This window comes from Planobispora rosea (assembly GCF_014648175.1).
In the GTDB taxonomy this organism is placed as follows: domain Bacteria; phylum Actinomycetota; class Actinomycetes; order Streptosporangiales; family Streptosporangiaceae; genus Planobispora; species Planobispora rosea.
In genome coordinates this window covers 170,407-352,236 of the sequence record NZ_BMQP01000002.1, presented here as the reverse complement: position 1 = coordinate 352,236, position 181,830 = coordinate 170,407, and the positions used below count along the sequence as shown (strand labels likewise).

The window sequence follows — 181,830 nt, the reverse complement described above, 5'->3', positions numbered from 1 at the left end:
TGGCCAGCACGAACCGGTCGCGGCGGCCCTCCAGCAGCTCGCCGAGGACGGCCTCGCTCTCGCCGTACGCCGAGGCCGTGTCGACGACGTTGCCCCCGGCGTCGGCATAGGCGTCGATCATGGCGCGGTACTCCCGCAGCGCGTCGGGGCCGCCGCGCTCGTAGAAGGTCATCGCGCCGAAGAACAGCTCGGACACCCGCAGGCCGGTCCGGCCCAGCAGTCGGTAACGCAAAGAAGGTCCTCTCTCGGGTTCGGTGTTTTCCGGGTTCCACGCCGTCTCAGGGCACGTCGCGCGCCGACATCTCGTAGGAGCCGTTGTCGATGCCCCACGACAGGATCCGTCGCGGGCGGATCCTGATCCACGCGGAATCGAACGGGAACGGGGCGTCGAGGCGTTCGCCCACCTGCTCCCCGCCCTCGTCGTACGTCTCCGCGTGTCCCCGGATCTCGATCCCGCGCGGTGTCCACGGGTCCACGGCCGCGATGTCGTCGATGACGAAGGCCACGTCGGGACGGCGGCGCGCGTCGCGGAACTTCTTGCTCCCCGCCATGCCGGTACCGGCGGCGCCGCCGATCACGATCACCTCGGCCTCGGGGTCGTAGACGACCCCCACCGGCCTGACCGCGGGCCTGCCGTCCCGGCCGACCGTGGCGAGGCGCCCCAGCGGCTGGCTTCTCAGATAGGCGACTTCGCCGTCGGTGAATACGCTCATGGGCCCGAGCCTGCCGGGCCGGGCTCCGGGCGGGGAGGCCGCGGCGAGGCTGGCCCCCGCAGGGCCACGATCGCGCCGGGACGCCGCGCGCCGGACGGCGCGCCGAATAGACTCCCCGCCATGGGAGGCAACGGATCGGCGGCCGTGGGAGGCAACGAGCTGGGCGCGTTCCTGCGCTCCCGGAGGGAGTCCGTCGTGCCCGCGGCCGTGGGGCTCCCCGGCGGTTCGCGCCGCCGTACGCCCGGACTGCGCCGGGCCGAGCTGGCCACGCTGGCCGGGGTCAGCGTGGAGTACCTCACACGGCTGGAGCAGGGGCGCGACCGCCGCCCCTCCGGCGAGATCCTCGCCGCGCTCGCCGACGCGCTGGACCTCTCCGCCGACGAGCGGGTCCACCTGCACCGCCTCGTCAAGGCGACGACCGGCGGCGCCTGCCAGAACATCGCACTGCCGGCCCGTACGGTGCGTCCCACGGTGCGGGCGCTGCTCGACCGGCTCGAACCGGCTCCGGCGACGGTGGTCAACCGGCTGGGCGAGTTGCTCGCCCGCACCGCGGGCTACGAGCGGCTCGCGGGTCCCGCCGGCCTGCTGGAGGCGAGCCCCTCCGGCCTCCCCAACCTCGCCCGGTTCGTCTTCACCGATCCCCGGGCGCGTGCCGTCTTCCCCGACTGGGACCGCGTCGCCGACGAGCGTGCCGCCGACCTCAGGGCCGCCGCGGCTCTCGGCGACCTCCACGCCGCCGCTCTCGCCGAGGAGCTGGCCGTCGCGGCCGGGCCTCGGTTCACCGACCGTTTCGGGGTCCCGGGCGCACTCCCCGGGCGCACGGGCGTCGAACGGTGGGCGCATCCCTCGGCGGGCGAGCTGCTGCTGGCGTACGAGAGCCTTGAGGTGCCCGACACCGACGAGCAGCGCCTGGTCGTCTACCTCCCGGCCGACGAGGCCACCGCGGCCGCGCTCGACCTCCTGAACCGGGGCCTGCCCGTGTCCTGATCGCGGTTCCCCGCCACCGGCCGAGGCCCGCTGGGCCGGTCGCCGCCCGGATGCCGAGCCGTCAGGTCTCCATGATCATGACGATGACGAGGCCGGCGAGGTGGATCAGCACGATGAACACCATGATGGCGATGAACAGCCATTTGGCGGGGCCGTGTTCGAAGTGCCTGTCCTCCTTCAGAGGCGGGCGCTGGGCCTGGCGGTCGGTGATCGGCCTGTACCGGCCGGTGCTGGAGCCGATGGGTCTGACCCACCCGCAGTACCTGGTGATGCTGGCGCTGTGGCAGCACGAGCCGTTGTCGGTCAAGGACCTCAGCCGCCTGCTGCAGCTTGAGCCCGCCACGCTGTCGCCGCTGCTCAAGCGCCTGGGAATGGACGTGGCCGAGCTCCAGAGTCTGCACCAGGCGCTGACCCGGGTGATCGCCGCAGCCAACGGCGCCCGCCCGGGCTGACTACTCAGGCGGACGCCGGGGCCGGCTCGTCGCCGCCCTTCCTGCCGGGGAGCGCCAGCGCGACCAGCACGCCCGCCGCGCACAGGCCCGCGGTGATCAGGAAGATCTCGCTGTACTCGGTGTGCAGGGCGGCCCGCACCTTCGCCTCGTACTCCGCCAGCTGCCTGGCGTAGACGCCGGGCTCCACGCCGAACGGCAGCGGCGTGTCCAGATGGGCGGTGAGCGACTGGAAGCGGTGGAAGCCCCAGGCGGACAGGCCCGCCACACCCAGCAGCATGCCCATCATCCGGGCCACGACCACCGCCGCCGACGCCACGCCGTGCCGGGCGGCCGGTACGGCGCGCAGCACCGCGGAGGAGACCGGCGCGATGACCACGCCGAGGCCGAGCCCGGCCACCACCAGGTCGACGTCCATGCGGTATCCGGCGGACGCCAGGTCCAGCGGCCACTGGCCGATGCGGACGTACCCGGCCGTGGCCACGGCCAGCCCGGCGACCGCCACCGGGCGCTCGCCGTACCGGTGGGCCAGCCATCCGCCGAGCAGGGCCGCCACCGAGAGCGCGATGAGGAAGCGGGACAACACCAGCGCGCCGTCCAGCGTCTCCAGCTTCAGCAGCGTCTGCGCCGACAGCTGCACGTCCACGAGGGTGACCAGCAGCGCCGCCCCGGTCAGGAAGCTCACCCCGAGCGTGGCGAAGAACGGCCCGCGCAGCACCCCGGCCATCTCCACCAGACGGGTCCGGGCGCGCGTCTCCCACAGCACGAACGCCGTCCCCGCCACCACCCCGGCGGCGATCAACGGCAGGCCCCACGGAGGCAGCACGGACCCGCTCGGGTCGGGGTTGTAGAGCCCGGCGACCAGCAGGCCCAGCGAGAGGGCCAGCAGCAGGCCGCCGGCCACGTCCACCCGGGCGGGCGGGGCGGCGCCGCGCGCGGGCGGCGGCACCGAGCGGTGGACGAACACCGCCGCCACGGCCACCAGCGGGACGTTCAGCCAGAAGATCGACCGCCAGCCGCCCAGCTGGACGCCGCCGAGCTCCACGGTGACCGGGACCAGGGCGGCCAGGCCCGCGCCGTACAGCGGGCCCAGGACGCTGCCGAGCTCCTGCGCGGCGCCGACCGCGCCCAGGGCCACCGGGCGGCCGCGCTCGTCCCACAGGTCACCGATCAGCGCCATGGTGATCGGCAGCAGGGCGCCACCCGCGACGCCCTGCACGGCGCGCCCGGCCACCAGCCAGGGGATCGTCTCGGCGAGCGCGGTGACGACCGAGCCGATCGCGAAGCCCGCCAGGCACAGATGGATGAGCGGGCGCCTGCCGTAGCGGTCGGAGAGCTGACCGAGCAGCGGCATGGCCGCGATGTAACCGAGCAGGAAGCCGGTGACGATCGGGGTGGCCCGCTCCAGGTGGTTCTGCGGGACGTCGAGGTCCTTGGCGACGTCGATCAGGACGGTGACGACGACGTAGGCGTCCAACGCGGCCAGCAGCACCGCGGTGCCGCCGACGCCGAGGGCGACGCGCCGCCGGACGGCCCGGTCGCGCCCGGGGAGGGCGGGGGCGGTCACGGCGTCGCGTCCGCCGGGGGAGTCACCTGGACCGGCACGTCGTAGTCGGCGAAGGAGACGATCACCTTGCCGCCGTTCATCGGCAGGTCGGCCTTGAGCAGGCGGCTGGTGGCCTTGTCGATCCAGAGGGTGCCGTTCACGCTCTGCGTGAGCCCCGGCACCATGTCGTCCAGGATCTGCTGGGAGAGCGTGGCCGAGACCCGGTAGGCGTCGGCGCCGCCGGCCTTCTCCTCACCCTGGGTCTTCGGGTCCAGCGCGTTGGCCAGGAGCTGGACGATCCCCTTGTCGGGGTTGAGGATGACCGACGGATCGTAGATCGCCGAGAGCTGGCTCCGCGACAGCTTCTGGAAGCCGCCGGTCACCCCCTTGAAGTGCACGGTGTCGCCCACCAGGTAGAACTGGATCTCCAGCAGGCTGCCCGCCATGTCGACCTGGATGGTCCCGTCGGCGTCACCGCTCGCGCTGAGACGGCCCGCGGCCTTCTTGACCTGCACCGCGGGACTGCCCTCGGTCTCCATCGTGAACGCGGCGGATTTGACGGTCCGCATCGCCTCGGAGGACTTCTTGACCAGGTCGGGACCGCTGGGAAGCGCGGCCGTACCGCCTCCGCCGCCGCCGGTGCAGGCGGTGAGCAGGGAGAGCGCGGAGACCACCGCGGCGATGAAGATCCGTCGAGCAGACATGGCCGGATCGTAGCGAGCGCCCGGTCACCTACGGGAGGACCACGCGGTATCGGTTTCGCTTCACCGCAGACTCTTGAGGTGCTCGACCACCGGGGCGTAGGACGCCTCCAGCTCGTGGAGCTGGTCGTCGGTGAGCAGGTCGATGAAGTGCTCGCGCACGTTCGCCACGTGGTGCGGCGCGACCTTCTGGATGGTCTCCCAGCCGTGCTCGGTGAGCACGGCGAAGGTGCCGCGCCGGTCGTCGGAGCAGGTCTCCCTGGAGACCAGGTCGGCGGCCTCCATCCGGGAGATCTGGTGGGACAGGCGGCTGCGGGACTGGATGGTGGCGTCGGCCAGGTCGCTCATGCGCATGCGGTGGCCGGGACTCTCCGAGAGGTTGACGAGGATCTCGTAGTCGTTCAGGGAGAGCCCGAACACCTGCAGCTCACGGTCGAGCCGGTGCTCAAGGAGCTTGTGCGCGGCGAGGTGGGTGCGCCAGGCCCGCTGTTCGAGCGGACTGAGCCACCGGGGCTCCTCGGTGTTCATGAAACGAACCTACCTCAGACGCTGACACCGGTATTTCCCCGGCGAAGGGGGACTGTCACCCTCCCGGCGTGTCAACCGAGAGTGACGGGATGGTCGGAGATCACACAGACCATGACGTCTGGAACATTCGATGCCCCCGCGCCCCCCGCGCCCTCCACACCCGATGCTCCGTCCGCCCCCGATGATCCGTCCGGGCGTCCGGGCGCCGCGGGACCGGTCCGCCACTCCAGCAGGTGCCTGCCCTCCCACTCCAGGGCGCGCGGCTCGCGTTCCGGGCCCAGGGGGAGCGCGGACAGGTCCGTCGCGCGCAGGGAGTCCAGGGTCAGCTCGCCGCGCTTGACGAGCGCCTCCTTGCGGACCCACAGGCGGATCAGCGCGTCGTTGTCGCGGACCAGGGCCCGTTCCGCGCCTGCCAGGGCCTGGGCGGCGAGGCTCTCGTCGAGGGGGCCGGGAGGCACACGCTCGGCGTCCACGCCCACTCGACCGGGCCCCGCCACCGCGCACACGTACCCGCGGCTGTGGCTGAGGCTGAGGCCGAGCCGGGGGATCTCCGCGAGGTACGGCCTGCCGTGCCCCGGTCCGTGGTACTCGCAGACCTGCAGCAGGGTCAGCCGGTCCTCGGGCACGCCGGTGAGCCGGGCGGCGCACCGCCGTACCAGGACATGGGCCGCGACGAAGTCACGGCGGTCGGACTCCCGGACGAAACGCGCCGCCCGCTCGCGTTCGATCTCGGTGAGCAGGGCCATGCCGGCGGGGGAGTAGACCTCGTCGGTGGGGGCGGCCAGCACCAGGGAAGAGTGCACGGGGTCAGACTAGAGGGTCTGGCGATATACGGCTTTATATCCCGTCATTTGTCCTTCTTCTTACCGGGGCTGGGAGAGGGGTCCGGCTGGCTGATCTCCTTGCCGTCCGGGTCCGTCAGGAGCTCGTCGGCGGCGCCCATCACCGTCGCGTCGTTCACCTTCCACTGACCGCCCGTCTTGACCAGGCCCAGCTCCATGTAGGTGCCCAGCAGGCGCCGGGTACCCGCGGTGCTCTTCACCTGGGAGTCGACGATCGTGATGGCCTTGGCCCTGCCCTCGGAGACCTCGCCGACGTAGACGCCCCGGATCGAGGCCGTCGAGGTCGCCTTCATCGCGGTGATCACACTCTCCAGAGGGCTGAACGCCGCGTCGTAGGTCTTCTCGAAGTCCTCGCCCGACAGGCCGAACACGTGGTCCCGGTAGGCCTGGAGGTTGTCGTGGTCGTAGGTCTGCAGCGCCACGGCGAACTCCCCGGCCCGGGTGGACACCGCGAGCCGCTCGGCCTTCTCCGCGGCGAGCCGGTCGGCCAGCCGGTCGGCCGACATCCACTGGATCACCCCGAAGGTCACCGCCCCGGCGGCCGCCATCGCCACGACCGCTCCGATCAGCCTTCCCCGCCACGCCGCGAACCCGGAGCGCGTCCCGCCCGCCGAACCGGCCCCGCCGGCCTCACGAGCCCCATCGGCCCCGTCGGTCTCATCGGCCCCGACGGCCTCGGTGCCTTCGGCGGTCCCGGCGTCTTCGGAATCCTCCCCGGTCGTCGCCCGCTCCTTCGCCGCGGTGTCGTCGGCGGTCACCGTGTCCACGGCCGCGTCGTCTTCCACGGCCGCGTCGTCCTTCTCGGTGAGATCACCGGTCTGCTGGGGGATGGGGCTCATGAATCACTCCTGTTCACGGCGGCGGGAGGCCCGGCCGACGAGGATCCAGCCGAGCACGCCGCCGGAGACGACGACGGCGAGGAAGATCGCGGCGATGAAGGGGGTCATGTCCTGTGAGGCGGAACCGGTGTTCGCGTCGGCGCCCTCGGCCGCGGTGGGTCCCGGCGAGTCCCCGGTCCCCGGGCCCTCGGTCTCCAGCGGGCCGCCGCTCTCCCCCGGCGCCGCGGACGGCTCCTCCGGCACGCCGTCCGTCACCTCCGTCCCCTCGGGATGGGGGCCGGTGTCCGGGTCATCGTCGGTCCGCCTGTCCTCCGGGACCGGGGCGCCCTTGGGACAGGAACGGAGCCGGGGCGTGCCCGGCGGGGCCAGCGGTCCACGGTACTCCTGCGCCACCTTGGGCCCGCCCGGGACGCTGAAGATGAACGTGACCCTGCCGTACAGGCCGCCGGCGTGCCTCTCGGTCGTGTCGGCCAGCAGCGCCTGGGTGGTGGGCACGGTCCGCAACAGGTGATTGACGTGCGCCTGGTTACGCGGGGTGAACACCACGCCCTGCCGCATCCCGGCGGCCGTCAGCGTGCAGGACAGCCCGGGACGCGCGACGTTGAGCAGGTGGTCCACCTGGCGGAAGAACCCCGGCCCCTGGTCGAGGAAGGTGTACAGCTGCTTGCGCGAGTTCCGGATCGACCGGGTCACACCCGCCAGGTCCGTCACGCCCGCCGAGAGCTCCTCCCGCTTGCCGGCGAGCGTGCCGGTCAGCCGCGTCAGGTTCACCGACAGATCGTCCAGCAACTCGGTGTTCTCGGCGAGTGTGGCGGTCAGGCCGTGGGCGTTGTCCACGATCTCCCGGATCGACGTCGTACGGCCGTCCAGGCCCGCCGCCAGCTCACTCACGATGGTCCGGGCGTCCTCCGGCGGCACCGCGTTCAGCAGTTTGCCGACCCCGTCGAACAGCCTGCGGTAGTCGAGCGGGACCGACGTGCTGGCCAGCGGGATCGTGGAACCGGGCGGCATGACGGCGCCCCCGGCGCCGTCCTTCGGCGGGGAGATCTCCACGTACGGCTCGCCGATCGCGGACTTGCGGCGCACCTCGGCGGTGACCCCCCGGGGGATCCGTACCTCGCGGTCGATGCTCAACGCCACCACGATCTTGCCGGGGGCCAGCGTCACCCCGTCGATCCGGCCGATCCGCACGCCGAGGTAGGCCACGTCGAAGCCGCGCACCAGGCCGGGCGAGGAGACGAACTCCGCGTTGATCCGGTACGGCCTCTCGATGATGTCCAGTTTGATGATGCTGGTGAACGCCCACACGGTCATCACGACGCCGAGGATCGCGAAGAAGCCGAGGTTGATCCAGATGCGGTTCCTCATCGCGGCGGCTCCAGCAGCAGACGGAAGTCGTCCACGGAGTTGGGCAGCTTGGGTCTGTCCTCCTGCTTCGGCCTGGGCAGCAGGATGCCCTTGAGCCAGACGTAGGTCAGCAGCTGGCCGTTGACCACGATCGGCGGCATGTCGATGAACCGCTGCAACCGGCTGATCAGGATCTTCAGGTCCTCCTTGCCGCGCACCATCGAGGTGGAGACCGCGTCGAGCTCGCGCAGGAGCTCGCGCAGGCGGGCCTCGTGCCGGGGATAGACGGTGGCGTTGACCTCGCGCGCCAGGGCGGTCAGCTCCCTCAATGTCTTCTTGACGTGCTTGCGGCCGTGGTTGAGGCGGGCGGTGGCGGCCTCGACGCTGCCGGGCAGCTTGTCCAGCTCCTCACTGCCCTCGGCCAGATCGTCGCCCAGCTCCGCCAGGCTGTCGATGGTCCGGGTCAGATCCCGGCGGGATTCGGCGTAGGCGGAGACGACCTCGGTGGTCTGCCGTATCAGCCGGTTGAGATCCTCGCCCTTGCCGCCGATGCCGGTCGCCGCCGCGTCCAGGATGGCGTTCACGTCCTGGGCGCCGAGCGCGTCGATCAACGGCCCCGCCCGCTGGGTGACCTGCTCGATGTCCGGCTCGACCGACGTCTGCGAGATCGTCGCGCCGTCCGCCATGAACGGCCCGGTCGTCATGTCCCTGCCCGGAGGCAGCGTCAGCTCGACGTAGTTCTCACCCAGGATCGACGTCTTGGCGACCGTCGCGGAGGTGCCCTCGGGCACCCGGTGGCCGTCCTCGATGGACATGGTGACCCTCGCCCGGTACCCCTCCAGCCGGATACCGGTGACGCTGCCCACCCGCACGTCGGCGATCTGCACGCTGTGCCCGGCCACCAGGCTCTGCACGTCGTCGAAGGTCGCCTCAAGGGTGAGGTCCCCGGACGCCGCGCCGAAGGTCTGCAGGCTGCACGCCGCGACCATCGAGAGCGCGGCCAGCCCCGTCACCGCCTTCCCCCACCGCGTCACCCCGCTCACCCGCTCACCTCCGCCTGCCCATGGGTCACTCGGTGAGCTCCGTTCGCTTCGCGGGCGGCTTGCTGCGCTGCGCCGACCACTTCGCGCACTCCGCTCACCTCCGCCTGCCCATGGGTCACTCGGTGAGCTCCGTTCGCTTCGCGGGCGGCTTGCTGCGCTGCGCCGACCACTTCGCGCACTCCGCTCACCTCCTTCCCCGCTGCCAGGGGCAGTTGCTCAGCTCACCCGGGAGGCACGGCACCTCGCCCAGGCCGAGCGCGTCGAAGAGCGGGGTCAGCCAGGCGCGGGTCATGGCGTTGAGGACCAGCCGGAACTTGAGCACGTGCTGTTCCCGGTCCCAGGACATGACCATGTTGTCGACGAACGTGCGGGTCCCGGCGATGGCGTCGGCGGCCGACTCGCTGTTCACCTTCAGGGTGATCACCAGTTCGGCGAGGTTGGTCACGCCCCGGGGCAGCCTCACCTGGTAGGCCTCGACCAGCACGTCACCCCGCTGGACGAACTCGGCCAGGCCGGTGACGAAACGCCGCATGCGCTCCCGCTCGTCGGCCAGGGTGGCGCTGGCCTCGGCGAAGGCGTCGATGGTGGTCTTGACCTGACGCTCACGCTCGTTGAGGTTGGTGGCGATCTTGTTCAGGTTCTCGGCCAGGTCGATCAGCTGCTCGTCCTGCCCGGCGAGGGTCCGGGTCAGCGCGGCCGTGTCCTCCAGCGCCTCGTTGATCTGCTCGCCCCGGCCGCGGACGCTGTCGGCCAGGTCGCCGGCGACCTCGCCCATCGCGTCGGTGTCGAGGGCGTCGGTGAGCTTGGTGAACGCCTCCAGCGCGTCGTCGATCTCCACGGGCAGGTCGGTCCGCTCCAGCGGGATCACCGCACCCGGCTCGATCAGCGGCATGCCCGGCTTCCACGGCGGATGGAGCACCACGTTCCGCTCGCCCAGGGTGTTCTGCGGGGCGACGATCGCCTGCACGTCCGCGGGCAGCGGGATCCCCCCGTCCACGACGAGGTCGGCGCGGACCCGGTTCCCCTCGACGGTGAGCTTCTCCACCGTCCCCGCGTCCAGGCCCATCACCTTCACCTTGGCCTGCTCGTACAGGGAGGGCGCGGCGGCGAAGTAGGCGGTCAGCCGGTACGGCGCCGGCCCGCCCGGCAGCAGCGAGCAGCCCCCCGTCACAGCCAGCAGCACCCCCGTGAGCAGGATCGAGACGAGCGCGCGCCGCCCGCGCCGGACCGGACGCGCCGGGCCGCGCCGGACCGGACGCGCCGGGCCGTGCCGGACCGGACGCGCCGGAAGCGCCGGACGGATCACTGGTCTCACCGGTCCCTCCTGTCCCTGCGGATGGCGCCGAGCACCTCGGGATTGATGGGACCGAGACCGACGGCGATGGCGTCGACCCACGGCCCCTCCCCGCCCGTGGTGGCCAGGCCGGAGAAGGTGGGGCCGACCCAGGTCAGAACTGTGTTGAGGCCCTTCCTGCTGGTGGAGTCGAGGCGGTTGCTGATCGCGGTCACGTCGTCCACCACCGCGATCAGGTTCTTCTCGTGCTCGGTGACCAGGTCGGAGATGCTGTTGACGAGGTCGCTGCCGTCACCGAGGAAGGTCTTCAGCTCGTCCCGCCGGAGCCGCAGCTCGTCGAGCATGATCTCGATCGAGTCGATCAGCTGGCCGATCTGCTCGTCCTTGGCCTCCAGCACGTCGATGATCTTGTTGCCGTTGTCCAGGAGCCTCCGCAGTTCGGGCTCGCTCTCACTGATGATCTCCGACAGCTCGCCGATGTTGTCCAGCAGCCGGGTGACCCGGCCCTGGGGGGCGGGTTCCAGCTCCGACAGCTCCCGCAGCAGCCTGTCGGCCGCGTCGGTGTCGAGCCGGTCCAGCAGCCGGGTGGCGTCCTTGAGCGCGTCGGTGACCAGCGTCGGGGTACTGGTCCGCTCCATCGGGATCCGCCGCCGCTCCTCGGGCAGCTCGTCCATGTAGGGCCGGACGACCGGCCCGGTGAGCCTGATGTAGCGGCCGCCCAGCAGGTTGGAGAGGGTGATCTCGGCGCGGGTCTGCGGGCCGAGCCTGATCCCGTCGTCGACCTTCCAGGTCACCACGACGTGCCCCTTGGCGTAGTCGGCCTCGACCTCGGTGACCTTGCCCACGGGCACGCCCGCCACCCGCACGTCGTTGCCCGTGCGCAGCCCCGCCGAGTCCGGCAGGACCGCCGACATCGTGTAGCCGCCCTCCAGCAGCCCCAGGTTGCCGACCAGGAAGGTGACGACCAGCACGGTGACGAGCGTCGCCAGCGACACCAGGCCGACGACGAGCTTGTTGCGGTCACGGAACGACTTGATCGCCATCAGGGCCCCACCAGCACTCGCCGCAGGTCCCCCGTGCTGGTGAGCTTCGTGCCGTTGCGCAGCGGCGGGGGGGTGTCCATCGGATAGGGGCAGGGCAGCGGGCCCAGCGCCACGCAGGGCACCGCCGTGGTGACGAAGTGGCCCCGGCCGGTCACCTGGTACGAGCGCTGCAGGGGCGGGCCGAGCGTGTTGAGCACCTTCTCGATGTCGGAGATGTTGCGCCGGACGCCGCCGGTGAGCCGGGTCATGTGGTCGACCAGTCGGCCGAACTCCTCGGAGTTCTCGCCCAGCACCCGGTTGTTGACCCGCACCGTGGTGGACAGCTCCACCAGGGCCTCGTCGACCAGCTTGCGGTTGCGGGCGAACGCGCCGGTCAGCGCGACCAGGTTGTCCACCAGCCGGGAGATCTGCCGGTCCCTCCGGGCGACCACGTCGGTCACCGTGGCGTAGTCCTCCAGCAGCCCCTGGATGATCTCCTTGCGCTCGGCGACGGAGGTGGTCAGGACGTCGAGGTTCTCCACCAGCTCCGGGATGTTCTCCTGGTTGCCGTCCAGTGCCTCGCCCGCGGCGGTGAGCAGCTGGTTGATCTGCTCGGGGTCCAGGCTCCGGGTGAGCGGGCCCAGGTCGCTGACCAGCTCGCCGATGTCCACCACCGAGCTGGTCCGCCGCACCCGGGCGCCGTCGGCCAGCATGTCCCCGGCGGTGCCGGGCTCCAGGTAGATCACCCGCTGGCCGATCGTGTTGCGCCAGCGGACCGAGGCGGAGGAGTCGGAGGGCACCCGCACCGAGGTCTGCACGCTCAGGGTGACCTCGGCCCTGCCGTTGACCACCTCGATCGTGTCGACCTGCCCGACCGGCGCTCCGGCGATCTTCACCTGGTCGCCCTCGTGGAGCCCGGCGACGTCGTCGAAGGTCGCGACGAGGGTGTAGGTGTCGCCCACGCCCACCCGGGCGATCTGCGCGCCGATCAGGACGATCAGGGTGACCGTCACCGCGAAGAACAGGCCGAACTTGCCCAGCGTCCAGCGGCGCTGGATCTGCTCTCTCGACCGGGCCATCCCCTCACCTGCCGTTCGCGGAGGCGCAGGCGCCGACGAAGAGCTCACAGACGTCGGTCGCGACGAAGGCCGCCATCTTGAGCTGGTTGGCGTCGCCGGGGCCCTGGCCCGCGATCAGGTCGTTCAGCACGACGAGGATCTGGTTCAGCCCCCGCGTCCCGTCGCCCGCCAGGCCGAGCTGCGCGTAGATCAGGGAGGCCGCGCGCTCCCCGGAGTTCACCGCGGCCTTCAGGTTGCGGCGGTGCTCGCGCAGGCCGTACGCGCTCAGGCTGGACAGCTCGTCGAACTCCCGCAGCAGCGCCCGTATCTTGTCGGCGCGCTCCAGCAGGCCGGGGGTGAGCACGTTGACGTCGGAGGAGATCCCCACGATCTCGTCGCCCTTGTCGGCGAGGCTGCCGCTGAGCGCCGCCGCGTCGCCGATGAACCGCTGGAAGGCGTCGCGGTGGCGGTGCGCGACCTCGACGATCTTCCCGCTGCCGTCGACGATCTCGCGGATCTGCGGGCCCTTGCCGTCCAGGCCGCGGCCCAGGGTGTGCACGATCGTGGTGATGTCCTGCGGATCCACGGCGCCCAGGCCCTCGTAGGCCTCACCGAGGGAGTCCGACAGGTCCACCGGCGCCTGGGTCCTGGTGATGACGGCCCCGTCGCCGAGGTACGGCCCGGCGGCCTCGCCCGCGCCGGGGATCAGGTTGACGAACTTGGGCCCGAACACCGAGGTCGGCTCGATCGAGGCGGTGACGCTCTCGGGCACCCTGACCCCGGGGTCGAGGTACATCGTCACCACGGCCTGGCCCGAGGGGTTCAGGGTCACCGAGCCGACCCCGCCCACCGTGATGCCGCGGATCTTGACGGGGGAGTTCGGGTCCAGCCCCTGCCCGGCGTGGCTGAAGGCGGCCGACAGGCGGGTGCCGCTCTCGCTCGCCGTGTTCCGGATGATGACCAGCAGGGCCGCGACGACGGCGGCGATCACGGCCAGGGAGATCGCCAGCCGGATCGGGAGCGGGGTCTCACCGCGGGCCATCGCCGCTCACCCCGTCAGCTTCACGCCGCTGCCCTCGCCCCAGAACAGGTAGGACAGCAGCAGGTTGAGGATGATCACGGTGACGATCGACTGGCGGATCGCCCGCCCGGCCGCGACGCCCACGCCGACCGGGCCGCCGGTGGCGTTGAACCCGTAGTGGCAGTGGATGCTGATCACGGCGAACGCGAAGACGACCACCTTGATCACGCTGTAGACGATGTCTATCACCGGCAGGCCGAGGTAGAAGTAGTAGTCGTAGACGCCCGGCGCCATGCCGAACAGGACCGTGCACATCAGCCGGGTGGCGAAGAAGCTGGCGAACAGCGCGATCAGGTAGACCGGGATCAGCGCGACCAGCGCGGCCACCACCCGGGTGCAGATCAGGTAGGTGAAGGCGTTGATGCCCATCACCTCCAGCGCGTCGATCTCCTCGGAGATCCGCATCGCGCCCAGCTCCGCGGTGAAGGACGACCCGACCTGGGCGGCCAGTGCCACGGCGGCGATGATCGGGGTGATCTCCCGGACGTTGGCGAAGCTGCCCACCAGGCCGATGAACGACTCCGCTCCGATCGCCTGCAGGCCCTGGTAGCCCTGGAGCCCGACGGTGGCGCCGACGGCGAAGGCCATCGTGAACGCCACGAAGACCATGCCGCCGCCGATGACGGTCGCGCCGACGCCCACCACGACGTCGCTGACCTGGCGGAGCACGACCTTGGTGAACTTGGCCCGCAGGATGATGTCCCGGACCGAGTAGAAGATCACCTTCCACAGGAAGAGTGGCCAGTCGGAGAGCGAGGCCAGCCGTTCGGCCCCGTCGCGGAGCGCGCCGTACGTCCGCTGGCCCACGGTGCGGGCTCCGGGGACCGCGGCCATCACAGCGCCCTCGGCGGGTAGGCCAGGAAGTAGATCATCGTGATCACGTAGTTGACGGCGAACACCAGCACGAAGGTGACGACCGTGGACTGGTTCACCGCGCGCCCCACGCCGACCGGGCTGGTCTGGCAGGTCATGCCGAAGTAGCAGGCCATGATCGCGGCGATGAAGCCGAAGATCCATGCTTTCAGCAGAGTGACCAGCAGGTCGCTGGTGACCAGCAGGGAGAGCGCGCCGTCGAAGTAGGCGCCGGGGGTGACGCCCTGGATGATGACGTTGAAGAAGTATCCGCCGGCCGCCCCCGAGACGATGACCAGCGGGACCAGCAGCACCGCCACCGTGCTCGCCGCCCAGAGGCGGGGGGTGACCAGGCGGTGGATGGGGTTGACCGCCATGACCTCCATGGCCGCCAGCTCGTCGCGGATGTTGCGGGCGCCGATGTCGGAGGTCATCGCCGATCCGCCGGCCCCGGCGATGAGCAGGGCGGAGGCCATCGGGGCGACCTCGCGGACCAGGCCGACGACGACGGCGCCGCCGGTGGCCGAGGACGCGCCGAGCTGCCAGGCCAGCTCGCCCACCTGGAGTGCGACGGTGGCGCCGAGGGGCAGTGAGACGAGGAGCACGGGCAGGCTGGTGACGCGGGCCAGGAACCAGCATTGATGGATGAACTCCCAGAACCAGGTCCTGACATCCCAGGTGCGGCGGAATCCTTCAATGGTGATGACCGACATGTCGCCGATCCGGCCGAGCGCGCCGGTGGTTCTGCGGACGACGTAACCGGTGACCATGTCCCGCCCGCCGTCCGTCATCAGACCGCCGTCCGCTCTGCCATGACCACCTCGGAATCCGCTCCTCCGACCATGGATGAGCCACCTTACTGACGGGTAGTCCAGTAAGTCGATGCTTCCTCGGGAATTTGAGGAAAAGGTATGAGGCCCAGGTCGCAACTTGTCAGGGCAGACACACTCCGGCAGGTGGGAGTGGGAAAGAGGAGGAAAACGCACGGCCCGCGCCCGCGGGAGAGGGAGGCGGGCACGGGCCGTACGGCGAGGAGAGGATCAGCCCCCATGGAGGCCGGCTCGTAGGGATCGGTCCCATGGAGACCGGCTCGTGGGGGTCGGTCCGCGGCGGGTCAGCCCACCGGGACCTGGTACTCCTTGACCAGGTCGGACTCGGAGGCGTCCTTGAAGACGACCGCGCCGCCCAGGGCGTCCTTGTCCGGCTTGGCGACGTAGGAGCGCAGCGACGCGGGCTTGTCGAACACGGTGAAGTCCATGGTCCCGCCGTACTCCTGGCCCCAGGAGCTCTGGCTGCGGTGCGCGGCGACCACTCCGGCCCGGGTCAGGTCCTTGCTCTCGCAGGCCTTCTTGAGGGCGTCGACGACGATTCCCGCGGCGGTGTACCCGGCCGCGACGCCGCTGTCGATGGCCTCGTTGGGGTACTTCGCCTTGTAGTCGTCGGCGAGCTTCTTCAGCGCGGGCAGGTCCGAGCCGATCGGGGCGCCGCCGGTCATGTAGTAGAAGTCCTTGAGCAGGGCGGGGCCCGCCGGGGTGGGCAGCAGCTGCGGGGAGTAGGCCGAGTTGCTGCCGACGAACGGGATGTCCATGCCCCCGGCCAGGGAGACGCCGACGAGGGAGGCGGTCTGCCGGGGGCCGACCGAGACCAGCACGGCCTTGACGCCCGCCTTCTTGAACGCGGCGACCTGCGCGGTCATGTCCTGGTCCGTCGCCTTGATCTTCTGCTCCACGAGCTCCAGGCCGAGCTTCTCGGCGGCGAACTTCGAGCCGTTGAGCGCGCTCTCGCCGTAGTCGCCCTCGAAGTACAGGTGCCCGATCTTGTCCCCGGACTTGATGCCCTTCTCCTTCGCCAGGAAGTCCACACCGTTGATCATGTCGATGTCGTAGGTGGTGGCGGTGACCTGGATGGGCTCGCTGCCCAGCAGGGTGGTGGCCCAGGCCTGCGGGATGGTGAGCATCTTGTCGGCCTCGATGCGCTGCTTGACCGCGTTGACCATGGGCGAGCCCACGACGTGGGCCATCGCCACCACCTTCGGCCCGATCTCGGTGTAGGCGGCGACGGCCTTCTGCACGTCGTAGCCGTGGTCGCGCACGACGGCCTCGAGCTGCCGGCCGCACACGCCGCCGGCCGCGTTGACCTGCTGGAAGTAGAGCTGCTGGGCGTTGGTCAGGCTCTTGCCGAAGGAGGCGTAGGGGCCGGTCAGGTCGGTCATCATGCCGATCGAGATGGTGTCGGCGGTGACGCCGGGACCGGTCTTCACCCCGTCGCCGGAGGCCGCGGCCTCGCCGCCGCCCCCGGTGGCCTTCTCGCTGGCGCACGCGGTGGCGGCCAGGGCCAGCAGGGCCAGTGCCGCGATCCGCCGGGAGGTTCGTGAGGTTGCCATGGTCAGCTTCAGTTCCTTGTCTCGGGGGTGGGGGTGAGGGAGTGCTTCGCCGCGGGCGCGGATGCGATCCGGCGGCCGGTACGGAGGCGTAACTGGGTGACGAGGCCGAGGAGCCCGCCGGGCAGGAAGAGCACGACCACGACGACGGCGAGGCCGTACAGGATCTGGGCGGCCTCGGCGGCCCCGACCCCCTCCTGGCCGGGCTGGACGATCAGCGGCAGGGCGTCGCTGTAGCGGGTGAGCAGCCGCGGCAGCATCGAGACGAAGACCGCGCCGATCACCGCCCCGGCCACCGAGCCGAGCCCGCCGATGATGATCATCGCGAGGTAGGAGAGGGCGAGCAGGAGGCCGAAGTAGTCCGGCACGGTCTGCTGGAAGACCAGGGCGATCAGCACCCCGGCCAGCCCGCCGTACATGGACGACAGGACGAACACGCCCGCGCGGTAGCGGGCCACCGGCACGCCCATCACCCCGGCCGCGATCTCGTGGTCGCGGATGGTGTTCATGGCCCTTCCCGGACGGCCCCGCAGCACCCCGCGGGCGAACAGGCCCGCGCCGAGCAGCAGGACGACTCCGAGGAACCAGAGCCGCTCCAGCGCGCCGAACGGCACCCCGGCGATCACCAGGGGGGCGTCCGGGGTGTCGGCGAAGACGAATCCGAACACCTCCAGGGGCGGCACCGGCCGGCCGTTGTGGCCGCCGGTCACGGGCGTGGCGTTGGACATCACGAAGTGGCCGATGAAGATCAGCGCCAGGGTGGCGATGCCGAGGTAGGCGCCCTTCAGGCGGGCCGCGATGGGGCTGAACAGGCCGCCCGCGGCGCCCGCCAGCAGCACCGCGAGGACGGCCGCCACCGGGGTGGGCAGGCCCAGGCCGTCGAGGGCGGCGTGGCCGCCCTCTGCCGGGACGGAGGCGAAGTAGACGTAGCCGAAGGCGCCGACCGCCAGGAAGAACGCGTGGCCCATGGACAGCTGCCCGGTGGCCCCGGTCAGCAGGTTGAGGCCGATCGCGCCGATCGCCGCGGCCATCGCGAACAGACCGTCCTGCAGCCAGGAGGCGTCCAGGTAGAACGGGATGACGACGGCCGCCGCGGCGAGCGCGACCGACCACAGGAGGGTGCTCTTAGACACGGGCCAGCTCCCTTGTCCCGAACAGCCCCGCGGGGCGGATGAGCAGGACGATGATCATTACGAGGAACGGCGCGACGTCGCCGAGCCCCCGGCCCAGGAAGACCAGCTCCCCCTGGTAGCCGCTGACCAGCGACTCGGTGACCCCGATGATGAGCCCGCCGGCCAGGGCTCCGGTGGTGGAGTCCAGTCCGCCGAGGATCGCGGCGGGGAAGGCCTTCATGGCGGTGGCCGTCACGGTGCGGTCCAGTCCGGGCGTGGGGAAGATGCACATGAACAGCGCGGCGAGCGCGGCCAGCGCCCCGGCGACCGCCCAGGCCCCCATCGAGACCCGGCCGCGCCGCACGCCCATCAGGGCGGCGGTCTCGGCGTCCTCCGCGGTGGCGCGCATCGCCACGCCCCAGTTGGTGTACTTGAACGCGAGCAGGAACGCGGCGATCACGGCGCTCGCGGCGAGCAGGGCGGCGATCCGGGCCAGCGGGATGTTGACCGCTCCCAGGTGCAGCACCTGGCTGCCCCAGGGGTCGCCGAGGGCGAGGACCTCGGTGCCGATCTGCCGGGTCAGCTCCGTGGTCAGCACGATGTCCACGCCGATCGTCACGATCGCCAGGACGCTGTGGTTGACGACGTTCGCCCGGCGGATGACCAGGAACTCGATCAGGGCCCCCAGGACCGCCGCCCCGGCCAGGCCGAGCAGCAGGGCGGGCCAGAAGCCGACGGACTCGTGCGTCTTGGCGATGATGAAGCCGCCGACCAGCAGCAGCGAGGCGTGGGCGAAGTTGACCACCTCGGTCGCCTTGAAGATGACGACGAACCCCAGGGCGATCAGCGCGTACACCGCTCCGATGGAGATCCCGTTCACCAGGAGCTCGATGAAAGTGATCACGTGGAGGCCTCCTCGGTCTCGCTCGTCGCACCCAGGTACGCCCGGATGACCTCGGGGTCGTTCTGCACCAGCTCGGGAGGCCCGTCCGCGATGCGCTTGCCGAAGTCCAGGACCGTCACCGCGTCGGCGAGCCGCATGACCATCCCCATGTCGTGCTCGACCAGCAGGATCGAGATGCCGAGGCTCTCCCGGACGGCGACGATCAACTCGGCCATCTCGCGCCGCTCGCCGCCGTTCATCCCGGCCACCGGCTCGTCGAGCATCAGCAGCCTGGGCTCCATGCACAGGGCCCGGGCCAGCTCGATGCGCTTCTGCACGCCGTACGGGAGCAGCCCGACCGGCGTCGCCAGGTGGCCGGTGAGGCCGACGAAGGCGGCGATCTCCGCCACCCGCTCGCCGTGCCGGGCGGCCTCGCGCCGGGCCGACGGCAGCCGCAGCCCCGCCGACAGGAACCCGGCGCGGGTCAGCCGGTGGCGCCCGAGCATCAGGTTGTCGCGCACCGACAGGTGCGGTGAGAGGGCGATGTTCTGGAAGGTGCGCGCCATGCCCAGGGCGGCGATGCGGTGCGGCGGCAGGGCCGTCAGCTCGGCCGTACCGAACCGCACGCTGCCCGAGGTGGCCCGGTAGACGCCGGACAGGACGTTGAAGCAGGTCGACTTGCCCGCGCCGTTCGGGCCGATGACCGCGTGCACGCTGCCGGGCGCGACGGTGAAGCTGACCGAGTCGAGCGCGGTCAGACCGGCGAAGCGCACGGTGACGTCCCGCACCTCCAGCGCGGGGATCGCCTCGGCCGGGGGGACCGCCGCGGCGGGGACATCCTCCGTACCGTCCGGTTGGTATGTATCACTCATGCCGAACCTCCCCGATGGCTCATCACGCCGACCACCTCGACAGCGCCGGACGCGCCGGGGCGGCACCGGCCAGCGGGGCCTCGTCGCGGTCGTCCCCGATCCCCAGGTAGCGGCGCCGTACCTCGTCGCTCTCGGCCAGTTCGGCCGCGGGACCGGACAGCACGACCTCGCCGACCTCCAGCACGTACGCGTGGGAGGCCAGCGACAGCGCCAGCGCGGCGTTCTGCTCCACCAGCAGCACCGTCGTGCCCTGGGCGTTGATCTCCCGTACGGTGTCGGCGATCCGGGCCGCCATCATCGGGGCCAGGCCGAGGGTGGGCTCGTCGAGCAGGAGCAGCTTCGGCCGGGCCATCAGCGCGCGGCCGATGGCGAGCATCTGCTGCTCACCGCCGGACAGCAGGCCCGCCCGCTGCCGGGCCCGCTCGGCGAGCACCGGGAAGAGCGTGAGCACGCGCTCCCTGGACTCGGAAGCGGACCGGCGGTCCCGCGCCCCGAGGGCCCCGGCCCGCAGGTTCTCCTCCACGGTCATCCGCGCGAAGATCTTGCGGCCCTCGGGGACCTGGACGACGCCGTGCGCGACGACGGCGGAGGTGGCCGCGCCGGACAGCCGCGCCCGGCCGAAGCCGATCTCACCGGCTGTGATCCCGCCCCGGTGGAAGCGGAGCGTGCCGGATATGGCGCGCAGCAGCGTGGACTTGCCCGCGCCGTTGCCGCCGAGCACCGTGACGACGGAACCGCGCGGAACCTCGAGGGAGATCCCGCGCAGGGCCGTCACGGGGCCGTAGCTCACCGCCAGATCCCTGACCGTCAGCCCGGAGTCTCCGGGCGGTCCGGGGTCGTGGACGTTCATGTATGCCTCCTGACAACCGATGAACGCACCCAACCCAGGTGGTCCACGCCAGTCCAGAGGGCCGGGTGAAGTCGGGACTCGTGCCCACGGGGAAGCGGTGCGGGTTGTGCTCCAGCACAACCCGGGGTCACGAAACGAAACAGAACCTTGTTCCGCTCGGTGGGCGCCTGACACCATTGCCAGATGGGGATCCGCACAGCCGACGACGACGAGGTCCGCAGGATCATGCGCCTGGCCGCCGGGAGGCTGCTGCGCCGGCTTCCCGAGCTCACCGACGAGCTCGTGGCCAGGACGCGGGACACCGACGAGGCCTACCGCCGGATGGTGCCCACCGACGACCACTGGCAGAGCGTCTACGAGGCCATGCGGGAGGGCATCGGCGCGATCCTGGTCGCCCCGCCGGAGCGGCGGGACGTGCAGCAGGCGGAGAAGACCGCGCGGCTCCGCGCCGAGCAGGGGCTGCCGATGGACTCGCTGCTGCGCAGCTACCGCATCTCCGCCCACGTGATGTGGGATGGACTGGTCGGCGTCATCTCCGAGGAGGAGCCCGACAGCCTCCCGCTGCTCATCCGCAGTGCCACCAAGGTCTGGCACGCCGTCGACCGGCAGGCCGTCGCCGCCGCCGACGCCTATCGCAAGCGGGAGGCGGAGTTGTTCGGCCGTACCGCTGAGCGCGTCCAGTCGCTGCTGGACGCCCTCCTGGAGGACCGGGCCGACGCCGCCCTGGTCCGCAGCGCCGCCGCCGCGCTGGACCTGCCCGAGCTCGGCCGCTACGCGGTCGTCACGACCCGGCTGCCCGGCCGCGGCGGCCAGACCGGCGAGCAGGCGCGTCCGGCGAGCCTGGGCACGATGCGGCTGCTGTGGCGGATGCGCCCCGACTACGAGGTGGCGGTGGTCCTGCTCCACGAGGACGAGGTGGAGGAGCTGACCGACGCCCTGCGCCCGCACGTCACCGGATCGGCCGGGATCAGCCCGGTGGTCGAGGGCCTGGCCGAGCTGGGCCGCGCCCGCAGGCTCGCCGAGCTGGCGCTGCGGACCTGCGCGGGGGAGGGACCCGAGATCGCCCGCCTGGAGGACCGGCTCCCCGCCGCCCTGGTGGTCAGCCAGCCCGAGCTGGCCGGCCACCTCAGCGCCGCCGTGCTCCGGCCGATCCTGGCCCTGGACCAGGCCGACCGCGAGGTGCTGCTGGGCACGCTGGAGGCGTGGCTGCGCTGCGAGGGCTCGGCGGTGCGCGCCGCCGGGCAGCTCTACTGCCACCGCAACACCGTCTTCAACCGCATCCGCAGGATCGAGCAACTCACCGGGCGCTCCCTGGCCCGCCCGCTGGACATCGTCGAACTCACCCTGGCCCTTGACGCGGTCCGGCTCCTGCCGGTCAACTGAGGTTTGCCGCCGGGGGCGCTTAGGCGGAGTTCCGGCGGGGCAAACTACCGAGTACACCTGAGCTGGGCTGAACCGAGGTGATATCCATGCTTATCGGGACGATCCTGCAGAGCAAGGGACCGCACGTGGCGACCGTCCGTCCCGACGCCACGGTCACCGAGCTCCTGACCGTGCTGGCGGAGCACAACATCGGCGCGGTCGTCGTCTCGGAGGACGGCTCCTCGATCGCGGGCATCGTCTCCGAGCGCGACGTGGTGCGCAGGCTCAACGACCGCGGCGCCGAGGTGCTGGGCTCCCCGGTCTCCTCCATCATGACGACCGAGGTCCACACCTGCCCGCCGACCGCCAACGTCGACGACCTGCGCCAGGCCATGACCAACCGCCGCATCCGGCACGTCCCCGTCGTGGCCGAGGGCCGCATGGTGGGCCTCGTCAGCATCGGCGACGTCGTCAAGAGCTCCATCGAGACCCTGGAGACCGAGAAGGCCTCCCTGGTCGACTACCTGCACCGCTGACCCGTCGGCCACCTGCACCGCTGACCCGTCGGCCACCTGCACCGCTGACCCGTCGGCCACCTGCACCGCTGACCTGCCGGCCATCTGCGCCGTTCTGACCCGGGGCCGTACGCGCGACGGCGCCCCGGGGACCGGGACGGACCCGGCCCCCGGGGCGCCGCTGCGCCACCGTGCGGCGGTCACCGCCGCACGGTGACCGCTACTGCACGGTGATCCGGTCGACCTCGATGGTGAGGCCCTTGACCTGCGGTGTCGACGTGCTCGTCGTCACCGTCCCGGCACCGGGGGAGACGCCCCTGACCTTCATCGTGTAGGTCAGGGTGCCGCCGGGCGCGCCGGGCGTGCTGGTCACCCGCAGGTCCTGGGTGGGCGGGCCGCTGATCTGGGCGCCGGCGGTGCCCTCGTCGTTCTCGGCGCCGACCGTCAGGCCGTACCCGGCCGGCGGCTCGCCGGGCAGGTTGGCGGGGTCGTAGGTGTAGGTGATGTCCTCGGTCCCGTTCAGCCCGATCCACTGCTGGAAGACCTTCAGGTCGGAGGTGCCGAAGACGTTGAGCCGCCATTCGACCACCAGCCAGTCGCTGACGCCGTCGGTCAGGATCGTGGCGAACACGCCGGGGGCGCCGGTGCCGTCCAGGTCGGTCCAGTAGGGGGCGAGCACCCCGTTGGGCCGTGCCGGGTCGGGCAGGGTCTGCGGCGTGACCTCGATGTCGGACGCGTCCGTGGTGCCGCCGGCGACCGTGTAACCGTTGGAGACGACGCCGATCCTGGTGTACGTCTTCCCGGCGAACGTGAACGCGGGAACGGTGAGGTTCAGCGCCTGCTCGTCACCGATCGGCGTCGGGGCGACCCCGAAGTCGTCGAGCGGCAGGTACGGCGCCGGCCCGGTGCCCGGGGCGATGCCCGGCCGGTCCGGCTGCCTGGCCGTCAGGGTGGTCCGCGCGGTGGCGATCTGGGAGCCGACCTGCGTGGCGCCGGTCACGCCGTTCAGCCGGAGCCGGGAGTCGAGCGTGCTGACCGCCGTCACCTCGGCGTCTTGCATGGTGGTGTTGCTCACCGTGACCGTGCAGGTCGACTCGCCGGTGTTGCGGGCGATGGTGGACGGCTCGCAGGTCTGCTCGACCGGGACCTCGCCCTCCTTGCGGAAGAACGCCACCGGCAGGTGCAGGTGCCGGCCGCCGCCGACCTGCCGCAGGTTCACCTGGCCGAAGTACTGCCCGTCGGGCAGCTCCGGAGCGGTGATCACCACGGTGAGCTTGACGCTCTTGCCCGGCTTGACGGTGAACAGCGGCGGGAGCACCGCGATGTTCGCGCCCGCCACGGTGGTACCGGAGGCGGCGTAGGTGAGCGTCCGGTTCGTGACGTTGGTGACCGTCCGCTTGGCCGTGATCAGTCCCGGCATGGTGGGGGCGTTCACCGACGGCAGGTTCAGGTCGATGCGGTTCATCGGGTCGGCGGCCGAGGCGGTGAAGTTCGCCGCGGTCTCGTCGAGGGTCAGGCCCGGGTCGCCCGCCTTGGTCAGGTCGATCCGGCCGCCGCCGGTGTCGAACGGGTCGGCGGGGGTGACGCGGTCCTGCTTGGTGACCGAGGTCTTGGCCGTGGTCTCCAGTGCGGACTTCACCTGGCCGGGCGTCCAGCCGGGGTGCAGCGCGAACAGCAGCGCCGCGGAGCCCGCGACGTGCGGCGCCGACATCGAGGTGCCCGCGATCGCCTGGTACAGGTTGCCCGGAGGCCCGCCGGCCGCGTCCTCCAGGGTCGGGGTGTGCCCGGCCAGGATGTGCAGGCCGGGCGCGGTGACGTCCGGCTTGAGGAAGTCCCCGCCGGGCCCGCGCGAGGAGAAGGTGGTGATCGCGTCACCCTGCCAGGTGGTCTTGGTCCCCTGGGTGAACGAGGCCGTCGCGCCCGGGTTGGCGGACAGGAAGGCGAGCAGGGCGTCGGTCTCCGGCTTGTCGATGTGGACGGTGGGGATCCAGTGGTTGTCGGTCATCACGTCCAGCGGCGTGGTGTTGTAGAGGATCATCCCGGCCGCGCCGCCCTGCCGTACGTTGAAGCTCTTGAGCACCCGGCCGGGCCCGCGCTCACAGGCGACGATCTTCCCGGTGAACAGACCCGGGGGTGCCGGGGTCGTGCACAGCGCGTTCGAGTACGGCGGAGCCGACGCGAGCACCACCGGCAGCGGCGAGGCGACGCCCGCCGTGATGGAGGCGCCCTTCAGCGTGGCCGCGGCGCCGCCGGACCCGGCCAGCGTGATCGTCGACTGGAACGTCCTGGTCTGCGTGGAGGCCGCCACGGTGGTCACCCACGGGCTGACGTGGTTGACCGTGCCCGCGCCGGGACCGGCGTTGCCGGCCGAGGCCGACACCAGCACACCGGCCGCGTAGGCGTCGAGGAAGGCCAGTTCGACCGGGTCGGTGTAGGGCGAGGTGCCGCCGGAGATCGAGAAGTTGATCACCTGCACGCCGTCGAGGATGGCCCGGCCGACCGCCTGGACCGAGTCGGAGTTGAAGCAGCCCTGCAGGCCGCAGACCTTGTAGATCGACACGTGCGCGGCCGGGGCGATGCCGTGGATCGGGCCGCGGCTGATGCCCAGCGGGTTGGCGTCGGGCACCGGGCCGCCGGCCGAGGTGGTCGCGGTGTGCGTGCCGTGGCCGTTGGAGTCGCGGGCGCTGTCGGGATACACCTCGCCGCCGATGACGGCGTTGTAGGTCTCCAGGAACGGCGCTCCGCCGATCAGCTTGTCGTTGCAGGGGAACGGGTCGGCGGCCGGGGTCAGCGGGTTGTCGCCGAAGTCGCAGACGCGGGGGGTCCCGTCCCGGGTCGGCGGCGCGTCGGGAAGGGTTCCCGGGTCGGCGAACTGGGGGTGCTCGGGCCAGGCGCCGGAGTCCAGGATGCCCACGATGACGCCCTTGCCGGAGGAGGCGCTGCCGCCGAGCTTGCCGTAGATGGCGGGAGCCCCGATGAAGGCCGGGCTGGAGTCGGTGAGCATCTGCTCGCGCCGGTCGGCCTGGACGGCGGCCACACCCGGCAGCTTCAGCACCTCGGCGGCCTTGTTGGCCGGGATGCGCAGCGCCATGCCGCCGTAGACGGTGCGCAGCCGCTGCCCGGCACGGGCCCCGGGCACGCGCCGCTCCAGTTCGCCGAGGAAGGTGTTCTCGATCTTCTCGATGTGCTGGCCGTACCTTCTGGCCTCGGCGCTCTTGACGTTGAGGGCCTTTCCGGTCTTGGACGGGCTCGTCGCCGGCAGCCCTTCGAGCCCGCCCCGGTAGGCGGCGAGGGAGTCGTAGTCGAGTTTGACCATCACGTCCACCACCTCGGCGGAGGTGGACTTCAGCAGCTTCTCGTCGCTGCGGGCCAGCTTGCCCGTGGGCGACTTCGCGCCCTGGACGAGCTGGCCGCCGGTGAGCGGGGTGGCCGTCCACTTCTTGGCGGACGGCGTGGGGGTCGGAGGAGCGGGGGTGAGGGTGGCGCTCGCCGGTGGCGGTGCCATCGCCACGACGAGCCCGACGCCCGCGGCGAGCATCGCCACGCGCTTCGTGCTGGCTAACCGGGACTTCCTTGACACGAGACCTCCCTGTGGGGATCCGTCCAGGAAGGCGCGAGGGCTGCCCCGCCGCCCCGGTGGAGGCACGCTGAGGAGGGCCCCGGCCCTCCCCGCGGGGTGACGAAGCGACCGGCCGCCCGGCAGAGAGGCCGATCATGACAGGGACTCTAACTGCGGGTGATTTTTCCGCCTAGCTCAAGAAGTTGACACAAATGCCGGGAGAATTAGTCAAATCACGGGCTATGGCGAACTCGGTTGATGAGCAGGCGGGCGGCCGGAGCCCGACCGCGGGGCCGGGTGCACGTCCGGGCGTCCGCGGCAGGTGAGACGATCAAGGAGGTGCGTCCCGGCGGCGTCCGCGTAGACTGATCGCACATGATGCGCGGGAGGCCTGTTTGAAGCTCAAGCTGGATCTGCACCCGATCTACAACCGGGGCGGAGAGATCGACAAGGCGCTTCGAGGGATCATCGACGAGGCCATCAGGAAACGGGCCACCGAGGTCGAGATCATTCCCGGAAAGGGCTCGGGCCAGCTGAAGAAGAAAGTCCTGCGCTTCCTGGAGCAGAAAGAGATCAAGGCTCTCTATCACCGCATCGACAAGGACGCCAAGAACCACGGTCGCCTGTTCGTGTATTTCCGCTACAAGTAGTGGGATGTGACCGCGATTCCTTTATGGGGGTTTTGTGGTCGGATATTGCCTTCACGGCGGGCCGGACGGGACGGCGGGTCAGAGCTTGCGGAAGTGCCGGGCCTCCTCGGCCGCCGCGAGGACGGCCTCCAGCGAGCCGCCCGCGCTCGCCGTGACGGCGGCGGAGATCGCGCCCTCCACGAACGGGACGTCGGCGACCGCCACCTCCGGCCCCTCGAAGAGGCGGGCGGTCAGCGCCGCGCCGCCCAGGTCGGGGATGAGGACCACCCCGTCGCCCCGGTCCGCTCGCTCGATCGCCGCCGCGACGAGGTCCGGGCTGGTGCCCAGGCCGCCGTCCTCGGTGCCCCCGGCCGCCTCCAGCGGGACCTCCATCCCGCAGACCCCCGCCGCCAGCGCCGCCGCCTCGGCGGCGAGCGGGCCGCTGTGGGAGACCAGGACGATGCCTACCACCGGGCCGCCACGGTGTGCAGCGCCCGGAGGATGAGCGCGGCCGAGGTCGCGCCGGGGTCCTGGTGGCCGACGCTGCGCGGGCCGAGGTAGCTGGCCCGGCCCTTGCGCGCCGGCATCGGGATCGTCGCCTCCGCTCCGGCCCTGGCCGCCTCGGCCGCGGCCGCCAGCGCGGCGGCGAGTCCCCGGCCGTCGGGACCCGCCGCCCCCGCGGGACCGTCCACCGGTGCACCCGGGTGCCCGTCCCGGCCGTCCTCTGGTGCACTCGGGTGCCCGTCCCGGCCGACCGCCGGTGTTCCCGCCTCCGGTGCTCCGTCGGCTCCCGGCCCTTCCCGTACGGCCCCGGCCAGCGCCGCGGTCAGTGCCTCGGCCGCCGGGGCCAGCGCGTCCACCATGGTCTTGTCGCCCTCGGCGGCGGATCCCAGCCTCCGCACCCCCGCCACCCCGGCCGCCAGCGCCGCCGCGAGATCGGCCGGGGACACCTCCGGGGCCTCGCCCAGCGCCTTGCCCGCTTCGCGGAACGCCGTGCCGTACAGCGGCCCGGAGGCCCCGCCGACCTTGCGGATGAGCGTGCTGCCCACCAGGACCAGAACCGCTCCCGGGGTGGCGGGACGTCTGTCGCCCAGGGCCCGCACCGCCTCGGTGAACCCCCGGTCGAGGTTGGTCCCGTGGTCGGCGTCGCCGATCGCGGCGTCGAGCCGGGTGAGCTCGTCCCGCTCGGCGCGGACGGACCGGGCGGCCTCCTCGATCCACGCGCCGAAGAACGCCGAGGTGAGCAGCCGCGCGCCCACCTCAGCGGCCCCAGCGCAGGGCCGGGGTCTCGACGGGGGCGTCCCAGAGCCGGGTGAGCTCGTCGGTCAGCAGGCAGACCGTGACCGAGAAACCCTGCATGTCGAGGCTGGTGACGTAGTCGCCGACGAGGCTGCGCGCCACCCGCGCGCCCCGTTCCGCCAGATGCCCGGCGACCTCGGCGAAGGCGACGTAGAGCTCGATGAGCGGAGTGCCGCCCATGCCGTTCACCATGACCAGGACGTCGCCGGAGAGCGGCAGGTCCTCGTGGATCGCGTCGAGCGCGACACCGGTCAGCTCGCGGGCGTCGCGCATGGGGGCGCGGGCGCGGCCGGGCTCACCGTGGATGCCGATGCCGAGCTCGACCTCGGCCTCGCTCAGCTCGAAGGTGGGCTTGCCCGAGGCCGGGGTGGTGCAGGCGCTCAGCGCGACGCCGAAGGAGCGGCTGCGGGTGTTGACCTCCCGGGCCACCCGCGCCACCTCGGCCAGCGGCGCGCCGGTCTCGGCCAGCGCTCCGGCGATCTTCTCCACGAAGACCGTGGCCCCGGTGCCCCGGCGGCCCGCCGTGTGGAGCGAGTCGCGCACCGCGACGTCGTCGTCCACGAGCACGCTCGTCACCTCCATGCCCTCCTCGGCGCAGAGCTCGGCCGCCAGCTGGAAGTTGAGGACGTCCCCGGTGTAGTTCTTCACGACGTGCAGCACTCCGGCCCCGCCGTGGACGGCGGCGCTGGCCGCGATGACCTGGTCGGGGACCGGGGAGGTGAAGACCTCCCCCGGGCAGGCCGCGTCGAGCATGCCGTACCCGACGAAACCGGCGTGCAGCGGCTCGTGCCCGGAGCCCCCGCCGGAGACCAGCCCGACCTTGCCGGGGCTCGGCCCTCCGGCGCGGACCACGATGCGGTTCTCGGCGTCCACCCGGAGGCCGGGGTGCGCGGCGGCGATCCCGCGCAGCGCGTCCGCGACGACCGAGCCTGCGCCGTTGATGAGCTTTTTCACGATTCCAAACTGTGCCCGCCGGCCGCCGGTGGCAAGCCCGATCGGGCGAAGTCCCCGTCCGCGTCCCCGCGGCCGTACGGTCCGCCTTCGCCCGGCTCCGGGCGGGCGAAGGCGGACCGTACGGCCGCGGCCTCCGCCGACACGGGGAAGGATTCGCTCAGGCCGGTCATCCCGAGGATCGAGCGGACGGGAGGCGAGACGCGGGCCAGCAGCAGGCTCGTGCCCATCTCGACCGCGTGGCGCCGCAGGACGACGAGGGCGCTCAGCCCGCGGGCGTCGATGAAGGTGACCGCGCCGAGATCGAGCACCAGCGTGCCGGGGCGGGTGCCGAGGATGTGCTCCACGCGGGCGCAGAGCTCTGGCCGGGTGGTGATGTCCAGCTCGCCCGCCACCGTGACCAGCGCGTGGCCGTCCGCGTGGCGGGTCGTCATTCGGAGGATGTTCATGGCCGTGTTCCCGCGGGTCGTCGGATCGGATGCGTGCGGGGACGGGCCCGGACCGGGCTCTTGTGTCCCGGAGCAGCGGCCTCGCCTCCGCCTGCGTCGCCGGAGGCCGCGGGGTCTGGACGGCCCAGGGATCGATGTGCGTTAAATGCCACAAATGGTGCGAGTTATTGCGTTCTGTAACCAGGTGGCTCCATGGTGAAGTATAGGAAATCGCTTCCAACTCGGCCACCGATTCGTGAAAGACGTGTCGCGAGAGGAAGTTCGCCGGACCGGCCGGGGCGGCCACCGGGTGAGGGGCGGGCCGCGCTCAGGGGAAGGAAGGGTCACCGTCGAGGCGGAAGGCGATCCGGACCGTCGTCCCCTCGGGGCCGGTGGTGAAGTCGGCGGACTCGCTGAGGCGGCGGATCAGCCACAGGCCCCGGCCGCCGATGGCGTGACCCGGCGGCATGCGGTCTCCGTCGATGGCCGCGCCGGGTATGCCGGGTCCCCGGTCGGTTATCTCGCAGTGCAGCAGTCCGTCGCCGGCCCAGAGCCGGACCAGGCCGCGGCCGCCGGCGTGCTTGAGCGCGTTGGTCATGCTCTCGTAGACGGCCAGGAGGAAGTCCGCGCGCCGTACGCCCTTGAGGCCGTGGCGGGCGGCCTGTTCGGCGATGGCGCATCGTATGGCGCTGGCCTGATTACGGGTGAATTCCCAGGCCGCGACCGGGTGGGCGATCATCCCGTCATGCTCGTCCCGGATGGGGGAGGAGGGGGAAAGGCCGGATGCCCACCCCCGCGGGGCACCCGGCCCCGCGGTCATGCGCGGATGTCGCCGGCCGTGAACCGCTCGGCGGCATGGCCGTCGCGGTCGCCGCGACGGAACACGAGGGGGATCATCCGGATGGGCGCGGGCGGTGCCGCCGCCGGATGGCCGGGCGCGGGGGAGGACGGTCCTTCGGGAGCCGGTGGGCCGGATCGTCTCCGATGGGCGCGGCCCGGGGATCGAACGGTCGGCTTGCTGCTCATGAAGCGCCACTCCTCGCCGGCATCAGACGGGTCTCGTGCCCGGTCATGAGGAGGCGGGGGATCCGATGTTCCTCGCCGCGCCCACGACCGTATCGAGGCCGCGGGGTCTGGACGGCTCGAAGATTGCGATCTTCGCGATCCTGAATGGTGCAAATCGCACTTTATGTCAGAAAAAGCCTTAAGGCTCATTGTAGGTGCCGTCACTGGTATTCGCCAGAGATAACGGCCTGAGACCGGCGATGATTTCTATGCGTGATCAGCTATATCTGGTTCGATAGGGTATGGAGGGCGCAACCTCGATACTCCTGCCACCTCTATCCCCGAGGAGAAGGGATGGGCTCCGCTGAACGGCGGGTGGGTCAGGTCCTTGTGGAGCTGGCCGACACGCTGGTGGACGACTTCGACGTCATCGACTTCCTGGACAACCTCGCCTACCACACCGTGGACCTGCTCGGCGTCGCCGCCTGCGGGGTTCTGCTGGCCGACCCCACCGGCCCGCTGGGCATGGTGGCCGCCTCCGGCGAGCAGGCGAGGGTCCTCGGGTTGTCCCAGCTCAGCCATCAGGAGGGCCCCTGCCTGGAGGCGTACCACAGCCGTGTCCCGGTGAGCTGCCCCGACCTGAACGCCTGCGCCGGCCGCTGGCCGTTCTTCGCCCCCGCCGCCCTGGCGGCCGGGTACTCCGCGGTGTACGCCCTGCCGATGAGCCTGCGCGACCGGTGCGTCGGCGCGATGAACCTGTTCAGCACCACCGTGGGCATGCTCGATGAGGAGGTCGTCGGACTCGGCCGGTCCCTGGCCGACATGGCCGCCATCGGCATCCTGCACCGTCGCGCCGTCCGCCACCACGAGACCGTCACCGAGCAGCTCCAGCTCGCGCTGGACAGCCGCATCCTGATCGAGCAGGCCAAGGGCCTGCTCGCCGGACGGCTGCAGCTGGCCCCCGAGCAGGCTTTCGCCGTGCTGCGTGACTACGCCCGCGGGCACAATCTCAAACTGACCGCCGTCAGCCGTGCCCTCATCCAGGGAGAGATCTCCATTCCCCCGCCGAGGGACGCCACGCTCCGGCGCCGCCTGCAGGGCCGGGAACGGGGCGAATAGCGGTCACTCGTCGGGGAGCAGGTTCATCACCATGATCACGCCGTGCAGCGGCGCGTCCTCGGCCCGCAGACGGGAGAACGAGACGCCGAGCCGGGTGGTCCGCCCCCTCCGGTTCACCGCGTCCACCACCGTTCCCTCCATCCGGCCGTTGCCGGACTCGAGCCCCGCCTCGATGAGCGAACGCAGCCGGGGCAGGACCTTCTCGACGGGCAGGCCGATGTCGAGTGCGGTGAACTGGCGGCCGATGGCCTCCTCGGGGCGCAGTCCCCACAGGTCCTCGGCACCGGGGCTCCAGACGAGCACCCGGAGACCGCCGTCGACCACGATCACGGCGTCGCCGAGGCTGCGCACCACCGAGGAGATGAAGTCGTTGGCCCGGTCGAGCTCGGCGCTGCGGGTGTTCAGCACCTCGTTGATCTGCTGGAGCTCGTCGTTGGCCGACTGCAGCTCCTCGTTCATCGTCTCCAGTTCCTCGTTGGTCGACTGCAGTTCCTCGTTGGTGGTCTCCAGTTCCTCGTTGGTCGACTGCAGTTCCTCGTTGGTGGTCTCCAGTTCCTCGTTCAGCGACTGCAGCTCCTCGTAGGCGTGCTCCAGCTCCCGGTTGGCCTGCTCCAGCTCGTCGCGGAGCCTGCTGTAGCGCGTCACGTCGTGGAAGTTGATGCCGACCCCGAGCAGTTCCCCTCCCTCCGCGGCGACGAGCGGGACCACCGAGATGTCGAAGGAACTGGTCTCCGTGGTGTTGGGGCGGCGCCAGGTGACGTCCTGCAACTCGGTCGCGCGCAGGTCGGCCACCACCTGGTCCATCACCGAGCGGAGCTCGGCCGGGCGGTAGGAGACCTCCAGATCCTGGAACGGGCGTCCGATGTCGCTCGGAGTGAGGTTGAACAGCGCCTCGGCACGCGAGTTGACCATGGCGAGGTTGCCGCTGCGGTCGAGGACGAGCTGGGCGACCGGCCCCGAGGCCAGCGCGGCGCTCTGCAGCGCCGGGTCACCGGCGTACGGATCGACCAGTGTTCCTTCCTCGGGCCAGGGAACGCGGGAACCCGTGACCGGCGGCCCGACCTTCCGGAACAGCCGCATGCGCAGGTCCACCGGCTCGAACTTGTCACCGTGGTTGAGCAGCATCTCGGCCTTGCCCAGGAACAGGTAGCCCGGGTTGCCGAGAGCGAAGTGGAACTTGCGGACGATGTTGAGCTGCGTCTCGGTGTTGAAGTACATCAGCGTGTTGCGGGCCAGCAGCAGGTCCACCCTGGAGATCGGCGCGTCCCGGGTGAGGTCGTTCCGGCCGAAGATGAGCTGCCTGCGCAGGTCGCGGCGGAAGGCGAAGCCGCCCTCCACCGGCTCGAAGTAGGTGCGGCGCGTCGCCTCCGGGACCTCGGCCAGATGACGGTCGGTGTAGACGGCGGTGCGCGCGACCTGGAGCGCCTTCTCGTCCAGGTCGGTGGCGTAGATCTTCACCCGCTCCCGGAACGCGTCCAGGCCGAGCCTGTCGGCCAGCACCATCGCGAGGCTGTAGGCCTCCTCGCCGGTCGCGCAGCCCGCGCTCCACACGCGGATCGCCCTGCCGGGGCCCTTGGCCGACAACAGGGCGGGGACGATCGTCTCGCGGAGGGTCTGCCAGGCCGCCGCGTCGCGGAAGAAGCTGGTCACGTTGATCAGCAGGCTGTCGAAGAGCAGACCGAACTCCTCGGGCTCCAACTCCAGGTAGTCGCGGTACTCCCCGTAGTCGCGGAGCTTCAGCGCCTCCAGCCGGCGGCCGATGCGGCGCGTGAGGGTGGTGCGTTTGTACCCCGTGAAGTCAAAACCCCGGGTCTCCTTCAACATGAGGAGGAGATCGGTGAATTCACGTTCTTCGCCAGGCTTCACACGTCACAGGGTATTCGGGCCGGGCCCCGTCATGAAGAAAGCAGGTCGTCCTCGAACCCGCCGATGCGTGATTGCAGCATGCGCATCGTCTCCAGGGCCTCGCCGATCTCCTCGGCCTGATCCCGGAAGCGCTGCACCGAGTGGGTATGCCCGCGCCGCTCCGAGTTCCGGGTCAGGCGATCCAGCACCCGCAGCCGCTCCTCCAGGCGCAGGATCGCCACCCACAGCGCCCGCTCCACGGCCACGGCCTGGCCGTCGGCCATGGTCTGGGCGGACCACACGTGGCCCACCCGGCACTCGTAGCGGGGGTAGGGCCTGATCCCCGTCTCGTACAGGGGGCCGTTGCACTCCGGGCAGGTGAAACCGGTGAGGTCCCCGGCGGGCGTGGTGGGCCGGCCGGTCCTCAGGAAGAGGGACACCTCGCGCTCGGCCTGCGCGTCACGCTCGATCTGCGGATCGGGCACCCTTTCCTCCTCTCCGGCGGGCATTCCGCTCTGCCGTACGATCAACCGGGCGATCTCCGCGACGGGCAGCACCTCGGGGTCGCGCGTGGCGTCCAGCGCCGCGCGCGGCATCCCGGCGAAGAGGCTCTCCTCCGGGTCCTGTACGGCGACCGCCCCGCCGTAGCGCTCCACGAGCGCGCACCCCCGGGAACCGTCGTCGAGCATGCCGCTCAGGACCACGGCGAGCGTGCGCGGACCGCCCTCGATCGCGGCGCTCATGAACAGCGGGTCGGCCGCCGGGCGGTGCCCGTTGTGCCGGGGCCCCCGCGACAACCGGACCGTCGCATCGTGCACGAGCAGGTGGTGGTCGGGGGGCGCGACGTAGACCCGTCCGTGCCGCAGGGGCTCTCCGTCGACGGCGGGGGCCGCCTTCAGCGGCCCGGCGCGATCGAGGATCCCGGCCAGGGCGCTGCCCCCTCGGGGAGGGATGTGCAGCACCAGCAGGAGCGAGGCGGGAAGGTCGCCGGGCAGCGCGGCCATCAGGGCACGGAGGGACTCGACGCCCCCCGCCGAGGCGGCGACGACCACCAGATCCCGTCTGCTGAAGCCGCTCATAGACCTCTCCTATCCGGGTACGCGTGGACTCATGCGGTGTATCCTCGCGACATCAGGTAAACGCTGGCACGGACGGCCGCGATGAGGTATCCATGAGCATGGATCTCACGGTGCGCGTGGTCCACCGCGACGCCGAGACGGCTTCGGCCGTCGTGGCGGTGACGGGGGAACTGGACGCCTGCAATCAGGAGCGGGTGGAGTCCACGCTGAGACGGTTGATCGCCGGGGACGTGCTGCACGTTCTGGTGGATGCCGCCACGATGACTTTCTGCGACATCAGCGGGATGCGGATGCTCGCGCGCGCGCACCGGGAGCTCCGCGACAGGGGCGGAGAGCTGGTGATCATCGCCCATGAGGCGGTGCACAAGCTGGGCCAGCTGATGTGGCCGGCGCCGTCGCCCAGCTGTCCCGCCGTCTTCCTGGCCTGCGAGCAGCGGCCGGGGGCCCCGGCCGGGGCGCGGCACACGTCGATCCTGCGGGGCCTGGGGCGGCGGTCCGGGCCGCGCAGGGAGCGGAACGCGGCCGACGGTGCCCTCCCGGGATCCATCGCACCGGACCCGGTGCAGGAGCGGCGTGTCCTCCTGGAGAGGCGGTCGGTCCTGGAGAGGTCGGCGCGGCTGAGGGAGGAGATGCAGGCGGAGCGGGGAAGGATGCTCGCGCAGGCGGAGACGACCTGCGCCATCCTCGCCGAGGTGCACGAGCGGCTCGCGGACATGCACGCCATCATCGAGGCCCGCAGAGCCTCGGCGCCGTTCACCGCGCCTTTCCCGGACCCCGCGAAGCCGCCGGGCGCGTCCCTCCCGGCGGCGCTGGTCGTGCCGGTCCGGTCGCCGCTGACCTGCGACGGCCACTCCCATCTGGAGGTGGCCGACCGCCTGCGCGACCGCCGCACCCCGTTCGAGGGGTACCTCCGCTGAGGCCCGTCCCCGGTGCCGGTCGGGGCGGGCGGGTCCGCTGGGGTACGGTTCAGCCATGGCTGAGATCGTGTACCCCCCGGTCATCGGGGCGGCGTTGACCATGTTCCGGGCGCTGGACATGAAGATCCGCGTCGAGGGCGCCGAGAACATCCCGAGGACCGGCGGAGCGGTGCTGGTCAGCAACCACATCAGCTACCTCGACTTCATCTTCGCCGGGTTCGCCGCCCGGCCGGCCGGGCGCCTGGTGCGCTTCATGGCCAAGAAGGAGGTCTTCGACCACAGGATCTCCGGTCCGCTGATGCGCGGCATGCACCACATCCCGGTCGACCGGTCGGCGGGTGCCTCGGCGTTCGGCGCGGCGCTGAAGGCCCTGCGGGGCGGCGAGGTCGTGGGCGTCTTCGCCGAGGCCACGATCAGCAGGTCCTTCACCGTCAAGGACATCAAGAACGGCGCCGTGCGGATGGCCGTCGCGGCGGGCGTCCCGATGGTCCCGGTCGCGCTCTGGGGCACCCAGCGCCTGTGGACCAAGGGCCGTCCCAGGAAGCTGCTCCAGCGCCACGTGCCGGTGACCATCCTGGTGGGCGAGCCGATGAATCCCAAGCGGGGCGACGACTACGACGCCGCCACCGTGGCCCTGCGCGCGCGGATGACGGAGCTGCTGGACCAGGCGCAGCGGACCTACCCGGAGATCCCGCAGGGCGTCTGGTGGCAGCCCCGGCACCTGGGCGGCACCGCGCCGACCCCGGAGGAGGCCGCCGCGATGGACGCAGCGGAGGCCGAGGCCCGCCGCAAGCCGGTGTCAGGCGAGTCGCAAGTGGAGTAATGCACGATATGTCCATGAGTGACTCGTTTGAGGACATCGTGGACGCCATCCAGCCCGGAGTGAAGCCGCGGCCGGGCAACCTGCCCGGCCCCGCCGCCCGGGTGGTCCTCGTCCTGTGCTGGCTGGCGCTCGGCCTGCTGCCGATCCTGTCCGCGGTGGGCGACATCAAGCTGGCGGCCGGCGTGACCGGCACGCCCGGCACCCTGACCGTGGTCTCCTGCGAGGACCTGGGCAGGGGCCGTTACGACTGCAAGGGCGGCTTCGCCCCCGACGGCGGCGGCGCGGCGGTCCCGGTGGACGCCTCCCCGGACTCCGAGGCGGGCGACGTCACCCGCGCCCAGCTCGCCCCCGAGGGCGACCGCGCGGTCAAGGCGGGCACGGCGGGCGTGGCCGCCGCGCTCACCCTCCCCTTCCTCGGGATCGCGAGCCTGGCCTTCCTGCCCTATGTGATCATGTACTTCCTCGGCGCCCGGCGCGGCCGCCGCACCGCGGTGGCCGCCGGAGCCGCGGTCACCGTGCTCGGCGTCATCGGGATGATCGCCGGCATGGTCGCCGCCTACTCATGACGCCGTACGCCACGGTGTCCGGGGGGCGACGGCGCCGTGCGCCACGGCGTCACGGCCCCGGACGTCAGGCGCAGCCCTCGAACTGGGGGACGCTGAAGGTCAGGTCCAGGCCCGACGCGCCGAACCACTTCTTCAGCAGCCGCTCCGCGGTTCCGTCCTGGTACATGGCGGTGAGCGCCCGGTTGACCGCCTCGCAGCCGTCGAGGTCGCCCTTGCGCATGCCGATGCCCAGCCGCTCGTCGGTGAACGGCGCGTTGACGATCCGGAACGCCGACCCGGCCCGGGCGGAGAACCCGGCCAGGATCAGGTCGTCGGTGGAGACCGCGTCCACCGTCCTGTCGCGCAGTTTGTCCAGGCACTCGCTGTAGGAGGCGGCGGCGACGAGCCGGACGGCGATCTGCCGCTCCTCCTTCACCCTGCGCCAGGAGTTCGACCCGGCGGCCTGGCACAGGCGCCTGCCCTTCAGATCCCGCACGTTGTCGACGTCCTCGTCCTCCGCGCGCACGAGGGTGTCCTGGTGGGCGACGTAGTACGGCCCGGCGAAGGTCACCTTGGACCTGTTCGGCGGGGTGATCGAATAGGTCGCGACGACCAGGTCGACCTTCCCCTCCTCGATGAACCGCTGGCGGTTGGAGGACAGCACGGTGACGAACCTGACGCCGCGGGCCCCGATCCGGCGGGCCACCTCTCCGGCGACGTCGACGTCGAAGCCCTCGTAGCGCCCTTCGCCGACCTTCATCCCCAGGCCGGGCTGGTCGGGCTTGACGCCGATCACCAGGGTCTCGCGGTCCAGGATCGACTCGGGACGGCCGGTCCCGCAGGCCCCGGCCAGCAGGACCACCAGTCCCGCCGCCGCGGCGAGCGCGGCCCTGACACTCACAGGTCGCACGGTCCCTCCCGTCAACGGTATTCCGACAGCCGGGGCCAGACCCCGGCGACGATCAGCACGGCTGTGGAGACCATGGCTACCGGCAGCAGGAACCACAGCTCGTCGACCCGCTCCTCGCCGTCGCGCACCGCCCGGTCGAACGTGGCGCGGTGGATCCCGGCGAGCTTCACCAGCGCGGCGTCGTACGCCTCGAACCTCGTCGTCAGCGGTCCCACCAGCTGCTCGACCGCCTCGCGCGGGGACGCCCGCCGCATCAGGACGTCGCTCCGCTGGAACTCCCGGTACCGCCGGAGCACATCGATGATCGCCTCCTGACGCCCGGACGGGCCGGAGCGGGCCGCCTCCCGCCCGATGAGACCCAGGAACCGGGTCGTGGCGGCGGGATAGGCGTCCACCCCCTCGTCCACCGCCCTGTAGTAGGCGCCGAGGTTCCCGCTCGGCGCGTAGAGCACCGACTGGGACTTGTCGAGGTAGGTCTGCTCGTAGGTGTCGGCCCGTTCCGGGTCGAGGAGGTAGCGGCTCTGGTCGCCGTGCATGCTGTTGCCCACGGCGCGCGCCCGGGCCAGGGCGAGCACGGAGTCGAACCCCTCCTGCTTGGCCTGCCGCAGGACGTCGGTCTCCCCGCCGAGGACCGTGAACCCGGTCAGCGCGTACATCCCGGCGATCGCCGTCGCCACCAGCAGGGCCGGGTTGAGCACCCGGCGGAACCGCCGGGCGAGGAACACCTGGAGCCAGACCAGGCCGCCGAGCGCGAGGATCCCGGCGGCGGCCACGAGCACCTGCCCGGTCCGCAGCGCGGCGGTGCGCTCCTCGTGGGCGCGGCGCACGATGGTCCCGCTCTCCAGGGTGAGGTTGTAGGCCATGGGCAGCAGTTCCAGCCGCATCAGGTCGGTCGCCTCGCGGTAGACCTCCAGGACCCGCTGCGGGGGCGGGCCCGCGGGGTGACCGGCCTGCTCGTCCATGAGCAGGGCGCGGGCGGCCAGCCGCTCGTAGCGGCCCAGGCCGTCCAGGACCGCCTGGACGGTCCGCCGCTCGGCCGGGTCCGTACCGGCCAGGGCCGAGGCCTGCAGCACCGCCCGCCCGGCGTCGCTCCTGCGCCGCTCGTACAGCTCCAGCGCCCGCTGCCGCCCCTTGCCGAGCCCGTGCTCGTCGCCGATCAGCAGCACGTTGGCGACCTGGGTGTCCATGTCGCTGAGCGCGAAGTACAGGTCCGCCGTGGCCACGACCTGCGGTCCGGCGTCATGGCCGATGATCTTCAGGCCGTCGTTGACGTCCTGGAAGGAGGCCGACAGCGCGCCGAAGAGCAGGGCGAGGGCGAGGACGGAGCCGCCCGCGATGGCGAGGACCCGCCCGGGCACGCTCCGCAGGCGCGACGGCGGCCCGGCCCGGCCCCGGGGCGCGGGAGAGGACGGGGACACCGAGGATACCGGGGCCACCGGGGACGGCTCGGGGCCCGCCGGAGCCGGGACCGTTCCCGGAGCCGTCCCCGGGGCCCGGGGCGTTCCCGGGACGGGGGAGGCGGCGGGGCCGGGGGCGGGCGGTGCGGGGGTCCGGTTCACCGGGACGGATGTCATGCTTGTCTCCTGCGCCGCAGTGTGATGAGGGTCCACGCGCCGAGGTGGATCCGGTCGCCGTCGTCCACCGGCACCGGCTCGTTCACCCCGACCTGCCTGCCGTTGACCACCGTGCCGTTGGCCGAGCCGGGATCGACCAGGGTCCACGCGCCGCCGGGCGAGGGGAGCAGCACGGCGTGCAGGTGGGAGACCCCGGGGTCCTCGGGCGGGTCGCCGAGGTCGATCTCCGGGACCAGGTTCCTCGACCGGCTGGTCCGTCCGATGCGGATCTCCCCGTCCGCCAGCGGGATGTCCCGCCGGGGGCAGTACGGCGGGAACGCTATCCGCCCGGCGTCCGGCCCGCCCTGGGCGATCATCCGGTCGTAGTGGTCGCGGTCCGCCTGGACGGTCGCCTCCCACCGGGCGGCCGGTCCGGCCGAGGGACCGTTCGGGAGCGCGCGCGCCGGTCCCGAGGCGGACCGGGGGAGCTCGCCCGCCGGGTCCGGGACGGGAGCCGTCTGGTCGTGGCCGCAGTCCTCGCAGAAACGCCCGATGACCGGCGCCCCGCAGGCGGCGCACTCCCGGGCCTGCCCGGCCCCGGCCCCGGCCCCGGCCCCGGACCCGGACCCGGCTCCGGTCCCGGCGGGCGGCGCGTGCGGGGCCGGGACGGAGACTCCCGCGCCGGGCGGGCCCGTTCCCGCCGTGCCGGTCAGGCGGGTGCCGCAGACGTCGCAGTACCCGTCGGCGAGGCCCGCCTCGCCCGGGTCGTGTCCCTGGGGACAGATGGTCATGGCGTCCCCTCCCTGTCAGCCCGTGGCGCTGCGGAACCCGGAGGTTCCCGGGTCGCCGGGATCACCGGTCCCGGTCCCGGACCCGCCGCGCATGCGCGCCGTGCGCACGGACCCGGTGTCGAGCGCGATCTCGTCGGCCCGGTCGACGGAGCGCCGGAGCCGGGCGGTACCGGTCCCCGGATCGACCTCGACGACCTTGGCGAGCAGCCGGGCGGTCTCCTCGTTGCCCGACTGCTCGGCCAGCACCCTGGCCCGGCCCAGGCGCGCGGTCGCGGTGTCCAGGTCCCCCGCGGCCCGCGCGCCCAGGCCCTCCTGGATCAGGTCGAACAGCTCCGCCTGCCCGGTGTAGTGGGCCACGCCCGGACTCACCCGGGTGGACAGGGCCAGGTCGTCGGTCCACTGGGCCAGCACGTTGCCCCGGGCGAGGACCTCACCGCCGCCCGGGACCACCAGCCGCACCCACGCCCCCCGGATCTCCTGGCCGACCGCCCCGGGGGCCACCTCGACGCAGAGGTGGTAGACCCGTGTCTCCGCGCCCCAGGCCCCGGTCGGGTAGTCACCGGTCAGCTGGTCGACCGGGGAGCGCATGCCCGTCAGTTCCGCCAGGGTCGGCGACACCTGCTTGAGGTAGCGCACCCTGCCGTTCTGCGGGGTCCAGATCCGCAGCGCCACCTCGGCCACCGCCTTGCCCATGGTGGTCTCGACCATCGCCCGGAAGTCGTCGGCGAGCTCCTCCGGCCGGCGGATGAACCCGGAGGTGCCCAGCAGCGCGTCGGCGACCTTGCGCAGCTCGGCGGGGGCCCAGTCGGTTCCGACCCCCCGGCTGTCGCACACGAACCCGCCCGCGCAGTGGGCGAGGGCGGCGCCGAACGTGCGCTCGTCCTCGTTGTTCTGGCCGTCGGTCAGCAGGATGGCGTGCCGGACCGCGCCGGGGTGGTCGGCCAGCAGCTCCGCGGCGAGCCGGAGCCACTTGCCGATCGCGGTCCCGCCTCCGGCGTCCAGCCTGTTCAGCGCCCCCCACGCCTGCTGCCTGGTGCGTGCGTCGGCTCTGACCATGCCGCGCCCCTCCGGGAAGATCTTGATCGCTTCGTGGGTCCCGGAGACGATGGCGAAGTGCACCCCGTCCCGCAACGTCTCCACCGCGGTCTGCGCGGCCCGGCGGGCCTCGGCGATCTTCTCTCCGCTCATCGAGCCTGAGGCGTCGACGATGATCACCTCGGCGGCCTCCACGGCCCCGTCCGTACCGGGCGCGCCCGTGGCCTCGACGGTGAGGATGGCGTGGATCTCCCGGCCGCCCGCGGCCAGGTATTTGTTCTGGTCGATGTCCAGCGTGAACACGGGCTGGTCGCTCATGCGCTTCTCCCCAGGTCTGCGGGTGCGGGTCCGGGCGGTGGACCGTACGGGATCACCAGGACGGTGACGTTGTCGCGGCCCCCGGCCGCGAGGGCGTGCCGCACCAGGGCGCGGGCCGCCTCCGGCGGCGCGTCCCCGGTGGCGAGAGGGGCCAGGGCGCGGGCCTCCTCCAGGTAGCCCCACAGTCCGTCGCTGCACACCAGGAGCACGCCCGGCCCCTCGGGCGCGAGTGTGCGGACGCGCGCCTCCACCGCGCCGGCGTCCGCCCCGAGCCAGGCGGACAACACGCCGGGGGCGGCGACGTCGTCCTCGGTGAGCAGCACGGAGTCCTCGGCGCGCAGCCAGTAGGCGCGGCTGTCGCCCACCCAGCCGACGGTGATCGCGCCGGACTCGACGACCGCGGAGACGTAGGTGCAGGCCGGTGCGTCGTCGGGGGAGGAGGCCAGGGCGGCCACGGCCGCGGCGGCCCGGGCGGCGGCGGTGCGGGTGGCGGCGGCCGGGTCCGCGCCCGAGCGGAGTTCCGCCAGGAGCGTGGCGGCACCGATCTCGGCGGCCGCGGCCGAGGCGGTCTCAGGCCGGGGCGAGGAGGACACGCCGTCGCAGACCACGCCGGCCGTCAGGCCGTCCACGGCGACCAGCGCCATGGCGTCCTCGTTGCGGGCGTGCCGCAGGCCGCGGTCGCTCACTCCCGCCGCGCCGCCCGCCTCCACCTCGACGTGGTCGTTCCCGGCGGGCTGTCGCAGGCCGCACAGCTCGCAGTAGCCGTCCGGGTCCACCGGCGCGGGCCCGCACCGCACGCACCGGGCGGCCTCCAGCCGCTGCCCGCAGCACTCGCAGAAGGACTCCCCGGGCCGCACGCCCTCCCCGCAGCGCGGGCACGCCCCCGTCTCCACGCCGATCACAACATCGTCCTGGGACGGGAGGCGTTGGCCCGGTCGACGAGCGCGTACCGCTCGGCGGTGGTGGCCGCGGCCCGCGCCAGCTCGCGGTAGAGGCGTTCCAGCTCCCGCCGGAGCGCGCGTTCGGTGAACGGCGTCCCGAGCAGGGCGCCGGCGTTCGGGCCGGAGGCGGCGCGCGTCCCTGAACCGGCCCCCGAGCCGAGCCAGTCGAGCGCGCTCTCCAGGACCTCGGCCGCCATCTCCCGCCGCCGGCGGGGGTCGAGGCCGTCCAGGTCGGCGAGCCGCTCTCCCGTCCCGGCCAGCGCGGCGGCGTCCAGGGCGGCGGGATCCCGGCCCCGGACGCTCCCCGCCACGACGGCCAGCTGCGCCGCCACGAAGTGGCTGGAGCTGTGCGGGACCTCGTCGAGCACCCTCATCGCCCCGTCCGTGTCGCCGACCGCCATGAGCGTCCTGGCCAGGCCGAAGGCGGCGCTCACGTAGGAGCGGTCGGTGCGCCACACGCTCCCGTACCGCGCGGCGGCCGGCCCCGCGTCCCCGGCGCACTCCAGGGCGAACGCCAGCGCCAGCCGGGCCGCGCACTCCCCGGGCACCAGGTCGTAGCAGCGGTCGAAGATCCGTACGGCCTCCACCGGGTCGCCCGCGACGAGCGCGTACACCCCCCGGGTCCACAGGACCCGCCAGTCGCCGGGCAGTTCCCTCGCGGCCCGGGCGAGCAGGCCGCCCGTCTCCCCGCCGCCCTGCTCGGCGCTGAGCCGGGCGAGCGCGAGCAGAGTCTCCGGCGTGTGCGGCGCCGAGCCGAGCATGGTGATCAGCTCGCCGGGGGTGCGGGCGGTCAGGCCGGACAGGAACGCGGTGCCCGGGTCGGCGGGGTCGGCCAGCGGCACCGGCAGGGCGGCCGCCGCGGCGGCCCGCCTCAGCGGTTCCAGGATCCGGCCTTCGCCGCGCGCCGCGACGGCGGTCCCGGCGGGGATCCGCTCGGGCCCGAACAGGGCCGACGGCGCGGGGTAGGGCATGCCGTCCTCGGCGGCGCGCACCTCCCGCAGGATGCCGAGCAGCTGGTCGGCCATCTCCTCCGCGCTCGCGAAACGGGCGGCGGGGGAGGGGTCGGTCGCCCGGAGCAGGAAACGGTGGAAGGACTCGTACCTGACCGCGGGCGGCAGCTCGCCGAGGCCGGGAAGGGGAGCCTCGGCGCCGCCGCGGACCGGGCTGAACGGGAAGCTCAGCACCGCCAGCGTCCGCCCGACCGTGTAGAGGTCGGAGGCGACCGACGGTCCTGAGGAGGCGATCTCCGGCGCTTGGTAGCCGACCGTCCCGTAGATGGGGCTGTCCTGGTCGGAGGCCATCCGCACCGCCCCCAGGTCGATGAGCTTGAGCTCCCTGCCCACCTGGATCACGTTGGCCGGCTTGAGGTCGCAGTAGAGCATGCCGCGCTCGTGCAGGTAGCCGAGGGCGCGCAGGATCTCCAGCGCGTACGGGATCGCCTGGCGCAGCGGCAGCGCCTCGGTGTTGCCGCTCTCCCGGAGCCTGCGGCGGAGCTGGTCGTGCAGGGACTCGCCGCCGACGTACTCCATGACGAGGTATCCGGCCATCCGCCCGGCCTCGGCGCCGGGCTCCCGGTGCCGGACGAAGTTGAAGATCTTGACGATGTTGGAGTGGTCCACGCCGGTCAGGAAGCGCCGTTCGGCCTCCGCCACGGCCAGCGCCTCGGCGTCGGCGGTGTTCAGCAGCCCCTTGAGCACCACCCAGCGGCCGTCGAGGTTGCGGTCGGCGGCCAGGTAGATCCAGCCGAGCCCGCCGTGGGCCAGGCAGCCCTTCACCTCGTACTGCCCGGCGACCAGGTCGCCCTCGCGCAGCTTGGGGGTGAAGGAGAAGCGGGTGCCGTCGTGCGGGCAGAACCCCTCGGCACGGCCCGGCCGCCCGTTCCTGCTGCGGCCCACCGGCCTGCCGCAGTCGGGCTTGGCGCAGAAGCGTTTCTCCTCGGGCACCTGGGGGTCCTGCAGCACCACCGCCATCGGGTCCCGGTAGACCACCGGGGGGACCTCGGCCAGCCCCGAGCCCAGCTGCCCGGGCCGGGATCCCCCGGTGCCCAGGGTCCCGCGGCCGGAGGTCGGGGCGCTGCCGCGGCTCCCGGAGGGGACCGTGACGGGCGAGGACGGGGAGACGCCGGGAGCGGACGGGGACGAGAACGGGACGGAACCGTACGGCGAGGGCGCGGAACCGTACGAGGACGGGGCGGAGCCGTACGAGGGGTGCGAGGCGGGGACGGACGCAGGAGGGGCCGCGGGCGGCGAGGCGGCGTGGCCGCACAGGTCGCAGTAGCCGTCCTCGATGGTTCCCGTGCAGTTCGGCTGGGCGCAAGCGGTCATCCGGCGGCTCCCTGGATCGCGCGTTGGTATCCGGTGACGGCCTCCGTCGCCTTCCGCAGGTCGCACGGGGCCGTCCAGAGCAGGTCGTGGGCGCGCAGGTGCGCGCGGGCGAGCGCGGGGTCCTCGGCCAGGCCGAGCCGTACGGCCCGGGCCCGGAAGGCCTCCAGCCGGCCGCGGAGCTCGTCGCGGCGCTCGATCAGCTCGCGCAGGGAGGCGACGGCCCCCTCCGCCCGCCGCAGGGCCTCCTCCGCGGCGCGTTCCAGCTCGGCGAGGAGGTCGGCGCGTTCCAGCCAGCGTTCACCGCCGTCGCCGCCCGGCCCGCCCGGCCCGCCCGGTCCGGCGGGCCCGGGGGCGCCGTCCTCGGCGGGGGCCGGGGCGTCCAGCGCGGCCAGACGCTCGCCCAGGGGGGCCGCCCGGCCGGGGAGGGCGGGCAGCGCGGGAGAGGCGATCTTCGTCACCACCAGGTCACGGGTGCGCAGGAACTCCTGCTCGGCGGCGGCCACCCGGCCGAGCAGGGCGCGCAGCGCCTCGCGCCGCGGGCCGTAGGCGCACCGGACCCCGGCGGCCCGCCGCACCCGTTCGTGCAGGCGGGCGGCGGCGTCGGCGATCCACTCCACGTCCCGCCCGCCGTCGCCGAGCGGGTCGTGGCGCAGCTCCTCGCGGACCCGCTCGATCTCCCGCTCGCACGCCCCCAGGTCCGGGTCGTCGCCGCCCAGCTCGCGCAGCAGGTCCCGGGCCGCGCCCGCCTCGGCCGCGGCGGCGTCCAGGCGGGGGAGCACCGCGTTCCAGACCGCGTCGACCTCCGCGACCAGGCCGGTGACGTCGTGGAAGGCCAGCTCCATCGCGGCCACCGCCTCGTCCAGGGTGAAGCGCTGCTCCCCGGGGCCCAGCAGCCGGCGTCGCTCCACCGGCCCCGAGTCCGGCGCGAGCCGTACGGCGGGCCCGGTGAGCAGCCAGGTGAGGCCGGTGAGCTCTTCGGGCCCGAGCCTCCGGTGACCGCCCCGGATCCGCTCGGCCTCCTCCAGCACACCGCGGTAGGCGTCCAGCAGCGCCCAGAGCAGGGCCAGGCGCCCCTGGGCCCGCTCCCAGCGCCGCGAGGTCTCCCCGCGCAGCGCGGAGGTCTTCAGCAGCCGGAGGATGGTGTGCGCGTCGAGGTCGAGAACCCCGTCGGAGATGCGGTCCCGCTCCTCGCGGCGGCCGCGCAGGGCGTGGTCGACGCCCTCGGCGCTCATCGGCGGCCCCGCCGCCCCCGGACTGCCCGTCAACGCTCCCCGTACCTCCCGTGCGCTCCGACCCCCGCGTGCTCCGGCCCGTGTGTGCCCCCGTCTGTGCCCCCGTGTGGCGCCCCCCGTGGAAGCATGGCCTTTATCCGGTCTTTACCCCTTTGACGAAGGGTGGAAGGGGAAAGTTTCCGGATCGCCGGGGCCGTCTCGGCGGCGAATAGCCAGAGGATGACGGTGTTTCGCATGAAATTTGGTGATGCGCCAGTTTCTTCCTTACGGAAGGCTTGCCACTAGATATGTTCCGGAAAATGTGGAGGAATCGTGTGGCAGAGATCCAGTCCTGAGAAGGCGGGGTTCGCCCCCGACCTGGCGGACCGGCTCGACGGCCTCGTCCGCCGGGGAGGGGCCCCGGACCTGCACGGCGTCGTGGTGGCCCGCCACGGCGAGCTGGTCCTGGAGCACTACGGCAGCGGTCCGGACTTCTCCTGGGGCACGCCGCTCGGCACGGTCGAGTTCGGGCCGGAGACCCTGCACGACGTCCGCTCGGTCACCAAGAGCGTCGTCGGTGTGCTGTACGGCATCGCGCTCGCCGACGGCCTGGTGCCCGAGCCCGGAGAGCCGATCCTGCGCCACTTCCCCGAGTACCCCGACCTGGCCGCCGATCCCCGGCGGGCGCGGCTGACCGTCGAGCACGCGCTGACCATGACGCTCGGCCTGGAATGGGACGAGAGCGCCCCGTACACCGGCCCGGAGAACAGCGAGATCGCCATGGAGATGGCGGAGGACCGCTACCGGTTCGTCCTGGAACGCCCGATCGTCGAGGAGCCGGGTGTCCGCAGGCAGTACAGCGGGGGCGCCGTGGCGCTGGTCGGCGCCCTCATCGCCCGGGGCGCCGGGCGGCCGCTGGAGGAGTTCGCGCGCACCGCGCTGTTCGAGCCGCTCGGCATCGGCTCCTTCGCGTGGACGGCCGGGGACGACGGGGTCGCCTCGGCGGCCTCCGGGCTCCGGCTGACCCCGCGCGGCCTGGCCAGGATCGGCCAGGCCGTACTGGACCGCGAGGTGGTCCCGGCGGACTGGGTCGAGGCCATGCTCCAGCCGCGTGTGCCGACCCCCTGGGGCGCGTCCTACGGTTACCTGTGGCACGTCGACCCCGACGGACGGGCCACCGCGACGGGCAACGGCGGGCAGCGCCTCTTCCTCCTGCCCGGCCTCGGCCTCGTCGTGGCCGTCACCGCGGGCGGCTATGACGGGCCCGATCAGGACGCCGCACCCCGGGCGGTCCTGGAGGAGGTCGTCCTGCCCGCGCTCGTGCCCTGACCCCGGTCCCGCGCGGGATCTCAGCGGGAGACCTCGCCGGAGACCCGGGACGGCCGCAGGGTGCGGCGGTCGCGGTAGAGGTCGCGCAGGAGCAGGATCTCGGCGCCGTGGTGGAGCACCTCGCGGTTGATGTGCAGCACCAGGGCGGCCATGGGCTCCTCGGCGTACGGGCCCTCGGCGGGACCGCACGGCCGGGCGAGGCCCTCGGCGCCGAGACCGCGCACGCCGTCCCGCCACGCCGCGTACGCCCCGTCCAGCTGGCGCAGGGCCTCGGCGGCCGTGCCCGCGTAGGCGAAGCTCTGGTAGTCCACGGCGGGCGCGCCGAAGTGCGAACCGGCGCGCCCGCCCAGGACGCCGACGATGAGGTGCCCGAGCCGCCAGGCGATCGTGGTCACCGGCGCCGGATCGGGTTCGGGGAACGCGAACTCGATGACGAGGTCACCGCTCCCGGCGGCGATCGGGGCGCCGGCGGTACCGCGCGGCCGTACGCTCCAGCAGCCGTCCACCGGCTCCCAGAAGTACTCGTCGTCGGTCAGGCCGTCGAGACCCGGTCGCAGCTGGTTCTCCCAGTGCCAGTCGAGCTGGTCGGTGAGGAGGTGGTTCCAGTTCATGTCCATGTTCCCGACCGTAGACACCATCGAGGACCGTATCGGTCCGCTTTCCGCGAGACCCGGCGCGCCGCCCGAGCCCAGGCGTGGCTTGAGGCGGCAGCCCGTCTCCCCGTCGCCACCAGCGCGCATATCTGTTCCGATATTGATCGGATATATATACCAATATTGGACATTGTTCGGCTGATCTGGTCTGCTTGCCGACGATGTTTACCAGCGAAGAGGTTTGGACAACCGGAAGCAGCGGCACGCCGGAGGCCGGAAGGCGGCGGGGAACGGCGATCATGCGGCTCGCCGGGGCGGGGGCGCTCGCGGGGGTGCTGGCGGCGGCTCTCGCGCTGCCGGCCGTGGGGGGCGCGGGGACGCTGGTCGTCGCCGCGTCGGAGGAGCTCAACCTCAGCCCGGTGGACCTCCCGGAGCCGCCGCTGGCGGAGAAGACGACGGTCCTGGACGCCGAGGGCAACCGGATCGCGCAGTTCTACGAGGAGTACCGGGAGGTCGTCCCGCTCAGCGCGGTGTCCGAGGTGATGAAGACGGCGATCATCTCCATCGAGGACTACCGCTTCTACGAGCACGGCCCGATCGACATCGAGGGGACCATACGGGCCCTGGCGAAGAACCTCGCCTCGGGCCAGGTGAGCCAGGGCGGCTCCACCATCACCCAGCAGTACGTCAAGCAGGTGCTGCTCAACACGGCCGTGACCGAGAAGGAGAAGAACAAGGCGCTGGAGGCCAGCTACGCGCGCAAGCTCAAGGAGCTGCGCCACGCGATGGCGGTGGAGCAGAAGTACACCAAGGACGAGATCCTTGAGAAATACCTGAACATCGCCTATTTCGGGGCGCGGGCCAACGGCATCGAGGCGGCGGCCAAACGCTTCTTTGGGGTCTCCGCCGCCGAGCTCGACCTGGCGCAGGCGGCCACGCTGGCGGGGGCCGTGCAGCTGCCCAACAGCACCGACCCCGAGGGCGGCAGGGACAACCGGCGGCGGCTGCTGGAGCGGCGCAACGTCGTGCTCGACCGCATGGCGGAGCTCGGGAAGATCACACCGCAGGAGGCCGAGCGGGCCAAGGCCAGGAAGCTGGGCTACAAGGGCACGCCGCTGCCCGGCGGGTGTGAGTCCAGCCCGTATCCGTACTTCTGCATGTACGTGCGGCACGAGATCCTCAACAACCCGAGCTTCGGCAAGACGGAGGAGAGCCGTGCCCGGTTCCTCAACCGCGGCGGCCTGACGATCGAGACCACGCTGGACCGCCGCATGCAGGCCGCGGCCGAGCGGGCGATCAGGAAGCGGGTCCACGTCTCCGACATCCCGGTCGCCGCCCAGGCACTGGTCCAGCCGGGCACCGGAATGATCAAAGCGATGGCGGCCAGCCGTACCTACGGCAACTCCGCGCGCAGGAACGAGATCTCGTACAACGTCGTCGCCGACGTCGCGCACGGCGGCGGAATCGGCTTCCAGGCGGGCTCGACCTTCAAGACCTTCACCCTGATCGCGGCGCTCAAGGAGGGCATGCGGCTCGACGACGGGCTCAGCGCCGGCGCCGGCTACCGCGCCCCCGGGTACGCCACCTTCAAGAACTGCAAGGGGCAGAACATCGGGGACCCGACGCACACCGTCACCAACGACGAGGGATCGGGCGGCTTCAAGACCCTGCGGACGGGCACCTGGGACTCGGTCAACACCTTCTTCCTCGCCCTGGAGGAGCGCGTCGGCCTGTGCGACACCGTGCGCACCGCCCGGTCGCTGGGCATCAAGCGGGCCGACGGCGAGCCGCTGAAGGAGTTCCAGACCTTCACTCTCGGCATCAACGAGATGGACCCGGTGACCGTCGCCACCGCGTACGCCGCCATCGGCGCGCGCGGGAAGTACTGCGGGCCCATGGCCATCACCCGGATCGTCGACCGGGACGGCAGGGCGACCGACTACCGGCCCGAATGCCGCCAGGCGCTGGATCCGGAGGTCGCCGACGCCACGGCGGACATCCTGTCGGGGGTCTTCACCAAGGGCACGATGCGGCACGTGGGCGGCATCGGCCGCGACGCCGCGGGCAAGACCGGGACCACCGACGACCACGCCACCGCCTGGTTCGCCGGGTTCACGCCGGACCTGGCCGGCGCGGTCAGCATCGGGGATCCCCGCGGCTCGACGGAGCACAAGCTCCGCGGCGTCACCATCGGCGGGCGGTACTACGGTGCGGTCTTCGGGGGCGACATCCCCGGCCCGATCTGGAGGGACACCATGATGGCCGCGCTGAGGGGCGTGCGGGCCACGCCCTTCCATCCGGTGAACTCCGCGCGCTTCGGCGGATGCGGCACCGGGTGCGGCTCCTCGCGGCCGATGAACGGCGACGGGGCGGAGCGGCCGGACGGCGCAGAAGGCCCCCCGGACGGCGAGGAGAACGTTTCGGAGGGTACGGAGACCGGGCAGGGCGGGGAGAGCGGGCCGGGCGGCTCGCCGTGATCCGCCGATGACCCACTGATGATCAGGTGATCGGCACGGCCGGGGCGGGCCGGGTGACCGGGGGTCCTCGGGAGGGGACGGGGACCCCGTCGGACGTGCCGGTCCCGGTCAGGCCGTGGGGAAGGGACCCTGGTACTCGGTGTAGTCGGCGACCCCGTCGCCGTCGAGGTCGACACGGACCTCGTCGGTGACGCCGTCGGAGTTGTGGTCGAGGTAGACCACGTCGGTGACGCCGTCGCCGTCGACGTCGTAGCGCTCCTCGTCGGCGACGTTGTCGCCGTCGGTGTCGATCAGCTGGGCGTCGGTGCCGCCGTCGTTGTCGGTGTCGTAGTAGTCGGTGGCGGTGACGTCGAACTCGCTCATCTCGGTGGCCCTTCCTTTTCGTAATGGTTCGTCAGATAAGAGTGGCGATCCCGGCAGATGGTTACAGCGGATTCGAAGATTTTTCCCGCGCCCCATACGGCTCCGGGAGGCGGCGCTCGTCGGACGCCGGTGGACCGTACTCTCCGGAAGGGCCCGGAACGGACTCGGGCGAAGGGCGGGACGTCGCCGCCGGAGGCGTTCGCCACCGGTGGCCGGGTTTTCCGCGGCCACCGTCACGACGGCGAGTCGGTCAGCGCAGGAGGGCGAGGCCCGCGAAGGGCCGTTTCATCCGCGGCCGGGATTGTCGAGGAGGACGACGGGGGCCTCCTCCGCCTCCAGCCACTCGGTTTCGAGACCCACGCCGGTGGCCGCCTCGATGAAGGCGAACGCCGCGCAGTACTTGCCGAGGTAGTCCTGCGGACCGAGGCCGTCGAGCAGTGTGCGGAAGTCGGCCAGGATGCTCTGATCACCGTGCTCGATCAGGCGCTCCGCGAAGACGAAGTCGTATATCTTCGCCCTGATCTCGCCTCCGGCCGCGTACAGGAGCGTCTCGCCGCCCTTGAAGTGCCATGTCGTCATCCACACCCGTGCCCCCCTGCTGAGCTCGGCGAGGATGGCATCCGGGGTCGGGTCGCCGGAGGCGCTCAGGAAGCCGCAGGCCATGTCCTCCTCGACGAGGAGGAGGACGAGCCGCCCCTCCTCCAGTTCTTCCGCCTCGCGAAAGTACATCCCGCGCCGCTCGGGGTCGCGGCCGCCGTTCAGGCGCCACAGGAGATCGTCGACGGTGAGGTCGTCGTCCAGCGGCTGGACGACGGTCCAGCAGAGCCCGTTCAGCAGCCACTGGTGCCGCTCGAAGAGCCGGCGGTAGTGATCGATCACCCGGTCATTGTGCGGGAACCGTACGGGATGGAACACCCCTCGTGCGCCACTGCTTCTCGTGGTTGCGAGGTGGTGTCCGGATCCGCCATGCATGCATATTGCATGCTAATATGCATGCATGGGAATAGTGCAGATCCGGGACATCCCCGAAGAGACCGAGCGGACGTTGAAGGCGCGGGCTGAGCGTGAGGGCAAGTCGCTGACGGCTTATCTGCGCGACCTGCTGAACGAGGAGGCGGCCACCCCGACGCTGGACGAGGTCATGGCCGGGATCGCCGCCGACGAGCCGGTGCCGTACGATCCCGACTTCGTCCGTGAGACGCTGCGTGAGGGCCGCCGGTGAGTCTGGTCGTCGACGCCTCGATCGTTTTCCGCCTATTGGCCAACGTGAAGGGCGACGACCTGCTCCGCCAGCGGCTGGCCCGCAGGCTGCACGCCCCGGCGCTGATCGACGTCGAGATCGCTTCGGTGGTGCGCGGACATGTGATCACGAGCAAGCCGGAGGTACGCATCTCCGAGGAGCGGGCTCAGCTCATGCTGGAGCGTTACGCCCAGCTCAGGATCACCCGGCATCCGATGCTGCCGCTGCAGCGGCGGGTGCTGGAACTGCGGAACAACCTCACCGCCTACGACGGCATGTACGCGGCCCTCGCCGAACTGCTGGGCGTGCCGCTGCTCACCGACGACGCCACGTTCGCCGGCTCGACCGGTCATCGGGCGGAGATCCACCGCTACCCGCCTCCGTCGGTGTAGACCGCGTCGCCTCCCCCCGTCCGGAGGGAGGCGACGGGTGACGCCGCCTGATCCGCGGACGTCAGCCCATGTGGGGATAGCGGTGGTCGGTCGGCGGGACGAACGTCTCCTTGATCGTGCGGGCGTTCACCCAGCGGATCAGGTTGAAGATCGAACCGGCCTTGTCGTTGGTGCCCGAGGAGCGGGCGCCGCCGAAGGGCTGCTGGCCGACGACCGCGCCGGTGGGCTTGTCGTTGACGTAGAAGTTGCCCGCCGCGAAGCGCAGCCTCTCCGAGGCCGCGGCGACCGCGTAGCGGTCCCGGGCGATGAGCGATCCGGTCAGCGCGTACGGCGAGGCGCTCTCCATCTGCTCCAGCACCCGGTCGAAGTCGCCGTCGTCGTAGACGTGCACGCCGAGGATCGGCCCGAAGTACTCCTTGACGAAGATCTCGTCCGTCGGGTCGGCGCACTCCAGCACGGTCGGCCTGACGAAGTAGCCGGTGGAGTCGTCGTAGGAGCCGGTCAGCACGTCGATCGCGTCGAGCGAGCGGGCCCGGTCGATCGCCGCCTTGTGCTTGGCGAACGCCCGGTCGTCGATGACCGCTCCCATGAACGTCGACAGGTCGGCGGCCACGTCGCCGACGGTCAGCGACTCGGCGGTGGCCACCAGGTCGTCGCGGATGGCCGTCCAGATCGAGCGCGGCACGTAGGCGCGGGAGGCGGCCGAGCACTTCTGGCCCTGGTACTCGAACGCGCCGCGGACCAGCGCGGTGGTCAGCACCGCCGGGTCGGCCGAGGGGTGGGCCAGCACGAAGTCCTTGCCGCCGGTCTCGCCGACCAGGCGCGGGTAGGACCGGTAGGAGGTGATGTTCGCGCCCACGGTCGCCCACAGGTGCTGGAACGTCGCGGTGGAGCCGGTGAAGTGGATGCCCGCCAGCTCGGGGTGGGTCAGCGCGACCTCCGAGACCGCCGATCCGTGGCCGGTCACCATGTTGATGACGCCCGGCGGCAGGCCGGCCTCCTCCAGCAGGCGCATCGTGTAGTGCGCGGCGAACTGCTGGGTGGGGGAGGGCTTCCAGACCACGACGTTGCCCATCAGCGCCGCCGAGGCCGGCAGGTTGCCCGCGATGGCGGTGAAGTTGAACGGCGTGATCGCCAGGACGAAGCCCTCCAGCGGGCGGTACTCCATCCGGTTCCACACGCCCGGCGACGACACCGGCTGCTCGGTGAGGAGCTGGCGGGCGTAGGCCACGTTGAAGCGGAGGAAGTCGATCAGCTCGCAGGCCGCGTCGATCTCGGCCTGCTGGACCGACTTGGACTGGCCGAGGACGGTGGCGCCGTTCAGGGTCTGCCGCCAGGGCCCGGCCAGCAGCTCGGCGGCCCGCAGGAAGATCGCGGCCCGCTCGTCGAAGGGCAGCGCCCGCCAGGCGGGGGCCGCCGCCAGCGCGGCGTCGACCGCGGCCCGCACGTCACCGGCGGTGGCGTCGGCCGTACGGCCGAGCACGGAGGCGTGGTTGTGCGGCTGCACCACGTCGATGGAGGCGCCGCCGGCCATGCGCCGCTCGCCGCCGATCGTCATGGTCAGGTCGAGCTGGGCCCCGGCCAGCTCCTTGACGCGGTTCTCGAGCGCGGTCCGCTCGGCGCTGCCCGGCGCGTAGCCGAGCACCGGCTCGTTGGCGGGGACGGGGACGTTGGAGATGGCATCCATCGCTACTTGCCTCCAAGGGCACGGAGAAAGAAGGCGACGTTGGCCGGGCGCTCCGCGAGGCGGCGCATGAAGTAGCCGTACCAGTCGTCGCCGTAGGGGACGTAGACGCGCATCGTGTGACCGGCGCCGGCCAGGGCCTGCTGCTTGTCGGTGCGGATGCCGTACAGCATCTGGTATTCGTATTCGCCCAGGGAGCGCCCGAAGCGGTCGGCGAGGGTCTCGGTGATCGAGATCAGCCGGTCGTCGTGCGTGGCCACCATGGGGTATCCCCGCCCCGCCATGAGGATCCGCAGGCACCGGACGTAGGCCTTGTCGACCTCGTTCCTGTCGCGGTGCGCGACGGAGGCGGGCTCGGCGTAGGCGCCCTTGACCAGGCGGACCCGGGAGCCCTCGTGCGCCAGGTCGCGGCAGTCGGCCTCGCTGCGGAACAGGTAGGCCTGGATCGCCACGCCCGTGGCGGGGAAGTCGGCGCGCAGCGCGCGCAGGATGCCGAGCGTGGAGTCGACCGTGGTGTGGTCCTCCATGTCGAGGGTCACGTCCGCCCCGGCGGCGTAGGCGGCCTCGCAGATCTTCCGGGCGTTCTCCAAGGCGATCTTGTCGCCGTCGGCGCCGAGCGCCTGGCCGACCGCCGAGAGCTTCACCGACGCCTCGGCGCGGTCGCCGAGGTCCAGCTCGCGCAGCGCGCCGAGCAGGGTGACGTAGGCCTCGGCCGTGTGGGCGGCGGCCGCGGCGTCGCGGGTCTCCTCGCCCAGATGGTCGATGGTGACCGCGAGGCCCGCGCCGGTCAGGCGGCGGACGGCCTCGACGGCGTCCTGGACGGTCTCGCCCGCCACGAAGCGGTCGACGACCTTGCGCGTCAGCGGCACGCCGGAGACCGCGCGCCGCACGAGCGGGATCCGCGACCCGGCGAGGAAAACTTGACCGAACATGTCTCCCAGCCTAAAACGGCAGTTCAGGACGGTCTCATGTGCATCTGCCACGATCACGGGGAGCGGGCTTCATACAGATGTATGACAATGGCGGGATGCTCCAGGAGACCATCGACGAGATCGCCGACGTGCTGGGAGCCTCCGCCACCCTGGAGGACCGCGCGTTCCAGCTGCTGGCCTACGCGGCGCAGAGCGGCGACATCGACGTCGTGCGCCAGGAGTCCATCCTGCGCCGGCGCGCCTCCGACGAGGTCCGGGCCTACTTCGAGAGGTACGGCATCGCCACGGCGCGCGGCCGGGTCCGCATCCCCGCCGACGCCGAGCTGGGGGTGCTCGCCCGGGTGTGCGTCCCGCTCCGGCACCGGGAGGTGACCTACGGCTACCTGTGGCTGCTGGACGACGGGACCCTCACCGAGGAGCGGCTCGACTCCGTCTCCGGACTGGTCGCGCGCGCGGCCACGGTCCTGGCCCAGGAGGCCCGCCGCCGCCGGGACCTGGGCGGGCACCTGCGGGAGCTGTTCTCCGCCGACCCCGAGGAGCGCTCCTGGGCGCTGTCCCGGCTCGACCTGCGCGGCCCGGTGGCGGCGATCGCGGTGCGGGCCTCCGCCGGCCGGGTCGCCGCGCTGTGGACGCTCCCGCGCGACGTGCTCGCCGACCCCGGCCTCCCCGACCCCGGTCCCGCCGACCGGGCCGAGCCGCTGGTCGCGGTGCTCGCCCCGGCGGCCCACGCGGGGGAGCTGGCCGGGCGGATCCAGGCCATGTACGGCACGGCGGCCGGGGTCGGCGACCCCAGGGCCGACCCGGAACGGGCCTGGCGGAGCTGGCGGGAGGCGGTCCACGCGCTCCGGGTCGCCGACCGGGTGCCGCAGCTCGCCCCCGTCGCGGCCTGGTCCGATCTCGGCGTCTACCGGACGCTCGCCCGCCTGGCGCCCGAGGCGCTGCGCGAGCTGGCGGCGGAGGCCGGGGAACTGGCCGCCGACCCGGAGCTGGCCAGGACCGTGGAGGGCTACCTCGACCGCGCCGGGCACGTCCAGGAGACCGCGGCGGCCCTCGGCGTGCACCGCCAGACGCTCTACTACCGGCTGGGCAAGGCCGAGCGGCTCACCGGCCGCGACCTGGCCGACGGGGAGGACCGCCTGGCGCTCCACCTCGCCCTCAAGGCCGCCCGGCTCCTGTGACCCCGCGGCCTCTGCCGCCCGCCCTTGCGGGGCCGCCCGTCCCCCTGCGGCCTCCCGCGGCCCCGGCTGCGGATCCGCCGGGCCTGCCGGGCCTACCGGGTCGACTCCCGGACGATCAGCTCGGGCTGGAACATGATCTGCTGGTGCGCGTGGGTGCCGGGGTTGTCGCACTCGTCGAGGAGGAGTTCGGCGGCCACCCTGCCGAGCTGGTAGGTGGGCTGCCGGATCGAGGTGAGCGAGACGGCCGAGGCCGCGGCGAAGTCGATGTCGTCGTAGCCGACCAGCGCGATGTCGTCCGGCACCCGGATCCCCGCGTGCATGAGGCCGCGCAGCATGCCGAGGGCGAGGAGGTCGTTGGCGCAGAAGACGGCGTCGGGCAGGTCCCCCTCGGAGACGATCTTCTCCGCGGCCTGCTGGCCCGCCCGCGGGGTCATCGTGGGCATCTCGACGACCCGCAGCGGCCGGCCGCGCAGGGCCCGCTCGGCGCCGAGCCTGCGGTCCAGGCACTGCCGTATGGTCAGCGGTCCCGTCACGTAGGCGAGGCGGGAGGCGCCCCCGGAGAGCAGGTGGGTGAGGGCGGTCTGGCCGCCGATGATGTCGTTGACGGCGACGGAGCACTGGTCGGGCCGGTGCGCGGGGTGGTCGACGAGCACGACGTTGATCCCGCGGTCGCGCAGCCGGTCGAGCGGGCCGGGCCCCTCGTCGGAGGGGGTGATCAGCACGCCGCGGACCCGCTGCTCGGCCAGGACCAGCAGGTTGCGCTCCTCCTTGCTCGTGGAACCCGCGGAGTTGCTGAGCAGTACGGCGTAGCCGCGCTCGCTGGCCACGTCCTCCACACCGGCGGTGACGTCGGTGAAGAACGGGTTGCCGATGTCGATGACCGACAGCCCGATGGTCTTGCTGTGACCGGCGCGCAGCGTCGAGGCCGAGGCGTGCCGGACGAACCCGAGCTCGCGGATCGCCGTCTCCACCCGGGCCCGGGTCGAGGCCGAGACCTTCTCCGGGCGGTTCAGCACGTTCGACACCGTTCCGGGTGACACGCCGGCGTGCTCGGCGACCTGCCTGATGCCTACAGTGCTCATCCCGCCTCGCTGCTCCCGTCCGGGATCCTGATTGAAACGTAATAACCACTCTCGGGCAAGGAAACCCCTCGTGGCAGCCTCCCCGGAGAGTCCGCGCCGCGAAACATCGTCGAAACTCCTATTGACGCTCTATGGCCGCTGACCTACTGTCCAGATCTGCGTTGAAACGTTTTAGAGCTCCTCTGGAGGGAGCTCATGCCAGACCGCCCCCCGGTTCCCCCGTCCTGGCACTGCGTCACGTGAGCAGATCCTTCGGCGCCGTCCGCGCCCTGCGCGAGGTCTCACCGGAGCTGTTCGCCGGCGAGGCGCACGCCCTGGCGGGCGAGAACGGCGCCGGAAAGTCTACGCTGGTGAAGATCCTGTCCGGGCTGCGCCGCCCGGACGCGGGCCGGATCCTCCTGGACGGCGAGCCCGTCGAGTTCCGCGGCGCTGTCGCGGGACGCCCGGGTGCTGATCATGGATGAGCCGACGGCCGCGCCGACCGTGGCGCCGCCCATCCCCGGGGACCGGCTGGGGCACCGCCTACGAGCCCAGGCGGGCCGGGGCGCCTGAGGGTCCGGCCGTCAGCCGCCACCGTCGAGGCACGTCACGAGCCGCCGCAGGCCCTCGTCGATCAGGGCCGTCGGGATCGCGCCGTACCCGATCACGAGTCCCTCCTGCGCGGGCGCCTCGCCGCAGTAGCGGGCGAGGCTCTCGACGCCGACCCCCGCCTCGCGGGCACGGGCCAGCGCCCGCTCCAGGTCGATCCCGGTGCCCGGGACGAGCCGCGCGCACAGGTGCAGGCCCGCAGCCGAGGGCACCGGCCGGAAGCGGCCGGCGAGGCGGTCCCGGAGCACCGCCGTGATCTTCGCGTGGCGCGCCGCGTACTCCCGCGTCGCCCTGCGGACGTGGCGGGAGAGCAGCCCCTCGTCGACGAAACGCGCCAGCGCCCCCTGGGTGATCAGGTCGCCGTGCCAGTCGGTGAGGCGCTTGGCGGCGCACAGCGCGGGCCGCAGGGAGGCGGGGGCGACCAGGAAGCCGAGCCGCAGCACGGGCAGCAGCGTCTTGGAGAAGGAGCCGACGTAGACGACGCGGCCGTACCGGTCGAGGCTCTGCAGGGGTTCGAGCGGGCGGCCCGCGAAACGGTACTCGCTGTCGTAGTCGTCCTCGATGATCACCGCGTCGTTGCGCTCCGCCCAGGCGAGCAGCTCGGTACGGCGCGCCAGGGACATCGGCGTGCCCAGCGGGAACTGGTGGGACGGGGTGACGTAGACCAGCCGGGTGCCGGTGGGCAGGGCCGCCACGTCCAGGCCCTCCCCGTCGACCGGGACGCCGCTCACGCGGGCGCCCAGCGACCGGAACAGCAGCCGGGCCGGGGGATAGCCCGGCTCCTCGACCGCGACCCGGTCGCCCGGTTCGATCAGCACGCGGCCGACGAGGTCGAGCGCCTGCTGCGCGCCCTGGGTGACGAGGACGTCGCCGGCGCCCGCGCGCACCGAGCGGGAGACGCCCACGGAGCGCGCGATCGCCGCCCGCAGACCGGCGTGCCCGGCGGGCTCGGCGTAGTGGCCGAGAGCGGCGGAACGGTGGAGCCTGCGGAGTTCGCGGAGTTCACGGGCGACGAGCCGGCGCCACGTCTCCAGCGGGAACAGCTCCGGGTCGGGGGTCCCGGTCTGGAAGTCGTACACCGGCCGGACGCCCCCGGTCGCGGTGCCGCCGTCCGTGCCGCCGTCCGTGCCGCCGTCCGTGTCACCGTCCGTGCCGCCGTCCGTGCCGTCTCCGGCCGCCGCTCCCCGGGCGGTGCTCCCGCCGGCCAGGAGGTCTCCGGCGGAGATGGACTCCCACACCGGCCGGGGCCGTACACCGCCGCCCGCGGGGGCGTTCCGCGGCCGCGCGTGGGGGAGGGGGCGGGCGCACACGAACGTGCCTGAGCCGATCTTGCCGGTGAGGAAACCCTCGGAGGTGAGGCTGTCGTAGGCCGCGGCCACGGTGTTGCGCGAGACGCCCAGCCGCCCCGCGAGCTCACGCGTGGGCGGCAGACGCTCCCCTGGCCGCAGGCGGCCGTCGAGGACGGCCTCGCGCAGCTCCCGGTAGATCCGCGCGCTCAGGTCGCCGCGCCCGGTGAGCCTTACGTGGAACTCCACCCGGTCCTCCGTCCGGTCCGCCTATTGGCCCAATCGACTTGGTTGATATTGGACCTTACATCTGGCCAATCGCTTTCCTAGGGTCGTCATGGCCCCTCACCGGCGGGGGCCGTGACGGACGCGGGGAAAGCGAGGTCTGCGCATGGGAGAGACGGGCGGCGTGCGGCCCGGCCGGACCGGGGGCGTGGTCGGGTGAGCAGGCGCGGCTGGATCCTGTTCGCCTTGATGAGCGTCATCTGGGGCATCCCGTACCTGATGATCAAAGTGGCGGTGGGCGGCGTGTCCGTGCCCGTGCTGGTGTTCGCGCGTACCGCGGTGGGCGCCGCCGTGCTGCTCCCGCTGGCGCTGTGGGCCGGCCTGCCGCGGGGGATCCTCCGGCACTGGCGGCCGCTGGCCGCCTTCGCGGCGATCGAGATCATCGTGCCGTGGTGGTTGTTGTCGGACGCCGAACGGCACCTCACCAGCTCGATGACCGGTCTGCTCATCGCGGCCTCACCCATCATCGCGGTGGTGCTGGGACGGCTGACCGGCGATGCCGAGCGGCTCGGCGCCGTCCGGTGGGCGGGGCTGGCCGTGGGACTGGCCGGGGTGGCCGTCCTGGCTGCGCCGGAGCTGCGCGGCGGGGACCCCTGGGCGATCACCGAGGTGCTGCTGACCGCCACCTGCTACGCCGTCGCGCCGATCATCGCGGCGCGACGGCTGCAGGACGTCCCCGCCCTGCCCATGACCGCGCTCTGCCTCACCCTGGCGGCGCTCGTCTACACGCCCCCGGCCATCATGACCTGGCCGGCCGCGCTGCCCAGCGGGCAGGTGCTGGCCGCGCTGGCCGGTCTCGCGCTCATCTGCACGGCGCTGGCGTTCATCGTGTTCTTCGCGCTCATCCGCGAGGTCGGCACCTCCCGCGCGCTGGTGTTCACCTACGTCAACCCGGCGGTCGCCGTCACCGCGGGCGTGATCGTGCTCGGGGAGCCGCTCACCGTGCCGATCCTCGTCTCGTTCGCACTGATCCTCGGCGGTTCCGTGCTGGCGACCGTGTCCCGGCGCGGTGACGCGGGCACACCCGCAGGAGAGACGGAGCCGGCGGCGCTCAGGGCCCGTAGCTGACGAACCCGACGGAGGTCCCGTCGCCGTAGTCGCCCGGGTGGACGTCGCCGGAGACCGTCAGGGGAGGATCCTCGTCCGGGTCGTGCTCTCCCGACCCGAGCAGCGCCCGGGTCAGAGCCTCCCGCTGGCTGAGCATCTCCTCCAGCGCCGTCTCCAGGTGCGCGTCCGTGAGCACGAGACCTGCGCCCGCGGGAGCCTCACCGGCCCCGTCCCCGTCTCCGCCCCCCTGCCCGTCCCGGTCTCCGGTCCTGGCCCCGCCCTCGCCTCCGGCCCGGTTCCCGGCGCCGTCCTCGCGCAGGGCGGCCAGCACCGCGCGGCGCAGCAGCTCCTTGAAGAACGACGCGGTCGCGCCCTCGGTCGCCGCGACGATCGGGTCGAGGTCGGCCGCCAGGCGCAGGTCCCGGGCGTAGAGGCGGAGCAGTGCGGCCCGGCCCGCCGTGTCCGGCTTGGGGATCTCCACCGCCAGGTCCACCCGGCCCGGACGGTCGGCCAGCGCCCGCTCCAGGACTCCCGCCCGGTTGGTGGTGAGCACGAACGTCACGTCCGAGTCGGCGCCCACCCCGTCCATGGCGTCCAGCAGGGCGAACAGCAGGGGGTTGCCCTCGGGGGTGAAGGAGCGGTCCATGGCGACCAGGTCCACGTCCTCCAGGACGACCACCGCGGGCTGGAGCCGCCGGGCCAGCCCGGCGGCCTCGCTGACGAACCTGATCGCCGACCCGGTCATCACGATCACCGTGGACCCGGTCATCCGGCCCATCAGGTAGCGGACCGTATGGGTCTTGCCGGTCCCGGGCGCGCCGTGCAGCAGCAGGCCGCGCTTGAGGTGCTGGCCGTGCTCGCGCAGCCGTACGGCCAGCTCGCCGATGCCGACGACGTGCCGTTCGACCGTGTCCAGCACGCCCGCGGGCAGCACCACCTGGTCGGCGGCCATCTCCGGCCGGGGCAGGAACGTCACCAGGTCGTTGCCCCGGTGCTCGCTCCACATGAACGACAGCACCTGCCCCCGGTAGACGTCGTGCTCGCGCATCAGCCGGCCGGCCTCGTCGCGGGTGGCGACGGCGTCCCGCCGCTCGGCGGCCAGCACGGTGATCTGGGACTGCGGCATCCCGTGCTCCTGCGGGCCGCGCAGGCCGATCACCACGGGGGAGCCGCCGGGCGAGCGGGTGAGGACCAGCCCGAGCGAGATGACCTCCATGGTCGCGTCGGGGCCGATCGACGCCGTGGCGTAGTCGACCGCGCCGATCTCGTACTGCTCGTAGCCGCGCGCCGCGACGGCCAGTATGTTCACGTAGTCGTCGTGCTCGCGTCCCTGCCCGGCGATGCCGAACCACTCGGCTTCCGGGCTGTGCCGGGCCAGGTAGGCGTCGGTGCCGCGCTGGAGGTTGGCGTGCTCCCAGGTGGCGAAGGTCTCGGTGACCGACACCACGTGCTTGAGGTCGCAGCTGAGGTGGCCGGTGACCCTGGCCACCAGCTCGGGCGTCTTCCTGTCCTCCTCCAGCGCCAGGTGGGCGTCCCGCATGAGGGCGCTGAGCGCCTGGGACAGGTCTTTGGCGTCGCTGAGATCCATGTGTCATCCGCCTCCCGTGCCCTCAACCCTGGCAGAGGGGTACGGAAGGCGCGCGGGATTTTTCGCTTCAGCGGCCGTACACGGTCTTGATCGGTTTTATGGGGATCCGCAGCGTTGACGGGGGATCCGGCCGTCGACCGGTGGATTGACCTCGTCGGCGAGGTTCATTCGGCCGCGAGGTTCACTCGCCCGCGGGCTCATCCGTCCAGGCTGCGCAGGAGACGGGTCCGGGCGGGGGCGTCGCCGGGGGCGGCGCGCCCGGCGAGCCGCTCGGCGACGTACCGCCGGTGCGCCTCGTCGATGTTGCCACCGTACTTGAACTTCCCGTTCACCTTCTGGATCCTCAGTCTCAGCCCCCGGATCCCGGCGAAGCGCCGCTCGTGTTCGGCGGGGTCGACCAGCGCCGCCTCGCCCTCCAGGCGGCCGATCTGCGCCCGGAGGATCTCTGCCTTGCCCGCCGCGTCGGTGACGATCTCGGCGTGGCAGACGAGCTGCACCGCCGCGTAGTAGGTGGTCGGCACGCCCCGGCGCGGATCGTCCTCGCCGGGCAGGATCTTCCAGCCGCCCGGGATGTAGGCCCAGTCGCCCGCGACGGACAGCAGCACGGCCGGGTTCTCCTCGATCGCGGCCCAGATCGGGTTGGGCCGGGCCAGGTGGAGCAGGATCTCGCGGTCGCCGGTGAGCAGGAACTGTGTCGGTACCACGACCGGCACGTCACGGTCCCGGCCGGAGGCGATCAGATGGCCGAACTCGTTGGCCCGGACGAAGTCCAGGGCCTCGTCCTCGGTCGCGGCGTCCCACGGGTGAATCAGCATGCGGTAAAACGTATATCCATCCAGAGTGCCCGTTCAACAGGGTTCCGGTGCGGCGGCGAACACGCGGTACGGCTCGGACGCGGAACGGCTCGGACGCGGAACGGTTCAGACGCGGAACGGCCGGCGCGGGGCGACCCCGCGCCGGCCGTACCGGCTGTCTGTGATCAGCGCTGTGCGGCGAGGGCGTCCTCGTACACGCGCACGAGTTCCTGGCTGATCCGCTCCCAGGAGTAGCGCGAGCGGACCCGGTCGGCGGCGGCGAAGCCCAGCGCCGTGCGCCGGGTGGGGTCGGCGAGCAGCTCGCGGGTGAGCCGGGCGGTCTGCGCCGGGCGGTCCGGCGCGACCAGCAGCCCGGTGACCCCGTCCACCACCGAGTCCATGTGGGCGCCCACCGCCGAGGCGATGACCGGCACGCCGCAGGCCATGGCCTCCAGCGCGACGACGCCGCCCGCGGCCTCGCGCGGCAGCGACAGGACGACGTCGGCGCTGCGCATCAGCTTGGGCACCGAGGCGTGCGGGACCTGCCCGAGAAGACTGACCCGGTCGTCCACGCCCAGCTCCTTGGCCAGGATCCGGACTCGGTAGGCGTCGGCGTCGTGCTCGAGGTCGGACGCGGCCGGGCCGCCCGCCACGAGCAGCTCCGCCTCGGGGATCCCGGCCAGCGCCCGGATCGCGGTCCGCACGCCCCTGTCGTCGGAGAGCGGCCCTACGTGCAGCAGCCGCGGCCGGGTGCCGCGCGGCGCGGCCGGTCCCTGCCGGCGGAAGCGCTCGACGTCGACTCCGCAGGGGATCACCGCGATGTTGCGGCGCGGCACGCCCAGCCGGATCAGCTCCGACTCCTCGTCCCCGCACCCGGCGATCACCGCGCTGGCCCGGCGGCCGAGGGCGCGCTGCAGCCGCGCCTTGCGGGCGTCGCCGTCGGTCTGGCGGGTGTAGGTCTGGGTGACCGGGACGTGCAGGCCGCTCGCACCCGCGAGAGCGGCCAGGCCGCCGGTCCAGGAGTGGGCGTGGATGACGTCGGGCCGGTTCTGCCCCCAGCGGCGCATCAGCTCGCTGCCCATGTCCGGCAGGTACGGCAGCACCCCGTCCTCGGGGAGGTCCTGGGCCGGACCGGCGGGGAGGTGCTCCATGGTGACGCCGTGGGCCACGCGGACACGCGTCTTGTCGGAGTCGGCGCCCCTGCGCGTGTAGATGGTGACCTTGTGCTCCCTGCCCAGCTCGCGGGCCACGGCCAGGATCTGGTTGCGGTGCGCGGAGGGCGCAGGCTGGTCCTGAGTGGCGGACAGGGCATCGGACGAGACAAATGCAATATTCACGGCACACCTCTGGGGGAGATAGGCATGGAAAGCCTGGACTTCCAGGGGGTGCCTGCGTCTTAGGCACTCATCTGTATGCCTGACACAATACCCCGATCGCCAGCGGTGGCAAACATCAGTATTTCCGACTCTGTCGTAATTCTTCCGCGCGGGAGCTGGGAACATGCAGCTGAACCGTGCACCCGCCCTCGCCGTGGTGGATGTCCAGCCGGTCGCAGAGCTGGCGGGCGATCCACAACCCGTCACCCGGCCCGGAGGTCGGGCTCGGCGGGACGAACCCGGCGAGCGGATCGGTCAGGCCGCCCCCGGGGCGGTAGATCTGGCAGGTGATGGCGCCGAACCGCTCCCACAGATGCAGGTCGATCGGCGGGTCCAGGTGCGCGGCCACTTCGTTGACCGCCACCGCGAGCAGGGTCGCCCGGTCCTGGCTCAGCCCGAACAGGGACGCGTGGTCGGAGACGAAACCGCGCAGGGCCGGCAGTGTCTCCACCGACTTGGCCACCGCGTCCGCCGGGGGAGGGGGCAGGGGGATCGCGTCGTACTCGCGGACGAACTCCAGTGGATCGGTGTAGCCCGGGCAGGGGAGGAAGGCGTGGCCGTCCTCGGACCATGAGGGATGCGTCCGCCGGGCGGCCGTGATCACTGAGGGATCGTGGACCCGGGTGTCGTACGGGCAGAGCATCCAGACGTTGGTGCCCTTCAGCAGCAGGTTGAGGATCGACTCCATCCGCTGCCAGGCCCGCATGTCACTGTCGGGCCTGCCGACCCAGAGCGGTTCGGAGAGCACCCGGACGTGCCCGCCGGACGGCGCCTCCGGACCGCGCCGGAGCCAGTAGCGGTGGAAGGCGGTGGTGCGCTGCACCGGGCGGCGGCCCAGGAAGGTGGTGTCGGCGTAGTCGACCAGGCGGCCGTCCCGGCCCAGGGTGTCGCCCAGGAGCTCCAGGTTCGCCGAGGTGGTCACGACCAGCACCGGATCGTCCCCGGCCAGCCCGTCACGGACGAACGGCAGCGCGATCTCCAGGAACTGCTCGCCGGAGGCGTAGACCGCCGCCTGGTGAATCGAAGTCATCGAAGGTCATCCCGCTCAGGGTGGCCGGGCCCGGGGTCCCGGCCGGTTGGTTTCCCACCTCGCCCGTACACCTCGTCTCCGCCTCGGACGACCCAGGCACAGCACACGTCAGGTGATGAAACGCTAAGTTATCCGATCCCTACACAACGCGCAGGGCAAGTATCACGATCTCGTCCCACACCCTTCCCCCGGAGAAGGCGTGCCGGTCCTCCTCCACGGCCTTGACCACCGTGGCCGGGGCCTGCGACACGCACCGCGCCAGCACGTCGGCCAGGCGTCCCTCGCCGTACGCCTCCCCGTGCTCGTTGCGTGAGTTCACCAGGCCGTCGGAGTAGAACACCAGGATCTGACCGGCGGCCAGCATGATCTCCTCCTCGAACGTCTCGCAGTCGGCGGAGATGCCCAGCGGGACACCGCCGCCGCTGGTGAAACGCACCGTCCCGTCGGGCTGGAGCAGCGCGGCGGGATGATGGCCCGCGCTGGCCAGCCTGATCCGCCGCCCCTTGACGAACCCCGCCACGGCCATCACGAACATTCCGTTGCGCTGCGCGGTCAGGGCCTGGTTGAGCTTGCGCAGGGCCTCACCGGGGTCGCTCTCCCAGACGCTGAGCACCCGCAGCCCGTTGCGCACCATGGCGCTGACCGACGCCGCCTCCTCGCCCTTGCCCGCCGCTCCGCCGAGCGCGAACGCCCACCCCTCCGAGAACGGGAAGACGTCGTAGAACTCGGCGCCGACCAGGCCGGAGCCGGCATGGTAGATCGCCGCAGCCTCGAATCCCGGGATATCCGGCAGGGAACGGGGCACCACGCTGGTGCGCAGCGCCTCGGCGGCCTGGGACCGGGTCTGGAAGCTGTGCCGGGCGCGCAGGGCCAGCCCCAGGTGGGCGCCGATCTCCTCCATCAGGCCCAGGTCGGCCAGGGAGAACGGCTCGCGGTCGCGCAGCCGCAGGAGGGTGAGGGCGCCCGCGGGACCGTCCTGCCCGCCGATCGGCACGCACAGCGCGGAGGCGGCGCCCATCACCCGCAGCAGCGGCGGGCCGTCGGCGAGACCGCCGAGCAGCATCTCGTCCTCCAGCATCTCGTGGACCACTCCCGTGCCGCCGGTCAGCACGTGCGCGATGAGCGGCGCGGCCAGCGGGTTGTGGTTCTCGACCATGCGGACCAGCTCGTTCACCGGCTTGTCGGCGGGACCGAACACGCAGGCCCGCCGGGGCGAGCCGTCACGGACCACGTCGGCGATCACCCAGTCGGCGGTGTCGGCCGCCAGCAGCCGCGCGGCCCGGGTGACGGTCACCGGCTGGTTCAGGCTGTCCTCGTCCAGCAGCAGGCGGGTCATCCGGGACAGCAGTTCCTGACGGCGGGCGGCGGCCATGATCAGGGTGGAGTCCGGCGGCTCGACCGGCGAGGCGGGGATGTCGGCCACCTGGGTCTCCAGCGGGAGGACCAGGACCGCCGTCATCTCGTGCGGCTCTCCGGGCATGGTCAGCCGGGTGAGGGCCAGCTGCACGGTGTGCGCCCGGCCCTGGTGCGCCAGCCGGGTCTGGAAGGTCACCGTCCGGCCGCCCTGCTGCACCGCGGTGAGATGCGAGCGGAAGGCGGCCCGCCGGGAGATGTCGACGAACAACGCGAACGAGCGGCCGATCAGGTAGCCCGCCGGGCTGCCCAGCATCCGGGAGGTCTCGGCGCTGATCCGGCGGACCGTCCCCGACCCGTCCAGCACCACCACCGGGACCGGGAACGTCTTGAACACCTGCCGCAGGAGTTTCAGCTCCCGCTGGGAGCCGCTCTCGCGCTCACCCGAGCGCCTGGGCGCCCTGCGCACCTCCCGCAGGGCCGCGTCCAGCAGCTCACGGGCGGTGTCCAGCTCGGCGAGCGCGGCATCAAGCGTAGAACGGGGGTCGGCGGGGTAGGCGGATCGGGCCTCGCGCAGTGAGGAGACCCTGGAAGTCAGGGCAGTCAGCGCCTGCTCCAGGGCAGGAAGGCCAAGGGCTTCGGTCAATGCTCATCCTCATCGGCGGCCGGGGTGGGACTCGTCCCGTCGTAGACGCTACGCCACCCGGTGGAGCTTATCGATGTGCGGTCAGATAGTGATTAAGTTATCCATACGGGGAAGGGGACTTGCGACATGGACATGGTGACGCCCGTTCTCGCGCGCGACCTCGCCACCCTCGGAAGGGTCAGCGAGGAGACCTCGAGTGAGAGCGTGCTGTCCGGACTGACCACCACCCTCGCCGGAGGCGTGCCCGGCTGCGCCGGCGGAACCGCCGAACTCTGGAGGCGGGAACGGCTGGTGGTCTCAGCCTCCCACAGTGAGCTCGTCCTTCTCGTCGAAAGCGAGAGCCGGCTGGGCGAGGGTCCCGCGATCGAGGCCCGCGCCACCGGCAACCACGTGATCGTGCAGGACGTGCTCCGCGAACCCCGCTGGCCGGCCTACGCCGCGATGGCGGTCCGGTGCGGAGTCCGTTCGGTCTTGGCCATGCCCATCACGGTCGAGCGCGCGGTCCTGATCCTGGGGCTGTACGGCGTGCGCCCCGACGCCTTCGCCGTCCGCGGGGTGCCCTCACTGGCCGACATGCTGGCCGAGCAGGTGACCGTGGCGCTGGCCAACATGTGGGACTACGACGAGGTGCGCACCGACGCCGCCCAGATGCAGGAGGCGCTGGCCGGCCGGGCGGTCATCGACCAGGCCAAGGGCATCATCATGAAGTCCAGCGGATGCTCGGCCGAGGCCGCCTTCGAGGAACTGCGCCGGGTCTCCCAGCACCACCAGGTGAAGGTGGCCGACCTGGCCAGGCTCCTGGTCGACGAGCACCAGCGCAACCGGGGCGGCAGGCAGGACTGACCGCCGAGGCGGGATGACCGCCGCCCGCCGTACCGGAGTCGTCAGACCGAACGGCCGAACGCGGCCAGCGCGTCGTCGACGGTGTCGTAGAGCGGGAGCCGCTGGGCCAGCCCGGTGATCCACATCACTCTGGTCTTGGAGTATTCCACCCCGGTCAGGGCGAACCTGCCGCCACCGGCGGTGCTGACCTGCCACTGGTGCACGATGAGCCCGAGCGCCCGGGAGTCCATGAAGGTGACGCCACTGAGATCGAGGACCATGTCGGCGCCGTGCTCGGCGGCCTCCGCCGCGAGATAGTCGGCGAACTGGTCCCTGGTGGTGGCGTCGAGCAGACCTGTCACGCGGACCACATTGACCCCGCCGACCCGCCCCGAGGCCAAAGCCAGCGCAGCCGCGCCACCGCCGTTCTCCGACACCGTCACTCAAAGCCTCCTCGCCACTCGCATAGCAACCTTACTGTTACCTGAGGGCGAGTAATACTCCCGCGATCGTGGGAATACTCTTGCCCATGAGGTCCAGCAGAGGGCCTCGCCTCGAAAAGTGGTCGAGGCGATGCCGTCTGCCCGGAAACTGCTCCGCTGGCTACCGGCATCGTCGACAGTCATAGCAGGGAGCAGCAATGTCTGTTCAGGCACTCGAACTCACCGACATGACCGCCGAGGAACTCCTCGCCGAAATGTCCGCGCCTGAGATCTCTGAATACCGCGCCGAGCGCCTGCGCGAGCGGATCGTCGAGATGCACCGCCCGCTCGCCATGGAGATCGCTCGCCGCTACCGCTACCGGGGCGAACCGCTGGAGGACCTCCTGCAGGCCGCGTACGTCGGCCTGATGAAGGCGATCAACGGTTACGACCCGACGCTCGGCCACGCCTTCCGCGGCTACGCGGTGGTCACCATGACCGGTGAGGTGAAGCGGCACTTCCGCGACCGCACCTGGGCGATCCGGGTACCCCGCGTCTACCAGGAGCGCCGGGCCGAGCTGAACCGGCTGGTCGCCGACCTCAGCCAGGTGCTGGGCCGCGCCCCGACCGTCGCCGAGCTCGCCGAGAAGATGAACATCAGCGAAGAGGACGTCCTGCTCACCCTGGACGCCTCGGCCGCCTACAGCGCCCTCTCGCTCGACGCCCCGCTCGGCACCGACGACGACGCGGCCGCGCTGGGCGACGTCATCCCCGACGAGGACGACACGCTGTCGTTCCTGGTGGACCGGGAGGCGGTCAAGCCGCTGATCGACAAGCTGCCGGCCCGGGAGAAGAAGATCCTCCTGCTGCGCTTCTTCGGGAACATGACCCAGGCCGAGATCGCCGCCGAGTTCGGCATCTCCCAGATGCACGTCTCCCGCATCCTCCGCAAGGTGCTGGACCAGCTGCGGGAGGAACTCGTCGCCGAATGCTGAATATGAGGCTCGCTACGGGGCACCGGAGCCGACGGGGTCCTATGTGGCATAGAGTGCGTTCGATAAGCCCAAGCCGCCGGGAGGACGGCGTCACGGGACAGGGAGGCGGATCGCGGGTGAACGAGGACGGCACTCGTCCGGGCCGCCTCCAGGCGGACGGCGACCGGCGCCTCCGCGCGAGGCCCGTCGCGGCTGAGATCGCCTTCTGCCTCCCGGACCTGCCCGACGTGCGTGACTTCGCCGCCGCCCACGGCCTGCGCAGCGGCATCGCCCCCGAACAGCTGGCCGACTTCCTCGTCGCGGTGAACGAGGTGGCGACCAACGCCGTCACCCACGGGCACACCAGCGCCAAGGCGATGCTCCGCATGTGGGTCGAGAACGGCTTCCTCTCCGTGGAGATCCGGGACGAGGGGCGGTGGAACCCCGCCGCCCCTCCCGGCGAGACGCCCCCGGCCCCCTACGCCACCAGTGGCATGGGGCTGTGGGTGGCCCGCATGGTCAGCTCCGACATCGCCTTCCGGACCGGGCCCGAGGGGACGGTCATCACCATGCGCTTCGCGGTGACGGCGGGGGAGTCCCACGGAGCGAACTCCGAGAGGCCGGGGACCGCGGAACCCCGTCCCCGGCGCAACTGACCCCTCCCGGCGGGTCCCCGTACCGGCCCTCCGCCCGGAATCCCGGCCGAACGCTCCTGCAACCGCTTTCCTGGGGCTGGGCCCCTTTTCTGGGTAGGGGGCAGGCCATGACCACACCCCCGCGCATTCTGATCGTCGGCGGCGGTTACGTCGGCATGTACACCGCCTTACGCCTGCAGCGCCGGCTCCGCCGCGGAGAAGCCCGCGTCACCGTCGTCGACGCCGACTCGTACATGACCTACCAGCCCTTCCTCCCGGAGGCCGCGGCGGGGAACGTCGAACCCCGGCATGTCGTCGTCCCCCTCCGCAAGGTCCTGAAGTCCTGCGAGATCCTCAACGGCTGGGTGGTCGGAATCGACCCGCAGGCCCGCACCGTCGAGATGCGGCCGCACCAGGGCCCGCCCCGCATCCTCGGCTACGACCTCCTCGTCCTCGCCCCCGGCTCCGTCTCCCGCACCCTTCCCATCCCCGGCCTGGCGGAGTGCGGGATCGGCTTCAAGACCGTCGAGGAGGCCATCCACCTGCGCAACCACGTGCTCGCCCAGCTCGACCTGGCCGCCTCCACCACCGACGCGGCGATCCGGGAGAAGGCCCTCACGTTCGTCTTCGTCGGCGCCGGTTTCGCCGGGGTCGAGGCCCTGGCCGAGCTGGAGGACATGGCCCGCGACGCCTGCCGCCACTACCCGTCCATCCGGCCCGGCGACATGCGCTGGGTCCTGGTCGAGGCCACCGGCCGGATCCTGCCCGAGGTCGGTCCCGAGATGGGCCGCTGGACGGTCGAGCAACTCCGCAGCCGGGGCATCGACGTGCGCCTCGGCGTCCGCCTGAAGTCCGCCGAGGACGGCCACATCGTCCTCGACGACGGAGACGCGTTCGACGCCGCCACGCTGGTGTGGACCGCCGGCGTCAAACCGCATCCCCTCGTGCGGGCCAGCGGCCTCCCCCTGGACGACAAGGGACGGGTGAAGGCCACCGCCGAACTGCTCGTCGAGGGGTACCCCACCGTGTTCACCGCAGGGGACAGCGCCGCCGTACCCGACCTGACCCGGCCCGGTGAGCTGACCTCGCCGAACGCCCAGCACGCCGTACGGCAGGCCCGCACGCTGGCCGACAACGTGCTGGCCACGCTCAGGGGCGCCGAACTGCGGCCGTACCGGCACGCCTACGCGGGCTCGGTCGCCAGCCTGGGTCTGCACCAGGGCGTCGCGCAGATCTACGGCGTAAAGCTACGTGGGCCGCTGGCCTGGTTCATGCACCGGACCTACCACCTGTCCCGGGTGCCGACCCTGAACCGGAAGGTGCGCGTGCTGATCGACTGGACGCTCGCGCTGTTCTTCCGGCGGGACATCACCTCGCTCGGCGCGCTGGCCCACCCCCGGCAGGAGTTCGAGTTCGCGGCCCGGCCGGACCTCGGCAAGAGCGGGTGACGGATCCCATCCGGAGAGCGGGCGACGGGCCTCAGCCCGAGCGGATGCCGCACCGTTGCCGGACCGTTGCCGGACCTTCTGAAAACATGACACGACCTGGGAACACGCCACGGCGACAGGCGAAGGGGCGCCGTCCTGACGGACGGCGCCCCTGAGAGATGTTTCCGTGGGGTGGCCCTGAGAAACGGAGGCCACCCCGCGCGGTCACCTCCTGCTACGGCGCCAGGCGCCGCTCCCGCGCAATCCCGCCGTGCCCACACCGCCCTGGTGCAGGGAGAGCAGGAGCAGTCCGAGAAGCAGGAAGGCCGTCGAGCCGAAGTCCCCGCCCAGGGACACGTCGAGCAGCTCGAACAGCAGGCCGATACCGAACACGATGGCGGCGGCGATTGCCAGCATGGCTTACCTCTTTCCTACGGACGTGACGGGCATGCCGAGCAGTTCCTCCAGCGTCGCGCGGTAGTCCCGCAGGACCGTGCGGAGCCGCTCGGTGTCGCCCCCCTCGGCGGCGTCCTGGCCGCCGTTCTTCCATCGACCCTGCAGATCGGCGGCCCGGGCCTCCAGCGCCGTGCGGATCGCCTCCGTCACCTCGCCGAGGAGCGAGGCCGCGTGCTCCACCGCCTGGCGGGGGTCGTCGACGAAACCCGCCTGGACCTCCTGCCAGCGCCGCCGTACGTCCTCGGGGTCCTGGCCGAACAGGGACACCCGGCCGGAGCGCTGAGGCTCCTGCACGGGAACCTGTGGGGGCGCTGCGCCGTGTCCGGGCACCGGATCCTGAGCGGACCGCCGGTCGTCCGGCCCGGCGTGCTCCGGACCGGGACGGCCGCCGGGGTGAGGGACATCCACACGCTCGGCGCTGTCCGCGCGGTCGGCGTCCGTCAGCGGGGTCTCCCGCCCCGGCGCGTCATCGACCTGGTCCGCAGGCACCTGCCTGGCAGGCGCCTTCCCGGGCGGCACGTGCCCGACGAGTACCTGACCGGGGGGCACCGGCTCACCGGGTTGTGCCGCGTCGTCACGCTGCGGCGGCACCTGCGGTTGTGTGTCCTCATCCGCCCGGGTCGGGCGGCCGTGTACCAGCCGATCGGGTCGGTCGTTCATCTATGCTCACCGTCCTCGGGAGTCACGGGGGGCGCCCCGCTCGTTCTCACCGGCCCGCTCGCCGGGGCCGGGCCGTACATCGTGATCGTTATGGCCGGGCCGTACATCGTGGTCGTCCGGCTCGTCATGGCCGGGCCGCCCGTTCCGGTCGGCGCGCCCGGAGTGCGCCTCCCGCTGACGGGGCGGGGCGGCGGCGTGCCGGGAGACGTGCGCGTCGTCCGCCGCCTTCGCCGCCTCGGCCGTGGGGGCACCGAGCAACTCCTCGAACAGAGCGCGATAGTGCACCATCGCCTGGCGGAGCTCCTCGGTGGACGCGGCCTTGCGGACGGCACGGCCGCTGATCTCATGGGCCTGCCGGTAATGGTCGAGGGTACGGCTGTGATCCACCGACAGATCGGCGATCCGCTGCTCGAAATCCTCGACCGGATAACCCTTGTCGGCCATCACGGAGGTCACCAGGTGATCGGCCTCGGTCACCGCGAACCCGGGCGCGTCCACGAACCGTTCCTGGACCTCAAGCCATTTCTTGGCGTAGCCTGCCCGCGTCTCGTCATCGAGCGGGCGGATGTCGAGCGAGCTGAAACGCTGCTCACGGGCGAGGAGCTCCTGCTCAGCCTCGCGGCGGTTCTCACGCTCGCGCAGGGTACGGTCATACTCGGGGCCGAATCGTTCGCGGAGTCGGTGCCGGCGTTGCTGCTGCAGTACGACATAGCCGACTGCGACGATCGCCACCACCGCGACCACGATGACGGCCACCCAGATCAAGGTCTCGGTGGACATGTGCGCCTCCGGATTGCGTCAGCGGTTGTCTCCGCCCGCTGCCCCGGAAAGCCACGTCAAAACCGCCCGGTTACTCCCGCATCGCCGCGGCGTTACCCTCCGCCCGGGAGCCCTCGACGCTGCCGGAGAACCCTCGACCGCACCCGCGGCAGGAGAAATCCGCAACCGCGCTCCCCGGAAGGGAGAGCCTCACAGGGAAACCTCCCACCGCGCCCTCAGCCGGAACCCTCAATCCGCGACGGCGCTCCTCGCCTCCGCGAGGACTCTCTCAACGAGCGAGCCGTCCTCGGGCGCCGGGACCTCATGGAACCCGTGCTCGGTGTCGTAGGCGATGTCCAGCCCCGCCGCCACCAGCCGGTCGGCCCAGCGCAGCGCGGTGTTGAGCTTCTCCGCGGGGATCGCCCGCCCCTGGGCGACGGACGACAGGTTGCGCAGGTTCGTCGCCGGGCCCGACTGACTGTGCGCGCGGTCGAGCTTCCACGGGATCGCCCGCGAATGGTCGAGCATCGGCTTGGACAACCCCGCGGCCCGCTTCGCCTGCAGGATCCCCGACTCGCTCACCCCGAACCGCGCCGCCAGCTCCGCGTTCGACAACCCCTGCCCGGCCAGCCGCCGCAGCTCCTCCTGGTCGATCAACGCCTTCCGCCCCACCCGCGCTCCACCCTCCACGTGATCACAACTGCCAGGCGGACGCCCTGGCGTGCACACGTCCGCTAGATCTGCGCTAAGGTTATGACGTCCCCCCGAGAGGGGCGGCCCGCAAGGGCCAAAGGACAAACCGGGACGTAGCGCAGCTTGGTAGCGCACCTGACTGGGGGTCAGGGGGTCGCAGGTTCAAATCCTGTCGTCCCGACCAGATTTTCCTGGCGGAAAGAGTGTCGCGTGAAGACGTGACACTCTTTTTCATTTCTTGATGCCTCGCCAGAAAATGGCAGTGGTAGCGGTCGTCCGAGGAGGGACGAGGCCCCGCTGTTCCGTGGAACTCCCGGTGGACCTCATCTTTCTTCCTTACAGTTGATCCCGTGTCACACTCTGTATCCGACAGGCGGACATGGGCGGACGCCCAACTGGTGGAGGCGGTCTCCAATGCCTCCTCCTGGCGCGGGGTGCTGCGTCTGCTCGATCTCAAGGCCAACTCGGCGGGTTCCATCCGAGCGGTCCGCCGTCATGCGGAGCGGCTGGAACTGGACACGGGTCATTTCGTGGGACAGCGCAGGTGGAGGGATGAGGATTTCGCCCGGGCCGTACGCGAAGGGCGATCGTGGAACGAACTCTGCAACCTGCTGGGTCTGTGCCCGGAATCGACACCGGACAGGGCGGTGATCAAAGCGCACGCGGTGCGACTTGGTCTCGACCTGGATCGTTTCGATGGCCGGGGGAGTGGTGCCGGTGAAGCTGGCTCGATCGATCCGCTGTCGCTGGAGCCGGATCTCTCCCGGCTGAGGAGTGCCGGGCTGGCGATAGCCACGGCATGGTTCGCGCTCCGCGGTTGCGCGGCCGCGCTACCCGTCGAACCTCAGCCATACGACCTGCTGGTGGACGTCCAAGGTGCGATCAAGCGTGTTCAGGTCAAGACCACGGGCTGCATGTCCGCCGACGGCTGGATAGTGAATGTGGGACGGCATGCCTACTCAGGTTGAATTCGTAGAGCCCGTAGGTCGTGACGGCTGCTCGGTGCTGCGATACGACTGGGTCATGCGGTACGGGCAGAGGGGCGGGTACACGCCCGCCGAACAGGAGCGCCGCGAGCTGGTCCGGCTGAAGGCGGCCGAACGGTTCGCGGCAGGTGAGCCCACCAAGGCGATCGCGGGGGACCTGCGGATCGACGAGCGTACGGTGCGGCGGTGGAACGGTAGGTGTCAAGTCAAGTGGGACACGGTGCTGCTGAGGCGTTAAGCGGCCTCCTCCTCGTCTGAGCTGCTGGTCAGGCCGTCGTCGTCGCTGGGCTCGTTGATCCACGCCTCGGTGGGGAGCTTGGGCAGCGACGGCCGTCGAGTGAACCTCTGCGGGTTGGCCACACGGAATTCCTCGATCGTGTCCTGGCGCTTGTCTTGGATGGCCTGGGCGGTGCCGATGTGCACGGTGAACGGCGTGTGCAGCCCAATCCCCGAGTGGTAATGCCGGTGGTTGTAATAGTCGAAGAATCGGTGACAGAAGCTTCTCGCGTCCTGTGCCGACCCGAACACTTCCGGGAACACAGGGCAGTACTTCATCGTTTTGAAGTTCGCCTCGCTGTAAGGGTTGTCGTTGCTCACCCTCGGCCGGGAATGCGACTTGATGATGTCCAGGTCGGACAGCAGGCTCGCCACCGATTTCGACGTCATCGACGTTCCGCGGTCGGAGTGGATCGTCCGCGGCGCGAGCCCGCCGTTGGCCCGGATACAGTTCTCGATGAACTGCTTGGCAAGCTCTCCTGATTCACGGACGTGAACCTCCCAGTGCACCACACACCGGGAGAAGATGTCGATCATCACGTACAGGTCGAAGTACTTGCCTCGCTCGATGGACGGCAGCCTGGTTATATCCCAGCTCCACACCTCGTTGGGGCTTCTGGCGACCAGGTGCGGTTTCTTCTTGGCCTCGTGCCGGGCCTGAGCGCGCCGCTCGCGGACCAGGCCGCGGGCGCGCAGGACCCGGTACATCGTGGACACCGACGCCAGGTAGGTGCCACGATCGAGCAAGGTCGCCCACACCTGGCGCGGCGACTTGTCCGCAGAGGACTGCGATCAGCTCCTCGCATTCCTCTGCGGACAGCGCATTGGGCGGGGCCGGCCGTACGGTTACGGGCTTCACCTCTTTCGGTTGCCGGTGTCGATACAGCGAAGACCGGTTGATGCCGGTCAGTGTGCAGGATCGTTGGGTACCGACGTGGGGTTCGGGTTGTTCGCGGGTTTCGGCGCGAAGTTCAGTCAGGAGTTGTCCGAGTCCGCGCTCTCGGACATCGTTTCCAAGAGCGCGTGCCATTTTCCCATGATCTCCAGAGCGGCCTCGGTCTGGGCGAGCTTCTTTTTCAGCCGGGCGTTCTCCCGTTCGAGTTTTTCTCGCTCCGCCTTCTCCTTGGCCCGCTGCCGTGCCATCTCTCCGGATGCGACCTGCTTTTCCCTGGAGACGCCCTTCAAGGCACCCTCGTCGCGCTGCCTGCGCCACAACTGGATGCTGGAGTCGTACAAGCCTTCGCGGCGCAAAATGGCACCCTTTTCACCGGGTGGCGCCGCGTCGTACTCGGCGACGATCCGCAGCTTGTACTCCGCCGAAAAGTGTCGGCGCTTGGGTCGATCAGCCCGGGGCCCACCGGCCTCCAGGTCGTGCTTCGTCATCGTCACAGTCTGCTACACCATGTCTCGCCCTACTCATGCCATATTGAGAACTACCTCACCGTGTGTCCCACTTGAGCCTGACACGGAGGGGGAAGGCCAGGTGGCGCGTCGGGGGGACGGCGGCGCTGAAATCCACGGGGCCGGTCTCGCGGGAGAAGCTGTCGCCCGCCTCGTGGGCCAAGCTGGAGGCCGAGCTGAAACGAGGGCCGCTGGCGCACGGGTTCGCCGATGACCAGCGCTGGACGCTGGGCCTCAAGACGGTGATCGGGCGGATGTTCCACGTCGGCTACACCATCGAGGGGGTGGCCAAGCTGCTCAAGCGGCATGGCTGGTCCTGGCAGGTGCCGGTACGGCGGGCCGCCGAACGCGACGAGACCGCGATCGCGGTGTGGAAGAACGAGGTGTGGCCGCAGCTAAAACCACCGCGGCGGACCTGGGTGCCTGGATCTGCTTCGCCGACGAGGCGGGCCAGGGGCTGAGGCCGCCCAAAGCACGGACCTGGGCTCCGCGGGGTGCCCGGCCGGTGGTGCACACCCGCGGCGGCAGGGGCCGGGTGAACGTGGCCGGCGTGGTCTGCTTCCGTGCTGGGGAGCGCCCGCGCTTGTTCTACCGGTTGCAGCTGTATCGGGGCCGTCCCGGCGAGCCGAAGAGTTTCGCCTGGCAGGACTACCGCGACCTGATCCTCACCACCCATCAGCAGCTCGGCGCGCCGCTGGTGTGGTGCTGGGACAACCTGAACCGCCACCACGTGCAGGAGCTGGTCGACTTCGCCCGTGAGCACGACGACTGGCTGCGGATCTATCACCTGCCCGCCTACGCGCCGGAGCTGAACCCTGCCGAGGGCGTCTGGTCCCTGCTCAAGCGCGCTCTGGCCAACTTCATCGTCGCTGATCTCAAAGGTCTCGTTCGGATCGTCAAGCGCAAGCTGAAGAAGATCCAGTATCGGCCCCGCCTGATCAGCGGATGCCTGGCCGGGACCGGCCTGACCCTCGAACCCTGTCATGCCAAGGAGGGCTCTACGAATTCAACCTGAGTATGGCAGGTCAACATTGATCCCGTGCGATCCAGAGGATCTTGATCTCTTCTTCATCCTGGATGGAGACATGGATATTTATGTCATTCTCATGGAGATAACCCATGGGGGGATTTGTATTCCCCTAAAGGTCGTTGTCGATGCGTTCAGGAAAGTGATTTAAATCTTTTGGGAAAGATGATGGTTTTCGGCAGCTGTGATTGAGTCCGCAGACGTGTCCTTGTGATTCCTAAACTACTGCGGAACTATAAACCTCTATCTGAAGGACATAGGTGCGATCATTGGCGAGGACTCCTCGATTGAAATGCTTTGTAATTGCTATCGGTTAAACCATTCCCTTGCTTCTGGGGCAAGTAGGTGAAATATGGCCGCAGCGGATAGCGCTGCCGCGATTAGTGCGAAAATGTTATGATCAAAGAGTCCGTAAATAAGGCCATATGGGATAGAAAGTCCACTCAGTATAAAGGTTGCAGATCTTGTCCATCGCCTTCCGGGCGAATATTGGAATGAGAGTATGAGGTAGAGGAATCCGAATAGAACGGAAAATATAGTGGTGGGTGGAAGTAGTTCTCGTAGCCATAAAGGCAGTTTTGTTAGAGTGTTTGCAAGGCAGGATAGCCAGATTGGAGAGGTGATTAACGATAAAGCTCGAGCGCCCGTCACCGCCTGTGGTGCATTCTGAGGAGAATTTGAGTAGGTCACTGGGTGGTCCCTCTTGGTTGGTGATGTCGCGTAGGCGCGGACAATTTTCGCGCCTACGCGACATCGATTTCTTATCGAGGAGTATTTATGGATTTAATTATATGTATTTTGTGGTGGCAATGCACCAGGGTGATTCTAGTTTTACGGGATCTCCGACAGTGTATCCGCCGGCTTTGTATTCAACTGTTACGTTCATTGCATGGCGGATTTTGTTGAATGAGCATGCGATGCCATCGCAGCCTACAGTGAAGGGCCTCACCTTATCAGGTGCTGGGGTTATGGGGGGATATTTTGCGGATCCTTGTACCGAGTACTGAACGGATGAGGCAGTAGTGCTAAATCCGATACCGGGTCCTCCTCCGTCTACGGAGACACTTCCGGCGGTTATGCCGAAACCGGCGATCGTTTCCAGCTTGACGGTAGTGCCGTTGAGTAATGATTTGTTCTTTTTTGACTTGGTGAAGGCGGATGTTGTATTTATGCGGGCCCAACCTCTGAGGTCAGTGATGTCTATAGCTGTTGGGCCGCCGACAATCCAGTTGTGATAGCCCTTGTACCGAAGCACTCCTCCAGTTTCCAGAGTCATGCCTGCTCTGACGCTTCGCTTTGCGTAAGTATCGAACATGCAGCCATCGCCGGCGCAGCGCTGCTGGTAAGCCGTGACATCGTTTGGATTAGGACCTCGCGACTTTTCGTCTATGGGACATCCAGGCCACGCCAACTTCGCTGCGGTTTCCTGGGGCGTCGACTTAGCTACTGAGGATTCCTTGCACTCGCCGCCAGGGCCAGGTCCTTCAAGGACCATATCCATTCCCCTGGTGTCAGCCTCAAATGATACGGATATGTGAGTTCCCGAACCACCGCATTTGCCGAAGGAGAAGTCATAAGTGCCCCCTGCCGAGTTTTCGTGTCGGACCTCCCGGTCTTCGCCGGCAGTGGCGACATCGGTCCATTTGTGCTGGACGGTGGCCCTAAGGATGACATCTCCATCCGGCGCGTTGTAAGCGACAGCGTTGCTGATGGAAACCGAGGAGCCTTCTCGCCGCCTGCTCTCGGCGTGCATGTTTTGCTTGGCAGAGATCAGGCTTGTATTGGTCAAGGCGAGCTTGGCGGCCATCGGATGGCTGGGGTGCAGCGTCTCGTCTAATTGAGTTGCCGTCTGTGTGCTGCCGTGTACATTCCCGCTCCACACGTCCGGATATTGTCCCTCGATAACACCACTCTGGATGTTGTAATAGTCCTCAACTTTAACCGTCAGCCTCTCTGTGTCCACAGATGATGGACAGGCTGCGGCACCCGGTTGCTGAGGTGGAAGCTCCACGCGCTTGGGCGTTACAGTGACACTCTCCCACTCACTTTTTCCGAAACGTGTCCGTGCCGCTACCTGAAGGGTGTAGTTGGTGCCATTGGACAGTCCTGTGACAGTAACTGACGGGTCTTTCGCTTGGACCGTGCGTATGATCTCACCGTCAGGGGTAAGAACCTGCACGTCGTAGCCGTCCAGGAACGCCAGCGACCCATTCGTTTCAGGAAGCACCCAGGTTGCGAGAGCACCGCCATCACCAGGTGTAGCGAGGAGGTTACGTACCTTGCTGGGTGGTCCCGGGGGCAGGTAGCCGACCGTAAGTGACAACTTTGCCGCTGCATCTGGAGAACCGAAGCTGATCACCACCTCACTGTCGGACTCCACCAGCAGCCATGCCATCTCGTCACCGACGATGTCCTGTCTGGGAGAAGCAGCGGGAATGCTATAGACAGAGGAAGAGTCGGTACTCCTGACTAGATCTGAGGGCTTAGTCGCAGCGGTAACCTCATTGTCCAGACGTGTGATCTTGATCGTTGCATCGCTTGGACAAGTGCTGTCGCCACAATCTGGTGTACCGAGATCCAGCAGCGATTCGACGGGAATGGAACCAGCGGGGATCTCATCCAGCCTGACCTTGAATAGACTCGCCAGTTTAGCTTCACCCGGTCCGCCAACCTGGATCGTCGAGTTGTCGTTGAACATGCAGGCACCACCCTCGCACGCAGCGGGGTCGATCTTCGCTGTCTTCGTCACGAAGTGGTCCCGCTGGAGCGCGATCGGCGTGGGGCTGTACTCCTCTGGAGGAGCTTCGCCGGGCACAGTGAAACTTGTCGGCTCTGTCTTGGAGGTACACACCTCCTGAGCGCAAGCCTGCATTTGCCACTTGTAAGCCCGTCCCGACTGCACGATATTGGTTGCAATTTTGAACGAAGCCCGCTGGCCGCCGACGACAGCGAGTTCGCCCAATGGGCTGGAGCCGACCGGAGCACCGGTGCTGTCGTACAGGTAGTACTTGGCGGTGACAGGGCCGCCGGAGGGGCGGTTGACCATACCCGACAGGATCGGCCGGGCCGGGTCAGCCATGCCGGTCTCGGTGTCGGTGGGCAGCACCGGCGCGTCCGAGGTGATGCGGTAGGCCGGGCTCTCGTTGCACGAGGGCGGGGTGACGCCGGTACGGCAGGCCTTGACCACGAACTTGAAGCTGGCCGGGTTGTCCAGCGCGAAGACCTTGTCGATGACCTGGCCCGAGGGGATGCCGTTGTAGCTGGTGGCGGTGGGGACGCCATACAGGGCTCTGACGTCGTCGGCGGTCAGGACGCGATCGTAGACGTGCATGTCGTCGACTGCGCCGCTGAAGGAGCCCTCGATGCCGATGATCCTGCCCTTGCCGAGGGTGAAAGCACCCTGGGCGTTCCATGTGCTGGTGTGGTCGCGCTCTGCGGCGAGGACTCCGTCCACGTAGAGTCGCAGTTTGCGTGCTGTGGCATCGTGGACGGCGACGACGTGGGTCCAGGTGTTGATCTTGGCCGGTTTGTCGGAGTAGGCCACGGTGTGAGCGGTCGCGCTGGTGTCGTTGGCCGACATGCCGAACCACCACTTCTGGTTCAGATCCGGGTTGCCCGGGCTGTCCACGTAGGCCAGCGCCATCCCGGACTGGGCGGTGCCCGATTGGCTGAAGACCGTCTGGTGTCCGGAACTGCCGTCCAGCCGGACCCAGGTGCTGACGGAGAAGTCGGCGTCGGTGTTCAGAACCGGCCCGCTGGTCGTGGCGATCGCACCCTTGGGGAAGGTGAGCGCTCCGCCGAGTTGACCGGGACTGCGCGTCACCGTGCTCCCCAGCGTGAGGTTCCGTCCCTTGCCGGAGGAATCGGTGGCGGTGGTGCCGGAGGCCTCATCGAACTTCCAGTAGGCGGCCTCTCCCGTCGGGACGGTGGGCGGGGTCGCCATGGTGGAGTCGTTGACCGAGACGGTGTAGTCGAGCTTGGTGCCCTCGGCGACGCTGGACTTGAAACCGACTTTTACCTGCTGGCTGCGGGCGATCGCGTCGTTGCCGTCCATCGAGTCGATCGACTCGGCGGTCACGGTGGGGATCTCCGGCGGCAGCATGTAGGAGACGGTGAGCTTCGGCGGCCGGGCGTCGGCACCGGTTCGCTCCGAGGAGTGGAAGACGACCCAGCCGTGCTTGTCTGTCTCGTTCACACCGCGTACCTGCAGGCCGTGGTTGGCCGAGCCGGCCGCCCAGGCGCTGACGATGTCGCGGATCGACCAGGTGAACAGTCGGGGGTACTGGTCGTAGGTCGGGCAGAGCTGGATCTGTGATCCGGCTTCTGCGGCATCCGGAGCCCATGCCGGAGAGGTCCAGGAGGCCGAGGTGTTCCTCAGGACCTTGACCCCGCCGAGATTCAAGTCGCAAGCGGGTCCGCTGCGCGCATACAGCTCCAGCTGGGCGGAGGCGATCGCCTTGCCCACGAGCGGTGCGGTGTCGAAGTGCAGCAGTGAGCGGTGGTAGGACGGTTTGGCGGTGGTGTCCCCCAAGGATCTGCACTGGATGTTCACCATGCCGATCATCAGTTCCTGCGCGGGATCGCCGTAGCCGCAGCGGGAACTGACCCAGGTGTCGGACAGCAGGGTGAGCGTCGTGGTGGGGTCCACGGTGACCGGGTAGGTGGTGGCCGGATCGGCCAGGAACTCGGGGTCCGGCTTGAGAACGAGCACCGGCTTGCCGTTCTCAACGGTCACCCGCGTGGCGATGTCCCCGACCTGCGGCCGGCTTGTGATCTTTCCTGTGTTGTCCGTCTTGAGGGCGCTGCCGTCGATCGCGACCGGTGCCGGGGCCTGTGCCACGGTTTTGCCGGAATCGTCCTGCAGCTTCAGCTCGCCGCGCTTGGCCTTCTTGAAGGTCAACCCTTCGGTCTGTACGGGGATGCGGAGCTCCACCGGGCCGGACGGCTTGGAACGCAGGACGACGTCATGCCGGAAGCCTGTGGGCAAGGCGGTGACGACCAGGTCCGCGCCCGGTCCCGCCGCGTCGGTGTAGGTGGCGGCATTGCCCGCAAGCGTCGGTTTGGGGAGCGGTGTGGGCCAGTCGAGAGAGAAGCGCTGATCCTGCTTATCGCGTTCCATCGAGGCGAACGGCTTGTCGCCGCCGCCGGCCGAGAACTCCATGTCGGCCATGGCCAGTTTGGGTCTGAGAACGCCGCCCTGCTCTACCAGGGTTGTGTCGATCCAGGCCCAGGACCCATCGGGCTGTTTCAGCTGGGACGGTCCCGAATACGAGTCCGTCGTCAGATGGCCGTCGGGGTAGGCCCAGGTGCGTGAGGTCTCGGTGTAGACCGACTCGACCGCTACGGGCTTGTTCTGTTTTCTCGCCTCTTCGATCGCGGCACGCAGGGGCGCATCCGGATCCTTGGGCCGCGGAAACTCCGTCACCGCCGGAGCGGGAGAGGGTGCCGGCTCGGGGTCGGCCAGCGCGGACGGGGGGTTTCCGGCCACCAAAAGGGATGCGGCCAGAGAGGAAACGGCCATCACCGTGAGTGCGGGCCGTTTCCGTGACCTACGCCGTGGCGGTGGCGCGGCCGAGCGGCTCGGTAAGGGGGATCCCACCGATACCTCCATCGTTGAAGAAGATAGGCCAGCCGGGATTCCGGGAATGGGAGAGTCCGGCTGCAGATGATCAGGCCAAGGATCCTCGACGATGCTGTTGATCTTGTCGGTTATAATGTCTTGATCTTGTTGTGCCGGTTTCATTCGCGTGTTTCGCCGCGCCAAGGCGCAGGTCAATCCCTATGTGGTGCGAAACATGCGTGAAGTGGCCGGAAGGCATCACAGCGTGATAGTGATCCCCTGCGGGAGTTCTTGTGGAGTTTCGTGTTCTCGGGCCGGTCGACATATGCCGTGACGGGCGTTCGATCGCGATCGTGGGACCGAAGCAGCGGACCCTTCTCGCCCTTCTCGTTCTTCAGACCAACCGGGTGGTCTCCCATGACCGCATGCTGACGGCGCTGTGGGGAGGGCAAGTCCCCGCCACCGGCCGGAGGCTGCTTCACAACCACCTGTGGTCCCTGCGGCGACTGCTCGCCGAGCCGCAGGCGCTGGTGAGCTCTCCCACGGGATACTCGCTGAAGCTGCAACCGGGCGCTTCCGACCTGGACGTCTTCCTCTCTGAAACGGCCCGGGCGCGCTCGGCGCTGGACGCCGGAGATCCTCTGCAGGCCTCCAGTCGGTTCCGCGAGGCGCTGTCACTGTGGCGTGGACCTGCTCTCGACGGCACGCAGCCTGAATTCCAGATCGCGGAAGGGGCGACTCTGGAAGAGTTGCGGCTGGCCGCGCTTATCTGTCGCGCCGAGGCGGACCTCACCCTGGGACGCCATTCCGAGCTGGTGAGTGAGTTACGCCTGCTGGTCACCGAGCATCCACTCAACGAGGGCTTGCGCGGTCAACTGATGCGAGCACTTCATGGAGTCGGCCGTACGGCTGAAGCCCTTGACGAGTTCCGGTCGGCACGAGTGCTATTACGCGATGAACTCGGGCTGGATCCCGGAGAGGAGCTCATCCGTATTCATCAGGCCATCCTGTCGGGAGACTCAGCTGTCCTCTCAGGCGTGTCAGAGCCGACGACGAAAACACGCGCCGTTGACATACCCCGGCAATTGCCCGCAGACGTCTTCCGCTTCACCGGCCGAGCCGAGAGCCTGTTGCGGCTGGACAGGCTGCTGTCCGAGGACACGGCCGGAACGGCTGTGGTGATCTCGGCCATCGCCGGTGCCGGAGGAGTGGGCAAGACCGCTCTGGCCACTCACTGGGGTCACCGCGCGGCGGCGCGGTTTCCCGACGGGCAGCTCTACATCAATCTCCACGGCTACTCCCAAGGGCGGCCGACCACCGCAGCCCAAGCCCTCGATCACCTGTTGCGCAGCCTGGGCGTCTCCGGCGAAGAGATTCCCCATGGCCTGGACGAACGGGCGGCCCTGTATCGATCCCTGCTGGCGAGCAGGCGCCTGCTGATCGTCCTGGACAACGCCGCCAACGCTGAGCAGGTGCGTTGCCTGTTGCCCGGTTCCACCGCGTCACGAGTCGTCATCACCAGCCGGGACTCGCTGCGCGGATTGTCAGTCACCCACGACGTTCACAGCGTCGTCCTTGACGTCCTGTCACTCGGGGAAGCCGTCACCCTGCTCACCTCTCTGCTGGGAGCGGATCGGACAGGCAAAGAGAGAGACGCGGTCACGAATCTGGCCCGGCTGTGCGGCTGCCTGCCGCTGGCCCTCCGGTTGGCTGCCGCCCAGCTGGCCACCCATCCCGCCTTGCGCATCGCTGACTTCACCACGCGTCTGGAGCGGGAAAACCGGTTGAGCGTACTGGATCTTGAAGAGGATCCGCATATCGGCGTGCGCAGCGCCCTGGAGCTCTCCTACCGGAGTCTGCCGCCCGAGGCTCGACGGACGTTGCGCCTCATCGGCATGCATCCGGGCCCGGACATCAGCCTGGAAGCGGTGGCGGCACTCAGCGCCTCGTCATACGAGGAAGCGCGTGGAAACGTCGATGTCCTGATCAACGCGCACCTGCTCCAGCTCGACAACGACCGTAGGCTGTCGATGCACGACCTCGTTCGCGTCCATGCGCAGGAGCGCAGCCAGGTCGATGACACGCAGGACGACCGGGAGAGCGCTCTGGCCAGGGTGTTCAACTGGTATGCGCACACGGCTCGTGCCGCCATGCGACATCTCAACCGCGACGCCAAGCTGCTGAAGCTGGACACGCCGGCTCCGCCTGCCGGAGTGAGCGAGTTCACCGAGTACGGCCAAGCCAGCGAGTGGCTGGAGACCGAACGCCTCAACCTGGTCGCGGTCATCAACCGTACGGCGACGTCCGGGTGGCCGGTCCTATCTTGGCAGCTCACTCATCTGATCGCGTATTTCTTCTATCTCAAGGATTATGTGGACGACTGGGTGCACACCCACCAGATCGCGCTGTCCGCTGCCAGAAGCATCGGCGACCAGCGTGCCGAGGCCATGCTTCTGAGTACCCTCGGCCATGCTCATATGGCCGCTTCACAGCTGTCGGAGTTCATCGAGTGCCAGCGACAGTCACTGAAGCTGTCCATGGCGATAAGCGACCAGGCCGGTGAGGCCAACGCGTTGTGCTATCTCGGCTACGGGCTTGTGAGCGCCGGTAGTTTCGCAGAGGCAGAGGAGGTTCTCCTCCAGGCCCATGACCTCTATCAGAAACTCGACAACCAGGGAGGAGTGCTCGTGGTCCTCCTGGACCTGGCGACCGTTTACCTTCATGTCGGGCGCACGGCGGATTCCGTCTCTCTCCTGGAGGTCTGCTCGGCCCGATGGAGGGAGCAGAAGAGGGACCATGATGAAGCCTTCGCCCTCCTGCACCTGAGCGAGGCCCGGGCCAGAAGCGGTGATACGGTCACCGCGCTGGAGGAATGCCGGCGCGCATTGGAACTGGGCCGGGGAATAGGCAACGCCCGGATTGAAGTGCGGTCTCTGATAGGCATCGGCAGCATTCACTGGCGTGAAGGGGACCACGCCAAGGCCCTCGACTGCCATCAGACAGCCCTGGCCCTGTCCCTGGAGCTCTCCGGGCGCCAACTGGAGGGCGAAGCGCTCCAGGGGCTGGCGGACACGTACCGTGCCATCGGTGAGAACCTGGCGGCTCAGGAGCACTACCGGACCGCACTCGAGATCGCGATCGAGGCGGGAAGGCGATACCGGCAGGGCTATGCCCACAACGGGCTGGCCCTCGCTCTCCACGCTCTCGGCCGGGTCGAGGAAGCCGTCGACCACTGGAAGCAGGCTCTCGCCTTGTTCACCGACATGGGCGTCCCGGAGGCGGCCGTAGTCGACGCATTACTTCGTCGCGCAGGAAGATGATCGGCGAAGAGGCAGCGGGTTCCGTGGAGTGGTGAGCCCGGTTCACGACGCTGGTCGAAGGGGTTTTTGCGTTCTTCGTGCGAATGGTGTCCCCTGTGCCCCGGCCGGGACGGATTGAGGAAGCCGCCGGCTCCGGCCACGCCGCCTTCGTCCCGCCCCCGGTCCTGGGCGCGAGGCTGCTGACGGCGTGGCCGGAGCCGGTCACAACCGGCCGGAGCTCAGTCTGACGTCCTGGACGTGCCGACGGCGGCCGTGGCCGGCTGCAGGCGGGAGAGGGCCGGGAACGAGGAGCTCCAGGGGAGCTTGTCCGTCGGCCACAGCTCACGCTGCTGCTTCTTCTTCTCGGCCAGGGTCTCGACTCTGCCGCCCACGGGGCAGCGGAAGCCGTGCGGGGGCAGGGTCAGCGAGATCAGGTAGTTGTCGATCGGCACCGTGCTGCACTCGTCCTTGCCGTAGATGCGGTGGCCCCAGCCCTCATAGGTGATCAGGCGTGCCTTGGGGCCGAACTGCCGGGCCACGTTGGCGGACCAGGAGTACGGCGTGGAGGGGTCGTGCAGGGAGTTGCCCAGCAGGATCGGAGCGCTGCCCGTGTAGCGCAGCCGGTGCTGCGGGTTGGTGGTGGGGTGGCCGAGGCAGACGGGCAGGTCCTCGATCGGCATCGGGTTGTAGCGCATGTCCGGGGCGTGTCGGTTGCTGCTGCGCAGCAGCCAGGCGTACTCCTTGTAGCTGCGCACCGGGAGCCGGTAGTCCTGGCAGAGGATCGCGGTGGGCAGGTGGGCGACCTCTCCCGACACGGGCTGCCGGCCGGGCAGCGGGGGCACCCATGACGGCGGCTCTCCGCCGTCCAGGGCGCGGAGCATCTCGCTCAGCAGCTGCCAGGCGGGACCCTCGTTGCCCAGCACGCCCTGCCACAGGACCTGGATCTCGGTCATCGGGCGGTCGGTGACGCCCGGGTAGTACAGCTTGCCGCTGCGCGCCTTGGCCAGGATCCTCTCCCACACCGCCCGGACGTCCTTGCCATGCAGGGCGCAGGCGGGCTCCTGGTCGCACCAGCCGACGAACTGGTCGAAGGCGTCCTCGACGGCGGCGGCCTCGCTGTCGAGGAAGGCCTTGACGCCGAGGCTGTGGTCCATGTTGCTGTCCAGGGCCATGGCCCGGATCCGGTTCGGGAACAGCTCGGCGTACATCTGGCCGATCAGCGTCCCGTACGAGATCCCGTAGAAGGTGAGTTTCTCCTCGCCCAGCGCGGCGCGCAGGGCGTCCAGGTCGCGTGCGACGTTGACCGAGTCGACGTGGTCGTACAGCGGGCCGGTACGGGCCCGGCAGTCCGCGCGCAGCTTCTTGGCGTAGGCGCTCCACCTGACGAAGTCGGCCTGGCTCTTCATGACGGCGTACGGCATCTGGTTGTACACCGACGCCGAGCAGATCACCGGGTGGCTGCGGCCCACACCCCGGGGGTCGAAGCCGACGATGTCGAAGTGCTTCTGCAGTTCCGGGGTGAAGAAACCGGGAGCGCCGTAGGCGGCTTCCACGCCTGATCCGCCCGGACCGCCCGGGTTGATCACCAGGGACCCGACACGGGCCGCGGGGTCGGTGGCCTTGCGGCGGGCGACGGCCAGGTCGATGGCGGGCCCGTCCGGGCGGGACCAGTCGATCGGCACCCTCAGCCTGCCGCACTCGGCGGAGGGCTCCTCCTCGCAGGGCGCCCAGGTGATGCGGGCCTTCCCGGGGTCCGGAACCGGAGAGGTCGTCGGAGTCGGAGAGGCCGTCGGGGTCGGAGAGGCCGTCGGGGTCCCTGAGGGCTTCGGAGTCCCTGACGGTGCCGGGGTCGCCGTGGCCGCATCTGCGGGGCCCGCCGCGACGGCGGACGATACGGGTAACAGCGTCGCTACCGCCACGAAGGCGGCGGCGAGCAGGGGAGATCTTTTTCGCACAGTGCTCCAATCGCCGATCGGCCGATCGGTTCACTCGTGCGGTACTCGATCGGCCTTGGTCATCGTCGGTCGGCGGCCGCAACGACCCGCGGGGTCGGCGGCAGCGGACGCGGCCCCCGTGTTGACCGCGACAAATCGACGGCAGCACGATACAACGACATGATCCAGAAGATCATTGATATTGCGGTAAATGTCGCAATATCTGCAGTGGTACTACGTCAAGGCGTCGGGCCGGTGGATCCCGCTCCCGGTCACGATGCGGGTCACCAGGTGGGGCGGGGTCACGTCGAAGGCCGGATAGTAGCCGGTCACACCCTCGGCGGCGGTGCGCCGGCCGAGCGCGTGCAGCACCTCGTCGCCGTCACGCCGCTCGATCACCACGTCGGCGGCCGTCGGGGTCTGCGGGTCCGGGGCGTCGATGAGCACGTAGAACGGGACGTCGAAGGCGCGGGCGGCCAGCGCGACGCCGAGCGTGCCCACCTTGTTGATCACATGGCCGTCCAGCGTCACCCGGTCGGCGGCGGTCAGCGCCACGTCGGCCAGCCCGTCGGCCAGGACCGCGGCCACCATGCCGTCGGTGATCAGCGTCGGCCGGTAGCCCATCTCGACCAGCGCCGCGGCGGTCAGCCGGGCGCCCTGCAGGTACGGACGGGTCTCGGTGCAGACGAACTCCAGGCGTTTGCCCGCCGCCTGCGCCGCCCGCACCACAGCGATAAGGAACGCGTCGGCCCAGCAGTGGGTGAGAACCCGCGTGCCGTCGCCGAGCAGTGAGGCGGCGTGCTCGCCCAGGACGGCGTTCCGGGCGTGGTAGACGTCCTCGTGCGCGCGCGCCGCCGCCTCGACCGCCGCCACCAGCTCGTCACCGGCGAGCCGCGCGCGACCGTCGCCGGTGAGCCGTGGACGGTCGTCACCGCCGAGCCGCGCGTGGTCGTGACCGGGGCCTTCGCCGGGATCCCCGCCCGTGCCCACGGTCGCCGACAGGACGGCGTGCACCGCGTCACGGATGTGGTTGTTGGTCGGCCGGGTGGCCACCAGCCGCCTTCCCACGGCACGCAGCCGCGCCGCCGCCTCCTGCGGCCCGTCGCCGCGAGCCTCGCGCGCCCCCAGCACCATGCCGGCCGTGGCTGCGAACAGGGGTCCCGTGCTCTGCGTCACCATCCGCTCGATGGCCACCGCCACGTCCTCGCTGGTCGCGCAGCGCACCCAGCTCACTTCGAACGGGTAGACGCGGCGGTCGAGGATCTCCACCGCGCCGTCGTCCGCATACCGTACGGACTCGGCGAGCACCGGTTCGCCCATGCCGTCCCCTCCTTCCGCGTGCCACCAGTCACCACGGCCACCAGTCACCACGGCCACCGGTCACCGCGGTCACCGGCCGCGGCCCACGCCCATCCTCTCTCCGACCGGGGCCACGCTGCCAGCGCGAGCCGCGCCCGCCGGCCCGGTGGCCGGGCCGGTCGGGGGTCAGCCGTCCGTACGGCGGAAGCCGGCGCGGTAGGCGCTGGGGGTGAGCCCCACCCGGCCGACCAGGTGCTTGCGCAGGGAGTCCGCGCTGCCCAGCCCGCTCTTCCAGGCGATCTCGTTCATCGGCAGATCGGTGGTCTCCAGCAACTCCCGTGCCCGGTCGATGCGCCGGTGCAGCAGCCACTGCAGCGGGCTGAGCCCGGTCTCGGCGTGGAAGCGGCGGGTCAGGGTGCGCACGCTGGTGCCGGCGTGGCCGGCCAGGTCCTTGAGGGTCAGCGGGCGGTCCAGGTGAGCCAGTGTCCACGCCCGGGTCGCGGCCAGCCAGGTGCCGCGCTCGGGCGGCAGCGGCGTGGTGATGAACTGGGCCTGGCCGCCGGGGCGCAGGGGGGAGACGACCGCGGCCCGGGCCACCGCGTTGGCGGCGGCCGCCCCGTGGTCGAGCCGTACCAGGTGCAGGCACAGATCGATGGCGGCGGCCGCGCCCGCCGAGGTCAGCACCTGGCCGTCGTCGACGTAGAGCACGTCGGGGCGGACCTCGACGGCGGGATGACGGGCGGCCAGCGCGTCGGCCAGGGCCCAGTGGGTGGTCGCCGGCCGGCCGTCCAGCAACCCCGCCTGCGCCAGCGCGAAGGCGCCGGTGCACAGGGAGGCGATGCGCGCCCCGGCGTCCGCCGCCTCCCGCAGCGCCCGCAACGCCTCGGGATGGGCGGGCTCGCCGCCGCTGCCGACCGCGATCACGGTGCCGGCCCCCCGTACCGCCTCCAGACCGTGCGGGATGAACAGATCGGGGCCGCCGGCCGTGGGAACGACGCCCGGCTCGGCCGTGCACGACAGGACGGTGTAGCCCGGGGCGCCGTCGACCTCGACGCCGCCGAAGACCATGTACGGGATGGACACGTCGAAGCTCATGACGGGCGTCACGACGACGAGCACGATGCGATGCACTGGCCGGATCCTCCGGATAGCTGGCATTCTGGCCACTGCCGCCAGCCTAGGGGTGTCGTGGACGGTGGGTCCATGACCTTCCACGTGATCACCGGCGCCGGTGCCGCCGCCTCCCGCACCGCCCTGCTGCTCGCCGCCGACGGCGAGCGCGTCAAGATCGTCAGCCGTGGCGGCGGCGGACCCGACCACCCCCTGGTCGAGAAGGTGGCCGCGGACGCCGCCGACGCCGACCGGCTCACCGGACTGCTGGAGGGCGCCGCCACGCTGTTCGGCTGCGCCGCGCCGCCGTACCACCGCTGGCCGCAGGAGTTCCCGGCGCTGGCGGCGAGCCTGCTGACCGCCGCGGCGCGCACCGGCGTGCGCTACGTCATGCTGGGCAACCTGTACGGCTACGGCCTCGTCGAGGGGCCGATCCATCCGGGACTGCCGCTGCGGGCCACCGGCCCGAAGGGCCGCCTGCGGGCCCGCCTGTGGGAGGAGGCCGCCGCCTCGGGCGCACGGGTCACCGAGGTGCGGGCCGGTCAGTTCTACGGCGCCGGCGCGCTCTCGGTCTTCAGCCTCATGGTCCAGCCCCGGGTCCTGGCGGGCGCGTTCGCCCTGGTGCCGCAGGAGCTCGACCTGCCGCACAGCTACTCCTCCGTCGGCGACACGGCCCGCACGCTCGTCGCCGCGGGCCGCGACGAGCGCTCCTGGGGACGGGCCTGGCACGTACCGGTCGTCACGCCGTCGGTGCGCGAGCTGGCGGCGCGGCTGGCCGAGCTGGCCGGGGCGCCCGTACCCCGGCTGGAGGAGCTGACCGAGCGGGAGCTGGCGTTGCTGACGCTCACCGACCCGTTCTGGGCGGAGCTCACCGAGGTGCTGGAGGCTCCCGGCCTGCCGTACGTCTCGGACTTCACCGAGACCGAGAAGCTCCTCGGCGTCACCGCCACGCCGGTCGACGAGGTCCTGGCCGAACTGCTCTGAGTTCCGTGCGGGCTCCGCGAGGCGCGCACGGTCTCCGGGACGGCTCGCGAGGCGCGCACGGTCTCCGGGACGGCTCGCGAAGCCCGCACGGTCCTCGGGATCGCCCGCGAAGCGCATGGGGATCTCCGGGACCCGTGAAGTGCAAAGGGCCGTTTCCCGGGAAGTGGGCGGCCGGACATCCGATGACCGGTGTGCTCTGATGGGGTGGTTCGAGATGGCGGATCCCGCTGGGTCGATCATGATCGGGGTCGAGGAGGAGTTCCACGTCGTCGACGTGGAGACCCGGTACCTCGTGTCACGGGCCGGTCTGCTGCTGAGGCGGTTGCCGTCCGACCAGTTCACCCCCGAGCTGCAGCGTTCGGTGGTGGAGGCCAACAGCAGGCCGCTCGAACGCCTGGAGGACCTCGGGCGCGAGCTGACCGGGCTGCGCCGCGAGGTGACCGGAGTGGCGGAGGGGCTGGGCCTGGGGATCGCGGCGGCCGGAAGCATGCCGCTGGTGGACCAGGACGCGCTGAAGATCTCCCCGGACCCCCGCTACGAGCAGATGCTCGCCGACTACCAGCTCCTCACCCGCGAGCAGCTCATCTGCGGAACCCAGGTGCACGCCCAGATCGAGGACCGGGACCTGGCGGTCGCCGTCGCCCACCGGCTGGCCCCCTGGGTCCCCCCGCTGCTCGCGCTGAGCTCGAGTTCGCCCTACTGGCTGGGAGAGGACACCGGATACGCCAGCTACCGTCCGCTCGTCTGGCAGCGCTGGCCCACCGCCGGGCCGCTGGCCAAGTTCGCCTCGGCCGCGGAGTACGACCGGATGGTCGAGGACCTCATGCGGTCGGGTGTGATCACCGATCCCGGCATGCTCTACTTCGACATCCGGCCCTCGGACCACGTTCCCACCGTCGAGCTGCGGGTGTGCGACTCCTGTCCGCGCGTGAGCGACATCCTGGTGATCGCCGGGCTGTTCCGCGCTCTGGTGGCCCGCGAGCTGACGGCGATCCGGAAAGGGCCCGACCGCTCGGTACGGCCGGAGCCGGTGCGCGCCGCGACCTGGCGGGCGGCCCGGTCCGGCCTGGAGGGCGAGCTGGTCGATCCGGACGAGGGCGTCCCGCGCCCGGCCGCCGAGGTGATCGGGCGGATGGTGGACGGCCTGCGGCCGGAGCTGGAGGCCGCCGGTGACTGGGAGCTGGTGACGACCCTGGTCCGTGAGGCGCTGGGGCGGGGGAGCTCCGCGGCCCGCCAGCGGGAGGCCTTCGCCCGCAACGGCGACCTGGCCGACGTCGTCGATCTCGTCCTGGCCGAGACGCGGTCCGAGGAGTGGGGCGCCGTCCCACCCCGCACCGGCACCAAAGCCGCCTGATCTCACGTATCGCGCGCCGTGGCCGACCGGGGCCGCCCGGCCCTCGTGGAGCGCAGGACGGCCACGCCGCCGCCGTCCGACCGCCCGTGGAACAGCGGGTGAACGTCCATTCTTGGGCCTTGTCAGTCGTCTTGACCGGACGTAGCTTCCGGTCGTGACAAAGGCGATCATCCGACGTGACTTCCTCAAGGCCGCGGCGGCCGGCACCGGCATCGCGGCGGTCGGTCTCCCCGCCACCGCCACCGCCATCGCCGCGGCGGCCGAGGCGACGCCGTTCCGGCACGGCGTCGCCTCCGGCGACCCGCTGCCGGACGCCGTCATCATCTGGACGCGGGTCACCCCCGTCCCGGAGGCCGCCCCCGGCAGCGGAGCGGGAGGCCCGGCCGAGGTGACCTGGCAGGTCGCCGCGGACCCGGGGTTCCAGCAGATCGCCGCCTCCGGAACGCTGACCACCGGCCCGGAACGGGACCACACGGTCAAGGTCGACGTGCGCGGGCTGGAGGCGGCGACCACCTATCACTACCGTTTCCTGTTCGACGGCGTCGCCTCACCGGCCGGGCTGACCCGGACCGCGCCCCGCCCCGAGGCCGAGGTCGACGGGCTGCGCCTCGGCGTGGTCTCCTGCTCCAACTGGGAGGCCGGCCACTTCTCCGCCTACCGTCACCTGGCGGCCCGCGGTGACCTGTTCGGCGTCGTCCACCTGGGCGACTACATCTACGAGTACCGCAGGGGGGAGTTCGCCGCCCGCGGCACCGTGGTGCGCCCGCACGAGCCCGCGCACGAGATCCTCTCGCTGGCGGACTACCGGACGCGGCACGGGCAGTACAAGACCGATCCCGACCTGCAGGCCCTGCACGCCGCCTGTCCCTGGATGATCGTCTGGGACGACCACGAGGTGGCCAACGACTCCTGGTCCGGCGGGGCGGAGAACCACGATCCGGCGACCGAGGGCCCGTGGGCGCCCCGGCTGGCCGCGTCCCGGCAGGCGTACTTCGAGTGGATGCCGGTGCGGACGGGACCGGCGGGGGAGATCTACCGCACCCTGCGCTTCGGCACCCTGGCCGACCTGACCATGCTCGACCTGCGTTCCTACCGCTCGCGGCAGACCTCCGGGATCGAGGTGGACGATCCGGGCCGGACGATGACCGGCCAGGCCCAGATGGACTGGCTCAGGAGCGTCCTGTCCGGCGGCGGCGCCCGCTGGCGGCTGATCGGCAACTCCGTGATGATCAGCCCGCTCGCGCTCGGCTCCCTGCCCGCCCACCTCCTCGGCCCGCTGCGCAGGCTGCTCGGCGTCCCCGAAGGGGGGTACGCGCTCAACAGCGACCAGTGGGACGGCTACACCGCCGAACGCAAGCGCCTGCTCGCCGCCCTGCCGGACAACACGGTCTTCCTGACCGGGGACATCCACACCAGCTGGGCCAACGAGGTCCCGCGGACCGCGGCGACCTACCCCGCCTCGCCCTCGCTCGCGGTCGAGTTCGTCGTGCCCTCGGTCACCAGCGACAACGTCGACGACTTCCTGCGCGCCGAGCCGCGCACGATCTCCCTCACCGCCGAGGGGCTGGTCCGCGCCGCCAACCGGCACGTGCGCGGGGTGGAGCTCGACTCGCACGGCTACGGTGTGCTCGACGTGAACCCCGACCGGGTCCAGATGGACTGGTTCGCGATCTCCAACCGGAGCAGGGCGGACGCGGCCTCCTCGTGGCTCGCCTCGTTCGCCAGCGCCCACGGCAGCCGCAGGCTCAGGCGGGCCTACCGGCCCGTCCCCTTCTGAGAGCCGGGAGGGATCCCGGCCGCCGGTCGGCCGGGTCGCCCCCGGTGGGAGTGCACCGGAGGCGCCCCGGCCGGTCCGGCGGTGGGGCGGGGAGGTCAGCTTCCGATCTTCCCCACTCCGGCGCCCGCGGTGACGATCGCCTTCACGGAGGCCGGATCGTCGAGGGTGTAGCCGTAGTAGGCGGAGGCCTCCTGCACGCTGCCGCTGCAGTCGGGCGCGCCCGAATCCTCGACGAACACGTTGTTGCGCGCGACGCACCGGCCGGCCGGTCCGGCGTAGGAGTTCGTCACCGGCTCCTCGACCCGCTCGAAGTAGTTGCCCTCGACCAGGCAGCCGGCGTTGGCCTGGCAGGCCACCCCGGTGTCGGTGTTGTACAGGTAGTAGTTGTTGAACACGTGCACCGGCTCACCGAACCGTACCCGCGGGTTGCGCTGCGGCGTGCGGTCGAACCAGTTGTGGTGGTAGGTCACCTTCAGCCGGCCGGTGTCCTGCGCGGCGTTGCCGTCGTCGTGGCCGAGCAGCATGTTCTTGGTGTGCCGGTGGGTGTGGTTCCACGACACGGTGACGTACGACGAGCCGCGCTTGATGTCGACCAGCCCGTCGTAGCCGCAGCACAGGTCGTTGTGGTCGATCCAGACGTGGTGGGAGAACATCTGCACGTTGATCGAGTCGTCGGCGGCGCCGCGGAACGTCAGGTTGCGGATGATGACGTTGTGCACGGCGTCGGCGGGCGGCGAGGTCACCGCGTTGTCGGCGGGCAGGCCGATGTTGAGCCCGCCGCCGCTGATTCCGGCGTCGGAGCCGATGCCCACGATCGTCTTGTCCGAGGCGACGTTGTGCATCCCCGCCGGGACCGTGATCATCCCGCGCACGCAGATGTTCAGGGGGCCGCTCCGGCCGATCGCCGAGATCAGCTCGGCGGCCGTGTCGACCTCGACGGTCGGCCCGCCCGCGCCTCCCGTGGTGCCGTTCTGGCCCCAGGCGTTCACCGAGGCGAAGCCGACGGGTGACCCGGAGGTGGGGCAGGAGCCCGGGGGCACCGTGACCGTGGGGGTGACCGTGGGGGTGACCGTGGGGGTGACCGTGGGGGAGGGCGGTGGCCCGGTCGGTCCCGCGACGTCGGTCACCAGCACGTCGTCGAACGAGGCGCTCGCGTAGTGGCCGGCGAGGCCCGCCCTGCCGGAGGCGATGGACGCGTCCGTCGCCGAGACGACTTCGACGCCGCCGACGAAACCGCGCAGCGTCGTGCCGAACGCCTCCAGCCGCAGGGTGTACCACGTACCCGCGGTCACCGTCGCCGGTGCCGAGTCGAGGGTCACGGGGCCGCCGCCGGTCCGCTTGCCCAGGACGACCGAGCCCGCGTTGCTCAGGCCGAGGAAGTAGTAACTGCTGGTGCTCTGCGCCCTGGCCAGCACCGCGACGTGCCGGCCGGTGCCGTTGAACGCGATCGGCTTCACCCGTGCCTGCACCGCCTGGTTCGCCCAGCCGGCACCTGCGGTGGCCCGGGCGTCCGCGCTGGTGCCGGTCTGCCGGTACGCCCGGGAGCCGTCGGTGACCACGGACCAGCTGCCGCCGGACCGGGACCAGCCGTTGGCGTCGCCGTCCTCGAAGTCGTCGCCGAACAGTGTGGCGGCGGACGCGCTGGGCACCGCGGCCAGGGTCAGCACTCCGAGCAGCGTGGCCGCGACGGCCGTCGTGAACGCGGCGAGCAGCGAGACAGCCCTGCGCCCTTTCCTTCTTCGCACTGTGGAACCTCCCGTTCCGCCGGTGCGCACGGCCGTGCGGACCCGGCCGGACGCTCTGGTACGAAGTCAGGGAAAGCGCTGTCCAGGTCTTCCGCACTTGTACGCCTCCCGGCGGGAGGGGTCAAGTGCCCATTCGTGCCCATGCGGCGGTCTGCTCTGAAGGGGCGGACGTTCTCCCAGGTGGAAGCCGTCGGAAGAGATGCGGGGAGTGCCGGCTGGAAGTGCGGGCGCCGCTCCTGCCGGGGGGATGGCGGGATTTCCGGCCGCTTCACCATTGACTGAGCTGAGTTGTTAAAGTACGTTCCCCCTAGTCAAGGAAAGCGCTTTCCATCATCTCCGATGGGAAGGGACGGTGCCCGATCCCCTCGCCCCTGTCCGGCTGAGGGTGTCCGCCTCCGGGGTGCGCTCCGCCGTGTCCCGTACCCGACCGGCTCCACGGCGTGCCTGCGACAGGTGCTCGCGACGCCGTCGCCGTCGCCGTCGCTCCGTACGGTGACCGCGGCCGAACAGCCATGGAATGGCCGCGGCATGTGCGGAGAACGCCCAGAAAGCAGGCGATAAATGACATTCGAATCATCCGTTCCCGCGCCGGTGGCCCCATCCGGTTGCGCGGCATCCCGCATCCCGTACCGCGAACGGCTGACGGCGCTCGCCGCCGGCGCAGCCGTCCTGATCGCGCTCCTGGCCGGCTCCGCGGTCCCCGCCGCCCGCGCCGCCGCGCACGGGGAGCCTCCCGTCGTCCCGGCCGCCGCCCCGGCCGACGGGCCCGTCGGTTTCGCCACCGTCAACGCCCTCGGCCAGAACGGCACCACCGGGGGCGCCGGCGGGCCCGTCGTCACGGTGACCACCACCGCGCAGTTCCTCGACTACATCGCCCGGCCGGGGCCGTACGTCATCCAGGTCTCCGGCAGGATCACCCTGCCCACCGGCAGAACCGACGGCATGCACGACGTCACCTCGGACAAGACCATCGTCGGCCTGGGCTCCGGCGCCGCCCTGACCGGCGGCGGGCTCAACATCGGCCTGCCCGTCGACGACGACGTCACCTCACCGCCCGCCGGGGCCGTGCACAACGTCATCATCCGGAACATCGCGTTCTCCGGCGCCACCGACGACATGATCAACGTGCAGATGTTCAGCCATCACATCTGGATCGACCACAACGACTTCTCCAACGGGGACGACGGGGCGGTCGACATCAAGCGCGGCTCCGACTTCGTGACCGTCTCGTGGAACCGCTTCCACGACCACGACAAGACACTGCTGCTCTCCCACGACGAGGACGCCGGGCCGCAGGACATCGGCCGGCTGCGCGTGACCTACCACCACAACTACTTCGACGCCTCCGACCAGCGCCATCCCCGGGTGCGCTTCGCCGCCGTGGTGCACGTCTACAACAACTACTACCGGGACAACAGCTACGGCGTCGCCTCCACCTACGACGCCGGAGTCCTGGTGGAGAACAACTACTTCTACAGCGTCAACAACCCCGGCCGGGTGGACTTCAGCGGCGATCTCGGCCGGCTGGTCGAGCGCGGCAACATCCTCGTCGCCTGCAACCACCCCATCGAGACCCGCGGCGTCGTGACCGAGCCGCGCACCTACTACCCGTACACCGCGGACCCCGCCGCCGATGTGCCGGCCATCGTGGCCGCCGGCGCCGGGGTCGGAAAGATCTGAGGCAGATGAGCACCAGCACCCGCCGCGGCCCGGGCCTGCGGCGCCTGACCACCGCCCTGTCCGCGACCGCCCTCCTCGTCGCCGCGCTCACCGGCGCGGGCACCGCCGTCCAGGCCGGCGCGCATCCCGGTCGGACCGGCGCGGGCACGACCCTGTCCGCCGCCGACACGCCGACGGGCTTCGCCTCGGTCAACGCCCTCGGCCGCAACGGGACCACGGGCGGCGCCGGCGGCCCCACGGTGACCGTGACCACGGCGGCCGAGCTGGAGGACTACGCGGGGCGGCGCGGCCCCTACGTCATCCGGGTCGCCGGCCGGATCGCGATCGACGACATGATCACCGTGGTCGCCGACAAGAGCATCCTCGGCGTGGGCACGACCGCGGAGATCACCGGCGGCGGCCTCCAGCTCGGTTCGACGACCCGCCCGGGCAACAATGTGATCATCCGGAACATCCGGTTCACCGGCGCGTCGGACGACTCCGTCAGTGTCACCAACAAGGCGCACCACGTCTGGATCGACCACAACGACTTCTCCGGCGGCTATGACGGCCTGCTCGACATCAAGCGGGAGTCGGACTTCGTCACGGTCTCGTGGAACCGCTTCCACCACCACAGCAAGACGCTGCTGCTCGGCCACTCCGACAACCACACCGCCGACATCGGCAAGCTCCGGGTGACCTACCACCACAACTTCTTCGACGGCACCGACCAGCGCCATCCCCGCGTGCGCTTCGCCGAGCCGGTGCACGTCCTCAACAACTACTACCGGAACAACGCCCTGTACGGCGTGGCCTCGACGGAGAACGCGGGCGTGCTGGTGGAGGGCAACTACTTCGAGAACGTCGCCCACCCCGTCCACGTCGGTTACGACAAGAGCGGCCCCGGCCGGGTCGTCGAGCGGAACAACCGCTACGTGAACTCCGGCACGCCGCAGACGGCCGGCACGGTCGTCGAGCCGCGCACCTACTACGCCTACACCGTCGACGACCCCGGCAGCGTCCCGGCGATCGTCACCGCCGGAGCGGGCGTCGGCAAGATCGGTCTCTGATTCCGCCGCCTCCGGCCTCACCGGCCGTGATCCCACAGCCTCCGGCACCCCTACCGCCGGCCCCACCGGCCGTGACCCACCGATCGTGACCCACCGCCCCGGCCATCATCGTGACACCCCCGCCCGGCGAGGACGCCTCCCGCCGGGCGGGGCGCATCCCTCATCCGAAAGGCAGGCTCATGCTCCGGACCCTCATCCTCCGAACGACCCGGCGCCGTACGGCGCTCGGCGCGGCCGTCCTCGCCGTGCTGCTCACCCAAGGCGGCGTCCCGGCTCCCGCGCTCGCCGGCGCATCATCCCCGGCCTCCCCGGCGGCCGGGACGGCTCTGGCCGACGGGCCCGTCGGTTTCGCCTCCGTCAACGCCCTCGGCCAGAACGGCACCACCGGAGGCGCCGGCGGGCGCACGGTCACCGCCACCACCGCCGAGGAGTTCCTGGAGTACATCGACAGCAAGGAGACCCTCGTCATCCGGGTGGCGGGCACCATCGCCATCACCAGCAAGCAGGGCGTACGGCCCAACAAGACCATCATCGGCGTCGGCACCTCCGGCCACATCACCGGCGGCGGCCTGGACTTCTACCGGTCCTACAACGTGATCGTGCGCAACCTCCGCTTCACCCGCGCCGAGGACGACGCCGTCAACGTCGGCCGTGAGTCGCACCACATCTGGATCGACCACAACACCTTCTCCGGCGCGGTCGACGGCTCCATCGACGTGGTGCGCGGCGCCGACTACGTCACCGTGTCGTGGAACCACTTCGACCGCTCCGACAAGAGCATGCTGATCAGCCACTCCGACGGCGCCGCGGGTACCGACGTCGGCCGGCTCAAGGTGACCATCCACCACAACTTCTTCGACAACAGCCGCCAGCGCCACCCCCGTGTCCGCTTCGGTGAGCCGGTCCACGTCTTCAACAACTACTTCCTGGGCAACGAGCTGTACGGCGTGGCCTCGACGGAGAACGCCGGGGTGCTGGTGGAGGGCAACTACTTCCAGGACGTCCCCCACCCGCTCTTCTCTGCCAGCGGTTACGCTGACAGCGGTCCGGGCCGGGCCGTGCAACGCAACAACATCTACGTGAACTCGGGCACTCCGGAGACGGCGGGCACGGTCGTCGAGCCGCGTACCTACTACGCCTACACCGTCGACGATCCGGCGGGTGTGCCGTCGGCGGTGCGGGCCGGAGCCGGCGTCGGCGCGCGGTGGGGCGTTCTCTGACCCGCCAGCCGGGCGGCTCCGGCTCCGCCGGCCCACCGGTGTGAGTGATTCCGCTCACCGGGCACCCTAAAGTGATCTCATGCCCACCACCCTGAACTCCGCGAAGACCCGAGCCGCACTGCGCGTCTCGGCCCGCATCTCCCTGGAGTTGCTCCTGGTGCTGCTGATGACCGCGGCGGCTCTGTGGTTGCTGGGACGGATGTGGCCGATCGTGTGGCCGGTGATCGTCGCTCTGCTGCTGACCACGCTGACCTGGCCGCCCGCGCGCTTCCTGCGCCGGCACGGATGGCGCCCGGCCCTGGCCGCGTCGGTTGTGACCGTGCTGTTCCTCGTGCTGGCGGCGGGCATCATCGTGCTGATCGCCGTGCCGGTCGCGTCCCAGTCCGGCGAACTCACCACCGGCGTGGTCAACGGCATCCAGCAGATACGGGAATGGGCAGCCGGTCCGCCGCTGAACATCGGCGACGACGAGATCACCCGGGCGCTCGACACGGCGGTCGCCCGCATTCAGGGCAGCGTCGGCGGCATCGTCACCGCCACGCTCACCGGCGTGGGCACGGTGGTCAACGGCCTCATCACCACGGTGCTGGCCCTCTTCCTGATGTTCTTCTTCCTGAAGGACGGCCCTCGCTTCCTGCCCTGGCTGACCCGTCAGCTGCCCGGCCGCCTCGCGACCGACGTCCCGGCCGTCGCCACGCGCGGCTGGGACACCCTGGGGGCGTTCGTCCGCTCCCAGGCCTTCGTCGGCCTGCTGGACGCCGTCCTGATCGGGCTGGGCCTGTGGATCGTCGGTGTACCCCTGGTGCTTCCGCTGGCCGTCCTGACGTTCGTGTCGGCGTTCGTGCCGATCGTCGGCGCCCTTTTCGCCGGCTTCGTGGCCGTGCTCATCGCCCTGGTGTCCAACGGCCTGACCGACGCGCTCATCGTGCTGGCCCTCATCATCGTGGTGCAGCAGCTCGAAGGGAATGTCTTCCAGCCCATGGTGCAGAGCCGAGGGCTGGGACTGCACGCGGCGGTGGTGCTGCTCGCGGTCGCGCTCGGCGGCAGCCTGGCGGGCATCATCGGCAGCCTGCTCGCGGTGCCGGCAGCCGCGCTCGTCGCCGTGCTCTGGAACTACTTGCGCGAACAGCTCAGCGAACCGGTCAGGGAGCCGGATGCGGTCACCGGTGAAAGCGAACCGGGCGCCGGCCCGAGTACCAGCCCGGTCACCGGCGGAAGCGAACTGGGCCAGGTGCCGGGGACTGCCGGCCCAGGTACCGGCGAGCCGGACGGCGGTCCGGCGCCGGCGTAGGGGCCCACCGGTGTCCCGGGCGGGGATGGACGGCGTCATTCGCGGACGGAGCTGAGATCCCGAGGCGGGTGACGCCGGCACCCGGGACGGTCAGGCGGTTCCGGTACGGGGCCTGCCCACGACGCACACCAGGTCGGTCGCGGTGGAGGTCCGGCCGTTCAGGACGGCGGTCTCGAAGCCGTGCTCCTCCAGGACCGGCGCCACCTTGGCGGCGATCTCTCTCGCCCGCCCCGGTCCGGGCGGCTCCCAGCACAGGTGGAGGCTCCCGCCGGGAGCGAGCCAGCGGCGCAGGGCGGCCAGTTCCCGCGCGGGGGAGCGCGTCCAGAACAGGTTGACGTTGACCGAGAAGATCTTGTCGAAGGAGGCGTCGGCGAACCCGGCGTCCTCCAGCGCCGCCACCAGGAAGCGCGCCCTGCCCGCCGTCACGTGCTCGCCGTTGCGCAGCCTGGCCGCCTCGACGGCCGTGCCCGAACGGTCGATGGCGGTGAGGGACCCTCCCTCAAGGCGGCCGAGGACGAGCGCGGCCGCGACGCCGCGTCCGCATCCGATCTCCAGGACCCGGTCGGACGGCGTGAGCTCCAGTGTCTCCACCGCCCAGGACAGGCGTTCAGGTGTCGACTTCTCCGTCATGGTCACATGATCGGTGAACATCACGGGCCGGCACCAGACCCGCGTTGCATGTTCATGCGTTGGTGTGCATATACTTCTACCCGTGTCTAAAGTGCTCACCTCCCTGCCTGTCGGTGAACGTGTCGGAATCGCCTTCTCCGGCGGCCTCGACACCTCGGTAGCGGTCGCGTGGATGCGCGAGAAGGGTGCAGTGCCATGCACCTACACCGCCGACATCGGCCAGTACGACGAGCCCGACATCGCCTCGGTGCCCGGACGCGCCACGACGTACGGCGCGGAGGTCGCGCGGCTGGTCGACTGCCGGGCGGCCCTCGTCGAGGAAGGACTGGCGGCCCTGGCCTGCGGGGCGTTCCACATCCGGTCCGGCGGCCGCGCCTACTTCAACACCACCCCGCTCGGACGGGCCGTCACGGGCACCCTGCTGGTGCGCGCGATGCTCGAGGACGACGTGCAGATCTGGGGGGACGGCTCGACCTTCAAGGGCAACGACATCGAGCGGTTCTACCGGTACGGCCTGCTCGCCAACCCCTCCCTGCGGATCTACAAGCCGTGGCTGGACGCCGACTTCGTCAGCGAACTCGGCGGACGCAAGGAGATGTCGGAGTGGCTGCTCGCCCGTGACCTGCCCTACCGAGACAGCACGGAGAAGGCCTACTCCACCGACGCGAACATCTGGGGCGCGACCCACGAGGCCAAGCGGCTCGAACACCTCGACACGGGCATCGAGATCGTTGAGCCGATCATGGGCGTGCGGTTCTGGGACCCCGCCGTTGAGATCGCCCCTGAGGACGTCACGATCGGCTTCGAGCAGGGGCGGCCGGTGACGATCAACGGCAAGGAGTTCGCCTCCGCCGTCGACCTGGTGCTGGAGGCCAACGCCGTCGGCGGCCGGCACGGCCTGGGCATGTCCGACCAGATCGAGAACCGGATCATCGAGGCCAAGAGCCGGGGCATCTACGAGGCGCCGGGCATGGCGCTGCTGCACGCGGCGTACGAGCGGCTGGTCAACGCGATCCACAACGAGGACACCCTCGCCGTCTACCACAACCAGGGACGGCAGCTGGGCCGGCTGCTGTACGAGGGCCGCTGGCTGGACCCGCAGGCGCTGATGCTGCGCGAGTCGCTGCAGCGCTGGGTCGGGATGGCGATCACCGGCGAGGTGACCCTGCGGCTGCGGCGCGGTGAGGACTACTCCGTCCTGGACACCTCCGGGCCGACGCTCAGCTACCACCCGGACAAGCTCTCCATGGAACGGACCGAGGACTCCGCCTTCGGACCGGTCGACCGCATCGGCCAGCTGACCATGCGCAACCTCGACATCGCCGACTCCCGCGCGAGGCTGGAGCAGTACGCCAGGCTCGGCATGGTCGGCAGCCGGCCCGCGACGCTGGTCGGCGCGGAGCAGGCGGCCTCGACCGGGTTGATCGGCGCGATGTCCGAGGGCGGCGCCGAGGCGATCGCCTCCCGCGGAGAGGCTCCCGTCCACGACGAGCTGCTCGACCACGCCGCGATGGAGTCCGGCACCGACTGACGGAGACCGGCGTCCCCGCCGCGCGGGGGCGCCTCCGGGCGGCCGGAAGTGTCGGCGCGGCTGGTTAGTGTCCGCGCCATGGATCACTGGGGCGAGATCAGGAAGCTGATCGAGACGCGGCGGGCCGACCGGCTCGCCGCGCGGGTCAGGGCACTGGACGACGACGGCCGCAAGGAGGTCGCCGCCCGGCTGCCGGAGTTGCTGAAGGAACTGCGCGGCCGGTTCGAGCGGTGGGACGACGACCTGGTCGGCTACGGGATCGCGCTGCGGGTGGCGGGCGCCGCCGTCTTCGGCGGCGCGGCGGCCGTGGCGTCCTGGCTGTACCGGCGCGACTTCGCGCCCCAGTGGGCCGGCCCGGACAACGACGTGGACCTCATCCTGGCGGTGATCGCCGACCGGCCCGCCGCCTGGCGCGCCGACCTGGCCGAACGGCTGGCACTGCGGATACGCGTCCCCGACGACCGCGGTATGGCGCTCGCCCTGGAGCTGCTCCGCGAGACCGGCACAGAGCCGCCGGCGCACGATCCGCTGGTGGCCGGTTGGGTGGGCCGCGCTCCGTCCCGGCTCGGCGACGACCCGCTCCTCGATCACCTGTTGCCGCGCCTGTTCGAGGCCGAGGGCGTGGGCCGGGTGCTCCAGTGGGAGAGTGAGCCGCACGCGGGCTGGCTGGGCGCGCTGCTGAATCTGGCCGAGACGGGCCGGGTGCGCCGTGAGGCGCTGATCGAAGGCTGCGTGCGCCGTTTCCTCCTCGGTGGCACGGCCGTGGACCTGCGGTTCTTCACTCGCCTGCACGAGGCGCTGGACCCCTCGCCCGCCGAGGCGGCCCCTCATATCCGTGACTACCTGCAGCTGCTGCCCGCGTCCCCCGGCCCGGTCGCGGAGTCGGCCATGAAGCTCCTGCGCGCCTGTGACGGCCTGACCGCCGACGACCTCGCCGAGGCGTGGGAGGCGCTGGTGTTCCGTTCCGAGCGCAAGCTGGTGCGCGCCGGGCTGTCCTGGCTCGACCGTTCCGTACGACGGACACCCGCGTTGGCCGACGCGGCCGCCGCGCCGCTGGCCCGCGCGTTCGCCGCCGACTCCGCCGAGCTCCTGGAGAAGGCCGTCGAGCTGGCCCTCAGTCACTCGGGCGGCATAGGCGAGGAGGGGCGCGCCGCCGTGCGCGAGGCGATCGAGCTGCTCCCGCCCCACCTCGGGCAGCGGGCCGCCACGGTGTTCACGGGCGGTACGGTGGCCGAGCCCGGACCCGTGTTCACACCGCCGCCGCTGCCCGCCGTACCCGGGCGCTCCCGCAGTCTCGAACCTCCGATCCAGTCCGTCGAGGAGTGCGCCCGGCTGGCGGCGGAGGAGACGTCATCCTGGCAATCATGGGAGCGGCTGCTGGCCGGTCTCGTCACACTCGCCGGCCGCGACCGGGCGGGCCTGGCGGCGGCGCTGCGCCCCCGGCTGCTCGACGGCCCCCACTCGTGGGTCGACTGGCAGTACCGTCGGGAGGCATGGGAGGAGGCCGGCCAGTGGTTCGAGGGCGCTGTCCGCGCCCTGACCGCGACCGCGCCCGTCCGGAGCGCCTGGCGGCGCTTCATGCCGAAGACGAACCTGGCCGCCCCGGACCTGCTCCTCGTGCACCGCGCGGCCGAGGTCCTGCGGGCCGTCGAGGAGGACACCCTCCCGCCGCTGCTGCTGGCCACACCGACGCATAGCACGGGACACGTGGCGGCCGCCGAGCTGGTCCAGCGGCTGGAGGCCGTCGAGGCGGCCGGGGCCAAGCCGCTCGCCGCCGACCTCCAGCAGGCGCTGCTGCGCCTGCCGCGCACCCCGGATCCCGAGGCGGCGGGGCGGGCGGCCCGGCTGACGTCCCCGGCGGGCGGGATCCTCGCCGCGTGGACCTGCCCGGAGGCCGGGATCGAGCTGGAATGGACCTGTGCGAACGCCGGCGGCGATCACGACTGGCATGACCGGAGCCACCACCACAGCGTGCACCCGGTGCCCACGGCCACCGCCGCGCCCACCGGCCTGCCGCTGGTCGACCTGGTGCTCGGCGTCCCCCGGCGCTGGGCCGAGGAGCGGCACCGCGAATGGTGGCCCTCGATGCTGCCCTCGCACCGCGAGGTCGCCGCCGCGTACCTCATGCCGTACGTGATCCGGCGCTCCCGGAACGGGCCCTCCGCCGGGCCGGAGCCGTCCCGCGACCTCGCCCGGGCCGAAGGGCCGGCCGGGGCGGCGTTCGCGGCGGTGCTGGCCCGCGACCTGGGCGACCCACACCTGCCGGGGTCGGTCGAGGTGCTGCTGGAGGCCGCCGCGCGGGGTGAGCTGCCCGCGGCCGAGATCGGCCGTCAGGCCGGGCTCCTGCTGGCGAGCGGCGAGGTCAGGATGACCGACATGATCGCCGCGCTCGACGCGGCGGCCAGGCGGGGCGCCCACGAGCACGTGTGGCGGATCGCCGCCGCGGCGCTGCCCGTGCTGCTGCCCGCGCCGGGCGGGCGCCCGCTCAACGGACTGGCCGGGTTCGTCATGCTCGCAGCCACGGCCGCCGAGTGGTCCGGCGCGCGGGGTGCGATCCCCGAGGTGCGCGACATGGCGGCCCGCAAGGGGAGCAGCGGGTTGCTCCGCGAGATCCGCCGGCTGCATGAGCGGCTCACCGCCGGTACCGGCGGCACTGAGAACACGGGCGGCCCCGACAACACCGGCGGCTCCGGCCAGGAAGGATGATCATGGGATCCGAGCGAAGCAGGGACTGGCACTCCCGACAGGCCGAGGGCCACGGACTGCGGATGGTGATCGGTGAGCTCGCCCGCGCCGCCGCCGCGCCGGGCTGGGCGCGGCTCGTCGTCCGCCGCGCCCAGGTCGGCGCGCACGCGCTGACCACCGTCACCCGCGACGACCACGAGATAGCCGCCCAGGGCATGGACGAGCCGTTCCAGCGGCTCCGCGAGCTGTCCTACCAGGCCGGCGGCGGCACCTGGTTCATCTGCGAGCTGGAGTTCTCGTCCGGCGGCAGGGGATACACCGGCCGCGTCGACTCCTCCGCACCGCCGTTCGAGGACGTGCCGCCGGTGGCGGCGCTGGCGGAACTGACCGCGTTCCCCCGCGAGGACCCGCCCGGCTGGCTGCTGGCCGCGCTGCCGACCGCCGTGCCCTTCGGGCTGCCCACCACGTACGGCGATCACTACGACCGGTGGCGCCACCGTCCCGGGAACCACCGGCCGCTGCCGATCGCCGGGGAGCTGGCTTACCTCCCGGCCACGACCATGACCGCCCGGGACTTCGGCGAGAGCCGGGAGCCCGGCGGGCACCTGGTCTACCTGACGGAGCAGGCCGACGATCTCGAGCACGGGCACCTGATGCTGAGCTGCCACCGGGAAGCCTACTGGGTGGGGCGCCACGACCTGCGCGGCGCCCGGGAGGGCGTGCGCTCCGTCACGCTGAACGGCGCGGTGCTCCGGCTGGAGCTGACCCCCGGGGCCGCCGACGCGCTGGAGACCGAGACCGTATTCGAGGTCCGCCTCGACCTGCCGCCCAAGACGATCGGGCAGCTGCGCTCGGCTCTGGCCGACCTGTTCCGGTCCGCCGTACGGGCACCGGAGCTGATCGGTTTCTGAGCCGGTACCGGTCAGGCGCCGCCGGGCTACCGCGACTGTTCGGCGAGGGTCTTGATGCCCTGGAGAGTGGCCTGGATCCCGGAGAGCAGGTCGGCGAGCCGGTGCCGGACGAGGGACTCCTCCTTGTCCGGCATGCGGTCGATGGCCAGGCTGAGCCCGGAGCGCGCCGGGCCGAGGCGGACGCTCTGCCGCAGCAGGGTGCCGCCGGCGCCGGGCCGGAGGCCGAACCGCCAGACGGCCATCGGGACGCGCGGGTCGGGGGCGTCGCCGCCGAACCGGCCGTCGGGATCGACCACGGCCCAGGCGAACGTGTGCGGGGGATCCAGCTCGGTCACGTATGAGACGGTCCGCCACTCGCCCAGGATCGCGTTGCGGTTGCGGCCCTCGAAGCAGGCGTCCACCGCCGGCCGGTCGGTCTGGCCGAGCCACCGCACACCGCGCAGCTCGGGGCTGAAGCGGGCGGGCACGTCGATGTCGGTCACCAGACTCCAGACCCGCTCCTGCTCCGCCCGGATGTGGATCTCGTGCTCCACCGCCGGGCCGTCCTGATAACGCATGTCCTCGCCCTCCTCCGATGATCCATTACTCGCCGGTAAGTATGTCGGGTCGCCGGGAAACCGGGTGGACCGGCCGTCCGGAGCCCACTTGGATGGGGATGTGCCGACGCTCGGGGATTCCGCGTTCTTCTGCGGGGCGCGCGCGGACGGACACGGCGGGAGTCCGCCCTCCGCTCCGGTCCCGTCGGCGGGCGTCCCCGCCGTCCTGGAGATCGCCTGTGACGAGTCCGGTTCGGAGGGCGAGAAGCTCATCGGCGGGAACACCGACGTGTTCGCCCATGCCGGCGTCCGGATGACGGTCGAGGCGGCGGCGGACTGCATGCGGGAGATACGGGACAGGGCGCCCTCCCCGGCGACGGAGTACAAGGCGAACATCCTGCTCCGCGCGAAACACCGGGCCGCCCTCGCCTGGCTGCTCGGGCCGTCGGGACCGATCCGCGGCAGAGCCCACGTCCACCTGATCGACAAGACCTTCTTCGCGGTGGGGAAGATCGCCGACCTGCTCGCCGGAGACGTCACCTGTACGGCGGGCTCGGGGACGTGCCGGACTCAGGAGGCCGGAGCCATGGCCGTCGCCCTGTACCGCGAGGGCCCGGCCGCCTTCGGCCGCGAACGCTGGGAGGCGTTCCTGGAGTCGTTCAACGACCTGATCCGCGCCGGGGGCCGCCCGGAGGCGCGGGCGGCCGCCGACGCGTTCGCCGGGATCGTCGGGGTCCTGCGCGGAGCCGGTGCGCGGGGCCGGGCCGGTGAGGTCGTGGAGACGCTCTGGGCGAGGAGATCCCGGGCGGAGTCCTTCCGGGAGCGTCTTCTCGACGGCCGGGGTCTCGTGCCGGCGCTGGACCCCCTGGTCCCCTCCATCGTGCAGACCGTCGTCCACTGGGGTGGCGGCGGACGCCCCGTCTCGATCGTCCACGACATGCAGACCACGCTGACGGAGGAACGCGTCACACAGCTCGGGAGGATGCTCGACACGCCGTGCCCGGCTCTCGTCCACCGCCCGCCGGGGGGCCGGTTGGCGGGCCTGACGCTCGTCGACTCCCGCTCGGACCCACGTGTCCAGGTCGCCGACGTCCTCGCCGGGGCGGCGCGGAAGCTGGCGTCCGACGAGCTCAACGGCCGGGGCGACGCGGAACTCACCGGCCTGCTGCGGCCCTACGTGGACCCGTTCTCGATCTGGGGGGACGGCAGGAGCTGGTCCCGGCTGAGGGGCGTCCTGTGACTCCTCTCTCCCGATGAGGCCGCCCGGCCAGACGCCCCGGCAGCGATCAGGGGCGGAAACCGCTCAGAGACCGGGAACCTTTCCCCGCGCCCGCCGGTACGGCTGATGGACCACCCCTGAGGACAGGCTGGTGGACCATTCCTCGGACAGGAAGGCGGGGCGGTGGACGGTCGGGAGGCGCTCGGCGGTGGGATGCACGGCGATGAGGCGGACGGCGGTGAGGTGTGCGAAAGCGAGGCGCTCGGCGGTGGGGTGCGGGACGCTGAGGTTCTCGACAGCGGTGGAGCGCTGCGGAGCCTCCGGAGCCCGCGACGGGCGACCTGGGCGGTGCTCCCGGTCGCGGTGGTACTGCTGGTGGCAGTGGCGATCTGGCCCCGGCCGACCGGGCCGGGCGCCGCACCCGGCGCACCGGGGGTGGCCGCCACGCCGCAACCGGACGTGGCGATCGCGAGAGAGACGGCCCCGGGCATCAGGATCGGTGTCGAGCGGGCCGAGGAGGGACGGCTGCCCCGGCTGGAGACCGCGCTGCCGGAGCGGCTCTCGACGCACGGCGCCGTCTCGCTGTCGGCCGCGCCGATGACGCGGGCGCTGGCGTTGCTCCAGTGGAGCGGCGAGGGTGGTCCCGGCCCGGTGCTCGCTCTGGGCGACGATGGCGGGCTCCGCGCGCTGGACGGCGTCAAACTGACCACGCCGACCGACGAGGACGGCAACGAGCAGCTTCCCCTGGACGACACCGCGCTCAGCCCCGACGGCCGCCGGGCCGCCTTCCCGCAGCGGGACGAGGTCGTGGTGGTCAACCTGATCGACGGGACCTCCCGCCGCTGGCCGCTGCCCGGTTTCAATGAGATCGTCTCCTGGCGTCCGGACGGCGTCACCCTCGTGGTCGAGCAGGAGGAGAGGGTGTTCCTCGTCGACAGCCGGACCGGGCGGGCCGAGCGGCAGCCGTACCCCGGCTTCGAAACCGTGGCCGGGGGCGAGCCGGGCACGGACGTCCACCGGTTGAGCGACGCCGCAGATCTTCACCGGCCGCGGACCACGGAGCCCGCGAAGACGGAGCTGACCCGCTGGGACGCCTCGGGAAACCTGCTGGCCCGCGAGAGTTCCCGGCTCACCGTGGGGACCGGCGAGCGCTGGGGGCCGGGCTGGCTGCGCGGCGGACGCATCGCCTGGGACGTCTTCGGCGCAGGCGGCCCGCGTCACGGCGGCATCGTCGAGGCCGAGGCGATCGTCGTGCTCGACGCCGCGACCGGGCGGCAGAGCGCCGCCCTCGTGCTGCCGGGGACGGACCGCTGGAAGGGGTGCTGCCGGGTGCTGGGCTGGTACGACGAGGACACCGTGCTCTTCGCCAGCCGGGGCGGGCCGTCCCGGCTACTGGCCTGGCGGGTGTCCAGCGGCGAGCTGCTGCGGGTGGCCGACCTGCCCGACGGCGCCGCGGTCGCGCTGGGCGATATCCGGGGACGACCCCGGACTCAGACCCCCGCGGGATGACTCGGAGACCGGTCCGGTGGCTCGCAGTCCCATCCGGCGGCGTGGAGCGCCCGGGGATCCGAGGGCCCCGCCCGACGGGTCAGATCCGCGCCCGGCAGCGGGCGGCCAGGTCCCAGGCAGCGCAACCGGTACGCCTGGGTGTCGTGCGGCGCGTAGTCCTCCAGGCCGCGCTCCAGGAGCGCGGCGGCCTCCCGGGTCTCCCCGATCTCGATCAGGGTGGTCGCGTGCATGGCGAGGGCCGCGGCTCTCCACCAGGCGTGCGAGTCCAGGTCGAGCGATTGACGGCCGTAACGGACCGCGTCGTCGTGGCGGCCCCGGAGCCGGGCAACCCAGCCCAGGTGGGCACGGACCGTCTTCATCCCGTCCAGGGCGGCGGCGCGGGCGTGGTCGTCGCCGGACAGCCGCGCCGCGGCCAGCGCCCGCTCGCCGTAGGCGAGCGCGTCGGCGAGCAGCAGCCGGTTGCTGCTGACCACCGCCAGCCAGCCGAGCAGGTGGGCCTCGGCGCCGTGGTCTCCCAGCAGCGTCGCGTGCCGGAGCGCGGCCACCGGGTGCGCGGCCCCCTCGCCGACGGACCGCCCGACCCCGGCCGGCCGGTCGACTACCGCCCCGTCCCGGGCGACGGGGCCGCGCGCGCCGCCGCGCTCCTGGCCGGGCTGCTGTGAGGGCGGCCGGGCCGGGAGATCCCGGGGCGGGCCGGTGACGGTCTCAGTGCCCGGCGATGTGCCGGACCCGGACGATCCCGGGGACGGTGCGCGCCAGCAGGTCGGCGATCTGGTCGTGGTGGACGCCGGCGTGCCCGCGCAGTTCAGCGACGCCGTCACGCACGGTCACCTCCCACCGGGGCCCGAAGGGGTACTGCTCGCGCAGCGCGGCGAGCACGTCCTTGCGGAGCTTCTCGTCGGACCGGGCCAGCATGGCCATCAGGTCGCGGCGGCTGACCATGCCGACCACCCGGTCGTGCTGCACGACCGGCAGGCTCTTGACCCGCTTGGCGACGAGCAGGCCGACCAGCCGGACGGCGTCGGTGACGGGCGAGACGGTGACCACCTCGCGCGTCATCACCTCCTCCACCAGGTGCGGCGGCGGGCCCGAGGCGTCGGGTACGGCCCGCACCGTGGCGCGGGGGTCCGGCTGGAACTCGCCCTGGAGCAGGTCCATCTCGCTGACGATCCCGACGAGGGTGCCCGAGTCGTCCACCACGGGGGCGGCGGTGATGTTGTGGGAGTACAGGACCCGGACGGCCTCCCGTACCGGGTCGTCGGGAGAGACCGTGACGGCCGGGGTGCTCATGACATCGCGTACCAGCATCGTTGCCGTCCCATCCGAGACGCGGTGGCGTGAGGGGCCACGGTCTCGCGCCCCTCACGCGCGTCGTCTCCTCCTCGAAAACGTCATGGGGTTACCCGATCCCATCTCACCCCAGCGGGGGCCTCGTGTGGAGGGCCGGAAGTCCTTTCTCACCCGGCCTCGCGTCGTGCCCGGCGCCGTCAGCCGGCGGAGGCGCCGGCGCGGCGCTTGGCCCAGACGTCGAGGGCGACGGCGGCCAGCAGGACGAGGCCCTTGAAGAGCATCACCCGCTCGCTCGGCGCGCCGATGAGGGACATGCCGTTGTTGATCACGGCCATGATGAGGCCGCCGGTGATCGCGCCGACCACCTTGCCGACACCGCCCTGGACGGCGGCGCCGCCGATGAACGCCGCCGCGATGGCGTCGAGCTCGAAGCTGTTGCCGGCCGTGGGACCGGCCTGGTTGAGACGCCCGGCGAAGATGATCCCGGCCACCGCCGAGAGCACGCCCATGTTCACGAAGAGCCAGAAGGTGACGGACTTGACGTTGATGCCCGACAGGCGGGCGGCGTGCAGGTTGCCGCCGATGGCGTAGATGTGCCGGCCGAAGACGGCGCGGTTGGTGACCAGGGTGTAGCCCACGACGAGGAAGGCCAGCAGCACCAGGACCCAGGGGAGGTTCTTGAACCGGGCCAGCTGCACGATCACCACCAGCACCGCGGCGGAGGCGCCGGCCATCTTGAGGGCGAACAGGGGCAGCGCGTCGACCGACTGCCGGTAGCCGATGCGTCCCTGGCGGGCGCGCCACTGGGAGACGACGATCGCGGCCACGACGCCGAGGCCGACGAGGAGGGTGATCAGGTCGGCGCCGCCGAGCGGGCCCAGGCCGATGTTGCCCAGGTAACCCTCGACGAAGCCGTTGGAGAGGGTGCGGACCTCGTCGGGGAAGGGGCCGATGCCCTGGTTGCCGAGCACGGTGAGGGTCAGTGCCCGGAAGATCAGCATTCCGGCGAGGGTGACGATGAACGCGGGGATGCCGAAGTAGGCGACCCAGTAGCCCTGCCAGGCTCCGATCAGCGCGCCGGCGACGAGGGTGATGAGCAGGGCCAGCGGCCACGCGACGTCCATCTCGACCATCAGCACCGCCGCGATCGCGCCGCTGAGCGCGACCACCGACCCTACGGACAGGTCGATGTGACCGGCGATGATGATCAGGATCATGCCGATCGCGAGGACCAGGATGTAGGAGTTCTGCACCATGATGTTCGAGATGTTCTGCGGGCTGAGCAGCTCACCGTCGGTCAGGATGGAGAACAGGAGGATGATCAGGCCGAAGGCGATGTAGATGCCGCTCTGCCGCAGGTTGACGGAGAAACGGCCGCCGGACGCCTTCGCGGCGGGAGGCGGGGGAGCACCGCCGCCCGACAGGGTTTCAACCGAGGCCTTCTCGACGCTCGTCATGGCCGTTATTCCTTTTCCCTCGTCATGAATTGCATGAGCCGTTCCTGGGTGGCCTCGGCCCGTGGCAGCTCACCGGTGATCCGCCCGGCCGACATGGCGTAGATGCGGTCGCAGAGACCGAGCAGCTCGGGGAGCTCCGAGGAGATCACCAGGATGGCCTTCCCCTGGTCGGCCAGCTGGTTGATGATGGTGTAGATCTCGTATTTTGCGCCCACGTCGATGCCGCGGGTGGGCTCGTCGAGGATCAGCACGTCGGGGTCGGTGAAGATCCACTTCGAGAGCACGACCTTCTGCTGGTTGCCGCCGCTGAGCTGCCCGGTGATCGCCGAGACGCTCGGAGCCTTGATGTTCATGCCGGCCCGGTAGCCGTCGGCGACCCGGTGCTCCTCGTTGCCGTTGATCCAGCCGTGTCTGGCGAGCTTCTTCAGCGCCGCGGCCGAGACGTTGCGCTTGATGTCCTCGATGAGGTTGAGCCCGTACCGCTTGCGGTCCTCGGTGGCGTAGGCGATGCCGTGGGAGATCGCCTCGCGGACCGAGCCGATCCGGATCTCCCGGCCGTCCTTGTACACGCGCCCGGAGATGTTCACCCCGTAGCTCCGGCCGAACAGGCTCATCGCCAGCTCGGTGCGGCCGGCGCCCATCAGGCCGGCCAGGCCGACGATCTCGCCGCGGCGCAGCGTCAGGCCGGCGCCGGAGACGACGGCGCGGTCGTGCTGGACGGGACTGTGCACCGTCCAGTCCTCGATCCGCAGCACCTCCTCGCCGATCTTCGGCTCGTGCGGCGGGTAGCGGTTCTCCAGGGAGCGCCCGACCATGCCGGCGATGATCCGGTCCTCGGTGACCTGGTCGGCCCTCATGTCGAGGGTCTCGATCGTCCGGCCGTCCCGGATGATCGTCGTGGAGTCGGCGATGGCCGCGATCTCGTTGAGCTTGTGCGAGATGATCACCGAGGTGATGCCCTCGTCACGGAGCTCCCGCAGGAGGCTGAGCAGGTGCGCCGAGTCCTCGTCGTTGAGCGCGGCGGTCGGCTCGTCGAGGATGAGCAGGCGGACCCTCTTGGACAGGGCCTTGGCGATCTCGACCAGCTGCTGCTTGCCGACCCCGATGTCCATCACGGCCGTCACCGGGTTCTCGCGCAGCCCGACCCGCTCCAGGAGCTCGGCGGCCTCGGCGTTGGTGCGGTTCCAGTCGATCAGCCCGCGGCTGGTGCGCTCGTTGCCGAGGAAGATGTTCTCGGCGATCGACAGGTAGGGGCTCAGCGCGAGCTCCTGGTGGATGATGACGATGCCGTGCCGCTCGCTGTCCTTGATGCCGGAGAACCGGCACAGCTCCCCGTCGAAGCGGATCTCGCCCTCGTAGGTCCCGTGGGGGTAGACGCCGGACAGGACCTTCATCAGGGTCGACTTGCCGGCGCCGTTCTCCCCGCAGATCGCGTGTATCTCGCCTCTCCGGACCGCGAGGTTGACGTCCTGGAGGGCCTTGACGCCCGGGAAGGTCTTGGTGATCCCGCGCATCTGAAGTATGTGGTCGGTCATCGCGTCGTCCGTCTCCGCGTCGCTCTTCTCACCGGTACGGGTCCCCGGCCGGTGCCGGCCGGGGACCCGTCCACGGGTGCCGGTCGGCTACTTGAGCTGGTCCTCGGTGTAGTAACCGGTGTCGACGAGGGCCTGCTTGTAGTTGTCCTTGTAGACGATCACCGGCTCGAGCAGGTAGGACGGGACGACCTTGTTGCCGTTGTCGTAGTCGGTGGTGTTGTTCACCTCGGGCTTGGCGCCCTTGAGCAGGGCGTCGGCCATCTTGACGGTCACGTCGGCCAGCTTGCGGGTGTCCTTGTAGATCGTGGCGTACTGCTCGCCGGCGATGATCGACTTGACCGAGGCGACTTCGGCGTCCTGGCCGGTCACGACCGGGTAGGGCTGGTCGGCGGTGCCGTACCCGCTGCTCTTGAGGGCCGACAGGATGCCGATGGACAGGCCGTCGTACGGCGAGAGCACACCCTGGATCTCGGCGTCGGAGTAGGCCTTGGTGATCAGGTCCTCCATGCGCTTCTGCGCGGTGGCCGGGTCCCAGCGGAGGATGGCGACGGTCTTGAAGTCGGTCTCACCGCTCTTGACGACCAGGGTGCCCTTGTCGATGTAGGGCTTGAGGGTGTCCATCGCGCCGTTGTAGAAGAACGTCGCGTTGTTGTCGTCGGGGGAGCCGGCGAAGATCTCGATGTTGAACGGGCCCTTGGCGTCGCCCTCGGAGCCGTCCTGCTTCTTCAGGCCGAGGCCCACCAGCAGCGAGGTCGCCTGCTGCACGCCCACCTTGTAGTTGTCGAAGGTGGCGTAGTAGTCGACGTTCGGGCTGTTGCGGATGAGGCGGTCGTAGGCGATCACCGGGATCTTCTTGTCGGCCGCCTGCTGGAGCTGGGTGGTGATCGCGGTGCCGTCGATCGAGGCGACGATCAGGACCTTGGCGCCCTTGGTGATCTGGTTCTCGATCTGGTTGACCTGGGTGGGGATGTCGTTCTCCGCGTACTGCAGGTCGACCTTGTAGCCGAGCTTCTCAAGGGAGCTCTTGACGTTCTCGCCGTCGTGGATCCAGCGCTCGGAGGACTTGGTCGGCATGGTGACGCCCACCAGGGCGCCGGCCGAGGATCCACTCGTGCTCTGCGCCTGGTCGACGGTCTTGGTGGCCGAGCCGCAGGCGGTCATCACCATGGCGAGGGTCAGTCCTGCGGGCACGAGCGCCAGCTTGGAGAGCTTCATGTCTTGCCCTTCATGTGAAGCGGTGTCGATCTGGAGGTGTGGTGCCGGCCTCGTCCTTGCCTGTGGTCGGCGGGCCCGGAAGCCGCCCGTATTGCTTCCGGGGAGGTGTGATGCCGCCGGCGCCTCGGAGCGGGCTGCGGTCCGGCGGTCCGACCCGGGCCCTCTCTTGTTAGCGCTAACAACATCATTAACAAACTCTTGTGCTCGGCTTCGTTGGGATGTGAGCGCTATCAAATGCGGGGGCAGGATGCATGTCAAGGCTCGTAACACCAACGTGACATCGAGGTTAACTGGGCGAAAGAGTGCAAATGTCCAAGAAGCCCTGGGAGCCGTTGGAAACCTATGCTTCTGGCGGGTTGTGGGCAGATGGCCAGGACAGGGGCCCGTAACCGCACTGTAATGAACGAGCCTCTTGACGCTGGGGGATGTTAACGCTCACAGTCTCCTCAGACGAGGAAAGGGGCACCGGTGAGCTCTATCAGCCGAGGGCGTCGCTCTCCGGTGATGGCCGACGTGGCCAAGGTGGCCGGAGTGTCACACCAGACGGTCTCCCGTGTGCTCAACGACCACCCCAACGTCCGCGCCGAGACCCGCACCCGGGTCCTGGCGGCGATCGACCAGCTCGGCTACCGCCGCAATCTGGTCGCTCGCGCCCTCGTCACCCGCCACTCTCGCACACTCGGCGTGGTGAGTTTCGACACCACGCTGTACGGCCCGGCCAGCACGGTCTACGGGATCGAGCAGGCCGCCAGGGACGCCGGATACTTCGTCAGCATCGTCAGCCTGCGCACCATCGACCGGGCCGGGGTGCACGACGCGCTGGAGTACCTGGCCGAGCAGGGCGTCGACGGCATCGTCGTGGTCGCCCCGCAGCGGTCGGCGGCCCGCGCGCTGGCCGACCTGCCGGCGGGCGTGCCCATGGTGGCCGTCGAGGGCGACCACGCCGGAGACGTCTCCGTGGTCAGCGTCGACCAGGTCGAGGGGGCCAGACTGGCCACCGAGCACCTGATCGGCCTGGGGCACGAGACCGTCTGGCACGTCAGCGGCCCGTCGGACTGGCTGGAGGCCGAGGGCCGCATCGCGGGCTGGCGCGGGGTTCTGATCGCCGGCGGCAGGCCGGTCCCCGAGATCCTGCCCGGTGACTGGAGCCCGCGCTCCGGCTACCAGGCGGGTCAGAAGCTCGCCCGGATGGAGGAGGTCACGGCGGTGTTCGTGGCCAACGACCAGATGGCTCTGGGGGTGCTGCGGGCGTTCGCCGAGGCGGGCGTCGAGGTGCCCGGGCGGGTCAGCGTCGTCGGCTTCGACGACGTGCCCGAGTCGGAGTTCTTCTCCCCGCCGCTCACCACGGTCCGCCAGGACTTCGGGGCGGTGGGCCGCAACAGCATCGAGATCCTGCTCCGGCAGATCGAGGCGGGGCAGGACCTGCCGCACGAGAGGCTGGTGGTCCCGCCACTGTTCAAGGTCAGGGCCAGCACGGCACCGGTCCGGCGCTAGGCCGTACCGGGAACCGCGCGGCACGCACGCCGCACGACGTGGCGGCGCAAGCCGCACAACCACGGTCCGCAGGGCCGTACGGAGAAAGCAGGGCGCGGCCGTCAACGCAGCGGTGTTAGCGCTCACATAAGGAAAGGACCCCCCACCGTGTTCAAGAGGATGTCGGCGCTGCTGCTGGTCGGCGCCACCGTGATGACGATGGCCGGCTGCGGGAGCGGCGGGACGACGTCGGCGTCGCAGCCGGGATCGGGCGGCGGTGACGACAAGATCACCATGGGCTTCTCCCAGGTCGGCGCGGAGAGCGGCTGGCGCACCGCCAACACCAAGTCCGTCCAGGAGTCGGCCAAGACCGCCGGGATCGAGCTGAAGTTCTCCGACGCGCAGCAGAAGCAGGAGAACCAGATCAAGGCGATCCGCTCCTTCATCCAGCAGAAGGTGGACGTCATCGCCTTCTCCCCGGTCGTCGAGTCCGGCTGGGACACCGTGCTCAAGGAGGCCAAGAACGCCAAGATCCCGGTGATCCTCACCGACCGGGCCGTCGACTCGGCGGACACCAGCCTCTACAAGACCTTCCTCGGCTCCGACTTCGTCGAGGAGGGCAGGAAGGCCGGCAAGTGGCTGGTGGAGGAGTACAAGGACTCCACCGAGACGGTGAACATCGTCGAGCTGCAGGGCACCACCGGCTCCGCCCCCGCCAACGACCGCAAGGCCGGTTTCGCCGAGGTCATCGGGGCCGACGCCAAGTTCAAGGTGATCGCCTCGCAGACCGGCGACTTCACCCGGGCCAAGGGCAAGGAGGTCATGGAGGCCTTCCTGAAGTCCAACCCGGACATCGACGTGCTCTACGCGCACAACGATGACATGGGCCTGGGCGCGATCGAGGCGATCGAGGGCGCGGGCAAGGTCCCGGGCAAGGACATCAAGATCATCACGGTCGACGCGGTCAAGGACGGCATGCAGGCGCTGGCCGACGGAAAGATCAACTACATCGTCGAGTGCAGCCCGCTGCTCGGCCCGCAGCTGATGGACCTGGCCAAGAAGGTCGTCGCGGGCGAGCAGGTGCCCACCCGCGTGGTGACCGAGGAGACCACCTTCACCCAGGAGCAGGCGAAGCAAGCCCTGCCCACCCGCCAGTACTGATCGGCCGGGTCGCTCCGGGCTCGCACTCCGGAGCGGCCCGCCACGGGAACCCGCCGGCCCGGTGAGAGCCGGGCCGGCGGGCGGTACGGCGGGCCACGTGAACCCGGTGGACCGGGAAATCCGCGGACCAGAGGACCAGACGAAGAGGAGAGGGACGCCGCATGGACGACGCACCCGCCCCGATCCTGCGGATGCGCGGGATCTGTAAAGAGTTCCCCGGGGTCAGGGCCCTGAGCGACGTCGACTTCCGGCTCCTGCCGGGCGAGGTGCACGCCCTGATGGGGGAGAACGGCGCCGGCAAGTCGACCCTCATCAAGGTCCTCACCGGAGTCCACGCCGTCGACGGCGGCGAGATCACGCTGGACGGCGCGCCGGTGTCCTTCAGCGGCCCCCTGGCGGCGCAGCAGGCCGGCATCAGCACGGTCTACCAGGAGGTCAACCTCTGCCCGAACCTCTCGGTCGCGGAGAACATCCTCATCGGCCGCGAGCCGCGCCGCCTGGGCCGGATCCGGTGGAAGGAGGTACGGCGCCGCGCCGCCGGGCTGCTGGCCCGGCTGGAGCTCGACGTCGACGTGTCGGCCCCGCTGTCCTCCTGCTCCCTGGCCGTCCAGCAGATGGTCGCCATCGCCCGCGCCGTCGACGTCTCCGCCCGGGTCCTGATCCTGGACGAGCCGACCTCCAGCCTCGACGCGGGCGAGGTCGAGCAGCTGTTCCGGGTGATGCGCCGGCTCAAGGCCGAGGGCATCGCGATCCTGTTCGTCTCCCACTTCCTCGACCAGATCTACGAGATCGCCGACCGGATGACGATCCTGCGCGACGGCAGGCTGGTGGGGGAGTACCTCACCAGCGAGCTCGGCCAGGTCGAGCTGGTCGGCAAGATGATCGGCAAGGAACTGAAGGACCTCGAGACGCTCGAGAACGCCCCCAAGGACATCGCCGCCGCCGAGCGCTCACGCCCCTTCGCCGAGGCGAGGTCGCTGGGCCGCCCCGGCTCCGTCGAGCCGTTCACCCTCACCATCCACGAGGGGGAGGTGGTCGGCCTGGCCGGGCTGCTCGGCTCCGGCCGTACCGAGATCGCGCGCCTGCTGTTCGGCGCCGACCACGCCACCACCGGCGAGCTGTCCGTCGGCGGCACGCCCGTGACGCTGCGCACGCCCCGCGCCGCCACGAACCACGGGATCGCCTTCTGCTCGGAGAACCGCCGCGCCGAGGGCCTGATCCCCGACCTGAGCGTCCGGGAGAACATCATCCTGGCCCTGCAGGCCGCCCGCGGGTGGGCGCGGCCGATCCCGCGCCGCACCCAGGACGAGCTCGTCGACAAGTACATCGACGCGCTGAAGATCAGGCCGGCCGACCCCGACCGCCCGGTGAAGAACCTCAGCGGCGGCAACCAGCAGAAGGTGCTGCTGGCCCGCTGGCTGATCGTCGAGCCGAAGCTGCTCATCCTCGACGAGCCCACCCGGGGCATCGACGTCGGCGCCAAGGCCGAGATCCAGCGCCTGGTCGTGGAGCTGTCCGACGGCGGCATGGCGGTGCTGTTCATCTCCGCCGAGCTGGAGGAGGTGCTCCGGCTCAGCCACAAGGTCGGGGTCCTGCGGGACCGGCGGCTGGTGGCCGAGCTGCCCAACGACGACCACCTGACCACCGGAGTCCTCATGGAGACCATCGCGAGCGGAGGCCGCTCATGAACGCCGCCGCCGTGATCCGGCACCGGCTCTTCTGGCCGGCGGCCGTGCTCGTCCTGCTGCTGGCGGCCAACGTGTTCTTCACGCCCGGCTTCCTGTCCGTCGAGCTGAAGGACGGCCACCTCTACGGCAGCCTGATCGACATCGCCCGGTTCGGCGCGCCGCTGATCCTCGTCGCGACCGGCATGACCCTCGTCATCGCCACCGGCGGGATCGACCTGTCGGTCGGCTCGGTGGTGGCGATCTCCGGGGCACTGGCCTGCCTGTGGATCACCGGCCTGGACGACCAGCAGAGCACGGCCGGAGTGCTCACGGCCGTCGGCATCGCCCTGGGGCTCGCACTGTTCCTGGGGCTGTGCAACGGGATCCTGGTCGCCGGGATCGGCATCCAGCCGATCATCGCCACGCTCATCCTCATGGTGGCGGGGCGCGGCCTCGCCCAGCTGATCACCGACGGGCAGATCCTCACCGTCAACAGCGCACCCTACAAGCTCATCGGCGGCGGCTACTGGCTCACCCTGCCGTTCGGCGTGCTGATCGTGGCGGCCGTGCTCGCGATCACCGCGTTCCTGACCCGGAGGATGGCCCTGGGGCTGCTCCTGGAGTCGGTCGGCGGCAACGCGACGGCGAGCCGGCTGGCCGGCATCCGCTCGCGCGGGCTGATCGTGACGGTCTACGCCTTCTGCGCGCTCTGCGCGGGCATCGCGGGACTGATGATCAGCTCGAACGTCTCCAGCGCCGACGGCAACAACGCCGGGCTCTGGATCGAGCTCGACGCCATCCTGGCCGTCGTGATCGGCGGCACGTCCCTGGCGGGCGGCCGGTTCTCCCTCGGCGGCACGGTGCTCGGCGCGCTCGTCATCCAGACGCTGACCACCACGATCTACACCATCGGCATCCCGCCGGAGACGACGCTGCTGTTCAAGGCGCTCGTCGTGGTCGCGGTGTGCCTGCTGCAGTCCCCCGCCTTCCGTGAGAAGGTCCTCAACCGCCGCCGGCGCCGTCCCCAGTCGGCACCGGCGAGCGCCGACCCGAAGGTGAAGGTGCCGGCATGAGCTCGGACGTCCTGACCGCCGGCCGTTCCGCGGTGCTGCGCGGCCGGCAGCGCTACCTCCCCGTCCTGGTGACGGCGGGCCTGCTGGTGGCCATGTTCACGGTCGGCGGCCTGCGCTACGAGGCGTTCGCCTCCGGCCAGATCGTACTCAACGTCTTCATCGACAACGCCTTCCTGCTCGTCCTGGCGGTCGGCATGACCTTCGTGATCCTCACCGGGGGCATCGACCTGTCGGTCGGTGCGGTGGTCGCGCTCTCCACGATGGTCACGGCGACCCTCATGACGGACCACGGCTGGTCACCGCTGGCGACGGTCCCGCTGGTGCTGCTCATCGGCTCGGCGCTCGGCCTCGCGATGGGCTGCGTGATCCACTACTTCGACATCCAGCCGTTCATCGTCACGCTGGCGGGCATGTTCCTGGCCCGCGGCCTGTGCTACGTCATCGGTACCGACTCGATCCCGATCACCGAGGAGACCTACACCGCCGTCGCCCAGACGCAGATCAGCCTGCCCGGCGAGATGCACCTCTCGGTGGGCGTCGTCATCGCCCTGGCGGTAGTCCTCTTTGCGGCGTATATGCTGCATTACACCCGGTTGGGACGGAATGTCTATGCCATCGGGGGCAGCGAGCAGTCGGCGCTTCTCATGGGCCTGCCCGTGGCCCGGACGAAGATCGCCGTCTACACGATCAGTGGCTTCTGCTCCGCGCTCGGCGGCGTGCTGTTCTCGCTCTACACGCTCTCCGGGTACGGCCTCAACGCGCTCGGCATGGAGCTGGACGCGATCGCGGCGGTCGTCATCGGGGGCACTTTGCTCACCGGCGGGTCGGGCTATCTGCTCGGGACCGTGCTCGGCGTGCTCGTCCTCGGCCTGATCCAGACGATCATCAGCTTCGAGGGGACCCTCAGCCCCTGGTGGACCAGGATCTTCATCGGTCTGCTGCTGTTCGTCTTCATCCTGCTGCAGCGCCTGATCTCGGTGCGGCGGTCCTGACGCCGGAATTGGAGTCGTCCGCTATGTCTCTTCTGATTCGGGGAAGAATGTGAACGCTAACAACGATCACTATGTGATCGGCGTCGACTTCGGCACACTGTCGGGCCGCGCCGTCGTGGTCCGCGTCTCCGACGGCGCCGAGGTCGGCAGCGCCGTACACGAGTACGCCAACCGCGTGATCGAGGACCGGCTGCCCGGCACCGACGTGAAACTGGGACCCGACTGGGCGCTGCAGTCACCGCAGGACTGGCGCGAGGTGCTGCGCACCGCGGTGCCCGAGGCGGTGGCCGCCTCCGGCGTCTCCCCGTCGCAGGTCATCGGCCTGGGCACCGACTTCACCGCCTGCACCGTGCTGCCCGCCACCGCCGACGGCACGCCCCTGTGCGAGGTCGAGGGACTGGCGGACCGGCCCCACGCCTGGCCCAAGCTCTGGAAGCACCACTCCGCGCAGCCGCACGCCGACCGGATCAACGCCCTGGCCGGACGGCGGGGCGAGAGCTGGCTCCCGCGCTACGGCGGGAAGATCTCCTCCGAGTGGCAGTTCGCCAAGGGACTGCAGGTGCTGGAGGAGGACCCGGAGGTCTACGGCCGCGCCGAGCGCTGGATCGAGGCCGCCGACTGGATCATCTGGCAGCTCACCGGCGTGGAGACCCGCAACACCTGCACCGCCGGATACAAGGGCATCCACCAGGACGGCGCCTACCCCTCCGATGACTTCCTGGCCGAGCTCAATCCCGCCTTCGCCGGTTTCACCGGCAAGCTCGGCCGGGAACTGGCTCCACTCGGCGGCCTGGCGGGCCGCCTGACGGCCGAGGCCGCCGAGTGGACCAAGCTCCCCGAGGGCATCGCGATCGCGGTCGGCAACGTCGACGCCCACGTCACCGCGGCCGCCGCCGACGCCGTGCGGCCCGGCCAGATGGTCGCCATCATGGGCACCTCCACCTGCCACGTCATGTCCTCCGACGCCCTCGCCGAGGTGCCGGGCATGTGCGGCGTGGTACGCGACGGCATCGTGCCGGGACTGTGGGGCTACGAGGCCGGCCAGTCCGGCGTCGGCGACATCTTCGGCTGGTTCGTCGACACCTGCGTGCCGGCCTCCTACGAGCGCGAGGCCGCGCGGCTCGGCCGCAGCGTGCACGAGCACCTCACCGAGCTGGCCGCCGCGCAGAAGGTCGGCGAGCACGGCCTGGTCGCGCTCGACTGGCACAACGGCAACCGGTCGGTCCTGGTCGACCACGACCTGTCCGCCGTGATCGTCGGCCAGACCCTCGCCACCCGGCCCGAGCACACCTACCGGGCGCTCATCGAGGCCACCGCCTTCGGCGCCCGGATGATCGTCGAGACGTTCGAGGACGCCGGGGTGCGGGTGGAGGAGTTCGTCGCCGCCGGCGGCCTGCTGAAGAACCGCTTCCTCATGCAGGTCTACGCCGACGTGCTGCGCCGCCCCATCTCGGTGATCGGCTCCGACCAGGGCCCGGCGCTCGGCTCGGCGATCCACGCGGCCGTCGCCGCCGGGGCCTACCCGGGCATCGGGGAGGCCGCCGCGGCCATGGGCAAGCGCACCGAGGCCGCCTACGTGCCCGACGCCGGGCGCGCCGACGCCTACGACCGGCTGTACGCCGAGTACCGCCGCCTGCACGACCACTTCGGACGAGGAGAGCACCCCGATGGCAACGACGTTCTGCACCGCCTGCGTGCCCTGCGGAACGAGGTGACCGCATGAACTCTCGTGTGCGGGAACTGAAGGAGACCGTCTGCGCGCTCCACGCCGAGCTGGTCCGCTACGACCTCGTCGCCTGGACCGCGGGCAACGTCTCGGGCCGGGTACCGGGCGAGGACCTGTTCGTGATCAAGCCGAGCGGCGTCTCCTACGACGACCTGACCCCCGAGTCGATCGTCGTGTGCGACCTGGACGGCAACCTGGTCGAGGGCGACTACGCCCCCTCCAGCGACACCGCCGCCCACGCCTACGTCTACCGGGCCATGCCGCACGTCGGCGGCGTCGTGCACACCCACTCCACCTACGCCTCGGCCTGGGCGGCGCGCGGCGAGGCGATCCCCTGCGTGCTCACCGCCATGGCCGACGAGTTCGGCGGCGAGATCCCGGTCGGGCCGTTCGCGCTGATCGGCGGCGACGACATCGGCAAGGGCATCGTCGCGACCCTGGAGGGTCACCGGTCCCCGGCGGTCCTGATGCAGAACCACGGTGTCTTCAGCATCGGCGCCTCCGCCAAGGCGGCGGTCAAGGCCGCCGTGATGTGCGAGGACGTCGCCCGTACGGTGCACATCTCCCGGCAGCTCGGCACGCCGCTGCCCATCGCGCAGGCCGACATCGACAGCCTGTACGACCGCTACCAGAACGTCTACGGACAGAGGAGTTCCCGGTGACCCGTCAAGAGCGCGAGATCTGGTTCCTGACCGGGAGCCAGGGACTGTACGGCGAGGACACGCTTCGCCAGGTGGCCGAGCAGTCCCGGCGGATCGCCGAGGAACTGAACGGGGCGCTGCCGTTCCCCGTGGTGTGGAAGCCGGTGCTCACCGACGCCGCGGCGATCCGGAGGGTCTGCCTGGAGGCGAACGCCTCGGACGCGTGCGTCGGAGTGATCGCGTGGATGCACACCTTCTCCCCGGCCAAGATGTGGATCGCCGGCCTCGACGCGCTGCGCACCCCGCTGCTGCACCTGCACACCCAGGCGAACCTGGAACTGCCCTGGTCCTCCATCGACATGGACTTCATGAACCTGAACCAGGCCGCCCACGGCGACCGGGAGTTCGGTTACATCCAGTCCAGGCTCGGCGTGCCCCGCAAGACCGTCGCCGGGCACGTGAGCGACCCGTCGGTGGCGGCGCGGATCGGCGCGTGGGCCCGCGCCGCGGCCGGGCGCGCCGAGGTCGGCTCGCTGAAGCTGGCCCGGTTCGGCGACAACATGCGCGACGTGGCCGTCACCGAGGGCGACAAGGTCGAGGCGCAGCTGCGCTTCGGGGTCTCGGTCAACACCTACGGGGTCAACGACCTGGTGGCCGCCGTCGACGCCGCCTCGGACGCCGAGGTGGACGCCCTCGTCAAGGAGTACGAGGACACCTACGCGGTGGCGCCCGAGCTGCGCGTCGGCGGGGACCGGCACGACTCGCTGCGCTACGCCGCCCGGATCGAGCTCGGCCTGCGCGGCTTCCTGGAGACCGGCGGCTTCGGCGCGTTCACCACGAACTTCGAGGACCTCGGCGGCCTGCGCCAGCTCCCCGGCCTGGCCGTGCAGCGGCTGATGGCCGACGGGTACGGCTTCGGCGGCGAGGGCGACTGGAAGACCTCGGTGCTGCTGCGCACGCTGAAGGTGATGTCCGCCGGGCTGGACGGCGGGACGTCGTTCATGGAGGACTACACCTACCACCTGGTGCCCGGCCAAGAGCTCATCCTCGGCGCGCACATGCTGGAGGTCTGCCCGACCATCGCCTCCGGCACCCCCTCCTGCGAGATCCACCCGCTGAGCATCGGCGGCCGGGAGGACCCGGTCCGGCTCGTCTTCGACGCCCAGCCCGGCCCCGCCGTGGTGGTCGGCCTGGCCGACATGGGCGAGCGGTTCCGGCTGGTCGCCAACGAGATCGACGTCGTGAACCCCGCCGAGCCGCTGCCCAACCTGCCGGTGGCCCGCGCCGTCTGGCGGCCCCGCCCCGACATGCGCACCTCCGCCGAGGCCTGGCTGACGGCCGGAGCGCCGCACCACACCGTGCTGTCGGCGGCCGTGGGCACGGAGGAACTGGCCGACTTCGCGGACATGCTCGGCGTCGAGCTGCTGGTCATCGACGCCGACACCGAGATCCGCCGGTTCACCAAGGAGATCCGCTGGAACCAGGCCTACTACCGTCTGGCCCAGGGGTTCTGACCACGTACGGGGCCGTCGGTACGGTGCGGTTTGCGCCGGTACGGCGCGCACCAGAGCAAGGCCCGGCGCCGGTACGGCGAGTCGCGGGGCGGCGTGATCCGGCGCCGCCCGTACGGCGCGCGACTCGGACTGGGCGGGTCCGGGCCGGGCGGGTCCGGGGTGGGGGCTTCTGCGTGGGTCATGGTCGTGCTGTGCGGGCGGGTTCTCCAGCTGGCCGTCGGAGTTGACCTCAAGCGCGGTTGAGGTCACAGGATCGCTATCGGCAGTCGGACCGATGGGGAGTGATCTGATGCGCGCGGTGTGGTTGAAGGAGTTCGGCGGGCCGGAGGTGCTGGTCGCGGGGGAGGCCCCGGAGCCGGTGGCCGGGCCGGGGCAGGCGCTGGTCGAGGTGGCGTTCGCCAACATCACGTTCGTGGAGACGCAGTTCCGGGCCGGGGGCTTCGGGCCGTTCAAGGCCGAGCTCCCGGTCATCCCGGGCAACGGCGTCGGCGGCGTCGTCACGGCGGTGGGCCCCGGGGCGGGGGAGGACCTGGTGGGCAGGCGAGTGATCGGCTCCACCGGCGGGTCGGGCGGCTACGCCGAGCGGGCCGCGGTGGACGCCACCGGGCTGATCGAGGTCCCGGACGGGCTGGAGCTCGACGCCGCGGTGGCGCTGCTGGCCGACGGCCGTACCGCGACCATGATGCTCCGGGCGGCCGGAGTGCGCCCCGGGGAACGCGTGCTGGTCGAGGCGGCGGCGGGCGGGGTGGGCACCCTGCTGGTCCAGCTGGCCCGCGCCGCCGGGGCGAAGGTCGTCGCCGCGGCCGGCGGCCCGCGCAAACTGGAACTGGCCCGGGACCTGGGCGCCGACGTGACGGTCGACTACCGGGAACCCGGCTGGGCCGAGCAGGTGCGCCAGGCCGCCGGTGGGCTGGACGTCGTCTTCGACGGGGTCGGCGGCGACATCGGGCGCTCGGCGTTCGAACTGCTCGGCCGGGGCGGGCGGATGCTCAGCTACGGCCTGGCCGGCGGCTCGTGGGTGAACGTGCCGGAGGAGGCCGCCGCCGAGCGCGGGGTGAGGCTGGTACGGCCCCAGTTCGGCCCGGAGGAGCTGCGCGCGTTCACCGAGAGCGCGCTGGCCGAGGCCGTGGCCGGGCGGCTCCGGCCGGTGATCGGGCAGCGTTTCCCGCTGGAGCGGGCGGCCGACGCGCACGCCGCCATCCAGTCGCGGGCCACCGTCGGCAAGACCCTGCTGGTGGTGCGCTGACCGGGCGCCGGTTCAGCCGACGCGCAGCACGAGCTTGCCGCGGGTACGGCCCCGCGCGAGGCGCTCGTGCGCCTCGGCGGCCCGATCCAGGGGGAACACCTCCTCGACCTCGACCCTGACGTGGCCGTCGTCGATCAGCCGGGCGATGCGGGCCAGCGCGGGGCCGTCCGGTTCGACGAGGAACGGGGCGGCGCGCACGCCGCGCTCCTCCGCCCGCCGGAGCAGCTCGGGGGAGACCCCGGACGGGATCGCGAGGAGGAGGCCGCCGGGAGCCAGGACGTCCAGTGAGCGGGTGCTGGTCGAGTCGTGCTCGTCGCCGACCAGGTCGATGACCACGTCCACCGGGGCCACCTCCTTCTCGAAACGGGTCGCGGTGTAGTCGACGAGCTCGTCGGCGCCCAGCCCGTACAGCCACGCGTGGTTGCCCGCGCGCGCGGTGCCGGTCACATGCGCCCCCAGGTACTTGGCGAACTGGACGGCGAAGTGCCCGACGCCTCCCGCCGCGGCGTGGACGAGCACCCGCCGGCCGGGCCGTACGGCGGCGGCGTCCACCAGGGCCTGCCAGGCGGTGAGCGCGGCCAGCGGTACGGCCGCCGCCTCGTCGTGCCCCAGCGAGCGGGGCTTGCGGGCGAACTGCCGGGAGGGCGCGGTGACGTACTCGGCGTAGCCTCCCGCCGGGCGGGGGAACCACGGCATGCCGTACACCTCGTCGCCCGGCCTCAGGGTGTGCACGCCGAAACCGGCCTCCTCGACCACCCCGGAGACGTCCCAGCCCAGGACGAACGGGGGGTCTCCGAGCACCCCGGCCATGCCGCCCCCGCCGCGGGTCTTGTGGTCGACCGGGTTGATCCCGGCCGAGACGACGCGGACCAGGACCTCGGTGGGGAGCGGTCCGGGCCGGGGCAGCCGGGTGGGGCGCAGGACCTCGGGCCCGCCGAAGGCGTCTTGGCTGATCGCGCGCATGAGTGTCATCGATGTCTCCTCGCCGGTTCGGATCAGGACGGGAGCACGCTATCGTCAGGGATGTAGTAACCAGCAAGGGATACTACTTCCTTTTGGAAAGTAAAGAGCTCACGGCGGGAAGGATCTCCCATGTCCACGACCTGCGCCACGGGACGGCACGACAAGCACGACGTCTACGCGGCGCAGTGCCCGTGCCGGGGGGTGCTGGACCTGCTGGCCAACAAGTGGACGGCCCTGGCGATCGGGGTGCTGGAGGAGGGCCCGCAGCGCTTCGGAGCGCTGCAGCGCCGCCTGGAGGGCATCAGCCCCAAGGTGCTCACCCAGACGCTGCGCCGTCTGGAGGACGCCGGGTTCGTGGACCGCACGATCTATCCCGCCGTCCCTCTGCACGTCGAGTACGAGCTGACGGAGCTGGGACGCGGGGTCGCCGAGCCCTTGGGGGCGCTGCGCTCCTGGGTCGAACGCCACCTCGACGAGCTCCGGGAGGGGATGTGACGGTCGCATCCGGACATCGACCGCTGAGCCGCCATACGACGGTGCGGGCTCGGCTCCGTGCGGTGCCGGTACGGCGAACAGGAAAGGTCCCGCCGCCCCGGTGATCGGGGCGACGGGACCTGTGAGGAGCCGGCCGGTCAGAACCTGCGGCCGTAGTCGTCGGTGTCGCCTTCGACCTCGACGTGCTCCTTGCGGACCTGGCCCGAGACGGTCTCCTGGTCGGTGACCGTCTCCTTGCCCAGACGGATGCGCTCGACCGGGACGGTCTGCTTGTCCACCACCGGGCGCTCGGCGTGCAGGGTCACCTCGTACTCGGCCTCGCTGATGTCCGGGCCCGACAGCGCCGCGTCCCGGTTGGCCTCGGTGATCGGCTCGCGCTCGATGCGCACCTCTTCGTGGCTGACCGGGACGCTCACCTGCTGCTGCTCGGTGACCACGTACTTGCGCAGCCGCGCCTTCCCCGCCCGGTGGGTCTCGGTGCCGACCTGCAGCTGCTCCTCGGAGCGGGTCATGGCCCCGTCGGTACGGCCCAGCCGCTCACGCTCGCTCCGGCCGCCGGTGTGGGCCCACCCGGCCTGCCCCTCCGCCCCGCCGGGCTGGTTGGCCTGGTGCCAGGAGGCGTCCCAGTCGATGTCGTAGTAGCGGTACAGCTCGCGCTCCTCGTCGGGCGACAGGTAGCCGTCGGCCTCCACATCGACGCCGGGGGCGTCCTTGACGCGGTCCTTGGAGTAGCCCACCTCGACGTGGTCGGCGACCACGTCGGCGGCCCGGGCCGGCACGAGGGTCTCCTTGGTGCCGAACAGGCCGGTCTTGACGCACAACCACTCGGGCCGGCCGGTGGCCTCGTCGAGGTAGACGTGCTTGACCTCGCCGATCTTCTCGCCGCTGATGTCGTATACATCCTGGTTGATAACGGTTCGAACCTGGTTCTGGGTGATCACGTTGTTTCTCCCTTCCTCTGTGGTTCGTCCCAAGTCGGTAACCAGTCATCCATGAGGAAAACCCGAAAACGCGAAATCGGTCCCGGCCGCTGCCGTCACCGCCGGTAGTGCGGCGGGCGCGGGAACGCCCGCCCGCCCCCAGCTCGCGCCGGGATTCCGGCCGGTGCCGCCTGGAGTTCACCGTGACCGGCTCGACAGCCGGAATGCCGTTCTGAGCTGCTCTTTCTTCTCACCCCTGCTACCCGAAGGTGACAACAGGCTTACCCCACCGGGTTCGATGCGGTCGGCGACATCTCGGTGACCGTTGCTCGTGGAACGACGACTGTCGGTAACGGCCGGTCGGCTCTGTCGGCCTCCCGAGGGGAATATCGGTCCCCGCCGATGAGGACCCGGTCACGTCCGCGCGGCGCCCCGCCGTACCCGGTGCCGTGCCCGGGGAGGATCGGCTCCGCAGGAGTAGTAACTTCGATCCATGCGACTGGGCGTTCTCGACATCGGTTCCAACACGGTTCACCTGCTGGTGATGGACGCCCACCGGGGGGCGCGGCCGTTGCCGGCCTACTCGCACAAGGACGAGCTGAGGCTCTCCGAGCACATGGAGGACGGTGACCGGCTCTCCGCGTACGGGGCCGCGCGGTTGCGGGAGTGCGTCGAGGAGGCGCTGCGGATCGCCGAGGACAAGGGAGTGGAAGATCTCATGGCCTTCGCCACCTCCGCGGTGCGGGAGGCCGTCAACGGAGAGGAGGTGCTCGCGCGGATCAAGAACGAGACCCGCGTGGACATCCGGGTGCTCTCCGGACAGGACGAGGCGAAGCTGACGTTCCTGGCCGTGCGGCGGTGGTTCGGCTGGTCGTCGGGGCGGTTGCTGGTGCTCGACATCGGCGGGGGTTCGCTGGAGATCGCCTCGGGCATCGACGAGGACCCGGATGTGGCGGTCTCACTGCCGCTGGGCGCGGGCCGGCTGACCCGGGGCTGGTTCACCGCCGACCCGCCCCCGGCCGACGAGGTACGGGCGCTGCGCAAGCACGTCCGGGCGGAGATCGCCCGCTCGGTGGGCGACGTCGCCCGATACGGCCGGGCCGATCACGTGGTGGCGACCTCCAAGACGTTCAAGCAGCTGGCCCGGATCGCCGGAGCCGCGCCGTCGGGCGAGGGGCCGAACGTCCGCCGGACGATCCAGCACGCCGACCTGACCGCGTGGGCGGGGCGGCTCGCCGCGATGGGCGCCGCCGAGCGCTCGGGGCTGCCGGGGGTCTCGGAGGGGCGGGTGCGGCAGCTGCCCGCCGGGGCGATCGTCGCCGACGCCACCATGGACCTGTTCCAGGTCGAGGAGCTGGAGCTGTGCCCCTGGGCGCTGCGGGAGGGCGTCATCCTGCGCCACCTGGACACGCTCCCGGGCTGATCGCGCCGCGGATCCGGCCAGGTTTACCGATCGTTTAACCGGTAAGACGCATCGCCATGAACGCTTCTCAGGTAGAAGGTGCCGCGCGCCGGGCGGCGAACAGCCAGACGCTGGACAGGCTGGCCCGCCTGGGCCTGGCCTGCCGGGGAGTCATGTACGGAGTGATCGGTTTTCTGGCCCTGCAGATCGCTCTCGGCCGCGGGAGCGGGGGCAGGGAGGCCGACAAGACCGGTGCGATAGAGATCGTCGAGCAGCAGGCGTTCGGCACGGTGCTGCTGTGGCTGATGGCCGTGGGCTTCGCGGCCCTGACCCTGTGGCAGCTCTCCGAGGCGGTCATCGGGCGCGGCCAGATGAGGGACCGGGCGGAGTCGGCCGGGCGCACGGCCGTCTACGCGTTGATCACTTTCACGATCCTCAGCCTGCTGCTCCGTGGTGACCACGGGGGCTCGACCGACGAGCACTCCAAGGACCTCACCGCGAAGCTGATGGACCTGCCCGGCGGGCAGATCCTCGTGGGCCTGGCGGGGCTGGGCCTGATCGCGCTCGGGGCGTACTGGATCCACAAGGGCTGGAAGCGGCGCTTCCTCAAGGACCTGTGGACCGGTCAGATGTCCCCGAAGGTCCGCTCGCTCGCCGAGCGGCTCGGCCTGGCCGGATACCTCGCCCGCGGTGTGATCGCCGTGGCGGCCGGCGTCTTCGTGATCCAGGCGGCGATCTCCTACGACCCGGATCAGGCCAAGGGGATCGACTCGACGCTCCGCGCGCTGGCCGAGACCCCGGCCGGTCCGCTGCTGCTGGGAGTCGTCGCGCTCGGCCTGCTCCTGTTCGCGGTCTACTGCTTCTTCGAGGCGCGCTGGCACCGGGTGTGACACGGGGCGCGGCGCGGATGTGACGCGAGGAAGCACACGTGACGGCAGGTGCGGGCACGCAGGCGGACACCCGTCTGGCAAGCTCCACCTGCCTGTCCGGTAAGTGATCCAACTCCTACTTTTTCGAGACATCCCCACCTCCCGGGTGCCGCGTCATCCCAGAGCGCGAACAGCATCGGGAGGATCGCATGAACGACTCGCCGGAGTATGACGCAGAGGATGACGGCGCCCAGTGGGTCGTCCGGCTGGACGGATCCCCGGACCAGGTGGGGCGGGCCCGCCGCCTGATCTCGGCGGCCCTGGGCCGCGAGCACCCGCTCTACGACGACTGCGTGCTGCTGACCAGCGAGCTCGCCACCAACGCGGTGGTCCACTCCAGGTCGGGGCAGGGCGGGGTGTTCACCCTCACGGTGTTCTGCTCACCCGGCGGCGTGCGGGTCTGCGTGCAGGACGAGGGCTCCCTGTCGGTCCCCTGCGTGTGCCACGCCTCGGACGAGGCCACCGGAGGACGCGGCCTGCCCCTGGTGGAGGCGCTGGCCCACCGGTGGGGCCTGGTCCGGGAGGCGGGGGTCAACAAGATCTGGTTCGAGCTCGTGGAGGAGTTCGCCGGGATGCCGCTGGAGCCGCTGGCCGGAGTCAGGTGATCTTCCAGGCGGTGATGTTGCCGTCGAGGTCCCCGCACAGGGCGACCAGTTCGCCGCCGACCCTGGACAGGGCCAGGGCGATGGAGGCCGACTCCAGCGGGACGGTGCGCTCGGGCCCCCGGTCGGAGGCGAAGTCCCACATGCGGAGGGTGTCGTCGAGGGAGGTGGACAGGATGACGGGACGGCCGTTGAGGTCGGCCAGGGCGACCTGCCGCATGTGGTCGGTGTGCCCCCGCAGCGGCTCCCCGATCTGCTCTCCGGTGCTCAGGTCCCAGCGCCGGATGGTCCGGTCCTCGGCGCCGGAGAGGATCACCTGGCGGTCGCCGACCGTGCCGAGGTCGAGGGCCTGGATGGACGACTCGTGCCCCTTGAAGGCCTGGCCGATCTGCTCGCCGGTCCCCAGGTCGTAGGCGATGACGCCGGGCGGCTTCTCGTAGTTGCCGCCGACCGCCACCGCGCGGCCGCCGACGTTGCGGTAGACCGCGTTGATGGACAGGCTCACGCCCTGCAGGGGGAGCCGCTCGCCCGTGCCGAGGTCGTAGAGCGCGGTCCCGGTCCCCAGCTCCGCGGCGATCACGGTACGGCCGCCGACCTCCACCACGTCGACGGCGTACACCTCGGAGTCGGCGTGGATCGCCTTGCCCACGGCCTTCCCGGTGATCAGGTCCCACCGGCGGACCGTCTTGTCGTTGCTGACCGAGACGACGACCGGGCGGCCGCCGCTCGTCCCGTAGGCCAGGGAGTTGATCCCGTCCCGGTGCGCGTCGATGGGCTGGCCGAAGGCGAGACCGTCGGCCAGCCGCCACCGCTTGATGACGCCGTCGTCGTCGCCGGAGACGACGATCTGCTCGCCGTTCGCCTCACCGACCGTGAGGGCGTTGATCCACGCGCTGCCGCCCCTGGCGTCCCAGAGTTTCGCGACCCCGGCGGGGATGCCGGTGGGATCGGCCGTCGCGGTCGCCGGGGAGGGGGTCGCCGGGGGCGAGGACGCGGGCTGCCCGGTGGGCGGGGCGCCGGAGCCGGTGACGGCCAGGGGCGGCGGGGAGACGCCGGGGCCGGACGTCGTGGAGAACGGGCGGATGACCGCGACCACGATGACGGCGGCCACCAGTATCGGCACCACCGCGGCGGCGACGACCATCGCCGTCCTGCCCCGCCGCGCCCCGCCGGCCTGGACGGGAACGGTGGGGCCGGGCGGGGCGCCCCAGGGCGTGGCGGGCCCGGCCGGGCCGGGCGCTCCGCTCCAGTGGGTGGGGTGGTTCTGGAAGGACCCGGCGGGGGAGGGCGGGCCGCCCCACGGAGAGGAGGGGCCGGTACGGCCCGCGGGCGGGCCGCCCCACGGCGGGGGCACCGGGGTGTGGCCGCCCGGCTGCGCCTGCCAGGCGGGCGGCGGCGCCACGGGGGGAGGCCACGTGGACGGCCCCGGCGCGGTGGGCGGGGCCTGGCCGGGCGGGGGCGGCCCCGCGTCCATGAAGGGGAGGGCGGGGGCGTCCGCACCGTGGTCGGAGACCAGGGCGAGCATCAGGTCGGTCGCGGAGGGCCGCTGGGCGGGATCCTTGCTCAGGCACCGGGCCAGCAGGCCCCGCAGGGACGCCGGGACGGCGGACAGGTCCGGGTCCACCCGCAGGATGCGGTGCATGACCACCGGGTAGGTGCCGTCACCGAAGGCGGGGCGCCCGGTGGCGGCGAACACCATGGTCACCGCCCAGCTGAACACGTCGGTGGCCGGGCTCAGCCGGTCGCCGGAGATCTGCTCGGGCGACATGTAGGCGGGGGTGCCGAGCACGCCGCTGGACAGGGTCGAGGTGCCGTCCAGGGCGCGGGCGATCCCGAAGTCGACGACGCGGGGGCCGTCGGAGCCGAGCAGCACGTTGCTGGGCTTGAAGTCGCGGTGCACGATCCCGGCCCGGTGGATGCCCGCCAGCGCGGCGACCGTCCCGATGGCCAGCCGCACCAGCGCGTCCTCCCGCAGGGGCCCGCTCCCGGTCACCACCTGCTGCAGGGAGTCACCCCGGACCAGCTCGCTGACGATGTAGGGCCGGTCCCCCTCGAGTCCCACGGTGATCACACGGGCCGTGGAGAAGGGCGCCACCCGCCGCGTGGCCTCGGCCTCCCGCATGAACCGCTCGCGGGCCGAGGCGTCGCCGGACAGCCGGGCGTGCAGGATCTTCAGGGCGACCTGCTCGCCGTCGGCGCCCTCGGCGAGGTAGACGGACCCCTGGCCGCCTTCGCCGAGGCAGCCCAGCAGTTTGTACCCGCCCAGCTGGGCGGGTTCTTCCGGGCGCAACGGCCGGACCCTGGGCATCCGACCTCCATGCCGGTCAACCGATCCCCGAAGTGACAGAAAGCACGATATATCAGTGCCATCCGCCTCAGGACAGCCTTCAGCCCCGCGAGGCGAGCAGGCGATCGAGGACGCGCACCCCGAATTCCAGGCCGGCGACCGGAACGCGCTCGTCCACGCCGTGGAACATGCCGTGGTAGTCGAGGTCGGGGGTGAGCATCAGCGGGGCGAAGCCGTATCCCCTGATGCCGATTCCGGCGAAGGACTTGGCGTCGGTCCCGCCCGACATCACGTACGGCACCGGCCGCGCGGCCGGATCCTCCGCCACCAGCGCGGCGCCGAGCCGGTCGAAGAACGGGGCGTCCATCGGCGCGGAGGGGGCGTCCTCCAGGTTCACGAACTCGCGCGTCACCCTGGGGCCGAGGAGCCGGTCGACCGTTTCGAGGAACTCCTCGCGCAGGCCGGGCAGGAACCGGCCGTCCACGTGGGCGACGGCGGAGCCGGGGACCACGTTGACCTTGTAACCCGCCTGGAGCATCGTCGGGTTGGCCGAGTTGCGGATCTGCGCCGCGAACAGCGCGCCGGCCCGGCCGAGCCGGCCGGCCTCCGCCTCCAGACGGTCCCGGTCGATCCGCTCGCCCAGGATCTCCTCCAGCGCGTCGATCAGCGCGGCCACGGCGGGCGTCAGCCGTACCGGCCAGCGGTGGGCGGCCAGCCGGGACACGGCGTGGCAGAGCTCGGCGACCGCGTTGTCCACCGCCGGGCGGGAGCCGTGACCGGCGACGCCGCGGGCGGTCAGCCGCATCCAGGCGGTGCCGCGCTCGCCCACCGCGACGGGATAGACCCGGGCGCCCCGCACGTCGACGCTGTAGCCGCCCGACTCGCTGATCGCCTCGGTGCAGCCGTCGAACAGCTCCCGGTGGCGGGTCACCGCGTAACGCGCGCCGTACTCGCCGGTCGCCTCCTCGTCGGCGAGGAACGCCAGCACCAGGTCGCGGCCGGGCCGCACACCGCGCCGGGCCCAGCCGAGCACCAGGGCCAGGGTCATCGACAACGTGCCCTTCATGTCCACCGCGCCCCGGCCCCAGACACAGCCGTCGGCGACCTCGCCGGAGAACGGGTGGACGCGCCAGTCGGCGGCCTCGGCGGGGACCACGTCGAGATGGCCGTGGATCAGCAGGGCCTCGGGCGAGTCACCGGGGATCCTGGCGACCACGCTGGTGCGGTGCGGGGCCGACTCGAAGACGACGGGTTCGATGCCGGCGCCGGACAGCAGCCCGGCGACGTACTCGGCGGCCGGGCGCTCACCGGAACCGGGGTTGGTGGTGTCGAACCTGATCAGGTCCGAGCAGATCTGCGCGACCTCGCTCATGGAAGAACACTCCGGGGGGGACGGGCGGTGGTTCGTGACTGACATGTGCGGTCCTGTTCCCCGGCGGAGCCGTCCGCCACTCAGAACGAGGGGATCCGGATCATCTGCAGTGTGATCTGCCGCGTGCTCTCCGCCGCGTTGCCCGGGTCGGGGGCCTGGTTCACCACCCGCCACCCGGCGGGGTCCGGTACGGCGCCGCCGTCGTCGACCGAGACCATGCGGACGGAGTAGAACCCTGCCGACTCCAGCCGGTTCTTCGCCGTCTGCCCGTCGGCGCCGCGCACGTCGGGGACCAGGAGCGTGGGGGCGGGCTGCGCGGTGGCACGCGGCTTGACCGGGAAGGGGGAACCCGGCAGGGGCGTGATGACCCCCGCGCCGGGGGAGGGCGCGGAACCGGTGCCCTCCGGGGACGGCGAGTAGACCGACGACGGCCGGGCGGGGGCGGCCTCGCCCGGCGGGGGCGGGCCGGAGCCGCCGGACAGGAAGAGGACGCCCGCCGCCAGCGCGCTCCCGGCGACGGTCAGCGTCGACATCACGACGATGGCCCTCCCCGGTCCGGGAAGGCCCTCCGGGGACGGCGCGCGCGGCGGGGGTGCGGCGCCGGGCGGAAGGGAGACGGGCACCGGGGGGAGCGTGCCGGAGGGCGGGCGGAACGCCGCCGGCGGAGGACGGCCGGGAGGGGGAGGACCGGGCGGCGGGACACCGGGGGACGGAAAGCCGGGGGACGGGGGAGGCGCCCCCGGCGGAAGAGGTCCTCCGGGGCGGTGACCGATCCGGGAGTGGTCCAATCCGAAAGGCCCCCATCCTCTGTGCGAACGGTGCGCAACCGCGACCCTACCTGGCCTCGCGCCCCGCGTGAACTCGGTTTTGTCAGTGGATCTCTCTACTGTCCGCGGCATGACGAATGCGGTGCAGGCGTACTCCTACGCCGGACCCTCCACGCTCACGGAGGGCCATCTGGGGCTGTCGACGTCCGGAGGCAGGACGGCCACGGGCTTCCTCGACCACCCCCGGTTCTTCAGCGGGCTGCTCACCCAGGCCGCGCCCGCCGCGGCGGGGCTGCTCGCGGTGGCCGACGTGGCGCTGGCCCGCTACCACCGGCCGCAGCCCGGCTTCACCCGCGACCCGGTGGTGACCTGCGGCGGCGACCGTCTCCGCTTCGAGTCCTTCTCCGCCTGCGGCGGCGTCTACGCCCGCCTCGACGTGCTCGGTCCCGCCCTCGACGGGGAGGTGTTCGACCGGGGCACCACCAACGTGGACGTCAACAACCCGCTGCGCGAGGCGCTGGCCAGGGTCGGCGGCCGGGACCCGCTGCACGTGGGCGTCGGCCCCGACGAGCTGACCGTGACCACCGCGGACGGCGCGGTCGTGGAGAAGAAGGTGCCGCTGCCCAGCCGGTGGCTGCGCGGCTTCGCCGAGGTGCAGGTGATCGCCGCCGGCTTCGACCTCCGCGCCGAGCTGCCCGGCCCGCAGGCCGTACGGTTCCTGCGCGGCCTGCCCAAGCGGGCCGCCGCCGAGGTGTGGGCGGTGCCGGCCGGGCGGGAGCTGCGGGTGACGGACCGGGCCGGGGCGGGCGGCGTCCACCTGGCCGGGGTCGGCCGGCTGGCGACGATGACGCGGCTGCTGCGCTTCGCCAAGGCCCTGCGGGTGTACGGCCCCGCCGACGGCTCCGGCTCCAGCGCCTGGGAGCTGGAGCTGCCCGGCATGCGCTACACGCTGGCACTGTCCCCCCAAGCCTGGCGCGGCTTCTCCGGCGAGGGCGCGGTCCTCGACGACCTCTCCCGCGACGAGACGGCCGACGACGCCGACCTGATCGGCGTCCTGCTCAACTTCGAGCCCACCCTGGAGCTCGGCGTGCTCGCCGCGCGCTCCGGCCTGCCGCCGCAGCGGGTCCGCGCCGCCCTCACCCAGCTCGGGACCGCCGGCCGGGTCGGTTACGACCTGGCCGAGGCCGCGCACTTCCACCGCGAGCTGCCCTACGACCGCGCCCACGTCGCGGCGCTCAACCCCCGCCTCACCTCGGCCCGCAAACTGGTCGAGGCGGGCTCCGTCCGGCTGACCGGCGCGGACTCCGCCGAGGTCACCACGGACGGCGGCGTGCGCCGGGTCCGGATGGAGGAGGGCTCGTGCACCTGCGAGTGGTGGTTCGACCACCGCGGCTCGCGCGGCCCCTGCAAGCACGTGCTGGCCGCCCGCATCGCCGTCCGGGAGAACGTCGTCCAGGAGACCCGGGCGTGAGCGTGTGGGAGGAGGTCCGCGCGCTCATCGACGCGGGCGACGCGGACGAGGTCGCGGCCCGGGTCGCGGAGCTGGGCCCGGCGGAGCGGCGCGAGGTGGCCGGGGAACTGCCCGGCCACATCCCCGCGGCCAGGGCGGCGGCGCACCGGGCCGCGGCGGACAAGGAGAGCAGGCTGCTGGCCGAACGCGACCAGGCGGGCAGGCTCCGGAAGCGGGAGTTCATCCGGTACGCCGCCGAGCGCGGGATCGCCCGGGAGGACTACCACCGCCACTGGGCCGCGAGCCGACAGGACGGCTGGGGCGGCGGCTGGGGTGAGAACCCGCACGGCCACTGGCTGCACGGCTGGGGCCCCGACACCATGATGGGCGAACGGGACGCCTGGATCGACCCGATGCGGGCCGCGGGAGCGGGCACCATCGCGGGTGCGGCGGCGGTGGTCTCCTGGCTCAACCGGCGCGAATTCGCCCGCCGGGGATCCCCCGCCGACGCGGTCGGGCCGGTGGTCCGGGCCGTCGCGGCACGCCCGGCCGGGTGGCGGGCCGACCTGGCGGCGCGGCTGGCGCTGAAGGTCAGGGTTGTCCGCGGGGACGTGAGCTGGCACGGTGACCCGGTCGACCGGCACCTGCCGCTGGCACTGGAGCTGTTCCGGCGGCTCGGGACGGCGCCGCCCGAGCACGATCCGCTGGTCGTCGGCTGGGTGACGATGACGCCGGACGCGGACCGGCTGCGCGAGGACCCGCTCCTGGAGGCGCTGCTGCCGAGGATCTTCCAGGCGCAGGGGGTGGGCCGGGCGCTGCGGGAGGAACGGGCCGACCCGCTCGCGCCGGCCTCCTGGCTGGGGACGCTGCGCGCGCTGGCGGCCGAGGGCCGGATCTCCCGGGAGGTGCTGCTGGGCGGCTGCGTGGGACGGTTCCTGCGCGGCGGGGACGCCACCGACCTGCGCTTCTTCGCGCGACTGCACGAGCTGCTGGAGCCGTCGGCGGCAGAGGTGGCCACGCGGAGGCGGGACTACCTGCGGTTGCTGCCGGTGGCACCGGGGCCGGTGGCGGAGCTGGCGCTCAGGCACCTGCGCCGCCTGGACGCTGACCCGGCCGGGACGGTCGACGCCGCCGAGGCGCTGGAACCGGCGGGGACGTCCGGGGCTCCGGAACCGCCGGACCCGGCCGATGCGGTGGAGGCGCTGGAGGGACTGCTGTTCCGGGCCGAGGGCGGCCTGGTGCGGTCCGGGCTGGCCTGGCTGGAGGAACTGCTGAAGGCGGATCCGGGACGGGCCGACGACCTGGCCCCGGCGCTGGCCTCGGCGCTGGGGCACCAGGCGCACGCCGTACAGGAACGGGCCGTGCGCCTGGCGGTCAAGCACGCCGCCGCCTTCACCCCGCTCGGGGCCCGGATGGTGCGGGAGGCGACCGGGCAGCTCCCGCCCGACCTGCACAACCGGGTGGCGGCGGCCTTCGGAGGGGAGCTCCGGGAGGGGCCCGGACCCGGACCGGAGCCGGAGGAGGCCCTCGAACCCCGGGAGATCCCCAGGCTGCCCGCCGCCACGGTGTTCCCGCCGGTGCCGCAGACGCCCCGGGAGGTGGCCGCGCTGTACGGGAAGGACGACTGGACCGCCGCCGAACTGTTCCTCGCCGGGTTCGTCCGGCACGCCGCACGGGACCGGGCCGGGCTCCGCAGCGCACTGGCCCCGCACCGGGCCCCGATCGTGGACAGGGATCTGTGGTGGTATCCGGAAGGGTGGGCCGCCGCGCTCGTGGCGGAGCTCGCCCAGCCCGGGGTGGGATACGTCCCGGAGGGATTCGCCTTCCCGGCCGAGCCCCGGGAAGGCGAATCCCCGGACGAGTCCTGGGGATCCTCCTTCCTGAGCGGAGCCCTCCGGTTCCTGAACGGGGTCAGCCGGGCGGCCGGGATCGCGCCGTTCTCCGCCCCGCCCCGGCCCGCCGCGGAGCACATCCCCGACGCGCGGCAGGCCTCCGCACCGCACCGGTTCATCCTGCACCGGTACGCGGAGATCCTCACCGCGCTGCGGGAGGGCGCGCTCCCGCCGCTGCTGCTGGCCACGCCCACGCTCAGCACCGGCCACCTGGACCCGGCCGAGCTGGTCGCCCGGCTGACGGAGCTTGAGGAGGCGGGAACGGAGCCGCTCCCCGCGGACCTGCTGCAGGCGCTCCTGCGGCTGCCCCGCACGGCCGCCGACCCGGCCGTGACGGCCCGGGCCGCCGGGCTGGCCTCCGCCGCCGGCCGCGAGGCGGCCCGGTGGCTGGCCGGGGACGGGATGCCCGACCCGGAGGTGACCGTCCGGTGGTTCCACGCCTCCGGGCAGGAACACCAGTGGTGGAAGGTCGCGCGAGAGTGGTGGACGGGGGGTGAGCGCCCGGCCGGGCACTGGCTCGACGAGGAGGAACCGGACGGAGAGCTCGAGCGCTGGCAGACGATGGCGGTGGTCTCCATCACCCCGGCCGGTGACACCGGGGTGCCCGGGCGCGCCGTCGCCGGGCTCGCCGCCGAGCTGCTGAGCCCGCCGGTTCCCATCGCCGAGGAGGCGTTCGGGTACTACGGCACGTGCGAGGACTGGTGGCCTGCCGTCCTGCCGTCCCACCGGGAGGTGCTCGCCGCCCACCTGGTCCCGATCCGGTTCTGGTACTACCGGGGAACCGAGTCCCTCCACTGGCGGCTCACCGACCTCGCCGTGCGGCAGGGCCCCGCCGGGCAGGCGACCTCCCTGCTCCTGGCCGAGCGGCTCGCCGGGGGCCCGTCGGAGCAACCGCTCCGCGCCCTGCAGCACCTCGCCGCCACCGGGGAACTGCCCGCCGCACGCCTCGGCGCGGAGTTCGGGCAGCGGGTGCGCCGGTCCTGGGCCAGGATCGAGGACGTGCGGGAGGTCCTGGAGGACACCGCCCGGCAGGGCGCCCACCGCGAGGCCTGGACGATGACCGCCGCGATGGTGCCCGCGATCCTTCCCGCCCCCGGCGTACGGCCCCGCAAGGTCCTCCTGGAGTTCCTCGCCTTCGCCCGCAAGCTCGCCGGATGGGCCGGGGCGCGCGGGGAGATCCCCGAGGTCGCGGCGGTGGCCGCCCGGCGGGGTGACAACCGGCTGCTGCGGGAGTGCCGCAGCCTGCACGCGCTTCTGACGTCCCCGGCGCGGACGGGGGACGAGTCATGACGGCGCCCGGGGCGGAGCCGTACGGCGGGCAGGAGCGCGGGGGAGCCTGGCCGGAGATCCGGAGGCTGATCGACGCCGGGCGGGCCGGGGCGGTGGCCGAGCGGGTCACCGGGCTCAGCGCGGCGGAGCGCAGGCAGGTCGCCGCGGAGTTGCCCGGCCACCTGCGCACGTCGCGGGCCGCCCGCGGTCCCTGGGCCGGTCTCGGCGCGTGCGGGGAGGCGCTGCTCCTGGCCGGGGCGGGCACGATCGGCGGGGCGGCGGCCGTCGCCTCCTGGCTGGGCCGGGCCGAGTTCGCCGCGGTGCGCGAGGCGGGCCCGCTGGCCGGGGTGCTGGCCCTGCGGTCCCGGGAGTGGCAGGCCGACGTCGCCGTACGGCTGGCGTCACGGGTACGCCCGGACCGCGACGCGGCCCTCGTCCTGGACCTGCTGCGCGTCCTCGGGGTCGAACCGCCCCCGCACGATCCGCTGGTCGTCGCCTGGGGGAACGAGTGGAGGGTCCGATGGGAAGGCGATCTGGCCGAGGACCCGCTGCTGGCGACGATGGCGCCGAGACTCTTCGAGGCCGAGGGCGTCGGCCGGTCCCTGCGGGGGGACACCGGCGATCACCACGTCTCGCTGCTGGCCCGTCTGGTCAGGGCCGCGGCCGGCGGCGCGGTCTCCCGCGGGATGTTGCTGGACGGGTGCGTCCGCCGCTTCCTGCGCGGTGGAGAGAGCGCGGACCTGCGGTTCTTCGTCCGCCTCCACCGGGCGCTGGAACCGCTCCCGGCCGAGGTCGCCGTCCACGCCCGCGACTACCTGCGGCTGATCCCCGCCGCGCCCGGCCCGATCGCCGAGCTCGCCCTGCGCCAGGCCCGGGAGATCACGGGGCACACGGGGCTCGTGGAGCTCGACCCGGCCGACCTGGCCGACCTGGCCGAGGGGATGGAGTCGGCGGTGTTCCGGCCGGAGCGCAAGCTGGCGCGGGCCGGGCTCACCTGGCTCGACCGGACGGTGCGCCGCATGCCCGATCTGGCCGACGATCTCGCCCCCGCGCTGGTCACGGCCCTCGGCCATGAGGAGCGCGACATCCGCGAGTACGGGGTCCGGATCGCGGCCAGGCACGCCGGGCGCTTCAGCCCCGCCGCGGTGGAGCTTCTCACCGGGGCCGGGGCCGGCCTCCCCCCGGAGCTGACCGCCCGTCTGGCGGTCGCCTTCGGTGCCGGGTCCCCCGACCCCGCCGGATCTCCCGGACCTGCCGGATCTCCCGACCTCGGGGAGACCTGCGATCCCTCGGAGGCGGCACGGGCAGCGCGGGCGACCGGTCCGCGCGCCCGGCGGGCGAGTCCCGTCCCGGCCGAGCTGCCCGCCCCGCTGCCGCCCATGCCGCTCCCGCCGCCGCCCGCCACCCCCGAGGAGCTGGAGCTCCTGCGCGACTCCGGCGGCTGGGCGGCGGCCGAACGTTACCTCGCCGGGTTCGTCCGTCTCCTCGCCCTCGATCCCGAGGGCCTGCGCGCGAACCTCGCGGCGAACCCGCCCCGGGCGGGCCTGCGCCTCTTCCGGAAGAGCAGCTGGCGCTGGGTGGACGACTGGATCTCCGCCCTCGGCTGGGAGGCCGCCGAACCGGGGGCGGAACAGACCTGGAGCCCCTCCCCGCCGTCGATCCCCAGGCGGATCGACATCACCGCGCGCTGGGACGAGGAGGAGCCGGCACCCGCCACCCCGGCCGACCGGGTCAGGCGCCGGGTGCCCGGCGCGGGGGAGATCTCGGCTCCACACCGGTTCCTCCTGCTGCGGTGCGCGGAACTCCTCGGCGCGCTCATCGAGGGTCGGTTGCCCCCGCTGCTGCTGGCCACGCCCACGCTCATGAACGGACATCTGGAGGCGGCGGAACTGGTGGCCCGGCTGGAGGCTCTGGAGGCGGCGGGGGCCGAGCCGCTGGAGGCCGACTTCCAGCAGGCGCTGCTGCGGCTGCCGCGGCGGGTGGACCCGGAGACGGCGGCGCGGGCGGAGCGGCTGACCTCGTGGGCGGGACGGCGGGCCGCGCGCCGGCTGGCGGAGGGCCCGCTGCCCGACCCCGTGGTGACGGTGCGCCGGCCCGGCGCCGACGCCGGAGCCGGGTGGAGGACGGGTCCCGCCGGATCGGCGTCGCCGCTCCCACCGGCTCCGGCCTGGTCCCCGCCGGCTGCGGGGCCGTCCGGGGACCGTACGCCCAGGGTGTCCGCCGAGGCGGTCCCGACGGGCCTGCACCTGGTCGACGCCCTGATGGACGGCGCCGGCCGGGCACCCGAAGGCGGCGGCGGGCACATGGGCTGGTGGACGGCGGTCATGCCCTCGCACCCGGAGGTGGTCGCCGCGCACCTGATGGCCTACCTGGCGCCGAACTGGGACAGGACGCAAGCGGAGGCCCGGTCCCCGGCGGAGCTGGCCCAGTCCGACGGCCCGGCCGGGCCCGCGCTCGCCCTGCTGCTCGCCTACCGGCTCACCGGCAGCGACCGCGACGGCGTCCTGCGCGAGCTGCTCGCACTCGCCGCCCGCGACCGGCTGCCCGCCGCCGACCTGGGCGAGCAGCTCGCGGCCAGGGTCCGGTGGGAGGGGCTCGTCATCGGCGATGTCACGTCGCCGCTGGAGCAGGCCGCGCACCGGGGCGCCTACCGGGACGTCTGGACGGTGGTCGCCGCGATGCTCCCCCGCCTGCTGCCGGACCCCGGGCGGCAGGCGCTCCGCGGGCTGCCCGGCCTGGTCGAGCTGGGCGTCGCCGCCGCCGGATGGGCCGGGGCGCGCGGAGAGACCCCCGAGGTCGCGGCGGTCGCCGCCCGCCCCGGTCCCGGCAGCCTCACCCGCCGGTGCCGCCGCCTGCACACCCTCCTCACCCGCTCCTGACCGGCCGAGTCCACGGCGAGGGCCGGGTGCACGGTGTCCTCCCGCGGTGCGTTCTCGCGGGATGCCGAACCGATATCCCGTGACGCGCGTCTCATCTGGCGTCGATCTCACAGTTGATCATTCGACGACGCTTGAGGATGGACGAAATGTCGAAATATGGAAAAGGGCTGCTCGTCCTGGCGCTGGCAGTCACCGGATGTGGCGCTGCCGGACAGCCGGAGGGAACGAGCGGCTCCCCGCCGGCGACGAGTTCTCCGCCGCCTGCGGCCTCGACCCCGGCGCCTTCGATCCCCTCGGCCGCGACTCCGGATCCGGGCACGTCCCCGCCCGGGGAACGGCCCGCGGGCGGCGTGCTGGGGGCGCGTCCGCTCTCGGTCGGCAAGGGCGTCACGGTCGAGCTGCTGGCGCTGGACCGGGTCTCGCCGCAGCGGGTGGTCGCCCGCTGGCGGCTCCGCAACGACCTGGACCGGGACCACGAGTTCGGCGCGACGCTGACCATCCCGTGGAACACCCCCCTGCTGCACAGCAACTCCATCGGCGGAGTCTCGCTCGTCGACGGCAAGTACGGCCGGCGGCACCTCCCCCTGGGATACGTCGGCGGCGACTGCCTGTGCACGCGCAGCTGGCCCCGGGTCAAGGCGCACTCCACCTACGACCTGGTGGCCGTGTTCCCCGCCCCGCCCGCCGACGTCACGCACGTGGACGTGCTCTTCGGGCCGGCGCCGCCGTTCCTCGACATCCCGCTCGGGGCCGCGCCGCCCGAGCCGCTGAGGGTGACGGAGGGCCGCGACGAACCCGTTGATCCCCTCTCGGCAGGGGCGGGCGAGCCGCAGGTGCTCCGGCTCGTCAACCAGGTGGAGGAGGCGGCCAAGGCGCGTGACGACGACGGCGAGCGGGTCTCGGTACGGCTCTCCGCCGACGTGCTGTTCGCGGTGGACAAGGCTGAGCTCGATCCCCGCGCGCGGGCCGTGCTCAAGGAGGTGGCGAGCGAGATCGACCAGTCCGGGGGCGACACGGTCACCGTCGAGGGCCACGCCGACACCACCGGCACCGACGCGGTCAACGACCCGCTCTCGGCCCGGCGCGCGCGCAGCGTCGAGACGGCGCTGCGCCGGCTGGTCACCCGGGACGGCCTGACCTACCGGTCACGGGGGTACGGCTCGCGCCGCCCCATCGCCCCGAACAACGAGGAGGAGGGACGCCGCCTCAACCGGCGCGTGACCGTGATCTTCACTCGCCCTCGCCCGGCCGGACCCGGAAACCCGTCCGCGAGCCCGACCGCGAGCGCGTCGGTGAGCCCGTCGAGCCCGTCCGCGCCCTCCGGCGCGCAGGCGAGCGCGCCGCCGCCGGGCGCGAACACGGCCGAGCTGCCGGTGCTCGCGACCGCGTCCGCCGGCACCCCGCCGTGGATCGGGAAGAACAGCTGGCCCAAGCGCGCGGAGGTGGACATCAACGAGCTCCGGCGCGACGCCGGCGGGTATGTGACGCTCACCTGGACGATACGCAACGACGACGACGCCACGATCAACGCCTGGAGCTCCTCCTACGACTGGTTCAGCGTCTACGCCGAGGCCAGTACCAGCGCGGCGGCCCTGGTCTCCGGTGAGCGGCGCTACCGGGCCGTGCGCGACGCCGACCACAACTCCAGCCTCGGCCCCAACCTGCTGTCCACCCCCTACGACCAGTACATGGTGGAGAAGGGCGAGCAGTACACCCTGTGGGCGATGTTCAAGCCGCCCGCCGACCTCTCCCACGTCACCGTGCAGATCCCCGGCTTCGAGCCCGTCCCCGACGTGCCGATCTCGTAGGCTCCGGCCGTACGGGATCGCTCCGGGGCCCGATGTTTCGGCAGGCGCCGAAGCATCGACGGTGATAATCGAGCGTATGGACACCCCGCACGCACACCCGGCAGGAACCGACCTGGCCTCCGTGGCCAGGCTCCTGGCCGACGGCACCCGCGCGAGCTTCTGCGTGGCCCTGCTCGACGGCCGGGCGTGGACGGCGACCGAGCTGGCGCGGCACGCGGGGGTCGCCGCCTCGACCGCGACCGAGCACCTGAACGCGCTCGTGCGCGGGAACCTGCTCGCCGAGGAACGGCAGGGCAGGCACCGCTACGTGCGGCTGGCGGGCCCCCACGTCGCCGAGCTGATCGAGGGCCTCGCCGCGATGGCGCCCGGCCGCGCCTCGCCGCCCCGTTCCCTGTCGGCGGCCGGCCGCCGGAAGGCGCTCGCCCACGCCCGCACCTGCTACGACCACCTCGCCGGGGCGGTCGCGGTCGCGATCACCGACACGATGACGGAGCGGGGACTGCTGGACTGGGAGCACGGGCTCAGGCTCACCGGCGACGGAGAGGCGTGGCTCGGACGGCTCGGCGTCACCGTCCCGGCGGGCACCCGGCGGCCGTCCGTACGGTCGTGCCTGGACTGGACGGAGCGCCGCTCCCACCTGGCGGGCGCCGTCGGCGCCGCCATGTGCCGCCACGCGTTCGACGCGGGGTGGATCACCCGCATCGGCACCACACGCGCCGTGGCGGTCACGGCCGCCGGCCGCCAGGCGCTCCGGGACCACCTCGGCCTGCCCGCGGAACTCCTCTCTCGGAAGTGAGCACGGTCCCGGGAGAGCCCGGGCGACCTTGAGAGCACCCGGGGCGTCCCGGGAGACTCCGCCCGGACCCGGACCGTGCTCCATCGTCATCCCTTCTCGCGGACTCCGCCGGATGAGTCTTCGCTACTCCCGGTGTCGTAGATCGGCCGGTCGCTGCTCCGAGCGCGGTAGCGGTGGATGACTCCCCCGGTGGGACGCCCCCGGCCGGCGGCCGGAGGACGATTCTGGATCATGAGAACCCCAGTCAGATACGTCCACGGGGCCGCGTTGCTGGCCACGGGGCTGCTCGCGGGTGCCTTCGGGTACGGCGCGGCCAACGTGATCCCCACCTTCAGGGCCGTCCCGATGGATGTGCGCCTGACCTTCCACACCACGATGATGAAGGTCAACGAGCCGGTTATGCAGAGCGCGATGGCGCTGGCCATCCTGACCTCCTTCGGCCTGGCGGTCGCCGCCCGCGGCCGATCGCGGCGGCTGGCCCTCGGCGCCGGCGCGCTGACGCTGACCGCGTTGCTGATCACCGTGCTCGGCAACATCCCGCTGCACGCGCACTTCCGGCAGTGGGCGGCCGGTGCGGTCCCGGCCGGACACGCCGAGATCATCCAGCGATGGGAGCTGTTCCACACCCTCCGCACGCTGGCCGCGCTGATCGCGTTCGCGCTGCTCGTCGCCATCGCCGTCCTCACCCGGCCGGCTCCGCGGCCCGGGGCGCTCCAGGTCGGATCGTGACGGCGTGTTCGGATCAGATGACGGCGGATCGTCCAGGCCGCGGACGGTACCCGCCAGGCCACTGCCCGGCGAGGGCGCCGACGGCGCAATCTCCGATCAGCTTCGGTGGCCGGGTGCTCCAGTGCTCACCGTTCCAGTGCCTCCCGGACCGCGGCCAGTGCCTCCTCCTCGGATGCTCCGGTCTGCCGGGCAGCCCTGGCGAACTCCTCGGCCGCCGCGGCGAGCCGGAGGCGGAGCTGGTCGGCTGCGCCGGTGATGACAGCCGTCCGGCCACGGCGCAGCTCCACCAGTCCCTCGTCACGGAGTTGCTGGTAACCGCGGAGGACGGTGTGCAGGTTGATGCCGAGGGCGGCGGCCACGGCACGCGCGGAGGGGAGCCGGTCGCCGGGCGCAGCCATGCCGCCGGCCAGCGCGGTACGGACCGAACCGGCCACCTGATCGGCGAGCGGCTGGGCCGACGAGGGGTCAACTGTGATCAGCACTATGCCGTTCCCGCCTGCCGTTGTCTGCGCAGCCATCCGTTGACCAGCGCGGCGGCTGTCTCCGCCTCACGTGTGGAGTACACGAACCACCGGTCGTCGGCGAGGGACAGGGCGAGCACCGGCCCCTTCCCACTGACGATGCCCCAGCCCGCCGTGTCGTCATCCAGTTTGTACCGTCCGACGGGGGCCTCGCTCCTGACCTCGGCGAACCGGATCGACCGGTAGGGCACTGTCCGCCGCAGGAAGGACAGCCAGGGGACTCGCACCGTGACCCCCGAGCCGTCGATCTGCAGGTGGGTGCGTGCCTGCGCCGCCTCGAAAAACGTCAGCAGCACAAGCAGCACCGTGCCCTTCCACGAGCCGGGACCGGAGCCGTCGGGCACGGTCAGCACGATGACCACGACCAGCACCGCGGTCTCCAGCAGCTTGCGCATCGACCAGGCCGACGCCGTGAACACGGCACGCTGCCGCGGGCCGAGCGCCATCACGGGCGCATTCGACGGTGGCCCGGCGGTGGTCTCGGGCGACGGCGGAAGCGGGCCCGCCGCAACCCAGCCGAGTACGAGCGCCCCCGCGCCGACGGAGATCTCCACTGCCAGGTGCCAGCCGGGCGGGCCCGCCGGGCCGGAGCCACCGGCCGCCGTGAGCATCTGCAACATGCCCGGCGCCGGGATGGACAGGCCGACGAAGAAGCTGACGGCCACCAGGACTCGCTGGGCCTGCGGCAGATTCCAGTAGCGCAGGAACGCGATGAGGAACACCACTTCGAACCAGGCCAGAACCACGAAGGATCGCTCCGCGGACCAGCCCCGCCAGGTGGATTCGCCCGAGGCGCCGACGGGTCGGCCGTGGCTGGGCAGGTGCTCGCCGTACAGGGTGGTCAGGAGCAGGGGAACGACCGAGAAGAACAGCAGGCCGGAGGCCGTCAGGATCAGCCGGCGCCGCCGCCCCGGCGCGGCATGGCCGGAGGAGCGGGAAGCCGCGGAGGGCACAGGAATGATCATGACCCAGCCTCAATCTGTTTGATGTTGAATATAACACTTCAAACAGTTTTGGAAAGGGTGGGAGCGGGACGTCGGCTCCGCGCCGAGGATGCACTCGTGTGGTGGGAGGGGGAAGACGCGTGGGAACCGCCGGTGCTGCGGGACTCAGGCCGCGGCGGGAGGCGGCACGGTGCCCGCCGGGGCCTGGCCGATGAAGGTCTGGAAGAGCCGCTCGTGGTCGATCCCGACCGTGATGAACGTCCCGCTGCCGACGGCCGGGAGCGCGCCCCACGCGCCGCTCTCGTCCTGGACCATCTCGACCTCCGCCCAGGCGGCGATGGCCGCGTCGACGGCGACGCAGGCCGCGGTGGGATCGTGCAGCAGCTTCCCGCCCGGTTTCTTGCGCAGGTAGTGCTCCATGCCGTCGAACAGCAGGGCCAGACCGGCTGAACGGTCCCGTACGGGCCGCAGCCGCTCGTGGAAGCGCCGGTCGTAGACGACGCCGTGGGTGACGTTCTTGGAGACCAGCTCCCGCCGTCCGATGCGGTCGCCCGAGGACAGCGCGAGCCGGGCGGCCCGGGGCTCGCCGTTGAAGTTGAACGTCGGGCAGGTGAGGCGGCCGTCGAACTTGGGCAGCCGGTGCCCGGGCGGCACGACGTTGTCCCCGGCGAACCCGCCCTGGGCCACCCAGCGGCTCAGCCGTGCCTGCGGGTGCTCGCCGAGCAACCGGCCGAGGTTGCGCAGAGGGCCGCCGGTGAGGAGGGTGGCCTCCGGATGGTGGCGCAGGGTCCGGTCGATCAACTCCGCGGGCGAGGCGTCCGCCGGGGCGGCGGCGGAGGAGCCGAGCCAGCGGTGGTGGAAGGCCGACACGTGGTCCTTGCCGGTTCCGGGATCGCCGGCGCCGACCGGGACGTCGTGGCGCTCCAGTCGTCCGAGCACGAGCTTGACCAGTCCGACCTGGGCGGGAGAGCCGGGGGTGACGGTGACGGCGCGCAGCCGTACCGCCGGATGCGTCGCCACCAGGCAGAGGGTCAGAATGTCGTCGGGATCCTGGGTCTCCAGGTCCAAGAGCAGATCCAATGTCACGCGGCGCCGCCTCATTCCGGCTGGGAGTCCTAAACGTCCACTTACGGTATTGATTGCCGGAAAAAGAGCGCGAGTCATTTTGTCACGCGGCCCCACCGGGCGAGCCGGACGGACGCGGCGCCCGCTCATCGCCCGCCCCTCCGCCGCCCCTCCGCCGATCGCCCGGGCGGCGGCCGCCGGGCTCATCGGGCGGGCCGCTGCGCGTGCCGGTCCGGCCGGCTGGTCTCCCCCGCCCGCCAGCTGCCCAGCAGCCGCAGCGAGGCCTCCGAGGCGGAGCCGGCCTCGGCGGTGTAGACGACGAGCACCTGGTCGGGGTCGTCGGGCAGGCGCAGCGACTCGTAGTCCAGCACGAGCTCGCCGACCAGCGGGTTGCGCACCACCTTGCGGCCGTTGGTCTTGTCCTTGACGTTGTGGTCGGCCCACCACCGGCGGAAGTCCTCGCTCTTGACCGACAGCTCGCCGACCAGCGCGGCCAGCTGGGGGTCGTCCGGATAGGCCCCGGCCCGCAACCGCAGATGGGCCACCGTCTCCTGCGCCTTGGCCCGCCAGTCGGCGAACAGCGCCCGGACGTCCTCGTTCAGGAAGATCATCCGTGCCCAGTTGCGCTCCGCCGGCGGCAGCGCGCCGAAGTCGACGAACGCCGCGGCGGCCATCCGGTTCCAGGCGAGAACGTCCCCGCGGCGTCCGATGATGTAGGCCGGGATGCCCTCGGCCATGTCCAGCAGCCGCTGAAGCCCCGGGCGCACCCGCTCCGCGCGGGGCGCGGGACGGCGCCGGGCGGGCGCCGGGCGGGCGAGGTTGCCCAGGTGCGCACGCTCGTCCTCGCTCAACCGCAGCGCGCGCGCCACCGCCTCCAGGACCTCCTCGGAGACGTTGTTCGTCCGGCCCTGCTCCAGCCGCACGTAGTAGTCCACGCTCACCCCGGCGAGCTGGGCCAGCTCCTCCCTGCGCAGCCCGGGGACGCGGCGGCGGGCACCGCCGAACGGCTGCAGCCCCACGTCCTCGGGCCGCAGCCGGGCCCGGCGGGTCCGCAGGAACTCGGCCAGCTCCGCACGTGTGTTCACGGCGTTCAGTATGGACGCTCCCGTCCGCCTCATCCTGGTTCTGTCAGACCCAGGTTCGCCGGATCCCGGTGGGGCAGGACTCTGGGTCGTCCGCGGCGGCTCTCGCAGCATGGTGTCCGCGAAAGCGAACACCCGATGTCTGAAGGGAACCGAGAGCGATGACCGTCACCGCTGTACAGACCACCTCCGCCGGCCTGCCGCTGACCGGCCGCGTCGCCGTCGTCACCGGCGCCTCCAGCGGGATCGGCGCCGCCACCGCCCGGGTGCTGGCCGCCCGGGGCGCCCGGGTGGCGCTGCTGGCCCGCCGCGCCGACCGGCTCGACGGCCTCGCCGCCGAGCTGGGGGAGGCGGCCCTGCCGGTCCGGGTCGACGTCGCCGACCCCGCCTCGGTGGAGGCGGGCGCCGCCCGGATCGCCGACGGGCTCGGCCGGGTCGACCTGGTGGTCAACAACGCCGGCGTGATGCTGGCCGCGCCCTTCGCCGACCGCCGTACCGGCGACTGGCAGCGCATGATCGACACCAACCTCACCGGCGCGCTGCGCGTGGTCGACGCCTTCCTGCCCGATCTGCTGGCCGCCGCGGCCGACGGCCGTACCGCCGACCTGGTCAACATCTCCTCGGTCGCGGCCCACGCCGCCTTCCCGAGCTTCGCGGTCTACTGCGCGACGAAGGCCGCCGTGTCCCACTTCTCCCGCAACCTGCGCACCGAACTCGGTCCGCGCAAGGTCCGCGTGACCACCATCGAGCCCGGCCTGGTGGCCACCGAGTTGCAGGGGCACGTCGACCACCCGGACGCGAACGCGCTGATCGACGACTGGCGCGGGGCCTTCGACTGGCTGTCGGACGCCGACCTGGCGGAGCTGGTCGCCTTCACCGTCGCGCGCCCCCGGCACGTCAACTTCCCGCAGATCGTGGTCATGCCCACCGAGCAGGTGTGAGGTGATCCCGTCGGAGCACGGGTGACTCCGGGCTCCGGACGGGACGCCCCTCAGAGGTAGCGGTATCAGAGGTATCAGAGGTAGAGGCCGGTGGTGTCGGGGGCGGTGGCCTGGGAGGAGGCCACGCCGTCGCGCAGGGCGAACAGCTCGGCGAGGGTGGCGCCCGAGGGGGACAGGCCCTCGGCGGTGCCGAGCCAGGCGGCCGCCTCGTCGTACGGGAGCGCGTCCACCTCGACCTGGGCCAGGCAGCGCCCCGGGCGGACCACGGCCGGGTGGAGGCGGGCCAGGTCCTCGTTGGTGGTGATGGCGACCAGGACGTCGCGGCCCTGGCCGAGGAGGCCGTCGGTCAGGTTGAGCAGGCGGGACAGCCCCTGGCCCGCCGCCTCCTTCGCGCCGCCCCTGATCAGCTCGTCGCAGTCCTCCAGCACCAGCAGGCGCCACTTCTCGCCGTCCTCGCCGTCGTCGTGGGAGTCGACGCCGACGGCCACCTCCATCAGGTAGCCGGGGGAGCCGAACAGCCGCTCAGGGTCGAGCACGCAGTCCACCTGGCACCAGGACCGCCACTCGTGGGCGAGCGTGCGCAGCAGTGTGGTCTTGCCGGTGCCCGGCGGGCCGTGCAGCAGGATCAGGCGGCCGTGGACGTCGTCCGGGGTGAGGGACATCAGGCGGGAGAGCGGGGTGTGCAGGGATCTGGCGTAGTTGCCGCGCACCTCCGCCCACGGGGAGGCGGTGATCGGCTTGCCGGAGCGGCGGCTGCCGTGGCCGCTGTGCCACCAGAAGCCCATCACGACGTGGTCGCTCTCCGGGGCGGGCTCCGTCGCGCCCTCGGAGACCTCCGCGATCACCGACCGGGCGAGTTCCTCGGTGACCGCGGTCACGCTGACCGTGGCGGACCGGTTCTTGTACCGGATCACGCGCAGCGTCCAGCCCTCCCCGGTCACCAGGCGCGACTCCCGGCCGTCCTCCTCCCGGGCCGCCCGGACGAGCGTCCCGCCGGCGGGCATGAGCGCGGCGTCGGCGCGGACCCGCTCCAGGCTCGCCGTACGGGCCCAGGGCTGGGCGCCGGTGGCGAACGGGGACAGCGCGAGGGCGTCGATGACGTCGACGGGGTTGTCGGCGTCATCGAGGTAGATGTTCATCGGCAGCTCCGCCGGGCGCTGCTCCGGTGCGAAACGTACCTCCTTCAACACGGACATGACGACCATGATCCCGCCCACTGCCGCGGAGGTCGAAGGGTTTTACGATCCGCGTCACGACTCCTTGGACAGGTCACCGGTCTCGGTGACGAGGCCCAGTCCGGGCTGGTCCTTCCACGTGTAGGTGAGCAGGTCGCCCTTCTTGGCGAGCCAGACGGTCCCCGCGATGCAGCCGCCGCTGTTGGCTCCCAGCGCGAAGATCAGAGTGTCCTTCTCGACCTTCTGCAGGGTGATCCGGCCGGTGCACCCGTTTCCCGGCTCGGCCCAGCCCGCGTCCGCCCTGCCCGCTTCGAGTTCCACCTCGATCCGTTTGGGGCCCGGTGCGATCGGGTTGGTCGAGGTGATGCCGTCACCGGACCACTTGCCCGCGAAGGAGGCGGGGATCTTGGGCCCGTTCCCGGCAGGAGAGGGGTCGGTGTTCTCGGAGGGCTCCGCGGACGCGGTCTCGCCCGGGGCGGGGGCGGTGCTCTCGGCCGCCGGGAGGTCAGTCGCGCTCGGCGGCGCGGTGCTCCGGCCGGATGCGCCGGAGAGCCCGGGACCGCCGAAGGCGAACCAGGCGACGACCCCGGCGACGGTCAGCACGGCCACCGCCACCAGGACCGAGCCGACCACGAGCCCCCGGGAGCGCTTCCGCCCCGCCTGGGTGGTGAGGGCGGACCGGCCGGGGCCGGTCGCCTCCGGACCGGCGGGGAAACCGGGGGCGGAACGGGGATCGTTCGCCGCGGCGGGAAAGCCGGTGGAGGCCGGACCGGCCGGACCGGCCGGACCGGGCCCGTCCGGGTGCCCCGGGGCGCCGGTGCCGTCCGGAGGACCGCCGGGGGAGGCGATCACGCTGCCGATCCGCACCAGGTCCTCGGTGGAGGGCGGGGTGCGCGTGCCCGGGTCCACCAGCCCGATCATCAGATCGCGGGCGGTGGGGCGGCGGGCGGGGTCCTTGTCGAGGCAGGAGGCGATCAGCGCGCCGTACCGGGCGGGCAGCGCCGACAGGTCCGGATGGTGGGTGAGGACGCGGTGCAGCACGGCGGGCACGGTGTCGGCCCCGAACGGCGGACGCCCGCTCGCCGCGTAGACCATGGTCGCCGCCCAGGCGAACACGTCGGAGGCGGGCGAGGCCGGGGAACCGGAGATCTGCTCGGGGGACAGGTAGGCCGGGGTGCCGACCAGCCCGGAGGTGTGGGTGGCCGCGGCCTCGTCCCGGGCGATGCCGAAGTCCACCACCCGGGGGCCGTCCGGGCCGAGCAGCACGTTGGCGGGCTTGAAGTCGCGGTGGACGACCCCGGCGGCGTGGATCGCGGCCAGGGCGGTGGCGGTGCCGACGACCAGGCGCTCCAGCTCGCCGCCGCGCAGCGGGCCGCCCCGCTTGACGCGCTGCTCGAGGGAGGGGCCGTCGACGAACTCGCTGACCACGTAGGGCCGCGGCCCGTCCACCGAGGCGGTCAGCACGCGCGCCGTGCAGAACGTGGCGATGCTCTCCAGCGCCGCCAGCTCCCGGGCGAGCCGCCGGCGGGACTCCGGGTCCGCGCGGAACAGCAGCTTGACCGCGACCGGCTCGCCGTCGGGCGCGTGCCCCAGGTAGACGACGCCCTGGCCGCCCTCTCCGAGCCGTCCGGCCAGCTGGAACGCGCCGAGCCGTACGGGGTCGCCGGGGACGAGGGGAGTGGCCGTCACGGAGGCAAGGCTAGCGATACCGGATGGTACGGGCATAGTGCGGGTTTAACGATGCCAGAGGTGGAGAGTGGGGCGTGGTCAATTTTTCGGAGGTGTGCCGTACTGATATGCAAGCTAGATCAATGGGTAAACCTCCTGGCGTGCGGTGCGTCACCTATTACGCTCCGATTAGGCGCGATTGCTCAACCCCCTGGAGATTTCTGTGCCCATCGACCTCGTGTCCCGTCGTGAATGGGGGGCCCGCTCCCCGCGTGGTTCCTACAGCTCACTCACCTCGACCAGAGGTGTGAAAATTCACTACACGGGCGGCCGCGTCGATCCGGGAATTGTTAATGATCATGCGAGATGCGTAAAACTAGTTAAATCCATCCAAAGCCACCATATGGACGGGAATGGCTGGGTGGACATCGGCTATTCCATGATCGCATGTCCGCATAGAAAGGTATTCGTGGGCCGTGGGCCCAAGCGTCTCCCGGCCGCCAACGGCGCCGGGCTCAACAGCGCGCACTACGCCGTGCTCGGCCTCGTCGGCTCATCCGGCCTGGTCCAGCCGAACGACGCGATGCTGCACGCCATCCTCGACGCCGTCGAATACCTCCGCGACCGGGGCGGCGCGGGCCGTGAGATCAAGGGCCACCGCGACGGTTACTCGACCTCCTGCCCGGGCGACCCGCTCTACGCGTGGATCCGGCGCGGCGCCCCCCGCCCCGGAGGGGACGGGGACCCCGAACCACCCGAGCCGCACCCCTCCTTCCCCGGCCGCACGCTCAAATACCCGCCGGTCATGGTCGGCGAGGACGTCCGGACCTGGCAGCGCCAGATGCGCGAGCGCGGCTGGGACATCGACGTCGACGGCCTCTACGGCCCGTCCTCCCGGGACGTCTGCCGCGCGTTCCAGGAGGAGAAGGACCTGGCCGTCACCGGCGCGGTCGACCGCGCCACCTGGAACGCCGCGTGGGAGGAGCCGATCACCTGACCTCCGGGGTCTCCCGGACCTCCCCGGTCTCCTGCGGATGGTGGCACGCCACCCAGTGATCGGCTCCGATCCGGCGCATCACCGGCTCCTCGGCCGCGCACAGCGGCGTGGCCACCGGGCAGCGGGTACGGAAGCGGCACCCGCTGGGCGGCGTCACCGGAGACGGCGGCTCCCCGCTGATCAGCCGGTCGGCGGGGGGCAGGCCGAGCCCGCCGCGCGGGATCGAGGCCAGCAGCGCCCGGGTGTAGGGGTGCGCCGGGCGCCCGACCAGGGTGTCGCCGGAGGCGAGCTCGCACACCTTGCCGAGGTACATCACCAGGATGCGGTCGCTGACGTTCTTGACCACCGCCAGGTCGTGGGCGATGAACACCAGCGTCAGCCGGTAGCGCTCCTTGAGCTCCTCCAGCAGGGCGAGGATCTGGGCCTGCACCGAGACGTCCAGCGCGGAGACCGGCTCGTCGCAGATGACGACCTCGGGGTCGAGCACCAGGGCCCGGGCGATGGAGACGCGCTGGCACTGCCCGCCGGAGAACTCGTGCGGGCGCCGGGTGGCGGCGGTGGCGGGGTCGAGCCCGACCGCCGTGAGCATCTCGTCCACCCGGTCCGCGCCCGCGCCCCAGACACGCGGCCCCTCGGCGACGATGTCGCGTACCCGGCGCCGCGGGTTGAGCGACGAGATCGGGTCCTGGAAGACCATCTGGAGCCGCCTGCGGGTCCTGCGCAGCGCCTCCCCGCGCAGGGCGGTCAGCTCCACGCCGTCCAGCCGGACCGAGCCGCGCAGCGGCGGGGGCAGCTGCATCAGCGCCCGCGCCGTCGTGGACTTGCCGCAGCCGGACTCGCCGACGATGCCGAGGGTCTCCCCGCGGGCCACGTCGAAGCTCACCCCGGACACCGCGTGCACGCTGCGTCCCCGCCCCGCGGGGAACTCCACGACCAGGTCCTCCACCCGGAGCACCACCTCCTCGGGGGGACGGAGGTGGGCGTTCCCGCTACCGGCCACGGCTGTCGGCTCCTTCGATCACGTCGGTCGTCTCGTGTTCCGCGAGCTCACGGGACTCGCGGGACTCGCGGGACTCGGGGGACTTCGGGGACCTCGCAAGTCCCGCGAGTTCCGTGAGCTCCGCGGCCTCCTCCGCCTCCTCGGCGGCCTTGAGCGCCTCGGCCGCCCCGGAGGCCCCGGTCATCTCGGGCGACGTCTCGACGACCCCGGCCCCGGTCCCCACCGGATACCAGCAGGCGTAGAGGTGGTCGGGGGTCTCCGCCTGGAACAGGGGCGGTTCCTCGGCCGCGCACCGCTCCCTGGCGTAGGGGCAGCGGGGGTGGAAGGCGCAGCCCGACGGCGGGTGCGCCAGGTCGGGCGGGCGGCCGGGCAGCAGGCGGAGCGGGTGGTGGGCGGGGTCGGTCAGTTTGGGCACCGCCCGCAGCAGCGCCTCCGTGTACGGCATGCGGGTCCGCTCGAACAGTGTGGCCGCCGGGCCCCGCTCGACGACCTTGCCGGCGTACATCACGATGACCTCGTCGGCCCACTCCGCCACCACCGACAGGTCGTGGCTGACCAGGACCACGGCCATGTGCCGCTCCTCGCGCTGCCGCTGGATCAGCCGGAGCACCTGGTCCTGGACGGTGACGTCGAGCGCGGTGGTCGGCTCGTCGGCGAACAGGATGTCCGGGCCGCACGACAGGGCCATCGCGATCGTCACGCGCTGCCGCATGCCGCCGGAGAGCTGGTGGGGGTAGCGGCGCAGGGTCCGCGCGGGCTCGGGGATGCCGACCGAGGCCAGCAGCTCCGCGGCGCGGGCGCGGGCGGCCCTGCGCTTCATGCCCAGGTGGACCATGAGCGGCTCCATGACCTGGGCGCCGATCGTCCGGACCGGGTTGAGGGCCGTCATCGGGTCCTGGAAGACCGCGGCGAGCCGGGTTCCGAGGATGTGCCGCATCTGCCCGTCGTCGAGCTCGGTCAGGTCCTGCCCGTCCAGGTACACGTGCCCGCCGCGCAGCGTCCCGGCCTGCGGGGTCAGGCCGAGGACGGAACGGATCAGCATGGACTTGCCCGATCCGGACTCGCCCACGATCGCCAGGGTCCGGCCGCGTTCCAGGGTGAAGGAGACGCCGTCCACGGCCCGGACGACGCCGCGGGCGGTGGTGAAGTGGGTGCGCAGGTCGGCGACCTGGAGGAGGACGCCCTCCTCGACGTCGTGCGGCCGGGCGGGCAGCCGGTCGGCCGTGCGGCGCCGTACCGGCTCCAGGTTGCTCTGCCGCACGTCGGTCATGGCCCGCAGCCGGTCTCCGATCAGGTTGAAGGCCAGCACGGTCAGGAACATGACGAAGGAGGGGATGAGCACGACGTGCGGCGCGTTCTCCATCAGGGGACGGCCTTCGTTGATCAGGCCGCCCCAGGTGGGGGTGGGCGCCTGGACCGACAGGCCGAGGAAGGCGAGACTCCCCTCGGCCACGATGGCCACCGCCATGCCGATGAAGGCGTAGGACAGGACGGGCAGCGACACGTTGGGCACGACCTCGCGCCACAGGACGGTCCGGTCCCGGGCGCCGAGCACCCGCGCGGCGGCGACGAACTCCCGCTCGGAGAAGACCATGGTCGCGCCGCGCACCAGCCGGACCCAGGCCGGGACGCCGAGCACGCCCAGCACGATGAGCACGTTGAGCAGGTTCGCGCCCGCGAACGCCACCACGGCCAGCGCGAACACCAGCGCGGGGAAGGCGAGCGCGATGTCGTTGACCCCCATGATGATCGCGTCCGTGGCCCGCCGCCGGTACCCGGCCAGCACGCCCAGGGGCGCGCCGACCAGGACGCCGAGCAGGACCGCCCCGACGCCGACGAGGAGGGAGACCCGGGCGCCGTACACGACCCGGCTCAGCACGTCCCGGCCGAGGCCGTCGGTGCCGAACGGGTGGTCCGGGCCGGGGCCGGCCTGGGGCGGCCCGGTCAGCGTCTCGTCGTAGCGGGGCAGCGGGAGCAGGTCGGCCGTGGCCGCCGCCGCCAGAACCAGCGTGATCCAGCCCAGTGCGAGCCAGAAACTCCAGCCCAGCCGCCTACACACGCCGGATCCTGGGATCGACGGCGACGTAGACGAGATCCACCGCGAAGTTGACGAGCACGTAGCCGACCGAGATCAGCACCACGCCTCCCTGCACTGTCAGATAGTCACGGGCGAAGATGGACTCCACGATGAGCCGGCCCACGCCGGGCAGCCCGAAGAGCGTCTCGATGATCACCGCGCCGCCGATCAGCGCCCCGAGGTTCAGGCCGATGGCGGTGATCAGCGAGATGGCGGAGGGCCGCAGCGCGTGCCGCCACAGGATGCGGCGGGGGGACAGGCCTCGGGCCCGGGCGAGCGTGATGTAGTCCTCCTGCAGGGTGGCGATCAGGTCCGTGCGCAGCAGCCGGGCGTAGACGGCCGTCTGCGCGCAGCCGAGGGTGATCGCGGGCAGCAGGACCGACGTCAGGTTCCAGCCCAGGTCCAGTGAGATCGGGGTCCATCCGGTGGCGGGGAGCACCTGCAGCTTCACGGCGAACACCAGGATCAGCAGCACGCCGAGCACGAACACCGGGGTGGACAGCAGCCCGAAGCTGAGCGCGGTCAGCGCCTGGTCCAGGGGCCGGCCCGCCCGGCGGGCCGCCGCGACGCCGATCGGCACGGCGAGGCCGAGCGCGACCACCTGCGCCGCGATCAGCAGTTCCAGGGTGACCGGGAGCCGCTCGGCCAGCGCCTCGGTGACGGGCACGCTCGTGGTGTAGGAGGAGCCCAGGTCGCCGGTGGCCAGGCCGCCGAGCCAGGACAGGTAGCGGCTGAACAGGGGGTCGTCCAGGTGGAGCTCCCGGCGGAGCTGCTCGCGGGCCTCCTCGCTCGCCGACAGGCCCAGGATCTGCGTGGTCGGGTCGCCCGGCAGCAGGTTGAGCAGGAGGAAGGACAGGAAGGTGACCACGAGCAGCACGAGCAGGAGGCGGACCAGCCGCAGGGCTATCACGGCTGGTCGAGCCAGAGCTGGGAGAACGGGTGGTACGGGATCGGCGACCCGGTCAGCGGCATCCCCTTGGAGCCGTCCGGCAGGACGTGCTGCCCGATGCCCTTGACCTTCGTCTTGGCGATCACGGCTCCGGTGTCGAGGTGGTCGATGAAGACGTAGGGGACGAGCTCGCGCAGCCGCTGCTGCACGGTGGCGTAGGCCTTCTTGCGGACGTCCTCCTGGGGGTTGCTCCGGCCGGTGTCGAGGGCGTTGCTGAGCTCGGCGTCCTTGAGCCGGGTGAAGTTGAGGGAGACGGCGCCGACCGGCTGGGCGTAGTTCTGGTGCATCCAGATGTACTCGCCGTCGGGGTCGGGGGAGGAGAACTGCACCCATACGGTGGCCTGGTAGTCGCCCGTAACCGCCCGGTTGATCAGGTCGGCCTGGTCCACCTGCTTGATCGTCATCTCCACGCCGATCTTGCGCCACATGTCCTGGGCGAGTTCGATGCCCTGCATGGTGTTGGGGTCGGGCGGCGAGATGATCTCGAACGTGACCGGCCCCTTCTCGGCCTCGACCTGCTTGATCAGCTCGGTGGCCCTGGCCGGGTCGTAGGCCGGGTAGTTCCCTCCGGGGGCGTACCACTTGGAGTCCTTCGACCAGGGGCTGTCGGCCTCCTTGGTCAGCCCGCCGCGGAGCGTGGAGATGACCGTCCTGCGGTCGGTGCCGTGGGCGAGCGCCCGGCGGACCCGCAGGTCGTCCAGGGGCGCCACGGCGGTGTTGAGCATGAACATGTACTCCGGCACCGCCATCCCGGTGGCCCGGCCGACGGTGTAGGCGTCCTTGAGCCCGCCGAACTTGACGATGTCCTCGTCCCGCGTGGTGCCCATCGCGTCGACGCCGCCGGCCTCCAGGGTCTGCGCCCGGGTCTGGCTGTCGGGCAGGATCCGGAACTCGATCTCGTCGAGGTACGGCAGGCCCTTGCGCCAGTAGTTCGGGTTCCTCGTCGCCACGAACCGGCTGCCGGGCACGTACTCCTTGAACACGAACGCCCCGGTCCCGACCGGCGTGCGGCTGGCGGCCTTCGGGTCGGCGAGCGAGGACTTGGGGACGATCATGCCGATCTGCGCGGCGAGGTAGTAGGGGAACGCCACCCAGGGGTTGTTCAGTGCGACCTTCACCGTCATCGGATCCGTGACCTCGATGGATTTCACAGGCGCGAACACCGCCGTGTTGAGCGGCGAGGCCTTCTGCGCGTCGAGGTTGGCCTTGACGACCTCCGCGTTCAGCGGCTCCCCGTTGGAGAAGGTGATCCCGGAGCGCACCTTGATGGTCCACTCGTTGGCGTCCGTGTTGGGGGTCAGGGACTCGGCCAGCATGGGTTTCCAGTTGCCCTGGGCGTCGATCGAGACGAGGGCCTCGATGATCGTCCCGGTCATGCTGTAGCTCTGGGACGCGAACTGGTCGGTGACGGGATTGAACCCGTTGGCGTCGGCACTGAGCGCGTAGACGAGCCGTCCCCCCTGGACGGGTGATCCCGCGGGGGACGCCCCCGCGCCCGGCGGTCCCTCCGCGGTCGGACGGGGGCCGCTGCACGCGACCAGGGCCAGGGACAAGACAGAAGCAATCAAGATCATGGAGCGCCGCATGTGCGCCTCCTCCCGGTAAGCCCCCCGAGAGTAGTTTCACCGATAGTACTATCGGTGAAAAATCTCACAAGGCCCCTGACGGCCTTGTTTGCACCGCTTTCCGGGAGCCGGACGCCGCGTAGGGTTGCAGGGACCGAGGAGGAAACGATGGCCGGGACGCCGCTGAGCCGCAGCGAGGCCAAGGAGCTGACCAGGCGGCGCCTCATCCGGGCCGGGTTCGCCATCCTCGACGCGGAGGGCGAGGCCGGGCTGACCACGGGCAAGGTCGCCAAGGCGGCCGGGATCGCCCAGTCGAGCTTCTACGTGCACTTCAAGGACCGGCACGAGCTGCTGCGGGCGCTCGGCGACCAGGCGGGCGAGCGGCTGCGGGCCACGATGCGGGAGGTCCGGCTGAAGGCCCACACGGCCGGCGACGCCGAGCGGCACCGCGACGCCTTCCGCATCCCGCTGGAGGCCATCTGCCGACACCCGGAGCTGTTCCGCATCGGCCTGCGCGCCCGGCACGACCCCTCCTCCCCGCTGCAGGACTTCGCCGTCCAGACCGTGGCCGCCTACCGGGCGCACCTGGCCGCCGACCTGGCGGCCATGGGCTTCCCGACCGGGACCGAGGGCGACCGCCGCCGCCTGGAGATGGTCGCCGACGGGATCAACGCGCTGACCACCACGATGGCCCTCGGCCACCTGGAGGGGCGCTACCCCGACCTGGAGGAGGTGGTGGACGTCCTCGTCGCTTTCTCGAAGGGGTCCCTGAGGCTGCTCATCCCGGGCTGACCAGACCACGCCGTCCAGGCCGGCCGCGACGAAGTTGGCGACGGCGCGCTTGAGCAGCGACCAGACCCCTTCGGCGGGGTTCGGCTCCGGCGCGTGCGCCGGGGCGAAAGCAGACCACCCCGGCCACGTTCACCCGCCCGGCGCTGCGGCCGCGCACAGCCACGATCGGCCGCGTCCCGGGCGGGGCCCAGATGCGTGCTCTCGGCGGCCTTGAGCCCTTGGCCCGTCTCATCGGCGAAGCAGATCCAGGCGCCCAGGTCCGCCGCGGTGGTTTTGCCTGCGGCCACACCTCGCCCCTTCCATGCGCCGATGGCCTCCTCGTCGCGCTCGACGGCTCGGTGCGGCGGCACCTGTTCGCGCCGTTCCTGTTCGGCGGGGATGTACCCGCCCCGTTGCGCGTATCGCATGTCCTTTCGAGGGACTCGACAATAGCAGTACGGACGAGTTCGGATCATATGAAAAGAACGGAACACAGTAGTACATAATTGGCACCGTGGTCGCAATCTAAGCCTTCTTCGCGATCGGGACTCCTGGAGGTGGAGCATTCCTCGCCCCGAACGTCCGGTGAATCCAGATAAGGACCCGGTTCAACACTTCGCCTGGCAGTTGCGCCAGCTACGCCAGCAAGCAGGAAACCCGGGATATCGAGAACTGGCGCAACGGGCGCACTATTCGCCCACCACTCTCGCTCAGGCCGCCCGGGGTGAGAAACTGCCGACCCTGGCAGTGACGCTGGCTTACGTCAAGGCGTGCGGCGGCGACCTCGCGCACTGGGAGGCGCACTGGAGGCGCACCGCCGAGGAGACGAACACCGCCTCCCCCAGAGAGACGGGCGCCTCAGCCGACACCGCTCCATACCTGGGGCTGGCTCCGTTCCAGCCGCAGGATGCCGGACGCTTCCACGGCCGTGGCAGGCTGGTCGCCGAGTTCATCGCGCGCCTGTCCCGGCAGCGCTTCCTTGCGGTGTTCGGCGCGTCGGGGAGTGGGAAGTCCTCCCTGCTACGAGCGGGCCTGATCCCGGCGGTCGCCGACCATGGCGTCGGCGGCCGGGCATGGCGAACGATACTGATGACGCCAGGGACCGATCCGCTGGACGAGTGCGCTGTCCGGCTCGCCGCCGTCAGCGACGCCACCGCCGAGGAGATCCACACCGTCCTCACGGCGAACGCACGCGAGCTGCCCCGCCTCCTCGGCCGATCAGAGCCCGACCAGCCGACCCTCCTGGTCGTCGACCAGTTCGAGGAGGTCTTCACCCTCTGCGGCCCGCTGCGGCGAACCCGGTTCATCACCACGCTACTGGCCGCCGCACAGGCCGCCGGCAGTCCGCTGCACGTGGTACTCGGAGTGCGCGCCGACTTCTACCCCCACTGCGCCGACCACCCCGAACTCGCCGAGGCCCTCACCGACTCGCAGATCCTCATCGGTCCCATGACGACGGAGGAACTGCGCCAGGCCATCACCCAGCCCGCCCGCGACGCGGGCTGTACCGTCGAGAGCGCGCTGCTCGCCGCGATCATCTCCGACACCGCCGGACAGCCCGCGGTCCTGCCGCTGGTCTCCCACGCTCTTCTGGAGACCTGGCGGCGCCGTCGCGGCAACACCCTCACCCTCGCCGGATACCAGGCGGCGGGAGGCATCCACGGCGCTCTGGCCAAGACCGCCGAAGGGCTCTACGTTTCGCTCACCCCGGCGCAGCAGGCATGCGCCAAGGATCTGTTCGTCCGGCTGACCGCGCTGGGGGAGGGCACCGGTGACACCGGCCGCCGCATCCGCCGGGACGAACTGAACCCCGGAGACGACACCCGGGCCGTCCTCGACGCGTTCGCCGACCACCGGCTGATCACGCTCGGCGTCGACACCGTGCAGGTCGCTCATGAGGCGCTGATCCGCGCCTGGCCTCGCCTGCACCAGTGGCTGTCGGCCGACCGTGAAGGGCTGCGTATCCACCGGCACCTCACTCAGGCGGCCCAGGCCTGGGTGGCCCTGAACCACGATCCGGGAGGGCTGTACCGGGGGACGCGCCTGGCTCTGGCCCGGGAGTGGGCCTCACGAGACGACCGTCACACCACCCTGAACGCCTCGGAGCGCACCTTCCTGGACGCCTCCGTCCAAGCCGAGGACGCCGAGCGCCTCCGCACCGCGCGCCGCACCCGCCAGCTGCGCTATCTGGCCATCGGCCTCGCGCTGCTGCTTCTGATCACCGTTGGCACGGGCGTCGTCGCCGTACGGCAATGGCGGGAAGCCGTCACCGCCCACCAGATGGCACTGTCGCGCCAGTTCGCCATGCAAGCGCTGGACCTGGCCGATTCCGATCCCGGCGCCGCCATGCTGCTGGCCGCTCAGGCGTACAGGACCGCACCGACGACTGAAGCGCGCAGCGCCCTGTTGAGCATGTCGTCGCTGCGCGCCTACCGCGGCTCGCTCACCGGGCATATCGGCGCCGTCTCCCAGATCCTCTTCACTTCCGACGGCCGCCTCCTCATCAGCACCGGACGCGACCGGGCGGTGCATCTGTGGGACGTGCGCAGCGGAGCCCACCAGGCCACGCTGTCCGGCCACGACACATGGCTGAAGGCCGCCGCGCTCAGCCCCGGCGGGGACACACTGGCCACCGGCGGCGAGGACGGCGCTCTGGCCCTGTGGGACATGACCGCACGCACGCGGACGGCACTGCTGCCCGGCCACACCCGCCAGATCAGGGAGATCGCCTTCAGCGCCGACGGACGCACCGTGGCCACCGCCAGCGACGACACGACGGTCATCGTGTGGGACGTCGAGCGACGCATCCGCCTGACCACCCTGACCGGGCACAGCAAGGCGGTTCGCGGGCTGGCGTTCAGTCCCGACGGACGCACCCTGGTCACCACCGGTGACGACAAGATGATCATCCTGTGGGATCTGGCCCGGCATGCCCGGCTGGCCACCCTGACCGGACACGACGAGACCGCCAGCGCCGTCACTTTCAGTCCCGACGGACGCACCCTGGCCACCGCGGGCGGGAACACGACGGTGTTCCTGTGGGACGTGGCCCGTCGCACCCGCCTGGCGACGTTCACGCACGGCCAGCCCGGACAGGTCATCACGCTCAGGTTCAGCCCGGACGGCGACACCCTGGCCACCTCAGGACACGATCCGACGATCCTGCTGTGGGACGTCGAACGCCGCAGCCTGCGCGGCCGGTTTACCGGGCACAAGGCCAACGTCTACACGCTCGACTTCGACCCGGAGGGTCGCACGCTGGCCGCAGCCGGGGAGGATGGGACGATCACCCTGTGGGACGTCACGCAGGCCCCGCTGGCCGGCCACACCGCTGAGGCCACCGACGCGGTCTTCAGTCCCGACGGACGCATCCTCGCTACCGCCAGCTCACGCCGCCTCATGCGCTGGAACGTCGCCGATCACACCCTGCGCTCGGTTGACAGCGTCGACTCCCCGCAGATCAACGCCCTCGCGTTCAGCCCCGACGGCCGCATCCTCGCCGCCGCAGGCGGCGCGGTACAGCCCCCATCGAAGGCGCGCGACAGTACCGTCACACTCTGGTTTCCCGGCGAAGCCGAGCCGATCGAGCTGGCCGGGCACACCGGTCCCGTCCTCGACGCTGCCTTCAGCCCCGACGGACGCACCCTGGCCACCGCCGGCGCCGACAAGACGGTCATTCTCTGGGACACCGATCCCCATCGAGTGATCGACCGCATCTGCAGGACGGTGACACGCCACTTCATCCGAAAGGAGCGGGAGCGGCACATGCCGGCACCCCCGTACCGGGAGGCCTGCACGCCTGCCTGACGGACCTCCCCGGGGCCGGATGGTCCCCGGGCGGCCGAGGTCGTCATACATCCGCCCGGGGACCGTCATGCAGCCGGGGCCCGCCGTGTCCTCGTGGAGGAGAGCTCAGGCACGCTGAATGTAGAACAGCTGATCATTGCTGCCGCCGCACGGGTACTGCCGGATCGGCGCCAGATCGTCGTATCGCGGATATGAGACCGTGAGGCACCACCCGTTGTAGGAGGGCCGGATGGTGTACCTGCCGCCGCCGGCTCCCACGATGTGGAACCGCTGCTGCCATCCCGAGTGACACGTCCAGGTCTGGAGAAGTTCGCCGCCGTTGCTGGTGCCGTCTCTGACATCCACGCATCGCTGTCCGTCGGTGTACCGGGGCGTCAGCCGCCACGTCTGCCGGCCGTTGATGACCTCCGCCTTCCTGAATACGAAGTGCTGGTTCCACTCCGCGTGGCAGGTGAACTGCTGTACTTGTCCGCCGAGATTCCAGGTGGCATCGCGGATGTCCATGCATTTTCCGGAATCGACGTTCTTGATTCGGTAGGACTGTCCGTTTACCGGATCCGCGTGGGCGGGGCCGGCGACGGCGAGCACGGTGAACGTGGACACCGCCAGGATGGCGGCCTGCGTGAGTGATTTCTTCATTCGCACTTCCCTCGTCGTTGCTTCTCACGGGCAGCCGGCCGGAGTCAGGCCGAGGCTTTCTGCCGATGTGAAATCTTTGTAGTCACATTCGGGTTGTGCGGCTTCGAGCGGGCCGGTGTACAAACAACGTCGCACAACGCACTGGAGAAGGAACTGCATGGACTTGAGCCCGTCCCTGCCCCGCGGCGCGGCACGTCGGCAGGTCGCGCAGCGCGGTCTTCCGAGCTGGTGGGCGACGACCAGGTGGCGGCCGCCTTCTAGACTGCGGAAGTGATCGAGCTGGGTTCGCGGGAGCGTAGGCAGCCGCCTCCTCCTCGCATCGTGTGGGAGAGCCTGACCGACCCTCGGCGACCAGGCGGACGGCAGTGGCTGCACCTGCACCCCGATGAGGTCGAGCCGCGCATCCTCCGGGCGGTGGAACCGGAACTCGTGGTCTGGTCGTCGTTGTGGCCGGAAAGGCCCGACGACGAGATCCGGTTCGACATCCGGCCGACCGAGGACGGCGGCTGCTCACTGCGCTGGACGCTGCTGACACCTGCGGAAGCCCCGGAACAGGCCGTGATCGGCCGCCTGCGCCACCGGCTCAACTTCTTGATCAATGCCCGGCTCCGGTTCTCCTTCGGACAGTGAAGGGCTCTCCGCGGACGCGTACGGTAACAATCCGCACGGGGGGCCTCGGCTGTCCCGCGGACGGGTAAGCGCGCGAGCCTGCCGTCCCTCTCCCGGGCGAAGAATCAACACGTCCGCGTTCTTCCGCCGGTAGATCGTCCTCCATCGTTCATGCGGCCCGGAACCTCGGAAAAGAGAATCTTTCCGACGATTGCCCCGGTATTGACCGGTCACGTTCCCGCCGCGGGGATGATGGAGCGGTGGGCGGGAGCGGGCCGTCCGGCACCCGCGCCCACCGCGCCGCCCCGGCGGTTCGCACGCCGCCCTGTATGTCCTGTACGCCCTTACTTCCGGTACGCCGGCGGATTCCGCACCCTATTCGCGTCCGGTGCTCCGAACGGCATGTCGCCGGATTCCGGAAGATCACGGAATGACCGGCGGAAGACCCCGTGCCGCACCCGGACGCCCTCGCGGCCCGCGAGGGCCGCGCATCGGTGGGAGAGCCACATGCACGAGACCAAGAAATACGGCCGCCCCGCCGGCGAGACGCCGGCGGCGGCACCCGGAGCCCCCGGGGCCGAGCGGCACGAGCGCGCCGAGCAGGCCGAGCAGGCCGAGCCGTACGAGCGTTACGTCGGCGGCTCTCCCGAGGCCGAACGAGTGATCTTCGAGGGGCTCGCCCGCGATCTCATGCGGGTCCAGCTGAAGATCAAGAAACGGAGCGGAGCCGCCTCCGTCGACCGCGCCTTCCACGCGAAGGCGATCCTCGGCGTCGAGGACGCCCGGCTGAGATTCCACCAGGATCTCCCCGGTGACCTGCGCACCGGCTTCGCCCAGCCCGGCGCCGAATACCCCGTCGTCGTACGGCTGTCCAACGCCAGCGGTCTGCACGGACCGGACTCCGCGCCGGACCTGCGGGGCGCGGCCCTGCGCGTCCAGGCCGGCCCGCAGGAGGCCCACGACCTCCTGATGACGAACTTCCCGGTCTCCCACGCGCGGGACGCGCGCGAGTTCGTCGCGTTCGCCCGCGCCATGGCGGGCGCGGACACCACCCTGCGCAAGGGGATCGCCCTGTTCGTCAAGCTGCCCATGGCGGTGGGCTGGCCGGCGGCCACGCGCATGCGGCGGAACGTGACCGAGGCGACCGGGCGCACGGTGACCAGCCTCGCGCTCGAGACGTACTGGAGCCGTGGGGCGATCATGTGGGGGGACGCGGGACCGGTGCGCTACCGGCTCCGCCCCGCCGCGGGCGCGCCCGCGGCGCCCCCGCCCTCCCGCGGCGACCCCGACTACCTGGGGCACGAGCTCGCCGCGCGGCTGGCCGGCGCGGACGTCGTCTTCGAGCTGTGCGTCCAGCGTTACGCGGACGCCCGGCGCACGCCCATCGAGAACGGCGCGTCCGACTGGCGGGAGGAGGACGCGCCCGTCATCCCGGTGGCGACGCTGACGATCCCCCGGCGGGACCTCGGTGCCGCCGCCGCGCGCGCCACCGCGCTCCGCGTCGACCAGCTCGCGTTCGACCCGTGGAACACCACGGACGCCTTCCGGCCGCTCGGCAACCTCAACCGCGCCCGCAGGGCCGCCTACGAGGCGTCCAGCGCCCACCGCCGGGGACACCGGTTCATCACGCCGACGCCGCGGCGCAACGTCGTCGCCGGGAAGCTCATCGAGGCCGGGTTCCGCGCCCTCAACCGGGTCGTCCCCTGGCACCGGCTGCCGCCCCTGCTCGGCCTCCTCAACCTCGACGCCTTCCGCCAGGTCCTGCGGAGGCGCAACCTCATCGACACCGAGGCGCGCGAGGCCCCGCCCCGGGCCCGCGCGGTGCCCGAACCCGTCGAGGAGCACCTGCGGACCAGGCGCAGCTACGACGGCACCTGCAACGACCTGTCCGCGCCGATGATGGGGGCCGTGGGCGCGGCCTTCGGCCGCAACCTCCCGCCCGTCTACCGGCCCGACCTGTTCGACACGCCCAACCCGGTGACCGTCAGCAGGGAGCTGCTCCGCCGCGACGCCTTCATCCCCGCGCGGTCGCTGAACATCCTCGCCGCCGCGTGGATCCAGTTCCAGGTCCACGACTGGGTCGAGCACAAGCGCTACCCGGCCGGGACGAGGAACGTCGAGGTGCCGATGCCGCCCGGCATGACCTGGAGCAACACGCCGGGCGGAGCTCCCGAGACGGTGATGCGCTTCGCCGAGAACGAGGGCGTGCGCCTCGACGGCGGCGCGCCGATCCTGTTCGGCAACGCCGCCTCCCACTGGTGGGACGGGTCGGAGGTCTACGGCGGGGACGAGGCCGTGGCGAGATCCCTGCGCGAGCCGGACGGCGGCGCGGCGCTCCACCTGGAGCACGGGCACCTGCCGCCGGGCCCGGACGGCATCCCGCTCACCGGGTTCCGCGACAGCTGGTGGCTGGGCCTCAGCGCCATGCACACGCTGTTCGCCCGCGAGCACAACGCCGTGTGCGAGGCCCTGCGCAGGGAGTACCCCCGCATGGACGAGGAGAGCGTGTACCACACGGCCAGGCTCGTCGTCTCCGCCCTCATCGCCAAGATCCACACCGTGGAGTGGACCCCCGCGATCCTCGCGACCGATGTGATCGACATCTCGCTGCGGGCCAACTGGGAGGGACCGCCGGACAACTGGGCGGCCCGGCTGGGGCTGTGGCTGGTCGACGCGCACGCGCTCACCGGCATCCCCGAGACCCTGCCCGACCACCACGCGGCGCCGTACTCGCTCACCGAGGAGTTCGTCACCGTCTACCGGATGCACCCGCTGATCCCGGACGACTACGAGATGATCGACCACCTCTCCGGCGCGTCGCTCGGCACCCTGGACTTCAACGACGTGCAGGGCGCCGCCGCGGAGCCGGTCATGCGCAGGGTCGGCCTGGCGAACGCGCTCTACTCGTTCGGCGTCGCCCACCCGGGCGCGATCACCCTGCGCAACTACCCGCGCGCGCTCCAGGCGTTCGAGCGGGACGGGGAGGTGATCGACCTGTCCGTGGTCGACATCGCGCGCACCCGCCGCCGCGGCGTCCCGCGCTACAACGACTTCCGCGCCGGCCTGCACAGACCGCGCCTGCGGCGGTTCGAGGACCTCACCTCCGACCCGGAGACGGTGGCGCGGCTCAAGGACGTCTACCGTACGGTCGACGACATCGACACGATGGTCGGGCTCTACGCGGAGAACCCGCCCGCGGGCTTCGGCTTCAGCGACACGGCCTTCCGCGTCTTCATCCTCATGGCCAGCCGGAGGCTGCAGAGCGACCGCTTCCTCACGGTCGACTTCAGGCCGGAGATCTACACCCCCCTGGGGATGGACTGGATCGCGCGGGGCGGCATGAACAGCGTCATCCTGCGGCACTGCCCCGAACTGGCGGGCCTGCTGCCCAGGACGGCCAGCGCGTTCGCGCCCTGGCGCCCGGTCACGCCCGGCAGGCACGTTCCCGACACCCGGCACGGCTGACACAGAGCGAGGCGCCGACATGTCCGTGAAGCTGGAGACCCGCGTGGAAGGGCTGAAGGTCCTCCTGGCGCGGCCGCTGCTGGAGAGCATCTGGAAGCGCCGGACCCACCGGGTCAGCCGCGGCGCGTCCGTCCCGGCCGGTTCGATGAGCTACCGGTCCCCGAACCCGCCGATGCCGCTGGAGGAGCTGGAGGAGGCGGTGCTCATCGCCGTCACCGGCTGCTCCGGCCTGACCATGCCGGACCGGCCGCTGACGGACCCGCGCGACGGCTCGCCCATCATGGCCAAGCCGAACCTCACCATGGCCGGGCGTACGGCGGGCAGCCCCGACAACGCGCAGGGCACCCACTTCTTCATGATCAACGACAGCGGCACCTACTACCTGAGGAAACCGCCGCCCGCGCCGGATGCGCCCTTCGACGCCGCCACGCTGCTCGAACGGGCGCGCCGGGCCAAGGTGAAGGTCCTGGACCACCGGCTCGACGTCCCCGAGGGGATGCGCGACTTCCCGGCCTACCTGGACTCCAACCGCTTCCTGTCCAACCTCCCGGGCACCACGATCTTCCTGCCGGTGGTCGACCTGTCCCACCAGTACATCAACGCCCTGATGTACCTGCTCACCCAGCCGGACGGGGCCCGGCCGACGTTCGTCGACGACCGGAACTTCTACCGCCCGGCGGGCGTGCGCAAGTGGGTGCGGAACGGGTTCCTGAACGGGGACATCAAGGTGCCGCTCGGGGCCCTGGGCACGATGCGCGTCCAGGTCGAGGCCGACCTGCTGCTGCAGAACATGATGCTGGTCGCGGACGCCATGGGGCTCGGCGCGTGGATCCACGCCACGATCCATCCACAGATCATGCTGGGCGACCCGAAGTTCTCCGGCGTGTACGGCCGGATGCTCGGCTTCGACTTCGTCACTCCGCGCTTCCGCCCCGCCGACCTCCTGCGCTGGCACATCCCGCTGCCGAGGCACGCCGCGGTGCGCTCCCACCCGGTCGGGCTCCGGGCCGGGGGCGAGCATCTCATCAAGGCCGCGTGCCCGCCCAACTACCCGTCGATGGACGAGGCCGTCGAGGCGGTCGTGCGGGCGAAGTTCGGACCGGGCGGCGTCTACGCCGACCCCGGGACCTTCGCCCGCATCTACAAGGGCGACTACGGGCGGCGCTACCTGGCCGAGGCGGCCCAGGACGACCCGCGGGTGATCGCCTGCGCGCGGGACGTCTGCGCGTACGTCCACGCCACGCACGGGCGCTTCCCCGCCCACGCCGACGCCGTCCACGTGCCCGGCATATGGCTGCAGACCCACCATGTCGAGTCCGAGTACTACGAGCGGTTCTTCACGAACGGGACGACCGACGCGCACGCGCGCCACGACGGGCGCTGGCACGGGTGACGCGGGAGGCGGGAGCGGTGAAAGTCTACGAGGCCATCGTCAGAGGGCTGGAGGACGTCGGCGTGGAGGCCGCCTTCGGGGGCGCGGGCGAGAACGCCGCCGGCCTGATGCTGGCCCTGAAGCACTCGGCGCGGATCCGGCCGATCATCACCCGGAACGAGCAGGCCGCCTCCTTCATGGCCTGCGGGTACGCGATGTACACCGACCGGCTGGGCTTCTGCTTCGCCACGGCCGGGCCCGGGGCGTTCAACCTGTTCTCCGGGCTGGCCGTGGCGATGTCCGACTCCTACCCGGTCCTCGCCGTGTCGGGGTACGCCTCCCGGAAGTGGCAGGGGTGGGGCTCGCTCAACGAGACCTCGGGCGTGAACCGGACACCCGACTCGCAGGCCATGTTCGCGGCCACGACCAAGAAGTCCTTCCTGCTCACCGACGCCGCCGACACGTGCGACGTACTGGAGGAGGCGGTCAACACCGCCTTCGAGGGGCGGCCCGGTCCGGTGCACATCCACATCCCCGAGGACCTGACCGAGCGCGGTGTCGAGGTCACGGGCGTACGGCCCGTCCGGCTCCGGGTCGCGCCGGTCCGGCCCGACCCGGAACGCGTGGAGGAGATCGCGTCGGTGCTGGCCGGTGCCATCGCGGAGCGCAAGCGCATCGTGGTGCTCGCCGGGTTCGGCGCCGTCCGGAGCGGGGCCGGGACGGAGATCAGGCGGTTGGCCGAACGCTTCCAGATCCCGCTGCTGACCACGCTGGACGGCAAGGGCGTCGTGTCCGAGGGGCACCCGCTCTCGGTGGGCGTCTTCGCCGACAGCGGCCACGCGAGCGCCTGGAAGGCCTTCCGCGAGGCCGACGTCGTGCTGTGCATCGGCAACTCCCTCAACCAGCACGCCACCTTCAACTACCGCGAGGGCCTGTTCGACGGCAAGCTCCTCATCCATGTGAACATCTCCGAGACCGAGTTCCGCAAGGCGTACCGACCGGACTACGCGCTGCTGTCCGACGCGCGCCTGGCGGTGCAGGCCCTCATCCCCGCGCTGGAGAAGAGGGTCGGCGACGTTCCCCCGGCCGAGGTCCACGGCCGGGGCTACGAGGCCCGGCACATCGTCCACCCGACCGAGAAGATCCACCCGGGTGAGCTCGCCCAGGCGATCGGCCGGCTGCTGCCCGAGCGCGGGGTCGTCCTGGCCGACGCCGGCGCGCACCTGGCGTGGCTGGGCTACTACGTGGATCTGGAGGAGGGGCAGAACTTCCGCAAGGCCGGCTCGTTCGGGCCGATGGCCGGGCACGTCAACGGCGCCATCGGGCTGAAGGTGGCGCAGCCGGAGCGGACGGTCGTCGTCGGCTGCGGCGACGGCTGCTACCTGATGTCCGGCTTCGAGCTGATGACCGCCGTCGAGCACGACATCCCCGTCATCTGGGTCATCTTCGACGACCGGCAATTCAAGCTGATCAAGCTCTACCAGCTGGCGACGTACGCGGAGACCGCGCTCGTCGAGTTCCGGAACCCGGACTTCGCCGCGTACGCGCGGGCGTGCGGCGCGGACGGCTACCGGGTGGAGACGCTGGAGGCGTTCGAGGACGCCTTCCGCGCCGCTCTCGCCTCCGGCCGGCCCACGGTGATCGACGCCTGCATCACCCGGTGGGCCGTCCCGCACTACAGCCCCTCGCCCGAGGGTGTGATCGCCGGCCTGGTGGAGACCATCGAGGACCGCCTGCGCGACGAGTGACCGCGTCCCTTCCGTGCGCCGGGCACGTGCGGTCTCAGCCCACCGGCCACTACCGCGGTCACCCTGCGGACGGTCTTCGGCAACAGGCGGAGTCAGGACGGAAGGCTCCGCGGTCGGCGGAAGGCGTCTGCCTGGATGTCCGCCATGTGGGACCCCGGAGGAATGTTCTACAGGCGGTGCGCCTACTATCCGGTTCATGACCGTGCCGCCTGAGGAACCCCGACCGGCCGCGGCGACCCCGCCGGACCCGTCGTTCCCGCCGATCACCCGCGAGCGGTGGCGGGAGCTGGCGCTCGGGGTGCTGCGCAAGTCCGGGGTGGAGGCCGGCTCCCCCGAGGAGGCGCTGGCCACGACCACCTACGACGGCGTGACCATCGCGCCGCTCTACGACCCCTCCGACCTCCCGGGCGACCCGGGCCTGCCGGGCTCCGCCCCCTACACGCGCGGCTCCCGCCCGGTGTCCGGGAGCTGGGACGTACGGCAGCGCCACGAGACGGCCGACGCCGAGGCTGTCCTGGCCGACCTGGAGAACGGCGTCACCTCGCTCTGGCTCGCCCTGGCGCCGGAGGACCTGCCGCGCGCGCTCGACCGGGTCCACCTGGAGCTCGTCCCGGTCACGCTGGAGGCGGGGGAGAGGGCCCGCGAGGCCGCCGAGTCCCTGTTCGCCCTCGCGGCCCGGAAGACGGGATCGGCGGAGAAGGCGTCCGCGGCCCTCACCGGCTCCCTCGGCGCCGACCCCCTGGGCCTGTGCGCCCGCACCGGCACGCCGGCCGGGGCCGAGGGCGGTCGCCGGGACGGCGGCGGGTTCGCGGACGCGGTGGAGCTGGCCCGCAGGTGCGTGGCGGAGTTCCCCGGGCTCCGGGCGATGGTCGTGGACGCGACGCCGTACCACGACGCGGGCGGGAGCGACGCCGAGGAGCTGGGCTGCTCGATCGCCACCGGCGTCGTCTACCTGCGGGCGCTGACGGACGGCGGGCTCACCCTGGAGCAGGCGTTCGGGCAGCTGGAGTTCCGCTACGCCGCCACCGCCGACCAGTTCCTCACCGTCGCCAAGCTCCGCGCGGCGCGCAGGCTCTGGGCGCGGGTCGCCGAGGCGTGCGGGGCGGACGGCTCGGGCCGGCAGGTGCAGCACGCGGTGACCGGCTCGGCCATGATGACGGCCCGGGACCCGTGGGTGAACATGCTCCGCACCACCGTGGCCTGCTTCGCCGCCGGGGTCGGCGGCGCCGACGCGGTGACCGTCCAGCCGTTCGACACCCGGCTCGGCCTGCCCGACGCCTTCTCCCGGCGCATCGCGCGCAACACCCACACGCTGCTGGTGGAGGAGGCGGGCGTGGCCCGGGTGACCGACCCGGCGGGCGGCTCCTTCTACGTCGAGCGGCTCACCGAGGACCTCGCGGCCCGGGCGTGGGAGTGGTTGCAGGAGATCGAGCGCGCGGGCGGCATGGCCGCGGCCCTGGACTCGGGACTGGTCGCGGACCGTCTGGCGGCCACCCGGGAGCGGCGGGCGGCGAACATCGCCCGCCGCCGCGACCCCGTCACCGGCGTCAGCGAGTTCCCCCACCTGACCGAGCGGCTCCCGGTACGGACGCCGAGGCCGGGCACGGCGACGGAGCGGTCCGGAGGGCTGCCGCGGATCGCCTACGCCCAGGAGTTCGAGGCGCTGCGCGACCTGGCCGACGCCCGGGACGAGCGCCCGAGCGTCTTCCTCGCCACGATCGGCCCGGTGGCCGCGCACACGGCGCGGGCCTCGTTCGCGGCCAACCTGTTCCAGGCCGGGGGCGTCGCCACCGTCCTGTCCGGACCGGAGACCGACCCGGAGCGGATCGCCGCCGCCTTCGCCGCGAGCGGCACGCCGGTCGCCTGCCTGTGCTCCAGCGACCGGCTGTACGGCGAGCACGCCGAGGCCGTGGCCGCGGCGCTGCGCGCGGCCGGAGCGCGGAAGGTCTGGCTGGCCGGGAAGGGGTCCTACGAGGGAGTGGACGGCACGATCTTCGCCGGGTGCGACGCCCTGGCCGTGCTCCGCGAGACCTTCGACGACCTGGAGGTGGCCCGGTGAGAGCCCTGCGGCGGGCGGGAGACGGCGGGACGGGCACGAGGCCTGACAGGACCGGGGAGGGGACCCGATGATTCCGGATTTCTCGGGGATCGAGCTGGGCGGCCGGGCGGAGGCCGTGCCGGACGGCCTCGACCGGTGGGCGCGGGCGGTGCGGGAGGAGACCGGTCACGGCCCGGACGAGCTGGTGTGGGAGACGCCCGAGGGGATCGGGGTCAAACCGCTCTACACGGCCGCGGACCTCGGCGGGCTGGACTTCCCGGCGACCTACCCGGGCGCGGTGCCGTACGTGCGCGGGCCGTACCCGACGATGTACGTCAACCAGCCCTGGACCATCCGGCAGTACGCCGGGTTCTCCACCGCCGAGGAGTCCAACGCCTTCTACCGGCGCAACCTGGCCGCCGGGCAGAAGGGCCTGTCGGTCGCCTTCGACCTGGCCACCCACCGCGGCTACGACTCCGACCACCCGCGCGTGGCCGGGGACGTCGGCATGGCGGGCGTGGCGATCGACTCGATCTACGACATGCGGCAGCTGTTCGACGGGATCCCCCTCGACCGGATGAGCGTGTCGATGACCATGAACGGCGCGGTGCTGCCGGTGCTCGCGCTCTACATCGTGGCCGCCGAGGAGCAGGGGGTGGCGCCCGAGCAGCTGGCCGGGACCATCCAGAACGACATCCTCAAGGAGTTCATGGTCCGCAACACCTACATCTACCCGCCGGGGCCGTCGATGCGGATCATCTCCGACATCTTCGCCTACACCAGCGAGCGGATGCCGAAGTTCAACTCGATCTCGATCTCCGGCTACCACATCCAGGAGGCCGGGGCCACCTGCGACCTGGAGCTGGCCTACACCCTGGCCGACGGCGTGGAGTACCTGCGGGCGGGCGTGGAGACCGGGCTGGACGTCGACCGGTTCGCGCCGCGCCTGTCGTTCTTCTGGTGCATCGGCATGAACTTCTTCATGGAGGTCGCCAAGCTGCGGGCCGCCCGGCTGCTCTGGTCCCGCCTGGTGGCGGGCTTCGGGGCGAAGGACCCCAAGTCGCTGTCGCTGCGCACCCACTCGCAGACCTCCGGCTGGTCGCTGACCGCGCAGGACGTCTTCAACAACGTCGTACGGACCTGCGTCGAGGCGATGGCCGCCACCCAGGGCCACACCCAGTCGCTGCACACCAACGCTCTGGACGAGGCGCTGGCCCTGCCCAGCGACTTCTCCGCGCGCATCGCCCGCAACACCCAGCTGCTGCTGCAGCAGGAGTCGGGCACCTGCCGGGTGATCGACCCGTGGGGCGGCTCCTACTACGCGGAGCGGCTCACCCACGAGCTGGCGGAGCGGGCCTGGGGGCACATCCGGGAGGTCGAGACCGCGGGCGGCATGGCCAGGGCCATCGACGCCGGACTGCCCAAGCTCCGCATCGAGGAGGCCGCCGCCCGCACCCAGGCGCGCATCGACTCCGGGCGGCAGCCGGTCATCGGCGTCAACAAGTACCGGCCGGACGCCGACGAGCCGATCGAGGTGCTCAAGGTCGACAACACCGCGGTGCGGGCCAGCCAGCTGGCCAAGCTGCGGCGGCTGCGCGCCGAGCGCGACCCGGGCGCCGTGGAGGACGCGCTCGCGGCTCTGACGAAGGCCGCCGACGCGGCGGTGAACGGCACCCGCGCGCCCGGCCTGGAGCAGAACCTGCTCGCGCTGGCGGTGGACGCGGCCCGCGCCAAGGCCACGGTCGGGGAGATCTCCGACGCGCTGGAGAAGGTCTTCGGACGGCACGCGGGGCAGATCCGTACGATCTCCGGGGTGTACCGGGAGGAGGTGGGGTCCGGCGTGGACGAGGTCCGTACGGCGTGCGCCGCGTTCGAGCGGGCCGAGGGCCGCCGCCCGCGCATCCTGGTCGCGAAGATGGGCCAGGACGGGCACGACCGGGGCCAGAAGGTGATCGCCACGGCCTTCGCCGACCTCGGCTTCGACGTCGACGTCGGCCCGCTGTTCCAGACGCCGGAGGAGGTCGCCCGTCAGGCGGTCGAGGCCGACGTGCACGTGGTCGGCGTCTCCTCGCTGGCGGCCGGGCATCTGACCCTGGTGCCGGCGCTGAAGCGGGCGCTGGCCGAGCTGGACGCCGACGACATCATGATCGTCGTCGGCGGCGTCATCCCGCCGGGTGACGTCGAGGCGCTGCGCGAGGCCGGGGCCTCCGCGGTCTTCCCACCGGGCACGGTGATCGCCGAGGCCGCCCTCGGCCTGCTGGCGGACCTGTCGGCCCGGCTCGGTCACGGATCCTGAGTCTTGAGCACGCTTGAGGACTACGTCCGGGGAGTGCGCTCCGGGTCGAGACGCTGGATCGGCCGGGCCGTCACCCTGGTGGAGTCGACCAGGGCCGACCACCGCGAGCTGGCGCAGCGGCTGCTGGTCGAGCTGACGCCGCTGGCGGGCCGGGCCCGCAGGCTCGGGGTCTCCGGCGTGCCCGGGGTCGGCAAGTCGACGTTCATCGACGCGCTCGGCACCCACCTGACCGGGCTGGGCCACCGGGTCGCGGTGCTGGCCGTCGACCCGTCGTCCACCCGGACGGGCGGGAGCGTCCTGGGCGACAAGACCCGCATGGCCCGGCTGGCCGTCGACGACAACGCCTTCATCCGGCCCTCGCCGACCTCGGGGACCCTGGGCGGGGTCGCCAAGGCGACCCGCGAGGCCATGGTGGTGGTCGAGGCGGCCGGGTACGACGTGGTGATCGTGGAGACCGTCGGGGTCGGGCAGTCGGAGACCGCGGTCGCGGACATGGTGGACACCTTCCTGCTGCTGACGCTCGCCAGGACCGGGGACCAGCTCCAGGGCATCAAGAAGGGCGTGCTGGAGCTGGCCGACGTGATCGCGGTCAACAAGGCCGACGGCCCGCACGAGATGGACGCCCGCCGGGCCGCCCGGGAGCTGGCGGGGGCGTTGCGGCTGCTGCGCTCCGGGCGGTCCGAGCGCGCCGTGCCGGTGCTGACGTGCAGCGGGCGGGAGGGCGCCGGCCTGGCGGAGCTGTGGCAGCAGGTCGTCGCGCACCGCGACGGCCTGGAGGCCTCCGGCGAGCTGGCCGGCAAGCGGCGGCGCCAGCAGGTCGGCTGGACCCGGTCCATGGTGACCGACCGGCTCCTGCGGATGCTGCACGACCACCCGGGGGTGGCGGCCGTGGCCGCGCAGGCCGAGCGCGAGGTCCTGGCCGGCACGCTGACCCCCGCCCTGGCCGCCGACCGCATCCTCGCGGCGTTCACGGCGCGTGACCCGGGCACGATGGCCGGATAGCGCGCCGGGAGGACCGTGTTAACGGACGGTAAACACCATCGCATGCCCGAACTTTGCGACTATTTGGGCCCGATGCGAGCTTGATCACCACTAGTAGATCATGTGATACTTCGTCCGGAGAAATGTAAATGTTGTGATGTGACGCGCCTTTGACGTATCGCTTCCGGAGGAAGCGCACGGCGAGGCTCCGGGCGTTCCGGAATGGCCGCCGGCCGACCGGCCCGGAGTCGTGTCCGGCAGGAAGAAAGGGACGCGATGGGGCGTCCCGAGTCTGGATGTGCTCAACCGTCCGCTTGACCGCGGGCGGTTTTCCACGTTGTGCGCGTTCACGTCACGCAAGGTGGGAGACGCATGGCGATGTCGATCGATGTGGACGCCGGCCCCGTCCGACGGGCGAGATCCGTTCCGATGCGCAGAGCCCTGCGCAGGCTCATGGACGACCCCGCAGGCGGACTGTGGGAGTTCGCACAGGAGGCCGGGGGAGAGGTCGTCCGGCTGGAACTGGGGCCCTTCCGCCCCTACCTGGTGACCCATCCCGACCACGTCCAGCAGGTGATGCGCCTGGAGTGGACGAACTACCAGCGCACGGGGATGTTCTGGCGCCCCCTGGAGCGGCTGTTCGGGAAGAGCATCATGGGCGACGGCGAGCAGTGGCGGATCAGCCGGACGATCCTGCAGCCCCTGTTCACCACGCGGTACATCTCCACCCTCGCCGAGGAGGTGGCGGCCCGCGTCGCCGGGCGCGTCGAGGAGTGGGACGGGTACGCCCGCAGCGGACGGCCCATGGACGCCACCGCCGAGATGTCGGGCATCCTCACCTACATCGTCAACCGGGTGCTGTTCGGGGACAAGCTGAGCCGGGAGGACGCCGAGCGCATCGTCCCCGCCTTCGATCTGGTGTCCCACTCGCTCGTCGCCCGGTTCCTCATGCCGTTCATGCCGTACTTCGTCCGGATCCCCGGGGACCGGGCCTGCCTGCGGGGCGTCAAGCAGATCGACGACGTGGTGTTCCCGATCGTCCGCAAGGCGATGGCCGACCCCGACGACGGCCTCGACGTCATCTCCGTGCTCTGCCGGTCCACCGACGAGGAGGGCCGGCCGCTGACCGCCACGCAGATCCGCGACGCCCTGGTCAGCGTCTACGCCGCGTCGTCGGAGACCACCGCGATGATCCTCACCTGGCTGTGGCTGCTGCTGGAGGAGCACCCCGACGTCGCGGCCCGGCTCCAGGCGGAGATCGACGAGGTGGTGGGCGACGGACCGGCCCGCGCCGATCACGTCCCGCAGCTGTCCTACACGCGGATGGTCCTGCTGGAGTCCCTGCGCCTGTACCCGTCGGGCTGGCTCCTGCCCCGGCACGTCATGGAGGACGGGGTAGTCGGCGGCGTGCGGATCAGGCGCGGCTCGACGGTGCTGATCAGCGCCTACGCCACGCAGCGGCTGGAGGAGTTCTGGGAGCGCCCGCACGAGTTCGACCCCGAGCGCTTCAGGAACGGCAACACCGCCGGCGGGGAGCGCCGGCACCGGTACTCCTACTTCCCCTTCGGCGGCGGCCCGCACAAGTGCCTGGGCGAGCACCTGTTCTACGTCGAGGCGCCGCTCGTGGTCGCCTCCATCCTCAGCCGGTTCCGCCTGTCGGTGCGCACCCCGGGGCCGTACACCCCCGGCTGGGCCGCCTCGCTGCGTCCCAAGGGCCGGATCGAGCTGGGCGTGTCCTTCGCGAGCCGTGATCGGAGTGCGGTCGCCCGATGACGGTCCAGAATGGCGCCGGCGCGCGGCCGGCGGCGACGGAGTGCGGAATCGTCTGCGCCGGGGCCGGGCGGGCCCAGCGGGAGATGAGCCGGTGGGCGGAGACCTATCCCGGGTT

At 71.6% G+C, this 181,830-nt stretch carries 151 protein-coding genes, 1 tRNA gene and 1 pseudogene (1 of these 153 only partly in view); 71 read left to right on the top strand and 82 right to left on the bottom strand.

Going from position 1 to position 181,830, the window contains the following annotated elements; translation table 11 throughout:
* Together IEZ08_RS03380 and IEZ08_RS03375 are read right to left on the bottom strand one after the other, a co-directional pair.
* Positions 1-232 (bottom strand): aldo/keto reductase (locus tag IEZ08_RS03380; RefSeq protein WP_189241630.1); only part of this gene is annotated, 232 nt, incomplete at its 3' end.
* A 46-nt stretch (positions 233-278) separates the two neighbouring features.
* The gene (locus IEZ08_RS03375; protein ID WP_068922796.1) at positions 279-713 is read right to left on the bottom strand and encodes a PPOX class F420-dependent oxidoreductase; all 435 of its coding nucleotides are present in this window, start codon (positions 711-713) and stop codon (positions 279-281) included.
* 120 nt (positions 714-833) lie between these two features.
* Here IEZ08_RS03375 and IEZ08_RS03370 point away from each other — a divergent pair, with 120 nt between their 5' ends.
* Positions 834-1,700: a helix-turn-helix domain-containing protein gene (locus tag IEZ08_RS03370; RefSeq protein WP_068922797.1), complete on the top strand. Its 867-nt coding sequence runs from the start codon at positions 834-836 to the stop codon at positions 1,698-1,700.
* An 83-nt stretch (positions 1,701-1,783) separates the two neighbouring features.
* Positions 1,784-2,152: a MarR family winged helix-turn-helix transcriptional regulator gene (locus tag IEZ08_RS03365; protein WP_307815299.1), complete on the top strand. Its 369-nt coding sequence runs from the start codon at positions 1,784-1,786 to the stop codon at positions 2,150-2,152.
* Positions 2,153-2,156: 4 nt separating this feature from the next.
* Here IEZ08_RS03365 and IEZ08_RS03360 read toward each other — a convergent pair whose 3' ends face one another.
* The 18 genes from IEZ08_RS03360 to IEZ08_RS03275 form a co-directional block, all read right to left on the bottom strand.
* Positions 2,157-3,716 carry an MFS transporter gene (locus IEZ08_RS03360; RefSeq protein ID WP_189241629.1) on the bottom strand — a complete coding sequence of 520 codons (1,560 nt, stop codon included), beginning with the start codon at positions 3,714-3,716 and terminating at the stop codon, positions 2,157-2,159.
* Positions 3,713-4,399 carry an LppX_LprAFG lipoprotein gene (locus IEZ08_RS03355; protein ID WP_068922799.1) on the bottom strand — a complete coding sequence of 229 codons (687 nt, stop codon included), beginning with the start codon at positions 4,397-4,399 and terminating at the stop codon, positions 3,713-3,715. The genes IEZ08_RS03360 and IEZ08_RS03355 overlap by 4 nt, the downstream gene beginning before the upstream one ends.
* Before the next feature lie 60 nt (positions 4,400-4,459).
* Positions 4,460-4,924, bottom strand: coding sequence for a MarR family winged helix-turn-helix transcriptional regulator (locus IEZ08_RS03350; protein ID WP_068922800.1), 465 nt, complete (start codon positions 4,922-4,924; stop codon positions 4,460-4,462).
* A gap of 71 nt (positions 4,925-4,995) precedes the next feature.
* The gene (locus IEZ08_RS03345) at positions 4,996-5,727 is read right to left on the bottom strand and encodes a 4'-phosphopantetheinyl transferase family protein (protein ID WP_176728451.1); all 732 of its coding nucleotides are present in this window, start codon (positions 5,725-5,727) and stop codon (positions 4,996-4,998) included.
* Between the two features lie 44 nt (positions 5,728-5,771).
* Entirely contained in the window at positions 5,772-6,605 is an 834-nt protein-coding gene (locus tag IEZ08_RS03340) for a hypothetical protein (RefSeq protein WP_189241628.1), read from the bottom strand.
* A gap of 3 nt (positions 6,606-6,608) precedes the next feature.
* The gene (locus IEZ08_RS03335; protein WP_189241627.1) at positions 6,609-7,973 is read right to left on the bottom strand and encodes an MCE family protein; all 1,365 of its coding nucleotides are present in this window, start codon (positions 7,971-7,973) and stop codon (positions 6,609-6,611) included.
* Positions 7,970-8,995: an MCE family protein gene (locus tag IEZ08_RS03330; RefSeq protein ID WP_229802886.1), complete on the bottom strand. Its 1,026-nt coding sequence runs from the start codon at positions 8,993-8,995 to the stop codon at positions 7,970-7,972. Before IEZ08_RS03330 ends, IEZ08_RS03335 begins: the two co-directional genes overlap by 4 nt.
* A 184-nt stretch (positions 8,996-9,179) precedes the next feature.
* Entirely contained in the window at positions 9,180-10,310 is a 1,131-nt protein-coding gene (locus IEZ08_RS03325) for an MCE family protein (RefSeq protein ID WP_229802885.1), read from the bottom strand.
* Entirely contained in the window at positions 10,307-11,332 is a 1,026-nt protein-coding gene (locus IEZ08_RS03320; protein WP_189241626.1) for an MCE family protein, read from the bottom strand. The genes IEZ08_RS03325 and IEZ08_RS03320 overlap by 4 nt, the downstream gene beginning before the upstream one ends.
* Positions 11,332-12,390: an MCE family protein gene (locus IEZ08_RS03315; protein WP_068922804.1), complete on the bottom strand. Its 1,059-nt coding sequence runs from the start codon at positions 12,388-12,390 to the stop codon at positions 11,332-11,334. Before IEZ08_RS03315 ends, IEZ08_RS03320 begins: the two co-directional genes overlap by 1 nt.
* A 4-nt stretch (positions 12,391-12,394) precedes the next feature.
* The gene (locus IEZ08_RS03310; protein WP_189241625.1) at positions 12,395-13,411 is read right to left on the bottom strand and encodes an MCE family protein; all 1,017 of its coding nucleotides are present in this window, start codon (positions 13,409-13,411) and stop codon (positions 12,395-12,397) included.
* Between the two features lie 6 nt (positions 13,412-13,417).
* Positions 13,418-14,284, bottom strand: coding sequence for an ABC transporter permease (locus IEZ08_RS03305; RefSeq protein WP_068922806.1), 867 nt, complete (start codon positions 14,282-14,284; stop codon positions 13,418-13,420).
* Positions 14,284-15,093, bottom strand: coding sequence for an MlaE family ABC transporter permease (locus IEZ08_RS03300; protein ID WP_084779959.1), 810 nt, complete (start codon positions 15,091-15,093; stop codon positions 14,284-14,286). The genes IEZ08_RS03305 and IEZ08_RS03300 overlap by 1 nt, the downstream gene beginning before the upstream one ends.
* Positions 15,094-15,416: 323 nt before the next feature.
* Positions 15,417-16,685: an ABC transporter substrate-binding protein gene (locus IEZ08_RS03295; RefSeq protein WP_068922807.1), complete on the bottom strand. Its 1,269-nt coding sequence runs from the start codon at positions 16,683-16,685 to the stop codon at positions 15,417-15,419.
* 8 nt (positions 16,686-16,693) lie between these two features.
* On the bottom strand, positions 16,694-17,815 hold the full coding sequence (locus IEZ08_RS03290) for a branched-chain amino acid ABC transporter permease (RefSeq protein ID WP_229802884.1): 1,122 nt from the start codon (positions 17,813-17,815) through the stop codon (positions 16,694-16,696).
* On the bottom strand, positions 17,808-18,698 hold the full coding sequence (locus tag IEZ08_RS03285; protein WP_068922809.1) for a branched-chain amino acid ABC transporter permease: 891 nt from the start codon (positions 18,696-18,698) through the stop codon (positions 17,808-17,810). The genes IEZ08_RS03290 and IEZ08_RS03285 overlap by 8 nt, the downstream gene beginning before the upstream one ends.
* A complete protein-coding gene (locus IEZ08_RS03280) occupies positions 18,695-19,549 on the bottom strand; it encodes an ABC transporter ATP-binding protein (protein ID WP_084779960.1) in 855 nt (284 codons plus the stop codon). Before IEZ08_RS03280 ends, IEZ08_RS03285 begins: the two co-directional genes overlap by 4 nt.
* A gap of 22 nt (positions 19,550-19,571) precedes the next feature.
* A complete protein-coding gene (locus IEZ08_RS03275; protein WP_068922810.1) occupies positions 19,572-20,399 on the bottom strand; it encodes an ABC transporter ATP-binding protein in 828 nt (275 codons plus the stop codon).
* 183 nt (positions 20,400-20,582) lie between these two features.
* Here IEZ08_RS03275 and IEZ08_RS03270 point away from each other — a divergent pair, with 183 nt between their 5' ends.
* Positions 20,583-21,782 carry a PucR family transcriptional regulator gene (locus tag IEZ08_RS03270; RefSeq protein ID WP_068922811.1) on the top strand — a complete coding sequence of 400 codons (1,200 nt, stop codon included), beginning with the start codon at positions 20,583-20,585 and terminating at the stop codon, positions 21,780-21,782.
* Between the two features lie 86 nt (positions 21,783-21,868).
* Positions 21,869-22,297, top strand: coding sequence for a CBS domain-containing protein (locus tag IEZ08_RS03265; protein ID WP_068922812.1), 429 nt, complete (start codon positions 21,869-21,871; stop codon positions 22,295-22,297).
* Between the two features lie 199 nt (positions 22,298-22,496).
* Here IEZ08_RS03265 and IEZ08_RS40490 read toward each other — a convergent pair whose 3' ends face one another.
* Positions 22,497-25,814: a S8 family serine peptidase gene (locus IEZ08_RS40490; RefSeq protein ID WP_068922813.1), complete on the bottom strand. Its 3,318-nt coding sequence runs from the start codon at positions 25,812-25,814 to the stop codon at positions 22,497-22,499.
* 416 nt (positions 25,815-26,230) lie between these two features.
* Here IEZ08_RS40490 and IEZ08_RS03255 point away from each other — a divergent pair, with 416 nt between their 5' ends.
* On the top strand, positions 26,231-26,485 hold the full coding sequence (locus tag IEZ08_RS03255; RefSeq protein WP_068922814.1) for a Smr/MutS family protein: 255 nt from the start codon (positions 26,231-26,233) through the stop codon (positions 26,483-26,485).
* A gap of 78 nt (positions 26,486-26,563) precedes the next feature.
* Here the strand turns inward: IEZ08_RS03255 and IEZ08_RS03250 are convergent, their stop codons facing one another.
* The 5 genes from IEZ08_RS03250 to IEZ08_RS03230 form a co-directional block, all read right to left on the bottom strand.
* Positions 26,564-26,935 carry a PTS-dependent dihydroxyacetone kinase phosphotransferase subunit DhaM gene (locus IEZ08_RS03250; protein ID WP_189241624.1) on the bottom strand — a complete coding sequence of 124 codons (372 nt, stop codon included), beginning with the start codon at positions 26,933-26,935 and terminating at the stop codon, positions 26,564-26,566.
* Positions 26,929-27,723, bottom strand: a complete 795-nt coding sequence (gene dhaL / locus IEZ08_RS03245) for a dihydroxyacetone kinase subunit DhaL (RefSeq protein ID WP_189241623.1) — start codon at positions 27,721-27,723, stop codon at positions 26,929-26,931. The genes IEZ08_RS03250 and dhaL overlap by 7 nt, the downstream gene beginning before the upstream one ends.
* Position 27,724: 1 nt before the next feature.
* Positions 27,725-28,717 (bottom strand): dihydroxyacetone kinase subunit DhaK, encoded by a 993-nt coding sequence (gene dhaK / locus IEZ08_RS03240; RefSeq protein WP_068922815.1) that lies wholly within the window; start codon positions 28,715-28,717, stop codon positions 27,725-27,727.
* A complete protein-coding gene (locus IEZ08_RS03235) occupies positions 28,714-29,148 on the bottom strand; it encodes an STAS domain-containing protein (RefSeq protein WP_068922816.1) in 435 nt (144 codons plus the stop codon). Before IEZ08_RS03235 ends, dhaK begins: the two co-directional genes overlap by 4 nt.
* Before the next feature lie 322 nt (positions 29,149-29,470).
* Positions 29,471-29,881 carry an ATP-binding protein gene (locus IEZ08_RS03230; RefSeq protein WP_068922817.1) on the bottom strand — a complete coding sequence of 137 codons (411 nt, stop codon included), beginning with the start codon at positions 29,879-29,881 and terminating at the stop codon, positions 29,471-29,473.
* A 620-nt stretch (positions 29,882-30,501) separates the two neighbouring features.
* Between IEZ08_RS03230 and IEZ08_RS03225 the strand changes: the two genes are divergently transcribed.
* The gene (locus IEZ08_RS03225) at positions 30,502-31,266 is read left to right on the top strand and encodes a GAF and ANTAR domain-containing protein (RefSeq protein WP_189241622.1); all 765 of its coding nucleotides are present in this window, start codon (positions 30,502-30,504) and stop codon (positions 31,264-31,266) included.
* Positions 31,267-31,269: 3 nt separating this feature from the next.
* Here IEZ08_RS03225 and IEZ08_RS03220 read toward each other — a convergent pair whose 3' ends face one another.
* Both IEZ08_RS03220 and IEZ08_RS03215 read right to left on the bottom strand, forming a co-directional pair.
* Positions 31,270-33,132 (bottom strand): CheR family methyltransferase, encoded by a 1,863-nt coding sequence (locus tag IEZ08_RS03220; protein WP_084779964.1) that lies wholly within the window; start codon positions 33,130-33,132, stop codon positions 31,270-31,272.
* 29 nt (positions 33,133-33,161) lie between these two features.
* Positions 33,162-34,190 carry a chemotaxis protein CheB gene (locus IEZ08_RS03215; protein WP_068922820.1) on the bottom strand — a complete coding sequence of 343 codons (1,029 nt, stop codon included), beginning with the start codon at positions 34,188-34,190 and terminating at the stop codon, positions 33,162-33,164.
* A gap of 92 nt (positions 34,191-34,282) precedes the next feature.
* On the opposite strand from IEZ08_RS03215, the gene IEZ08_RS03210 reads away from it, so the two are divergent.
* From IEZ08_RS03210 to IEZ08_RS03200, 3 genes are read left to right on the top strand one after another with little or no spacing between them, the layout of a single operon-like run.
* Positions 34,283-35,107, top strand: a complete 825-nt coding sequence (locus tag IEZ08_RS03210; protein ID WP_068922821.1) for an STAS domain-containing protein — start codon at positions 34,283-34,285, stop codon at positions 35,105-35,107.
* A gap of 55 nt (positions 35,108-35,162) precedes the next feature.
* Complete coding sequence (locus IEZ08_RS03205; RefSeq protein ID WP_068922822.1) at positions 35,163-35,930, top strand: lysophospholipid acyltransferase family protein; 768 nt, start codon at positions 35,163-35,165, stop codon at positions 35,928-35,930.
* A gap of 14 nt (positions 35,931-35,944) precedes the next feature.
* Entirely contained in the window at positions 35,945-36,496 is a 552-nt protein-coding gene (locus tag IEZ08_RS03200) for a hypothetical protein (RefSeq protein WP_068928655.1), read from the top strand.
* A 64-nt stretch (positions 36,497-36,560) separates the two neighbouring features.
* On the opposite strand, the gene IEZ08_RS03195 is transcribed toward IEZ08_RS03200, so the two are convergent.
* The 7 genes from IEZ08_RS03195 to IEZ08_RS03165 are packed head-to-tail and all read right to left on the bottom strand — an operon-like array spanning position 36,561 to position 45,612.
* The gene (locus IEZ08_RS03195) at positions 36,561-37,385 is read right to left on the bottom strand and encodes a glutamate ABC transporter substrate-binding protein (protein WP_084779966.1); all 825 of its coding nucleotides are present in this window, start codon (positions 37,383-37,385) and stop codon (positions 36,561-36,563) included.
* Between the two features lie 11 nt (positions 37,386-37,396).
* A complete protein-coding gene (locus IEZ08_RS03190; RefSeq protein ID WP_203863222.1) occupies positions 37,397-38,959 on the bottom strand; it encodes a GlnX family signal transduction membrane protein in 1,563 nt (520 codons plus the stop codon).
* Positions 38,956-39,729 carry an FHA domain-containing protein gene (locus IEZ08_RS03185; protein WP_068922824.1) on the bottom strand — a complete coding sequence of 258 codons (774 nt, stop codon included), beginning with the start codon at positions 39,727-39,729 and terminating at the stop codon, positions 38,956-38,958. Before IEZ08_RS03185 ends, IEZ08_RS03190 begins: the two co-directional genes overlap by 4 nt.
* A 15-nt stretch (positions 39,730-39,744) precedes the next feature.
* Positions 39,745-41,082: a vWA domain-containing protein gene (locus tag IEZ08_RS03180; RefSeq protein ID WP_189241621.1), complete on the bottom strand. Its 1,338-nt coding sequence runs from the start codon at positions 41,080-41,082 to the stop codon at positions 39,745-39,747.
* A complete protein-coding gene (locus tag IEZ08_RS03175) occupies positions 41,079-41,984 on the bottom strand; it encodes a PP2C family protein-serine/threonine phosphatase (protein ID WP_068922825.1) in 906 nt (301 codons plus the stop codon). Before IEZ08_RS03175 ends, IEZ08_RS03180 begins: the two co-directional genes overlap by 4 nt.
* Positions 41,981-44,347, bottom strand: a complete 2,367-nt coding sequence (locus tag IEZ08_RS03170) for a serine/threonine-protein kinase (protein WP_189241620.1) — start codon at positions 44,345-44,347, stop codon at positions 41,981-41,983. The genes IEZ08_RS03175 and IEZ08_RS03170 overlap by 4 nt, the downstream gene beginning before the upstream one ends.
* Complete coding sequence (locus tag IEZ08_RS03165) at positions 44,344-45,612, bottom strand: hypothetical protein (protein WP_189241619.1); 1,269 nt, start codon at positions 45,610-45,612, stop codon at positions 44,344-44,346. The genes IEZ08_RS03170 and IEZ08_RS03165 overlap by 4 nt, the downstream gene beginning before the upstream one ends.
* 279 nt (positions 45,613-45,891) lie before the next feature.
* Between IEZ08_RS03165 and IEZ08_RS03160 the strand changes: the two genes are divergently transcribed.
* Positions 45,892-46,887, top strand: a complete 996-nt coding sequence (locus IEZ08_RS03160; protein ID WP_203863221.1) for a serine hydrolase domain-containing protein — start codon at positions 45,892-45,894, stop codon at positions 46,885-46,887.
* 20 nt (positions 46,888-46,907) lie between these two features.
* On the opposite strand, the gene IEZ08_RS03155 is transcribed toward IEZ08_RS03160, so the two are convergent.
* Complete coding sequence (locus tag IEZ08_RS03155; RefSeq protein WP_203863220.1) at positions 46,908-47,504, bottom strand: DinB family protein; 597 nt, start codon at positions 47,502-47,504, stop codon at positions 46,908-46,910.
* A gap of 275 nt (positions 47,505-47,779) precedes the next feature.
* On the opposite strand from IEZ08_RS03155, the gene IEZ08_RS03150 reads away from it, so the two are divergent.
* Positions 47,780-49,957 (top strand): transglycosylase domain-containing protein, encoded by a 2,178-nt coding sequence (locus IEZ08_RS03150; protein ID WP_229802883.1) that lies wholly within the window; start codon positions 47,780-47,782, stop codon positions 49,955-49,957.
* A gap of 108 nt (positions 49,958-50,065) precedes the next feature.
* Here the strand turns inward: IEZ08_RS03150 and IEZ08_RS03145 are convergent, their stop codons facing one another.
* Positions 50,066-50,320: a hypothetical protein gene (locus IEZ08_RS03145; protein ID WP_068922829.1), complete on the bottom strand. Its 255-nt coding sequence runs from the start codon at positions 50,318-50,320 to the stop codon at positions 50,066-50,068.
* 285 nt (positions 50,321-50,605) lie between these two features.
* Entirely contained in the window at positions 50,606-51,199 is a 594-nt protein-coding gene (locus IEZ08_RS03140; protein ID WP_068928659.1) for a hypothetical protein, read from the bottom strand.
* 118 nt (positions 51,200-51,317) lie between these two features.
* On the opposite strand from IEZ08_RS03140, the gene IEZ08_RS03135 reads away from it, so the two are divergent.
* Both IEZ08_RS03135 and IEZ08_RS03130 read left to right on the top strand, forming a co-directional pair.
* Positions 51,318-51,542 (top strand): FitA-like ribbon-helix-helix domain-containing protein, encoded by a 225-nt coding sequence (locus tag IEZ08_RS03135; protein WP_068922830.1) that lies wholly within the window; start codon positions 51,318-51,320, stop codon positions 51,540-51,542.
* Complete coding sequence (locus tag IEZ08_RS03130) at positions 51,539-51,952, top strand: type II toxin-antitoxin system VapC family toxin (RefSeq protein WP_068922831.1); 414 nt, start codon at positions 51,539-51,541, stop codon at positions 51,950-51,952. Before IEZ08_RS03135 ends, IEZ08_RS03130 begins: the two co-directional genes overlap by 4 nt.
* 61 nt (positions 51,953-52,013) lie before the next feature.
* On the opposite strand, the gene pruA is transcribed toward IEZ08_RS03130, so the two are convergent.
* Together pruA and IEZ08_RS03120 are read right to left on the bottom strand one after the other, a co-directional pair.
* Positions 52,014-53,639 carry an L-glutamate gamma-semialdehyde dehydrogenase gene (gene pruA, locus IEZ08_RS03125; RefSeq protein ID WP_068922832.1) on the bottom strand — a complete coding sequence of 542 codons (1,626 nt, stop codon included), beginning with the start codon at positions 53,637-53,639 and terminating at the stop codon, positions 52,014-52,016.
* A 2-nt stretch (positions 53,640-53,641) separates the two neighbouring features.
* Positions 53,642-54,568: a proline dehydrogenase family protein gene (locus tag IEZ08_RS03120; protein WP_068922833.1), complete on the bottom strand. Its 927-nt coding sequence runs from the start codon at positions 54,566-54,568 to the stop codon at positions 53,642-53,644.
* Between the two features lie 95 nt (positions 54,569-54,663).
* Between IEZ08_RS03120 and IEZ08_RS03115 the strand changes: the two genes are divergently transcribed.
* Positions 54,664-55,746 (top strand): PucR family transcriptional regulator, encoded by a 1,083-nt coding sequence (locus IEZ08_RS03115; RefSeq protein ID WP_229802882.1) that lies wholly within the window; start codon positions 54,664-54,666, stop codon positions 55,744-55,746.
* A gap of 92 nt (positions 55,747-55,838) precedes the next feature.
* Here the strand turns inward: IEZ08_RS03115 and IEZ08_RS03110 are convergent, their stop codons facing one another.
* Complete coding sequence (locus IEZ08_RS03110) at positions 55,839-56,828, bottom strand: LacI family DNA-binding transcriptional regulator (RefSeq protein ID WP_068922835.1); 990 nt, start codon at positions 56,826-56,828, stop codon at positions 55,839-55,841.
* 239 nt (positions 56,829-57,067) lie between these two features.
* Between IEZ08_RS03110 and IEZ08_RS40485 the strand changes: the two genes are divergently transcribed.
* Positions 57,068-57,292, top strand: a complete 225-nt coding sequence (locus IEZ08_RS40485) for an ATP-binding cassette domain-containing protein (RefSeq protein ID WP_068922836.1) — start codon at positions 57,068-57,070, stop codon at positions 57,290-57,292.
* Between the two features lie 99 nt (positions 57,293-57,391).
* Here IEZ08_RS40485 and IEZ08_RS03100 read toward each other — a convergent pair whose 3' ends face one another.
* On the bottom strand, positions 57,392-58,951 hold the full coding sequence (locus tag IEZ08_RS03100; RefSeq protein WP_229802881.1) for an aminotransferase-like domain-containing protein: 1,560 nt from the start codon (positions 58,949-58,951) through the stop codon (positions 57,392-57,394).
* 192 nt (positions 58,952-59,143) lie between these two features.
* On the opposite strand from IEZ08_RS03100, the gene IEZ08_RS03095 reads away from it, so the two are divergent.
* On the top strand, positions 59,144-60,055 hold the full coding sequence (locus IEZ08_RS03095; RefSeq protein WP_068922837.1) for a DMT family transporter: 912 nt from the start codon (positions 59,144-59,146) through the stop codon (positions 60,053-60,055).
* Here the strand turns inward: IEZ08_RS03095 and IEZ08_RS03090 are convergent.
* The 5 genes from IEZ08_RS03090 to IEZ08_RS03070 form a co-directional block, all read right to left on the bottom strand.
* Positions 60,039-61,622: an AAA family ATPase gene (locus IEZ08_RS03090; RefSeq protein ID WP_189241617.1), complete on the bottom strand. Its 1,584-nt coding sequence runs from the start codon at positions 61,620-61,622 to the stop codon at positions 60,039-60,041. The two genes, IEZ08_RS03095 and IEZ08_RS03090, sit on opposite strands and share 17 nt — an antisense overlap.
* Before the next feature lie 197 nt (positions 61,623-61,819).
* Entirely contained in the window at positions 61,820-62,437 is a 618-nt protein-coding gene (locus tag IEZ08_RS03085; protein WP_189241616.1) for an FMN-binding negative transcriptional regulator, read from the bottom strand.
* A 164-nt stretch (positions 62,438-62,601) separates the two neighbouring features.
* On the bottom strand, positions 62,602-63,753 hold the full coding sequence (locus tag IEZ08_RS03080) for a glycosyltransferase (protein WP_229802879.1): 1,152 nt from the start codon (positions 63,751-63,753) through the stop codon (positions 62,602-62,604).
* Positions 63,754-63,868: 115 nt separating this feature from the next.
* Entirely contained in the window at positions 63,869-64,822 is a 954-nt protein-coding gene (locus tag IEZ08_RS03075; protein WP_068922840.1) for an anti-sigma factor RsbA family regulatory protein, read from the bottom strand.
* 139 nt (positions 64,823-64,961) lie between these two features.
* Positions 64,962-66,821 carry a SpoIIE family protein phosphatase gene (locus tag IEZ08_RS03070; protein WP_068922841.1) on the bottom strand — a complete coding sequence of 620 codons (1,860 nt, stop codon included), beginning with the start codon at positions 66,819-66,821 and terminating at the stop codon, positions 64,962-64,964.
* 126 nt (positions 66,822-66,947) lie between these two features.
* Here IEZ08_RS03070 and IEZ08_RS03065 point away from each other — a divergent pair, with 126 nt between their 5' ends.
* Positions 66,948-67,664: an ANTAR domain-containing response regulator gene (locus tag IEZ08_RS03065; protein WP_068922842.1), complete on the top strand. Its 717-nt coding sequence runs from the start codon at positions 66,948-66,950 to the stop codon at positions 67,662-67,664.
* A 41-nt stretch (positions 67,665-67,705) separates the two neighbouring features.
* Here IEZ08_RS03065 and IEZ08_RS03060 read toward each other — a convergent pair whose 3' ends face one another.
* Entirely contained in the window at positions 67,706-68,086 is a 381-nt protein-coding gene (locus IEZ08_RS03060) for an STAS domain-containing protein (protein WP_068922843.1), read from the bottom strand.
* Between the two features lie 197 nt (positions 68,087-68,283).
* On the opposite strand from IEZ08_RS03060, the gene IEZ08_RS03055 reads away from it, so the two are divergent.
* From IEZ08_RS03055 to IEZ08_RS03045, 3 genes are all read left to right on the top strand, one after another.
* A complete protein-coding gene (locus tag IEZ08_RS03055) occupies positions 68,284-69,060 on the top strand; it encodes a SigB/SigF/SigG family RNA polymerase sigma factor (RefSeq protein WP_068922844.1) in 777 nt (258 codons plus the stop codon).
* A 116-nt stretch (positions 69,061-69,176) separates the two neighbouring features.
* Positions 69,177-69,695, top strand: a complete 519-nt coding sequence (locus tag IEZ08_RS03050) for an ATP-binding protein (protein WP_189241615.1) — start codon at positions 69,177-69,179, stop codon at positions 69,693-69,695.
* A gap of 107 nt (positions 69,696-69,802) precedes the next feature.
* Entirely contained in the window at positions 69,803-71,122 is a 1,320-nt protein-coding gene (locus IEZ08_RS03045) for an NAD(P)/FAD-dependent oxidoreductase (RefSeq protein WP_068922846.1), read from the top strand.
* A 204-nt stretch (positions 71,123-71,326) separates the two neighbouring features.
* On the opposite strand, the gene IEZ08_RS03040 is transcribed toward IEZ08_RS03045, so the two are convergent.
* From IEZ08_RS03040 to IEZ08_RS03025, 4 genes are all read right to left on the bottom strand, one after another.
* Positions 71,327-71,518 (bottom strand): hypothetical protein, encoded by a 192-nt coding sequence (locus tag IEZ08_RS03040; protein ID WP_068922847.1) that lies wholly within the window; start codon positions 71,516-71,518, stop codon positions 71,327-71,329.
* 3 nt (positions 71,519-71,521) lie between these two features.
* The gene (locus IEZ08_RS03035) at positions 71,522-71,851 is read right to left on the bottom strand and encodes a hypothetical protein (RefSeq protein ID WP_189241614.1); all 330 of its coding nucleotides are present in this window, start codon (positions 71,849-71,851) and stop codon (positions 71,522-71,524) included.
* 372 nt (positions 71,852-72,223) lie between these two features.
* Positions 72,224-72,997: a hypothetical protein gene (locus IEZ08_RS03030; protein ID WP_229802878.1), complete on the bottom strand. Its 774-nt coding sequence runs from the start codon at positions 72,995-72,997 to the stop codon at positions 72,224-72,226.
* 228 nt (positions 72,998-73,225) lie between these two features.
* A complete protein-coding gene (locus IEZ08_RS03025) occupies positions 73,226-73,648 on the bottom strand; it encodes a hypothetical protein (protein ID WP_189241613.1) in 423 nt (140 codons plus the stop codon).
* Between the two features lie 128 nt (positions 73,649-73,776).
* Here IEZ08_RS03025 and IEZ08_RS03020 point away from each other — a divergent pair.
* The 3 genes from IEZ08_RS03020 (at position 73,777) to IEZ08_RS03010 (ending at position 74,893) form a co-directional block, all read left to right on the top strand.
* A tRNA-Pro gene (locus IEZ08_RS03020) sits at positions 73,777-73,853 on the top strand.
* Between the two features lie 166 nt (positions 73,854-74,019).
* Positions 74,020-74,637 carry a hypothetical protein gene (locus IEZ08_RS03015; RefSeq protein WP_189241612.1) on the top strand — a complete coding sequence of 206 codons (618 nt, stop codon included), beginning with the start codon at positions 74,020-74,022 and terminating at the stop codon, positions 74,635-74,637.
* Positions 74,638-74,692: 55 nt separating this feature from the next.
* The gene (locus IEZ08_RS03010; protein ID WP_189241611.1) at positions 74,693-74,893 is read left to right on the top strand and encodes a helix-turn-helix domain-containing protein; all 201 of its coding nucleotides are present in this window, start codon (positions 74,693-74,695) and stop codon (positions 74,891-74,893) included.
* Here the strand turns inward: IEZ08_RS03010 and IEZ08_RS03005 are convergent.
* Together IEZ08_RS03005 and IEZ08_RS39265 are read right to left on the bottom strand one after the other, a co-directional pair.
* A pseudogene (locus IEZ08_RS03005) lies at positions 74,890-75,693 on the bottom strand (transposase); the annotation flags it as partial. The gene IEZ08_RS03010 and the pseudogene IEZ08_RS03005 sit on opposite strands and share 4 nt — an antisense overlap.
* Positions 75,694-75,906: 213 nt before the next feature.
* Positions 75,907-76,314, bottom strand: a complete 408-nt coding sequence (locus IEZ08_RS39265) for a transposase (RefSeq protein WP_203863218.1) — start codon at positions 76,312-76,314, stop codon at positions 75,907-75,909.
* 71 nt (positions 76,315-76,385) lie between these two features.
* Between IEZ08_RS39265 and IEZ08_RS02995 the strand changes: the two genes are divergently transcribed.
* On the top strand, positions 76,386-76,793 hold the full coding sequence (locus IEZ08_RS02995; protein WP_229802877.1) for a winged helix-turn-helix domain-containing protein: 408 nt from the start codon (positions 76,386-76,388) through the stop codon (positions 76,791-76,793).
* Positions 76,703-77,347: a transposase gene (locus tag IEZ08_RS02990; protein WP_373294321.1), complete on the top strand. Its 645-nt coding sequence runs from the start codon at positions 76,703-76,705 to the stop codon at positions 77,345-77,347. The genes IEZ08_RS02995 and IEZ08_RS02990 overlap by 91 nt, the downstream gene beginning before the upstream one ends.
* Positions 77,348-78,146: 799 nt before the next feature.
* Here the strand turns inward: IEZ08_RS02990 and IEZ08_RS02985 are convergent.
* Positions 78,147-82,880 (bottom strand): LamG-like jellyroll fold domain-containing protein, encoded by a 4,734-nt coding sequence (locus tag IEZ08_RS02985; RefSeq protein WP_189241608.1) that lies wholly within the window; start codon positions 82,878-82,880, stop codon positions 78,147-78,149.
* Positions 82,881-83,212: 332 nt separating this feature from the next.
* Here IEZ08_RS02985 and IEZ08_RS02980 point away from each other — a divergent pair, with 332 nt between their 5' ends.
* Positions 83,213-86,239, top strand: a complete 3,027-nt coding sequence (locus IEZ08_RS02980; protein WP_189241607.1) for an AfsR/SARP family transcriptional regulator — start codon at positions 83,213-83,215, stop codon at positions 86,237-86,239.
* A 218-nt stretch (positions 86,240-86,457) separates the two neighbouring features.
* Here the strand turns inward: IEZ08_RS02980 and IEZ08_RS02975 are convergent, their stop codons facing one another.
* The 3 genes from IEZ08_RS02975 to IEZ08_RS02965 all read right to left on the bottom strand — a co-directional run bounded on the left by IEZ08_RS02975 (position 86,458) and on the right by IEZ08_RS02965 (position 90,582).
* Positions 86,458-87,900, bottom strand: coding sequence for an alpha/beta fold hydrolase (locus IEZ08_RS02975; RefSeq protein WP_189241606.1), 1,443 nt, complete (start codon positions 87,898-87,900; stop codon positions 86,458-86,460).
* A gap of 486 nt (positions 87,901-88,386) precedes the next feature.
* Positions 88,387-89,472: a translation initiation factor eIF-2B alpha/beta/delta subunit family protein gene (locus IEZ08_RS02970; RefSeq protein WP_189241605.1), complete on the bottom strand. Its 1,086-nt coding sequence runs from the start codon at positions 89,470-89,472 to the stop codon at positions 88,387-88,389.
* A 165-nt stretch (positions 89,473-89,637) separates the two neighbouring features.
* Positions 89,638-90,582 (bottom strand): GlxA family transcriptional regulator, encoded by a 945-nt coding sequence (locus IEZ08_RS02965; RefSeq protein ID WP_068922853.1) that lies wholly within the window; start codon positions 90,580-90,582, stop codon positions 89,638-89,640.
* Between the two features lie 72 nt (positions 90,583-90,654).
* Between IEZ08_RS02965 and IEZ08_RS02960 the strand changes: the two genes are divergently transcribed.
* The 3 genes from IEZ08_RS02960 to IEZ08_RS02950 all read left to right on the top strand — a co-directional run bounded on the left by IEZ08_RS02960 (position 90,655) and on the right by IEZ08_RS02950 (position 94,676).
* Positions 90,655-91,545, top strand: coding sequence for a Rossmann-fold NAD(P)-binding domain-containing protein (locus IEZ08_RS02960; protein ID WP_068922854.1), 891 nt, complete (start codon positions 90,655-90,657; stop codon positions 91,543-91,545).
* Positions 91,546-91,759: 214 nt separating this feature from the next.
* Complete coding sequence (locus tag IEZ08_RS02955) at positions 91,760-92,899, top strand: carboxylate-amine ligase (protein ID WP_068928663.1); 1,140 nt, start codon at positions 91,760-91,762, stop codon at positions 92,897-92,899.
* A 154-nt stretch (positions 92,900-93,053) separates the two neighbouring features.
* Positions 93,054-94,676, top strand: a complete 1,623-nt coding sequence (locus tag IEZ08_RS02950; protein ID WP_189241604.1) for an alkaline phosphatase D family protein — start codon at positions 93,054-93,056, stop codon at positions 94,674-94,676.
* Between the two features lie 95 nt (positions 94,677-94,771).
* Here the strand turns inward: IEZ08_RS02950 and IEZ08_RS02945 are convergent, their stop codons facing one another.
* On the bottom strand, positions 94,772-96,421 hold the full coding sequence (locus tag IEZ08_RS02945) for a pectate lyase family protein (RefSeq protein WP_203863289.1): 1,650 nt from the start codon (positions 96,419-96,421) through the stop codon (positions 94,772-94,774).
* A gap of 561 nt (positions 96,422-96,982) precedes the next feature.
* Here IEZ08_RS02945 and IEZ08_RS02940 point away from each other — a divergent pair.
* The 4 genes from IEZ08_RS02940 (at position 96,983) to IEZ08_RS02925 (ending at position 101,661) form a co-directional block, all read left to right on the top strand.
* Positions 96,983-98,101 (top strand): pectate lyase family protein, encoded by a 1,119-nt coding sequence (locus tag IEZ08_RS02940; RefSeq protein ID WP_189241603.1) that lies wholly within the window; start codon positions 96,983-96,985, stop codon positions 98,099-98,101.
* A gap of 5 nt (positions 98,102-98,106) precedes the next feature.
* On the top strand, positions 98,107-99,150 hold the full coding sequence (locus IEZ08_RS02935; RefSeq protein ID WP_189241602.1) for a pectate lyase family protein: 1,044 nt from the start codon (positions 98,107-98,109) through the stop codon (positions 99,148-99,150).
* 179 nt (positions 99,151-99,329) lie between these two features.
* Positions 99,330-100,370 carry a pectate lyase family protein gene (locus IEZ08_RS02930; protein WP_189241601.1) on the top strand — a complete coding sequence of 347 codons (1,041 nt, stop codon included), beginning with the start codon at positions 99,330-99,332 and terminating at the stop codon, positions 100,368-100,370.
* Between the two features lie 79 nt (positions 100,371-100,449).
* Positions 100,450-101,661 carry an AI-2E family transporter gene (locus tag IEZ08_RS02925; RefSeq protein ID WP_189241600.1) on the top strand — a complete coding sequence of 404 codons (1,212 nt, stop codon included), beginning with the start codon at positions 100,450-100,452 and terminating at the stop codon, positions 101,659-101,661.
* A 90-nt stretch (positions 101,662-101,751) separates the two neighbouring features.
* On the opposite strand, the gene IEZ08_RS02920 is transcribed toward IEZ08_RS02925, so the two are convergent.
* Positions 101,752-102,291 (bottom strand): class I SAM-dependent methyltransferase, encoded by a 540-nt coding sequence (locus tag IEZ08_RS02920; RefSeq protein ID WP_189241599.1) that lies wholly within the window; start codon positions 102,289-102,291, stop codon positions 101,752-101,754.
* A gap of 82 nt (positions 102,292-102,373) precedes the next feature.
* On the opposite strand from IEZ08_RS02920, the gene argG reads away from it, so the two are divergent.
* From argG to IEZ08_RS02905, 3 genes are all read left to right on the top strand, one after another.
* Positions 102,374-103,822, top strand: coding sequence for an argininosuccinate synthase (gene argG / locus IEZ08_RS02915; protein WP_068922860.1), 1,449 nt, complete (start codon positions 102,374-102,376; stop codon positions 103,820-103,822).
* A gap of 78 nt (positions 103,823-103,900) precedes the next feature.
* A complete protein-coding gene (locus IEZ08_RS02910; RefSeq protein ID WP_189241598.1) occupies positions 103,901-106,528 on the top strand; it encodes a DUF7824 domain-containing protein in 2,628 nt (875 codons plus the stop codon).
* Positions 106,529-106,530: 2 nt separating this feature from the next.
* Positions 106,531-107,418: a hypothetical protein gene (locus IEZ08_RS02905; RefSeq protein ID WP_189241597.1), complete on the top strand. Its 888-nt coding sequence runs from the start codon at positions 106,531-106,533 to the stop codon at positions 107,416-107,418.
* 26 nt (positions 107,419-107,444) lie between these two features.
* On the opposite strand, the gene IEZ08_RS02900 is transcribed toward IEZ08_RS02905, so the two are convergent.
* On the bottom strand, positions 107,445-107,975 hold the full coding sequence (locus IEZ08_RS02900) for an SRPBCC family protein (protein WP_189241596.1): 531 nt from the start codon (positions 107,973-107,975) through the stop codon (positions 107,445-107,447).
* A gap of 100 nt (positions 107,976-108,075) precedes the next feature.
* Between IEZ08_RS02900 and IEZ08_RS02895 the strand changes: the two genes are divergently transcribed.
* Together IEZ08_RS02895 and IEZ08_RS02890 are read left to right on the top strand one after the other, a co-directional pair.
* The gene (locus IEZ08_RS02895; RefSeq protein WP_229802875.1) at positions 108,076-109,194 is read left to right on the top strand and encodes a DUF3800 domain-containing protein; all 1,119 of its coding nucleotides are present in this window, start codon (positions 108,076-108,078) and stop codon (positions 109,192-109,194) included.
* 162 nt (positions 109,195-109,356) lie between these two features.
* Positions 109,357-110,682, top strand: a complete 1,326-nt coding sequence (locus tag IEZ08_RS02890; protein WP_189241595.1) for a TolB-like translocation protein — start codon at positions 109,357-109,359, stop codon at positions 110,680-110,682.
* Here IEZ08_RS02890 and IEZ08_RS02885 read toward each other — a convergent pair.
* Positions 110,664-111,227, bottom strand: a complete 564-nt coding sequence (locus tag IEZ08_RS02885) for a tetratricopeptide repeat protein (RefSeq protein ID WP_068922863.1) — start codon at positions 111,225-111,227, stop codon at positions 110,664-110,666. The two genes, IEZ08_RS02890 and IEZ08_RS02885, sit on opposite strands and share 19 nt — an antisense overlap.
* On the opposite strand from IEZ08_RS02885, the gene IEZ08_RS40160 reads away from it, so the two are divergent.
* Positions 111,210-111,344 carry a hypothetical protein gene (locus IEZ08_RS40160; RefSeq protein ID WP_268249309.1) on the top strand — a complete coding sequence of 45 codons (135 nt, stop codon included), beginning with the start codon at positions 111,210-111,212 and terminating at the stop codon, positions 111,342-111,344. The two genes, IEZ08_RS02885 and IEZ08_RS40160, sit on opposite strands and share 18 nt — an antisense overlap.
* Positions 111,345-111,387: 43 nt before the next feature.
* Here the strand turns inward: IEZ08_RS40160 and IEZ08_RS02880 are convergent, their stop codons facing one another.
* The 4 genes from IEZ08_RS02880 to chvE all read right to left on the bottom strand — a co-directional run bounded on the left by IEZ08_RS02880 (position 111,388) and on the right by chvE (position 116,179).
* A complete protein-coding gene (locus IEZ08_RS02880; protein WP_068922864.1) occupies positions 111,388-111,990 on the bottom strand; it encodes a CBS domain-containing protein in 603 nt (200 codons plus the stop codon).
* A gap of 179 nt (positions 111,991-112,169) precedes the next feature.
* Positions 112,170-113,429: a multiple monosaccharide ABC transporter permease gene (gene mmsB, locus IEZ08_RS02875; RefSeq protein ID WP_084779973.1), complete on the bottom strand. Its 1,260-nt coding sequence runs from the start codon at positions 113,427-113,429 to the stop codon at positions 112,170-112,172.
* 5 nt (positions 113,430-113,434) lie between these two features.
* Positions 113,435-114,964 carry a multiple monosaccharide ABC transporter ATP-binding protein gene (gene mmsA, locus IEZ08_RS02870; protein ID WP_189241594.1) on the bottom strand — a complete coding sequence of 510 codons (1,530 nt, stop codon included), beginning with the start codon at positions 114,962-114,964 and terminating at the stop codon, positions 113,435-113,437.
* An 87-nt stretch (positions 114,965-115,051) separates the two neighbouring features.
* Positions 115,052-116,179 (bottom strand): multiple monosaccharide ABC transporter substrate-binding protein, encoded by a 1,128-nt coding sequence (gene chvE, locus IEZ08_RS02865; RefSeq protein ID WP_068922866.1) that lies wholly within the window; start codon positions 116,177-116,179, stop codon positions 115,052-115,054.
* A gap of 504 nt (positions 116,180-116,683) precedes the next feature.
* On the opposite strand from chvE, the gene IEZ08_RS02860 reads away from it, so the two are divergent.
* From IEZ08_RS02860 to IEZ08_RS02820, 9 genes are all read left to right on the top strand, one after another.
* Complete coding sequence (locus IEZ08_RS02860; protein WP_068922867.1) at positions 116,684-117,673, top strand: LacI family DNA-binding transcriptional regulator; 990 nt, start codon at positions 116,684-116,686, stop codon at positions 117,671-117,673.
* Between the two features lie 147 nt (positions 117,674-117,820).
* Positions 117,821-118,813 (top strand): ABC transporter substrate-binding protein, encoded by a 993-nt coding sequence (locus tag IEZ08_RS02855; protein ID WP_203863288.1) that lies wholly within the window; start codon positions 117,821-117,823, stop codon positions 118,811-118,813.
* Positions 118,814-118,974: 161 nt separating this feature from the next.
* Entirely contained in the window at positions 118,975-120,501 is a 1,527-nt protein-coding gene (locus IEZ08_RS02850) for a sugar ABC transporter ATP-binding protein (RefSeq protein ID WP_068922868.1), read from the top strand.
* Complete coding sequence (locus tag IEZ08_RS02845; RefSeq protein ID WP_189241593.1) at positions 120,498-121,553, top strand: ABC transporter permease; 1,056 nt, start codon at positions 120,498-120,500, stop codon at positions 121,551-121,553. The genes IEZ08_RS02850 and IEZ08_RS02845 overlap by 4 nt, the downstream gene beginning before the upstream one ends.
* Entirely contained in the window at positions 121,550-122,545 is a 996-nt protein-coding gene (gene yjfF / locus IEZ08_RS02840) for a galactofuranose ABC transporter, permease protein YjfF (RefSeq protein ID WP_189241592.1), read from the top strand. The genes IEZ08_RS02845 and yjfF overlap by 4 nt, the downstream gene beginning before the upstream one ends.
* A gap of 49 nt (positions 122,546-122,594) precedes the next feature.
* Complete coding sequence (gene araB, locus IEZ08_RS02835) at positions 122,595-124,268, top strand: ribulokinase (protein WP_068922871.1); 1,674 nt, start codon at positions 122,595-122,597, stop codon at positions 124,266-124,268.
* A complete protein-coding gene (locus IEZ08_RS02830; RefSeq protein ID WP_068922872.1) occupies positions 124,265-124,933 on the top strand; it encodes an L-ribulose-5-phosphate 4-epimerase in 669 nt (222 codons plus the stop codon). The genes araB and IEZ08_RS02830 overlap by 4 nt, the downstream gene beginning before the upstream one ends.
* Positions 124,930-126,426: an L-arabinose isomerase gene (araA, locus tag IEZ08_RS02825; RefSeq protein ID WP_068922873.1), complete on the top strand. Its 1,497-nt coding sequence runs from the start codon at positions 124,930-124,932 to the stop codon at positions 126,424-126,426. Before IEZ08_RS02830 ends, araA begins: the two co-directional genes overlap by 4 nt.
* A gap of 289 nt (positions 126,427-126,715) precedes the next feature.
* Entirely contained in the window at positions 126,716-127,672 is a 957-nt protein-coding gene (locus tag IEZ08_RS02820; RefSeq protein ID WP_189241591.1) for a zinc-binding dehydrogenase, read from the top strand.
* Positions 127,673-127,684: 12 nt separating this feature from the next.
* Here the strand turns inward: IEZ08_RS02820 and IEZ08_RS02815 are convergent, their stop codons facing one another.
* Positions 127,685-128,644, bottom strand: a complete 960-nt coding sequence (locus IEZ08_RS02815; protein ID WP_229802874.1) for an NADP-dependent oxidoreductase — start codon at positions 128,642-128,644, stop codon at positions 127,685-127,687.
* 120 nt (positions 128,645-128,764) lie between these two features.
* Between IEZ08_RS02815 and IEZ08_RS02810 the strand changes: the two genes are divergently transcribed.
* Positions 128,765-129,130: a winged helix-turn-helix transcriptional regulator gene (locus IEZ08_RS02810; protein ID WP_189241590.1), complete on the top strand. Its 366-nt coding sequence runs from the start codon at positions 128,765-128,767 to the stop codon at positions 129,128-129,130.
* A 137-nt stretch (positions 129,131-129,267) separates the two neighbouring features.
* Here IEZ08_RS02810 and IEZ08_RS02805 read toward each other — a convergent pair whose 3' ends face one another.
* Positions 129,268-130,071 carry a DUF2382 domain-containing protein gene (locus IEZ08_RS02805; RefSeq protein ID WP_068922875.1) on the bottom strand — a complete coding sequence of 268 codons (804 nt, stop codon included), beginning with the start codon at positions 130,069-130,071 and terminating at the stop codon, positions 129,268-129,270.
* Between the two features lie 472 nt (positions 130,072-130,543).
* Here IEZ08_RS02805 and IEZ08_RS02800 point away from each other — a divergent pair, with 472 nt between their 5' ends.
* The 3 genes from IEZ08_RS02800 (at position 130,544) to IEZ08_RS02790 (ending at position 132,986) form a co-directional block, all read left to right on the top strand.
* Positions 130,544-131,473 (top strand): Ppx/GppA family phosphatase, encoded by a 930-nt coding sequence (locus IEZ08_RS02800; RefSeq protein WP_068922876.1) that lies wholly within the window; start codon positions 130,544-130,546, stop codon positions 131,471-131,473.
* A gap of 56 nt (positions 131,474-131,529) precedes the next feature.
* Positions 131,530-132,342, top strand: coding sequence for a DUF1206 domain-containing protein (locus IEZ08_RS02795; RefSeq protein ID WP_084779974.1), 813 nt, complete (start codon positions 131,530-131,532; stop codon positions 132,340-132,342).
* Positions 132,343-132,530: 188 nt separating this feature from the next.
* Positions 132,531-132,986: an ATP-binding protein gene (locus tag IEZ08_RS02790; RefSeq protein ID WP_068922878.1), complete on the top strand. Its 456-nt coding sequence runs from the start codon at positions 132,531-132,533 to the stop codon at positions 132,984-132,986.
* On the opposite strand, the gene IEZ08_RS02785 is transcribed toward IEZ08_RS02790, so the two are convergent.
* From IEZ08_RS02785 to IEZ08_RS02775, 3 genes are all read right to left on the bottom strand, one after another.
* Positions 132,979-135,291, bottom strand: a complete 2,313-nt coding sequence (locus IEZ08_RS02785; protein WP_068922879.1) for a WD40 repeat domain-containing serine/threonine protein kinase — start codon at positions 135,289-135,291, stop codon at positions 132,979-132,981. The genes IEZ08_RS02790 and IEZ08_RS02785 overlap by 8 nt on opposite strands.
* 79 nt (positions 135,292-135,370) lie before the next feature.
* Positions 135,371-136,642, bottom strand: coding sequence for a M20/M25/M40 family metallo-hydrolase (locus IEZ08_RS02780; protein WP_068922880.1), 1,272 nt, complete (start codon positions 136,640-136,642; stop codon positions 135,371-135,373).
* A gap of 80 nt (positions 136,643-136,722) precedes the next feature.
* Complete coding sequence (locus IEZ08_RS02775) at positions 136,723-137,175, bottom strand: PASTA domain-containing protein (protein ID WP_068922881.1); 453 nt, start codon at positions 137,173-137,175, stop codon at positions 136,723-136,725.
* A 364-nt stretch (positions 137,176-137,539) separates the two neighbouring features.
* Between IEZ08_RS02775 and IEZ08_RS02770 the strand changes: the two genes are divergently transcribed.
* The 6 genes from IEZ08_RS02770 to IEZ08_RS02745 all read left to right on the top strand — a co-directional run bounded on the left by IEZ08_RS02770 (position 137,540) and on the right by IEZ08_RS02745 (position 148,232).
* The gene (locus IEZ08_RS02770) at positions 137,540-138,880 is read left to right on the top strand and encodes an SWIM zinc finger family protein (protein ID WP_068922882.1); all 1,341 of its coding nucleotides are present in this window, start codon (positions 137,540-137,542) and stop codon (positions 138,878-138,880) included.
* The gene (locus IEZ08_RS02765; RefSeq protein ID WP_189241588.1) at positions 138,877-142,041 is read left to right on the top strand and encodes a DUF7824 domain-containing protein; all 3,165 of its coding nucleotides are present in this window, start codon (positions 138,877-138,879) and stop codon (positions 142,039-142,041) included. The genes IEZ08_RS02770 and IEZ08_RS02765 overlap by 4 nt, the downstream gene beginning before the upstream one ends.
* Positions 142,038-144,899: a hypothetical protein gene (locus IEZ08_RS02760; RefSeq protein ID WP_189241587.1), complete on the top strand. Its 2,862-nt coding sequence runs from the start codon at positions 142,038-142,040 to the stop codon at positions 144,897-144,899. The genes IEZ08_RS02765 and IEZ08_RS02760 overlap by 4 nt, the downstream gene beginning before the upstream one ends.
* 350 nt (positions 144,900-145,249) lie before the next feature.
* Complete coding sequence (locus IEZ08_RS02755; protein WP_229802873.1) at positions 145,250-146,707, top strand: OmpA family protein; 1,458 nt, start codon at positions 145,250-145,252, stop codon at positions 146,705-146,707.
* 76 nt (positions 146,708-146,783) lie between these two features.
* A complete protein-coding gene (locus IEZ08_RS02750; protein ID WP_189241586.1) occupies positions 146,784-147,503 on the top strand; it encodes an ArsR/SmtB family transcription factor in 720 nt (239 codons plus the stop codon).
* Positions 147,504-147,734: 231 nt separating this feature from the next.
* Positions 147,735-148,232 carry an anthrone oxygenase family protein gene (locus IEZ08_RS02745; RefSeq protein WP_189241585.1) on the top strand — a complete coding sequence of 166 codons (498 nt, stop codon included), beginning with the start codon at positions 147,735-147,737 and terminating at the stop codon, positions 148,230-148,232.
* A 125-nt stretch (positions 148,233-148,357) separates the two neighbouring features.
* On the opposite strand, the gene IEZ08_RS02740 is transcribed toward IEZ08_RS02745, so the two are convergent.
* From IEZ08_RS02740 to IEZ08_RS02725, 4 genes are all read right to left on the bottom strand, one after another.
* Entirely contained in the window at positions 148,358-148,714 is a 357-nt protein-coding gene (locus tag IEZ08_RS02740; RefSeq protein WP_189241584.1) for a GntR family transcriptional regulator, read from the bottom strand.
* Positions 148,714-149,718 carry a hypothetical protein gene (locus IEZ08_RS02735; RefSeq protein WP_189241583.1) on the bottom strand — a complete coding sequence of 335 codons (1,005 nt, stop codon included), beginning with the start codon at positions 149,716-149,718 and terminating at the stop codon, positions 148,714-148,716. Before IEZ08_RS02735 ends, IEZ08_RS02740 begins: the two co-directional genes overlap by 1 nt.
* A gap of 144 nt (positions 149,719-149,862) precedes the next feature.
* On the bottom strand, positions 149,863-150,783 hold the full coding sequence (locus tag IEZ08_RS02730; RefSeq protein WP_229802872.1) for a nucleoside hydrolase: 921 nt from the start codon (positions 150,781-150,783) through the stop codon (positions 149,863-149,865).
* Positions 150,784-150,965: 182 nt separating this feature from the next.
* Positions 150,966-151,847 carry a helix-turn-helix transcriptional regulator gene (locus IEZ08_RS02725; RefSeq protein ID WP_373294320.1) on the bottom strand — a complete coding sequence of 294 codons (882 nt, stop codon included), beginning with the start codon at positions 151,845-151,847 and terminating at the stop codon, positions 150,966-150,968.
* A 158-nt stretch (positions 151,848-152,005) separates the two neighbouring features.
* Here IEZ08_RS02725 and IEZ08_RS02720 point away from each other — a divergent pair, with 158 nt between their 5' ends.
* Positions 152,006-152,785 (top strand): SDR family oxidoreductase, encoded by a 780-nt coding sequence (locus IEZ08_RS02720; RefSeq protein WP_068922889.1) that lies wholly within the window; start codon positions 152,006-152,008, stop codon positions 152,783-152,785.
* A gap of 74 nt (positions 152,786-152,859) precedes the next feature.
* Here IEZ08_RS02720 and IEZ08_RS02715 read toward each other — a convergent pair whose 3' ends face one another.
* Positions 152,860-153,981 carry a DUF5925 domain-containing protein gene (locus tag IEZ08_RS02715; RefSeq protein ID WP_068928674.1) on the bottom strand — a complete coding sequence of 374 codons (1,122 nt, stop codon included), beginning with the start codon at positions 153,979-153,981 and terminating at the stop codon, positions 152,860-152,862.
* A gap of 54 nt (positions 153,982-154,035) precedes the next feature.
* Complete coding sequence (locus IEZ08_RS02710) at positions 154,036-155,649, bottom strand: serine/threonine-protein kinase (RefSeq protein ID WP_189241581.1); 1,614 nt, start codon at positions 155,647-155,649, stop codon at positions 154,036-154,038.
* 448 nt (positions 155,650-156,097) lie between these two features.
* Here IEZ08_RS02710 and IEZ08_RS02705 point away from each other — a divergent pair, with 448 nt between their 5' ends.
* On the top strand, positions 156,098-156,625 hold the full coding sequence (locus IEZ08_RS02705) for a peptidoglycan recognition protein family protein (RefSeq protein ID WP_229802871.1): 528 nt from the start codon (positions 156,098-156,100) through the stop codon (positions 156,623-156,625).
* Here IEZ08_RS02705 and IEZ08_RS02700 read toward each other — a convergent pair.
* Genes IEZ08_RS02700 through IEZ08_RS02685 form a run of 4 tightly spaced genes read right to left on the bottom strand, consistent with a single transcriptional unit; the run spans position 156,618 to position 162,237 of the window.
* Positions 156,618-157,625 carry an ABC transporter ATP-binding protein gene (locus IEZ08_RS02700; protein ID WP_068922892.1) on the bottom strand — a complete coding sequence of 336 codons (1,008 nt, stop codon included), beginning with the start codon at positions 157,623-157,625 and terminating at the stop codon, positions 156,618-156,620. The genes IEZ08_RS02705 and IEZ08_RS02700 overlap by 8 nt on opposite strands.
* Entirely contained in the window at positions 157,615-159,684 is a 2,070-nt protein-coding gene (locus IEZ08_RS02695; protein WP_189241579.1) for a dipeptide/oligopeptide/nickel ABC transporter permease/ATP-binding protein, read from the bottom strand. The genes IEZ08_RS02700 and IEZ08_RS02695 overlap by 11 nt, the downstream gene beginning before the upstream one ends.
* A complete protein-coding gene (locus tag IEZ08_RS02690) occupies positions 159,677-160,612 on the bottom strand; it encodes an ABC transporter permease (protein ID WP_203863285.1) in 936 nt (311 codons plus the stop codon). Before IEZ08_RS02690 ends, IEZ08_RS02695 begins: the two co-directional genes overlap by 8 nt.
* Complete coding sequence (locus IEZ08_RS02685; protein ID WP_084779977.1) at positions 160,609-162,237, bottom strand: ABC transporter substrate-binding protein; 1,629 nt, start codon at positions 162,235-162,237, stop codon at positions 160,609-160,611. Before IEZ08_RS02685 ends, IEZ08_RS02690 begins: the two co-directional genes overlap by 4 nt.
* 147 nt (positions 162,238-162,384) lie before the next feature.
* On the opposite strand from IEZ08_RS02685, the gene IEZ08_RS02680 reads away from it, so the two are divergent.
* Together IEZ08_RS02680 and IEZ08_RS02675 are read left to right on the top strand one after the other, a co-directional pair.
* Positions 162,385-163,008 carry a TetR family transcriptional regulator gene (locus IEZ08_RS02680; RefSeq protein WP_068922896.1) on the top strand — a complete coding sequence of 208 codons (624 nt, stop codon included), beginning with the start codon at positions 162,385-162,387 and terminating at the stop codon, positions 163,006-163,008.
* Between the two features lie 564 nt (positions 163,009-163,572).
* Positions 163,573-166,794 carry an nSTAND1 domain-containing NTPase gene (locus IEZ08_RS02675; RefSeq protein ID WP_176728456.1) on the top strand — a complete coding sequence of 1,074 codons (3,222 nt, stop codon included), beginning with the start codon at positions 163,573-163,575 and terminating at the stop codon, positions 166,792-166,794.
* 105 nt (positions 166,795-166,899) lie between these two features.
* On the opposite strand, the gene IEZ08_RS02670 is transcribed toward IEZ08_RS02675, so the two are convergent.
* Positions 166,900-167,433: an RICIN domain-containing protein gene (locus IEZ08_RS02670; protein WP_068922898.1), complete on the bottom strand. Its 534-nt coding sequence runs from the start codon at positions 167,431-167,433 to the stop codon at positions 166,900-166,902.
* Positions 167,434-167,703: 270 nt separating this feature from the next.
* Between IEZ08_RS02670 and IEZ08_RS02665 the strand changes: the two genes are divergently transcribed.
* The 9 genes from IEZ08_RS02665 to IEZ08_RS02625 all read left to right on the top strand — a co-directional run.
* Positions 167,704-168,063 carry a hypothetical protein gene (locus tag IEZ08_RS02665; protein WP_068922899.1) on the top strand — a complete coding sequence of 120 codons (360 nt, stop codon included), beginning with the start codon at positions 167,704-167,706 and terminating at the stop codon, positions 168,061-168,063.
* A 486-nt stretch (positions 168,064-168,549) separates the two neighbouring features.
* On the top strand, positions 168,550-171,507 hold the full coding sequence (locus IEZ08_RS02660) for a peroxidase family protein (RefSeq protein WP_203863284.1): 2,958 nt from the start codon (positions 168,550-168,552) through the stop codon (positions 171,505-171,507).
* Between the two features lie 19 nt (positions 171,508-171,526).
* A complete protein-coding gene (locus IEZ08_RS02655; RefSeq protein WP_068922900.1) occupies positions 171,527-172,900 on the top strand; it encodes a hypothetical protein in 1,374 nt (457 codons plus the stop codon).
* A 17-nt stretch (positions 172,901-172,917) separates the two neighbouring features.
* The gene (locus tag IEZ08_RS02650) at positions 172,918-174,627 is read left to right on the top strand and encodes a thiamine pyrophosphate-binding protein (RefSeq protein ID WP_189241578.1); all 1,710 of its coding nucleotides are present in this window, start codon (positions 172,918-172,920) and stop codon (positions 174,625-174,627) included.
* Between the two features lie 196 nt (positions 174,628-174,823).
* The gene (locus IEZ08_RS02645) at positions 174,824-176,686 is read left to right on the top strand and encodes a methylmalonyl-CoA mutase family protein (protein WP_189241577.1); all 1,863 of its coding nucleotides are present in this window, start codon (positions 174,824-174,826) and stop codon (positions 176,684-176,686) included.
* A gap of 67 nt (positions 176,687-176,753) precedes the next feature.
* Positions 176,754-178,961, top strand: a complete 2,208-nt coding sequence (scpA, locus tag IEZ08_RS02640) for a methylmalonyl-CoA mutase (protein WP_189241576.1) — start codon at positions 176,754-176,756, stop codon at positions 178,959-178,961.
* Between the two features lie 3 nt (positions 178,962-178,964).
* The gene (meaB, locus tag IEZ08_RS02635; protein ID WP_068922904.1) at positions 178,965-179,963 is read left to right on the top strand and encodes a methylmalonyl Co-A mutase-associated GTPase MeaB; all 999 of its coding nucleotides are present in this window, start codon (positions 178,965-178,967) and stop codon (positions 179,961-179,963) included.
* Between the two features lie 351 nt (positions 179,964-180,314).
* Positions 180,315-181,715 carry a cytochrome P450 gene (locus IEZ08_RS02630; protein WP_084779980.1) on the top strand — a complete coding sequence of 467 codons (1,401 nt, stop codon included), beginning with the start codon at positions 180,315-180,317 and terminating at the stop codon, positions 181,713-181,715.
* Positions 181,712-181,830: the start of a terpene synthase family protein gene (locus IEZ08_RS02625; RefSeq protein ID WP_068922905.1), read on the top strand. Its footprint extends 763 nt past the window's final position; the window shows 119 of its 882 coding nt (coding positions 1-119); its start codon is at positions 181,712-181,714; its stop codon lies off the right edge, out of view. Before IEZ08_RS02630 ends, IEZ08_RS02625 begins: the two co-directional genes overlap by 4 nt.

What these genes read in the sequence shown, in the direction of transcription:
- IEZ08_RS03375 (WP_068922796.1), bottom strand. Translation starts at nt 713, where the DNA reads ATGAGCGTATTCACCGACGGCGAAGTCGCCTATCTGAGAAGCCAGCCG.
- IEZ08_RS03370 (WP_068922797.1), top strand. Translation starts at nt 834, where the DNA reads ATGGGAGGCAACGGATCGGCGGCCGTGGGAGGCAACGAGCTGGGCGCG.
- IEZ08_RS03365 (WP_307815299.1), top strand. Translation starts at nt 1,784, where the DNA reads ATGACGAGGCCGGCGAGGTGGATCAGCACGATGAACACCATGATGGCG.
- IEZ08_RS03355 (WP_068922799.1), bottom strand. Translation starts at nt 4,399, where the DNA reads ATGTCTGCTCGACGGATCTTCATCGCCGCGGTGGTCTCCGCGCTCTCC.
- IEZ08_RS03350 (WP_068922800.1), bottom strand. Translation starts at nt 4,924, where the DNA reads ATGAACACCGAGGAGCCCCGGTGGCTCAGTCCGCTCGAACAGCGGGCC.
- IEZ08_RS03340 (WP_189241628.1), bottom strand. Translation starts at nt 6,605, where the DNA reads ATGAGCCCCATCCCCCAGCAGACCGGTGATCTCACCGAGAAGGACGAC.
- IEZ08_RS03335 (WP_189241627.1), bottom strand. Translation starts at nt 7,973, where the DNA reads ATGAGGAACCGCATCTGGATCAACCTCGGCTTCTTCGCGATCCTCGGC.
- IEZ08_RS03320 (WP_189241626.1), bottom strand. Translation starts at nt 11,332, where the DNA reads ATGGCGATCAAGTCGTTCCGTGACCGCAACAAGCTCGTCGTCGGCCTG.
- IEZ08_RS03315 (WP_068922804.1), bottom strand. Translation starts at nt 12,390, where the DNA reads ATGGCCCGGTCGAGAGAGCAGATCCAGCGCCGCTGGACGCTGGGCAAG.
- IEZ08_RS03310 (WP_189241625.1), bottom strand. Translation starts at nt 13,411, where the DNA reads ATGGCCCGCGGTGAGACCCCGCTCCCGATCCGGCTGGCGATCTCCCTG.
- IEZ08_RS03305 (WP_068922806.1), bottom strand. Translation starts at nt 14,284, where the DNA reads ATGGCCGCGGTCCCCGGAGCCCGCACCGTGGGCCAGCGGACGTACGGC.
- IEZ08_RS03300 (WP_084779959.1), bottom strand. Translation starts at nt 15,093, where the DNA reads ATGACGGACGGCGGGCGGGACATGGTCACCGGTTACGTCGTCCGCAGA.
- IEZ08_RS03295 (WP_068922807.1), bottom strand. Translation starts at nt 16,685, where the DNA reads ATGGCAACCTCACGAACCTCCCGGCGGATCGCGGCACTGGCCCTGCTG.
- IEZ08_RS03280 (WP_084779960.1), bottom strand. Translation starts at nt 19,549, where the DNA reads ATGAGTGATACATACCAACCGGACGGTACGGAGGATGTCCCCGCCGCG.
- IEZ08_RS03275 (WP_068922810.1), bottom strand. Translation starts at nt 20,399, where the DNA reads ATGAACGTCCACGACCCCGGACCGCCCGGAGACTCCGGGCTGACGGTC.
- IEZ08_RS03270 (WP_068922811.1), top strand. Translation starts at nt 20,583, where the DNA reads ATGGGGATCCGCACAGCCGACGACGACGAGGTCCGCAGGATCATGCGC.
- IEZ08_RS03265 (WP_068922812.1), top strand. Translation starts at nt 21,869, where the DNA reads ATGCTTATCGGGACGATCCTGCAGAGCAAGGGACCGCACGTGGCGACC.
- IEZ08_RS40490 (WP_068922813.1), bottom strand. Translation starts at nt 25,814, where the DNA reads ATGCTCGCCGCGGGCGTCGGGCTCGTCGTGGCGATGGCACCGCCACCG.
- IEZ08_RS03235 (WP_068922816.1), bottom strand. Translation starts at nt 29,148, where the DNA reads ATGACGACCCGCCACGCGGACGGCCACGCGCTGGTCACGGTGGCGGGC.
- IEZ08_RS03230 (WP_068922817.1), bottom strand. Translation starts at nt 29,881, where the DNA reads ATGATCGCCCACCCGGTCGCGGCCTGGGAATTCACCCGTAATCAGGCC.
- IEZ08_RS03225 (WP_189241622.1), top strand. Translation starts at nt 30,502, where the DNA reads ATGGGCTCCGCTGAACGGCGGGTGGGTCAGGTCCTTGTGGAGCTGGCC.
- IEZ08_RS03215 (WP_068922820.1), bottom strand. Translation starts at nt 34,190, where the DNA reads ATGAGCGGCTTCAGCAGACGGGATCTGGTGGTCGTCGCCGCCTCGGCG.
- IEZ08_RS03210 (WP_068922821.1), top strand. Translation starts at nt 34,283, where the DNA reads ATGAGCATGGATCTCACGGTGCGCGTGGTCCACCGCGACGCCGAGACG.
- IEZ08_RS03205 (WP_068922822.1), top strand. Translation starts at nt 35,163, where the DNA reads ATGGCTGAGATCGTGTACCCCCCGGTCATCGGGGCGGCGTTGACCATG.
- IEZ08_RS03200 (WP_068928655.1), top strand. Translation starts at nt 35,945, where the DNA reads ATGAGTGACTCGTTTGAGGACATCGTGGACGCCATCCAGCCCGGAGTG.
- IEZ08_RS03190 (WP_203863222.1), bottom strand. Translation starts at nt 38,959, where the DNA reads ATGACATCCGTCCCGGTGAACCGGACCCCCGCACCGCCCGCCCCCGGC.
- IEZ08_RS03185 (WP_068922824.1), bottom strand. Translation starts at nt 39,729, where the DNA reads ATGACCATCTGTCCCCAGGGACACGACCCGGGCGAGGCGGGCCTCGCC.
- IEZ08_RS03180 (WP_189241621.1), bottom strand. Translation starts at nt 41,082, where the DNA reads ATGAGCGACCAGCCCGTGTTCACGCTGGACATCGACCAGAACAAATAC.
- IEZ08_RS03170 (WP_189241620.1), bottom strand. Translation starts at nt 44,347, where the DNA reads ATGACCGCTTGCGCCCAGCCGAACTGCACGGGAACCATCGAGGACGGC.
- IEZ08_RS03155 (WP_203863220.1), bottom strand. Translation starts at nt 47,504, where the DNA reads ATGGACATGAACTGGAACCACCTCCTCACCGACCAGCTCGACTGGCAC.
- IEZ08_RS03150 (WP_229802883.1), top strand. Translation starts at nt 47,780, where the DNA reads ATGCGGCTCGCCGGGGCGGGGGCGCTCGCGGGGGTGCTGGCGGCGGCT.
- IEZ08_RS03145 (WP_068922829.1), bottom strand. Translation starts at nt 50,320, where the DNA reads ATGAGCGAGTTCGACGTCACCGCCACCGACTACTACGACACCGACAAC.
- IEZ08_RS03135 (WP_068922830.1), top strand. Translation starts at nt 51,318, where the DNA reads ATGGGAATAGTGCAGATCCGGGACATCCCCGAAGAGACCGAGCGGACG.
- pruA (WP_068922832.1), bottom strand. Translation starts at nt 53,639, where the DNA reads ATGGATGCCATCTCCAACGTCCCCGTCCCCGCCAACGAGCCGGTGCTC.
- IEZ08_RS03120 (WP_068922833.1), bottom strand. Translation starts at nt 54,568, where the DNA reads ATGTTCGGTCAAGTTTTCCTCGCCGGGTCGCGGATCCCGCTCGTGCGG.
- IEZ08_RS03115 (WP_229802882.1), top strand. Translation starts at nt 54,664, where the DNA reads ATGCTCCAGGAGACCATCGACGAGATCGCCGACGTGCTGGGAGCCTCC.
- IEZ08_RS03110 (WP_068922835.1), bottom strand. Translation starts at nt 56,828, where the DNA reads ATGAGCACTGTAGGCATCAGGCAGGTCGCCGAGCACGCCGGCGTGTCA.
- IEZ08_RS03090 (WP_189241617.1), bottom strand. Translation starts at nt 61,622, where the DNA reads ATGGATCTCAGCGACGCCAAAGACCTGTCCCAGGCGCTCAGCGCCCTC.
- IEZ08_RS03085 (WP_189241616.1), bottom strand. Translation starts at nt 62,437, where the DNA reads ATGCTGATTCACCCGTGGGACGCCGCGACCGAGGACGAGGCCCTGGAC.
- IEZ08_RS03075 (WP_068922840.1), bottom strand. Translation starts at nt 64,822, where the DNA reads ATGACTTCGATTCACCAGGCGGCGGTCTACGCCTCCGGCGAGCAGTTC.
- IEZ08_RS03065 (WP_068922842.1), top strand. Translation starts at nt 66,948, where the DNA reads ATGGACATGGTGACGCCCGTTCTCGCGCGCGACCTCGCCACCCTCGGA.
- IEZ08_RS03055 (WP_068922844.1), top strand. Translation starts at nt 68,284, where the DNA reads ATGTCTGTTCAGGCACTCGAACTCACCGACATGACCGCCGAGGAACTC.
- IEZ08_RS03045 (WP_068922846.1), top strand. Translation starts at nt 69,803, where the DNA reads ATGACCACACCCCCGCGCATTCTGATCGTCGGCGGCGGTTACGTCGGC.
- IEZ08_RS03040 (WP_068922847.1), bottom strand. Translation starts at nt 71,518, where the DNA reads ATGCTGGCAATCGCCGCCGCCATCGTGTTCGGTATCGGCCTGCTGTTC.
- IEZ08_RS03030 (WP_229802878.1), bottom strand. Translation starts at nt 72,997, where the DNA reads ATGTCCACCGAGACCTTGATCTGGGTGGCCGTCATCGTGGTCGCGGTG.
- IEZ08_RS03010 (WP_189241611.1), top strand. Translation starts at nt 74,693, where the DNA reads ATGCGGTACGGGCAGAGGGGCGGGTACACGCCCGCCGAACAGGAGCGC.
- IEZ08_RS39265 (WP_203863218.1), bottom strand. Translation starts at nt 76,314, where the DNA reads ATGACGAAGCACGACCTGGAGGCCGGTGGGCCCCGGGCTGATCGACCC.
- IEZ08_RS02985 (WP_189241608.1), bottom strand. Translation starts at nt 82,880, where the DNA reads ATGGCCGTTTCCTCTCTGGCCGCATCCCTTTTGGTGGCCGGAAACCCC.
- IEZ08_RS02970 (WP_189241605.1), bottom strand. Translation starts at nt 89,472, where the DNA reads ATGGGCGAACCGGTGCTCGCCGAGTCCGTACGGTATGCGGACGACGGC.
- IEZ08_RS02960 (WP_068922854.1), top strand. Translation starts at nt 90,655, where the DNA reads ATGACCTTCCACGTGATCACCGGCGCCGGTGCCGCCGCCTCCCGCACC.
- IEZ08_RS02955 (WP_068928663.1), top strand. Translation starts at nt 91,760, where the DNA reads ATGGCGGATCCCGCTGGGTCGATCATGATCGGGGTCGAGGAGGAGTTC.
- IEZ08_RS02940 (WP_189241603.1), top strand. Translation starts at nt 96,983, where the DNA reads ATGACATTCGAATCATCCGTTCCCGCGCCGGTGGCCCCATCCGGTTGC.
- IEZ08_RS02935 (WP_189241602.1), top strand. Translation starts at nt 98,107, where the DNA reads ATGAGCACCAGCACCCGCCGCGGCCCGGGCCTGCGGCGCCTGACCACC.
- IEZ08_RS02930 (WP_189241601.1), top strand. Translation starts at nt 99,330, where the DNA reads ATGCTCCGGACCCTCATCCTCCGAACGACCCGGCGCCGTACGGCGCTC.
- IEZ08_RS02925 (WP_189241600.1), top strand. Translation starts at nt 100,450, where the DNA reads ATGCCCACCACCCTGAACTCCGCGAAGACCCGAGCCGCACTGCGCGTC.
- IEZ08_RS02920 (WP_189241599.1), bottom strand. Translation starts at nt 102,291, where the DNA reads ATGACGGAGAAGTCGACACCTGAACGCCTGTCCTGGGCGGTGGAGACA.
- IEZ08_RS02910 (WP_189241598.1), top strand. Translation starts at nt 103,901, where the DNA reads ATGGATCACTGGGGCGAGATCAGGAAGCTGATCGAGACGCGGCGGGCC.
- IEZ08_RS02905 (WP_189241597.1), top strand. Translation starts at nt 106,531, where the DNA reads ATGGGATCCGAGCGAAGCAGGGACTGGCACTCCCGACAGGCCGAGGGC.
- IEZ08_RS02900 (WP_189241596.1), bottom strand. Translation starts at nt 107,975, where the DNA reads ATGCGTTATCAGGACGGCCCGGCGGTGGAGCACGAGATCCACATCCGG.
- IEZ08_RS02880 (WP_068922864.1), bottom strand. Translation starts at nt 111,990, where the DNA reads ATGCTGGTACGCGATGTCATGAGCACCCCGGCCGTCACGGTCTCTCCC.
- mmsB (WP_084779973.1), bottom strand. Translation starts at nt 113,429, where the DNA reads ATGACGAGCGTCGAGAAGGCCTCGGTTGAAACCCTGTCGGGCGGCGGT.
- mmsA (WP_189241594.1), bottom strand. Translation starts at nt 114,964, where the DNA reads ATGACCGACCACATACTTCAGATGCGCGGGATCACCAAGACCTTCCCG.
- chvE (WP_068922866.1), bottom strand. Translation starts at nt 116,179, where the DNA reads ATGAAGCTCTCCAAGCTGGCGCTCGTGCCCGCAGGACTGACCCTCGCC.
- IEZ08_RS02860 (WP_068922867.1), top strand. Translation starts at nt 116,684, where the DNA reads ATGGCCGACGTGGCCAAGGTGGCCGGAGTGTCACACCAGACGGTCTCC.
- IEZ08_RS02850 (WP_068922868.1), top strand. Translation starts at nt 118,975, where the DNA reads ATGGACGACGCACCCGCCCCGATCCTGCGGATGCGCGGGATCTGTAAA.
- IEZ08_RS02845 (WP_189241593.1), top strand. Translation starts at nt 120,498, where the DNA reads ATGAACGCCGCCGCCGTGATCCGGCACCGGCTCTTCTGGCCGGCGGCC.
- yjfF (WP_189241592.1), top strand. Translation starts at nt 121,550, where the DNA reads ATGAGCTCGGACGTCCTGACCGCCGGCCGTTCCGCGGTGCTGCGCGGC.
- IEZ08_RS02830 (WP_068922872.1), top strand. Translation starts at nt 124,265, where the DNA reads ATGAACTCTCGTGTGCGGGAACTGAAGGAGACCGTCTGCGCGCTCCAC.
- IEZ08_RS02820 (WP_189241591.1), top strand. Translation starts at nt 126,716, where the DNA reads ATGCGCGCGGTGTGGTTGAAGGAGTTCGGCGGGCCGGAGGTGCTGGTC.
- IEZ08_RS02815 (WP_229802874.1), bottom strand. Translation starts at nt 128,644, where the DNA reads ATGACACTCATGCGCGCGATCAGCCAAGACGCCTTCGGCGGGCCCGAG.
- IEZ08_RS02810 (WP_189241590.1), top strand. Translation starts at nt 128,765, where the DNA reads ATGTCCACGACCTGCGCCACGGGACGGCACGACAAGCACGACGTCTAC.
- IEZ08_RS02800 (WP_068922876.1), top strand. Translation starts at nt 130,544, where the DNA reads ATGCGACTGGGCGTTCTCGACATCGGTTCCAACACGGTTCACCTGCTG.
- IEZ08_RS02795 (WP_084779974.1), top strand. Translation starts at nt 131,530, where the DNA reads ATGAACGCTTCTCAGGTAGAAGGTGCCGCGCGCCGGGCGGCGAACAGC.
- IEZ08_RS02790 (WP_068922878.1), top strand. Translation starts at nt 132,531, where the DNA reads ATGAACGACTCGCCGGAGTATGACGCAGAGGATGACGGCGCCCAGTGG.
- IEZ08_RS02785 (WP_068922879.1), bottom strand. Translation starts at nt 135,291, where the DNA reads ATGCCCAGGGTCCGGCCGTTGCGCCCGGAAGAACCCGCCCAGCTGGGC.
- IEZ08_RS02780 (WP_068922880.1), bottom strand. Translation starts at nt 136,642, where the DNA reads ATGAGCGAGGTCGCGCAGATCTGCTCGGACCTGATCAGGTTCGACACC.
- IEZ08_RS02775 (WP_068922881.1), bottom strand. Translation starts at nt 137,175, where the DNA reads ATGTCGACGCTGACCGTCGCCGGGAGCGCGCTGGCGGCGGGCGTCCTC.
- IEZ08_RS02770 (WP_068922882.1), top strand. Translation starts at nt 137,540, where the DNA reads ATGACGAATGCGGTGCAGGCGTACTCCTACGCCGGACCCTCCACGCTC.
- IEZ08_RS02760 (WP_189241587.1), top strand. Translation starts at nt 142,038, where the DNA reads ATGACGGCGCCCGGGGCGGAGCCGTACGGCGGGCAGGAGCGCGGGGGA.
- IEZ08_RS02750 (WP_189241586.1), top strand. Translation starts at nt 146,784, where the DNA reads ATGGACACCCCGCACGCACACCCGGCAGGAACCGACCTGGCCTCCGTG.
- IEZ08_RS02745 (WP_189241585.1), top strand. Translation starts at nt 147,735, where the DNA reads ATGAGAACCCCAGTCAGATACGTCCACGGGGCCGCGTTGCTGGCCACG.
- IEZ08_RS02735 (WP_189241583.1), bottom strand. Translation starts at nt 149,718, where the DNA reads ATGATCATTCCTGTGCCCTCCGCGGCTTCCCGCTCCTCCGGCCATGCC.
- IEZ08_RS02720 (WP_068922889.1), top strand. Translation starts at nt 152,006, where the DNA reads ATGACCGTCACCGCTGTACAGACCACCTCCGCCGGCCTGCCGCTGACC.
- IEZ08_RS02715 (WP_068928674.1), bottom strand. Translation starts at nt 153,981, where the DNA reads ATGTCCGTGTTGAAGGAGGTACGTTTCGCACCGGAGCAGCGCCCGGCG.
- IEZ08_RS02685 (WP_084779977.1), bottom strand. Translation starts at nt 162,237, where the DNA reads ATGCGGCGCTCCATGATCTTGATTGCTTCTGTCTTGTCCCTGGCCCTG.
- IEZ08_RS02680 (WP_068922896.1), top strand. Translation starts at nt 162,385, where the DNA reads ATGGCCGGGACGCCGCTGAGCCGCAGCGAGGCCAAGGAGCTGACCAGG.
- IEZ08_RS02670 (WP_068922898.1), bottom strand. Translation starts at nt 167,433, where the DNA reads ATGAAGAAATCACTCACGCAGGCCGCCATCCTGGCGGTGTCCACGTTC.
- IEZ08_RS02660 (WP_203863284.1), top strand. Translation starts at nt 168,550, where the DNA reads ATGCACGAGACCAAGAAATACGGCCGCCCCGCCGGCGAGACGCCGGCG.
- IEZ08_RS02655 (WP_068922900.1), top strand. Translation starts at nt 171,527, where the DNA reads ATGTCCGTGAAGCTGGAGACCCGCGTGGAAGGGCTGAAGGTCCTCCTG.
- IEZ08_RS02645 (WP_189241577.1), top strand. Translation starts at nt 174,824, where the DNA reads ATGACCGTGCCGCCTGAGGAACCCCGACCGGCCGCGGCGACCCCGCCG.
- scpA (WP_189241576.1), top strand. Translation starts at nt 176,754, where the DNA reads ATGATTCCGGATTTCTCGGGGATCGAGCTGGGCGGCCGGGCGGAGGCC.
- IEZ08_RS02630 (WP_084779980.1), top strand. Translation starts at nt 180,315, where the DNA reads ATGGCGATGTCGATCGATGTGGACGCCGGCCCCGTCCGACGGGCGAGA.